Annotated in this window: 170 protein-coding genes, 2 other RNA genes and 3 pseudogenes; 107 read left to right on the plus strand and 68 right to left on the minus strand. The window is 63.3% G+C overall.

Going from position 1 to position 201,713, the window contains the following annotated elements:
• The first annotated feature begins 181 nt into the window (after positions 1–181).
• Positions 182–595 carry a helix-turn-helix domain-containing protein gene (locus ABMA59_RS02670; RefSeq protein WP_349003743.1) on the plus strand — a complete coding sequence of 138 codons (414 nt, stop codon included), beginning with the start codon at positions 182–184 and terminating at the stop codon, positions 593–595.
• Between the two features lie 170 nt (positions 596–765).
• On the opposite strand, the gene ABMA59_RS02675 is transcribed toward ABMA59_RS02670, so the two are convergent.
• A complete protein-coding gene (locus ABMA59_RS02675; protein ID WP_349003744.1) occupies positions 766–6,231 on the minus strand; it encodes an alpha-2-macroglobulin family protein in 5,466 nt (1,821 codons plus the stop codon).
• Positions 6,232–6,484: 253 nt separating this feature from the next.
• Between ABMA59_RS02675 and ABMA59_RS02680 the strand changes: the two genes are divergently transcribed.
• The 7 genes from ABMA59_RS02680 to ABMA59_RS02710 all read left to right on the plus strand — a co-directional run bounded on the left by ABMA59_RS02680 (position 6,485) and on the right by ABMA59_RS02710 (position 21,626).
• Positions 6,485–8,407 (plus strand): autotransporter assembly complex protein TamA, encoded by a 1,923-nt coding sequence (locus tag ABMA59_RS02680; RefSeq protein WP_349003745.1) that lies wholly within the window; start codon positions 6,485–6,487, stop codon positions 8,405–8,407.
• 10 nt (positions 8,408–8,417) lie between these two features.
• On the plus strand, positions 8,418–14,186 hold the full coding sequence (locus ABMA59_RS02685) for a translocation/assembly module TamB domain-containing protein (protein ID WP_349003746.1): 5,769 nt from the start codon (positions 8,418–8,420) through the stop codon (positions 14,184–14,186).
• Positions 14,187–14,585: 399 nt separating this feature from the next.
• On the plus strand, positions 14,586–16,238 hold the full coding sequence (locus ABMA59_RS02690) for an ABC transporter substrate-binding protein (RefSeq protein ID WP_349003747.1): 1,653 nt from the start codon (positions 14,586–14,588) through the stop codon (positions 16,236–16,238).
• 92 nt (positions 16,239–16,330) lie between these two features.
• Complete coding sequence (locus tag ABMA59_RS02695) at positions 16,331–17,368, plus strand: ABC transporter permease (RefSeq protein WP_349003748.1); 1,038 nt, start codon at positions 16,331–16,333, stop codon at positions 17,366–17,368.
• Positions 17,369–17,380: 12 nt separating this feature from the next.
• On the plus strand, positions 17,381–18,538 hold the full coding sequence (locus ABMA59_RS02700; RefSeq protein ID WP_349003749.1) for an ABC transporter permease: 1,158 nt from the start codon (positions 17,381–17,383) through the stop codon (positions 18,536–18,538).
• Between the two features lie 34 nt (positions 18,539–18,572).
• Positions 18,573–21,011 (plus strand): dipeptide ABC transporter ATP-binding protein, encoded by a 2,439-nt coding sequence (locus ABMA59_RS02705; RefSeq protein ID WP_349003750.1) that lies wholly within the window; start codon positions 18,573–18,575, stop codon positions 21,009–21,011.
• Positions 21,012–21,143: 132 nt separating this feature from the next.
• Entirely contained in the window at positions 21,144–21,626 is a 483-nt protein-coding gene (locus tag ABMA59_RS02710; RefSeq protein ID WP_349003751.1) for a pyridoxamine 5'-phosphate oxidase family protein, read from the plus strand.
• A 45-nt stretch (positions 21,627–21,671) separates the two neighbouring features.
• Here the strand turns inward: ABMA59_RS02710 and ABMA59_RS02715 are convergent, their stop codons facing one another.
• On the minus strand, positions 21,672–22,259 hold the full coding sequence (locus tag ABMA59_RS02715; RefSeq protein WP_349003752.1) for a transglycosylase SLT domain-containing protein: 588 nt from the start codon (positions 22,257–22,259) through the stop codon (positions 21,672–21,674).
• A gap of 117 nt (positions 22,260–22,376) precedes the next feature.
• Positions 22,377–22,538: a hypothetical protein gene (locus ABMA59_RS02720; RefSeq protein WP_349003933.1), complete on the minus strand. Its 162-nt coding sequence runs from the start codon at positions 22,536–22,538 to the stop codon at positions 22,377–22,379.
• Here ABMA59_RS02720 and ABMA59_RS02725 point away from each other — a divergent pair.
• The 9 genes from ABMA59_RS02725 (at position 22,477) to ABMA59_RS02765 (ending at position 32,112) form a co-directional block, all read left to right on the plus strand.
• On the plus strand, positions 22,477–24,015 hold the full coding sequence (locus ABMA59_RS02725) for a trimethylamine methyltransferase family protein (RefSeq protein WP_349003753.1): 1,539 nt from the start codon (positions 22,477–22,479) through the stop codon (positions 24,013–24,015). The two genes, ABMA59_RS02720 and ABMA59_RS02725, sit on opposite strands and share 62 nt — an antisense overlap.
• Positions 24,016–24,313: 298 nt before the next feature.
• Entirely contained in the window at positions 24,314–26,746 is a 2,433-nt protein-coding gene (locus ABMA59_RS02730) for a GcvT family protein (RefSeq protein ID WP_349003754.1), read from the plus strand.
• A gap of 62 nt (positions 26,747–26,808) precedes the next feature.
• Positions 26,809–27,261 (plus strand): BPSL0067 family protein, encoded by a 453-nt coding sequence (locus ABMA59_RS02735; RefSeq protein ID WP_349003755.1) that lies wholly within the window; start codon positions 26,809–26,811, stop codon positions 27,259–27,261.
• A 100-nt stretch (positions 27,262–27,361) separates the two neighbouring features.
• Positions 27,362–28,729 carry an NAD(P)-dependent oxidoreductase gene (locus tag ABMA59_RS02740; protein WP_349003756.1) on the plus strand — a complete coding sequence of 456 codons (1,368 nt, stop codon included), beginning with the start codon at positions 27,362–27,364 and terminating at the stop codon, positions 28,727–28,729.
• A gap of 2 nt (positions 28,730–28,731) precedes the next feature.
• Positions 28,732–30,045: an NAD-dependent dihydropyrimidine dehydrogenase subunit PreA gene (gene preA, locus ABMA59_RS02745; RefSeq protein ID WP_349003757.1), complete on the plus strand. Its 1,314-nt coding sequence runs from the start codon at positions 28,732–28,734 to the stop codon at positions 30,043–30,045.
• Between the two features lie 166 nt (positions 30,046–30,211).
• Positions 30,212–30,583, plus strand: a complete 372-nt coding sequence (locus ABMA59_RS02750; RefSeq protein ID WP_349003758.1) for a DoxX family protein — start codon at positions 30,212–30,214, stop codon at positions 30,581–30,583.
• Positions 30,584–30,702: 119 nt separating this feature from the next.
• Complete coding sequence (locus ABMA59_RS02755; protein ID WP_349003759.1) at positions 30,703–31,200, plus strand: RrF2 family transcriptional regulator; 498 nt, start codon at positions 30,703–30,705, stop codon at positions 31,198–31,200.
• 30 nt (positions 31,201–31,230) lie between these two features.
• Positions 31,231–31,692, plus strand: coding sequence for a carboxymuconolactone decarboxylase family protein (locus ABMA59_RS02760; RefSeq protein ID WP_349003760.1), 462 nt, complete (start codon positions 31,231–31,233; stop codon positions 31,690–31,692).
• 54 nt (positions 31,693–31,746) lie between these two features.
• The gene (locus tag ABMA59_RS02765) at positions 31,747–32,112 is read left to right on the plus strand and encodes a DoxX family protein (protein ID WP_349003761.1); all 366 of its coding nucleotides are present in this window, start codon (positions 31,747–31,749) and stop codon (positions 32,110–32,112) included.
• A 76-nt stretch (positions 32,113–32,188) separates the two neighbouring features.
• On the opposite strand, the gene ABMA59_RS02770 is transcribed toward ABMA59_RS02765, so the two are convergent.
• Both ABMA59_RS02770 and ABMA59_RS02775 read right to left on the minus strand, forming a co-directional pair.
• On the minus strand, positions 32,189–32,497 hold the full coding sequence (locus ABMA59_RS02770) for an EthD family reductase (RefSeq protein WP_349003762.1): 309 nt from the start codon (positions 32,495–32,497) through the stop codon (positions 32,189–32,191).
• 164 nt (positions 32,498–32,661) lie between these two features.
• Positions 32,662–33,294 (minus strand): TetR family transcriptional regulator C-terminal domain-containing protein, encoded by a 633-nt coding sequence (locus tag ABMA59_RS02775; RefSeq protein ID WP_349003763.1) that lies wholly within the window; start codon positions 33,292–33,294, stop codon positions 32,662–32,664.
• 236 nt (positions 33,295–33,530) lie between these two features.
• On the opposite strand from ABMA59_RS02775, the gene aptA reads away from it, so the two are divergent.
• From aptA to ABMA59_RS02790, 3 genes are read left to right on the plus strand one after another with little or no spacing between them, the layout of a single operon-like run.
• Complete coding sequence (gene aptA, locus ABMA59_RS02780; RefSeq protein ID WP_349003764.1) at positions 33,531–34,859, plus strand: omega-aminotransferase AptA; 1,329 nt, start codon at positions 33,531–33,533, stop codon at positions 34,857–34,859.
• Between the two features lie 38 nt (positions 34,860–34,897).
• Positions 34,898–35,155, plus strand: a complete 258-nt coding sequence (locus ABMA59_RS02785; protein WP_349003928.1) for a cupin domain-containing protein — start codon at positions 34,898–34,900, stop codon at positions 35,153–35,155.
• A gap of 8 nt (positions 35,156–35,163) precedes the next feature.
• A complete protein-coding gene (locus tag ABMA59_RS02790; RefSeq protein WP_349003765.1) occupies positions 35,164–36,414 on the plus strand; it encodes a Zn-dependent hydrolase in 1,251 nt (416 codons plus the stop codon).
• A gap of 126 nt (positions 36,415–36,540) precedes the next feature.
• Here the strand turns inward: ABMA59_RS02790 and ABMA59_RS02795 are convergent, their stop codons facing one another.
• Positions 36,541–36,864, minus strand: a complete 324-nt coding sequence (locus tag ABMA59_RS02795) for a hypothetical protein (RefSeq protein ID WP_349003766.1) — start codon at positions 36,862–36,864, stop codon at positions 36,541–36,543.
• 90 nt (positions 36,865–36,954) lie between these two features.
• Between ABMA59_RS02795 and ABMA59_RS02800 the strand changes: the two genes are divergently transcribed.
• Entirely contained in the window at positions 36,955–37,347 is a 393-nt protein-coding gene (locus ABMA59_RS02800; protein WP_349003767.1) for a hypothetical protein, read from the plus strand.
• A 34-nt stretch (positions 37,348–37,381) separates the two neighbouring features.
• Here ABMA59_RS02800 and ABMA59_RS02805 read toward each other — a convergent pair whose 3' ends face one another.
• Positions 37,382–37,795, minus strand: coding sequence for a cupin domain-containing protein (locus ABMA59_RS02805; RefSeq protein WP_349003768.1), 414 nt, complete (start codon positions 37,793–37,795; stop codon positions 37,382–37,384).
• 144 nt (positions 37,796–37,939) lie between these two features.
• Between ABMA59_RS02805 and ABMA59_RS02810 the strand changes: the two genes are divergently transcribed.
• The 6 genes from ABMA59_RS02810 (at position 37,940) to ABMA59_RS02835 (ending at position 42,925) form a co-directional block, all read left to right on the plus strand.
• Complete coding sequence (locus ABMA59_RS02810; protein WP_349003769.1) at positions 37,940–38,722, plus strand: ABC transporter ATP-binding protein; 783 nt, start codon at positions 37,940–37,942, stop codon at positions 38,720–38,722.
• 324 nt (positions 38,723–39,046) lie between these two features.
• Positions 39,047–39,928, plus strand: coding sequence for an ABC transporter permease (locus ABMA59_RS02815; RefSeq protein WP_349003770.1), 882 nt, complete (start codon positions 39,047–39,049; stop codon positions 39,926–39,928).
• Positions 39,925–41,061 (plus strand): ABC transporter permease, encoded by a 1,137-nt coding sequence (locus ABMA59_RS02820; protein ID WP_349003771.1) that lies wholly within the window; start codon positions 39,925–39,927, stop codon positions 41,059–41,061. Before ABMA59_RS02815 ends, ABMA59_RS02820 begins: the two co-directional genes overlap by 4 nt.
• Before the next feature lie 22 nt (positions 41,062–41,083).
• On the plus strand, positions 41,084–42,055 hold the full coding sequence (locus tag ABMA59_RS02825; RefSeq protein ID WP_349003772.1) for an ABC transporter substrate-binding protein: 972 nt from the start codon (positions 41,084–41,086) through the stop codon (positions 42,053–42,055).
• A gap of 140 nt (positions 42,056–42,195) precedes the next feature.
• On the plus strand, positions 42,196–42,399 hold the full coding sequence (locus ABMA59_RS02830; protein WP_425475856.1) for a type II toxin-antitoxin system MqsR family toxin: 204 nt from the start codon (positions 42,196–42,198) through the stop codon (positions 42,397–42,399).
• Positions 42,400–42,502: 103 nt separating this feature from the next.
• Positions 42,503–42,925 (plus strand): type II toxin-antitoxin system MqsA family antitoxin, encoded by a 423-nt coding sequence (locus ABMA59_RS02835; protein WP_349003773.1) that lies wholly within the window; start codon positions 42,503–42,505, stop codon positions 42,923–42,925.
• Positions 42,926–42,996: 71 nt separating this feature from the next.
• On the opposite strand, the gene gltS is transcribed toward ABMA59_RS02835, so the two are convergent.
• The 6 genes from gltS to ABMA59_RS02865 form a co-directional block, all read right to left on the minus strand.
• Complete coding sequence (gene gltS, locus ABMA59_RS02840) at positions 42,997–44,199, minus strand: sodium/glutamate symporter (RefSeq protein WP_349003774.1); 1,203 nt, start codon at positions 44,197–44,199, stop codon at positions 42,997–42,999.
• A gap of 61 nt (positions 44,200–44,260) precedes the next feature.
• The gene (locus ABMA59_RS02845; RefSeq protein WP_349003775.1) at positions 44,261–45,910 is read right to left on the minus strand and encodes a thiamine pyrophosphate-binding protein; all 1,650 of its coding nucleotides are present in this window, start codon (positions 45,908–45,910) and stop codon (positions 44,261–44,263) included.
• Complete coding sequence (locus tag ABMA59_RS02850; RefSeq protein ID WP_349003776.1) at positions 45,907–47,079, minus strand: CaiB/BaiF CoA transferase family protein; 1,173 nt, start codon at positions 47,077–47,079, stop codon at positions 45,907–45,909. The genes ABMA59_RS02845 and ABMA59_RS02850 overlap by 4 nt, the downstream gene beginning before the upstream one ends.
• A 103-nt stretch (positions 47,080–47,182) precedes the next feature.
• Positions 47,183–48,115, minus strand: a complete 933-nt coding sequence (locus ABMA59_RS02855) for an alpha/beta fold hydrolase (protein ID WP_349003777.1) — start codon at positions 48,113–48,115, stop codon at positions 47,183–47,185.
• A gap of 108 nt (positions 48,116–48,223) precedes the next feature.
• A complete protein-coding gene (locus ABMA59_RS02860; protein ID WP_349003778.1) occupies positions 48,224–49,315 on the minus strand; it encodes a helix-turn-helix transcriptional regulator in 1,092 nt (363 codons plus the stop codon).
• 469 nt (positions 49,316–49,784) lie between these two features.
• Entirely contained in the window at positions 49,785–53,108 is a 3,324-nt protein-coding gene (locus ABMA59_RS02865) for a beta strand repeat-containing protein (RefSeq protein WP_349003779.1), read from the minus strand.
• Positions 53,109–53,871: 763 nt separating this feature from the next.
• Here ABMA59_RS02865 and ettA point away from each other — a divergent pair.
• Positions 53,872–55,521, plus strand: a complete 1,650-nt coding sequence (ettA, locus tag ABMA59_RS02870; RefSeq protein ID WP_349003780.1) for an energy-dependent translational throttle protein EttA — start codon at positions 53,872–53,874, stop codon at positions 55,519–55,521.
• On the opposite strand, the gene ABMA59_RS02875 is transcribed toward ettA, so the two are convergent.
• Both ABMA59_RS02875 and ABMA59_RS02880 read right to left on the minus strand, forming a co-directional pair.
• Positions 55,522–55,812, minus strand: coding sequence for a hypothetical protein (locus tag ABMA59_RS02875; RefSeq protein ID WP_349003781.1), 291 nt, complete (start codon positions 55,810–55,812; stop codon positions 55,522–55,524).
• Between the two features lie 30 nt (positions 55,813–55,842).
• Positions 55,843–56,622: a DpnI domain-containing protein gene (locus ABMA59_RS02880; protein ID WP_349003782.1), complete on the minus strand. Its 780-nt coding sequence runs from the start codon at positions 56,620–56,622 to the stop codon at positions 55,843–55,845.
• A 263-nt stretch (positions 56,623–56,885) separates the two neighbouring features.
• Between ABMA59_RS02880 and ABMA59_RS02885 the strand changes: the two genes are divergently transcribed.
• From ABMA59_RS02885 to ABMA59_RS02905, 5 genes are all read left to right on the plus strand, one after another.
• A complete protein-coding gene (locus ABMA59_RS02885) occupies positions 56,886–57,143 on the plus strand; it encodes a hypothetical protein (RefSeq protein WP_349003783.1) in 258 nt (85 codons plus the stop codon).
• Between the two features lie 222 nt (positions 57,144–57,365).
• A complete protein-coding gene (locus tag ABMA59_RS02890) occupies positions 57,366–58,259 on the plus strand; it encodes a hypothetical protein (RefSeq protein WP_349003784.1) in 894 nt (297 codons plus the stop codon).
• 151 nt (positions 58,260–58,410) lie between these two features.
• Entirely contained in the window at positions 58,411–59,190 is a 780-nt protein-coding gene (tam, locus tag ABMA59_RS02895; RefSeq protein WP_349003785.1) for a trans-aconitate 2-methyltransferase, read from the plus strand.
• A gap of 128 nt (positions 59,191–59,318) precedes the next feature.
• Entirely contained in the window at positions 59,319–60,437 is a 1,119-nt protein-coding gene (locus tag ABMA59_RS02900) for a beta-ketoacyl-ACP synthase III (protein WP_349003786.1), read from the plus strand.
• A 118-nt stretch (positions 60,438–60,555) separates the two neighbouring features.
• Positions 60,556–61,182 (plus strand): MOSC domain-containing protein, encoded by a 627-nt coding sequence (locus ABMA59_RS02905; RefSeq protein ID WP_349003787.1) that lies wholly within the window; start codon positions 60,556–60,558, stop codon positions 61,180–61,182.
• A 20-nt stretch (positions 61,183–61,202) separates the two neighbouring features.
• Here the strand turns inward: ABMA59_RS02905 and ABMA59_RS02910 are convergent, their stop codons facing one another.
• On the minus strand, positions 61,203–62,042 hold the full coding sequence (locus ABMA59_RS02910; RefSeq protein ID WP_349003788.1) for an SDR family oxidoreductase: 840 nt from the start codon (positions 62,040–62,042) through the stop codon (positions 61,203–61,205).
• Between the two features lie 142 nt (positions 62,043–62,184).
• Here ABMA59_RS02910 and ABMA59_RS02915 point away from each other — a divergent pair, with 142 nt between their 5' ends.
• A complete protein-coding gene (locus tag ABMA59_RS02915) occupies positions 62,185–62,766 on the plus strand; it encodes a TetR/AcrR family transcriptional regulator (RefSeq protein WP_349003789.1) in 582 nt (193 codons plus the stop codon).
• Between the two features lie 44 nt (positions 62,767–62,810).
• Here the strand turns inward: ABMA59_RS02915 and ABMA59_RS02920 are convergent, their stop codons facing one another.
• Together ABMA59_RS02920 and tsaA are read right to left on the minus strand one after the other, a co-directional pair.
• Positions 62,811–63,119 carry a DUF2293 domain-containing protein gene (locus ABMA59_RS02920; protein ID WP_349003790.1) on the minus strand — a complete coding sequence of 103 codons (309 nt, stop codon included), beginning with the start codon at positions 63,117–63,119 and terminating at the stop codon, positions 62,811–62,813.
• Positions 63,119–63,643, minus strand: a complete 525-nt coding sequence (gene tsaA, locus ABMA59_RS02925) for a tRNA (N6-threonylcarbamoyladenosine(37)-N6)-methyltransferase TrmO (protein ID WP_349003791.1) — start codon at positions 63,641–63,643, stop codon at positions 63,119–63,121. The genes ABMA59_RS02920 and tsaA overlap by 1 nt, the downstream gene beginning before the upstream one ends.
• Positions 63,644–63,761: 118 nt before the next feature.
• On the opposite strand from tsaA, the gene ABMA59_RS02930 reads away from it, so the two are divergent.
• Both ABMA59_RS02930 and metF read left to right on the plus strand, forming a co-directional pair.
• Entirely contained in the window at positions 63,762–64,760 is a 999-nt protein-coding gene (locus ABMA59_RS02930) for an ArsR/SmtB family transcription factor (protein ID WP_349003792.1), read from the plus strand.
• Positions 64,760–65,689, plus strand: a complete 930-nt coding sequence (gene metF / locus ABMA59_RS02935; protein WP_349003793.1) for a methylenetetrahydrofolate reductase [NAD(P)H] — start codon at positions 64,760–64,762, stop codon at positions 65,687–65,689. The genes ABMA59_RS02930 and metF overlap by 1 nt, the downstream gene beginning before the upstream one ends.
• Before the next feature lie 336 nt (positions 65,690–66,025).
• On the opposite strand, the gene ABMA59_RS02940 is transcribed toward metF, so the two are convergent.
• Positions 66,026–66,916, minus strand: a complete 891-nt coding sequence (locus ABMA59_RS02940; RefSeq protein ID WP_349003794.1) for a DMT family transporter — start codon at positions 66,914–66,916, stop codon at positions 66,026–66,028.
• A 435-nt stretch (positions 66,917–67,351) separates the two neighbouring features.
• Between ABMA59_RS02940 and ABMA59_RS02945 the strand changes: the two genes are divergently transcribed.
• The gene (locus tag ABMA59_RS02945) at positions 67,352–68,575 is read left to right on the plus strand and encodes an alanine racemase (protein WP_349003795.1); all 1,224 of its coding nucleotides are present in this window, start codon (positions 67,352–67,354) and stop codon (positions 68,573–68,575) included.
• 63 nt (positions 68,576–68,638) lie between these two features.
• Here the strand turns inward: ABMA59_RS02945 and ABMA59_RS02950 are convergent, their stop codons facing one another.
• The 4 genes from ABMA59_RS02950 to ABMA59_RS02965 form a co-directional block, all read right to left on the minus strand.
• Positions 68,639–69,070 carry a YqaA family protein gene (locus ABMA59_RS02950; RefSeq protein WP_349003929.1) on the minus strand — a complete coding sequence of 144 codons (432 nt, stop codon included), beginning with the start codon at positions 69,068–69,070 and terminating at the stop codon, positions 68,639–68,641.
• A 75-nt stretch (positions 69,071–69,145) separates the two neighbouring features.
• Entirely contained in the window at positions 69,146–70,363 is a 1,218-nt protein-coding gene (locus ABMA59_RS02955) for a lytic murein transglycosylase (protein WP_349003796.1), read from the minus strand.
• 112 nt (positions 70,364–70,475) lie between these two features.
• Complete coding sequence (locus ABMA59_RS02960; protein ID WP_349003797.1) at positions 70,476–72,239, minus strand: beta strand repeat-containing protein; 1,764 nt, start codon at positions 72,237–72,239, stop codon at positions 70,476–70,478.
• Positions 72,240–72,394: 155 nt separating this feature from the next.
• Positions 72,395–73,216, minus strand: coding sequence for a glycoside hydrolase family 25 protein (locus tag ABMA59_RS02965; RefSeq protein ID WP_349003798.1), 822 nt, complete (start codon positions 73,214–73,216; stop codon positions 72,395–72,397).
• A gap of 195 nt (positions 73,217–73,411) precedes the next feature.
• Here ABMA59_RS02965 and ABMA59_RS02970 point away from each other — a divergent pair, with 195 nt between their 5' ends.
• Positions 73,412–74,791 (plus strand): serine hydrolase domain-containing protein, encoded by a 1,380-nt coding sequence (locus tag ABMA59_RS02970; RefSeq protein ID WP_349003799.1) that lies wholly within the window; start codon positions 73,412–73,414, stop codon positions 74,789–74,791.
• 154 nt (positions 74,792–74,945) lie between these two features.
• Here ABMA59_RS02970 and ABMA59_RS02975 read toward each other — a convergent pair whose 3' ends face one another.
• Together ABMA59_RS02975 and ABMA59_RS02980 are read right to left on the minus strand one after the other, a co-directional pair.
• Positions 74,946–75,617 (minus strand): class I SAM-dependent methyltransferase, encoded by a 672-nt coding sequence (locus tag ABMA59_RS02975; protein ID WP_349003800.1) that lies wholly within the window; start codon positions 75,615–75,617, stop codon positions 74,946–74,948.
• The gene (locus tag ABMA59_RS02980) at positions 75,614–76,858 is read right to left on the minus strand and encodes a BtaA family protein (RefSeq protein ID WP_349003801.1); all 1,245 of its coding nucleotides are present in this window, start codon (positions 76,856–76,858) and stop codon (positions 75,614–75,616) included. The genes ABMA59_RS02975 and ABMA59_RS02980 overlap by 4 nt, the downstream gene beginning before the upstream one ends.
• Positions 76,859–77,030: 172 nt before the next feature.
• On the opposite strand from ABMA59_RS02980, the gene ABMA59_RS02985 reads away from it, so the two are divergent.
• Positions 77,031–77,420, plus strand: coding sequence for a cupin domain-containing protein (locus tag ABMA59_RS02985; RefSeq protein WP_349003802.1), 390 nt, complete (start codon positions 77,031–77,033; stop codon positions 77,418–77,420).
• Positions 77,421–77,427: 7 nt separating this feature from the next.
• Here the strand turns inward: ABMA59_RS02985 and ABMA59_RS02990 are convergent, their stop codons facing one another.
• Positions 77,428–81,237 (minus strand): hydantoinase B/oxoprolinase family protein, encoded by a 3,810-nt coding sequence (locus ABMA59_RS02990; RefSeq protein WP_349003803.1) that lies wholly within the window; start codon positions 81,235–81,237, stop codon positions 77,428–77,430.
• A 146-nt stretch (positions 81,238–81,383) separates the two neighbouring features.
• Positions 81,384–81,626, minus strand: a complete 243-nt coding sequence (locus tag ABMA59_RS02995; protein ID WP_349003804.1) for a hypothetical protein — start codon at positions 81,624–81,626, stop codon at positions 81,384–81,386.
• 720 nt (positions 81,627–82,346) lie between these two features.
• On the opposite strand from ABMA59_RS02995, the gene ABMA59_RS03000 reads away from it, so the two are divergent.
• Together ABMA59_RS03000 and ABMA59_RS03005 are read left to right on the plus strand one after the other, a co-directional pair.
• Positions 82,347–83,066: a TerB family tellurite resistance protein gene (locus ABMA59_RS03000; RefSeq protein WP_349003805.1), complete on the plus strand. Its 720-nt coding sequence runs from the start codon at positions 82,347–82,349 to the stop codon at positions 83,064–83,066.
• On the plus strand, positions 83,063–83,827 hold the full coding sequence (locus ABMA59_RS03005; protein ID WP_349003806.1) for an N-acetylmuramoyl-L-alanine amidase: 765 nt from the start codon (positions 83,063–83,065) through the stop codon (positions 83,825–83,827). The genes ABMA59_RS03000 and ABMA59_RS03005 overlap by 4 nt, the downstream gene beginning before the upstream one ends.
• 117 nt (positions 83,828–83,944) lie before the next feature.
• Here ABMA59_RS03005 and ABMA59_RS03010 read toward each other — a convergent pair whose 3' ends face one another.
• Positions 83,945–84,409 carry a hypothetical protein gene (locus ABMA59_RS03010; protein ID WP_349003807.1) on the minus strand — a complete coding sequence of 155 codons (465 nt, stop codon included), beginning with the start codon at positions 84,407–84,409 and terminating at the stop codon, positions 83,945–83,947.
• Between the two features lie 64 nt (positions 84,410–84,473).
• Here ABMA59_RS03010 and ABMA59_RS03015 point away from each other — a divergent pair, with 64 nt between their 5' ends.
• Positions 84,474–84,869 (plus strand): lytic transglycosylase domain-containing protein, encoded by a 396-nt coding sequence (locus ABMA59_RS03015; protein WP_349003808.1) that lies wholly within the window; start codon positions 84,474–84,476, stop codon positions 84,867–84,869.
• Between the two features lie 90 nt (positions 84,870–84,959).
• Positions 84,960–85,389: RNase P RNA component class A (gene rnpB, locus ABMA59_RS03020), an RNA gene on the plus strand.
• A 113-nt stretch (positions 85,390–85,502) separates the two neighbouring features.
• Here the strand turns inward: rnpB and ABMA59_RS03025 are convergent.
• Together ABMA59_RS03025 and ABMA59_RS03030 are read right to left on the minus strand one after the other, a co-directional pair.
• Positions 85,503–86,615 carry a cystathionine gamma-lyase gene (locus ABMA59_RS03025; RefSeq protein WP_349003809.1) on the minus strand — a complete coding sequence of 371 codons (1,113 nt, stop codon included), beginning with the start codon at positions 86,613–86,615 and terminating at the stop codon, positions 85,503–85,505.
• A gap of 170 nt (positions 86,616–86,785) precedes the next feature.
• Positions 86,786–90,709, minus strand: a complete 3,924-nt coding sequence (locus ABMA59_RS03030) for a beta strand repeat-containing protein (RefSeq protein WP_349003810.1) — start codon at positions 90,707–90,709, stop codon at positions 86,786–86,788.
• Positions 90,710–91,086: 377 nt separating this feature from the next.
• Here ABMA59_RS03030 and ABMA59_RS03035 point away from each other — a divergent pair, with 377 nt between their 5' ends.
• From ABMA59_RS03035 to ABMA59_RS03160, 26 genes are all read left to right on the plus strand, one after another.
• Positions 91,087–91,875, plus strand: a complete 789-nt coding sequence (locus ABMA59_RS03035; RefSeq protein WP_349003811.1) for a GGDEF domain-containing protein — start codon at positions 91,087–91,089, stop codon at positions 91,873–91,875.
• A gap of 483 nt (positions 91,876–92,358) precedes the next feature.
• On the plus strand, positions 92,359–92,823 hold the full coding sequence (gene mraZ / locus ABMA59_RS03040) for a division/cell wall cluster transcriptional repressor MraZ (protein WP_349003930.1): 465 nt from the start codon (positions 92,359–92,361) through the stop codon (positions 92,821–92,823).
• Entirely contained in the window at positions 92,820–93,836 is a 1,017-nt protein-coding gene (gene rsmH / locus ABMA59_RS03045) for a 16S rRNA (cytosine(1402)-N(4))-methyltransferase RsmH (protein ID WP_349003812.1), read from the plus strand. The genes mraZ and rsmH overlap by 4 nt, the downstream gene beginning before the upstream one ends.
• 2 nt (positions 93,837–93,838) lie before the next feature.
• Entirely contained in the window at positions 93,839–94,216 is a 378-nt protein-coding gene (gene ftsL / locus ABMA59_RS03050; RefSeq protein ID WP_349003813.1) for a cell division protein FtsL, read from the plus strand.
• Positions 94,213–95,928 carry a peptidoglycan D,D-transpeptidase FtsI family protein gene (locus ABMA59_RS03055; protein WP_349003814.1) on the plus strand — a complete coding sequence of 572 codons (1,716 nt, stop codon included), beginning with the start codon at positions 94,213–94,215 and terminating at the stop codon, positions 95,926–95,928. The genes ftsL and ABMA59_RS03055 overlap by 4 nt, the downstream gene beginning before the upstream one ends.
• Positions 95,929–95,998: 70 nt before the next feature.
• Positions 95,999–97,453, plus strand: coding sequence for a UDP-N-acetylmuramoyl-L-alanyl-D-glutamate--2,6-diaminopimelate ligase (locus tag ABMA59_RS03060; protein ID WP_349003815.1), 1,455 nt, complete (start codon positions 95,999–96,001; stop codon positions 97,451–97,453).
• Positions 97,450–98,883 (plus strand): UDP-N-acetylmuramoylalanyl-D-glutamyl-2,6-diaminopimelate--D-alanyl-D-alanine ligase, encoded by a 1,434-nt coding sequence (locus ABMA59_RS03065; protein WP_349003816.1) that lies wholly within the window; start codon positions 97,450–97,452, stop codon positions 98,881–98,883. Before ABMA59_RS03060 ends, ABMA59_RS03065 begins: the two co-directional genes overlap by 4 nt.
• A gap of 25 nt (positions 98,884–98,908) precedes the next feature.
• Entirely contained in the window at positions 98,909–99,991 is a 1,083-nt protein-coding gene (gene mraY, locus ABMA59_RS03070) for a phospho-N-acetylmuramoyl-pentapeptide-transferase (protein WP_349003817.1), read from the plus strand.
• Between the two features lie 4 nt (positions 99,992–99,995).
• Entirely contained in the window at positions 99,996–101,396 is a 1,401-nt protein-coding gene (gene murD, locus ABMA59_RS03075; protein WP_349003818.1) for a UDP-N-acetylmuramoyl-L-alanine--D-glutamate ligase, read from the plus strand.
• Positions 101,396–102,553 carry a putative lipid II flippase FtsW gene (gene ftsW, locus ABMA59_RS03080; protein ID WP_349003819.1) on the plus strand — a complete coding sequence of 386 codons (1,158 nt, stop codon included), beginning with the start codon at positions 101,396–101,398 and terminating at the stop codon, positions 102,551–102,553. The genes murD and ftsW overlap by 1 nt, the downstream gene beginning before the upstream one ends.
• Before the next feature lie 9 nt (positions 102,554–102,562).
• Positions 102,563–103,690: an undecaprenyldiphospho-muramoylpentapeptide beta-N-acetylglucosaminyltransferase gene (gene murG, locus ABMA59_RS03085; RefSeq protein WP_349003820.1), complete on the plus strand. Its 1,128-nt coding sequence runs from the start codon at positions 102,563–102,565 to the stop codon at positions 103,688–103,690.
• On the plus strand, positions 103,687–105,093 hold the full coding sequence (gene murC / locus ABMA59_RS03090) for a UDP-N-acetylmuramate--L-alanine ligase (protein ID WP_349003821.1): 1,407 nt from the start codon (positions 103,687–103,689) through the stop codon (positions 105,091–105,093). Before murG ends, murC begins: the two co-directional genes overlap by 4 nt.
• Positions 105,090–106,055 carry a UDP-N-acetylmuramate dehydrogenase gene (gene murB, locus ABMA59_RS03095; RefSeq protein ID WP_349003822.1) on the plus strand — a complete coding sequence of 322 codons (966 nt, stop codon included), beginning with the start codon at positions 105,090–105,092 and terminating at the stop codon, positions 106,053–106,055. Before murC ends, murB begins: the two co-directional genes overlap by 4 nt.
• A 225-nt stretch (positions 106,056–106,280) precedes the next feature.
• A complete protein-coding gene (locus tag ABMA59_RS03100; RefSeq protein ID WP_349003823.1) occupies positions 106,281–107,285 on the plus strand; it encodes a patatin-like phospholipase family protein in 1,005 nt (334 codons plus the stop codon).
• A 3-nt stretch (positions 107,286–107,288) separates the two neighbouring features.
• On the plus strand, positions 107,289–108,740 hold the full coding sequence (locus tag ABMA59_RS03105; RefSeq protein WP_349003824.1) for a GntP family permease: 1,452 nt from the start codon (positions 107,289–107,291) through the stop codon (positions 108,738–108,740).
• A 385-nt stretch (positions 108,741–109,125) separates the two neighbouring features.
• Positions 109,126–110,052, plus strand: coding sequence for a D-alanine--D-alanine ligase (locus tag ABMA59_RS03110; protein ID WP_349003825.1), 927 nt, complete (start codon positions 109,126–109,128; stop codon positions 110,050–110,052).
• A complete protein-coding gene (locus tag ABMA59_RS03115) occupies positions 110,040–110,975 on the plus strand; it encodes a cell division protein FtsQ/DivIB (protein ID WP_349003826.1) in 936 nt (311 codons plus the stop codon). The genes ABMA59_RS03110 and ABMA59_RS03115 overlap by 13 nt, the downstream gene beginning before the upstream one ends.
• The gene (ftsA, locus tag ABMA59_RS03120; protein WP_349003827.1) at positions 110,972–112,282 is read left to right on the plus strand and encodes a cell division protein FtsA; all 1,311 of its coding nucleotides are present in this window, start codon (positions 110,972–110,974) and stop codon (positions 112,280–112,282) included. The genes ABMA59_RS03115 and ftsA overlap by 4 nt, the downstream gene beginning before the upstream one ends.
• A gap of 68 nt (positions 112,283–112,350) precedes the next feature.
• Complete coding sequence (gene ftsZ / locus ABMA59_RS03125; RefSeq protein WP_349003828.1) at positions 112,351–114,042, plus strand: cell division protein FtsZ; 1,692 nt, start codon at positions 112,351–112,353, stop codon at positions 114,040–114,042.
• Positions 114,043–114,319: 277 nt separating this feature from the next.
• A complete protein-coding gene (lpxC, locus tag ABMA59_RS03130) occupies positions 114,320–115,270 on the plus strand; it encodes a UDP-3-O-acyl-N-acetylglucosamine deacetylase (RefSeq protein ID WP_349003829.1) in 951 nt (316 codons plus the stop codon).
• Positions 115,271–115,571: 301 nt separating this feature from the next.
• The gene (locus ABMA59_RS03135) at positions 115,572–116,441 is read left to right on the plus strand and encodes an outer membrane protein assembly factor BamD (RefSeq protein WP_349003830.1); all 870 of its coding nucleotides are present in this window, start codon (positions 115,572–115,574) and stop codon (positions 116,439–116,441) included.
• Between the two features lie 184 nt (positions 116,442–116,625).
• The gene (gene recN, locus ABMA59_RS03140) at positions 116,626–118,299 is read left to right on the plus strand and encodes a DNA repair protein RecN (protein WP_349003831.1); all 1,674 of its coding nucleotides are present in this window, start codon (positions 116,626–116,628) and stop codon (positions 118,297–118,299) included.
• 82 nt (positions 118,300–118,381) lie between these two features.
• Positions 118,382–120,598 carry an NAD-dependent DNA ligase LigA gene (gene ligA, locus ABMA59_RS03145; protein WP_349003832.1) on the plus strand — a complete coding sequence of 739 codons (2,217 nt, stop codon included), beginning with the start codon at positions 118,382–118,384 and terminating at the stop codon, positions 120,596–120,598.
• Between the two features lie 136 nt (positions 120,599–120,734).
• Positions 120,735–121,460, plus strand: coding sequence for an AzlC family ABC transporter permease (locus tag ABMA59_RS03150; RefSeq protein ID WP_349003833.1), 726 nt, complete (start codon positions 120,735–120,737; stop codon positions 121,458–121,460).
• The gene (locus ABMA59_RS03155) at positions 121,457–121,753 is read left to right on the plus strand and encodes an AzlD family protein (protein WP_349003834.1); all 297 of its coding nucleotides are present in this window, start codon (positions 121,457–121,459) and stop codon (positions 121,751–121,753) included. Before ABMA59_RS03150 ends, ABMA59_RS03155 begins: the two co-directional genes overlap by 4 nt.
• Positions 121,754–121,765: 12 nt before the next feature.
• Positions 121,766–122,119, plus strand: a complete 354-nt coding sequence (locus tag ABMA59_RS03160; protein WP_349003835.1) for an antibiotic biosynthesis monooxygenase family protein — start codon at positions 121,766–121,768, stop codon at positions 122,117–122,119.
• A gap of 19 nt (positions 122,120–122,138) precedes the next feature.
• On the opposite strand, the gene ABMA59_RS03165 is transcribed toward ABMA59_RS03160, so the two are convergent.
• From ABMA59_RS03165 to ABMA59_RS03175, 3 genes are all read right to left on the minus strand, one after another.
• Positions 122,139–122,393, minus strand: coding sequence for a hypothetical protein (locus ABMA59_RS03165; RefSeq protein ID WP_349003836.1), 255 nt, complete (start codon positions 122,391–122,393; stop codon positions 122,139–122,141).
• 94 nt (positions 122,394–122,487) lie between these two features.
• The gene (locus ABMA59_RS03170; protein WP_349003837.1) at positions 122,488–123,027 is read right to left on the minus strand and encodes a hypothetical protein; all 540 of its coding nucleotides are present in this window, start codon (positions 123,025–123,027) and stop codon (positions 122,488–122,490) included.
• 122 nt (positions 123,028–123,149) lie between these two features.
• A complete protein-coding gene (locus ABMA59_RS03175) occupies positions 123,150–124,991 on the minus strand; it encodes an aminopeptidase P family protein (protein WP_349003838.1) in 1,842 nt (613 codons plus the stop codon).
• 217 nt (positions 124,992–125,208) lie between these two features.
• Here ABMA59_RS03175 and ABMA59_RS03180 point away from each other — a divergent pair, with 217 nt between their 5' ends.
• Positions 125,209–125,385: a hypothetical protein gene (locus ABMA59_RS03180; protein ID WP_349003839.1), complete on the plus strand. Its 177-nt coding sequence runs from the start codon at positions 125,209–125,211 to the stop codon at positions 125,383–125,385.
• Positions 125,386–125,413: 28 nt separating this feature from the next.
• Here the strand turns inward: ABMA59_RS03180 and ABMA59_RS03185 are convergent, their stop codons facing one another.
• Both ABMA59_RS03185 and ABMA59_RS03190 read right to left on the minus strand, forming a co-directional pair.
• On the minus strand, positions 125,414–126,286 hold the full coding sequence (locus ABMA59_RS03185; RefSeq protein WP_349003840.1) for a 50S ribosomal protein L11 methyltransferase: 873 nt from the start codon (positions 126,284–126,286) through the stop codon (positions 125,414–125,416).
• 8 nt (positions 126,287–126,294) lie between these two features.
• On the minus strand, positions 126,295–126,873 hold the full coding sequence (locus ABMA59_RS03190) for an SCO family protein (RefSeq protein ID WP_349003931.1): 579 nt from the start codon (positions 126,871–126,873) through the stop codon (positions 126,295–126,297).
• A 347-nt stretch (positions 126,874–127,220) separates the two neighbouring features.
• On the opposite strand from ABMA59_RS03190, the gene ABMA59_RS03195 reads away from it, so the two are divergent.
• The 5 genes and pseudogenes from ABMA59_RS03195 to ABMA59_RS03215 all read left to right on the plus strand — a co-directional run bounded on the left by ABMA59_RS03195 (position 127,221) and on the right by ABMA59_RS03215 (position 130,437).
• Positions 127,221–127,709, plus strand: a complete 489-nt coding sequence (locus ABMA59_RS03195; protein WP_349003841.1) for a CreA family protein — start codon at positions 127,221–127,223, stop codon at positions 127,707–127,709.
• Positions 127,710–127,747: 38 nt separating this feature from the next.
• On the plus strand, positions 127,748–128,389 hold the full coding sequence (locus tag ABMA59_RS03200) for a DapH/DapD/GlmU-related protein (RefSeq protein WP_349003842.1): 642 nt from the start codon (positions 127,748–127,750) through the stop codon (positions 128,387–128,389).
• Positions 128,390–128,511: 122 nt separating this feature from the next.
• Entirely contained in the window at positions 128,512–129,000 is a 489-nt protein-coding gene (locus tag ABMA59_RS03205; protein ID WP_349003843.1) for a hypothetical protein, read from the plus strand.
• Positions 129,001–129,113: 113 nt separating this feature from the next.
• Positions 129,114–129,446: pseudogene (locus tag ABMA59_RS03210) on the plus strand (aldehyde dehydrogenase family protein); the annotation flags it as partial.
• 151 nt (positions 129,447–129,597) lie between these two features.
• On the plus strand, positions 129,598–130,437 hold the full coding sequence (locus tag ABMA59_RS03215) for an EamA family transporter (RefSeq protein ID WP_349003844.1): 840 nt from the start codon (positions 129,598–129,600) through the stop codon (positions 130,435–130,437).
• 86 nt (positions 130,438–130,523) lie between these two features.
• Here ABMA59_RS03215 and ABMA59_RS03220 read toward each other — a convergent pair whose 3' ends face one another.
• A complete protein-coding gene (locus tag ABMA59_RS03220; RefSeq protein ID WP_349003845.1) occupies positions 130,524–131,324 on the minus strand; it encodes a hypothetical protein in 801 nt (266 codons plus the stop codon).
• Positions 131,325–132,226: 902 nt separating this feature from the next.
• Between ABMA59_RS03220 and ABMA59_RS03225 the strand changes: the two genes are divergently transcribed.
• Complete coding sequence (locus ABMA59_RS03225) at positions 132,227–132,865, plus strand: transposase (protein ID WP_349003846.1); 639 nt, start codon at positions 132,227–132,229, stop codon at positions 132,863–132,865.
• A gap of 170 nt (positions 132,866–133,035) precedes the next feature.
• Here ABMA59_RS03225 and ABMA59_RS03230 read toward each other — a convergent pair whose 3' ends face one another.
• From ABMA59_RS03230 to ABMA59_RS37110, 3 genes and pseudogenes are all read right to left on the minus strand, one after another.
• On the minus strand, positions 133,036–133,338 hold the full coding sequence (locus tag ABMA59_RS03230; protein WP_349003847.1) for a hypothetical protein: 303 nt from the start codon (positions 133,336–133,338) through the stop codon (positions 133,036–133,038).
• A 59-nt stretch (positions 133,339–133,397) separates the two neighbouring features.
• A pseudogene (locus tag ABMA59_RS37105) lies at positions 133,398–135,410 on the minus strand (ATP-dependent helicase); the annotation flags it as partial.
• 105 nt (positions 135,411–135,515) lie between these two features.
• Positions 135,516–136,376 (minus strand): annotated as a pseudogene (locus ABMA59_RS37110) (ATP-dependent helicase); the annotation flags it as partial.
• 181 nt (positions 136,377–136,557) lie between these two features.
• On the opposite strand from ABMA59_RS37110, the gene ABMA59_RS03240 reads away from it, so the two are divergent.
• Positions 136,558–137,529, plus strand: coding sequence for a GSCFA domain-containing protein (locus ABMA59_RS03240; protein ID WP_349003848.1), 972 nt, complete (start codon positions 136,558–136,560; stop codon positions 137,527–137,529).
• A gap of 98 nt (positions 137,530–137,627) precedes the next feature.
• Here ABMA59_RS03240 and ABMA59_RS03245 read toward each other — a convergent pair whose 3' ends face one another.
• Positions 137,628–138,167 carry an OmpA family protein gene (locus tag ABMA59_RS03245; RefSeq protein ID WP_349003849.1) on the minus strand — a complete coding sequence of 180 codons (540 nt, stop codon included), beginning with the start codon at positions 138,165–138,167 and terminating at the stop codon, positions 137,628–137,630.
• A gap of 11 nt (positions 138,168–138,178) precedes the next feature.
• Positions 138,179–138,853 (minus strand): L,D-transpeptidase, encoded by a 675-nt coding sequence (locus ABMA59_RS03250; protein ID WP_349003850.1) that lies wholly within the window; start codon positions 138,851–138,853, stop codon positions 138,179–138,181.
• 184 nt (positions 138,854–139,037) lie between these two features.
• Here ABMA59_RS03250 and ABMA59_RS03255 point away from each other — a divergent pair, with 184 nt between their 5' ends.
• The 4 genes from ABMA59_RS03255 (at position 139,038) to ABMA59_RS03270 (ending at position 142,690) form a co-directional block, all read left to right on the plus strand.
• Positions 139,038–140,186, plus strand: a complete 1,149-nt coding sequence (locus ABMA59_RS03255; protein ID WP_349003851.1) for a metallophosphoesterase — start codon at positions 139,038–139,040, stop codon at positions 140,184–140,186.
• Positions 140,187–140,280: 94 nt separating this feature from the next.
• Complete coding sequence (locus ABMA59_RS03260) at positions 140,281–140,859, plus strand: TetR/AcrR family transcriptional regulator (protein ID WP_349003852.1); 579 nt, start codon at positions 140,281–140,283, stop codon at positions 140,857–140,859.
• The gene (locus ABMA59_RS03265) at positions 140,859–141,695 is read left to right on the plus strand and encodes an EamA family transporter (RefSeq protein ID WP_349003853.1); all 837 of its coding nucleotides are present in this window, start codon (positions 140,859–140,861) and stop codon (positions 141,693–141,695) included. Before ABMA59_RS03260 ends, ABMA59_RS03265 begins: the two co-directional genes overlap by 1 nt.
• Positions 141,696–141,811: 116 nt before the next feature.
• On the plus strand, positions 141,812–142,690 hold the full coding sequence (locus ABMA59_RS03270; protein WP_349003854.1) for a dienelactone hydrolase family protein: 879 nt from the start codon (positions 141,812–141,814) through the stop codon (positions 142,688–142,690).
• A gap of 18 nt (positions 142,691–142,708) precedes the next feature.
• Here the strand turns inward: ABMA59_RS03270 and ABMA59_RS03275 are convergent, their stop codons facing one another.
• From ABMA59_RS03275 to ABMA59_RS03290, 4 genes are all read right to left on the minus strand, one after another.
• Positions 142,709–143,173 carry a response regulator gene (locus ABMA59_RS03275; protein WP_349003855.1) on the minus strand — a complete coding sequence of 155 codons (465 nt, stop codon included), beginning with the start codon at positions 143,171–143,173 and terminating at the stop codon, positions 142,709–142,711.
• A gap of 1 nt (position 143,174) precedes the next feature.
• The gene (locus ABMA59_RS03280; RefSeq protein WP_349003856.1) at positions 143,175–144,302 is read right to left on the minus strand and encodes a histidine kinase dimerization/phosphoacceptor domain -containing protein; all 1,128 of its coding nucleotides are present in this window, start codon (positions 144,300–144,302) and stop codon (positions 143,175–143,177) included.
• A 199-nt stretch (positions 144,303–144,501) separates the two neighbouring features.
• A complete protein-coding gene (locus ABMA59_RS03285; RefSeq protein WP_349003857.1) occupies positions 144,502–144,705 on the minus strand; it encodes a hypothetical protein in 204 nt (67 codons plus the stop codon).
• Positions 144,706–144,883: 178 nt separating this feature from the next.
• Positions 144,884–145,369, minus strand: coding sequence for a thioesterase family protein (locus ABMA59_RS03290; RefSeq protein ID WP_349003858.1), 486 nt, complete (start codon positions 145,367–145,369; stop codon positions 144,884–144,886).
• Between the two features lie 100 nt (positions 145,370–145,469).
• On the opposite strand from ABMA59_RS03290, the gene ABMA59_RS03295 reads away from it, so the two are divergent.
• Complete coding sequence (locus tag ABMA59_RS03295; RefSeq protein ID WP_349003859.1) at positions 145,470–146,873, plus strand: FAD-binding oxidoreductase; 1,404 nt, start codon at positions 145,470–145,472, stop codon at positions 146,871–146,873.
• Positions 146,874–146,937: 64 nt separating this feature from the next.
• On the opposite strand, the gene ABMA59_RS03300 is transcribed toward ABMA59_RS03295, so the two are convergent.
• Positions 146,938–147,795, minus strand: a complete 858-nt coding sequence (locus ABMA59_RS03300) for a hypothetical protein (protein ID WP_349003860.1) — start codon at positions 147,793–147,795, stop codon at positions 146,938–146,940.
• Between the two features lie 147 nt (positions 147,796–147,942).
• Here ABMA59_RS03300 and ABMA59_RS03305 point away from each other — a divergent pair, with 147 nt between their 5' ends.
• Positions 147,943–152,007 (plus strand): AsmA family protein, encoded by a 4,065-nt coding sequence (locus tag ABMA59_RS03305; protein ID WP_349003861.1) that lies wholly within the window; start codon positions 147,943–147,945, stop codon positions 152,005–152,007.
• A gap of 191 nt (positions 152,008–152,198) precedes the next feature.
• Here the strand turns inward: ABMA59_RS03305 and ABMA59_RS03310 are convergent, their stop codons facing one another.
• The 4 genes from ABMA59_RS03310 to ABMA59_RS03325 form a co-directional block, all read right to left on the minus strand.
• On the minus strand, positions 152,199–152,444 hold the full coding sequence (locus tag ABMA59_RS03310) for a ribbon-helix-helix domain-containing protein (RefSeq protein WP_349003862.1): 246 nt from the start codon (positions 152,442–152,444) through the stop codon (positions 152,199–152,201).
• On the minus strand, positions 152,441–152,629 hold the full coding sequence (locus ABMA59_RS03315) for a DUF4169 family protein (RefSeq protein WP_349003863.1): 189 nt from the start codon (positions 152,627–152,629) through the stop codon (positions 152,441–152,443). The genes ABMA59_RS03310 and ABMA59_RS03315 overlap by 4 nt, the downstream gene beginning before the upstream one ends.
• A gap of 22 nt (positions 152,630–152,651) precedes the next feature.
• Positions 152,652–153,200: an SspB family protein gene (locus ABMA59_RS03320; RefSeq protein WP_349003864.1), complete on the minus strand. Its 549-nt coding sequence runs from the start codon at positions 153,198–153,200 to the stop codon at positions 152,652–152,654.
• A gap of 84 nt (positions 153,201–153,284) precedes the next feature.
• Positions 153,285–153,932 (minus strand): TetR/AcrR family transcriptional regulator, encoded by a 648-nt coding sequence (locus ABMA59_RS03325; RefSeq protein ID WP_349003865.1) that lies wholly within the window; start codon positions 153,930–153,932, stop codon positions 153,285–153,287.
• A gap of 148 nt (positions 153,933–154,080) precedes the next feature.
• Here ABMA59_RS03325 and ABMA59_RS03330 point away from each other — a divergent pair, with 148 nt between their 5' ends.
• Complete coding sequence (locus ABMA59_RS03330) at positions 154,081–155,295, plus strand: multidrug effflux MFS transporter (RefSeq protein WP_349003866.1); 1,215 nt, start codon at positions 154,081–154,083, stop codon at positions 155,293–155,295.
• A 21-nt stretch (positions 155,296–155,316) separates the two neighbouring features.
• Here ABMA59_RS03330 and ABMA59_RS03335 read toward each other — a convergent pair whose 3' ends face one another.
• The 4 genes from ABMA59_RS03335 to ssrA all read right to left on the minus strand — a co-directional run bounded on the left by ABMA59_RS03335 (position 155,317) and on the right by ssrA (position 156,955).
• Positions 155,317–155,871 carry an AAA family ATPase gene (locus tag ABMA59_RS03335; protein ID WP_349003867.1) on the minus strand — a complete coding sequence of 185 codons (555 nt, stop codon included), beginning with the start codon at positions 155,869–155,871 and terminating at the stop codon, positions 155,317–155,319.
• An 81-nt stretch (positions 155,872–155,952) separates the two neighbouring features.
• Complete coding sequence (locus ABMA59_RS03340; RefSeq protein WP_349003868.1) at positions 155,953–156,120, minus strand: HepT-like ribonuclease domain-containing protein; 168 nt, start codon at positions 156,118–156,120, stop codon at positions 155,953–155,955.
• A 134-nt stretch (positions 156,121–156,254) separates the two neighbouring features.
• Positions 156,255–156,557, minus strand: a complete 303-nt coding sequence (locus ABMA59_RS03345; RefSeq protein ID WP_349003869.1) for a nucleotidyltransferase family protein — start codon at positions 156,555–156,557, stop codon at positions 156,255–156,257.
• Between the two features lie 42 nt (positions 156,558–156,599).
• Positions 156,600–156,955: a transfer-messenger RNA gene (ssrA, locus tag ABMA59_RS03350) on the minus strand.
• A gap of 289 nt (positions 156,956–157,244) precedes the next feature.
• Between ssrA and ABMA59_RS03355 the strand changes: the two genes are divergently transcribed.
• The gene (locus ABMA59_RS03355; protein ID WP_349003870.1) at positions 157,245–157,556 is read left to right on the plus strand and encodes a DUF2853 family protein; all 312 of its coding nucleotides are present in this window, start codon (positions 157,245–157,247) and stop codon (positions 157,554–157,556) included.
• Between the two features lie 214 nt (positions 157,557–157,770).
• The gene (locus tag ABMA59_RS03360) at positions 157,771–158,565 is read left to right on the plus strand and encodes a thymidylate synthase (RefSeq protein ID WP_349003871.1); all 795 of its coding nucleotides are present in this window, start codon (positions 157,771–157,773) and stop codon (positions 158,563–158,565) included.
• A 49-nt stretch (positions 158,566–158,614) separates the two neighbouring features.
• On the opposite strand, the gene ABMA59_RS03365 is transcribed toward ABMA59_RS03360, so the two are convergent.
• A complete protein-coding gene (locus ABMA59_RS03365; RefSeq protein ID WP_349003872.1) occupies positions 158,615–160,081 on the minus strand; it encodes a phospholipase D-like domain-containing protein in 1,467 nt (488 codons plus the stop codon).
• A 42-nt stretch (positions 160,082–160,123) separates the two neighbouring features.
• Positions 160,124–160,312, minus strand: coding sequence for a hypothetical protein (locus tag ABMA59_RS03370; RefSeq protein ID WP_349003873.1), 189 nt, complete (start codon positions 160,310–160,312; stop codon positions 160,124–160,126).
• Positions 160,313–160,542: 230 nt separating this feature from the next.
• Between ABMA59_RS03370 and ABMA59_RS03375 the strand changes: the two genes are divergently transcribed.
• The 8 genes from ABMA59_RS03375 to ABMA59_RS03410 all read left to right on the plus strand — a co-directional run bounded on the left by ABMA59_RS03375 (position 160,543) and on the right by ABMA59_RS03410 (position 167,178).
• Positions 160,543–161,547: a DUF4424 domain-containing protein gene (locus tag ABMA59_RS03375; RefSeq protein WP_349003874.1), complete on the plus strand. Its 1,005-nt coding sequence runs from the start codon at positions 160,543–160,545 to the stop codon at positions 161,545–161,547.
• Positions 161,547–162,077 carry a dihydrofolate reductase gene (locus tag ABMA59_RS03380; RefSeq protein WP_349003875.1) on the plus strand — a complete coding sequence of 177 codons (531 nt, stop codon included), beginning with the start codon at positions 161,547–161,549 and terminating at the stop codon, positions 162,075–162,077. The genes ABMA59_RS03375 and ABMA59_RS03380 overlap by 1 nt, the downstream gene beginning before the upstream one ends.
• Positions 162,078–162,367: 290 nt before the next feature.
• A complete protein-coding gene (hflK, locus tag ABMA59_RS03385) occupies positions 162,368–163,474 on the plus strand; it encodes an FtsH protease activity modulator HflK (RefSeq protein WP_349003876.1) in 1,107 nt (368 codons plus the stop codon).
• Positions 163,474–164,430 carry a protease modulator HflC gene (gene hflC / locus ABMA59_RS03390; protein ID WP_349003877.1) on the plus strand — a complete coding sequence of 319 codons (957 nt, stop codon included), beginning with the start codon at positions 163,474–163,476 and terminating at the stop codon, positions 164,428–164,430. Before hflK ends, hflC begins: the two co-directional genes overlap by 1 nt.
• A gap of 8 nt (positions 164,431–164,438) precedes the next feature.
• Entirely contained in the window at positions 164,439–164,624 is a 186-nt protein-coding gene (locus tag ABMA59_RS03395) for a DUF2065 domain-containing protein (protein ID WP_349003878.1), read from the plus strand.
• 199 nt (positions 164,625–164,823) lie between these two features.
• Positions 164,824–166,434: a DegQ family serine endoprotease gene (locus tag ABMA59_RS03400; RefSeq protein ID WP_349003879.1), complete on the plus strand. Its 1,611-nt coding sequence runs from the start codon at positions 164,824–164,826 to the stop codon at positions 166,432–166,434.
• Positions 166,435–166,495: 61 nt separating this feature from the next.
• A complete protein-coding gene (locus ABMA59_RS03405) occupies positions 166,496–166,921 on the plus strand; it encodes a putative toxin-antitoxin system toxin component, PIN family (RefSeq protein WP_349003880.1) in 426 nt (141 codons plus the stop codon).
• Complete coding sequence (locus ABMA59_RS03410; RefSeq protein WP_349003881.1) at positions 166,918–167,178, plus strand: pilus assembly protein HicB; 261 nt, start codon at positions 166,918–166,920, stop codon at positions 167,176–167,178. Before ABMA59_RS03405 ends, ABMA59_RS03410 begins: the two co-directional genes overlap by 4 nt.
• On the opposite strand, the gene ABMA59_RS03415 is transcribed toward ABMA59_RS03410, so the two are convergent.
• Together ABMA59_RS03415 and serB are read right to left on the minus strand one after the other, a co-directional pair.
• Complete coding sequence (locus tag ABMA59_RS03415) at positions 167,179–167,733, minus strand: GNAT family N-acetyltransferase (protein ID WP_349003882.1); 555 nt, start codon at positions 167,731–167,733, stop codon at positions 167,179–167,181.
• Positions 167,730–168,617, minus strand: coding sequence for a phosphoserine phosphatase SerB (serB, locus tag ABMA59_RS03420; RefSeq protein ID WP_349003883.1), 888 nt, complete (start codon positions 168,615–168,617; stop codon positions 167,730–167,732). The genes ABMA59_RS03415 and serB overlap by 4 nt, the downstream gene beginning before the upstream one ends.
• Here serB and miaA point away from each other — a divergent pair.
• Together miaA and ABMA59_RS03430 are read left to right on the plus strand one after the other, a co-directional pair.
• On the plus strand, positions 168,616–169,584 hold the full coding sequence (gene miaA / locus ABMA59_RS03425) for a tRNA (adenosine(37)-N6)-dimethylallyltransferase MiaA (RefSeq protein ID WP_349003884.1): 969 nt from the start codon (positions 168,616–168,618) through the stop codon (positions 169,582–169,584). The genes serB and miaA overlap by 2 nt on opposite strands.
• 85 nt (positions 169,585–169,669) lie before the next feature.
• Positions 169,670–170,464, plus strand: coding sequence for a GGDEF domain-containing protein (locus ABMA59_RS03430; RefSeq protein WP_349003885.1), 795 nt, complete (start codon positions 169,670–169,672; stop codon positions 170,462–170,464).
• Between the two features lie 65 nt (positions 170,465–170,529).
• Here the strand turns inward: ABMA59_RS03430 and ABMA59_RS03435 are convergent, their stop codons facing one another.
• Together ABMA59_RS03435 and ABMA59_RS03440 are read right to left on the minus strand one after the other, a co-directional pair.
• Positions 170,530–172,362 carry an ATP-binding protein gene (locus ABMA59_RS03435; protein WP_349003886.1) on the minus strand — a complete coding sequence of 611 codons (1,833 nt, stop codon included), beginning with the start codon at positions 172,360–172,362 and terminating at the stop codon, positions 170,530–170,532.
• A 208-nt stretch (positions 172,363–172,570) separates the two neighbouring features.
• The gene (locus ABMA59_RS03440; protein ID WP_349003887.1) at positions 172,571–174,259 is read right to left on the minus strand and encodes a hypothetical protein; all 1,689 of its coding nucleotides are present in this window, start codon (positions 174,257–174,259) and stop codon (positions 172,571–172,573) included.
• Positions 174,260–174,670: 411 nt separating this feature from the next.
• On the opposite strand from ABMA59_RS03440, the gene ABMA59_RS03445 reads away from it, so the two are divergent.
• The 3 genes from ABMA59_RS03445 to tmpB all read left to right on the plus strand — a co-directional run bounded on the left by ABMA59_RS03445 (position 174,671) and on the right by tmpB (position 178,415).
• Positions 174,671–176,500, plus strand: a complete 1,830-nt coding sequence (locus tag ABMA59_RS03445; protein ID WP_349003888.1) for an asparagine synthetase B family protein — start codon at positions 174,671–174,673, stop codon at positions 176,498–176,500.
• A gap of 182 nt (positions 176,501–176,682) precedes the next feature.
• On the plus strand, positions 176,683–177,834 hold the full coding sequence (gene tmpA / locus ABMA59_RS03450) for a 2-trimethylaminoethylphosphonate dioxygenase (protein ID WP_349003889.1): 1,152 nt from the start codon (positions 176,683–176,685) through the stop codon (positions 177,832–177,834).
• The gene (tmpB, locus tag ABMA59_RS03455; RefSeq protein ID WP_349003890.1) at positions 177,831–178,415 is read left to right on the plus strand and encodes a (R)-1-hydroxy-2-trimethylaminoethylphosphonate oxygenase; all 585 of its coding nucleotides are present in this window, start codon (positions 177,831–177,833) and stop codon (positions 178,413–178,415) included. Before tmpA ends, tmpB begins: the two co-directional genes overlap by 4 nt.
• Before the next feature lie 61 nt (positions 178,416–178,476).
• Here tmpB and ABMA59_RS03460 read toward each other — a convergent pair whose 3' ends face one another.
• From ABMA59_RS03460 to ABMA59_RS03475, 4 genes are all read right to left on the minus strand, one after another.
• Positions 178,477–180,948, minus strand: coding sequence for a PQQ-dependent sugar dehydrogenase (locus ABMA59_RS03460; protein ID WP_349003891.1), 2,472 nt, complete (start codon positions 180,946–180,948; stop codon positions 178,477–178,479).
• A 344-nt stretch (positions 180,949–181,292) separates the two neighbouring features.
• Positions 181,293–184,058, minus strand: coding sequence for a calcium-binding protein (locus ABMA59_RS03465; RefSeq protein WP_349003892.1), 2,766 nt, complete (start codon positions 184,056–184,058; stop codon positions 181,293–181,295).
• 479 nt (positions 184,059–184,537) lie between these two features.
• Complete coding sequence (locus tag ABMA59_RS03470) at positions 184,538–186,340, minus strand: NAD(P)-binding domain-containing protein (RefSeq protein WP_349003893.1); 1,803 nt, start codon at positions 186,338–186,340, stop codon at positions 184,538–184,540.
• Positions 186,341–186,485: 145 nt separating this feature from the next.
• The gene (locus ABMA59_RS03475) at positions 186,486–188,429 is read right to left on the minus strand and encodes a M10 family metallopeptidase (RefSeq protein WP_349003894.1); all 1,944 of its coding nucleotides are present in this window, start codon (positions 188,427–188,429) and stop codon (positions 186,486–186,488) included.
• 603 nt (positions 188,430–189,032) lie between these two features.
• Between ABMA59_RS03475 and ABMA59_RS03480 the strand changes: the two genes are divergently transcribed.
• The 5 genes from ABMA59_RS03480 to ABMA59_RS03500 all read left to right on the plus strand — a co-directional run bounded on the left by ABMA59_RS03480 (position 189,033) and on the right by ABMA59_RS03500 (position 196,932).
• Complete coding sequence (locus ABMA59_RS03480) at positions 189,033–190,823, plus strand: acetolactate synthase 3 large subunit (RefSeq protein ID WP_425475857.1); 1,791 nt, start codon at positions 189,033–189,035, stop codon at positions 190,821–190,823.
• A gap of 84 nt (positions 190,824–190,907) precedes the next feature.
• Positions 190,908–191,480: an acetolactate synthase small subunit gene (gene ilvN / locus ABMA59_RS03485; protein WP_349003895.1), complete on the plus strand. Its 573-nt coding sequence runs from the start codon at positions 190,908–190,910 to the stop codon at positions 191,478–191,480.
• A gap of 207 nt (positions 191,481–191,687) precedes the next feature.
• Positions 191,688–192,284: a LysE family translocator gene (locus tag ABMA59_RS03490; RefSeq protein WP_349003896.1), complete on the plus strand. Its 597-nt coding sequence runs from the start codon at positions 191,688–191,690 to the stop codon at positions 192,282–192,284.
• Positions 192,285–192,424: 140 nt separating this feature from the next.
• Entirely contained in the window at positions 192,425–193,663 is a 1,239-nt protein-coding gene (locus ABMA59_RS03495; RefSeq protein ID WP_349003897.1) for an efflux RND transporter periplasmic adaptor subunit, read from the plus strand.
• Positions 193,660–196,932: an efflux RND transporter permease subunit gene (locus ABMA59_RS03500; RefSeq protein ID WP_349003898.1), complete on the plus strand. Its 3,273-nt coding sequence runs from the start codon at positions 193,660–193,662 to the stop codon at positions 196,930–196,932. The genes ABMA59_RS03495 and ABMA59_RS03500 overlap by 4 nt, the downstream gene beginning before the upstream one ends.
• A gap of 100 nt (positions 196,933–197,032) precedes the next feature.
• On the opposite strand, the gene ABMA59_RS03505 is transcribed toward ABMA59_RS03500, so the two are convergent.
• From ABMA59_RS03505 to ABMA59_RS03515, 3 genes are all read right to left on the minus strand, one after another.
• Complete coding sequence (locus tag ABMA59_RS03505; RefSeq protein ID WP_349003899.1) at positions 197,033–197,860, minus strand: hypothetical protein; 828 nt, start codon at positions 197,858–197,860, stop codon at positions 197,033–197,035.
• Positions 197,861–197,972: 112 nt separating this feature from the next.
• Positions 197,973–198,452: a DUF2269 family protein gene (locus ABMA59_RS03510; protein WP_349003900.1), complete on the minus strand. Its 480-nt coding sequence runs from the start codon at positions 198,450–198,452 to the stop codon at positions 197,973–197,975.
• The gene (locus tag ABMA59_RS03515) at positions 198,449–199,729 is read right to left on the minus strand and encodes an SDR family oxidoreductase (protein WP_349003901.1); all 1,281 of its coding nucleotides are present in this window, start codon (positions 199,727–199,729) and stop codon (positions 198,449–198,451) included. Before ABMA59_RS03515 ends, ABMA59_RS03510 begins: the two co-directional genes overlap by 4 nt.
• 92 nt (positions 199,730–199,821) lie before the next feature.
• Between ABMA59_RS03515 and nthA the strand changes: the two genes are divergently transcribed.
• From nthA to ABMA59_RS03530, 3 genes are read left to right on the plus strand one after another with little or no spacing between them, the layout of a single operon-like run.
• Positions 199,822–200,430: a nitrile hydratase subunit alpha gene (gene nthA, locus ABMA59_RS03520; protein WP_349003902.1), complete on the plus strand. Its 609-nt coding sequence runs from the start codon at positions 199,822–199,824 to the stop codon at positions 200,428–200,430.
• A complete protein-coding gene (gene nthB / locus ABMA59_RS03525; protein ID WP_349003903.1) occupies positions 200,427–201,086 on the plus strand; it encodes a nitrile hydratase subunit beta in 660 nt (219 codons plus the stop codon). Before nthA ends, nthB begins: the two co-directional genes overlap by 4 nt.
• A complete protein-coding gene (locus tag ABMA59_RS03530) occupies positions 201,073–201,426 on the plus strand; it encodes a nitrile hydratase accessory protein (protein WP_349003904.1) in 354 nt (117 codons plus the stop codon). Before nthB ends, ABMA59_RS03530 begins: the two co-directional genes overlap by 14 nt.
• A 150-nt stretch (positions 201,427–201,576) precedes the next feature.
• Here ABMA59_RS03530 and ABMA59_RS37115 read toward each other — a convergent pair.
• Positions 201,577–201,713, minus strand: a 137-nt coding sequence (locus ABMA59_RS37115) for an integrase core domain-containing protein (protein WP_425475858.1), incomplete at its 5' end; no start/stop codon positions are given.

Raw genomic sequence — 201,713 nt, forward strand, 5'->3', positions numbered from 1 at the left:
AGCGAAGCGAGGTCGGATGAGGGGTGTTGGGCGGAGTGCGGCGATATCCGATTGCAACCGATTTGCTGCTGGCCCCTAGAAGGAGGAGATAGCGACATTGTAGCCCTTCAGTCTTAGGGCACTCGCCATCTACATCGGGCGGCGTGAAACGACGACGTACCGGAGACAGTGAGGATAAGGCATGAATGGGATTCAAATCATCCACAGTCCGAGCGGCGATGAACTCGTCGTTCTTCCTCGCGCAGAATACGAGGCACTTGTCGCCGCAGCCGAGGGAGCCGACGAGGATGCGGCGGACCTTGCCATGTACGACGCCCGCAAGGCCGAGCTTGCTGGCGATCCGAACGCGATCCTGCCTGCGGAGGTGAGTGCCATGCTTCTGCGTGCCTACGGCAGGTTGCAGGCGTTGCGCAAATGGCGCGGCATGGCGCAGGTCAAGCTGGCCGCCGAAGCGGGCATCGCGCAGGGTTACCTCTTCGACCTCGAATACGGCCGGAAATCCGGCTCCGTCGAGACTATCGCCGCGCTTGCGCGCGTGCTGGATGTGCCGATTGAGTGGCTGGCGGGAAAAGCGCCGGCTAACCCTCCCCCTTGAGGGGAGGGTGGCGGAGAAAACCGAGCGGAACGCGAGGTTTTCTACGCGATGTGGGGGCGGTGGCGAAATGCACCAGCGTAGAGCAACGTTAGAGCTTGGCCGAGGCGACCCCACCCGGCCGCTTCGCGGCCACCCTCCCCCCAAGGGCGAGAGGAAAGGCGCGGCCGTCTTCACGGCGCCTTGACCTCCATCATGCCGGCGGCGGTGCGGGCCGAGAATTGCGGCCGGTACATGTCCTCGACGCTCGCCGCCGGATGGGCGTAGACGCCGGGGGTAACGGCGCGCACCACATAGGCCAGTGTGAACTGCCGGCCGCTGTCGCCGTTGCGGTCGAAGGCCGCGACGAAACGGTCGTCACGGAATTCGAGATGTGCCGCTTCCGTCTGGTCCAGCCAGGGGAAGTTGCCGAGGCTGGCGCTGTTCACCAGACCGGGATTGTCGATCTCGAAACCGGCAGGGAGCAGGTCGCTGACCAGCACGCGCGACGGCCACGTGTTCTGCTCCGTTACCTTGAGCACCACGACGTAACGCTGGTTCTGCGTGACCTCGGTGACGTTCGCCTCCTTGCCATCGAGCGTGTAATAGGTACGCTCGATGGCAAAACCGTCGCCGCCGGCCGGCAGCGGCTGGGCCGGGGCGGCGACCGCGGTGACCACCGCCTGCACGGCGCTGCCGCTGGCATTGGCTATCGTCACGGGGCTGTCGACCAGCGTGCTGCCGTCAAAGCGCTCGGAGTAGAGCCCGGTGTGCGGCTTGCCGTTAATCGTCAGCCGCATGTCGGCGGCGTTGGAACGCAGCGCGCGGGCGGCGAGCAGCATCCAAGCGTCGTCCTGCGTGCTCGTCCAGCGGGTCGCCCGGCGTTCGGCGCCGACCAGGCTGATCAGTTCAGGAACCACAGACGGCATCGGCTTGCTCTCGGCGGCGAGCGCCAGCATGGCGGCGCCGTCGCGCAACCGCGACCCGTAATCCGAGCGGTACCAGTCGTGCTCGGGGTTCTGCTTGGCAAGCTGCAGGGCCGCCTGGAAGGTCGCCTCGGAGCGCTGGACGTCGCCGTAGAGCGCCAGGCTGGCGGCAAGCTGCGCCACAGCCATCGGGCTGGAAAAAGCTTCCAGTTGCGTGTCGGCGTAATAACGCAGGTCGCCGACGGAGGCCTTCTTGTTGCGGGACAGAACGTAGAGTGCGTAGGCGATCTCGCTACCACGATCCTCCAGGTCGAGGTCGTATGACAGCGCGTTCTGCAGATTGCTCAGCGCCTGCAGCATGGCCTCGCGCGGCACGTCGTAGTTGAGCTCGCGGGCCCGCGTCAGGAAGTCGGTGACATACGAATCGAGCCACAGATCGCCCGAGCCGGGTCCCCACAGGCCGAAACTGCCCGACGAGGACTGGTAGCTGAGAACCCGCGTGATCGCATCCTGGATGCGGCCGCGCAGTTCCGGCTCGTCCTGCATACCGGCGCCGGCGGAGAGTTCGCTGACATAGAGCAGCGGCAGCGCCCGGCTGGTGGTCTGCTCGGCGCAGCCATAGGGGTAGCGGTCGAGCGCCAGGATCAGCGACGGTACGTCGAAGGCGGCTGACGGCGAGACGCCGACGCTGACATAGGCGCCGGGCAGAACGCTGTCGGCCAGCAGTTCGCGGTCGATGCGAACGCTCCTTCCGTTCGGGCCGAGATCGACGACCAGCCGGTTGGTGACCGGCAGAACCGCCGGTCGGACCGGGATGTACAGCGTCTGCTCCACCGCCGGCCCATTGTCATGGGCGAGGCGGATGGTGAGGCTGGCGTCGCCGGCGGTCTGCGCACTGAGCGGCACGGTGATCGACTGGCGTTTGCCCCCGGTCAGCGTGAGCTTCTCCGGCAGCGGGGCGCTGCCGGTCGAAAGATCGCCGGTTGTCTCGATGGCGAAGTGGTAATCGCCGTCGGGACCGTCGGTGTTGGCGATGTCGAGCCGCATGACGGCGGCGTCGCCGGGCGCCAGGAAACGCGGCAGGCCGGCGGTGATGACGACCGGATCGCGCACGATCACATCGGTCTGGGCGTGGCCGACCGCGTCCTTTGTCCAGGCAACGGCCATGACACGGACCGTGCCGTTGAATTGCGGGATGTCGAAGTCGACACTGGCCTTGCCGTCGGCGTCCAGCTTCACCGGGCCTGAGAAGAAAGCGACGAGCTTTTCCTTGGGCGGATTGCCCTGGGCGGTCAGGCCGCCGCCGTCACCGCCGGTGCGCAGCCGGCCGGCCGCGCCCAGCGAGCCGTCGATCAGGCGGCCATAGAGGTCGCGCAGTTCCAGCCCGAGGCGGCGCTGGCCGTAATACCAGGCTTCCGGATCGGGCGCCTTATAGTCGGTCAGGTTGAGTATGCCGACATCGACGGCGGCGATGGTGACATAGGCGTCGGTCGCGGCCGGCAGGCCGGTGACCTCCACTGGGATGGTCAGCGGCTGGCGCGGCTCGGTTTTTTGAACCGGCGACAGCGACACGGCGAGTTTGCGCGCGCCGGGATCGACGGTCAGCCATTTCAGGCCGATGGCACGGCCGGGCATGCGCGATTCTTGTCCATCGCCGGGCCGGTACAGCGTCGCCGTCACATAGGCGCCGGCGCCCCATTCGGCCGAGACGGGGATGTCGATGGTCGCGCCCTCGGCGGGCACGGTGGCCGTGTAGGTGGAAAGCAGCCGGTCGGAACCGACGGCGACGAGAAGCTCGCCGGCGAAACGCGGCGAAATCTTGAGCCTGGCGACCTCGCCCGGAGCGTAGTGCTCTTTGTCGAGCGCAACCTCCAGCCCGTCCGGCGTCTCCGTGGACGACGCAGCCACATACCAGCCGGCATCGAACTCGACGCTGGTGGCCGGGCCTTCCGAATCGGCGGTCTCAACCTCCAGGCGGTAGCGGCCCCAATCGACCGGCATGGAGATCGAGGCCGTGCCGTCGGCGGCGATGTCGAGCTTGCCGCTGGAGACGGCGCGGGTCTGGGTGACCGCCTCATAGTTCCAGGAATTGTCGGTGCGATACCACTGATAGTCGCGCTCTACCTTGACCAGCGACCACTCGGCGCCGGGCAACGCCTTGCGGTTACCGTCCGGATCGACGGCGATCACGGTGAATTTCGCCGTGCCGCCTTCCGGCACCTCGCCGCCGGAAAAATCCGGGCGGATGCCGATGACATCGGCTTGGCTCTTGATGCCAAGGTCGAGCGATTCCTCGACGGCGCGGCCGCCGCTTTCGCGCATGCGCACCGTCACGTCGGCGGCGAGCAGGCGGGTGGTCGAGGGCAGCGCATCGATCTGAACCGGGAAGGTCGCCTTGCCGTCGTCTCCGACGGCAGGCAGTTCGGTGAGCGGGATGCGGGTAGCGTCACCCTCCTGCTCGTCGGCAAGACCGAACTGGAAGTTGGGGAACTCCTCCCACTCGCGCGTTGTGTCGACCGTGACCTCACCCTCTAGCGCCAGGCCGGCGGCCGGCGCGCCATAGAGGAAGCGGCCATCGACGGTGATGTTGGCGGGTTCGCCGACGGCGACTTCCTCCTTGTCGCTGGTCATGGTGAATTCGATGCGGTCGGGGACGAAGTCCTCGACAAGGAAGTTCTGGCTGGAGACGGCCGGCTGCTTCGGGTCGGTGTAGATCGCCACCGTCCAGGTGCCGCGCATGGCGTTGTTCGGCACGGGCAGATCGACCGCGTGGCCGCCGGCCGAGCCGCCGTCGCTGACGACCCGTCGGTCCTCGACACCATCGGGGCGCGAGAAGACGAAGGTGAGCGGCAGTTTTTCCACGGCGTTCGCCGCGTCGTCTCGGGCGAGCGCCGCGACATGCACGGTCTCGCCGACGCGGTAGATGCCGCGCTCGGTCCAGGCATAGACGTCAAGCGCGCCGGCGGTGGCGCGTCCGGTGACGCCTCGGTCGGACAGGTCGAAGCCGGCGCGGGTCATGTCGAGGAAGACGAAATCCTTGCCGTCCGCATCGGCCGTCAGCACGGCCGGCACCATGCCGCCGGTGCCGCGCACCAGGCCGGGATTGAAGGTGGCACGTCCGTCGGCGTCGGTCTTGGCGGTGCCGAGAATCTCGTTGTTGCGGGCAAGCAGGGTCAGCTCGACATTGGCGATCGGCTTGGCGGAGCCTAGCGAGCGGGCGAAGACGTTGAGCCCGTCCTGGCCGGTATAGGTCGAGAGACCGATGTCGGAGACGACGAACCACTGCGTGGCGCGCGACGACCAGGAATCGCTCTTGTCGTTTTCGGGCTGGGCGGTCAGCACATAGACGCCGGGCTTGCGCTCGGGCAGCGCCTCGTCGACCGGGAAGCTCGTGGTGATCTCCTGGTTGAGCTGGTTTGCGATCTCCAGCTTGCCCTCCCAGACGGGCGCGCCCAGTTGCGAGGCGATGTTGTCGATGTCGTAGGAATCGAGCTGGCGCAGGAACTGGTAGCCCGACAGAAGCTGGGCCAGCGAGCGGTCGCCGATGCGGAACAGCTTCATGTCGGCGGCGGTCATGTTGACGCTGACCACCGGGATGCCGCGCCGCGCGGTGGCGGGCAGCACGAAAGAGTCGCCGGTGAAGCGGACGGATGCGCCGCGGTCCTGGATGTAGATGGACAACGCCGTGGGCACGGCGATGACCTCGCCGATGGCGGCCGGCAGGCCGGGGCGGATGGTGATGTTGTAGTGTTTTCCGTGCTCGAGGCCCTCGACGCAGAGCTGCTTGTCCTGCGCTTCGACGGCCTTGGGAGCGGCGCCGTCGACGGTGACGAAGGGTGCGTAGTCGACGCCGGTCTTGACCAGTTCCTCGGAGAACTGGACGCAGAGGCGCGGCGAGGGCGTATCGGCGTCGATCGTGTGCTCGACGACGCGGAAGCCTTTCCGGGCCTTCAGGTCCTCGTATTCGGCGCGGATGGAGGCAGAATTGACGAGCGCAAGGCTGGCCTCATAGGCCTGCAGAGACGGGCGGAACATGTCGCGGCGGTCGAGGCCGGCGGCAATGGCCGCAAGCACGTCGGCGCGGCCCGGACCGGTGCGCACCAATTGGTAGGCGTTCCAGGCGGACGAGGTCGCGTCGCGGGCAAGCGTCGCGGTTTCCGAACTGTTGGCACCCTGGACGGCGAGCAGGGCGCGCGACAGGCCGAGCCAGAGCTTTCCGTCGTCGGGCGCGATCCGGATCGCCGAGATGTATTTGTTCATTGCGCCGCGCGCGTCGTTGGTGAGCATCGCCTGCTCGGCGCCCTCGACCAAGCCGACGAGCCCGTCGGTCGGGCTGGGCGGCGTGGCGGTCAGGTTGGCACGGTACTGCCAGGCCTCGTCGGCCATCCAAGATGGGAAGAAGCTCATCTGCGGCGGGGCGCCGATGTCCGGCTCGCCGTCGATGGTGACGACCTTGCCCGCGACCGCGCCGTTGAAAGGCTTCAGCGTGGCGAAGTCCGATTTGAGGAAGCACCATTTCGCCTTGGTGTTGTAGGTGAAGGCGCGGCATTGGGTATCGCCGAGGCAGGTCGCCTTGCATTGATCGAGCGAGAGGTTCTGCTCGGAGCGCAGGTCGAAGCCGAAATAATCGCTGTTCTGGGTTGTCTCGATCGCCCGCGCTTCGGCGGCATATCCGGGCACCGACCACGCAGCCAGCAACAAGGCCACGGCCGACAGAATGCGAATCAATCGCATAGCAACTCCCCCTAAAACGTCACCGCCGAGAGGCATTTATGCAACCCCAAGGCTCATCCTCACCAATTGGGCGGCCACCGCACACCCATCAACGGTTGGCCATCGTTCTCATACGTGTTACGGCACCAACGGGGGCAAGTTGAACACGTATCATCATGAATTGCCCAACGATTTCTGACAGCGCGATTGTGGCCCCTTTACGAACGGTTCATATCGCCCGTCCAAAATTAGCCCCCGGAGTAAGTTTGCGTTAATGATGAAGCGGCAACCGCAGAGTTGGAGGGGCGAGACCGCGACCGTCAGGTTCGCGCGGTTTTTCCTTTCCGGGTTGCTTTGCACCACCGCCCTTGTGGCGCTGACGCCGCGCGCCGATGCCTTCCAGATATTCGGCTACAAGTTCTTCGAGAAGGAGAACGAGGAAGATGCCGACATCGCCGATCCGTTGCACTACACAGTGACGGTGGAAGTGGCGGGAAGCGACGATCTCAAGAAGAAGATCAGCGATGCCTCGTCACTTGTCGCCGACGAGGACCGCCCTGTGTCCGGCTCGCTCGGCCTGCTCACAAAGGCGCGCGGTGACCGAGAGCGGCTGGTGGCGGCACTCTACGAGGCGGCGCGCTACGACGGGGTGGTCGACATACTGATCGCCGGCAAGTCGATCGACGTGCTGCCGCCCGACGCTGAATTCGGCGCCGGGCCGGTCCCGGTCACGATCAGCGTCGAGCCCGGCCAGACCTTCGTGCTCGGCGACGTACAACTCAAGGGCGACGCCGCGGGGCTGGCGCCTGCGGACTTCGGACTGACGCCGGGCGGCGATGCAGGCTCGACCAGGATCCTGAAGGCGGAATCGGACGTCGTGAAGAGGCTGAAGGCCGAGGGCAGGCCGCTGGCCAAGGTAACCGGACGCGAGGTCATCGCCGACCACAAGACCGGCACGGTCGACGTTTCCTTGGCGGTGGCCGCCGGACCGGTCGCCGACTACGGTCCGACGACGGTCTCCGGAACCGAAACGATGGACAGCGGCTTTACCGGCTACATGGCCGGTCTTGAACAGGGAAAGCGGTATTCGCCGGAGGAGATGGATGAGGCGCGCGACCGGCTGAACGGACTGGGCGTATTCAACAGCGTCGCCGTGATGGAAGCGGACGCGCTGGACGCCAACGGCAACATCCCGATCAACGTCACGGTGACAGAACGCAAGCTGCGTTATTACGGTGTCGGCGCCACCTATTCCAACACCGAGGGAATCGGGCTGGAAGGCTATTGGGGCCACCGCAACCTGTTCGGCCATGCGGAAAAACTGCGCATCGAGGGATCGATCAGTGGCATCGGCAGCAACGAGTTCACCGCGCTGAACTACAACGCCGGCATCATGTTCGAGAAGCCGGGGGTGATCGGCCCGGCGTCGAAATTCTTCAGCAGCCTCAAAAGCGTCTACGAGCATCCCGATGCTTATGACCGGTTCTCGGTGGAAGGAACCGCCGGTCTCGCCTACCAACTCACCAAGACGCAAAGCGTGTCGGCGGAACTGGACGTCGAATTCTCGCGCATCACCGACGCGTTCGTGACCAATCAGGACTACCTGATCGTCTCGACGCCGCTGCAATATGCCTTCGACAACCGCGACAACAAGTTGAACCCGACCAAGGGGTTCCGCGCCGTCGGCTATGTCGAGCCCGCATACGACGTGCTGAACAGCGTCGCCTTCGTGAAACTGAGGGGTGAGGGCTCGGCCTATCAGGCGCTCGATTCCGAAGGCAGGATCGTGGTTGCCGGACGCGCGGTGCTGGGCTCGATCGTCGGTGCCAGCGTCGAGCAGGTTCCGGCCGACCGCCGTTTCTATGCGGGCGGCGGCGGCTCCGTGCGTGGCTATGCTTATCAGGGCATCGGGCCGCGGGAGGACGGAGAGCCGACCGGCGGCCTGTCGCTGGCGGAAGGCTCGGTCGAACTGCGCTACGCGGTCAACGACACGTTCGGCATCGTGCCTTTCGTCGATGCGGGGACGGTGTCGCTCGACTCCTACCCCGATTTTGCCGATGTAAAGGTCGGCGCCGGCATCGGCATCAGATACATGACCCCGTTCGGTCCGCTGCGCGTCGACGCGGCCGTGCCGTTGAACCCCGATTCGCACGATCCGAGCTTCGCCGTCTATGCCGGCATCGGGCAATCGTTCTGAGGGCGGCGGCATGATCTGGGTCCGCAGATTCCTCAGGATTCTCAAATACACGCTGCTGATCGCGCTGGCCTTCGTGGTCGGGGCGCTGGCGGTGCTGACCCTAACCGGCAAGGGCCGCGAGAATCTGGCCGGAATGATCTCGGACATGGCGTCCAGCCCCGACCGGAAGGTGCGGATTTTGGGCATCAGCGGCATCTGGTCCGGAAATTTCGCGCTTGACCAGCTCGTACTGGAGGATGCCGAGGGACCCTGGCTGGCGGCGCGCGGCATCAAGGTCGAGTGGTCGCCGATTTCGCTGTTGCGGCTGAAGTTCAACGCGGACCGTGTCGCGGCCGAGCGCGTCGAATTTGCGCGCCTGCCGAAACCGTCCAAGCAGCCGCCGGCAAAAGGGGGCTCTGGATCCCTGCCGGTGGACGTGTCGATCGGTGCGCTGGATTTTCCCGATATCGCGCTCGGCCAGTCGGTGACCGGCGGGCAGGTGGCGAGCATCGCCGCCAAGGGCAAGGCGATGGCGCAGGCTTCGCCGCTGACGGTGAATGCCGATCTCGACGTTTCGCGCACCGACGGCACGGCGGGCGAGGTCATGGCGGCTATCGATTTTTCACCGCGCGACAACAAGCTCGACATTGACCTGAAGGCCTCCGAGCCTTCCGGCGGCATATTGGCGAACCTGCTCGGCCTGCCGGGAAAACCGGCGGTCGACATCATCGTCACCGGGTCGGGGCCACTGGCCGACTGGAAGGGCAACGGCACCTTTGCCGTGGACGGCAACCTAGTCACGAGCATTTCAGGAACGCACCGGCAGACCGACGCCGGCAACGTGATCGAAGCCAGGGGCGACGGCGTTTTCGACCGTTTCCTGCCGGAGCGGTTCCGGCCATTGCTTGCCGGCACGGCGGATTTTGACCTGGCCGGCACGCTGACCAAGGCCGGCGGTGTAGAAATCGCGCGTGCAAGGATCGATAGCGCGGCGCTGGGCGTGACCGGGACAGGCTCCTACGATCCGCAGGGCCTGACGGACATCGCGCTGGACCTCGCAGCGAAGAACAACGGCGTGCCGCTTTCCTTCGGCACCGCTGAAAGTCCGATCGACATCGTGATTGGTTCAGCCACAGTGCGCGCGCTCGGCGATGGGCGGCAACCCGGCCTCGACATCGCGGCGAAGCTGCCGTCGGTGTCGACCGAGGACGTGAAGCTCTCCGATCTCGGCATCACGCTGCATTCCGACGAGTTCGACATCGCAAAGCGTTCGGGCCCGGTGACCGGCTCGGCGACCGCCTCCAGCCTGACGATCGACAATCCCACCGTTGCGCCTCTGGTGGCTGGTGAGATCGGTGCAGGGCTTGAAGGCGTGCTGTCGGCCGACGCGCTGAAAATCACCAAGGGTACGCTGCGAAGCGATGCGATCGATGGCGGTTTTTCCGGGGACGTGTCGCTCGCCGGCGGGGCGATAACGCTGAAGCTGAATGCCGAAGTGGTTTCAGCGGCGCTGCCCGCCGGCGCGCGGCCGCTGCTCGGCGAAAAGGTGGCGCTGTCGGCTGACATAGAGCGGGATTCGTCGGGCAATCTGTCGGCGAACGCGCTGTCGGTCGAATCCGGCGGGCTGACAGCGAGCGGGTCTGCGAAGCTAGCCGAAGGCGCTATCGACGCCGATCTCAAGGGTGCGCTGGCCGATGTTTCGCCGCTGGCGCCGCAGGCATCCGGAGCCGTCGCGGTGGCCGTCACCGCAAAAGGTCCGCTGGCGGCGCCGGAGGTCCAGGCCAACGTCACCAGCGAGAGGCTCGATTTTGCCGACCGCGCCATCGACGATCTGGATTTTCGCGCCTCGGGAACCGTCGACCTCGCCGCCCCGCAAGCGTCGGTGACGCTGACGGGGTCTTTCCAGGGCGAAGCGATCGACGGCAAGGCCGTGGTCGCCACGACCGACGGCAAGCGCGAACTCCGCGACCTCGATTTCTCGCTCGGTCCCAACCGTGTCGCGGGAGCGCTGGCGCTGGACGACCAGTTCCTCCCGACAGGAACGGTGAATTTCGATTTTCCGGAACTGGCGCGGCTCGCGGCACTTGCCGGGCAGGCAGTTGAAGGCGCGGCCAAGGGGAGCGCGACCTTTGCCGAGGCAGGCGGCGTACCGCAGGTGAAAGTTACGCTCGCGTCGGATTCGATCAAGCGTGAGACGCTGACCGTCAGCAACATCGCGGTCGACGCGGCGATTTCCGATTATCTCAAGACCCCGGCGATCACCGGCACGGTCGGCGCGACGCTGGCGGGCCTGATGCCCGACCAGCCGCCGGGGGAGCTGCGGCTCTCGGTCGATGGTACGATTGCCGCGATCACCGCTGAAGGCACGCTGTCGATGGCTGGTGAGACGGTCTCGAACTTCACGGTCGCGCACCGGATGACCGACGCGGGCAGCGCGGTCGAAGCCAAGGGCGACGGCGAGTTCATGCGTTTCGTGCCGGAGCCTGCGCGCAAGATCCTCGGCGGCAAGACCACCTATGACCTGGCCGCGCTGCTGCCTAAGAGCGGGCCGATCAAGATCGAGCGGGCCGAGGTGTCGAACGGTGCGCTGGTGGCAAAGGCGTCCGGCATTTATGACCCCGCTGGCTCTGCCGACGTGTCCGTGCAGGTCACCGCGGGCCAAAGCGGCCTCCCGCTGTCCTTCGGCACCGACGAGGCGCCGATCGACATAACCGTGGGGTCGGCGACCGCGCGAATCTCCGGGCCGATCGCCGAGCCGAAGCTCGACATTGGTGCAAACCTTTCGAAGGTCGCGACGAACGATGTGCAGTTGATCGACCTCGGCATCACGCTGCGGTCGGACAAATTCAACGTCGCCTCGCGGCTCGGAGCGGTTACGGGTGCGGCGAAGGCGGCGCGGCTGGTGATCGACAACCCGACCGTCGCACCGCTGGTGGCCGGCGAGGTGCGGGCACAGCTCGATGGGCTGCTGGAGACAGACGCGCTGACGGTGACCAACGGTATCTTGCGCAGCGACGCCATCGACGGCGGCTTTGGTGGAAAAGTGTCGCTCAAGGACGGGTCGATCACGCTGAAACTGAAAGCCGATGTGGTGACCGCTGCGTTGCCGGCGGCTGTCCGGCCGGTGCTCGGGCCGAAACTGACTCTGTCGACCGATCTGGCACGCGACACGGAAGGCAATGTGTCGGCCAACTCGCTGGCGTTGCAGTCGGGCGGCGTGACCGGCAGCGGTGTCATCAAGCTGAGCAACGGCCAGATCGACGCCGACGTGAAGGGCGCGCTTGCCGACATCTCGCCTCTTGCCCAGCAGGCGCGGGGCGCCGTGGCGTTCTCGGCTACGGCCAAGGGGGCGCTGGCCACGCCGGACGTGACCTTGTCAGTGACCAGCGACAAGATGACGGTTGCGGACCGGGACATCGAGAAGCTGGCGCTGAATGCCACCGCGAAGGCCGACCTCGCCAATCCGCAGGCCAATGTTACGCTCAGCGGCCGCGTCGCCGGCGAGACGCTCGACGGCAAGGCGGTGCTGAAGTCGACGGGCGGGCGCAGCGAGGTCAGCGACCTGAACCTGTCCCTTGGCAAGAACCGGGTCGTCGGAGCGCTTACGCTCGACCAGAACTTCGTGCCGGACGGCTCGATCGACTTCGACCTGCCGGACATAGGACCGCTGGCGGCGCTTGCTCTCGAGACCATCGATGGCAGCGTCAAGGGTAAGGCCAATTTTACGCGGCAAGGGCCGGCGGCGCAGGCGACCGTGTCACTGAAGTCGGATTCGATCACGCGCGGCGACATCGTGGTGCGCGCGGTGGCGGTCGACCTGGTCGCAACCAACTACATGGTGTCGCCAGGCATCTCGGGAACGGTTAAGGCGCAGGAGGTGCGGGCCGGCACGACGGCGGTGCGCGGCGTCGACCTGAAACTGTCGCGCGAGGATGTGTGGACGCGGTTTTCGGGCGGCGCATCGGTCAACGACATTCCGCTGAAGGCAGCCGGCCGGGTCAAGGTCGAGAATGGCATCACGACGGTCGAACTCGCGTCTGCCGAGGCGACGATGCGTGGCATCAAGGCGGCACTCGCACGCGCCTCGACGGTGAGCATCGCCGGCGGCCAGACAAAACTCGACAATATCGGGCTGAATGTCGGCGGCGGTTCGGTAACGGTGTCGGGAACCGCGGGCTCGTCGCTCAACGTTAACGTGGCGATCGCCAAGCTGCCGGCGTCCGTTGTCAACGCCTTCGCGCCGGGGCTCGATGCCGGCGGCACCATCTCGGGCACGGTGAAGGCGACCGGTACTGCCACCAGTCCCGCGGTAGCCTACACCATGGATTGGACCGGCGCGCAGACCTCGCAGACGCGCGGCGCCGGCGTTGGCGCCCTGGCAATCCGCTCGACCGGCAGTTTCGCATCCAACAAACTGACCTTCCAAGCGAATTTGAGCGAGGGTTCGGGCCTGACGCTCAAAGGTGGGGGCACGGTGGCGCTCGGCGCACCGCCCCGGCTCGACCTCAAATTCGACGGCGGCGTGCCGTTTGCGCTGGTGCAAAGCCGATTGGCGGCACAGGGGCTGGCGCTGACTGGAAACGCAAACGTCAACGTCACCGTGACGGGGGCGGCGACCGCGCCGGTGATCGGCGGCAGCATCCGCACATCCGGCGCGCGGCTGGTCGACGCCCGCTCCGGCATCGCGCTCAACGAACTGACGGCCGACATCGCGCTTGGCGGCGGCCGCGCGACGATCTCGCGGGCCAGCGCAAAACTGTCGAGCGGCGGTTCAGTGTCGGCGTCGGGCTCGGTCGGCATCGATCCGGGTAGCGGATTTCCGGGCGACATCAAGGTCAAGCTGACGGATGCGCGCTATACCGACGGCGAGATCGTGACGACGACGATGTCGGGCGACCTCACCGTCACCGGGCCGCTTGCCTCCGCGCCGAAGATCGGCGGCACGATAAACCTGTCGCGCACCGTGATCGCCATTCCGCAGCGGCTGCCGGCCTCGCTGACGGCGCTGGACGTCAGACACAAGAATGCGCCTGAAGCGGTAAGGAGGCAGGAAGCCGCGCTGTTTCCGCCGCAGGCAAGCAGCGGCGGTGGCGGCGGCGGGCTGTCGCTCGACCTCACCATCAACGCGCCGCAGCGCATCTTCGTGCAGGGCAGGGGACTGGATGCGGAACTCGGCGGCTCGCTGAAGCTGGTAGGCCCGCTGGCGGCGCCGCAGGCGACCGGCCAGTTCACCATGCGCCGCGGCCGGCTGATGCTGCTCGGCCGGCGGCTCACCTTCACGCGCGGCACGCTGGGTTTCACCGGCTCGCTCGTGCCGACACTCGACATGGCGGCGGAGACCACCGCGAGCGACGCGACGGTCACGGTCGCCGTCAGCGGTCCGGCGAACAACCCGAAATTCAGCTTTACGTCGGTGCCGGCACTTCCCGAGGACGAGGTACTCGCGCGCCTGATCTTCGGTCAGGCGATGGGGAATCTGTCGCCGCTGCAGATCGCGCGGCTGGCGGAAGCGGCAGCGGAGTTGGCGGGCGCGGGCGGCACCACTGGGCTGCTGAGCTCGCTGCGCGAAAAACTCGGTGTCGACGATCTCGACGTCAAGACCAACGCGGACGGCAGCACGGCACTATCGGTCGGCAAATACCTGAACGACAAGACTTATCTGACCATCGAGACAGGGGACAAGGCCGGCTCGGGGAAGGCGGCAATCGACCTCGACGTCGGACGCGGCGTGAAGCTCAGAGGCGAAGCCCACAATGACGGCCAGGCCAAGGGCGGTATTTTCTTCGAGCGCGAATACTGACGGGGCTTGCAGGCAATGGCAATTTGCTGCGCGCAGATGTCTCCAAAGTAAGGCGCGGGCGATTGTGCGGCTCAACGCACGCCCTGCTTCGATGCTTGGAAAACTTCGTTTCTCGGAGCCCCGACCGATCTCCGGCGGCTCGCGGGAGCATCTTTGGCATGGCGAATACATGTGTCTGGTTCTGCCTGACGGCAAGCTCTCTCGCTATCCTCGTCAAAATCGATAATCCGCATCCGTCGCCGCAAATTTGCGAATTTGCGCCAAACGTGTCGTATTCGCGCGAACTGCCTCTCCCGCAAAATTGCACATTCCAAGATGGGAACACCCTCCCTTCGCTTTGACAAGGCGAGGCGGATGCGGAATGGTAACGGCGAAAAGCCAAAAAAATGGGAGTTTGGAATGACATTCTACAAAAGCAATGGCGATCGCGTGCCGGAGCACATCGAAAGGATGGCCGAGGGCGTGAAAGCCGGGACGATGGACCGGCGCGAATTTTTGGCGCTGGCCAGCGTGTTCGGCGCCTCGACTGCGATGGCCTACGGCATGATCGGGCTTGCCGCGCCGACGCCGGCGATGGCCCAGGAGCCCAAGAAGGGCGGTGTGCTGAAGGTGGCCATGTGGGTCAAGGACCCGAAAGACCCGCGCACCGCCGACTGGTCCGAGATCGCCAATGCCGAGCGCCAGGCGCTCGAGCCGCTGGTGAAATACACCAAGGATTATACTTTCGAGCCCTACCTGCTGGAAGCCTGGGAGATCAACGACGACGCTACCGAATATACACTCAAGCTGCGCCCCGGCGTCACCTGGAACAATGGCGACACTTTCAACGCCGATGACGTGATCTTCAACTTCACCCGCTGGGCAGACAAGAAGTCGGACGGCAATTCGATGCCCGGCCGGCTGGGCACCCTCGTCGACGAAGCTACCGGGAAGCTGCGCGAAGGCTCGATCGAGAAGGTCGACGATACGACCATCAAGCTCAAGCTGACCAAGCCCGACATCGCCTTGATCCCGAACCTGACCGATTACCCGGCGCTGGTGGTGCACCGCTCGTTCGACGAGACGGGCGCCAATTTCGTCAAGAACCCGATCGGCACCGGCCCGTTCGAACTCGTCTCGTACGATGTCGGCCAGAAGGTCGTCTACAAGCGCCGCGAGGATGGCAAGTGGTGGAACGGCGAGGCCTATCTCGACGGTGTCGAGTTCATTGACTATGGCACCGACCCGTCGGCGATGGTCTCGGCCTTCGAGGCCGGCGAGGTGCACACTAACCACGAGACCTCGGCCGACTATGTGACGATCCTGGAAGGTGTCGGCGCCATCACGTCTGAAGTGGTGACCGCTTCCACGATCGTGGCGCGCACCAACGTTGCCAACAAGCCCTACGACGACCAGAAGGTGCGCAACGCCCTGCAGCTCGGTGTCGACAACGCTATCGTTCTGCAACTGGGCTACGGCAATGCCGGCACGCCGGCCGAAAACCACCATGTCTGCCCGATTCATCCGGAATATGTGGAGCTGCCAAAGGTGCCGCGCGATGCCGCCAAGGCCAAGGCGCTGATGGCGGAGGCCGGCCAGGCCGACTTCGAACATGAGCTGATCACGGTCGACGAGGACTGGCACAAGAACACCGGTGACGCAATTGCCGCGCAGCTTCGCGACGCGGGCATCAAGGTCAAGCGCACAGTTCTGCCGGGCTCGACTTTCTGGAACGACTGGACGAAGTATCCGTACTCGATGACCAACTGGAACATGCGCCCGCTGGGCATCCAGGTGGTGGCGATCGGCTACCGCACAGGCGAGGCCTGGAACGAATCCGCCTACTCCAACCCGGAGCTCGACGCGAAGATCGGCGAGGCGCTGTCGATCGCCGACGCCGAGAAGCGCAAGGTTCCGATGAAGGATATCGAGACCATCCTGCAGAGCTCGGGCATCCTGATCCAGCCTTACTGGCGCAAGCTCTACAACAGCTCGATGCCGGCGGTGAAAAACCATTCCATGCATCCGACTTTCGAGCACGACTTCGGCAAAGTCTGGCTCGACGAAGCTTGATGGCCGCGATTTGGAAGGGGGCTGCAAGCCCCCTTTCTCGCTCTATCGGGGGTGACGACCACTGACCCCAACCCACACGGCAGGGGGCGACGATGCTTGCTTTCATTCTGCGACGTCTCGGCACGATGCTCGTTACGATGCTGTGCCTGACGATGGTCGTCTTCTTCATGGTCAATCTCGAGCCAAATCTTAAGAAGCTCGCTATCAGCCAGCTCGACATGCGCACGCCGGCCGACCAACTGGAAAGCTGGCTGGTCAAGAACGGCTACCGCCAGAACTTCTTCGTCCGCTACGGCCAATGGATCGGCGTGGTCAGGAAACAGCCAAATGTCGATCCGGCTACCGGCAAGGCGACGCCGCGCTTCTCCTTCTGCAATGAGCCGGCCGAACCCTATTTCGGCGGCATATTGCAGGGCGATTTCGGCTGCTCGACAAAATTCAAGACGACGGTGTCATCCAAGCTGTGGCCGGCATTGGGCGCCACCGGCATCCTGATGTTCTGGGTGATGGTGACGATGGTGCCGATCTCGCTGCTGGTCGGCATCCTTGCCGGCATGCGGGAGGGGTCGCGGACCGACCGAAGTCTTTCAGTGGCCTCCATCGCCACGACGGCAACGCCGGAATATGTATCCGGCGTCATCTTCACGGTCATCTTCGCGTCCTGGCTCGGCTGGCTGAACGGCTCGGCCGCGTCGGCGACGGGGCAAGGCATCACCTTCTACAATTTCACGCTGCCGGTGATGACGATGGCGATCTACGGCATCGGCTATATCGCCCGCATGACGCGAGCCTCGATGGTCGAGGTGATGACACAGCAATATATCCGAACCGCGCGGCTGAAAGGGCTCAGTTTCTCCAGCGTGGTCATCAAGCACGCGCTGCGCAACGCATTGATCGCGCCGTTCACGGTCATCATGCTGCAGTTCCCGTGGCTGCTGACCGGTGTCGTCATCGTCGAGACGATGTTCCGCTACCAGGGATTCGGCTTCACGCTGGTAGAAGCAGCGGGGAATAACGACATCGATCTTCTGCTCGGCTGCAGCCTCGTGTCGGTGTTCGTCGTGCTGTTCACCCAGCTCATCTCCGACGTCGGCTACGCCTACCTCAACCCGCGCATCCGCGTGCAGTAGGAGAAAGCGCCCATGACTGTGGAATATATCGGCGCTTTCCAGGTAATCCTCGGCGTCATCGCGCGCTTCTGGCCGGTGTGGCTGGCGATGGCGATCGTCGTGGGGGCCAGCATCTACTACAAGAAGAAACTCGGCCTCTACGGCCAGATCTATGACAACAATGTCGGCATCGCCGGCGTGCTGATCTGCTTCTTCTGGCTGTTCACCGCGATCTTTTCGTCGACGGTCGCACCGTTCGATCCTCTGGCGCAGGTTCCGGTGATGAAGGACGCGCTTCCCGGCGCGATCGTGCCGGATACGGGCGCCGTCTATTATTTCGGCGGCGACAAGCTGGCCCGCGACGTGTTCAGCCGCATGGTCTACGGCAGCCAGATCGTACTGATCATCGCTCCCGCGGCCACCGCCTTCGCGCTCATGGTCGGCGCCACGCTCGGCCTGCCGGCGGGTTATTATGGCGGCAGGATCGATTCGGTGCTGTCATTCCTCGCCAATCTCGTTCTGGCCTTTCCCGTCATCCTGCTGTTCTACCTGCTGGTCACGCCGGGCATCGTCGAGACCGGGCTGCCGGTCTGGCTTGCCGGGCTGTTCTTCCTGTTCCCGATCATCTTCTTCGTGGCGCTGTTTTACACGCGCTTCAAGAACCGGCCGGAGCGGCTCTATCTGCTGCTCGGCCTGACGATCCTGATTGGCGGCTGGATTTATGTGGGCCTCGTGTTCGATGCCGATCCGCTGGGCATCGTCTCGATCGATCCGAACCAGCTCAACATTTTTGTCGCGGTGGTGTTTGCGTCGTCGCCGGGCGTTTTCCGTATCGTGCGCGGGTTGGTGATGGACATCAAAACCCGTGACTATATCGCCGCCGCACAGACCCGCGGCGAGAGCCCGTGGTACATCATGCTGTGGGAGATCCTTCCCAACGCACGCGGGCCGCTGATCGTCGATGCCTGCCTGCGCATCGGCTACACGACGATCCTGCTCGGTACGCTGGGGTATTTCGGCCTGGGCCTCGCGCCGGAAAGCCCGGACTGGGGCACGGCGATCAAGGATGCCAGCCGCCTGCTGCGCGCCACCATCCATCCGGCGCTGCCTCCGACGATCGCGCTGATGAGTTTCGTGCTGGGCTTGAATCTTCTGGCCGATGCGTTGCGCGAGCAGTCGCTGAAGGATTGAGACCGAACCGCCGCTAGCGACCCAGGAGCCAGCCATGAACGAAGTCGTGAAACCCTCCGCAGTCCAAGGCTCGCAGCCGATCCTCGAGATCGAGAATCTGTCCATCTCCTTCTTCACCAAGCGCGGCGAGATCCCGGCGGTGATGGATTTTTCCTGCGCCGTCCAGCCTGGCGAGGCGATGGGCATCGTCGGCGAAAGCGGTTGCGGCAAGTCGACCGTGTCGCTCGGCATCATGCGCGACCTCTCCAACATCGGAAAGATCGTCGGCGGCAAGATCAGGTTCAAAGGCAAGGACATGGGCGAGATGAGCCAGGAGGAGCTTCGCTCCATCCGCGGCAACGAGATCGCCATGATCTACCAGGAGCCGATGGCGAGCCTCAATCCGGCGATGAAGGTCGGCCAGCAGTTGATGGAAGTGCCGATCTTGCACGACAAGGTGTCGAAGGAGGAAGCATACAAGCGCGCGCTGGAGACGGTGCGCGCCGTGCGGCTGCCCGACCCTGAACGCATGATCCGCAGCTATCCGCACCAGCTTTCCGGCGGCCAGCAGCAGCGCATCGTCATTGCCATGGCGCTGCTGTCGAAGCCCGCGCTGCTTCTGCTCGACGAGCCGACGACGGCGCTCGACGTGACCGTTGAGGCCGGCATCGTCGAACTGGTGAAAGGGCTCGGCAAGCAATTCGGCACGTCAATGATCTTCGTGTCCCACAATCTGGGGCTGATCCTGGAGACATGCGACCGCATCACGGTGATGTATTCCGGCGAGGCGGTGGAGACGGGCAGGATCAAGGACGTTTTCGACCGGATGCGGCACCCCTATACGCAGGGCCTGTTCCGCTCGATCCCGCTGCCTGGCGCCGACAAGAACGCGCGCCCACTCATCGCCATACCCGGACAGTTGCCGCTGCCGCACCAGCGGCCGAAGGGCTGCAATTTCGGGCCGCGCTGCCAGCATTTCGTCAAGGGCCGCTGCGACGCCGACGAGATCCCGATGATTCCAGTCGAAGGCCATGAAGGGCACTTCTCCCGCTGCATCCGCTTCAACGAGATCGACTGGGCGGCACTCCCGGAAGGCGCGCGCAAATCGAGCGAGCCGGTGAAGCCCGGCGCGCCGGTGCTCAAGATCGACGATCTGAAGAAGTACTACCGGGTGGTCGCCAACGAGGTGTTCGGCGGCAGCGGCGAGGGCCGCGTCGTCAAGGCCAACGAGGCGATCAGTTTTGAAGCGCGTGAGAGCGAAACCGTCGCGATCGTCGGCGAATCCGGTTGCGGGAAGTCGACGCTGGCAAAAGTGCTGCTCGGGCTGGAGACGGCGAGTTCCGGCAAGGTGACGCTCGGCAATTCGCAGATCCAGTCGACCGGCATCGAGCTACGGGACGTCAAGACGGTCTCGTCCATCCAGATGGTGTTCCAGAACCCGTTCGACACGCTCAATCCCAGCCATTCGGTGGGTTCGCAGATCATCCGCACGCTCGAAAAATTCGGTGTCGGCAAGTCGGTCGCCGACCGGCGGAACCGGATGTTCGAACTGCTTGATCTCGTGAAGCTGCCGCGAGCATTCGCCGAACGCATGCCGCGCCAGCTTTCCGGCGGCCAGAAACAGCGCATCGGCGTGGCGCGCGCCTTCGCCGGCTCGGCAAAAGTGGTGGTGGCAGACGAACCGGTGTCGGCGCTCGACGTGTCGGTGCAGGCCGCAGTCACCGAACTTTTGATGGACATCCAGCGCAAGAACAAGACGACCATGCTGTTCATCAGCCACGATCTGTCGGTGGTGCGCTACATCGCCGACCGCGTGGTGGTCATGTATCTTGGCCATATCGTGGAACAGGGCACGACCGACCAGATCTTCGCGCCGCCTTACCACCCCTATACCGAGGCGCTGCTCTCCGCGATCCCGATCGCCGACACCAGCGTGGTGAAGAAGCATATCGTGCTGGAAGGCGACATCCCCTCGGCGATGAACCCGCCGCCTGGGTGCCCGTTCCAGACGCGCTGCCGCTGGAAAAAATTCGTGCCCGGCAACAAATGCGAGACGCAGCTACCGCCGCTGAAAGCGCTGAGCGACGGCCATATGAGCCTCTGCTGGCTGGACGACGAGCAGCTTGCGACCATGGAGCCGGTGATCAGCTTCGATGCCGAGCATGCCGCGCACGAGGGTATGCCCGAGGACGCGCCGCATGGATCCGGCCCGGGTTTCGCCGGCGAGCCGCCGCAGCGGCCCCACGGCAAGAGGGCGAGCGCCGGGGCGGGAGAAGACGAAGATTCCTTCGCGCAGTCCGAGGCTCGCGGCCATGCCCGTGCGCATGAGCAGCGCGACGACCGTTCAGAGGATTTTGGAGCCTCGCGGACCGCCAATTCCGGTGTCGGGCCGATCTCGCCGCTGCAGGTCGGCGACGGACGCCAGGCCGACGACGCCGATGTGCCTTCGGCGTTCGAGGACGACGAACGGCCGGAGGATGAGCCGAAGCGCTGACGCTCTGGCCGGCCGCTGGCCTTGATGATCGGGCAGCCAGCGTACGTCCGAAAGCAACTGCCAGTCGCTTTTGCAAGGAACTCTTTCAGTGTTCGGCGGTTGCAGCCGGGACATCGTCAGAAGGAGGTTTCCGTGAGCGAGAACAGCAGGGAAAAGCTTTATGCGCTGATCGACGACATCGAGATCGCGATGCTGACCACGATCGACGGCAGCGGCACACCGCATACGCGGCCGATGGCCAATCAGAAGGCCGACGACGGCGGAGCGATCTGGTTCTTCACCGAAAAGAGCGGCTCGGCGGCGCAGGACATCGAGGCAAACCCGAAGGTAACGCTCGGTTACGCCAGCAGCGGAGCCTATGTCGCGGTGTCCGGACAGGGCGAGACTGTGGACGACCGCGACATGATCGACGCGCTTTGGAGCGAGGAGGTCAAGGCTTGGTTCCCGAAGGGTAAGAACGACCCGAACCTGATCCTGCTGAAGGTGGAACCCGATCTCGGCGAATACTGGACTTTCCCTTCTGCGCCGGTCAGCAAGGCGATCGGCTACGTAAAGGCGAAGCTGACGGGTGAACCGGCCGACGATATCGGTGATAACAAGCGGGTCCGCTTGTGATCCATTCCTGCGATGCGGTGGCGCTCGCTGGGACGAACTGGCGTGTCAGCCGCCACAGGACCGAAGCTGGGCCTGGTAGCGGCGCGCCATGTCGTCGGTGTCGCGCGCATATTTCTTGATTTCCGGAGTCCAGTTGCCACGTTTGAAGCCGCCCCAGCCGTGGTAGTAGGCCAGATAGAGTCGATACGTGTCGTCGGGTGACACGCCGTAACCGCTGACCGTCTTGGAATGATACCAGCCGACGAAATCAACTGCGTCGGCGAACTTGGTTCGACGTGCTGTAAAGTTGCCTGTCTCGCGCTGGTATTGCGACCATGTCCCGTTCAGCGCCTGCGAGTAGCCATAGGCGCTGGACACGCGCGTCCAGGGAATGAAGCCGAAGAGTTTCGTGCGCTTTGGACGGGCGTTGCCCTTGAAGCCGGATTCCTTGCGGACCGTCGCCATCAGCACATGGACGGGGATGCCGTATTTCGCCTCGGTGGCATTGGCCGAACGTTGCCAGTTGTCGAACCAGCCGTCGCGCTGCTCGAACACGGCGCAGATGTTGTTGATGCTCTTGGGAGGCGTGGCGCAGGCCGACAACGCGAGCAAACCCGCGATCGGTACACTTTTACTAAAACTCGCCACACGCATGCGCGGACCAATAGGCCCAAAACATAAAAGGAGTCTTGCGGGCGGATTTAACCGTTGTGTCGGCGAGTTGGCGTTTGGGTTCGATTGTTGATAATCCGACAGAAAATGTCGAATTGTTCATATGAACGTGGGACCAATGACGCCGGGAATAAAATCACGCCGGCAAATGACGATTTCCTGACAGCCCATGTTGCGGCTCGGGTCTTTGATGCCGGCCATGACAGCACTTCGCAGCAGACGTAGCGCCGAGCGGGCGCATTCGAGGGCAGGCAGCGCCATCCCGCAGCTTCCAGCGCGGTGTGTGAGAAACCCGTATCCGCCTATGCAACTGCTGTCGGCGGATCAGGTCGAGGCGATCCACGAAGCCTCGATGCATATCCTCGAAAATTTCGGCATCGAAGTCATGTCGCGGCGGGCGCTCTCGCTGTTCGAGCAGGCGGGTGCGTCGGTCGATCATGCGACGCAAACCGTCCGGCTGGATCGTGGCCTGGTCGCGGACAAGCTGAAAGCCACGCAGCCGCACTATCGGCTCACACCGCGCAATCGGGTAATGGCGGTCGAGATCGGCGGCGACACCATCAACTTCACGTTGGTAGCCGGCCCGCCCAACGTTCACGATTTCGAGCGCGGCCGGCGGGCGGGAAATCTGCGGGACTATTGCGATCTGGTGCGGCTGGCGCAGCATTTCAATTGCATCACCATGCTCGGCAACCAGGTCTGCGCGCCGATCGAGCTTCCGGCCAATACGCGCCACCTCGATACCTATCTCGCCAATCTGACGCTGACCGACAAGAGCTTTCACGTCTCGGCAATCGGCCGGGGCAGGGCGCTGGACGGCATTTCGATGATGGCGATTAGCCGAGGGCTCACGCTGGAACAGATGGCCGAAGATCCTGGCGTCACCACGATCATATCGGTGAACTCGCCGCGCCGTTTCGACGACATGATGGCCGAGGGGCTGATGACCATGGCCGAGCACGGCCAGTCGGTTGCCGTGACGCCGTTCACGCTGATGGGTGCGATGAGCCCTGTCACGCTGGCCGGCGCGCTGGCCCAGCAGAACGCCGAGGCGCTGTTCGGCATCGTGCTGACGCAGCTTGTCCGGCCCGGCGCGCCGGTTATGTACGGCGCCTTCACGTCGAATGTCGACATGCGCTCTGGAGCCCCGGCCTTCGGTACACCGGAGAACACCAAGGCCAACATCGCCTCCGGGCAACTGGCGCGGCGCTACAACCTGCCCTACCGCACGACACCCGGCAGCGCTTCCAATGCCGCCGACGCGCAGGGCGCCTATGAGACGATGATGGCACTTTGGGGTGCCGTGCTCGGCCATGGCAACCTCGTCTACCACGCCGCCGGCTGGCAGGAGGGCGGGCTGACCGCGTCGTTCGAAAAGTTCATCCTCGACGTCGAGATGATCCAGCACATGATCGAATTTTTGAAGCCGATCGCCGTGGACGATGGCGAACTGGCGCTGGACGCGCTGGGGCGCGTGCCGACCGGCGGACATTTTTTCGGCGACCCGCATACGCTGGAGCGTTACTCGACGGCTTTCTATCAGCCGCTGGTTTCCAACTGGCAGAACTACGAGGCATGGCAGGAAGCCGGCGGGTTGGATGCGACGGCGCGCGCGACGCGGGTCTGGAAGAAGGCGCTGGAGGAATATGTCGAGCCGGCAATAGATGCTTCGGTGCGTGAGGCACTGGAGGCTTATGTGGCGAAGCGCAAGAAGGAGATTGGGAATGGGGAGCCGTGAAATGGCTGCGTCGTACTCCGTCCAACACCCCTCATCCGACCTCGCTTCGCTCGGCCACCTTCTCCCACAAGGGGAGAAGGGAGAGGTTCGCGCCAGCCTCTCAGCCAATCGCCAACGTTGGAGACTTGCAGAGGCGAAGCGGCAGCGCTCCCCCTTCTCCCCTTGTGGGAGAAGGTGGCCGAGCGAAGCGAGGTCGGATGAGGGGTGTTCCAGCTTGGCGCAGCCTCACGTTCTGATTCAACTTCCTCCGAGCCAAATTCCCAAGATCCTTCCAACTCCCTGAACGAGAACGAAAATCATGAAGTCGCATGCGCAGGTCGTGGTCATTGGCGGAGGCGTCGTCGGTTGCTCTGTGCTGTTCCATCTGGCGCGGGCCGGCTGGACCGATGTCGTTCTGCTGGAACGCGATGAACTGACGTCTGGCTCCACCTGGCATGCAGCCGGCGGCATGCACACCATCAATGGCGACCCCAACGTCGCAAAGCTGCAGAAATACACGATCGAACTCTACAAGGAGATCGAGGCGCTTTCCGGCCAGGCGACGGGCGTGCACATCACCGGCGGTGTGCTGCTGGCAGCCACCGAGGCGCGCATGGACTGGCTGCGCGGCGTCGTCGCCAAGGGCCGCTATCTCGGGCTCGACCTGGAAGAAATCTCGGCCGAGGAAGCACATCGGCTGATGCCGCTGCTCGATCCCAAACAGTTCGTCGGCGCGGTGCGCAATTCGGAAGACGGCCATCTCGACCCGTCGGGCGTGACGCATGCCTACGCCAAGGCGGCTCGAAAACTGGGCGCCGAGGTCGAGCGATTCACCAAGGTCGAGGATATCCAGCAGCAGGCTGACGGCACCTGGCGCGTCATCACCAACAAGGGCGAGGTGGTCGCCGAGCATGTCGTCAATGCCGGCGGGCTATGGGCGCGCGAGGTCGGCCGCATGGTCGGGCTGGAACTGCCGGTGCTCGCCATGGAGCATATGTATCTGATCACAGAGGACATGCCGGAAGTGGCGGAGGTCAACCGGACGACCGGCAAAGAGGTGATCCACGCCGTCGATTTCGATGGCGAGCTTTACCTGCGCCAGGAGCGTGGCGGCATGCTGATGGGCACCTACGAGAAAGCCAACAAGCCGTGGTCCGAATTCTCGACCCCGTGGAACTTCGGCCATGAACTCTTGGAGCCCGACATCGACCGCATCGCGCCTTCGCTGGAGGTCGGGTTCCGGCATTTCCCGGCCTTCCAGAACACCGGCATCAAGCAGATCATCAATGGGCCTTTCACCTTCGCGCCCGACGGCAATCCGCTGGTCGGGCCGGTGCGCGGCCTGCCGGGGTTCTGGGTAGCTTGTGGGGTCATGGCTGGATTTTCGCAGGGCGGCGGCGTCGGGCTGGCGCTCTCCAACTGGATGATCCACGGCGATCCAGGCTTCGACATTTTTGCGATGGACGTGGCGCGCTACGGCGACTGGGCGTCGATGCGCTACACCAACGCCAAGGTGCGCGAGAACTATTCGCGGCGCTTTTCGATCCGCTTCCCCAACGAAGAACTGCCGGCCGGACGGCCCCTTCGGACCACGCCGATCTACGACCTTCTTGCGGCGCGCGGCGCGCAGTTCGGTGTCGCCTTTGGGCTGGAGGTGCCGCTCTGGTATGCGCCACAGGGCGCGAAGGACGAGTTTTCCTGGCGTCGGTCGAGCGATTTCACACATGTGGCGAAGGAAGTGACAACCGTCCGCGAGCGCGTCGGGCTCGGCGAGATTTCGAGCTACGCCAAGTATCGGGTGACGGGCGAGGGGGCGGAAGCCTGGCTCGACGGCATGCTCGCCTGCAAGCTGCCGAAACCTGGCCGGATGACGCTCGCGCCGATGCTGAAGGAAGACGGAAAACTGATCGGCGATTTTTCGCTGGCGAGGTTGGATGACGGCGAATGGCTGATCCTCGGCTCGGGCATCGCCGAGCAGTACCACATGCGCTGGTTCGAACAGCATTTGCCGGCTGACGGCTCCGTTCGCGTTGAAGCACTCGGGCTGAAACTCACCGGACTGTCGATCGCCGGACCGAAAGCGCGCGACGTGATGGCGAAGGTGGCGCGCGACGACGTATCGAGTGCGGCATTTCCGTTCATGGCGATCCGACGGATGGATATCGGCATGACACCCTGCATCGTTGGCCGTGTCAGCTACACCGGCGACCTCGGCTACGAGATCTGGATGGCGCCGGAGTACCAGAGGCATGTATTCCAAACCCTGCTGGAGGCGGGCGAGGAGTTCGGCATCGGCCTGTTCGGAGGCAGGGCGCTGAACGCGCTCAGGCTGGAAAAGAACTATGGTTCCTGGGCGCGCGAATACCGGCCGATCTACGGGCCGGTGGAAGCCGGACTCGACCGTTTCGTCGCCTATTCGAAGGAGGCGGATTTCATCGGCAAGCAAGCCGCGCTCGCCGAGCGAAAAGCCGGGGGTAAATACCGGCTGCGCGCCTTCGTCATGGAGGCGGTCGATGCCGACGTGATCGGCGACGAGGCGATCTGGCACGGCGGCACGGTCGTAGGCTGGGTGACCTCCGGCGGCTACGCGCACAACGCCAGGAAATCGGTCGCGCTGGGTTATGTGCCGAAGGAGGTTGCTGACGCAGTTTCAGGTTTCGAGATCGAGTTGCTCGGCAGACGGAACAAGGCAGAAGTACAGTGTACTCCGCTTTTCGACTCTGCCCGCCAGTTTAATCGGGTATTGCTCTAGTCCTATCGGCCCTGTCAGCTTTCAGTTATGCTCTGAAAACACAGGAACTGATGGAGGCAAAGTTGGCATACTATGTTATGTTCGGGCCATACAGCTTCGAAGCCATCGCCGAGTCGAAGCCCGACCATTTCATCAATGCGAAGGGCAATAACGAATGCGTGGAATTCGTTCGGCAAGCGACCGGAGCACCATCGACCAAAAACTGGCGTCCCGGCAAGAATGTCAAGGGCGCGAACGATATTCCGAGCGGTGCCGCAATCGCAACGTTCAAGTCGGAGCGTTATTCAGTGCATGCAGCAATCTACCTTGGTCAGGACGATCTGGGGTTATGGGTTCTGGACCAATGGAACAAGCAAGGACATGTGGCGAAGCGCCGGATACGGTTTCCCACAGGCAAGGAGAGCCAGCCTGTCCTCGATCAAAACAATGGCAATCTTTTCTACGTCATTGACACTGTCGACACCGAGGATGCGGCCAGCAAGGAAGGAGAGGTTTCGCGCGCCAGGATCGTTTGACCTGTCGGAAATCTCCAAAATTTGACCGATTGATAAAAAATCGAAACGTGCTAGCCTGACCTCAACAAAGCCAGCGACAAGCCAGCTACGGGGAACATGGATGGCAGAAGGCCAGTTCAAGGAAGGCATCGCCGGGGCGCGCCTGTCGTCGGCGCAATATGCCGAGAATTTTTCCGACCTCCATCCGCCGCTCGATCATCATGAAGCGTTGGTCGAGTCCGACCGCTGCTACTTTTGCTACGACGCGCCGTGCATGAATGCGTGCCCGACCTCGATCGACATTCCGCTGTTCATCCGCCAGATTTCCACCGGCAATCCGATCGGCTCGGCGAAAACCATCTTCGACCAGAACATCCTCGGCGGCATGTGCGCCCGCGTCTGCCCGACCGAGACCCTGTGCGAGGAGGTCTGCGTGCGCGAGACGGCGGAAGGCAAGCCGGTGCAGATCGGCCGGCTGCAGCGCTATGCGACCGACACGGCGATGCAGCAGGGCAAGCAGTTTTACGAGCGCGCAGCGCCGACCGGCCAGACGATCGCCGTGGTGGGCGCAGGCCCAGCCGGCCTTGCCGCCGCGCACCGGCTGGCGCGATACGGCCACGACGTGACGATCTTCGAGGCTCGGCCGAAGGCCGGCGGCCTCAACGAGTACGGCATCGCCGCCTATAAGAGCGTCGACGATTTCGCCCGTGCAGAGGTCGACTATGTGACGGCGATCGGCGGCATTTCGATCGAGAACGGCAAGGCGCTCGGCCGCGACATCCACTTGTCCGAACTGACGGCAGACTATGACGCCGTGTTCCTGGGCATGGGAATGGCCGGCGTCAACGCGTTGCGCGCCGATGGCGAGGATGCCGACGGCGTGCGCGACGCCGTCGAGTTCATCGCCGAGTTGCGGCAGGCCTCCGACCTCGGCGGATTGCCGGTCGGGCGGCGGGTGGTCGTGATCGGCGGCGGCATGACCGCGGTTGACGCGGCGGTGCAGTCAAAACTGCTCGGCGCCGAGGAGGTGACGATCTGCTACCGGCGCGGCCAGGAGCATATGAACGCCTCGGAATACGAGCAGGATCTTGCGGCTGCCAACGGTGTCACCATCCGTCACTGGCTCCAGCCGAAACGGGTGCTCGCCGAGGGCGGCAAGGTCTCGGGCATCGAGCTCGAATACACCGCGTTTGGCGACGGCAAGCTGACGGGCACCGGTGAGATGCTGGTGCTGCCGGCCGACCAGGTGTTCAAGGCGATCGGCCAGACTTTCGTGCCGGCCGCGCTGAACGGTTCGGGCGCGGCCATCGCGCTGGAAGGCGGGCGCATAAAAGTCGACGCCGAGGGCCGGACTTCGCTGGCGAAAGTCTGGGCCGGCGGCGACTGCGTTGCAGATGCGCGCGAAGATCTGACGGTCTCGGCGGTCGCGGCTGGCCGCGACGCAGCGGAGAGCATGCATCGCAGTCTCACCTCGAACGGGAGGGCATGAGCATGGCTGACATCCGCAACGACTTCGTCGGCATCAAATCGCCAAATCCGTTCTGGCTGGCCTCGGCGCCGCCGACCGACAAGGCCTACAACGTCGTTCGCGCCTTCAAGGCCGGCTGGGGCGGGGTGGTGTGGAAGACGCTGGGCGAGGAAGGCCCGCCGGTCGTCAACGTCAACGGCCCGCGCTACGGCGCGATCTGGGGCGCCGACCGCCGCCTGCTGGGATTGAACAATATCGAACTCATCACTGACCGCGATCTGTTCGTGAACCTGCGCGAAATCAAGCAGGTCAAGAAGGACTGGCCGGACCGCGCCATCGTCGTGTCGCTGATGGTCCCCTGCGTGGAGGAAAGCTGGAAGGCGATCCTGCCGCTGGTGGAGGAAACCGAGGCAGATGGCATCGAGCTCAATTTCGGCTGCCCGCACGGCATGAGCGAGCGCGGCATGGGCTCTGCGGTCGGCCAGGTGCCGGAATACATCGAAATGGTGGTGCGCTGGTGCAAGCAGAACACCCGCATGCCGGTGATCACCAAACTCACCCCCAACATCACCGACATCCGCCGCCCGGCGCGCGCCGCCAAGGCCGGCGGCACCGACGCGGTGTCGCTCATCAACACGATCAACTCGATCACCTCGGTCAATCTCGACAATTTCGCGCCGGAGCCGACCATCGACGGCAAAGGCAGCCATGGCGGCTATTGCGGCCCGGCGGTAAAACCGATCGCGCTCAACATGGTGGCGGAGATCGCCCGCGATGCGGAAACGCGGGGTCTTCCCATTTCCGGCATCGGCGGCGTGACGACCTGGCGCGACGCGGCCGAGTTTTTGGCGCTGGGTGCGGGAAACGTGCAGGTATGCACGGCGGCGATGACCTATGGCTTCAAGATCGTGCAGGAGATGATCGAGGGGCTGAAGAACTGGATGGACGAGAAAGGCCACACCTCGCTCGATTCGGTCGTGGGCCGCGCCACGCCAAACGTCAGCGACTGGCAGTATCTCAACCTCAACTACGTCGCCAAGGCGCGCATCGACCAGGATTTGTGCATCAAATGCGGCCGCTGCCACATCGCCTGCGAGGACACCTCGCACCAGGCGATCACCTCGATGGTCAACGGCGTCCGCCATTTCGAGGTGATGGAAGACGAGTGCGTGGGCTGCAACCTCTGCGTCAATGTCTGCCCGGTCGAAGGCTGCATCACCATGGAGCCGCTCGCCGCCGGCGCGCTCGACCAGCGGACGAACAAACCGGTATCACCGATCTATGCCAACTGGACGACCCACCCCAACAACCCGATGGCGAAGGTGGCGGCGGAGTAGGAGTGCCAGGGACAGTTTGCCTTTGTCCCCTTGTGCGACCTTCTGATCGTAGAGACCTACTGGGGACAAAAGTAATAAAACTGTCCCCCGATTCCCCTTGACCGGCGGCCCGCCCTTTCAACTGCTTCCTTCATCGTCTATCACGCCTTCAAACAGGCGGGTGGACATGACGACTGCGGAATTTCTGACTGAAATCGGCCGGATCATATTCGGCGGTTTCTTCCTGATCGCCGGCATCCGCAATTTCCTGCATTTTCGCGAGCGCACGGAACTCTCCACCAACTATGGCTGGCCGCTGCCGGCCGTGCTGATCGCCGTGGGGTTCGCGATGCAGCTTGTCGGCGGCGTGTCGCTGATCTTCAATCTGCATGCCGCGACCGGAGCCGGATTGCTGATCGTCTTCCTCGTGGTGGCGACGTCGCTCTACCACAACCTCTTCATGTTCCAGGGGAAAGAGCGCGACCCGCACCTTTACCTGACGCTGGTCAACATCACGCTCGCCGGCGGACTGCTGATGATTATCGCGGACGCGCTGTAGCAGACTTACTCACTCAGGGATCGGGAAAACACCGCTGCTCGAAGGAAGAGAAATTGACCATGCCTATTGAAGATAAAAAATATCCATGATATAAATCGTCCACGATTTGGAGATCGGCCATGAAGCTCAGTGAAGGCGTGGAGGCGGCGGTGCATTCGGCGATCGTGCTGGCCGACCTGCCCGAGGGCGCGACGCTGCCGGGCTCAGCCCTGGCTGACTATCATGGTGTTTCCGGCAGCTACCTGCTCAAGCACCTGAAGGAACTCGTCGCCGCGAAAATCCTGGAATCAGTGCCAGGTCCGGCCGGCGGCTATCGGCTGGCGCGCGGCGTCGACAAGATTAGCCTGCTTGACGTTGTGCTGGCGGTGGAGGGGCCGCAGCCGGCCTTCCGCTGCCTGGAAATCCGGCAAAAGGGGCCGGGCACGCTGGAGCCTGCCGCTTACAAGAAACCGTGCGGCATCAACGCGGCGATGCTGAAGGCCGAGCGGGCCTACAGGGCGGCGCTCGCCGAGACGAAATTGTCCGATCTGATCGAGGAATACGAAATCGACGCCGACCCGAGGGCGGTAGCGTACGGCTGCGCGTTCCTCGAACGCCACCAGCGCATGCCGCGCTGACCATTTCCCCAACCAACGAAAGGAACGACCATGAAGACGCGGATGAACTATTTCGCCAAGGGGCCGGAACTGATGAAGGCGATGATGGGGCTCGAAGACGCGGTGAAGGAGTCCGGTTTCGACCACATGCTGCTGCATCTGGTGAAACTGCGCGCATCGCAGATCAATGGCTGCGCCTATTGCGTCGACATGCATGTGAAGGAAGCGCGCAAGGACGGCGAGACCGAACAGCGCCTGCATCTCGTCAGTGCCTGGCGGGAGAGCCCGCTGTTTTCCGAACGCGAGCGCGCCGCCTTCGAGTGGACCGAGGCGCTGACGCTGCTGCCGCAGAGCCGCGCAAACGACGAATTCTACGAGCCGCTGAAGAAGCATTTTTCCGATGAGGAGATCGTCCAGCTTACCATGCTGATCGTCGCCATCAACGGCTGGAACCGGCTCGCCGTCGGCTTTCGCTCGCAGCATCCGGTCGATCGCCAGGCCGCGGCGGCCTAAACCTGTATGGAAAGGGCGGCGCGGACCCGTGCCGCCGCGGAATACGAGGGGACAATGGATTCCGATTTCTCGACCGGGCTGGTTCTGATCGGCCGTATCCTGCTCGGCGGCGCTTTCGCGTTCGCAGGCGTCCGCAACATCATGAACGCTCCGCTGCTCGCCGGCATGATGGCGGCGCGTGGCGTGCCGGTTGCCATGCCGGTGCTTTATGCAGGCATCGTGCTGCAGATCGTGGCCGGCCTTCTGCTCGCCGCCGGCCTGTGGGTTCCTTATGCGGCTGCGGCCCTGGTCCTGTTCCTGATTGCCGCTACCCCGATGTTCCACAATTTCTGGGATTTTCAGGGGCCGGAACGGGCGGCGAAATTCAACGGCTGGATCAGCAACGCGGCGATAGCCGGCGGACTGCTCATCGCGGCATGACAGATTGGGGACTTCCCTTCACCCGCTCGACGAAGCGAAGAGCGGGTGAAAGCGGCCAATGCGATCCGGGAGCCGCTCAAGCCTCGACCGTATCGAAAACCAGCAGGTCGACGCCGCCGTCGGCAAAATTGCCGAGGTCGCCGGCCGCCGCCTGGCCCTCGGGCGAGCCAAGGCCGGCCTGGATGGCTGCAACGGAGTCGAACTCCAGCACCGCCACCAGATGGAAATCCGAAGGCCCGGCCGGCGTATTCACGCCACCCTTGCTAATGTCGTATTTGCGTAGGCCGGGGATCTTCTTGGCCAGCGGAATGTGGGTGGCCTGGTAGTAGCGGTCGAAGGCGGCCTTGTCCTTCGGCGTCTTGTAGAGTGCGATCAGTTTTGCCATCGGTTTCCTCCCGGTTTGTGATGAGCCGGGATTCGGGTGACGCTGGCCCGCAAATGGCGGCTCAGCCCGACCTGCCTCTCCACCCATCCTTTTGGCCCTCTGATGGTGGGCCAAGCGGGCAGGGCGGGCAATCGGACTTTCGGGCACCCCGTTGGGTGGGTAGATCAAGCGGTCGGCCTCAGGCCGTTCAGAAAAAGCTGCTCCAGAAACCGCGCGGCGTCCTCGAAGCGGCCTTCGCCGCCACGGTCCGGTCCCAGCACGGCGCGCACCTGGACGTCGAAATCGGCATAATGCTGGGTGGTTGCCCAGATCGAGAAGATCAGATGATAGGGATCGGTGCGGGCGATCTTTCCAGCGCGCATCCAACCGCGGATAACCTCGACCTTCTCGTCGACCAGCGCCTTCATGTCCCCTTCAAGGATCGGCATGATGCGCGGCGCGCCCTGCAGGATCTCATTGGCGAACAGCCGGCTCTCGCGTGGAAAATCGCGCGCCATCTCCAGCTTGCGTCTGATATAGCTCCTGAGTTCGGTCATCGGGTCGCCGATGTCGTCGAGATCGCGCAGCGGCGCCAGCCAGGTGTCGAGCAGGCGGCGCATCAGCGTCACATGGATGTCTTCCTTGCTGCGGAAATAATAGAGCAGGTTGGGTTTCGACATCCCGGCGGCCTCGGCGATCTGGTCGACGGTGGCGCCGCGGAAACCGCGGGCGGAAAACACTTCAAGCGCTGCTTCCAGGATCAGCTCGCGCTTTTCCTGCTGGATGCGGGTGCGGGGCCGGCGCGTCGCACTGTCCATCAATCGGCCTGCCTTTTCGCTTTGCCGAAATACTTCATCTGGCCCAATCGTCTGGACCAGTTGCTATCCCGCCGTGGAGCGCGATTTCGGCGCTTCATTTCCGCTACTACCGGCTTGACCGCCGAACCGGCGGTGCTAACGTTTGTCCAATCGGTCAAAATTTGCGTAGCATCAAAAGCCACGAAGACCAAGCGTTGGCCGTTAGCCAGAACAATGATCGCTAGGAGAGCTTGGTCATGTCCAACCGTTTGAAAGTCACGCCGAACGATCTCAGCGCCTTCTGGATGGGTTTCACGCCCAACCGTCAGTTCAAGAAGCAGCCGCGCATCGTCGTGTCCGCCAAGGACATGCACTACCAGTCGTCCGACGGCAGGCAGATCCTCGACGGCGCCGCCGGCCTGTGGTGCGTCAATGCCGGCCATTGCCGGCCGAAGATCACCGAGGCGATCCAGCAGCAGGCTGCCAATCTCGACTTCGCCCCGACCTTCCAGTTCGGCCATCCGACGGTCTTCGAGCTTGCCAACCGCCTGGTCGACATCGCGCCTGCTGGGCTCGAGCACGTCATGTTCACCAATTCCGGCTCGGAATCGGTCGACACGGCGCTGAAGACGGCCATCGCCTATCACCGCGCCAAGGGCGACGGCTCGCGTTTCCGCCTCATCGGCCGCGAGCGCGGCTACCACGGCGTCAATTTCGGCGGCGTCTCGGTGGGCGGCATCGTGCCCAACCGGAAAATGTTCGGCACGCTGCTGACGGGCGTCGACCACCTGCAGCATACGCATAATCTCGCCAAGAATGCCTTCACCAAGGGCGAGCCGGAGCATGGGGTCGAACTGGCCGAAGAACTGGAGCGCATCGTAGCGCTGCATGACGCCTCGACCATCGCGGCGGTCATCGTCGAGCCGGTCGCGGGTTCCACCGGCGTGCTCATCCCGCCGAAGGGTTATTTGAAACGGCTGCGCGAGATCTGCACCAAGCATGGCATCCTTTTGATCTTCGACGAGGTCATTACCGGCTACGGTCGCCTCGGCACGGCCTTTGCCGCCGACTATTTCGGCGTGACGCCGGACATCATGGTGACCGCCAAAGGCCTGACCAACGGCGTCATCCCGATGGGCGCGGTGTTCGTGACCAAGGCGATCCACGACGCCTTCATGAACGGGCCGGAGCACATCATCGAGTTCTTCCACGGCTACACCTATTCGGGCAACCCGATCGCGTCGGCCGCCGCCCTCGGCACGCTCGACACCTACAAGGACGAGGGCCTGCTGACACGCGGCGCCGAACTCGCGCCCTATTGGGAAGAGGCGGTGCATTCGCTGAAGGGCGAGCCGAACGTCATCGACGTCCGCAATATCGGCCTGATCGGCGCGGTCGAGATGGCGCCCATCCCCGGCGAGCCGGGCAAGCGGGGCTTCAACTCGATCGTCCGAGCCTTCGAGCACGGCGCGATGCTGCGCATCACGGGAGACATCATCGCGCTGTCGCCGCCGCTGATCATCGCCAAGGGCCAGATCGACGAGTTGATCGACCACGTTCGCGACACGATAAGGGCCGTGGCGTGACCTACCAGGCGCGGCAACAGGCCACCGCCACGAAGGTCATGGAAGACGACAAGGTGCGCGTCACGCGCTGGGATTTCGATCCCGGCGCGGAGACGCGATGGCATCGCCACGAGATGGACTATGTGGTGACCACGCTGACGCCGTGCAGCTTTCTCCTCGAAGAACCGGGCGGCGGCACAAGGCGCGTCGACATGGAGGCCGGATCGGTCTATCGGCGTGACGAGGGCGTGGAGCACAACGTCGTCAACGGCGGCGACCAGCCGATGAGTTTTGTTGAGATCGAACTGAAACGCTGAGGGTGGGCATGGCGGCGCCGGGTGAAAATCTGCGAATCAATCCAGAGCGTTTGTGGGATTCGCTCATGGAGATGGCGAAGATCGGCCCCGGCATCGCCGGCGGCAACAATCGCCAGACCGTGACCGATGAGGACGGCGAGGGCCGTCACCTGTTCAAGCGCTGGTGCGACGCCGCCGGGCTGGAAATGGGCGTTGACGAGATGGGCACCATGTTTGCCCGCCGCGAAGGGTCCGAGCCCAGCCTGCCGCCGGTCTATGTCGGCAGCCATCTCGACACGCAGCCTACCGGCGGCAAATTCGACGGCGTGCTCGGCGTGCTCGGCGGGCTGGAGGTAATCCGCACCCTTAACGACCTCGGCATCAAGACCAAACATCCGATTGTCGTGACCAACTGGACGAACGAGGAGGGGGCGCGTTTCGCCCCGGCGATGATGGCATCCGGCGTGTTCGCCGGCGTGCTGGACCAGGCCGACGTCTACGAACACACCGACCGCGCCGGGAAAAAATTCGGCGAGGAACTGGAACGCATCGGCTGGAAGGGCGACGAAAAGGTCGGCGACCGCAAGATCCACGCCTTCTTCGAACTGCATATCGAGCAGGGGCCGATCCTCGAGGACGAGGGCATCGACATCGGCGTCGTTACCCACGGCCAGGGCCTGAAATGGCTGCAGGTGACGCTGACCGGCAAGGAGGCGCATACGGGCTCAACCCCGATGCCGAAGCGCCGCAACGCCGGCCTCGGCATGGCGCGCGTCACCGAACTGGTGCATGAGGTCGCCATGGACTACCAGCCGGACGCGGTCGGCGCGATCGGCCACATGGAAGTCTATCCCTGCTCGCGCAACATCATCGCCGGAAAAACCGTCTTCACTATCGACATCCGCTCGCCGGAAAAGGAAGTGTTGGACGCCATGGACGGGCGCATCCGAGAGGGCATCGAGCTGATCTGCGAGGCGCTGGACATCAAATACGAGATCCAGCAGGTCGGCCATTTCGATCCGGTGACCTTCGACGAGAATTGCGTAAAGGCGGTGCGCGACGCCGCCGAGCGGCTTGGCTACACCCACCGCAACATCGTGTCCGGCGCCGGCCACGACGCCTGCTGGATCAACCGCGTTGCGCCGACGGCGATGGTTTTTTGCCCATGCGTCGACGGTCTGTCGCACAACGAGGCCGAGGACATTTCCAAGGAATGGGCCGCCGCCGGGGCCGACGTGCTGTTTCACGCGGTGGTGGAAACGGCGGGGATTGTTGCGTGAGGCTGCGTATCGGCTGAACAACGCAAAACGGCGCGGTTTCCCGCGCCGTTGATTTTTTCGACAAATGGCAGGCGCCGCTGACGCAGTCAGCCGACGAGCAGGATGCGCTATGCGACCACGAGGACGTTATTTGTCTTTCTCGTCTTCCTCGCTGTCATCCTTGTCGTCGTCGTCATCCTCATCCTCATCATCGTCTTCGTCGTCGCCGTCTTCATCTTCATCGGACTCTTGGTCCTCGCTCTCGGCGTCGTCGGATTCTTCGTCAGCCTTGGATTCTTCGCCAGCCTCAGCCTCCTCGTCGGCCTCGGCAACGGTTTCTATCTCAACCGTGTCGGTTTCAGCTTGTTCGACGGCGTCGCCGGCCTCAATCTCCAGCCGGGCGGCCGCATCGATTTCCTCGGATGCGGCAGGGAGAGGGGTTTCTTCGTGAAAATTGGTTTCTTCCATCATGTCGGCCTCCGGAAAAGGGTTGCGGAGGCTAGCCTATGGCCGCGCCATGAATGGGCGGTGACGCCGAGGCGACGGCTTCATGTCCTGTCGATGACGGTTTTGCCCGTCGCCGGGCGCGGCGCGCTGGCGATGGCTCTCGCGGCGGTCGCGCTGCCTGCCGTCGCGGCCGACACGCTGCCGATCACCGGGGCCTATGGCAACGCCGAAGGCTGCAAATTGCATAGGGGAGACACGATCGACAACGACACGCTGCTGCTGCTCACGCCCGACTGGGTGCAGAGCTATGGAACAGGCTGCGACATACTGCAGGCGCTGCCGGGCAAGGACGGAGCTTTCCTCATTTCCGGCATATGCGGTTTCGAGGGCGAGGATACCCTGGCACCGGGCATGATGGTAATCACCAAGGTGCCGGACGACCCGACGGCCCTGCGCATTCGCGGCGAGGACGGCACGGTTTGGGGCGACGTGAAACCGTGTCCGTGAGCGGCGACCGGCAGGCGCCGGCGTGATCGGCAATTCAAGCCGGCACGCGCGCATCCAGATGCGGGAGCAGCACCACGCTCTCCTGCTCGTTGGGGTCGGTGCGGGCGATCACCGCCGAGGCCGGTTCGCGGGAAAGGTTGGCCGGCAGATGCGGCACGCCGGCGGGGATGTAGAACAGGTCGCCGGCGCGGGCGACCAGCACGTTTTCCAATTCGTCGCCATACCAGGTGTGGACCTCGCCGGAGAGCACGTAGATCGCCGTCTCGTGGCTTTCATGCATATGCGCCTTGGCCCGCCCGCCCGGCGGGACGGTGAGCAGATGCATGCAGATGCCTTGCGAGCCGACCGTTTCCTTTGCGATGCCGGCCAGATAGCGAAAGCCCTGCTTGCCGTCATAGGCATCTTCGGCCCGCAGCAGGCGGCAGGTCGGTTTCGATCCGTCTTCCATTTCGGTCTCCCGGAAACCCCGTCCAGCGAATGATGACGATCAGGACGCAAATTGATGTTCATACGGCATCAGCGACAGCCTGCCGCTCTTGAAGCGGCGGTCACCTGTGCAGCAAGATGCAAAAATGCTCCATAAGATGACAGTATGAACACTCCAGTCGTTTCGGCCAGCGGCCTCTCCCTCACCTTTCAGACAAATGACGGTCCGGTCAACGCGCTGTCCGACGTCGATCTGTCGATCGGCAAGGGCGAGTTCGTCTCCTTCATCGGCCCGTCCGGCTGCGGCAAGACCACATTCCTGCGTGTCATCGCCGATCTGGAAAAGCCGACCGCCGGCTCCATTTTGGTCAACGGTATGACGGCGGAGCAGGCGCGCGAAAAGCGCGCTTACGGCTACGTCTTCCAGGCGGCGGCGCTCTTTCCGTGGCGCACGATCGACAACAACGTGGCGCTGCCGCTGGAGATCATGGGCATTTCGAAAGCCGAACAGCGCGAGCGGGTGAAGCGCACGCTCGACCTCGTCAATCTTTCCGGTTTTGAGAAAAAATACCCCTGGCAGCTTTCAGGCGGCATGCAACAGCGCGCCTCCATCGCCCGTGCTCTCGCCTTCGACGCCGATCTTTTGCTTATGGACGAACCGTTCGGGGCGCTCGACGAGATCGTGCGCGACCATCTGAACAAGCAGCTTCTGGAACTGTGGGCGCGCACCACCAAGACGATCTGCTTCGTCACCCACTCCATTCCCGAGGCCGTCTATCTCTCAACCCGCATCGTGGTGATGTCGCCGCGGCCGGGGCGGGTCACCGACGTGATCGAATCGACACTGCCGAAAGAGAGGCCGCTGCACATCCGCGAGACGCCGGAGTTTCTGGAGATCGCCCACCGCGTGAGGGACGGGTTGAGGGCGGGGCATAGTTATGAGGATTGATTGGTTGGTCTCTCATTCCTCATCAGAACCCGCTTCATTCGGCTTCGCGATGGTGCCAAGCTGGAACACCCCTCATCCGTCTCGCCCTTCGGGCTCGACACCTTCTCCCGCAAGGGGAGAAGGTGGAGCGTTGCTTTTTCGCTTCTGCCAATCGCCGACGTTGGCGATTGGCAGCGAGGCAAATGCGAAACTCCCCCTTCTCCCCTTGTGGGAGACGGTGCCGAGCGTAGCGAGGCGGATGAGGGGTGTTCCAGCTTGGCAATACGGCAGCAGTTGCGGAGGGGAATCGTTTGAGGGGTATTCTTCAACGGCCAGGGTAGCCGGATGACAGACCGCCTCCGCGACAAGATTATCCCCGTCAGCACGATCCTGCTGGGACTGGTCATCGTCTGGTATATCGGCGCGGTGTTCATGAACGCGCCGTTCCAGCGCGATCTTGACCGGCGCGGCGATGTCACACGAACCACGCTGGAGTTCGTGCAGGCGACGCTGTCGCAGCCGAAACCGACGCTGCCGGCGCCGCATCAGGTGGCAGCCAATTTCTTCGAAAACACTTTTTTGCGAAAAATCACCAGCAACCGCAGTCTCGTCTACCATTCCTGGGTGACGCTCTCGTCGACGCTGGTCGGCTTCCTGTTCGGCACGGCGCTCGGCATCGCGATCGCCGTCGGCATCGTTCACCTGAAATCGCTCGACCGCAGCCTGATGCCGTGGATCATCGCCTCGCAGACCATCCCCATCCTCGCCATCGCGCCGATGATCATCGTCGTGCTGGCGGCGGTGAACGTCACCGGCCTGATCCCCAAGGCGATGATCTCGACCTATCTGTCGTTCTTCCCGGTCGCGGTCGGCATGGTGAAGGGTCTTCGTTCGCCCGACCTGCTGCATCTCGACCTGATGCACACCTACAACGCCAGCAAGTCGCAAGTGTTCTGGAAGCTCAGGGTGCCGGCCTCGGTGCCGTTCCTGTTCGCCTCGATGAAGGTGGCGGTGGCCGCAAGCCTAGTTGGCGCCATTGTCGGCGAACTCCCGACCGGCGCGGTGGCCGGCATCGGCTCAAAACTTCTGGCGGGCTCGTATTACAGCCAGACCATCGACATCTGGGCGGCGTTGGTGGCGGGTTCGGTGGTGGCGGCGCTGCTGGTGGCGCTGGTCGGGCTCGCCGGAAAGATCGTCGAGCGCGCCATGGGAGCGCGGCCGGCATGAGATCGTTCCGGCTTTCCTGGCAGGCGCTTTTTGCCATCGTGCTGATGATAGCCGCGCTCTTCACGCTGCCGATCACCACGCCGGCGGTGGGATTTGACGCGCCCGCGGTCTCGGCTTTGATGGCCACGCTGATCTTCGCGCTTCTGATCGCTGCGATCCTCGCCGATGCGTCGGGCGCGTCACCGTTGGTGCGCGCAGCGGCGCTGTTTGTCGGAGCGCATCTGGCGGTAGCCCTGCTCATCAATGAGATTGCCGGACGGGACGGGGCAGCGCGCGTCTCGTTCTTCCTGCTGGTCGCGGCCGCCTGGCTGCTCGCATGGCGCTGCGTCGCGATTCTTTCCACCCTGCAGCCGCTTCAGCGCTGGGCTCAAATCCTGCTCCGGCTTGTCATCCCGGCCATCTTCGGCCTGTGGCTGCTGATCATCTGGGAGGCGATCACGCGCGGCGCGGGGATTCCCTTCATCCTCCTGCCACCGCCAAGCGCCGTCGGCGCGCGTATCGCTAGCTCGCTGCCGATCCTCGCCGCCGACGTGCAGCAGACCATCTTCAAGGCCGCATTCGCCGGCTACGCGATGGGCTGCGCGGCGGGTTTCGTCGTCGCCATCCTCGCCGACCGGTTCCTGTTCCTGCGGCGCGGCCTGATGCCGATCGGCAACATGGTGTCGGCGCTGCCGATCATCGGCGTGGCGCCCATTATGGTCATGTGGTTCGGCTTCGGCTGGGAATCCAAGGCTGCGGTGGTCGTCATCATGACGTTCTTCCCGATGCTCGTGAACACGGTGGCGGGGCTGGCGGCCAGTGGCCACATGGAGCGCGACCTGATGCGCACCTATGCCTCGTCGTACTGGCAGACGCTGATAAAACTGCGCCTGCCGGCGGCCGCGCCCTTCATCTTCAACGCGCTGAAGATCAATTCGACGCTGGCCCTCATCGGCGCCATCGTCGCCGAGTTCTTCGGCACGCCGGTCGTCGGCATGGGGTTCCGCATCTCGACCGAAGTCGGGCGCATGAACATCGACATGGTGTGGGCCGAAATCGCGGTTGCGGCGCTCGCGGGTTCCGTCTTTTATGGCGTGGTCGCCCTGTTCGAGAGGGCCGCCACGTTTTGGCATCCGTCTGTCCGTGGTGGATAGACTTATCCAGAGGGTAGAAAAAATGAAAAGAACGATGGTTTCTCTGCTTGCCGGCGCGATGTCGCTGGCCGCCTGGCAGGCGCTCGCCGCCGACCCGGTCACGCTGCAGCTCAAATGGGTGACGCAGGCGCAGTTCGGCGGCTATTACGTCGCCAAGGAAAAGGGTTTTTACGAGGAGGAGGGCCTCGACGTCACGATCAAGCCGGGCGGCCCGGACATTGCGCCCGAACAGGTGATCGCCGGCGGTGGCGCCGACGTCATCGTCGACTGGATGGGCGGCGCGCTGGCAGCCCGCGAAAAGGGCGTGCCGCTGGTCAACATCGCCCAGCCTTTCAAGAAGGCCGGCATGGAGCTGGTCTGCCCGAAGGATGGACCGGTCAAGACCGAGGCCGACTTCAAGGGCCACACGCTGGGCGTCTGGTTCTTCGGCAATGAATATCCATTCTACGCCTGGATGAACAAGCTTGGCTACAAGACCGAGGGCGGAGCCGACGGCGTCACCGTGCTGAAACAGTCCTTCGACGTGCAGCCGCTGATCCAGAAGCAGGCCGACTGCATCTCGGTCATGACCTACAATGAATACTGGCAGCTGATCGACGCCGGCTACAAGCCGGAAGACCTGATCGTCTTCAACTATACGGCAATGGGCAACGACCTGCTCGAGGACGGCCTCTACGCCATGGAGGACAAGCTCAAGGATCCGGCCTTCGAGGACAAGATGGTGCGCTTCGTGCGCGCTTCGATGAAGGGCTGGAAATACGCCGTCGACAATCCCGACGAGGCGGCCGAGATCGTGGTCGAGGCCGGTGGGCAGGACGAGAACCACCAGAAGCGCATGATGGGCGAGGTGGCGAAGTTGATCGACAATGCCGACGGCAAGCTGATCGAGGCGGCCTACAAGCGCACCGCCGACGCGCTGCTGGCGCAGAAGATCATCACCAAGGAGCCGTCCGGCGCCTGGACGGCGGCGATCACGGACAAGGCGATCAAGTAGCAGCGCAGGTTCCAGCGAAGATCGGGAAGGGGCGGGCGACCGCCCCTTTTCAATGGCAGGTGCCGAATTTTGTATCTGCTACACTTTGAATCCTTCTCGGCGCACTCTTGAGGTGCCACCTTAATGGTGGCATATTGGCGATGGAAAAGCGCAAGCCCAGCTACGATTTGACGGCGATAAAGGCGGCGCTTAGCACGCCGGAAACATTGTCAATGACGGTAACAGCGCGCCGCAATGCGCTCCAACTTGGGTTCGATGCAGCCGGCGTGGTGGAGGTCATCCAAGGTCTCGAGCGACGGACGTTTCAGAAATCAATGACCACCTACGCCGATCATCGAATTTAGCAGGATGTCTATAAGGCGAGGGCGCGTGATTTGGTGCTCTATGTAAAATTCCAGGCAGACGTCGTGACAGATTTTACCGTGATGTCGTTCAAGGAAAAATGAGATGGTTACAGAGCGCATGCTTCCGGAGACGATGGTTTCCCCCGAAACCGGTGAGCAACTGGTTCGAAGCGTGCGGCCGTTTATCGTTACCTACAAAGGACACACCATAACGGTGGATCAACCAGGATACTATAACCCGCGCAACGAAGAAGATGCGGTGTTCGTTGGGCGGGACATGGAGCCGTCCGACACAGCTTGGCGCGAACTCCGTCGCCGCGTCGACGGTCTCCCGTCACCTGCGACAATCAAGGAAATCCGCGCCAAACTGAAACTCTCCCAGCGCGAGGCGGGGGAACTCTTCAAGGTCGGGGAAAACGCCTTCGACAAATATGAGCGCGGCCTCGTCGAACCGAGCGGCCCGACGATGCAACTCATGAAACTGCTGTCGAAGCATCCGGAACTGGTCGACGAGTTGCGGAAATAGGCTGCGGTGCCGCCGCGCCGCCGATGCCCTGGACGATCATCACCACGAGAGGCAGGCGCTTTCGACAGAGTTCAGCGCGTCATCAACCCGATCGCCACCACATTCGCTAGGTCGATGAAGAAGGCCGAGACCAGCGGAAGGATGATGAAGGCGATCGGCGCTGCGCCGTGGGTCTTGGTCACCGCCGTCATGTTGGCGATTGCCGTCGGCGTCGCGCCCAGCGTGATGCCGGTAAAGCCGGCCGACAGCACAGCCGCATCGTAGGTCCGGCCCATGGACGGGAAGACGACCAGCAGGATGTAGACGACGGTAGCGAGCGTCTGTACGGCGAGAATCAGGATGAGTGCCGGACCCAGGCCGCCGAGCGTCCAGAGTTGCATGCTCATGAGCGACATCGACAGGAAGATGTTGAGCGACAGATCCGAAATCAGGGACAGGGAGCGGGTGCGCGTTGGCCACTCCAGCCTGGGCAGGAAGCGCGGGACCGTGTTCGTCAGCACAATGGCGACGAGAAGGCAGACCACGAAGGCGGGCATCTTGATGCCGATTTCGTCGACCAGTTCCCACACGGCGACGCCGACAAGGATGGCGACGTTGAGCACGAGGATGGTGCGCAGCAGGCTGACGTGATTGAGATCGTCGTCCCGCGGTTTGTCGTTGTCGGGCAGGCCGACCACGAGCGTGTCCCCGACCGGCCCGGAAAGCTTGTTGCGGGCGATGAGGTAGCCCGCGATTGGGCCGCCGACAAGACTTGCCAGCACAAGACCGAGCGTGGCGACGGCTATGCCGACCTCGAGCGCGTTGCCGATGCCGAAACGTTGCGCGACGATCGGCGCCCAGGCAATCGTGGTGCCGTGTCCGCCCATCAGCGAGGCTGAGCCGACAAACACCGTAAGTCCCTCGGGCAGGCCGAGCAGGTGCACGCCGCCGATCGCAATCAGATTCTGGATGACCAGGAACAGCAGCGTGATCGCGAGCAGGATCGCAAGCGCCTTTCCACCGGCGAGCAGATCGGCGAGCCGCGCATTCAGTCCGATGCCGGTGAAGAAATAGAGAAGCAGCGTGTCGCGCGCGCCCAGTTGGAAACTGATCGAGACGTCGAACAGTTCGTAGGCGAGCCAGGTAGCGACCGAAGCCAGAAATCCCCCCGTCACGGCCTCAGGAATATTCCAGCGTCGCAACTGCGGTATCAGGCCGTTGATGCCCGCTCCGAGGAAGAACACGACGATCGAGATCGTGAACGTCAGCAGTGCCGGAACGGTGAGACTGGTCATTTGAAGGACTTTCGATGGACCGGCACCGGGAACGTATTCGTTTGGAAGGCTGTGCGAACCTCTACCGCCGCTCCCGAATCTGCGTCAGCGTCCGCGTCGGCGTAATCGCCTCCGGATCGAGTTTTACCTCGACGATCGCCGGCTTGCCGCTCGCCCGTGCCCGTTCGAAGGCCGGGGCGAACTGGTCCGTCTTTTCCACCGTCTCGCCATGCCCGCCATAGGCGCGGGCGAGAGCCGCAAAATCCGGGTTCTTCAGGTCGGTACCGTAGACGCGGCCTGGATATTCGCGCTCCTGGTGCATTCGGATCGTGCCGTAGGTGCCGTTGTTGACGACGATTACCACGATCGGCAAGTCGTATTGCACGGCGGTGGCGAATTCCTGCCCGTTCATCAGGAAACAGCCGTCGCCGGCGAAACAGATGACGTCCCGCACCGGAAAAAGCTGCTTTGCGGCGACGGCGGCCGGCATGCTGTAGCCCATCGAGCCCGAAGTGGGCGCCGCCTGCGTGGCGAAGCGCCGCGAGCGGTGGAAGCGATGCACCCAGGTGGCGTAGTTGCCCGCGCCGTTGGTAATGATCGCGTCGTCCGGCAGCACCGTTTCGAGGTAGCGCATAATCGGCCCCATGGCGACCGGTCCCGGTCCGCTTTCCGGCGGCGTCGACCAGTCGAGATAGGCGGCGTGGAGGCGCTCCGTTTCCGTCTCCCAGACAGGCGTCGCTTCGGGCGCGGTGGCGGCGAAGGCTTCAACGAAAGAGGCGGGCGACGCATTGATCGCCACCGTGGGGCGATAGACGCGGCCGAGTTCTTCCGGATCGGCGTGAACATGCACCAGCGTCTGGTCGGGGTAGGGGCTTTTCAGCAGCGTATAGTCGGATGACGGCATCTCGCCCAAACGTCCGCCGACCATGAGAACGAGATCGGCCTGCTTGATGTAGCTTGCGAGTTTTGGATTCGGGCTGATGCCGACATCGCCCGCGTAACAGGGGTGCAGATGGTCGAACAGCATCTGGCGGCGGAAGGAAACGCCGACCGGCAGCGCCCACGCTTCGGCTGCCTTCTCGAAAGCGGACTTGGCTTCCGCCGTCCAGCGCGTGCCGCCGAGGATGACGAAGGGCCGCTTGGCGTTGGCCAGCAATTCGGCAAGCTGCCGCATCTCCGGTTCGCCCGGCCGCGTTTCGACCGGCGTCCAGCGTCTTGCAGCCGGCGCTTCGGCCTCGCTCGTCAGCATGTTTTCCGGCAGTGCGATGACCACCGGTCCCGGCCGTCCGGAAGTCGCGACCGAGAAGGCGCGCGTCACGATCTCGGGGATGCGCGCGGCATCATCGATCTCCGTCGCCCATTTGGCGATGGGGCCGAAGAAGGCGCGGTAATTCACTTCCTGAAACGCCTCGCGCTCGCGTGCGCGGTTGTCGATCTGGCCGATGAACAGGATCATCGGGATCGAATCCTGCATGGCGATGTGGACGCCGGCCGAAGCATTGGTGGCGCCGGGGCCACGGGTGACGAAGCAGATGCCGGGCTTTCCGGTCAGCCTTCCGTGGCAGTCGGCCATCATTGCCGCGCCACCTTCCTGACGGCAGACGATGGTCTTGATCGGCGAGTCGTGGAGCGCGTCGAGTACCGCCAGATAGGATTCCCCCGGCACGCAATAAAGGCGGTCCACGCCGTTGGCTTCCAGTGCATCGACAATCAACTGTCCGCCGGTCTTCATGGCGCGTTCTTCTCCAGTTCGGCAAGGATTTCGGCCGTATGTTCGCCAAGCCGGGGCGAGGGGCGCTCGTAGGCCAGCGGCGTCTGCGAATAGACGATCGGCGTGCGTACGGACGGCAGGGTGTTGCCGTGGCCATCATCCAGGTCCAGCCGCATCTTTCGCGCAACGGTCTGCGGGTCGGCAAAACTGTCTTCGATGCTGTTGATGGGGCTGGCCGGGACGCCGGCCGTTTCAAGCTTTGCCAGAAGAGAAGCGCGGTCGAAGCTGGCCAGTTTTTCGATCATGGCGGCGCGCAATGCAGGGCGATTGGCGACCCGCGCCGAGTTGGTTGAATAATCTGGATGGTCGGGAAGCCCATCCAAACCCACGATAGCGCAGAATTTTCGGAACTGGCTGTCGTTGCCGGTCGCCAGGATGAAATGGCCGTCGGCCACCGGCAGCACCTCATAGGGAGCTATGTTCGGATGGGCGTTGCCCATGCGGGTCGGCGTGTTGCCCGAAACCAGGAAGTTCATGTTCTGGTTGGCGAGCACGGCGATCTGCGCGTCGAACAACGCCATGTCGATATGCTGGCCCTGGCAGGTCGCCTCGGCATGGCGAAGCGCACCCTGTATCGCGATGACGGAATAGAGGCCTGTAAAAATGTCGCTTACGGCGACGCCTACCTTTTGGGGCTCACCGTCGGCCGCGCCTGTGATCGACATCAGGCCCGACATGCCCTGTACGATGAAGTCGTAGCCGGCGCGCGCCGCATAGGGCCCATCCTGGCCGAAACCGGTGATCGAGCAGTAGATCAGTTTTGGATTGAGTTTTCGTAGGCTGTCATAGTCCAACCCGTACTTCTTCAGCCCGCCGAGTTTGAAGTTCTCGATGAGCACATCGGCGGAAGCCGCTAATTTTCTCACCGTTTCGGCGCCCTCCGGCGTCGCGAAATCTACCGCGATCGAACGTTTTCCGCGATTGCAGGAATGGTAATAGGCCGACGACAGATTCTCGCCGTCATGGCCGGTGACGAAGGGCGGCCCCCATTTGCGCGTGTCGTCGCCTTCCGGACTTTCCACCTTGATGACGTCCGCGCCGAGGTCGGCCAGCAACTGCCCGGCCCAGGGTCCTGCGAGGATGCGGGCGAGTTCGATGACGCGGATACCGTGAAGGGGTGGATTGGACATGAGTGCCGGGCTGGAACCTGAGGGCAGTTCATTTTCTGCCGCTTGCGCTAAATCGGCTGTCTAAATGCCTCCCGGGGCCAGGAAAGTAAACTGTCCCCAGCGTTTACCCTGCGACCGTTCTCTTGGCCCAGCCGACGAAATCCGCAGTGATCTCATCGCGGTTGATGTCGTTCAAGCCTTCGTGGCGCGTCTCCGGCCAAACCTTTGAATACAGATTCGAAAAGCCCATTTTGCGCATGCGCGCCGCCAGTTCCTCGACGGCCTTGCCGTTCACCGTCGAAGGATCGGCACCGCCCCCCGCCAGATTGAACGGAAGGTCGCGGCGCACTGCCGAAAAGCTCCGGTCGTCGGCGCCCGTGAAAACCATTTCGAACACGTCCTGCCACATCGAAACCGAGGCATCCCAGCCGCACAGCGGGTCGGCGACATATTTGTCGACCTCCGCCGGATCGCGCGACAGCCAGTCGGCAGGCGTGCGGTGGTTGGGGATCTTCTTTCCCCAATCCTGAAACGTCAATTTCGGCAGGATGCGCGAAGGCACGTCGGAGCCCAGCCGGAATTTTTCCCAGGCGAGGATCGCCTGGCCGACGCGGCCGAGAAAACCGGGCGAGAAATTCGCGTTCCAGACCGCCGCGCCGGCCAGATGATCGGACCGGCGCAGCACCGAATTCAGCGTGACGATGCCGCCCATCGAATGGCCGAAGATGATCAGCGGCAGGTCTGGGTGTTCGCTGGAAATCTGACGGTGCACGGCATCGATGTCGGCCAGCACTTTTTCGACGCCGCCGTTCGCCGCGAAGCGGCCAGGGAAGGCGTCTGCGGCCTTCGTGTGGCCATGGCCGCGATGATCATGCGCGTACACGTGGAAGCCTGCCGCCGCCAGCCGGTCGGCGAAACGGTCATAGCGCGCCGAATGCTCGGCCATGCCGTGATTGACCTGGATGACGCCGACCGGTCTGCCTTCGGCCGGCGTCACGGTCTGCGAAACCAATGCGCCAGTCGGCGTGGCGAATTCCCGACGGACGCGTTTAGCCATGCCGAACCTGACCTGTCCGCTTTGGTGGGAGGTGAGTATCATAGTCTGGCACAGCCATAGCCGATGGCGGAAGAGGCAACAATGAAGCCGGCCGGCTAGGGCGCCTGCTCAGGGCTTCAACCGCGACAGGAGGGCGACGAGTTCCGCCTGTCTGCTGACGCCGGCTTTTTCGAAGACGTTCTTGAGATAGCTGCGAACCGTGCCGCGGCTGATGCGCAGCCGCCGCGAGATGCTGGCGAGGTCGACGCCCTCGGCCAGCAGGCAGGTGACATCGGCCTCGCGATCCGTGAGGTCGAAGATCGGCTGGATCGTGGCGGGGTCGAGTCTGATCGGCGCCGTGACAGGATCACGCTCGATCAGCACGCCTATCGCAGCGGCTGCGAGAAACACGTCGCGCACCCGGTTGGGAATGGGATGAACTTGCAGCACGTAGTGGCGTCCGTCCGCGCCGGTCAGCGGCGCCAGGCCGATCCGGCCGTATGGCGCCAGCGCTCCGTCGATTGCCGCGTCCAGTGCCGCCTGCTCTCTCGGATGGTAAGCGCACAGCCGCTGCCTGCGTATGCATAGAGGGGAAGAGGCATCGGCTTCGCCGGCCTGTTGCCCGGAGATCAGCCTGCCCCAGCCGTCGAATTCCAGAACCGTTTCGCCTCGATGCGCGAGCATCCGCGCCATGCCGCGGGCTTCGGCGCGCAGCGACGCCTCGGCGATCCGCGCAGCCGCCCGCAGCTCGGGCAGCGCCGCGTCGAGGGCATCGGCATCGCCGCGGCTGTAGGGACCAGCCTGCACACGCCGCTTCAGGCTCAGCTCGACATACTGGTTCGCGCCGGAGGACAGGACGGCGTTGGCATGCCAGAAGATGCCGACGGGCCGCAGGAACTCATTGTAAAAGGGATCGCGCGCCAGCAACTCGTCCGTATAGTCGTCATGGTCGACCCGAAAGCCACCCGCGAGCTGCGGGTTTACCCGTTCATAGCGGGAGTTCGGCGGCGCGCGGCCGGCAGCGAAGGCGGCGACCATTTCGGATGCCTCCTCGGTTGCCACGCCGACCACCATATTGTTGTGATTGTTGCGCATCAGCACGGCGTCGCGGGCACCGGCGGCATAGGCGAAGCGCTGCAACGCTTCTTCCCAACCATGCGCCATAAGCGCGGCTGAAACGACATCGCCGGCCGCCGCCTTCAACTCGTCCGTCCGAAGCATCCGTGCCCTAACCCCGCCCGTTGCCGGGGGCAAATGCCGGAGCGCCGCTCCGGTCGGGTGCTGCCGCACGCCAGCACCCCTAAACAGGGGATGCGTACCATGCGTGGCCAAACTATGCTTTGTGCTCCAAGGCTTGGCAAGATGTTTGTCCGGCCGGTTTTTCGATTCGGAAGACTTGCGCTGCTTTGTGTGCGTGGGCTGAGCTTCTCCTGCCTAACGCAAACTATGAGCGAGCCAGGCCGGGCGGCAATTTGAACAGCCGCCATTTTCGGAATACTGCGCCGGCAAATCATCGTGATCCGAACACCTGGCGGCGGGGGGCGATCTTTTTGATTTTGCGCCGGGCATCGATCATTTCGCTGATTGGCCATGGAGTTGGGCGGTCAATAGTAGGCGACAGGTTCGCCGGGAGCAGTAATGCTCCCGGCGCTTGACGTCTTCCGGTCCGGCAGAAGCCAGACGATGGACGCTACACGATGAAGAAGTCCGCGTTGGTGACGCCGAGCCCCGCGGTCAGTGTGGCGAATATCGTATCGCCGCCGATCGCATTGCCGTTGGTATCGTATCTGAGAATGCCGGTATCGGTCTCGTAGATGATACGGTGTGCCGCTGTCGTCGCCACGCCTGCGGCATTGGCCACGAACTGATCCGCCGTCAAAACGCCAACGCCGATGATCGCGTTGAAGATGGCATTCTCCAACTGGATCGTGTCGTTGACGAAGTTGAAGTCGGTGATGTCATCGACATTGGTCACGCCAAGCGCGGTGTCGAACAGGAAGTTGTCGTTGTTGCCGCCGCCTGTCATGGTGTCGCTGCCCGCCCGGCCGTTGAGCGTATCCGCGCCGCTGCCGCCGACAAGGAGGTTGACCGCACCGTTACCGGTCAGCGTGTCGGCGAAGTTCGAGCCAGTGAGGTTTTCCACCGACGAATAGGTGTCGCCGGCCGCATCGCCGGTGTTGATCGCCGGAGTTGTGAGGCTAGCAATCACGCCTGCGGCGGCCGTGCTGTAGGAAGCCGTGTCCGTGCCGTTGCCTCCAGACAGAGCGTCCGCGCCGGTGCCTCCGACCAGCGTGTCGTTGCCGTCCTGCCCGAACAAATTGTCGTCGCCACCGAGACCTGTGATGAGGTCGTCGCCGGCGCCGCCGATGATGCTGTTGGCGCTGTTGGTGCCGGTGAGATTGTCGGCGAAGGCCGAGCCCGTCAGGTTCTCGATCGAACTGTAGGTGTCGCCCGCCGCCTCGCCGGTGTTGGTTGCCGGGCTGAGCAGAGCCGCGGTTACGCCCGATGCGGCGTTCTCATAGCTGGCCCGGTCGCTGCCCGCGCCGCCGGAGAGAGCATCCGCGCCGGCGCCGCCGTTCAGCACGTCGTTGCCGTCCTGGCCGAACAGATTGTCGTCGCCGCCGAACCCGACGATGCTGTCGTCACCGGCGCCGCCGATGACGCTGTTGGCGCCGTTGGTGCCTTTCAGCGTGTCGTTAAAGGCGGAACCGGTCAGGTTCTCGATCGAGGTGAAGGTGTCGCCCAGCGCCTCTCCGGTGTTGGTCGCCGGGCTGAGCAACGCCGCCACGACGCCGGCGGCCGCATTCTCATAGGTGGCGCGGTCGCTGCCGGCGCCGCCGGCAAGGTCGTCAGCGCCGGTGCCGCCATTCAGAACGTCGTTGCCGTCATTGCCGAACAGATTGTCGTCGCCGCCAAGCCCGATCAGCACGTCGTCGCCGGTTCCGCCGAGAATGCTGTTATTGCCGTTGTTGCCGGTCAGCGCGTCGGCGAAGGCCGAGCCGGTGAGGTTCTCGATCGAATTGTAGGTGTCGCCCGCGGCGTCGCCGGTATTGCCTGCCGGATTGGACAGGCTGGCGATCACGCCGGCCGCCGCGTCCTCGTAGGAGGCCCGATCACTGCCGAGGCCGCCGGACAGATTGTCAGCGCCGGCGCCGCCGACCAGGAGGTCGTTGCCGTCGTTTCCGAACAGATTGTCGCCCGCGCCTAGGCCAACGAGCTTGTCGTCGTCATTGCCGCCGAGGATGCTGTTGACGCCGTTGTTGCCCGTCAGCGTGTCGGCGAAGGCCGAGCCGGTGAGGTTTTCGATCGACGCATAGGTGTCGCCGGCCGCTTCACCGGTGTTGACGGACGGATCGAACAGGCTCGCCACCACGCCGGAGGTGGCGTTGGCATACGTCGCCCGGTCGGTGTCGAGGCCGCCGGAGAGCAGGTCGCCGCCGCCGCCGCCTTCCAGCACATCGTTGCCACCGGTGCCGAACAACTCGTCGCGCACGGACGTGCCGCGTATCTGCTCGCTGTCATTATCCCCGAGGACGATCAGACGGTCGTTCTCGACGCCGGCCGGATCGAAGTCCTGGACCTGCAACTGCGACAGGTCGACCGAGGTGGCGCCAAGCATCTCGACGCGGAACTTGTCCGGGCTGCTATTGAGGCTGAAGTCGACGACCAGGTTGGCGGCGAGGCCTGCCCCGATCTGGTCGGCCCGGACGGTCACCGAGGTTGCCGTGTTGGGGAACTGGATCTCGATCTCCTCGATCGAAAACAGCGTCGTGTCGACGAGGCTGATGTCGCCAGTCGCCAGGATGCGGTCGCTGTCGGCGCCGCCGTCGATCGAGTCGTTCTTGAAGGCGTCGAGACCGCCGCCCTGGAACGTATCGTTGCCGGCATTGCCCGAGGCGATGTCGCTCAGGCTGTCGACAAGGATCGTGTCGCTCGCGGCGTCGCTGGTCGAAAAGCGCTGGCCCTGGAGGATCTGCCCGACCACGTCGCCTGCGGTGGCATTGGTGTGGAATGTCGCCAGTTGGCCGTTGTTCATGGCCGCGATCGAAACGTCGAAATCGTTGTGAGTGGTGCCGGTGCTCGAGGCGGTCAGGATTGCCCCGGTGTTCTGGTCGACGAGGGTCCAGACCGGGTCGTTGTGCCCGAACACGTCATTGATCGTGCCGACCGCGATCATGCCGTTCGAAAGCACCGTGGCTGATGGCCCGGTGTCGTTCGAAGTGTTCTGTGAAATGTCGTCCCAGTCGACGAAATTGCCGAGGGCGTCGAAGCGGGCGAGCGTGACGTCGATGTCGCCGTCCCAACCGTTGTCCTCATAGGCGATGGCGAAGCCGCCATTGTCGAGCGCAACCACGCTGGCGTTGCGGTTCACGGTGCCGATGTTGTCCAGCAGCGTCGGCGCATGCCGCACTGTGCCGTTGGCTTCGTAGACGGCATACCACATCTCGTTGCTGGAGCCGATGTTGCGGTGCCAGGCAACGGCGAAGCCGCCGTCGGCCAGTCCGACGACGCTCGGGTTCTGGTCATTGGCGCCGCTGGCGTCGACCGCGAAGTTCAGGAGCAGGTTGCCGTCATTGTCGTAAATCCGGAGGTCCACGTCGTTGTCCGTGCCGCCGAAGAAATCCTGGATGGCGACGACAAAACCGCCGCCGGTCAGGGCCGCCACTTCGGGATCAAGGACGTCAGGCCCGGCCTCGCCGATGCTGGTGTCGACCCGCACGGTCGCACCCGTGGTCGTGACGATGCGGAATGACATGTCGGTGCCGATGTCCGAGAGCACGACGAGGTTTCCGTTGCTGAGCTGGGTCACCGCCGAGTCGACGCCGGTGATGACCGACGCGCTTCCCGCAACGTCTCCGTCAGCCTCGAAGGTCGTGAGGTCGGTGTGCCCGATATGATCGCCGACGACGGCGACGCCGCCGTCGGACAGGCTGGTGGCGTCGGCACGTCCCGTTATGGAGAAAGGATCGATGCTCTCGACGAAACCGAATGAAAAGCTTGTGGTGATGGCCATGGATCGAACTCCCGTTCTGGTTACGGTTGATCCGGATTGCGCGGCGCGCCCGGTCCCCGAGCCGGAATTGGCCGGTTCTCGCGCGGCAAGGGCAGGGCAACAGGCGGCCGTCGGGCGCGGCAGAACACACGCCGCCCGTATCAGGACCGCATCCAGATGAGCCCAGCCAAAACGACTAAGACAACGCGCCAGTCTCCCACCCAGGACACAAGGGCGTTGACAGTCCCGTCTAACCCGTCGCGCGGATGACCCAAGCAGCCCGCGTCGTAAGGGTGATTTGTGCGAATTTTTCCCGTTCCATTGCTTGTTCTGTAAAGCAACGGATCAGTTGTTTACCACATTGACCCAGCGTCCACATCACGGGACGGGCGAAGCTCCAGAAAGGAGAAAGGGAGCCTCAAGATGTATTGGTTAAACAACTTTTGTTTTTCTTATCTTACGCCGTGACGATCACTTCGTGCAAGGAAAAATTGCGAATTCTCCCACAATCAATGATTGATTCCGCTTTTCACTCGCCTCGGGCGCGGCGTTTTTCATTTGTGAACAGAGAGTTGGGGGTTCGGCACGATATTTGAGTTTCATACAACTTTGTTGGGAGTCGCAACATTCAGGTGCTTTTCGTCAACCCTGCGTTTAGCGGCGCCGGCGAGTTGCCGCCGCATTGCCGGGATTTTGGACCGACGCACTTGGCGATTGCCGTTTGGCGCCGCTTCGCCTACATAGCGCGCAACCCTCCGAAACCTCTCCGAAGGATTTTGCGCGCGTGGCACGCCAGTTCATCTATCACATGTCGGGCCTGTCCAAGGCCTATGGCACCAAGAAGGTGCTGGATAATGTCCATCTCTCCTTCTACCCCGACGCCAAGATCGGAATCCTCGGCCCCAACGGCTCGGGCAAGTCGACGATCCTGCGCATCATGGCGGGCCTCGACAAGGAGTTCCAGGGCGAGGCCTGGCTGGCCGAGGGCGCGACCGTCGGCTACCTCGCGCAGGAGCCGCAGCTCGATCCCAACAAGACCGTGTTCGAGAACGTCATGGACGGGGTCAAGAAGAAGACCGCCATCATCGAGCGCTACAACGAGCTGATGATGAACTATTCCGACGAGACGGCCGACGAGTCCGCGAAGCTGCAGGACGAGATGGACCGGCAGAACCTCTGGGATCTCGAACAGCAGGTCGAGATGGCCATGGAGGCGCTGCAGTGCCCGCCAAAGGACGCCGAGGTCACCAACCTCTCCGGCGGTGAGCGTCGCCGCGTGGCGCTCTGCCGCCTGCTGCTGGAGCAGCCCGACCTGCTGCTGCTCGACGAGCCGACCAACCATCTCGACGCTGAGACCACGCAATGGCTGGAAAAGCATCTTCGCGATTATCCCGGCTCGGTGCTGATCATCACCCACGACCGCTACTTCCTCGACAACGTCACCGGCTGGATTCTCGAGCTCGACCGCGGCCGCGGCATCCCCTACGAGGGCAACTACACAAAGTATCTCGACGCCAAGGCCAAGCGCCTCATCCAGGAGGGCCGTGAGGACGACGCCCGCCAGAAGGCGATCTGGCGCGAGCGCGAGTGGATCGCCTCCTCGCCGAAAGCCCGGCAGACCAAGTCGAAGGCGCGCATCACCGCTTATGAAGAGCTGCTGGAGCAGGCCCAGAACCGCAAGCCAACCGACACCCAGATTGTCATCCCGTCGTCCGAGCGGCTGGGCAATCGCGTCATCGAAGTCGAGAACATCGCCAAGGGTTTTGGCGAGGAGCTTCTGATCGAGAACCTGTCGTTCCGGCTGCCGCCCGGCGGTATCGTCGGTGTCATCGGTCCGAACGGCGCCGGCAAGACCACGCTGTTCAAGATGTTCACCGGCCAGGAAAAGCCGGACGCCGGCGTCGTCTCGATCGGCGAGACCGTGAAGATGGGTTATGTCGACCAGAGCCGCGATGCGCTCGACCCGAACAAAACAGTCTGGGAGGAGATTTCCGGCGGCGCCGAGGTGATAAAACTCGGCAAGCACGAGGTGAATTCGCGCGCCTACTGCTCGTCCTTCAATTTTCGCGGCGGCGACCAGCAGCAGAAGGTCGGTAATCTGTCAGGCGGCCAGCGCAACCGCGTGCACTTGGCCAAGATGCTGAAGAATGGCGGCAACGTGCTCCTGCTCGACGAACCGACCAACGATCTCGACACCGAGACGCTGGGCGCGCTGGAGGACGCTTTGGAAGCCTATGCCGGCTGCGCCGTCATCATCAGCCACGACCGCATGTTCCTAGACCGCATGGCCACCCACATGCTGGCCTTCGAGGGCGACGCTCATGTCGAGTGGTTCGAGGGCAACTTCGAGGACTACGAGAAGGACAAGGCCCGCCGGCTGGGACCGGAGGCAATGGTGCCGCACCGCATGACGCATAAGAGGCTAACGCGGTAGTTAGACCAAGCTGTCTGCGGGTTCTGCGCGGATATACGCTTCCGCGAAATCTTTCGACAAGAAACGGATCACCTCCCGATAGTCAGGGTGGTGGTTCGCTTCATCCGCTGATTTCGATACGACGAAACAGTGAACTTCTTCCTCTATGATGAAGGTCAGGTCGTCGCTGCCTATAGGGCTTGCATGACGAGCGCCGCAGGATGGGCATTCTTCGTCGCAAGCGCATGACCATTCGTCTTCCCAGGTCTCGCCGCATCGATAGCATTCGTAGTGATTGCGATACCAAGCCATGCGGTTCCTCCCTGAACAGCCCTGTCAAAACTATAATATTATAGGTTGAATACGTCGATACCGTCCTCTCGATACGAATTTCAGGTATCCGCTATCTCGCAGAACTTGAAGTTGCTGTCGTATCTTCGGCTTGACATTGTTGTTGTCGGGATAGCGGCGCGCGAGCATGGGCGCGAACTCGTAAATCTCATTGATCTCGAATTCTCGATCGCCAAACATGTCGACGCATTTCATAACCTCGATAAGCCATCCCCTCATCTCCGCTGGCTGGCCACGAAGAAAAATCGTCTGCTTCCATTGCGCAAGAACGTGTACTTGGGGAATCGCAATACTATTCTTGACCAAATGAATCCTTCCGGTTTGCGGAACTCTGCTCAGCAGTATATTCGAGCCAACCCAACCTGCGCGGCGTGCTGTTGCAGCCAGTGGTTTTCGCTGTTCGACGATCTCGGGAACAAAGAAATGTTTCGGTATTATGCATAGGTCGGTGACGGCGGCTTTGCTGGCATCGTAGTTGAGCAAGAGCAGGTTCGGATTACTCGCCGATTTCAGACGTTCCATTTTCGTGGAGTAGGCACCATTCGCTAGCATCGCTCCAAAAGGCTTTTTCTGGCTTTTCAGTTCGTATTGGTCGTTGCAGCGCGGGCAATAGAAATCTGCAAGCGGCAGATTGGCTGGAAATTGTAGAACTTCCGGGTTCCCGCAATTGGGGCAGTAAAGCCACTCGGACACCCACTGTTCCGTCCATATGCGTGCGCGCTGCGAGGCGCTCACATAGATTGTGTTTGGTTCTCTAAATCCGAATTTCATATGAGCTCTGACTTGTCCCGCGCATAACCTACCTGAAATGCGATTCTGAATCCTATTCGGTTTGGTTGTGCGTCCATCACGGTATCCGGTACAGAAGCTGTGGGTGGCGCATGAAGCGATGGCAAGGCCGCCGGTATGAAGGCGGTCCCGCACCCCGGCACCTTCGTCGATGCAACCGCCGATCATGGCGGCGCCGTAAAGGTGTAAACAAGCTGCTTGAAGTCAGGCATCCTCGGACGTCTGTGCCAAACAGGGGCAACGATATGGAAAACATCGACCGGCTGGACGACATCCGCACCAAGCTGATCACCGCCAAAGAAGTCTTGGAACGGGCGCGCTACCGCGTGGATGCGCTGGACCTGATCCTCGAGGGCGTGCCTGACCAAAAAATCCGGGGCGCCGGCCAAGAAGTGTTCGGCCTGACCACCGAGCAACTGGACACGCTGGACGACCGGCTCGACGAGATCTATCGCGATGTCTCCGCGATCGTGCGCGAAGCCCGCGACAAGGCGCCGGAATAAGCTCGGCGCGATACGTACAACCCGTTCCACGGCGTTGGTGATTTACGGCCGCGGGATGATTTTGTTCGCCGATATGTCGAAAGCCCGATCAGGCGACCGCCGCACTCGGTCCAACACTGCGGGGTTGTCAGCCTCTGTCAGGATAATTTTCTCAACTGTTTTCCCCATCTCTCCCTGTTGGAGCGATAATCCCGCCGCCTGTGTGTTGGAAAGGAGGCGGCCGTGGACGGAAGTGCGGCAATCAAGCAAAACCTGGAGGCGTTGAAGCGCATCCTCGTAACGCTCGTCGCCATGGCCGAGATGGGCGTCGGGAGGCCGGACGCCGGGAAGGTTGGCGCTAGGATGCCGTGCGCTGGGGGCGTCGGCGCTGGGGGACAGTTTACTTTCTTTCCGCGGAAAGGCGCGGCCGCTTCAAGGCAGGCGCTGGCGGAAAAAAGTAAACTGTCCCCGGCACTTACCCTTCCCCGCGCTCTCTATCTCGCCATCCTGCGGCTGTTGCGTCCGGCGGAAGCCGCCGCGCGGCGGCTGATCATCGCTGCGGCGCGCGGGATCGTGGTAACGCCTCCGCCACTACGCCCGCGCAAGCCAAAGCCCGCGACGTTGCGCGGGCCTCGCGCCTTCCTGCCAAAGGGGCCGAAGAAGCGTCGCCGGCCCGCCCCGCGCATCATCCTCTCGCTGTCGCTGCTCGATCCGCCGCGGCGGCCGTTCCGCATTTCGCGCCGCCCTGTGCCCGCCCACGCCGCCCCGCGCATATTGGGCCTCGATTTCAACGCGACGTACCGCCCGTTGCCGCCGCCGCCCTCTTCCGACGACCCCATCGACGCCGCCCGTCTCGGCCAGCGCCTTGCCGCGCTCACCGCCGCGCTCGACGACCTGCCGGGCCAGGCACAACGTTTCGCCCGCTGGAAGGCACGGCGCGACGCCGCGATCGCACGGGACGGACACGTCTCCAGCCGGCGCGTCTCGCCGCTGCGGCGCGGGCGTCCGCCCGGCGGCCGGCTGTCGCGCTACGATCCGGCTGCCGCCCATTCCGGAAAAATCCGAGAGGTCGACGAAATCCTGGCGCACGCGCATGCGCTGGCCGTCTACGCATTGGACAGCCACGACACGTCATGACGGCCCCCGACTTCACAAAGCGAAGAGTGAACGGCCGGCGCGGATTTTCGCCGCGCGGCGACGATGACGCTTGTCGCGATGGCGCGATCGATCTAGCAACGGCGCAAGCCGATCGAACATTTTCTAAAAACGCCGAGGCGCGGCTCGCACCATGCAAAAGACGACGAAAGACTGGTCCGCCCAAAAATACCTTCAATTCGAGGATGAACGCACCCGTCCTGCGCGGGACCTGCTGGCGCAGGTGCCGTTGCAGAGGCCGCGCCGCGTGGTCGACATCGGCTGCGGGCCCGGCAATTCGACCGAACTGCTTGCCGAGCGCTGGCCGGAAGCGGAGGTCGGCGGCATCGATTCCTCGCCCGACATGATCGAGAAAGCGCGCAAGCGCCTGCCAACGCTCAATTTCGCGCTGGCCGACATCGCGGCCTGGACGCCGGACGAACCGGTCGACGTTCTGTTCGCCAATGCCGTCCTGCAATGGCTGCCGGACCACGACATATTGCTGCCAAAACTGTTGGCATCGCTGGCGCCCGGCGGCGCGCTGGCGATCCAGATGCCGGACAATGTGACGGAGCCGTCGCACCGGTCGATGCGTGAGACGGCGCAGGCGATGCCCTTCGCCGATAAGCTCGCGAATGCGGCACGCCTGGCGTTGCAGCCGGTCGGTTTCTACTACGATATGCTCGCGCCCCATGCCGCGCGGGTCGACGTCTGGCACACCGCCTACAACCATCCGCTGGCGGATGCGCAGGCGATCGTCGACTGGGTGAGTTCGACCGGTCTCCGCCGGTTCCTCGACCCGCTCGACGCGGACGAGCAGGCGCAGTTCCTGGCCGCCTACTTGGCGCGCATCACGCAAGCCTATCCGCCGCGCGTCGATGGCCGTGTGCTGCTCAGGTTCCCGCGGCTGTTCATCGTCGCGCAGCGGGCATGACCAGCCGGGCTTTGCGGCGCGCTTAATTCAGCGTAAACGGGTGCGGCGCAATGTGACGCCGCCGGGGCGGGTGAGCCGGGCCGGGGCGAAAGCTGGTCGCGCGGAAGTCACGGAAGTTTTTTGAAAGCATGCATCGCGTCATGATCAGCGGGATCGGCGTCCTGATCCCCGAGGCCTCCATCACCAACGAAGAACTCGTCGCGACCTTCAACACCTATGTCGACGCCGAGAACGCGCGTCGCGAGGGCTCCGGCGAGCCGCCGCTGGCGAAGTCGGCGGAAGATTTTATCGCCTACGCCTCCGGCGTGAAGACGCGCCACGTCCACACGCTTGACGGCATACTCGACCCCGAGCGCATGGCGCCGCGCATTGCGCCGCGTGGCGACGACGAGCTTTCGGTCATGGCCGAGTTCGGCGTCGGCTCCGCCTTGCGGGCGCTTGACCATGCCGGGTTGACCGGGGCCGACATCGACCTCGTCATCTGCGCCGCCTCGCATCATCAGCGTCCCTATCCGGCGATCGCCATCGAGATCCAGCAGGCGATCGGTGCGCCGGGCGCCGGCTTCGACATGGGCCTCGGCTGCTCGTCGGCCGCCGCCGGCCTGCACGTCGCGGCCAACCTGGTGCGGGCAGGGGCGCAGCGCCGCGTGTTGGTCGTCACGCCGGAGATCATCACCGGCCATCTCGATTTCCGCGACCGCCAGACGCATTTCATCTTCGGCGACGCTTCCACCGCGATGATCGTCGAGCGCATGGGCGAGGAGCCGCGCCCCGGCCGCTTCGAGGTGATCGACACGCGCGGCTGGACGCAGTTCTCCAACAACATCCGCACCAATTTCGGCTTCCTGCTGCGCGACGGGCTGGACGACACTTCGGCCATCCCGACGGAAGGCAATCTGATCAAGCAGGTCGGCAACAAGGTGTTCAAGGAGGTCACCGTCGCCGGCCACCGCTTCATCGTCGACTTCCTGGCCGAGCATGGGCTGACGCCGGACGACATAAGACGCTTCTGGCTGCATCAGGCCAATGCCCGCATGAACGCGATGATCCTGAAGCTTTCGTTCGGCCACGATGTCGGCCGCGACCGCGCGCCGATGGTGCTCGACCGGCTGGGCAACACCGCCGCCGCCGGCGCGGTCATTGCGCTGAAGGAGAACCACGAGGATATGGCGGCTGGAGACTGGGGCCTGCTCTGCGCCTTCGGCGCGGGTTACTCGATCGGCGGTGCGTTGCTCAGGATGATGTAGCCTGCCATTTGAGCTAGCCTCGAAAAGCGCACCTATCTTATGCATTGATCGACCGCTCAGCGGTTTTGACTGGACTCAGAAGTCCGTCGCAGGCAAATTTTCGAGCGGAGGAGTTGTCATGCTCGACCTGCCGATCCCGCCCGCCCGCGAAGCGCAATTCGAAATCGTGCCCGGCCGGAAACTGACGGCTCGTATCGCCGGCCTCTATCTCGCGGCGACGGATCATTTCGAGACGGCGGCGGTCAGTTCGCTGCCGCTCGGCTTCGACGGCATCTCCGGTGATTTACATCGTGGCCCGACGCGCCGGTCAGGCAGCCGCGAGCCGTGGTATCCGCGCGGCACGGAGATGCGCAACGAGCGGCAACTGTCGATCGTCGCGCCCGATGAAGTGGCTCTGGTCGCCCAGCGGATCGGTCTGGCGGAAATCAAGCCGGAATGGATCGGCGCCAACATCCTGCTCGACGGGATCCCGCATCTGTCGATGCTGCCGTCCGGCACGCGGCTGTTCTTCAAGGGCGGCGTCACCGTCAAGGTTGACGCGCAGAACGGCCCGTGCCGCTATGCCGGCAAGCAGGTGGCGATGCGGGCAGGCATGGCGGACGAGGAAGCGGGCTCGCTGCTGTTTCCCAAGGCGGCGAAGCGCCTGCGCGGCCTCGTCGCCTGGGTGGAGAAGCCCGGGACGCTGACGACAGGGGAGGAGGTCTCCGTCCGCATCCCGGAGCAGTGGATCTACCGGCCCGCCTGACCGGCGGGCCGGCGGCGGCCTCAGGCCTTGCGGTTCTTCTTCTCGCCCTGCGCCATGTCGGCGATGAAATCCCACTTCTCCCACAGCGCCAGGCGGTTGGCATATTCTTGGCGGATCATCGGCAGGCCGACGTCTCCGAAGAAGACGCGCAGCGGCGGCTCCGCGGCGTCGACGAGAGCCAACATCGCCGGGCCTGTCGCCTGCGGGTCGCCCGGCACTGTGGTCCTGCGGCGTTCCGCGGTTCTGGCGCGGGCGGGGTCATAGGCGGAAATCGGCTTGGCCACCTTGGCCGACGGTCCGCCCCAGTCGGTGGAGAAGCCCGCCGGCTCGACCAGCGTCACATGGATGCCGAGATCGGCGGCTTCGAGGCTGAGCGCCTGGCTGAACCCTTCCAGCGCCCATTTCGACGCATGGTAGAGGCCGATGCTCGGAAATGCGTTGACCCCGCCGATCGAGGAAATCTGGATGATGTGGCCGGATTTCTGGGCGCGCATGATGGGAAGTGCTGCCTGCGTCACCCACAATGCGCCGAACAGATTGGTCTCGATCTGGGCGCGCGCATCTTCCTCGCTGATCTCCTCGATCGCGCCGAACTGGCCGTAGCCTGCATTGTTGATGACCACGTCGAGACGGCCGAAGCGCTTGTGGGCCTCGGCGATCGTCGCATCGACCGCGGCCTTGTCGGTGACGTCCAGTTTCAGCGCGGCGACCTTGTCGCCGTATCTCTCGACCAGATCGGACAGCGTTGCCGGGTCGCGTGCGGTGGCGGCGACCAGATCGCCGCGCGCCAGCGCCGCTTCCGCCCACACCTTGCCGAAACCTTTGGACGATCCTGTGATGAACCAAACCTTGCTTGCCATGATCGTAGTGCCTTCCTGCCCCGTGGGGCGAATAGCGGCCTCTTGCCCGCGGGCGCGGGCGGCCATAGATAAGCGGAGTGACCTCCGTTTCGGAAATATACGGAGCCTCCTCCGTTTTACCAGAGGTCCAAGGAGAAGTTTTTTGAAATCGCCCGAAAAGCGAAAGCCGACCCGCGCCGATGCGGCGCGAAACCGCGAAAAACTGCTGGATGCGACGTCGGCGCTGGTCGCCGAGAAGCGCGGAGAACTTTCGCTCGCAGCGGTGGCCGAGCGCGCCGGGGTCGGCATCGGCACGCTCTACCGGCATTTTCCGAACCGCGACGCGCTGCTTGCCGGGCTCTACCGCAACGAGGTGGCGCGATTGAAGACGGAGGCCAGCATGATGGCCGCCACATTGCCGCCGCTGCAGGCGCTGACGACCTGGCTGGAGCATTACGCGGCGCTGATGGCCGTGAAATATGGTTTCGCCGACGCCATGAAGTCGGCGCTGAATTCGGACGCCGAAGTGTTTTCGCAGTCACGGGTAGAGGCGGTCGGCGCTCTGTCCGCTTTGCTCGACAGGGCGGCCGACGCAGGCGCGGTGCGGCGCGGCATCGATCCGGAGGATGTGCTGATGGCCGTCGCCGCCACCATTTCCGCGAGCCTCAGCAAGGACGGTTCGGACGAGCGGGGCAAGCGCCTATTGGGCCTGATCGTAGACGGGTTGCGGTTTCAGGAAGGCTGAGTCCTTCCGCATGTGTCACGGAGGCGGGCGATCGCTTCCGTTCCTCAGATGTCTTCGTCATCCGCATCGAGCAGTCTCGTGGCGCGCCAGCGTGTCAGCACGGCGTTGATCTGGTCGACGACGAAGAAACGGGCGGAGTCGCGGTCGTAGTCGTCCTCCAGCAGCGCTTCGTAGTCCGTGTGCGCGTGGCGGACATGGGCCACCGCCGCCAGCCAGACGGCGATCGTCGGCGGCATGGTCTTCAAATGCTTCGCGCCGGCATCCGTCCTGATCTTCTCGGCGTCGGCATAGGGGGCGAGCGGCAGCAGCGCTGTCAACGCCTTGGCGATGGCCCGCTGGCGATGCGTCGACATCAGTTGCCGTCCTCGTCGGCTGCTGGCACGGTCTTGGCGTAGGCCGCGTCCGGCACGGCATCCACCGATGCGAAATACGGTTTCACATCGATCACGGGCGTCCCGTTCAACGCATCGATGCCTTCCAACGACAGGATGCCTGCCGCTGGATCGACATCGAGAAGGCGCGCCACATGCATCCCCACCGGGTTCGGCCGCGCCGGCGAGCGAAGGGCGAAGACGCCTTTGGAATCAGCCGCATGGCGCGGCTTCTGCACAATCAGATTCCGCGGCGCATGATGCAGCCAGGTGAGCAGGACGACATGGCTGGCGCTTGCCAGACCTTCGAGGCCCTGCCGAAATGCGGGCGCTATCTCGACGCTGGCGGTACGGCCGCGCTCGCGCGCCTCGCGCATGTTTTTCGGGCAGTCGTCGCGGCGCACCCAAGGCGAACGGACCAGGCCAATGAAGACGAGGTGCGCATCTCCCGGCAAGGCCGCTGGATCGTCGGGCAGCGTAACCTCGCCGCCACGCATCTCGAACATGGGTCTCTCCCGGTTTTCGCCCAGCGGCATTTTCTTGTCCCCAAGCGACATAACGGTTGCAGCCCTCCGATTCTTCACATAAAGATATGTTTATATCTTTCTAGTGGGCAAGCTTGCGATGCGCATAACCCTGGACCTGATGGTTGATATATTGAAGGCGGCCGCCGAATCCAGCCGCCTGCGCATCCTGGCGCTCATCTCGCGCGGCGACTTGACCGTCTCCGACATCACCGAAATCCTCAACCAGTCGCAGCCGCGCGTCTCCCGCCATCTGAAGCTGCTAATGGAAGCCGGGCTGGTCGAACGCTACCAGGAAGGGTCCTGGGCCTTCTTCCGCATCTCCGACGACGAGGATGTGCACGAATTCGTGGCCGGCATTGTGTCGCGGGTGCATGAGCGTGACGCGCTGGTCGACCGCGATCTCGAACGGTTGCATGCGGTGAAGCAGCGACGGCAGGAGAAGGCGAGCGCCTATTTCAGCCGCAATGCCGCCTCTTGGGACCAGTTGCGCACCTTGCATGCGCCGGACCAGGCGGTGGAGGCGGCACTGCTGACGCTGATCGGCAAGCGGCCGTTCCAGTCGATGCTCGACCTCGGCACCGGCACTGGCCGGCTGCTCGAACTGTTCGCTCCGCTTTACCGCCGCGGCGTCGGCATCGACCTGTCGCGCGAAATGCTCGCGGTGGCGCGCGCCAATCTCGACCGGGCAGGGGTGTCGCATGCGCAGGTTCGGCAGGGCGACCTGTTCGCGCCGCCGGTCGAGCGCGACAGTTTCGACCTGATCACCATGCATCAGGTCCTGCACTATCTCGACGAGCCGGGCGCCGCGATCCGCGAGGCAGCGCGGCTGCTCAGGCCGTCGGGCCGGCTGGTCGTCGTCGATTTCGCGCCCCATACGCTGGAGTTTCTGCGCGACGAGCATGCGCATCTGCGGCTCGGCTTCTCCGACCAGCAGATCGCCGAATGGTTTTCGGAAGCCGGCCTGGATGTCGAGGCGACCAAGGCGTTCGAGCCGCGCTCGGCCGGCCGCGCGACGCTGACCGTCAAACTGTGGCTCGGCCGCGACCGCCGTGTCCTGATCGCCGACCAACCCGTGCTGCAAGGGGAAGCCGTCTGATGAGCCAGTTCCGTTTTTCGCGACGCCCCGACATTGGCGGCCGTGTGCGCGTCTCCTTCGAGTTTTTCCCGCCCAAGACCGACGAGATGGAGGAGAGGCTGTGGCAGACGGTGACCCGTCTGGCGCCGCTCGGGCCGAAATTCGTATCGGTAACCTATGGCGCGGGAGGGTCGACGCGCGAGCGGACGGCGCGCACCGTCAAGCGCATCCTGACCCAGGCCGGCATTCCGGCGGCCGCGCACCTGACCTGCGTCGGCGCGACAAGGGATGAGGTCGACGCGGTGATCCGCGAGTACCAGGGCATCGGCATCGAGCGCTTCGTGGCGCTGCGCGGTGACCCCGCCACCGGCGTCGGCAGCGTCTACCGCCCGCATCCGGGCGGCTACCAGAACGGCGCCGATCTCGTCGCCGGGCTGAAATCGATCGCCGATTTCGACATTTCGGTCGCGGCCTATCCGGAAAAGCACCCGCAAAGCCCTGATTTCGCAACCGATATCGAAATGCTGAAGCGCAAGGTCGACAATGGCGCGAAACGCGCGATCACCCAGTTCTTCTTCGACAACGATCTTTACGAGCGCTACGTCGAGCGGGTGCGGCGCGCCGGCATCTATATTCCGATCGTGCCTGGCATCCAGCCCGTGCATAGTTTCCGGCAGGTGGCGAATTTTTCCGCCAAGGCCGGCACGCACGTTCCGGCCTGGCTGGCGGAGCGGTTCGAAGGGCTGGACAACGACCCGCAGACGCATGCGCTGGTGGCGTCGGCGGTGGCCGCCGAGCAGGTCATGGACCTGATGGAGCGCGGCGTGGAGGAGTTCCACTTTTATACGATGAACCGAGCGGACCTTGCTTTTGCGATCTGCCACATGATCGGACTGAGGGCGCGGGAAGCCGCCCAGCCTGTCGCAATCCCGGGATCCGCCGCCGCCTGACTGATCCTCAAAAGAAAAGGCCCGCCGGTGAACGACGGGCCTTTGTCTTTTTCGGTATCAGAGCGCGTCTGACACCCCCCAAGCTCATAAGGTCAAGGAAGAACCCCCATTATCAGGGCGCCGATAAATGCGAACGCAGCACAAATCATCAATGCGTTGATTGGCCGTGCAAGTCCCATACGATGCCTCCATGAGGTAGAGTACGAGGGCAGAGTCTAGGGGAGTTTGGGCCACAGACAAGCGGAAACCGTGCTGCATTGCGGCAGAATTATGGAAAACCTCTGGCGTTTTCAGTCGTTAGCCATTGAAAAGATTTTGCAATATCGCCGGATAAAATTATGGCGAGCGTTTGGCGCCAAGCGCCTTGGTAGCGCTGTCAAGCAGCCTCCCGTCGATCGTCACCAGCCCGAATGCGATCACTGCCATGCCGAGAAGTTCGACCGGCTCCAGCCTTTCGTCGAGGAAAAGCACGCCGAGCAGGACCGCGCTTGCCGGTACAATGAGGGTGACCAGGGAGGCGTTGGTGGCGCCGGCTTCGGCAACCAACCGGAAATAGAGCAGGTAGGCGAAAGCGGTGGAGAGCAGCGCCAGCGACAGCACCGCCGCCCAGACCGGACCGCTGAACGCGAACAGGCCGTCGGAGCCGTTCAGGACCAAAACGATAGGGAGCATGACGATTGTCGAGGCGGTCAGTTGCGCGGTGGCAACGACGGCCGGCGAGATCTTTCTGAGGCGTTTGGCGACCATGAGGGCAAAGGCATAGGACAACGAAGCGCCGATCAGCGCCAGTTTCGCCCAGGTCGGCGCGCCAAGGCCGGAAAACAGGCCGGGGCCGATCATGATTGCCGTGCCGGCGATCCCGAGCAAGATGCCGAAAACCTTGTTCCAGGAGAGTTTTTCGTCTGTCGTCAGTCGGCTGGCCAGCAGCACCGTCCAGAACGGCGTGGTGGCGTTGAGGACCGAGGCGAGGCCGGCGCCGAGCTGGGTCTGGCCGGCGAAGATCAACGAGAAGGGGATGACGTTGTTGAGTACCGCGAGCAGGACGAGGCCGGGCGCATAGGGCAGGGCGGTGCGGAACGAGATCCCGGTCGCGGCAAGGTAGATCTGGAGGGCGATAGCGGCGATGGCGACCCGGAACAGCACCAGCGTCAGGGGATGGAGTTCGGACACGGCGATACGGGCGAAGAAAAACGACCCGCCCCAGATGACGCCCAGCAGGACGAGCATCGCCCAGCTTCGAGCGGACATCGCAGGTGACGGTCTATGCGTTTGATCCGATGACATTTTTGTCTCCCGATCATGGGACTTAAATCGGCTTGCGGCGGCCCGCCACCCGTTTTCCGACATGCTGCACCAGACGCGCGCGAAGCTCGAAAGAAGCAAGGATTTCAATTCTCTATGGGGGCGGCGTGGGGAAAAGTCTGTTTCGAGATGGACGGGAAGGCATTTTCAAGCCGGAAGATGCGCCTATTTGACCTGCCGAGCCTGATCCAGGGCGCAGGAAATTGCTTTCCGCCTGACGCTGGCTGGGGGCGGTCGGCTGCCACGAGGAATGCCGTTCCTGCCGGGCGAAGGGAAATTTGTCGGTCTCTCGGGAGCTGCAATGAGCATTCAACCTGAGGCCGAAACAAGCTATCAGTTGGCCGCCACCGAGGAGCCGCCATGCAGAGATTCGACAATGCGAAGGAAGCGGCGCTGGCGCTGCGCCCCGACGAGCCGGTCTACTGTTTTCGCCCCGAAGTGCTGAAAGCCGATGCGCGTCGCTTCATGGAGATGTTTCCGGGAAAGACCGCCTATGCGGTAAAGACCAATGGCGAGCAGCTTGTGCTGAGGACACTCGTCGAGGCGGGCGTGACCGCCTTCGACGTCGCCTCGCCGGGTGAGTTCGCGGCGGTGCGCGCCGTCTCGCCGGATGCCGAGATGCTCTACATGCATCCGGTGAAGGCGCAGTCGGATATCAGGTTGGCGCTGGAGGAATACGGCATCCGGGTGATTTCGGTCGATCACGAGGACGAGATTACAAAACTGACGCGGGTGGTGCGGGCGCTCGACATCGACCCCGGCCAGATCACGGTTTTCGTCCGCATCCAGACCAAGGGTTCCGCCGCCTACGAGCTTTCGAAGAAGTTCGGGGCCGGTCCGGCTTATGCGGTCGAACTGGCGCAGCGACTGGACAAGACCGGCTACAAGGTTGGCCTCTGTTTTCATGTCGGCAGCCAGATCGAGGACCCCGACACCTATGACCGGGCACTGGCCTCTGCCGACTGGGTGCGTAACCGTGTCGGTTTCGAGTTGGCGGGGCTGGATGTCGGTGGCGGATTTCCGGCCGAATATGGTGCCGACCCGACGTCCAAGAAGCCGCCCATGCCGGCGCTGGGGCAGTTGATGTCGCGGCTGCGCGCGGACATCACTGCCTGGAATTTCGACGAGATGCCGCTGGTGGCCGAGCCGGGCAGGGTGATCGTTGCTCGTGCCTTCTCGCTGATCGTGCGGGTGCTGCTCAGAAAGGGCCGGCGGCTCTACATCAATGACGGCATCTGGGCGTCGCTGTCGGATAGCTGGACCGGCAAGCTGACGCTGCCGGCGCGTTTCATTCCCGATCCGGCGATCCGTTCGCGCAATGGCGACGAGAAAAACATCGTGTCGTTCAAGGTGTGTGGCGCGACCTGCGATTCCGTCGACATTCTCTCACGACCGTTCTGGCTGCCGGAGACGATCGACACCGGCGACTGGATCGAGATCGGCCATATCGGCGCCTATTCGCTGTCGCTCCGCACCCGCTTCAACGGGTTTTATCCCGATAAATTCGTGGAGGTCACGACCCCCTTCGAGGAAGGCGATGCGCCGCAGGGGTTTGCCAGCCTGGAGACGATGGCGGCGGAGTAGTGCGAAGCCTGGGGGTGCTCGGACGGCAGGAGGGCCGGACAACGCAACGGGGTCGGGGCGACATTATCCGATGAACCCCGACGTGACAGCCGCGAGGACGGCGTAGCGGCCTGTCTTGGCGATCGCGACCAGGATCACGAAACTCCAGAACGGTTCTCGAAGAACTCCCGCCGCCACCGTGAGTGCATCGCCGCCGAGCGGTGCCCACGAGAGCAGAAGGCTCCAGCGTCCCCACCGCTTGTACCAGCCTGCCGCGCGATCGAGCGTGTCGGGAGAAACCGGAAACCAGCGGAGGCCGCGGTAGTGTTCGATCCCGCGCCCAATCGCCCAGTTCACGACCGCGCCCAGCGTGTTGCCGATGCTGGCGGCAATAACCAGAGGCAGCAAAGGATAGCCCGCCAGTTGCAGGCCAACCAGCACAGTTTCGGACTGCGCCGGCACTAAAGTCGCCGCAACAAAGGCGGTGGCGAACATTCCGGAAAGCGCGGCCACCATGTCCATTGGTATATCCGGCGTATCACCGCTCTGTTGAAAGAACGCTCAGGCGGCAGTCCGCCGCGTATCACGCCTTCACATCATCCCCAGCAGCGCGGGCGTAGGCCAGCCGTCGACGGGAAGGCCGAGCTTCATCTGCTCCTGGCGCACAGCCTCGCGGGTGTTGACGCCAAGAATGCCGTCTATGCCGCCGACGTCGTAGCCCTTGTCGGCGAGTTTCTGCTGGAGTTCTCTCATCGCGTCGCCGATGAGGCCGGGTTCGGGGTTGCGTTTGTCATAGGGCGGGGCGCCGGCAAGGCGAGTGGCGAGCACGGCGGCGGTCAGCGTGTAGATGGCCGACTGGTTCCACTGGAGATAGATGTCGTAATTGTCGTAGCTTAGGAAGGCCGGGCCCTTGCGCCCCATCGGCAGGACGACGCCGGCGTTCAGCCCGTGGTCGAGCAGGGGCGAGCCGTCGCGGTTGGTGACACCCCACTCGGTCCATTTGGCGACCGGCAGCTTGTTGGTGCGGCCGGTCTGATCCCACGGCATGTCGTCGGGCACGCGGATTTCGACCAGCCAGGGCTGGCCGGCCTTCCAGCCGCGATGCTGGATCTTGTTGGCTGTGGTCATGATCACGTCCGGCGCGCTGCCGCGCAGGTCGATCCTGCTGTCGCCGTCGCCGTCGACGCCGCGCAGGAGATAATCGGTGGGCAGGATTTGCGTCTGGCCGATCTCGCCGGCCCAGGCGCCCTTGACGTCGGCGGGAACGATACCGCGGTCGATGAGGGTGAGCAACGGCACCAGTTGCGGCCGGAACAGCTCGGGGCGGCGGCAGTCATGCGCCAGCGTGACCAGCGCGTTCAGTGTGTCGAAGTCGCCCTGCACCGCTCCGAAATCCGTCTCCAGCCCCCAGAAGGCGGCAATCACCGGGCCGGGAACGCCATACTTCTGCTCGGCGCGGGCGAACACGTCGGCGTATTTCTTCAGATTCGCGGCGCCCTGCTTCAGCCGGTATTCGGAGATCATGCGCGACGAGAACTCGATGAAGGTCTGGCTGAAGACGCCCTGGGCGCGGTCGCGGGCGAGCACGCGGGTGTCGATGTCGGCCGTTGCGAGAGCGGCAAGCCCAACCTCGCCGACGCCGGCGGCGCGCGCCTCATCGGCCACGTGGCCGCGCCAGGTCTCGAAATCGATGCCACATTCGGGCGTCGCGACCGGCGTGGGCGTCGGGGAAGGCGCGGGTGCCTGCGTCTGCGCATGGGCGGGTGCGGCGACGGCAGCGAGAAGTAGGGCAGCTACGGCAATCCGCATTCCGGGCGCATCCTGATCAGTTAGGAGAACTCGGCGTCCCCTGCACATGTCTCATGACGAAAAGCGGGCAGCGCGGCAAGCCCGACTTGCGGCGGCTAGCTATGCGCAGCCTTCATATCACGACAAAGTCAGCCGCCGTCAGGATCGCGTGGTTGGCGATGTTGGCGAATTTGACTGCGGCAAACGCGGCGCCCGAGCCGTCGACGTCGTAGTAGAGATTGCCCGTGCTCGATTTGTAGATGATGCGGTCGCTGGCATCGATCGGCCCGGCATCCATGTCCTTGAAGGCGCTAGCGGCCAAGGGACCCGTCGCGGTCAGGGCCGTGAAGATGGCGTTGTCGACCTGGATGGTGTCGTCGGTAGCGTTGAAATCCTTGATGACATCGACATTGGTCGTCGCGTTCAGCGCTGTATTGAATACGAACCGGTCCTGGCCGGCGCCGCCGGTCAGCGTGTCGTTGCCGAGATAGCCCCTGAGCGTGTCGTTGCCGCTGCCGGCGCTGATGGTGTTGGCGAGACCGTTGCCGGTGAGCATGTCGCTGCCCGATCCGCCCGTCAGGTTCTCGAAGCCGGTGAGCACGAAGATGCCAGCGCCTGTGTCCGCGGCAGCCGAACTGGCCAGCGAGATCGTCACGGCGGACGTGAAGGCCGCGAAACTGACCGTGTCGACGCCGGTGCCGCCATTGGCCATCACCGTGTCGCCCGGGAAGTCGAGCTTCGAGACACGAAGGCTGTCGTTGCCTTCGCCGAGGTTGACCGAACTGGCGCCGCCGCTGCCAAGGGTGACTGCATCTACGCCGCCGTACCCGACGATGGAGCCGACCCAACCCTTTCCGGTGGTAACCGTATTGTCGCCGTGACCGACATTGATCGAGCCGGCGCCGGCGGCGCCGACGATCACCGTGTCTTTGCCGGCATAGCCCAGTATCATGTCGACGAAGCCGGTGGCGTTCACGGTGTTGGCGCCATTGCCGACATTGACAGAGCCCGCGCCACCCGCGCCGATCGTGACGATGTCCGTCCCTTCGCGGGTGACGATCGATTCGACGTAGCCGGTTGCGGTTTTCACCGTATTGTCGCCGGAGGCGAGCGAGATGCTACCAATAAAGCCGCTGCCGGTCGCAGTTACACTGTCGTTGCCGTCGAAAGCGGAAATGGCATTGATGATGCCGTTGTTGAGGGTAGCGCTGTTGTTGCCGTCGCCGAGCCGGATTATTTCCATCGTGCTGTTGCCGACAATCACGGTGTCGTCGCCGGCATTGGTGTCGACGATGCCGGCCTGACCCGTCGTGCCGGTGACCTTGTCGTTGCCTCCGCCCGTGGCGATGCTTTCCACCCCGCCGGAGCCGAGGGTCACTGTGTCGTTGCCTTCACCCATGATGACCGCGCCGATGTTGCCGGCGCCGGTGGTCAGCGTATCGTTGCCGTTGCCGCCCAGGATCGAGCCGACGTAGCCGGTTCCGGTATTGATGACGTCGTTGCCGTCGCGGACGTCGATGGTGGTGATGGCTCCAGACCCGACCGTTATCGTGTCGACGCCGCGGCCCCCCTGGATGAGGTCGATGCTCGTCTGGGTGAGCGTAACGTTGCTGCCGCCGGTGTTGCCGTTGAGGATCAGCGTCTCGATATGCCGGGCGGCGACGGGCGAGGCGGCGTCGTTGACGACGACGCGGATGTTGCCCTCGCTGCTGAAGCGCAACGTGCTCATGCTCCACTTGCCGCTGAGATTGACGGTAGCGGTGTAGGTGCTGCCGATGGCCGAGTAGACGTCAACCAGGCCAAGCGTGCCGTCTTTCCACGAATAGACGTCGCCGCCGATGGTGAAGTCGTTCACGCCGTCGAGGTTGATGGTCGTGTTGCCGCTGATGACAGACATGGCTGCTCCTTCGGATGGATCGGGCGATCGCACCGCTCGTACCGGTGCATCGTTAATGTTTGGCGCGCCGATTCGTTAAACCTTGGCGGGAACGGCGTACCGGCCTCGCGGCGATAAGCGCACCGCAACCGCAAGGTTCCGACGGGAATTGCCGATCAATGCGTGTTCTGGGCGACCCATTTGCGCCAGGTCGCCTGGCTGCCGTTGAAGACGTTGATGTCTGCGTCGCCCCTGATGCCGGGCACGACGCCGGTGCCCGTATACTGCCAGAAGGTGAAGGGGTGCGCGCCGTAGCGGTCGCTGGGATGGTCGGCAACCGAGCGCAGCCAGTAGGGATAGTCGGTGAAGCCAGCAAGCTGGTTGTCGTCGAAGAAGTCGATCGAAGTGTAGATGATCGGCTTCTTGCCGTAGTGTTTCTCGACCATCTGTAGGAAGACGCGCATTTCGCTGCGTACCGTCGCCGCATCGGGCCTGAGCTTGCAGGTGGGTGACTGCGGGTTCCATTCCATGTCGAGCACCGGGGGCAGTGCTCCGCGCTCCTTCGGTACGTTGTCTATGTACCATCGCGCCTGTTCGGCGGCGGTGCGGCAGAAATAATAGAAATGATAGGCGCCGCGCGGGATGCCGACTGCCCTGGCGTTGCGCCAGTGCTCGGCGAATTTGTCGTCGACGCGGTCGCCACCCTCCGTTGCCTTGATGAAGGCAAAGGAGATACCCGCGTCGCGGGCCTTCGGCCAGTCGATCGAGGTCTGGTATTTCGACACGTCCGTGCCGTGCACGGGGTAGGAGAAGGGCGTGCGGGCGGTCCAGTCGTGCGGGTCGTTGTCGCCGAAGCGCGGGTTGAGCACGGAGACGTTGGCCGTCGCCTTGGCACTGGCAGGCGGCAAGGCAGGCGCCGATGATTGCAGACCAAGGTCGTCACTGGTGCTGCAGGCCGCCAGCAGCGAGGCCAAGGCTAGAGCCACCAGTCGGCGCATGGGTCTCCTTCGCGCCGGTCCCCCCGGCTGGTGTTGTCCGTGCCGGACGGCCACGCAGGGCCGTTATCTTTCGCACGGTCATCAAGTCCTAACCGTGATCGCCGAACATGGTTGATATTCCGTTGATCCCGGTCGACATCGATAGCGAACTGCGTGACGAATTTTGGCAATTTGAAGGACAAAAGAGGGCAGGGCATGCGGCGCATACGGCGGTTGGTCAAGGTATTGGCCATTTTTCTGGTCGCCGCGGTGGCTGCCCTCGCGTGCTGGCTATATGTCGCGCCACCAGAACTGATTCGTGTCGGCGCCGGCTACAGCGCAAAAATCGTCTGTTCCAACGTGTTTCTGGCGGGCCGCGAAGCGGACCAGGTGCTGGCCGACGACGTGCAGGCGCCGGGACATCCATTGCTGAAAATCATGCGGGTTTCGGTCGACCGCGAACGCAAGACGGTGAGCGCCGGGCTGCTCGGTTTTCTCGGCGAGCGGACGGCCGTGGCGCGCGACGGCCTGGGCTGCACCGTGTTGCCGGAGGGCGTTTCGGCCGATTCGCTGGAGCGAGCGCCGCAGGCTCCGACGCCGATGGCCGCACCGGGCTCCGGGCTGTGGCCGGATGGCGAGGGCGTCGAGCTGACGCAGGACGCGGGGGTTTCGGCCATTCTCGAGGATCCGGTGATGGTCGGGCCGGGCATACGTGCGGTGGTCGTGGTCAAGGACGGAAAAATCATTGCCGAACGCTATGGTGAAGGGTTTTCGGACAGAACGCCGCTTATCGGCTGGTCGATGACCAAGACGGTGAATGCCGCGATCATCGGGACGGTGGTCAAGGACGGCAGGATGACGGTCGACGACAACAGGCTGTTCGGCGACTGGCGCACGGACGGGCGCGCCGGCATTTCGGTCGCCGACCTGATGGCGATGTCGAGCGGGCTGGAATTCAACGAGGACTACGGCGACGTCACCGACGTGACGCGCATGCTGTTCCTCGAACCGGACATGGCTTCATTCGCGGCGGCAAAACCGCTGGCGCATCCGGTGGGCAGCGATTTCAGCTATTCGAGCGGCACGACCATGCTTCTGTCGCGCATCTGGCAACATGCGCTAGGCGACGGGGAACAGGCGCTGGCGTGGCCCTCTGCAAGACTGTTCGGGCCGCTCGGCATGGACAGCGCCGTGCTGGAGACCGACGCCGCGGGCACGTTCGTCGGATCGTCCTATCTCTATGCGACGGCGCGCGACTGGGCGCGCTTCGGCCAGTTCCTGCTGCAGGATGGCGTTTGGAAGGGCGAGGCGATCCTGCCGGCGGGATTCGTGGCCTGGATGCGGGAAGCGGCTCCGGCCTCGTCCGGCGCTTACGGACGGGGCCAACTCTGGCTGCGCGGGCCGAGAGGCACGCGCGAGGAGGACGCCGCGCTGGGCATTCCCGGCGATGCCTTCTGGATCAATGGCCATGACGGACAGACTGTGACGGTCATCCCGTCGCGCAAGCTTGTGGTGGTGCGCATGGGGCTGACGCCCGACAAGCTGGGCTACAGGCCTCAGGAGATGGTGGCGGCGGTGGTGAAGGCGATGGAGTAGCCGCGAGGGTCCTTGAGGGGAGGGTCGGCGAATATTCGGAGCAAAGCGAAAGTTGTGAGACGGGATGAGGTCTTTAAGGCCGAACGCCAACGTAGCCTTGCGTCGGAGCGCTTCCGTGCGGACCCCTCCCCCGGCCTCCGGCCGGACCCTCCCCTCAAGGGGGAGGGGCAGCCGCGCCCACCACCGCCAGATGGGCGTAGTCGCGATACAGCCTATCGAACTGCGAGGAGCGGCCATGCTCGGCCGCTTGCCGGTGCAACTCGGCGTCGAGTGTCGCGCGCGGCGTGACGTGGTATTTTGCCAGCCAAGCGTGTAGCGCCTTGCGGAACCAGGCTGGCAGGCGCTGCTGCTGGCCGAAATCGACGATGTGCAGCGAGCCTTTGGGCGAAAGGGCGCGCAAGGCCGCGGCGACGGCGCCTTCCCAGCCGGGGATCATCGACAGCGCGTAGGAGATGAAGACGCGATCGAATTTTTCCGTCCCGAACAGGTCGGCCGCGTCGAAGGAGGTGGCGTCGCCGCGCGCCAGTTTTGTCCGGCCGGCAATGCCTTCCCTGGCTAGGTTGGCGGCGGCGGTCTCCAGCATGGCGGCTGAAATGTCGAGGCCGAAGAGTTTTGCACGGGGATAGCGGCGGCCGGCGAGGATCAGATTGCGGCCCGTGCCGCAGCCGACTTCCAGCACCGAACCGCCATCCGGCACGCCGAGTCCGGCGATCATCGGGTCGCGGCCGAGCAGGTAATATTTGCGGGTGAAATCGTAGACGTGGCGCTGGAACCGGTAGTTGCGGTCCATCAGCGCCGCATGGGGGGAGCGGTCGACGGCGCTCATCGGTCTTTCAGCACGTAGAGGTGGAAGCCGCCATAAATCGCGGAACGGTCGCGCGCCGAGTAATCTCGCGACGCTTCTTCCTCATAATGCCACTGGTCGAGCAGCACGTCGGAGACGCGGCCGGGCAGCAGGCTCGGCTCCGCCGCCGTGCGGAAGATGACGCGCGCGCCGGGCGCGGCGGTGCGGGTGATCTCGCTCCACAGCGCGTTCAACTGCGCATCGGTCATCCAGTCCTGTGCGTCGAGAAGGATGTAGCGGTCGACCGACATGGCTGGCTTGCCGCCCAGAATCTCGCCGATATTGGCGTGATGCACCGTGACGCGGTCCGCATTGGTCCGTATTGTCGGGAAGTTCTCGCGGGTGAGGTAAGCAGGTAGCGCCGCCTCTCCCTCGCGCGGATAGCGGCGGGCGAAAGCCTGCCAGGCGAAATAGTTCTCCGAAAGCGGAAAATCGCAGGCGAGCTTTTCCAGCCGGGCGCGGAGCACGCTGGCCATGGTGCCGTCGCCGGAGGTGACGAGCGAGTCGTATTGCGCGGGCGGGATGCCGAGGCCGAAAAGTGACGCTTTCTGGGCCGTCGCCCAGCGCAGCACTGGCTTGCTGAAGACCGGGGCGAGCCGCTCGTCGAAGAAGCGGCGCTGCTCGTCGATGCTGCGGGCGTCGGCCAGCTTGCGCGGGTCGACACCATGGGCGCGCGCGGCGAGGTGGCCGGCAGCGATCATCCAGCCGAGCAGGCCGGTTCGGTAGAAGTCGCGCTCGAACACATCAATGCGGCGGCCGCGGAGCCGGCGCTTTTCCCAATAGCGCCGCGAGGTCTCGTCGAGGTTCGGGGCGATGAAACGGTCATAGGCTTCGCTGTTGGCCCGGTTGCCGGCCTCGCCGAAGAAGCGGAAGAAGTCGCGCTGGCCGGGCAGATGTTGCAGCGCTGAGAGTTTCAGCCGGTTCAGCGCCACGTGCGCGGAATTCAGGTCGACGGCGTCGATGGCGGCCGGCGAGCGGGTGAGATAGGCGAGCACGTTGCAGCCGCCGGACGCGATGGTGACGACGCGATGGCCTTCGCCGAGCTGCATAGCCTCCATGTCGACGGCTGGGTCCTCCCAGATCTGCGGATAGACGAGGCCGGAGAAGAGCAGCGTGAACAGCCGCTCGGAAAAGCCGGCCTTCGACAACGCCTTGTGCTGGTAGACAGCCTGCTTGAGACGGGCATTTCCGCGCAGGAGCGGGGCGGCGGAGGTTTCGGTCATGGCGTGGCGCGAATCCCGTTGGAAATGTTCCGCAAGCCGGTAGCGCGATGCGATGACGAAGCGGTGACGCAGGGATGACAGGCGTATGACGTCTGTCAGGAGGGCATGGCGGGGCGGCTTGTTTCCGCCGACCGGCTCGATCATCTTGGCGGGCCGCACATTGGAGACCCATATGGCTCGACGCGATTTCGACCCCTCAACTGTCGTTCCGGACGGCCGCTTGCCGGCGAAAGCGCGGCTCTTCGACGGCACGCTCGGCGGACCCTATCGTGGTTCCGTCAATGGCGAGACGCTGCCGACCGAGGTCACCATACTGACATACGGCAATGATGAGCCCGGCACGGGGCCGATGCTGCACGTGCATCCCTATGACGAGGTTTTCGTGATCCAGGAGGGCCGCGCGCGGTTCTTCGTCGGCGACCAGGTGATCGACGCGGAGGCCGGCGAAGTCGTGCTCGGGCCGGCGGCGTTGCCGCATCGTTTCATCAATCTCGGACCGGGGCGGCTGCAGACGCTCGACATCCACCTGTCGCCCAAATGGATTCAGACCAACCTGGAATAGGCGCGGCTTACGGCGCGCCAAAGCCTCCCGAAGTGGGCGTGGTGACGATCACCGCCTCACCGGCCTCGAGCACCGTCTGGTCGCAGGCCTTCAGGGTTTCGAGCATGCCGCCGGCGCGGCGGACTTCGGTACGGCCGACTTCGCCGTCGCCGCCGCCGTCGAGCCCGCGCGGTGGATGGCTGCGATGCGAGGAGAGAATGGCGCATTCCATGCGTTCGAGGAAGCGGATGGTGCGTTTTGTGCCGTCTCCGGCAGGGAAGGCGCCCTTGCCGCCGGAGTTTTCCCGGATGTGAAAATCCTCGAGCAGCACCGGGAAACGCAGTTCCAGCACTTCGGGGTCCGTCAGGCGGGAGTTGGTCATGTGGACATGCACGCCCGAAGTGCCGGCAAAGCCGCGTCCGTCATTCATGCGGCCGGCCGGCGAGCCGGAGCAGATAGTTTCGTAATACTGGTAGCGGTCATTGCCGAAGGTGAGGTTGTTCATCGTGCCCTGCGCGTTGGCGAGCGCGCCCATCGCGCCGAACAGCGCGTTGGTGACATGCTGAGAGGTCTCGACATTGCCGGCCACCACGGCGGCGGGGTGGGCGGGCTTCAGCATGCAGCCGTCGGGGATGACGATGTTGATCGGCCGGAGGCAGCCGGCATTCATCGGGATGGAATCCTCGACCATGACGCGAAAAGCGTAGAGCACGGCGGCGCGGGCAACCGGTTCGGGGGCGTTGAAATTATTCTTCATGACGGGCGAGGTGCCGGTGAAGTCGACGGTGGCCTCGCGTTTCTCGCGGTCGACGGTGATCTTCACCTTGATCACCTGGCCAGTGTCGGTAGGGTACTCGTATTCGGAGGCGTCGGGCAGCCGCTCAAGCACGCGGCGCACGCTTTCGGCGGCGTTGTCCTGCACGTGGCCCATATAGGCCTCGACCACGTCCAGCCCGAAATGCGCGACCATCTTGCGCAACTCCGCCACGCCCTTCTCGTTGGCGGCGATCTGCGCCTTCAGGTCGGCGATGTTCTGGTGCGGGTTGCGGGCAGGGTAAGGGTGATCAGTCAGCAGGCGGTGGAGTTCCGCTTCTCGGAACTTTCCGCGTTCGACGATGCGGAAATTGTCGAACAGCACGCCTTCTTCATCCACGGTCGTCGCCAGCGGCGTCATGGAGCCCGGCGCGGTGCCGCCGATGTCGGCGTGGTGGCCGCGTGAGGCGACCCAGAAGAGGATTCTTCCCTCCCCCTTGCGGGGAGGGTGGCCAGCCGCAGGCTGGCCGGGTGGGGTAGGTTCGGGCTGCGTAAGGCCTTCTCCGTTGCTTGAGGGCGTGCCTGCGGAGGTGACCCCACCTGGCCGCTTCGCGGCCACCCTCCCCGCAAGGGGGAGGGAGGAATCCTCAAACACCGGCGTCACCACCGTAATGTCCGGCAGGTGCGTGCCGCCATTGTAGGGGGCGTTGAGGGCGAAGACGTCGCCCGGATGCACATCGCCCTCGTTCAGCCGGATGATCGTCTCGACCGAGCGGTCCATGGAGCCGAGATGCACCGGCATGTGCGGCGCATTGGCGACGAGCGCGCCGGTGTGGTCGAAGACGGCGCAGGAGAAATCCAGCCGCTCCTTGATGTTGACGGAATAGGCGGTGTTCTGCAGTGTCACGCCCATCTGCTCCGCGATCGACATGAACAAATTGTTGAAGACCTCCAGCATGACCGGGTCGGCCTGGGTTCCGATGGCCGCGTGGCGGTGCTTCTTCTCGGCGCGGCGCATCAGCACGTGGTTCTTCGCCGTGATCACGGCCTGCCAATCGGGTTCCACCACGATGGTCTGGTGACTTTCGATGATAAGTGCCGGACCGGCGACGCGGTTGCCTGACCGCAGGGCTTCGCGCCGGAAGACGCCGGCGTCCAGCCAGCTACCATCGACGAAAATTGCCCTGCGTTCGGAAGGATTTGCGTTGCTTTCCTGCAATTCCGATTCAGCTTCGCCTGTGCCGCGGGAGCGGCTGTCCGAGCCTTCGACGGCCACCGCCTCAACGATCATGGGTTTGGCGTCGTAGACAAAACCGAACTGCGCCTTGTGCGCGCGCTCGAATTCCGTCCTGGCGTCATCCAGCGAACCGCTCTCGAAGGGAACGGGCAGGGCGGTGTCGGTCCCGTCGTAGCGGATGTGGAGCACGGGACGGCAGAATATGTCTCCGGGCTCGATGCCCTGATCGGCAAGTTCGGCCAGCACATCGGTCTGGAGGGTTTTGATCGTCGCGACAATATCGGCAATCGAGGTTTGTTCGAGTGGCGCGAGCAGGCCCTGCTGGCGCGAGGCGAAGACCGAGGCGAGCCCGATGCCGTATGCCGAAAGCAGGCCGGAGAAGGAATGGATCAGCACCGACTCCATGCCCAGCGCGTCGGCGACGAGGCAGGCATGCTGGCCGCCGGCGCCGCCAAAGCAATTCAGCAGATATTCGGTAACGTCATAACCGCGCTGCACGGATATCTTCTTGATGGCATTGGCCATGTTCTCGACGGCGATGGTAACAAAACCCTCCGCCACGGCCTCAGGTGCACGGCCGTCGCCGATTATTTCGGCCAGCACAGCAAAGCGTTGCTTCACGGTCTCCCGGTCGAGCGGCTGGTCTTGCGCGGAACCAAAGATAGCCGGGAAGAAATCCGGCTGCAGCTTGCCCAGCATGACATTGGCGTCCGTGACCGTGAGCGGCCCACCGCGCCGGTAGCTTGCCGGGCCGGGATTTGCGCCGGCGGAATCGGGGCCGGCACGGAACCTGCCGGCTTCGTAGTGCAGGATCGAGCCGCCGCCGGCTGCCACAGTGTGGATGCGCATCATCGGCGCGCGGATGCGCACGCCGGCGACCTCAGTGTCGAAGGCGCGCTCGTAGTCGCCGTCATAGTGAGCGACGTCGGTGGATGTGCCGCCCATGTCGAAGCCGATCACCTTGTCGAAGCCGGCGGATTTGGCGGTCTCGACCATGCCGACCACGCCGCCTGCCGGGCCGGAGAGGATCGCATCCTTGCCCTGGAATTTTTCCGCCGCGGTGAGGCCGCCGGACGACATCATGAACATCAGGCGGGGAGATGATGGCTGGCCGACCTCGCCCGCATGGGGCGAGATTGGCTGCTTCGAAGCAACGCCGAGTTCGTCCGCCACCCGCTCAACATACCTTGCAAGGATCGGGGACAGATAGGCGTCGACCACCGTGGTGTCGCCACGGCCGATGAGTTTCACCAAGGGCGAAATCTCGTGGCTTGCGGAGACCTGTGAAAAGCCCTTCTTGCGACAGAGTTCGGCGACCGCGCGTTCATGATCCGGATATTTCCAGGCGTGCATGAAGACGATTGCCACAGCGTCAATACCGTCAGCCTTGGCTTGTTCGACTGCGGGAATGACATCTGCGAGGTCAATAAGCGTCTCGACGCAGCCGTCGGCGCGCACGCGCTCATTCACCTCGGCGACGTGTTCATAGAGTTGCTCAGGGAGAAGAATCTTCTTGGCGAAAATGTCGGGCCGCGCCTGGTAGGCGATGCGTAGCGTGTCGCGAAACCCCTTGGTGATGAGCAGCAATACGCGGTCGCCCTTACGCTCCAGAAGGGCATTCGTGGCGACGGTCGTGCCCATCTTGATCTCGCCGATCATGTGAGACGGGATGGCCGCCGCGCGGTCGACTTGCAGAAGGTCGCGAATGCCCTGGATGGCGGCGTCGCGATAGGCTTCGGGATTTTCGGAAAGCAGTTTTACGGCGTGCAGCGCACCATCAGGAGACCGGCCGATGACGTCGGTAAAGGTGCCGCCGCGGTCGATCCAGAAATCCCATTTGCCGTCCACGGTGAACTCCGTCAGGTTGCGCCCGACAGATAGCGGAAAGCTTGAATGTGGTCACTGACGCTTTGCGGGAATAGGCCACAGAAACAACTTCGCCCACGCTTGGGAGCACGTGGGCGAAGCAAATAACAGGAGAATAGTGGGTCGGACTATTTCGCCGTCCGCGATTTCGACGCGGCGATCGGGCCGCCGTCGGCAGCCTTGATGAGGTTGTAGATTTCAGCGACGGTGTCGCGCACTGCCAGCACCTTCTGCTTGGCATCGCTCTTCTTGTCGTTGTCCTCCGCGAAGTACAGGGTCGATCCGCCGCCCGTGCGCGGACCGATGTGCGTCAAACGATCGGCATCAACTAGAACCGGCTCAAGGTCGTTTCGCGTAAGCTTAATCCACATATCTTCTTACCCTCTCCAAATGTTGACAAAGCATCGGCCCAAGGGCTCGAAGCCGTGCGGAACAAAGATAACGAAAGGTGGCCTTTCTAGGACCGCCGCGCCGCGAAGACAAGTGCGCTTTTGCGAACCGCAAGCGATACAATTCGATATCGGTCCGCAATGCGATCCAGCCACTCAAGCGTCTCTTTGGATCACGATTTGTTTCAAGGTGTTGCCAAGCGTGAAGAAACACTTGGAGGGTTCGGACATTTCATTGCCGGTACCACGTGCGAAGAGAGAGGAAAGGAAGATTATGAACAAGCTTGTTCTAGGGTCGCTCGCCGCGCTTGCACTGCTCGGTGCGGCAGCCTGCAGCGACAGCACCGACAAGACGACCACGCAGAGCACGAATCCCCCGCCAGCCGAGCAGACGCAGCCTGCGACACCTCAGGCATCGCCGCCGCCGGCCGCTGAACAGCCGAGCGGCACCATGGCGCCGGCTCCGACTCAGCCGGCCCCGGCTCAGTAAGGGACCCAGGCGATTCGCCATTGGAAAGGGTCGGATCATTCCGGCCCTTTCTTGTGTCCGCTCGAATGACGGCGAGGATGCCGTTGGCAATCGTCCGCCGGGGGAGCGCGATGGCTGTAGCAAGCCGGACCAAAGCCTGCTGTTGATCGACAACCCCAATCTCCGGTTGCTCCGGCCTCGCCAAGCGGCGGTGCGTTGGTTATGAAGCGGCCATGTCTATCTGGATCCGTATCGGCGAATTCGTCAGCAAGGTGAGTGCTTCCGCGAGCGCCGGGGCCGCCGATCTTGCCGAGGCGGTGCGCACGGTGTTCGTGGGGGACCCCGAACTGCGGCGGCGCGTCGCTTTTTCGATCGCAATGATTGCCCTGTCTGCCAAGATGGCGAAGGCCGATGGCATCGTCACCCAGGACGAGGTGCGCGCCTTCCAGGAGATTTTTTCCGTGCCCCCGGCGGAGGCCCGCAATGTCGCGCGGCTCTATGATCTGGCGCAGGGCAATGTCGCCGGATTCGAGGCCTATGCGGAGAAGATGGCGGGGCTCTGCGGCTCAGGCCGTCCGAACTGCACGATGCTGGAAGATATACTCGACGGCCTGTTCCACATCGCCAAGGCGGACGGTCTGCTGCACGAGCGCGAGGGGCTTTATCTGCGGCGAGTGGCCGAGATATTCGAAATCGGCGAGGACCATTACCGCAGCATCCTCGCCCGTCATGTCGATCTCGGCGAGGGCGACCCCTATGCCGTCCTCGGCATCGAGCGCGGGCAGCCTTTCGAAGCGGTGAAGCAACACTATCGAAAGCTTGTCGCCGACAATCATCCCGATCGCCTGATTGCGCGCGGCCTGCCGGCGGAATTCATCGCCATCGCAACGACGCGGCTGGCCGCTATCAACACCGCCTACGAAATGATCGAACGCGGCATGCGGACCCTATGAGCGGTTTCGTGCCCGACCAGCATAGCGCCGAGGTTCGTGTCTCGCCGAATTTTGGCGAACGGCGTGACGGGCTGCGGCCTGAGATCATCATTCTTCACTACACTGGGATGATATCCGGTCCCGCCGCCGAGGATTGGCTATGCAACCCCGCAAGCGAGGTATCCTCGCACTATCTCGTTCATGAGCATGGGCGCGTCGTACAGATGGTGCGCGAGGCCGATCGTGCCTGGCACGCCGGCAAAAGTTCTTGGCACGGCGTGACCGACATCAACTCGCAGTCGATCGGCATCGAGATCGTCAATCCGGGCCACCAGCTTGGCTATAAGCCGTTTCCTCGCAAACAGATCGCGGCTGTCATCGTGCTCTGCCAGGGTATCGTTGAGCGACATCGCATCCGGCCGGAGATGGTGCTGGCGCATTCCGACGTGGCGCCAGGGCGCAAGATCGATCCCGGCGAAAAATTCCCATGGAGGACTTTGGCCAAAGCCGGTGTCGGCCATTTTGTCAGTCCGGCGCGGCGTCGCGCCGGCGCGGAGTTGCGCGCGGAGGATGCCGGCGAGCGTGTCGAGCGGCTGCAGTCGATGCTCGCGCGTTACGGCTACGGCGTCGAGACGACGGGCCGGTATGACAAGGCGACAGCGACGGTTGTCGCCGCCTTTCAGCGGCATTTCCGACCGGCAAGGGTCGACGGCATGGCGGACCGCGCAACGGTGGACACCTTGACCCGGCTGCTTGCCACGCTGCCGGCTGCAGCGATCTGACATTGTTGCAGTAAGGCTCCGGTTTCGGCCTGAAACAATCCGAAACACAATGTGAACGGTGCCGCCCTTTTCGGCCCATAGTTCGCCGTCAAATGACCGCTCCTACCCGCCGGGCGCTCACTCCTTGCGCCCAAAGTCGATCGTGGCCGTGCCCTTGCGCGCGGCTTTCACAAAACAGGACCTGATGAAGAAGACGATATTGTTGACGGTGGCATTCGCCGCCGGCCTGACCGCTTTTGCCGCGAACGCGGCTGAGTTCCCCAACATCCCGCGCAAGCCTCTGTTTTCGACTGAGAAGGCCGGTTCCGCCGCTGAGACGTCGAAACCGCGAGTCAAAGGCTCGAAGACGTCTACCGTGAAAACCAGCGCCGCGGCATCCACCAAGCCCGTGGCGAAGAAACCCGATTTTGTTCGTACGCCGCTATTTCCTACACAGAAAGCCGAGGCGGCGACAGCGAAGCCCGTGAAAGCTGGCGGCGCGGCGAAAGTGAGCCGCAAGACGGCGAAGCTGAATATCAAGAAAACGAAGTCGGCTGCCCGAACGGCCAAGGCAAACGGCAGGAAGGCGAAACCGAACGCCACGACGGTTACGGAAATCACACTCCAGACGAAAACGGCGGGTTTTGCGGTGAAGCCGGAGGTCCTGGTGGCAGCGAAATCTGGTGGTGCAGCAGCACCGTATCATGCCGTGATCGCCCGCTATGCCGCAGAATATGGCGTGCCGGTTTCGCTTGCCCACGCCGTGATCAGCGTCGAAAGCGGCTACCGTGCGGACACGACCGGTTCGGCCGGGGAGGTCGGGCTTATGCAGATCAAGCCGGCGACGGCGCGCGGGCTGGGATACAGCGGATCGGTGACGGCTCTCTATAATCCCGAGACGAACATCCGCTACGGCATGCAATATCTCGCCATGGCCCAGCAACTCGGTGGCGGAACGACCTGCGGCACGATCCTGAAATACAATGCCGGCCATGGCGCTCGGCGCATGAACCCGGTGTCGCAGGCCTATTGCGGCAAGGTGCAACGGCTGCTGGCGAGCTGAGCGGCGCAACCCGCGATCCTCCGCGTGGAATTCCGGGGAGGAGCGGGATTTCGGTTGCGTTTTGCCGCCGAAGCACCTTTATACGGCGCGTCAGCCGGCCGGGCGGCCGCACCTGCAACCGCCGAAAGGCCGCGGGTGAGGAAAGTCCGGGCTCCATGGATACACGGTGCCGGATAACGACCGGCGGGGGCGACCCCAGGGAAAGTGCCACAGAAAGCAGACCGCCCCGCCTGCATACCGGCCCGATCGGAGGACCTGTGCGTTGGCGGGGTAAGGGTGAAAGGGTGGGGTAAGAGCCCACCGCGCTGCCGGCAACGGGAGCGGCACGGCAAACCCCACCGGGAGCAAAACCGAATAGGGATGGCGCGAGGGGCAACCCTCAGGACTGTTTCCGGTCCGGCCATCCGGGTAGGTTGCGTGAGGCGCGGAGCAATCCGCGTCCAAGACGAATGGCCGCCACGTTCGCGCGCCGCAAGGCGAGCGGGCCATACAGAACCCGGCTTACAGGCCGGCTGACATTTTTTCCTTTTCAAGCGGTTAGGCGCAATGCCTGACAAGATGAGTCAAGGCGGCAACCGCATGGTGCGGCCAACGCAGGGCTCGCTTATGCCCGATCGCTTGGTGGCTGTCGCATCACGCGGCCGCCGTCAGTGCCTCGTCGATGGCTCGCCAGAGTTCCTCGGTCGGCTCGCAACCGACAGACAGCCGGACAAAACCCGGCTCAACCGCATCCCCCCATCGGGCGCGGCGCTCGGCCGAGCTGTGTACGCTGCCGAAGGAGGTGGCGGGCTGGATGAGCGCGCAGCCGTCGATGAAGGCTTCCGCCTTTTCGGCGCTTTCCAGCGTCAGCGCAATCAGCGAGCCGAAACGCAGCATCTGCGTCGACGCGAGATTGTGCGACGGGTGATCCGGCAGGCCGGGGTAGCGCACGGCCTTGACCGCCGGGTGCTCCTTCAGCCGTGCGGCGATCACGCCGGCGGAACTGTTCATTCGCTCGAAGCGGACTTCCAGCGTCTCCAGACCGCGATGCAGCAGCCAGGCCTCGAACGGGCCGGGGATGCTGCCGGATAGTTCGCGCCAGCGGCGGATGGATTCGAAGATTTCGGGGTCGCGGGTGGCGACGTGGCCGAACAGCGCGTCGGAATGGCCGTTCGGCGCCTTGGTATCGGCGGCCACCACGATGTCGGCGCCGAGATCCAGCGGCCGCTGGCCGTAGGGCGTCATGGTCGTATTGTCGGCGACGACCAGCGCGCCGGCCGCATGCGCCAAGGCTGCGACCGCCGCGATGTCACAGATGTCGAGGCCGGGATTGGCCGGCGTCTCGACGAAGACCAGCCGATAACCGTCGAAGCCACCGTCGAGCAAGGATGCAGTTGACCTGAGATCGAAGGAAACCCCGAAGCGCGATAGGAACCGCTCGCTGAGCACCCGCGTCGTATAGTAGCCGTCGGACGGCAGCAGGATGCGGTCGCCGGACTTCAGGAGTCCGAAGAACACGGCGGAAATCGCCGCCATGCCGGACGGGAAGGCCAGGCAAGGCGCATCCTCCAGATGCGACAGCAACTCCTCCGCCGCCTCCCAGGTGGCATTGTCGAAGCGGCCATATTGGTTGAAGTTCCCGGGGTCGCCGGGCAGATGGTAGGTTGAGGCCAGCGTCAGGGGCAGGGGGACCGGATCGCCCTTGGCCAGCTTGCTGCGGCGCAGATGCGGCAGGCCGGCAGCGCGGGAGTTGGTGGTGTCGGTCATGGTGGTGTCCCGCCTCGATACCCGCAATTGTCTTTGACGCGGCTTTTGTCGCGGTGAAGCTACGTCCGCCACGGCCCTGAGTATCCATGCAAAAGAGGCGCGGCAAGGGTTGCTTGCCGCGCCTCCCGCGAAACGATCTGTTGTGAGCTTTGCTGGCTGCCCGCTCCGGCCTACACCACCTGGAAGTCCGCCGCGGTGATGCTCGGCAATCCGGTGAGGGTGGCGAATTGGACAGCGACGCCGGCGCCGTTGCCATCGGCGTCGTAGAACAGTTTGCCGGTGTCGGTCTCGTAGAGGATGCGGTCGTCGGCGTCGCTGGCGAGTCCGGTCGCATTTGCGCTGAAGTTGGCGACAGCCAACGGGCCGATTGCCTTCAACGCCTTGAAGACCGTATTCGCCAACCGGATCGTATCGTCCGTGGCCGAGAAATCGGTGATCGTGTCGACGTTGGATGCGCCAAGAGCAGTGGAAAAGACGAACCCGTCCTTTCCTGTGCCGCCACTGAGCTTGTCAGCGCCCAATCCGCCTTCGATTACATCGCTTCCGTTCAAGCCGGAAATGGCGTTGTTCGCTGCATCGCCGATCAGTATGTCGTTGAAGGCAGACCCTTCGAGGTTTTCGATGGAAACAAACAGGTCAGCAACTGCATCACCGTCGGGATCAGCCAAGCTGACCTCTACGCCGTTAGCCGCGTCGGAAAAAGACGCGGTGTCGCTTCCCTTCCCACCGTCCAGATGGTCGCCGTCCGCTCCTCCGATAAGAATGTCATTGCCGTCCCCACCGTTGAGTCTGTCCACCGCTTCGCCGCCGAGCAGCGTATCGTTCCCGGCACCCCCGTTGAGAACGTCCATGTGGTCTAGGCCTGCAAGAACGTTGTCCCCCGCGTCCCCGTCAAGAGTATCGGAGAAGGCGGAACCTTCGACGCCTTCGATAGAATTGTAGGTGTCGCCCTTCGCTTCGCCGGTGTTGAGCGCCGAATTGGCCAAGTTAACGTTGACGGCGGCTACAGCATCCGCATACGAAACGGTGTCCAGTCCCGCCTCGCCGGCCAGATGATCGTTGCCGAGCCTGCCGACCAATCTGTCGTTGCCGCTACCTCCAAATAGCCGGTTGTCGCCTTCGTTGCCCGTTAAGGAGTCAGCGAAACCGGAACCGATTACATTCTCGATACCGCGAATATAGTCGCCCTTGGCGTCGCCAAGACTGTAGTCCTGAAAATCTAGGCGTAGATCGATAGTCACACCAGCGTTCGACAGCGAATAGCTGACCGTATCGTTGCCCGAGCCACCCGAAATACTGTCCATGCCTTTGCCGCCCTGCAACACGTCATTGAAGGCGGAGCCACGCAAGTAGTCGCGCTTCGACGTTCCGATCAACGTGTAACCGGATGTCGTTGTCGACGTCAGAATAGTTACTCCATTGGTGGCAGATTTAGAAAAGTCCAACGTGCCTCCGGAGCCTTCGAGTTCGATGACAATACCATCGACCATAGACCCCGAGATTTGCTGGAATTGCGACAGGATGTCGATGGTTGCGACGACCTCGAATTCCACCGACAGTTTCTCGACCTCGACGATTGTCCTGCCGACGAGGTTCGCATGCTCCACTATCAGGGTATCGTTTCCCGCGCCGCCATTGAAGACGCCTCGGTCGTAAGTTTCGTTGACGGTGAAGAGCGTATCGTCTCCGTCGCCCCCATAAAGTTCGTCGCGTCCTCGGAAACCGGTTGACAGCGTGTCATTGCCGTTTCCCCCGACCAACACGTTTGAACTCGAATTGCCCTCCAAAATGTCATCGAAACTGGACCCGGTCAGGTTCTCGATCGAGTTGTAGGTGTCGCCGGCAGCGATTCCTTGATTATGTTCGGGGCTGACTAAGAATGCCCCGACTCCGGCAGTCGCGTCCGCATAGGAAGCCGTATCTGTGCCCAATCCACCACTCAGGTAATCCGCGTCGTTGCCGCCGACCAAAATGTCGTTGCCGTTGCCACCAAAAAGCTTGTTGCTGCCGTTGTTGCCGTTCAAGAAGTCATTGTGAGCCGAGCCTCTCAGATTTTCGATCGCGACATAGGCGTCTCCCGCAGCTTCGCCGGTGTTGATAGAAGCGTTGGCAAGATTTGCAACGATGCCCGTGGCGGAACAGGCATAGGACACTACGTCCACACCGTCTCCACCGTTCAGGGAGTCCGCTCCGATCCCGCCCTCCAGAACATCGTTGCCGATGCCACCGTCGAGCCTGTCGTCGCCCGACAAGCTTGCTAGAGTGTCGTTGCCCGCGCTGCCCTGGATGGCGTTGGCGGCGCTGTTGCCTGTCAGCCTGTCATTGAAGTTGGAACCGAACAGGTTTTCGATCGAGTTGAAAGTGTCACCCTTTGCCTCGCCGGTATTGATCGAAGGATCGGTTAGGCTGACGGCGACGCCGGCGGCGGCGAATTTGTAGGAAGCGGTGTCGGTGCCGACCCCGCCGGAGAGATAATCGGCGCCAAGCCCGCCGCGCAACGTGTCGTTGCCTTCGCCGCCGAACAAAGTGTCGTCGCCGGCCAGGCCGGAAAGCGTATCGTTGCCGGCGCCGCCGTCGACATGGTTGCGGGAGGCGTTGGCGTCCAGCGTGTCGTTGAAGGCCGATCCGGTGAGGTTTTCGATGGAGTTGTAGGTGTCGCCCTTGGCCTCGCCGGTGTTGAGCGAGGAGTCGGTGAGGCTGGCGCTGACGCCGGTGGCCGCGCCGGCATAGGAAACGCGATCATTGCCTGTTCCACCGGAGAGATAATCGGGGCCGATGCCGCCGTTGAGCAGATCGTTGCCGTCGCCGCCGAAGAGTTTGTCGTCGCCGACTAAGCCGCTGAGCGTGTCGTCGCCGCTGCCACCGTCGATATGGTTAGCCGAATTGTCGCCCTCCAGTGTGTCGCTGAAGGCCGATCCGGTGAGGTTTTCAATGGAGTTGTATGTGTCTCCCCGGGCCTCGCCGCTATTCTGCGAACGATTGGTGAGGCTGGCAGTAACGCCAGAAGCCGCACCGGCATAAGAAGCGCGGTCGACACCGTCCCCGCCGCTCAGATCGTCGTAATCGACCCCGCCGATCAGGACGTCGTTGCCCCCGCCACCATCGAGCACATCGGTGTTGTCTCCCCCTTGAAGGACATCAGCAAATTCGGTTCCAATCATTCTGTCAAAATGGGCAGTTCCTATCAATCTAACGCCGGAAGTGGCGTATTCAGCCCGAACATCTATTCCTCCCAATGCTCTAATTTTAGAGAAATCAAACTCGCCACCCGCTCCAACCAATTGTAATCCGGTCGCTCCTTTTATTTCAACATTATCAAACAGGGAAATAAATTCCAATCTAACAGTAGGTAGCCCCTCCAGTATAAGATTCTCTACGTTTTTTACCGAAAATCGAGGTATATATGCGTCAATAGCTAGAAAGTTATCTATCCCCGCACCGCCATCAACTATGCTCCCTCCGGAATAGGTAAAAAAAGTTGAGAAGGTGTCGTTACCATTCCCGCCGTCCAAAATATCCTTTCCTTCAGAGAAGTAAATGTAATCATTTCCGTCGGCACCATCAATGACATCGTCGTGTTGTGATCCTGAAATTAGATCATCCTCGTTTGTCATTTTAATATAGAGTTCGCTATCAGAATACTCCCCGTATACATGTACGCTCTGACCATTGGTGATTCTTGGCGAAAAATTGATGAATTTCCCGTTGCTATTCAATACTATGCCGATATAATTTGCGGATAAGTTTGAACTGTATATATTATCAAAAGAAGCAAGAAATTCTGTGCTTGCATTTATACTTGCTGTTGTTATGTCAAGATTCTCTACGTTTTCTGCTGATATAAAATAATCCGCATGATGTCCCTGATCAAGAACGATTGTGTCATCACCCTCTCCGCCATCGACATAGGCATGGTTTTTTTCATTTCCTCCGGTTAGAAATTGGTATCCCCCGAGTATAAACTTGTCATTCCCGCCTTCCCCGTTTAATGTATCGATTCCACCGATTCTTCTCGGCAGGGTTCCCTCAAACGTGTCAGCGTTCGCAGTGCCGGTGATCGTGTCGTCGCCTTTGGTGAGATTGTAGGTGGTCATGCAATTTTCCTGGGTCGAATGCCATTGTCCCGCACGCCGTTCGCCGGTGTGCGAAGTAAGTTTCGCGATAGGTGACCGTCCGGCCCCGTTGTCCTCCCGCGTGGAACGGAGCCGGCCGATTTTGACTCTATTGTCCTTCATGCGCTGTATCGCAAATGCATACTTGTGGAGTCAATAGAGGCAAGTATTTAGCTCTGGAGTGAGGAAATCCAGCGACAGGGGCAGTTGTTCGACTTACGCGCCCTGCCGGCGCTTCGGGAGTTGCTGTATCAGAGTCACGCATGGGAACTCGTTGGTGCGCACCGTTCGACTTTGCGGTCTCGCGGGAACGCTCCCTTAACAATCCTTGAATATGCTGCGGTGCAGCGAGGCTTGGCGTGTCGGCGAAAAGACTGGATTTCTCGCCCCGGGGCTGGGGCCGTGTCTATCTGCTCAGCGTGCTGGGAACGCTGGGATGCATCGCCGTCGCCTTTGCCATCGACAGCTATTCGTTCGAGGCCGGGGTCTGGCGCTGGGGCAGCGACCCCTGGAACAATCTGTTCATTCCGCTCGTGCTGGCGTTCCCGCTATTCGTGCTGCTGCTCAGCCGGCAGCGGGCGCTGGCTATCGCTCACCATCAACTGATGATCGTCGCCTCGACCGACGGCCTGACCTCGTGCCTGACGCGCAGCGCCTTCACGACGCTGGTGGACGCCTATCTGGAAAAAGTCGCGGCGGAGGAGAGCCGCAGGGAAGGGGCGTTGCTGGTCATCGACGTCGACCACTTCAAGACGATCAACGACAGCTTCGGCCACGGCCGTGGCGACGAGGCGCTGAAGGTGATTGCCGATACGATCAAGGGCGCGGTGCGGGAAATCGATCTGGTCGGGCGGCTGGGCGGTGAGGAATTTTCCGTCTTTCTCCCGGGACTGGATGCCGACCGGACGGCGGCGGTGGCCGAGCGGATCAGGGCAGCGATCAATGCGGCCGAATTCGTGCCCGACGGCCAGAGATGCGCGCTGTCGGTCAGCGTCGGCGGCGCGATGTTCGACCGGGATGCGTCCTTCGCGCAGCTCTACAAACACGCCGACCAGCGGCTCTACAACGCCAAGCGCAACGGCCGCAACCGCGTGGAGATAGCACGCGGCGCCCTACCTGACGGGATCTCCGGTCCGTTCATGCATTAGCGCGCTTCAAGGCCCTTGCAGGCAAACCTCCGGTCTGTGGCGTCCGTGGAGCGCCGACCGTGGCCGATCGATCTAAGCTTTACCCAGATTTTGCCTCGCGATCTCCGCCGCCGCGCAGTCATCGTACCCGGCAATAACCCTTCGTTAGTCTTAATGGACCATAAAGGATAACGGGCCGGAAAAGCTGCCGTGGGGCGCCTATTCGTCCCGGCATCTGAACCCGATCCCGTTGACGCCCATATTGGCCCATGTTATCCCATTTCCAACTTCAGCAGCGCGTGCGGGGACGGGTTACGGCGTCGAAAATTTCGGCGGCCGGCTTTGGCGTTTTTCAGCCGCGAGCCCGCGCTGGCAAGGCCTTGACGGAGCAGGGAACGGAAGCGCCAGGGGTGGCGCGGCCTTATCCCGGAGATCCGAACGGGCCGGGAAACGGCGCGTCGCAAGCGGCGCGGATAAGGAGGGATGCGGCCGCCGCATCGGATGATGGACCGGTTTCTGTCGAATGCCGTCAACAGGATCGATGCGAAGGGCCGCGTCTCGGTGCCGGCGCATTTCCGCACGGCGCTGCAGAAGCGGGGTTTTTCCGAGCTCTACGCGCTGAGGGCGCTCGAGGCGCCGGCGATGGATGTCGGGGGGCTCGACCTGCTCGACCGCTACGAGCAGCGGATCGCGCAGGAGGACCCGTTTCTCGGACAGGGAGACGACATGTCGTTCTTCGTACATGGCGACGGGACGTTCCTGAAACTCGACCAGGACGGCCGCATCACGATGAGCGACTTCATCCGCGGCCATACGGGCATCACGACGGAAGCGGTGTTCGTGGGACGCGGCGCGTTCTTCCAGATCTGGGAGCCTGGCCGGTTCATGGAGCATGGCAAGGCCGTGCGAGAGCGGTTGCTCAGCCTGAGGCAAGCTCGAGATCGTATTGGTGCGAGGGCGTCGGAATGATGGCGGGCCACGGCGAGGATGACCTCGCGGTTGGCGGACCGGCCCGCCACATTCCGGTTCTTCTCGACGAGGTGCTGGAGGCCCTGGCGCCGGAAGCCGGGCAGGTCGTCATCGACGGCACGTTCGGCGCGGGCGGATATACCAGGGCAATCCTTTCGCGCGGCGCTTCCGTCATCGGCATCGACCGCGATCCGGACGCCATCCGCGACGGGAGGACGCTGGAGGTTGCATCCGAGGGCAGGCTGAAGCTGGTGCAGGCGCCGTTCTCGTCGCTGGACGACCATGCCGAGCAGGTCGACGGCGTAGTGCTCGACATCGGCATCTCCTCTATGCAGGTCGACCAGGCAGAGCGGGGGTTCTCGTTCCGCGCCGACGGGCCGCTGGACATGCGCATGGCGCAGGCCGGGCTGTCGGCGGCGGATGTCGTCAACCGCTACAAGGCGGCGGACCTGACGCGCATCTTCGGTCTGCTCGGAGAGGAAAAACATGCCGGGCGCATTGCCCGCATGATCGAGCGGCGCCGCGCCGAAAGGCCCTTCGAACGGACGACCGACCTAGCCAAGGCCGTGGCCGATCTGGTCGGCTTTCCGCCGCGCGAAAAAATCCATCCGGCGACGCGGGTGTTCCAGGCGCTGCGCATCTACGTCAATGACGAGCTTGGCGAACTGGCGCGCGCGCTGGTCGCGGCGGAGCGGGTGTTGAGACCCGGCGGGCGGCTGGTGGTGGTGACGTTCCATTCGCTTGAAGACCGTATCGTCAAGCGTTTCATAACCGACCGTTCGAGCGATCCGGCGGGGTCTCGCCATCTGCCGCAGAGGCAGGCTGTGGTCTCGACTTTCGACAAGTTGGGTAGTGTCGTTGCGGCGTCCGAGGCGGAGGTGTCGGCCAATCCGCGTGCCCGCTCGGCAAAGCTGCGCGCAGCCGTGCGCACGGCTGCGCCGATAAGGCCTGTAGACCCGTCGCTGTTCGGGTTGCCAAGACTTCCAGACATACGCTCGAGCGCGGAGAAATAGCGGTGTTCCGTACAAGCGACATGGTTCTGATCGCGGTCATGGTCTCGGCGGCCGCCTTTACCTACAAGACCAAGCAGGAGGCCGAAGGCCAACTTGCATCGGTGCGCAAGCTCGAACAGCAAATCCGTTTCGAGCAAGATTCGATCGCACTTCTCAAGGCCGACTGGAGCTTGCTGACGCAGCCGGTGCGGCTGCAGAGGCTCAGCGAAATCTATCAGCCCGACCTGCAACTGCAGTCCGTCGATCCGCACCAGTTCGCGAAGCTTAGCGAAATCCCGGTCCGCGCCCTCGATATCCAGGACATTATCGGGCAAGCCCATGACCTCGTGGCCGGCGGGGACAGCATGGATGAAACCAAGACCGGCGCGGTGCAGCAATGATGAAGTTCTGGCATAAGAAGGCGGCTGCCGCCCAAAGTTCGACCGCATCGATCGTCGTCGACGGTGCACGCATGGCGACCGGTGGGCGGACTAAAACTCGTGTCGTCATGACCATGGCGGTGTTTTTCGGGATCTACGCGGCCATCGCCGGCCGGCTGGTCTATCTCGGCTTCCAGGAACCGGAATCGGGCGGTCCGCCGGTATCCCGCGTGACGGCTTCGCGGCCGGATATCGTCGACCGCAACGGCCAGGTGCTTGCGACCGACATCAAGACGGCGTCGCTGTTTGCCGAGCCCAAGCGAATCGTCGACGCCGACGAGATCATCGAAAAGCTGTCGACCGTGCTGCCGGACCTGGAGGTCGAGCAGACCTACCACAAGCTGAAGAGCGGCGCGGGTTTCGTCTGGCTGAAACGGCAACTGACGCCCAGGCAGCAGTCCGACATCATGGCGCTCGGTCTTCCCGGCATCGGCTTTCGCACCGAAAAACGGCGCTTTTATCCCGGCGGCCCGACCGCCTCGCACATCCTCGGCCTGACCAACATCGACAATCAGGGCATCGCCGGGATGGAGAAATACATCGACGACAACGGCCTTGCCGATTTACAGGCGTCGGGGCTTGCGGTCGCCGACGACCTGCAGCCGGTGAAGCTGTCGATCGACATCAGGGTGCAGCACATCGTGCGCGACGAAGTCGCCCAGGCAATGGAGCGCTATCACGCGATTGCGGCCGGCGCGGTGGTGCTCAACGTCAAGACCGGCGAAGTGCTGGCGATGGCGTCGGTGCCGGATTTCGACCCGAACAATCCGGTCAACGCTCTGGACAAGGACAGGCTGAACCGGATGACGGGCGGCGTCTACGAGATGGGCTCGACGGTGAAGAGCTTCACCACGGCGATGGCGCTGGATTCTGGCAAGGTGACGATGCAGAGTCGCTTCGACGCCAGCCGGCCTATCACCATCGGCCGCCAGACCATCCGAGATTTCCACGGCAAGGGCAGGGTGCTCTCGGTGCCCGAGGTGTTCATCTATTCTTCCAACATAGGTTCGGCGCGCGAGGCCGACGTCGTCGGTGTCGAAGGCCACCGGGACTTCCTGAAGCGCATGGGTCTGTTGGATCGCATGAAGACCGAACTGCCGGAGGTTGCGAAACCGACCGAACCGAAGGTCTGGAAGAAGGTACATTCGATCACGGCTGCGTTCGGGCACGGCTTTTCGACCACCCCGCTCCAGACAGCCGTGGGCTGCGCGGCGCTGATGACCGGAACGCTGCTGCCGCCGACCTTCCTACTGCGCGACGAAGGCGAAGCCCAGGCAGCCGGAAAACGGGTCGTGACCGACTATACGGTTGAGGGCATGCGCTATCTGTATAGGCTCAATGCGACAGCGCCCGGTGGCTCCGGCAAGCGGGCTACGGTGCCGGGTTATCGGGTCGGCGGCAAGACCGGCACGGCGGAAAAGGTGGTCAACGGTCGTTATGCCGGCAACGTGCGCTTCAATGCTTTCGTCGCGTCGTTCCCAATGGACGACCCGCAATACATCGTTTTGTCGATCGTCGACGAACCGAAGCCGGAGAAGCCCGGTATGAGCGCCGTCGCAGGCCTGAACGCCGCGCCAATCGTCGCCAACATCATTCGCCGCTCGGCCTCCATGCTTGGCGTGGTGCCTGATTTCAGCCATGAAGGCGGGGCAACGCTCGCCTCAAGCCAATGATTCCTCAGGGCGCGCGAACAGAGCGCGCCGTTTGTTTATGACGACCGGACAAAAGATCGAAACAACTCCAATGAAACTCGCTGATCTCGCCGCCATCGTGCCGGTCGCGCAGGGCCTGCCCGCCGACCTGGAGGTGACGGGTGTCACCTCGGATTCGCGTGCCGTGCGCCCTGGAATGGTGTTCGTCGCGGTGCCAGGCACGAAGGCTGACGGGTCTGCTTATGCGGCTGACGCCGAGGCCCGCGGGGCGGTTGCGGTGGTGGTAGGAAAAGCCGCCACCGTCGCTGCGCTGCTGGTGCCTCTTGTCGCCGTCGACGATCCGCGCCTCGCGCTGTCGGCCATCGCCGCGCGGTTCTATGGCCGTCAGCCGGACACCATGGTCGCGGTGACGGGGACCAGCGGCAAGACTTCGGTCGCCTCCTTCACCCGGCAGATTTGGGAACAGGCGGGGTTTTCGGCTGCGAGCATCGGTACGACCGGTGTGATCGCTCCCGGCCGCAATGAATACGGCTCGTTGACGACGCCCGACCCGGTTGCCCTGCACCGGTTGCTCGCTGAACTGGCGGAAGCCGGCGTCACCCACGCGGCGATGGAAGCCTCCAGCCATGGGCTCGACCAGCGACGGCTGGACGGCGTCAGGCTTGCGGCGGGGGCGTTCACCAACCTCGGCCGCGACCACATGGACTACCATCCGACGGTCGAGGACTATCTGAAAGCTAAGCTCCGGCTGTTCGACACGCTCCTGCCGAAAGGCGCACCGGCGGTGATCTTTGCCGACGACGCCTATTCCGCGCCGACGATCGATGCGGCGAAAGCCGCCAGGCTCGATGTCCTGACTGTCGGACGGCATGGCAATTTTCTTACGCTGAAGCGGGTTGAGCACGAGCGCTACCGCCAGCGCGCCGAAATTGAGCATCGTGGCGAGATCTTTGAGATCGACCTTCCGCTGGCCGGCGATTTCCAGATTTACAATGCGTTGGTCTCGGCCGGCCTGGCGATAGGGACTGGCACGGCTGCTGCCAAGGCATTGGCTGCTCTGGAAAAGCTCAAGGGTGCGCCAGGCCGTCTCGATCTCGTTGGCACCGACGCCAACGGCGCGCCGGTCTATGTCGATTACGCCCACAAGCCGGACGCACTGGAGAATGTGCTCGCCTCGGTTCGTCCGTTCACGACCGGCCGGGTGATCGTGGTGTTCGGCTGTGGCGGCGATCGTGATCGCGGCAAACGGCCGATCATGGGCGAGATTGCCACAAGGCTCGCCGATGTGACGATCGTCACCGACGACAATCCGCGCTCGGAAGTGCCGGCGGCGATCCGCGCCGCCATCCTTGCTGCTGCGCCGGGCGCCATCGAGATCGGCGACCGCCGCGAGGCCATTCACTCCGCTGTCGACATGCTCAGGGCCGGCGACACGCTGATTGTCGCGGGCAAGGGGCATGAGGAGGGACAGACGATCGGCAGCGAGACCCTTCCGTTCTCCGACCATGAGGAGGTGCGAAAAGCCCTCCGGGACCACGCCGCATGAGCCTGCTCTGGACCGCCGATGAAATGATCCGAGCGATGGACGGGCGGCCGTTGGGCTCGATGCCGGCTGGTATCGGCGGCATTTCGATCGATACCCGAACATTGAGGATCGGGGACGCATTCTTCGCCATCAAGGGCGAAGTGATGGACGGCCATGACTTTGCGACCGCCGCCATCAAGGCTGGCGCGGCGCTGCTCGTCGTCGCCGAAGGCAAGCTGCCGGCGTTGGGGCGGCTGACGGCGCCGATGATCGTCGTGCCGGACGTTCTGATCGGGCTGGAAAAGCTCGGTGTGGCTGCGCGCGGGCGCAGCAATGCCAAGATCATCGCGGTCACGGGTTCGGTTGGCAAGACGACCACCAAGGAAGCGCTGCGTCATGTGCTTTCGTCGGTGGGCAAAGTGCATGCCTCCGATAAGTCGTTCAACAACCATTGGGGCGTGCCGTTGACGCTGGCGCGCATGCCGGCCGACTGCGACTACGCGGTGTTCGAGATCGGCATGAACCATCCCAACGAGATCCGGCCGCTGGTTAAGATGGTTCGCCCGCATGTCTCCATCGTCACGCTGATCGCAGCCGCGCATCTCGGTTTCTTCAAAAGCCTCGACGAAATCGCCCAGGCCAAGGCGGAGATATTCGAAGGTGTCGAGCCGAATGGCTATGTGCTGCTGAACCGTGACGACAGCCGCTGGAAGCTGCTGGAAAAACTGGCGCGCGAGGCTGGCGTGAAGAATGTCGCCGGCTTCGGCGAGAACGCGCGTTCGCAGTTCCGGCTGATGAAATGCGATCTCTATGCCGACCACTCGGCAATATCAGTCAAGATCGGTAGTGATACGATCGAGGCGCGCGTCGGTGCGCCCGGCCGGCACATCGTACAGAACGCGCTCGCCGTGCTCGGCGCGGCGCGGCTTGTCGGCGCCGACATCGAAAGGGTCGTGTCGGCGCTCGGCAATCTCGTGCCGGAAAGCGGACGCGGCCGGCAGCATCGCCTCGACACCGACAGCGGCGCCTTCACCTTGATCGACGAGAGCTACAATGCCAATCCGGCGTCGATGAAGGCGGCTATCGAACTGCTCGACGCCACGCCGGTGGCCGCGGAGGGCCGTCGCATCGCGGTTCTCGGCGACATGCTTGAACTCGGCAGCCATTCGGCCAAGCTGCATGCCGGCCTGGCGCGGGTCCTCTCGGAGACCAGCACCGACATCGTTCTGATGGCGGGGCCGCAGATGAAGAATCTAGCGGACACGCTGCCCGGCGACATACGCAAGGAATACCGCGCCAGTGTCGACGACCTGAAGCCGATCCTGCTCGACGCCGTCGGCCCCGGCGACGTCGTCATGGTCAAATCCTCCAAGGGCATCGGCTTTTCGAAGCTGGTCGACGCGCTCCTCAACCGGTTCCCGGCGCATGCCGGCGGCCAGAAACCAACCTGACCGCGGTTCCGGGGGATAGGGGACAATGCTTACGCTTCTGGCGAATTTCGACGACCACATAAAGCTCTTCAATATCTTCCGGTACATCACCTTCCGGACGGGCGGCGCGCTGATCACGGCGGCCGTGCTGGTCTTCATCTTCGGCCAGCCGATCATCGATTCGCTGCGGGTCCGGCAGGGCAAGGGCCAGCCGATCCGTGCCGACGGACCGCAGACACATTTCAAGAAGGCCGGCACGCCGACGATGGGCGGGCTTATGATCATCTCCGGCATTGTCGGTTCGACGCTGCTGTGGGCCAACATCACCAGTGTCTATGTCTGGGTGGTGCTGCTGGTGACGCTCGGCTTCGGCGCGATCGGCTTCTATGACGACTATCTGAAAGTGACGAAGCAGTCGCATCTGGGCTTTTCGGGCAGGGCGCGTCTGGGGATCGAATTCGCGATAGCGGCGGTTGCCGCGTGGATCATCATGCATAACGGCCAGGCGCCATTCTCCTCGTCGCTAACCTTCCCCTTCATCAAGGACTTCCTGCTTAATCTCGGGTGGTTCTTCATTCCGATGGGCTGCATCGTCATCGTCGGCGCAGGCAACGCAGTGAACCTCACCGACGGGCTGGACGGGCTGGCAATCGTTCCGATCATGATCGCGGCCGCCTCGTTCGGCGTCATTGCTTATCTCTCGGGCAACGCGGTTTTTGCCGACTATCTGCAGATCCATTTCGTGCCGGGCACAGGCGAACTCGCCGTCATCCTCGGCGCGGTGATCGGTGCGGGCCTGGGCTTCCTGTGGTTCAACGCTCCGCCTGCGGCGATCTTCATGGGCGACACCGGTTCGCTGGCACTGGGAGGCCTGATCGGCACCATCGCTGTCGCCACCAAGCACGAGATCGTGCTGGCCATCATCGGCGGCCTGTTCGTCATGGAGGCGCTGTCGGTGATCATCCAGGTCGGTTTCTTCAAGATGACCGGCAAGCGGGTGTTTCTGATGGCGCCGATCCACCATCATTTCGAAAAACTCGGCTGGACCGAGAGCCAGGTGGTGATCCGGTTCTGGATCATCGCTGTCATCCTGGCGCTGGTCGGCCTCTCAAGCCTGAAGCTTCGGTGAGATCATGATCGCCGCGCGTTCCTTTTCCGGAAAGAAAGTCGCGCTCTTCGGGCTTGGCGGCTCGGGGATCGCGACGGCGCGCGCGCTGATCGAGGGCGGAGCGGACGTGCTCGCCTGGGACGACAATCCGGATAGCGTAGGCAAGGCCGCCGAGCAGTCTATTCCGACGGGCGATCTGCGCCCGGCGGATTGGCCGGGATTTGCCAGCTTCGTGCTGTCTCCGGGTGTGCCGTTGACCCATCCAAAACCGCATTGGACCGTCGAGTTGGCGCGGGGGGCAGGCGTCGAGATCATCGGCGATGTCGAGCTTTTTACGCGCGAGCGGATTGCCCGGGCGCCGGCCGCGCCATTCATTGCGATCACCGGAACGAATGGCAAATCGACGACGACGGCGTTGACGGCGCATATATTGAAATCGGCGGGACGCGACACACAGATGGGCGGCAATATAGGCCGCGCGGTAATGACGCTGGACGAACTGGAGGACGACCGTTTCTATATTGTCGAATGCTCGTCCTATCAGATCGACCTTGCGCCCTCGATCAATCCGACGGCCGGTGTGCTGCTCAACCTGACGCCCGACCATCTCGACCGCCACGGCACGATGCAGCACTACGCCTCGATCAAGGAGCGGCTGGTGTCGGGCAGCGAGACCGCGATCATCGGCGTCGACGACATCTACTGTGCCCAGATTGCCGACCGGCTGGAGAAAGCCGGAAAGCATGTCGTGCGCATCTCCAAGCGCCTGCCGCTGACGGATGGGTTTTTCGCTGATGGAACAAACCTCATGGAAGCGAGCGACGGCCGTTACGAGCGCATCGCCTTCCTCGAAGGGATCGGCTCGCTGCGCGGGCAGCACAATGCCCAGAACGCGCTGGCTGCGGTCGCGGCCTGCCTCAAGGTCGGACTGGACCTCGGCGAGATACAGTCGGGTCTGGAAAGCTTTCCTGGCCTGGCGCACCGGATGGAACAGGTGGGTCGCAAGGGAAAGGTGCTGTTCGTCAACGATTCCAAGGCGACCAATGCCGACGCCTCGGCGCCCGCGCTTTCCAGCTTTCCACGCATCTATTGGATCGCCGGCGGATTGGCCAAGGAAGGCGGCATCGAGCCGTTGCGTTCCTATTTCCCGCGCATCGCCAAGGCCTATCTGATCGGTGAGGCAGCACCCGCCTTTTCGGCAACGCTCGGCGAGGCAGTGCCCTACGAGATTTCAGGCACGCTCGACGCGGCCGTCGAACACGCAGCCAGGGACGCGGATGCCGATAGCGCGGGCGAGGCGGTGGTGCTGCTTTCGCCGGCCTGCGCCAGCTTCGACCAGTACCGCAATTTCGAGGTGCGCGGCGATGCCTTCCGCGCCGCTGTGCAGGCTATCGAAAACGTCACGCCCATCGGAGGGACACGCTGATGCAAACGAGCCGCCTGGATCGCAGCCCGGTCGCCGTCTGGTGGCGGACCATCGATCGCTGGTTCCTCGCCGCGTTCCTGATGCTGATGGGGCTTGGGGTGGTTCTTTCGTTCGCAGCCAGCCCGGCCGTGGCCGAGCGCATCGGCCTCGACAGTTTTCATTTCGCGACGCGGCAGATCGTCTACATGATCCCGGCGCTGGGCGCGATGCTGGCTGTGTCGTTCCTCACGCCGAGGCAAGTGCGGCGCATGGCGATCATCATGCTCGGCGTGTTCCTGCTCCTGATGGTGGCGGTGCTCTTCGTCGGCGTCGAGGTGAAGGGCGCGCATCGCTGGGTGTCGTTCGCCGGCATTTCCGTGCAACCGTCCGAATTCCTGAAGCCGGCCTTCGTGATCGTCTGCGCCTGGCTGTTTGCTGAGAAGGCGCGCAATCCGGCCATCCCCGGCAATGTGCTGGCCATGCTCCTGCTGTGCGTGGTCGTGTCTTTGCTGGTGCTGCAGCCCGATCTCGGCCAGACGATCCTGACGACCAGCACCTGGGGCGTCATGTTCTTCATGGCTGGCATGCCTTGGTTCTGGATCATCGCTATCGGCTCGTTGGCGGTAGTGGGTGCGTTCGGTGCCTACGTGACGTTCGACCATTTCGCCGGCCGCATCGATCGCTTCATGACCGGCGAGGGCGATTCCTATCAGGTGGACATGGCGCATGATGCGCTGCTCAACGGCAAATGGCTTGGCGTCGGACCCGGCGAGGGGCTCTACAAGAAGATGATCCCGGACAGCCACGCGGATTTCGTCTTCGCGGTGGCCGGCGAGGAATACGGCCTGATCATGTGTTTCCTGATCATGGCGCTGTTCGCCTTCGTGGTGCTGCGGGGCCTTAACACCGCGCTGAAGGAGCAGGATGATTTCACCCGCTACGCGGTGGCGGGGCTTGTCTGCGTCTTCGGTTTCCAGTCGATTATCAATATGGGCGTGAACCTGCAGATGATGCCGGCAAAGGGCATGACGCTGCCTTTCATCTCCTATGGCGGATCCTCTCTGATCGCGATTGCGATTTCGATGGGCATGGTGCTGGCGCTGACCCGCAAGAAACCCACGCGACGCATGCAGCCGGGCGCCGCCATGCTGGCACGCCATGCGCTTCCGGCCGAATAGCGGGACGGCATGGCCAAGGGCAACATTCTCCTGGCTGCGGGCGGAACCGGCGGGCATCTTTTCCCGGCCGAGGCGCTGGCGCATGAACTGACCGCGCGCGGCTGGACGATCCATCTGGCGACCGACGACCGGGCGGGACGCTATGCCGGAAGCTTTCCGGCGGCGGCAACCCATCCGATCGCTTCGGCGACCTTCGGCTCGCGCAACCCAATAAAGCTCGCCGGCGCTTTCTGGACGATCTGGCGCGGCGTGCGGCAGTCCTCGGATCTGATCCGCCGAATCAAGCCAGCCGCCGTCGTCGGCTTCGGAGGGTATCCGACGCTGCCGCCGCTCTATGCGGCAACGCGGCGCAAGGTGCCCACGCTGGTCCACGAGCAGAACGCGGTGATGGGCCGCGCCAACAAGGCCCTTGCGGCACGGGTGAATGCGATTGCGGGCGGGTTCCTCAAGACGGGCACGAGCGGTGTCGCCACGAAGATCGTCGAGACCGGAAACCCGGTGCGGCCGGCGGTGCTGGAGGCGGCGAGGACGCCATACCAGCCGTCGGGTCGCGGTGATCCGTTTCATCTGCTGGTGTTCGGAGGCAGCCAGGGCGCGCAGTTCTTTTCCGACGCAGTCCCGGCCGCCGTCGCAAAGCTTTCTTCCGAGCAGCGCAAGCGCCTGATCGTGACTCAGCAGGCGCGTGCCGAGGATGCCGACAAGGTCAAGAAAACCTATGCGGAACTTGGCGTTCCGGCTGAAATATCACCTTTCTTCACGGACATGGCGGCGCGTATCGCCTCGGCGCATCTGGTAATGTCACGGTCCGGCGCCTCGACCGTGTCCGAGATCGCGGTGATTGGCCGGCCGGCCCTGTTTGTGCCCTATCCCCATGCGCTCGACCATGACCAGGCGGCGAACGCGGCGGCGCTTGCGGCAGCCGGGGGAGGGCAAGTACATCCGCAATCGACGCTGTCTCCGGAGCGTATCGCGGACCTGATCGGCGGCCTGATGGACGCCCCCAAAGCGTTGGCCGGAATGGCGGCGGCGGCCAAGTCGGCCGGCAAGCCGAATGCGGCGCGGTTGCTCGCAGACCTCACAGAGGCTATTGCCGATGGAAGAAGTTTGAACGAATTCAAGGAGGACACTCGCGCATGAAGATGCCGCAGACCATAGGGCTGGTGCATTTCATCGGCATCGGCGGCATCGGCATGAGCGGCATCGCCGAGGTTCTGCGCAATCTCGGCTATCGCGTGCAGGGCTCCGACCAGGCCGACGGCGCAAATGTGCAGCGGCTGCGCGACAAGGGCATCGAGTGTTTCGTCGGCCATCGCGCCGAAAATCTCGGCGATGCCGAAGTGGTCGTGGTGTCGACGGCGATCAAGAAGAACAATCCCGAACTGGTCGCGGCGCGCGAGAAGCTGTTGCCGATCGTGCGGCGCGCCGAGATGCTGGCCGAACTGATGCGCTTCCGGCAGGCCGTGGCCATCGGCGGCACGCATGGCAAGACTACCACGACCTCGATGGTGGCGGCGCTGCTCGATGCTGGCGGGCTTGATCCTACCGTCATCAATGGTGGCATCATCAACGCTTACGGCACGAACGCACGCATGGGCGGCGGCGACTGGATGGTGGTGGAAGCCGACGAGAGCGACGGCACTTTCCTGAAACTGCCGGCCGACATCGCCGTGGTCACAAACATCGACCCTGAACATCTCGACCACTATGGCAGTTTCGACAAGGTGCGCGAGGCGTTCCGGCAATTCGTCGAGAACGTGCCGTTCTACGGTTTCGGCGTGATGTGCACGGACCATCCGGAAGTGCAGGCACTGGTCAGCCGCATCGAGGACCGGCGCGTCATCACCTATGGCGAGAATGCCCAAGCGGACGTGCGTTTCACCCGTCACCGCATGGAAAACGGTTCGTCGAAATTCGACGTGATCATCCGAAACCGCAAGAGCGGCGCGCAGACGGTGATCGACGGGCTCAGCCTGCCGATGCCGGGCCGGCACAATGTGTCGAACGCCACGGCCGCCATCGCGGTGGCGCATGAACTCGGCATTTCCGGTGCTGCCATCCGCAAAGGCCTGTCTGGCTTCGGCGGCGTGAAGCGGCGCTTTACGCCGACGGGAACCTGGAACGGCGTGCGCATCTTCGACGATTACGGTCACCATCCGGTGGAGATCAAGGCGGTGCTGAAGGCGGCGCGCGACGCGACCGACGGACGGGTGATCGCGATTGCCCAGCCTCACCGTTTCACGCGCCTGCACGATCTGTTTGACGAGTTTTCCGCCTGTTTCAATGACGCCGACACGATTCTCGTGGCGCCCGTCTATCCGGCGGGCGAAGAGCCGATCGAAGGTGTCAACTCGCAGGCGCTGGCGCAGCGCATCCGTGCGGGCGGGCATCGCGACGCACGCTACATAGACGGGCCGGCGGCGATTGCGCCAGCCGTGCGCGACCTCGCCAAGGACGGCGATTTCGTGGTCTTCCTCGGCGCCGGCAACATCACGCAATGGGCGTATGCCCTGCCGAAGGAACTCGGCGGCGAGGCGGCATGAGGCGCGGCCAGGTCCTGCTCGACCAGTTGGGCGAAAGGCTCGCCGGCCTGCGCGGGCGCATCACGCCCGACGCGGAGATGGAAAAGATCACCTGGTTCCGCGCTGGGGGCACGGCCGACGCACTGTTCCAGCCGGCCGACGAGGAGGATCTTGCCACCTTCCTCAGGGCTGTTCCGGAAGATGTCCGGCTCGTGGTGGTCGGCATAGGCTCGAACCTGCTGGTGCGGGACGGCGGTCTGCGCGGCTTCGTCATCCGCCTTTCCGCGAAGGGTTTTGGCGAGGCCGAGGTCATTGGCGATAGCCGCATACGGGCCGGCGCCGCTATGCCGGACAAGCGGCTGGCCGCGGTGGCGCTGGAGGCCGGTATAGGCGGCTTCCATTTCTACCACGGCATTCCCGGAGCGGTCGGCGGGGCGTTGCGGATGAATGCCGGCGCCAATGGCGTCGAGACGCGTGAGTGCGTGGTCAAGGTACGGGCGCTCGACCGGCAGGGCAATCTGCACGTGCTGTCCAATGCCGACATGGGCTACTCCTACCGCCACTCTTCCGCGTCGAAGGAGCTCATTTTCACCTCGGCGATTTTTGAGGGCTATCCGGAGGATCGCACCGCAATCAAGGCAGCTATGGATGCGGTGCAGCACCATCGCGAGACGGTGCAGCCTATCCGCGAGAAGACGGGCGGTTCCACCTTCAAGAACCCGCCTGGCACGTCGGCCTGGAAGGAGATCGATGCCGCGGGGTGCCGCGGCCTGATGATTGGTGGTGCGCAGATGTCGCCCATGCATTGCAACTTCATGATCAACACCGGTAACGCCACCGGCTACGACCTCGAATATCTCGGCGAGGCCGTGCGGGCGCGCGTGCTGGAGAATTCCGGCATCCGGCTTGAATGGGAGATCAAGCGGCTCGGCCAGTTCGCGCCGGGACGCAAGGTGCACGAGTTTCTGGGGCAGTTGCTGTAGAGACTGTCTTTCTTGCGCCATCTCTGCAACGTGGTTGGAAAAGTGCCAAGGCTCCCTTCTTGAATGTTGCAGTGCAGCATGGGTGGCGATACGGTGCCGTCGTCCTGATGGGAACGCCGCCTCATGCCACCTCGAACGCCTGCGACCAGTGCCGGCCAGTCATCGGGAAACGGTGGCGAGCTCTCCCGAAGTACTGAATCGAATGAGCAGGCACGGCGCGAGCCGATGCTCATCGATCTCGCGTTGCAAGGAGGCGGATCGCACGGCGCCCTCACCTGGGGTGTACTCGACCGCCTGCTGGAAGAAGATTGGCTGCGCATCGACGGCGTTTCCGGTACCTCGGCCGGTGCGATGAACGCGGCTGTATTGGCCGACGGTTATGCCGCCGGCGGCGCCGAAGGCGCGCGTGCCGCGCTCAATGCCTATTGGCGGTATGTGGCGGACGCGGCCCGCTTCAGCCCGTTCCAGCGCAGCCCGCTCGATATTTTGCTTGGGCGTTGGACGCTCGACACTTCGCCCATGTTCATTGCCATGGACCTCATGTCCCGGCTCTATTCGCCCTACGATCTCAATCCGGGGGGCATCAATCCACTGCGCGCCGTGATCGAGAAAGCGATCGACTTCGACCGTCTCAAGACTTCGCCAATCAAGGTGTTTGTCACTGCCACCAATGTGCGGACCGGGCGCGGCAGGGTGTTTCGCAACGCGGAAATCACGCCGGACGTGCTGCTGGCCTCTGCCTGCCTGCCGACCCTTTTCCAGGCGGTCGAAATCGACGGCGAGAGCTATTGGGATGGTGGCTATGCCGGCAACCCGACCATGACGCCGCTGGTGCGCGAACTCGATTCGGACGACACCATTCTGGTGCCGATCAACCCGGTCGAGCGCCCCGGCACGCCGCGCACCGCCGCGGATATCCTGAACCGCCTCAACGAGGTGTCATTCAACTCGGCGCTGCTCAAGGAATTGCGCATGATCGCGCTGTTGCGCCAGGTCGCCGACCCCGGCAACAGCGAGGGCGCGCAATGGGCGAAGATGCGCATCCATCTGGTGCCCAACTCCGTCATGGGCACGCTCGGCTACTCCTCGAAGCTGAATGCCGAATGGGATTTTCTCAGCATGCTTCGCGACGAGGGACGCAAGGCGGCCGACACCTTCCTGAAGGCCAACGGGCACAATATCGGCAAACGCTCATCCGTCGATCTCGACATCCTGCTCGAAGGGGTGTGAGACATGGGGCTTCTCGGCATCCTGCTTGGCCTTGGCCTGCTGATCTGGTTCGCCTATCGCGGCTGGAGCGTGCTGCTGCTGGCGCCGGTCTCGGCAGTGATCGCCGCCCTGCTGTCCGGCGATCCATTGCTCGCCAGTTGGACGCAGACCTTCATGGGCAGCGCGGCGAGCTTCGTCGGCCAGTTCTTCCCGTTGTTGCTGCTCGGCGCGTTATTCGGCAAACTCATGGAAGACAGCGGCGCGGTGACCGCCATCGCCGAATTCATGACCGAGAAACTCGGCGCCCGGCGCGCCGTCCTCGCGGTGGTGCTCGCCGGCGCAATCGTCACCTATGGCGGGGTGAGTCTGTTCGTCGCGCTGTTCGTGCTGGCGCCGATGGCCGAGGCGCTGTTCCGCGCCTCTGACATTCCGCGCCGGTTGATGCCGCCGGCCATCGCGCTCGGCACCTTCACCTTCACAATGATGGCGCTGCCAGGCACGCCGGCGATCCAGAATGCCATCCCCATGCCGTTCTTCGGCACCACGCCCTTCGCCGCACCGGGGCTCGGCATCATCGCCTCGGCGATCATGCTCGGCTTCGGCCTGTGGTGGCTTGCCCGTGCGGAAAAGGCCGCGCGCCGCGCGGGCGAAGGGTTCGGCGATATCGTGCTGGATATGCACGAAGTGGTTGCCGACCCGGTGCTGCGCGAGCGGGCAACCACGGCGCGCGAGTTCGATCCGGCGGAAGTCGAGCGGGGGCATCTCAGCGCCGACCGGCCGAGCATCGTGCTGGCCGCGCTGCCGCTGGCGCTGGTGATCGTCGTCAACCTGCTGATGTCCTTCGTTATCCTGCCGCGGCTCGATTTCGGTTTCCTGGCCGAGGAGCGGTGGGGCGGCGTCAGCTTCGCCGCCGTAAGCGGCGTCTGGTCGGTGGCGGTAGCGCTCGTCGTCGCCATTCTCGCGACCATCCTGATCAACCGGCGCCGCTTGCCCAAGCTGCGGGAGACCATGGACGCCGGCGCCAACGCCTCGGTGCTGCCGATCTTCAGCGTGGCGAGCCTGGTCGGCTTCGGCGCCGTCGTGGCGGCGCTGCCTGCCTTCGCGCTGGTGCGCGACTGGGTGCTGTCGATCGAGGGCGGCCCGCTTGTCTCGCTGGCAATAGCCACCAACATTCTCGCCGCACTGACAGGTTCCGCTTCGGGCGGTCTGACGATTGCCCTCGACTCCCTCGGCGCGACGTTTTTTCAGCGCGCCACCGAACTCGGTATCGACCCGGCGCTGCTGCACCGTGTGGCTGTGATGAGCGCTGGAACGCTCGACAGCTTGCCGCACAGTGGCGCTGTGGTCACGCTGCTGGCAGTCTGCGGCGTGACCCCGCGGCAGAGCTATCTCGACATCGTCATGGTAGCAATCGTCGGGGCTCTTCTTGCCCTCGGTGCGGTCATCGCGCTTGGCTCGGTGGTTGGCAGCTTTTAAGGCGCACGCAAAGGCGCGCGAAAGGCAATGTCGCCGACTGAAGCTGTCGCAGTGCAATCGTGCGGCAGCTTTGGGTCCATTCGACTGTTGCATCAATCACGGCCGACATTATCCCTCTCAAATCCCTATCTTTCCTGCCCTTGTCGACACCAGGCTGGGTGAGTCCAAAATGCCATAGTGAACGCGCGATTGGCCGCCGCCGGGTCTGAAAATTCGTTTGAATGAAATCAATGCTTGCCACGGGAATCATGCTCTGATTCTTTGGGTTGAGAGCGTTTCCTGATTTGAGTCGTGCGGCGCGTCACTGGTGAGGGGGTGTCACCAGAGGACTCGGATTCTGTTCAGGAAGCCGCGGTGGATGTGGCCTGCGTGGGGACGACGAAGCATGGAGAAAAAACACGTAGCTGTTCTGTATGGAGGTTTCTCCTCGGAGCGGCCCGTGTCCTTGTCTTCGGGAAAGGCTTGCGCCGATGCCCTTGAGGCTGTCGGCTACAAGGTCACCCGGCTCGATGTGGATCGCGATATCGGGGCGGTGCTTTCCGGGCTCAAGCCCGACGTGGCATTCAATGCGCTTCACGGGCCGTATGGTGAGGACGGCACGATCCAGGGTGTCCTCGAATATCTCGGCATCCCCTATACGCATTCGGGCGTGCTCGCCTCGGCGCTGGCGATGGACAAGGAACTGGCAAAGAAGATCGCCAAGGCATCCCTGATCCCCGTCGCGGAGTCCCGCGTCATGGATCGGCATTCGATCCAGAACCGGCACCCGATGAAGCCGCCCTATGTGGTGAAGCCGGTCAATGAGGGATCGAGTTTCGGGGTGGTCATCGTCAAGGAAGGGCAGTCCCATCCGCCGCAGGTGATTTCATCGCCTGAATGGAAATATGGCGACCGCGTGATGGTCGAGCGCTACGTCCATGGTCGTGAGCTGACTTGCGCGGTGATGGGGGATGTTGCGCTGGGCGTCTGTGAGATCGTGCCGACGGGCCATGCATTCTACGATTACGACTCGAAATACGTTCCCGGCGGCTCAAAACATGTCTGTCCCGCTAAAATTTCACTAAATATTTACCAAAAGATACAGACACTGTCCCTCAAGGCTCATCAAGCAATCGGCTGTCGGGGCGTCTCCCGATCTGACTTCCGCTACGACGACCGTCATTCCGAAAATGGCGAGGTCGTGTGGCTCGAAATCAATACTCAGCCGGGCATGACGCCGACATCGCTTGTTCCGGAAATCGCCGCCGAGGCGGGGCATTCCTTCGGTGAGTTGCTGAGTTGGATGGTGGAGGACGCGTCGTGTTCGCGTTGAAGACGGGGCATGGCAGGTTGATGGCCGGTGCATCGAGTTCTGGCGGCGGTCGGCTGGTCGACCGATTCCTGTTGCCGCGTTGGGCGAGGCGTCCCGCGCGGCTGTTCGCGCGTCTGGGAACCGGCGATTTCGTGCCGCCGCGCTATGCGGCAACGATGGCCTCGGCGCTGCTGTTCGCGGTGACCGGTCTTTACGGAACCTATGTCGGCGGCCACATGCCCGATGTGGCGCAAGCCGTCACCGCGCGCACTGGTTTCGCCGTCGATCAGGTCCGCGTTGTCGGTCATCGCGAGACCTCCGAGATCGATATCTTGGAAAAGCTGGATTTGACGGGCTGGACTTCGCTGATCGGTTTCGACGTCGACGAGGCGCGGGTGCGTGTGGCGTCACTGCCCTGGGTCGAGGTCGCCTCGGTGCGGAAGGTCTATCCCGAGACGCTGGAGATACGGATCACCGAGCGTGAGCCCTTCGCGATCTGGCAGCACGACAATCAGCTTTCGATCATTGGCCGCAAGGGCAATGTGATCGTTCCCTATGCCGGCGGACGGCATGCGAGCCTGCCGCTGGTGGTTGGCGCGGGGGCTGCCGAGCAGGCGGCCGGTTTTGTCGCGGAGATGGCGAAATATCCCGATCTCGCGGCAAGGGTGAAAGGCTACATACTGGTCGCCGACCGCCGCTGGAATCTGCGCCTCGACAACGGCATCACGATCAAGCTGCCGGAGACTGGCACCGACCAGGCAATTGCGCAGTTGCTGCGTATGAATCGCGAAAGCGGGCTGTTCAACCGGCAGGTCACATCGATCGACATGCGTTTCGCTGATCGCGTTGTGCTGCAATTGACGCCCGAGGCGGCGGAAGCGCGCGCGGCTGCGCTGAGCAATAGCGGCAAGCCGAAGAAAGCCAAGCCGGAGAAGCGCACATGAACTGGCTTGGCGGTCAGAAGGACGTCACGCAGCGAAAGGCCGGCATCGTCACCGTTCTTGACGTTGGTTCGACCAAGATCTGCTGTGTCGTAGCGCAACTCAAGCCCTGCGAGCCGAGCCAGCAGCTTCGCGGGCGCACGCACAAGGCCAAGGTGATCGGTATCGGCCACCAGAAATCTCATGGCGTGAAGTCGGGCGTGGTCGTCGATCTCGATCGCGCCGAGCAGGCAATCCGGCTTGCCGTCGACGCCGCGGAGCGTATGGCCGGCCTCACCGTCGATTCGCTGCTGGTCAATCTCACGTCGGGCAGGCTGAGGAGCCACACCTACTCGGCCACCATCAACCTTCGCGGCCACGAGGTCGACGAAAGCGACATCAAGCGTGTTCTGGCCGCGGGTGCCAAGCAATCTCTGAAGGCTGAACGTCAGGTCGTGCATGCGCTGCCGGTTGCGTTCTCGCTGGATGCGGAACGTGGCGTGCGCGACCCGCGCGGCATGGTGGGCGATACGCTGGGCGTGGACATGCACGTGCTGACCGGCGACGCCGCGCCGCAGCGCAATCTAGAACTGTGCATCAACCGTTCGCATCTTTCTGTGGAGCGCATGGTGGCGACGCCTTACGCCAGCGGTCTCGCGGCACTCGTCGATGACGAACTGGAAATGGGCGCCGCCTGCATCGACATGGGCGGCGGCACGACGACGATCTCGGTGTTCGCCGATGGCAAGTTCGTGCACGGCGACGCGCTCGCCGTGGGTGGAATGCATGTCACTCTGGATATGGCGAAGGGCCTGTCGACACGCTTCGACGATGCCGAGCGGCTGAAAGTCATGCACGGCTCTGCTCTGCCGGGCAGTGCCGATGACCGCGATGTGGTTTCCGTTCAGCCGATCGGCAGCGACGACAGCGAGGTGCCGTTGCAGGTGCCGCGCTCGGTGATGACCCGAATCATCCGCGCTCGCGTCGAGGAGACGCTGGAAATGCTGCGCGACCGGCTGAACAAGTCTGGCTACGGCAATGTCGTCGGCAAGCGTGTCGTGCTTACCGGTGGCGCGAGTCAGCTTGCGGGCTTGCCCGACGCGGCGCGGCGCATCCTGGGCCGCAATGTCCGCATCGGACGTCCGCTCGGCGTTTCCAGCCTGCCGGAGGCGGCCAAGGGACCGGCCTTCGCGACGGCTGTCGGTTTGCTGATCTATCCGCAGGTCGCAAGCTTCGAGAATGGCAGGATCAGTACGAGTTCCAAATTGCGTATGAGCGGAACGGGCGGCCGTTTCCAGCGCATGAGTCAGTGGTTGAGAGACAGTTTCTAAACTTCGGCGGGGCGAGCCCCATAAATCAGCCGCGGCGGCTACGCGGCAGGAAGGCAAAGGACGAGGACATGCCCATCAATCTCCAGAGACCGGACATCACCGAACTCAAGCCGCGGATTACCGTATTCGGCGTCGGCGGCGGTGGCGGCAACGCCGTCAACAACATGATCACGGCGGGTCTGCGTGGCGTCGATTTCGTCGTGGCAAATACCGATGCGCAGGCGCTCACAATGTCGAAGGCCGAGCGGCTGATCCAGCTTGGCGCCCATGTTACCGAAGGTCTCGGCGCGGGTTCGCAGCCGGAAGTCGGCCGTGCCGCAGCCGAGGAATGCATCGATGAGATCATCGACCATCTGTCGAACACCCACATGTGCTTCGTCACCGCCGGCATGGGTGGCGGCACCGGCACCGGCGCCGCACCGGTTGTCGCCAGGGCGGCGCGCGAGAAGGGCATCCTGACGGTTGGCGTTGTCACCAAGCCGTTCCATTTCGAAGGCCAGCGCCGGATGAAGACGGCGGATTTCGGCATCGAGGAATTGCAGAAGAGCGTCGATACGCTGATCGTCATCCCGAACCAGAACCTGTTCCGGCTTGCCAACGACAAGACCACCTTCGCCGACGCCTTCGCCATGGCCGACCAGGTGCTCTATTCCGGCGTCGCCTGCATCACCGACCTGATGGTGAAGGAAGGCCTCATCAATCTCGACTTCGCCGACGTGCGGTCGGTGATGCGCGAGATGGGCAAGGCGATGATGGGCACCGGCGAAGCTTCGGGCGAGGGCAGGGCGATGGCGGCGGCGGAAGCCGCGATCTCCAACCCGCTGCTCGACGAGACCTCGATGCGCGGCGCCAAGGGCCTGCTGATCTCGATCACCGGCGGCCGTGACCTGACTCTGTTCGAGGTCGACGAAGCGGCGACCCGCATCCGCGAGGAAGTCGACCAGGATGCCAACATCATCCTCGGCGCGACCTTCGACGAGGAACTCGAAGGCGTCATCCGCGTGTCGGTGGTCGCCACGGGCATCGACAAGTCGGCCGAGCAGATCGCGGCTGTGCCGATCAACATCCGCCAGCCGCCGAAGCCGGCTCCGCGCCCCATCGCGGCCGGCGAGGCCCAGCCGGCGCGGGCCGCCGATCCGGTCGCCGAGGCCATCCGCCTGGCCGAACAGAGTGCTGCGATGGCTGCTGTTCGTCCGCAGACGGCCCCGGCGGACGATTTCCGACCGCAGAGCAAGCTGTTCCAGGCTCCTGAACCCGCGGTGGCGCAGCGGGCGGTCGCGGTTGCGCCGCAGCCGCAGTTCCAGGCGGCCGAGGAGCCGGTTGTGTTGCAGCCCGTAGCAGTGCAGCCGGTCGAGCGTGCTCCTCAGCCCGCCCCCCAGCGTGAAGTTGCGCCCGTTGCGGCTGCGCCGCGCATGCCTCGTGTGGAAGATTTCCCGCCGATGGTGAAGGCCGAGGCTGAAGCCAAGGCCCGTCCCGTCGATCAGGAGGATCGCGGTCCGATGGGTCTGCTCAAGCGTTTGACGGTTGGCTTGACCCGTCGTGAAGAAGAGCCGGCAAAGCTTGAACCGGCGCAGCCGCGCGAACCCAGGCTGCGCCAGCCGGCGCCGGAAGCGCGCCGCCTCAACAGCCAGGACCCGCAGCTTTATGCACCGCGCCGCGGCCAGCTAGACGACCAGGGCCGCCTGACGCCGCAGGCGCGTGCGACTCATGAAGACGATCAGTTGGAGATTCCGGCCTTCCTTCGACGCCAGGCCAACTGAACCGTAAACGGCTGTTAAGGAGTGTGTGCGGACAGGCTGAAAACAGCCTGTCCGCATTTTCCATATAATGAGGGAAATCAAGAGCTTACGGCCGGCACAAACTGCCCTGTCGCGGTAACACAGAGTAAGAAACCGTGATTTGTGACGACCCTGCCGGAAGTCTATCTTCAAGGCTGAAAGATGGCAGGAATTGGATTGGTTGAGCCAAAGCCGCTTCTGCCTAGAAAATGCCCGCGGGGAGTTGGGATGGAGCCGCGGTTTCAGGCATGAAGCGCATATGGGGATAAATTTGCACGACTATCAAACCACGGTGAAATCGTGCGCGACATTGTCCGGCATCGGCGTTCATAGCGGCAAGCCTGTCACGATCCGTTTCAATCCCGCAGAACCCGACACCGGCGTTGTATTCGTCTATACGGGCGAGCATGGCGCAGGGCGTCAGTTGCCGGCACTGGTCTCGGAAGTCGGCGCGACCGCGCTCTGCACCGTGCTTGGCGAGCCTTCCGGCTTTCATGTGGCGACCGTAGAGCATTTGATGGCGGCCCTGCTGGGTCTCGGCATCGACAATGTTCTGATCGAAATCGACGGCAATGAAGTTCCGGTCATGGACGGCAGCGCTGCCATGTTCGTCGATGCCATCGACCAGGCCGGCATCGAGACGCTGGACGTGAAGCGCCGCTACATCCGTGTCGTCAAGCCCGTGCGCATTGACAGCGGTGCCTCCTGGGCGGAGTTTCGGCCGTATCGCGGCACGCGCTTCGAGGTCGAGATCGATTTTGACAGCCCGGCCATCGGCCGTCAGGCGTTCGCCGCCGACATCGATCCCGTCTCGTTCCGGAAGGATATGGCTCGGGCGCGGACCTTCGGTTTCATGCGCGACGTCGAAAGGCTGTGGGCAGGCGGCTATGCGCTCGGGTCGTCGCTCGAGAATTCGATCGTGATCGGCGACGACAACCATGTGATCAACATGGAAGGCCTGCGTTATTCCGACGAGTTCGTGCGCCACAAGACTCTCGATGCGATGGGCGATCTGGCGCTTGCCGGCGCGCGTTTCATCGGCTGCTTCAAGTCGTTCCGTGGCGGCCACCGCCTGAACGCGGCCGCGTTGCGGCATCTGCTGTCCGATCCGACGGCATTCGAGATCGTCGAGACCAACCGCCGCTCGCGCGGTCGTGGCGCCGAGATGATCGCGGTCAACGCTCCCGTCTACGCGCCCTGGGTGCTCTGAGGCGCGTTTCGCGAAGGCGGGCCGGGCAGGCTACCCTAGCCGAAACACTTGTTCGACATGCGCCATGTTTCGGTGCCGGTGAGCACTGAAACATGGCCGTTTTGGCTTGGCGGCCGGAAATCCTGATGGTTTGTTTACCATTTTTCGGCAGCCTCTTTCCCTAAGGTTGACGTGGATTGCGGCAAGGAAACCGCACCAAGGCCACAAAAAAGCGCCATTGCGGCCCGATAGCGTTGCCGTGGCGAGCTGTTCTGGTTAAGGCTGCCCGCCTTCGCTTGGCCAAGAGGGGCGAATCGACAATATGACGTTTGTTACTGCTGCTTCAGCCCGTGGACGGATTCGGCGGGCCTTGTTGACCGCCACGGTCGTCGGCGTGCCCCTTGTCTTGTCCGCGTGCCAGTCGGATGACGACATCGATTTGTCGACCTATGTCGAGCAGACCGAGCCAGCGGACGTTCTCTACAATCAGGCCCTGGCCAACATGGATGCGGGCCGCCTTACCGAGGCGAGCCGCAAGTTCAACGCCATCGACCGCCAGCACCCCTATTCGGAATATGCGCGCAAATCGATGGTGATGGGTGCCTTCGCCAATTATCGCCAGGGCAAATATGACGACGCGATCGCGTCGGCCAAACGCTACGTTTCGCTCTATTCGAACACGCCCGACGCGGCCTATGCCCAATACATCATCGGGCTGTGCTATTTCCGCCAGATCCGTGACGTTACCCAGGATCAGAAGGAATCGCGGCGCACCATCGAGGCCATGGAAGAGCTGATCCAGCGCTGGCCCGATTCGGAATATGTGGACGACGCCCGCACCAAGATTCGCTTTGCCCGTGACCAGCTCGCCGGCAAGGAGATGCAGACCGGTCGTTATTATCTTGAGCGGCGCGAATACATCGCTTCCATCAAGCGCTTCCGCTACGTCGTGGAGAACTATTCCAACACGCGCCACATCGAAGAAGCACTTGCCCGCCTGACGGAAGCCTACATGGCGATGGGCCTCACGTCCGAAGCGCAGACGGCGGCGGCGGTCCTTGGCCAGAACTATCCTGACAGCCAGTGGTACAAGGATTCCTACAAGCTGCTGCAATCGGGCGGACTTGAGCCGCGTGAGAACCAGGGTTCGTGGATTTCCAAGGCTGGGGCGCTCATCACCGGCGGCGCCTGATTTCCGTCGCTGTCGAACCGGCAATTTCCCATGTGCCTGGATGTGGCGCATGGACATTTGCTGTATGCGCGTTGGGCTCCGCGTCGGTCGCACACAATCCTGAAATCATGCTATTGGCCGCTTGCGGGTCTTTGCCCATTCTGCCCCGCGCTGTGATGCCGATCCCCGAGCTTCAAGGGTTGTGATGCTGGCGCGTCTTTCGATACGCGATATCGTCCTGATCGAACGGCTGGACATCGATTTCGCGTCCGGCCTGTCGGTTCTGACGGGCGAAACGGGCGCGGGCAAATCCATTCTTCTCGATGCGCTGTCGCTGGCGCTCGGAGCACGTGGCGACGCCTCGCTGGTGCGCCATGGCGCGGCGCTGGGACAGGTCACGGCGGTGTTCGACGTGCCGCGCAACCACCCCGCGCGCATGATGCTCACGGACAATGCACTGGATGACGACGGCGACATCATTCTGCGGCGCGTGCAGACCGCCGACGGGCGTACGCGGGTCTTCGTCAACGATCAGCCGTCCAGCGTAACGCTGATGCGCGATATCGGCCGGGCGTTGGTGGAGATTCACGGCCAGCATGACGAGCGGGCGCTGGTCGACGCGAGCGCGCATCGCGACCTGCTCGACTCTTTCGGTGGTCATGTCGGCGAGGCGCGCGCCGTTGCCGCCGCGTGGCGGCGTTGGCGCGACGCGGAACAGGAGTTGGGGCGCCATCGGGCGAAGGTCGATGCGGCGGCGCGGGAGGCGGATTTCCTACGCGCCTCGGTGGCCGAGCTTTCCAAGATCGATCCGCAGCCTGGGGAGGAAACGGATCTCGCTGAGATGCGTGCCTCGATGATGCGCATCGAAAAAATTGCGTCCGAAATCAAGGACGCACAGGACGTATTGTCTGGCGCCAACTCGCCATTGCCGCAGCTTGCCAGTCTTTTGAGACGATTGCAGCGCAAGGCCCAGGATGTGCCTGGCCTGCTTGACGACGTGGTCAAGTCGCTGGACGAGGCGCTGATTTCGCTCGATGCCGCTCAGTCCGGCGTGGACGCGGCGCTGCGCGCGACGGAATACGATCCCGAGCGGCTTGAGCGGGCCGAGGAGCGGCTGTTCGCGCTGCGCGCGGTAGCACGAAAGCACAATGTGCAGGTCGACGATCTGGCGCAGCTTCGCGACGCCATGGTGGCTGACCTTGCCGATCTCGACGCTGGCGAGGAGCGACTGCACGGGTTGGAAGGACAGGCAGCGGCTGCGCGTGAAGCCTACGACAAGGACGCCGCGCATCTTTCCGAACTGCGAAGATCGGCCGCTGCCGGCCTCGAAGCGGCTGTCATGGCGGAACTGCCGGCGCTCAGGCTGGAGCGTGCCGCTTTCATCGTCGAGCAGACGCGCGAGCCGGACAACCGGGCGCAAGAGGGCATCGACCAGATCGAATTCTGGGTGCGGACTAATCCCGGCACACGGCCGGGGCCGATGATGAAGGTCGCTTCGGGGGGCGAGCTTTCGCGCTTCCTGCTGGCGCTGAAGGTCGCGTTGGCCGACCGTGGATCGGCGCCGACGCTTGTGTTCGACGAGATCGATTCGGGCGTCGGCGGCGCGGTGGCCGACGCAATCGGCCAGCGGCTGTCCCGGCTGGCGCGAAAGGTGCAGGTGCTGACCGTGACGCATGCGCCACAGGTGGCAGCTCGCGCGGAGACGCATTTCCTGATCTCGAAGTCTGGCGGAACGGAGCGGGTGTCGACCACCGTCGCCGAGATCGACCGGCCGTCGCGGCAGGAGGAGATCGCCCGTATGCTGGCCGGTGAGACGATTACCGAGGAGGCCAGGGCTGCGGCTGAGCGGCTGCTCAGTGCGACGTCGCCTGTCAGTTGAAGCGTCGGCGGCGGTTTACTTTTCTCGGGATTTTGCCGAAAAGTTTTCGGCGTTCGCGTCCCGAAAAAAGAAGACTGTCCTCATGGCCGCCCCTCAAACTCCCGTCGAAGACCTCTCTCAGGAACAGGCGGCCGAGGAATTGGCGCGGCTGGCGGCGGAGATCGCCGAGCACAACCGGCGTTATCACCAGGAAGACGCGCCAATCATTTCGGACGCCGAATACGACGCGCTGACGAGGCGTAACGCGGCGATCGAGCAGCTTTTCCCGGATTTGGTGCGGCCCGACAGCCCGACTGGCTCGGTCGGTGCGCCGCCGGCGGAGGGTTTTGCCAAGGTGCGGCACGCCGTGCCGATGCTCAGCCTCGCCAAGGCTTACACCGACGAGGACGTGGTCGACTTTCTGGAGCGCGCAAAACGGTTCTTCGAGCGCGACAAGGATTTTGACATCGCGTTCACCGCCGAGCCGAAGATCGATGGACTGTCGGCCTCGTTGCGCTATGAGAAGGGCGTGTTCGTCCAGGGTGCGACGCGCGGCGACGGCACGGTCGGCGAGGACATTACTGCCAATTTGAAGACCATCGCCGATATCCCGCACAGGCTGAAAGGGGCGGGCTGGCCGGAGACGATCGAGATTCGCGGCGAGGTCTATATGACCTACGCGGAGTTCGAGGCGCTGAAGGAACGTTCGGCTGCGGCCGGAGGCCAGGACTATGTCAATCCGCGCAACACGGCGGCCGGTTCGCTCCGCCAGAAGGACGCGTCGGTCACCGCCAGCCGCAACCTGAAATTCTTTGCCTATGCCTGGGGCTACACGACCGCCGATCCGGCGCCGACGCAGTACGAGTCGGTGCAAAAATTCGCCGACTGGGGGTTCCGGATCAGCCCGCTGATGATCCGCGCCAAATCCGTCGAGGAACTGATCACGCAGTACAAGCTCATCGAGTCGCAGCGCTCGTCGCTCGGCTACGACATCGACGGCGTCGTCTACAAGGTCGACCAGCTCGAGCTGCAGCGCCGCTGGGGTTTCGTCACCGGCGAGCCGCGCTGGGCGGTCGCGCACAAATTCCCGGCGGAGCAGGCAACCACCGTGCTCCGCCAGATCGACATTCAAGTCGGCCGCACCGGGACGCTAGCGCCTGTGGGAAGGCTCGACCCCGTGACGGTCGGCGGCGTCACCGTGGTCAACGTGACGCTGCACAACGAGGATTATATCGCCGGGATCGACAGCAATGGGCTGCCCATCCGCGGCGACGAACCGATCGATATCCGCATCGGCGACACCGTCGTCATCCAGCGGGCGGGCGACGTCATTCCGCAGATCGTCCGGGTTGAGCTGGAAAAGCGGCCGGCCAATGCAACCCCCTACCGCTTTCCCGACAAGTGCCCGGTGTGCGGATCACCGGCGACGCGCGAGATCAACGAGAAAACCGGCAAGGAGGATTCACGGCGGCGCTGCACGGGCGAACTGATCTGCGCGGCACAGGCGATGGAATCGCTGCGCCACTTCGTCTCGCGCGGCGCGATGGACATCGAAGGTCTGGGGACGGAGAATATCGACCTTTTCTTCAACGCCGGGCTTATCAAGACCGCCGCCGACATCTTTACGCTGAAGGACCGGCGTGCCGATGTGCAGCGCGCACTTGCCGAACGCCGGGAGGAGCAGGCGCGGCAGCGCGAGGCGGCCTCGGGCAAGACGCGCAAGAACGTGCGCGGCGCCGAGGAGCGCAATTTCGAGGGCTTGGAGAAGCTTTTTGCGGCAATAGATCAGCGGCGCGAGCCGGAGCTCGACCGCTTCATCTTCGCGCTCGGCATCCGCCACATCGGCGAGACGACGGCCGCGCTCTTGGCAAAGACATTTTCGACCGTCGAGGAATTCATCCGCGTCGGCAAGGAGACGGCCGCGGCCGAAGACCCGCACACAGTCTTCCCGTCGATCAACGGCATCGGCGACACGGTCATCGGTGCCCTCATCGACTTCTTTGGCAATGAGCGCAACGACGCGGTGCTCGACGCGCTGCTCGCCCAGGTCCATCCAAAACCCTATGTAGTCAGCGTTTCGGCCGGCAGCCCGGTGGCGGGCAAGACCGTCGTCTTCACCGGATCGCTGCAAAAAATGTCGCGCGGCGAGGCGAAGGCGATGGCCGAGCGGCTCGGCGCAAAGGTCGCAGGCTCGGTGTCGGCCAAGACCGATCTCGTTGTGGCCGGTCCAGGGGCCGGCTCGAAACTCAAGCAGGCGACCGATCTCGGTATCGAGGTGATCGACGAGGACCAGTGGTTCGAGCGGGTGGCGCAGGCGTGAGGCCGTCTGTTGGCCGCATCACCAGATTCGGCAGATCAGCGATATCAAGTTCACCGTTGCTGATCGTTTGGCTCAAGCGAATTCGTGTGACAGGACAGGGGTGCTGACATAGCTATCCCGTTTTCCGGGAAGTGTCATGGCCACCGAATCCATCGCATTGCGACCAGTAGAGAGCACGTTCTGGCAGGGCGTGCGGCTCGGCTTGCCCGTCGTGGTAGCCTCGGCGCCCTTCGCAATCCTGTTCGGCGCCATCGCCGTCGACAATGGTTTCACCGTCCCCGAGGCGGTCCTGATGAGCGCGCTGATCTATGGCGGCGCCAGCCAGATGGTCGGCATCGAGTTGTTCGGCCAGAACATCGCGCCTTGGTTGGTGGTGGTGTCGATCTTCGCCGTGAACTTTCGCCACGTGCTTTATTCCGCCTCCATCGGCCGGCGGCTGGCGCATTGGCCGCTCTGGCAACAGGCGGTCGGCTATTTCGTGCTGACCGACCCGCAATTCGCGGAAGCCGAGCGCAAGGCCGAAAGCGGCGAAAAAGTCGGCTTCGTCTGGTACATGGGCATGGGCCTGGCAATCTATCTTTGCTGGGTGATCGAAAGCGGCCTGGGCGCCTTGTTCGGCAAGCTCATCCCAGACACGCACGCGATCGGCATCGATTTCCTGCTGCCGATCTATTTCCTCGGCCTCGTCATGAGTTTTCGCAAGCGGCCGCTATGGCTGCCGGTGGTGCTGGTCAGCGGGGTGGTTTCGGTGATTGCCTATAAGACCATCGGCTCGCCGTGGCACGTCTCGGTGGGGGCGGCGGCAGGCATTGTCCTCGGCGCACTGGTCGCTCCGACGAACGGGAGGCATGCGGCGAAATGAGTACCATCTCCTGGATCATCCTGTGGGGCGCGCTGCTGACCTATCTGACGCGCATAGGCGGCCATCTGGTGCTCTCTCGCTTCGAGACGGTGCATCCTCGCGTCGAGGCGGCGCTGAACGCCGTGCCGGCGGCTGTCCTGACCACACTGGTTGCGCCGGCGCTGCTTACCGCGGGGCCTGCCGAGTTCATTGCGCTGTTGGTCACCGCAGTCGTGTCGTTGCGCTACGGGATGCTGGCGTTGTTTCTGGCCGGCGCGGCGGCGCTGATTTTGATGCGGCAGTTCGTGGGATAGGAGCATGTAACGATGAGCGGCGAAACCAAAATCCTGCGCAAGTGGACTGGCGTGATCCGTACGGCGGATGAACAGGTCTATGTCGACTACATCAAAGCGACCGGCCTGGAAGATTACAAATCGACCCCGGGAAATCTCGGCTTCCAGATGGTTCTGCGCGCCCGCGGCGACGGGACGAGCGAAGTGACGACGGTGAGCTGGTGGACATCGCTCGACGCCATCAAGGCGTTTGCCGGGGAGGACCCGGGAGTCGCGCGCTATTATCCCGAGGATGACCGTTTTCTGGTCGAGCGCCCGAAAAACGTCGATCACTATCGGATCGTAGCGGGTGGCGGGCCTGACTGGACGCAGGCCACTGGCATTTGAGATTCAGCCGCGCCGCGTCTCACATGGCCGGGCGCGCCCTGGCCGTTGTGCGACCCGCGCGGACGGTCGGTCTGGCCGTCCGGTCAGTTGGGTCAAGGTAAGCGATCCGATGCTTCTCCAGGGCCTTTCGAATGCTGTCCGGCGTGACGCCCGTAAGCCCTTTCAGGTGCCAGGAAGTCACACCGTTGCGCAGCAGAATGAAGCGTGACGGATCCGTTTGCGCCAGACGCACATCGGCGTCTTCCTGCGCAATCTCGGCGATCTTGATCAGCAATTCCCAGTCTCTTGCCGCCATTACCTTGAAAACTTTTTTTCGATCAGGGCGGCTTCCGCCTCGACTCGCAACGTGCGGATGCTTCGGCGTGCGGTCATCGGTCGTGGCCCGTGTCGATATCGAGGAAAACGAGATTGGCGCTGGCTTCCTCGCGATTTCGGCGCTGAGGGATGAGGCGGATCGCCGCCTCAAGTTCTTCACGCGCGATGTCGGCATGATCCATCCACCAACTGACATCCTCGAGATCGCTCTCCGTGGCGCGCGCGAGTTTGGTCGCCACGATCAGAGCAGGCGGCGGCATTTCGACATGAAGGTTGCCGTAAGTTCCGAGGGGCTGGGTTGGAAATTCGGCAGGATACATGGTGATCCCTGGACGCAGAATCTGCAAATAAATGTCATCGGCGTTGATTTCTGCACGCGGATCGTAACGCAGACCGGCGGCTTCAACCGCCTGTCTCATGTCGCCCGGATCGAAGTTCGACATCGGGTACCATATATTGATGTCGGGCGTCTGGCGATCATCCTGCCCCGAAAGCATGCTTGCCGTGCTTCCGACAATGACGGTTGTGGACGGCAGGCGCAGACGTTGGCCGATAGCGGCAAGCAGTTGCTCGATCTTCGTCCGGTTGATCATTGGCGTGGAATGTGCGTTCGAAGGCTAAGTGACCACGGGTAAAGACATGATGGCGTAATCGCTGTTCGTCGCTTGACCAGGTATCTTGATCGCGCCTGTACCTACTCAAATCTCAGTTGAGATTAATGCGGCAGGTGCGGCAGCGGTGCGGCCGCTTTCTCCAGCCAGGTTAGGTTTTCGCCGTCGAGCATCGGGCCGATCTCCGCCAGCACGCGGGCGTGGTAGGCGTCCAACCACTGCAACTCATCTTTGTTGAGCAATTCCGGCTGCAACATGCGGCGGTCGAAGGGCGCGAGCGTCAGCGTCTCGAAGCCGTGCATGGCGATATCGCCGCCTGGAATGGCCGCCTCGGGCGTGACGACGACGAGGTTTTCCAGCCGGATGCCGTAGTGGCCTTCCTTGTAATAGCCCGGCTCGTTGGAAAGGATCATTCCGGGCAGAAGCTTCTGCGTCCCGGTCTTGGCTATGCGCTGCGGACCCTCGTGTACGGAGAGATAGGAGCCGACGCCATGGCCGGTGCCGTGGGCGAAATCCAGCCCGTGCTGCCACAGCGCGGCGCGGGCGAGCGCGTCGATGTCCGAGCCGCGCGTGCCGGGCGGATAGCGCAGCATGGAGATACGGATCATGCCTTTCAGTACCAGCGTGTAGCGCTCCTTCATCTCCTCGCTCGGTGTGCCGACAGGGACGGTGCGGGTGATGTCGGTCGTGCCGTCCTGATACTGGCCGCCGGAATCGATCAGGAAAAGTTCGCCGTCGGCCAGCACGCGGTTCGTGGCGCGCGACACGCGGTAATGCATGATGGCGCCGTTCGGGCCCGAGCCGGAGATGGTCGAGAACGAGACGTCGCGCAGCGGCATCTGCGTCTCCTCGCCGACCGCGCGGCGAAAGCCTTCCAGTTGCTCGACCGTCCTGATCTCGTCGATCGATCCCGGTTGCTGGCGGTCGAGCCAGGCCAGCATCTTCACGACAGCCGCGCCGTCGCGGCGGTGCGCGGCGCGGGAGCCGGCGAGTTCGGCTGCGTTCTTGGTGGCGCGCGGGATGCGCGCCGGATCGACCGCCTCCACCACCGTGCCGCCATTGGCGGTGACCAACAGCCGTAATTGTTCGGCGGCCAGCACCGGGTCCAGCGCGACGCGGGCGCCTGCCTTTGCCAGTGCGGTCAGTTCAGGCTCAAGCGCCGAAGGCGGGCTGATTTCTGCGAGCTGCGTCAGATAGGCTCTCGGCTCGATCGGCAGTTTTCGTTTGTCGATGAAGATACGATGCGCCCCGTCGGCGGCAAGGATGGCGAAGCCGAGCGCGAGCGGTGTGTGCGGCACGTCGTTGCCGCGGACGTTGAAAGCCCAGGCCAGCGAGGAAGGGTCGGTCAGCACGGCATGGGTGGCGCCGCCGTCGGCGATGGCCGACGCCAGCCGCGCCAGTTTCTCCTTGGCCAGTTCGCCGGCGAAGGCGATCGGATGGATTTCCACCGGCTGAAGCGGCGCGTCGGGCTGGTCGGCCCACAAGTCGTCGATCGGGTTGGTCTCGACAGCCATCAGTTCCGCGCCCTTGGCCTCCAGCGCGCCACGCAACGCCTTGACCTCGGCAATGGTATGCAGCCATGGGTCGAAGCCGAGGCGAAAACCCTTTCCGGCATTCTCCTTCAGCCATTCGGGGGGAGGGTTGGTGATCAGGCTTTCTATGGAAAAGATAGCGGGATCGACCTGCTGGCGGGCCTGCAGCGTGTAGCGCCCGTCGACGAAAAGCACCGCGCGGGCGGCCAGCACGACAGCCGCGCCTGCGGAGCCTGTGAAGCCGGTCAGCCATTTCAGCCGCTCGGAGCGTTCGGCGACATATTCGCCCTGGTGCTCGTCGGAGCGTGGAACGATGAAGCCGTCCAGGTTCTTGGCGGCCAGCCATTCGCGCAATTGCGCCACACGGCCAGCGCCCAGCGTCGGATCGCTCACCTCGTCGAAGGTCTGGAACATAGCGTGCAGATTCCCTGGAGGATTCTAAAACCCGACCGTATCCGCAGGCACCCGTCGTGGCAACGCAGGCGCGATGGTCCAGTCAAGGCAGCCGTGCCGGCTGGTGTATGCGATTGTAGATGGCATCCATGCCGAATTCGCACTTCAGGAAAAGCCTGGCAGCACTTACTTTTTGTCCGTGGAGGACAGACACCGAATCCTTTTAAGGAGAACGTCGATGACCACGAGAACCGGGTTCTTCAGATCCGCCTTAGACGCCTTCGTTCGGGCGCGCGAGAAGCAGGCGGACCGCTACGTCGCGGCGGCCCTGCTCGACCTGGACGATGAGACGCTGCTTTCGTACGGCTATAACCGCGCCGAACTCAGGAAGCGCGCCGGGGCTCGCTACCTCTAAGCAGGAGCGGAAGCCGAGCCGCGAACCCTCAGTGTTTTAGATGCAGCGTCACCCAGTCCTCGCGGCGCAGGGTGCGCACATGGCGGAAATGCTGGGCCGAATAAGCGGCCAGCACCGCGTCCCGCTGGCGCTGCAATATGCCCGAAAGGATCAGCGAGCCGCCTGGAGTGACGTGCCGCGCCATCCGCGGGGCAAGTTGCATCAGCGGCCGAGCCAGAATGTTGGCGACGATCAGGTCGAACGGGCCGGCCATGCCGAACACCGGATGATGAAAGCCGGGCGCGGTCGCCGTCCGCACCAGCGCAGGAACGCCATTCAGCCGGACGTTTTCGGCGGCGACCTTTGTGGCGACGGGATCGATATCGGTCGCAAGCACCGGGATATGCGCCATCTTGGCGACGGCGATCGCCAGCACGGCGCTGCCTGTCCCGAGGTCCAGCGCAGTTCGCGGGCGCTCCCGCCGCACCACTTGCTCGATCATCTCCAGGCAGCCGGCCGTAGTGCCGTGGTGGCCTGTGCCGAAGGCCTGGCCAGCCTCGATCTCGATGGCGAGGTCGCCGATCTGCCGTCGATGGCGGTCATGTCGGCCATGAACGAAAAAGCGGCCGGCGCGCACAGGCTTCAGCCCTTCGAGCGAGCGCGCCACCCAGTCGATGTCCGGCAGGTCTTCCCGCGACAAGTCCGTCGCATGGCCATGTTCGCCCAGCACCCTGGCCATGCGATGCTCCGCGTCTTCCGCATCGCCGTCGACATAAAGCGAGATCTCGTCGATGCCCCTGGCTTCGTCGAGTTCAATCATGGCGAGCGGCAGGCCGTCATCCTCGAACTCGGCCTCAAGCGCGTCGAAGAGCTGTTTGGCGCTCGCCTTGTCCGTGGCGAGAAAAAAACGCGTCTGCCCCATCGCGCCCGTCAGCCTTCCGCGATCAGGCGTTTGAGTTTCGCCACGGCGGTATCTGAATCCTCGCCATAGGCGATGGTGCCGAAGAAACCGCCCTTGCTGTCGAGCAAGAGCACCGTGGCGGTGTGGTCCATTGTGTAGTCGCCGCCCTCGAGCGGCACTTTCCGGGAATAGATGCCGAACGCCTTTGCCATGGCGGCGATCTTTTCCGGGTCACCGGTGATGCCGGTGATGCGCTCGGAGACGTTGCCGACATAGGTGTTCATGATATCGGGCGTGTCACGCTCTGGATCGACCGAGACGAAGTAGGCGCGCACGTCGCGGCCCTCGTCGCCCAGCTTCTTCATCCAACTGTCCATCTCGGCCAGCGTGGTGGGGCAGACTTCGGGGCAATGGGTAAAACCGAAGAACACCGCCGAGGGGTGCCCGCGGAACGCCGCTTCGGTGATCTCGCCGCCCTTCTGGTCGACAAGGACGAAAGGCGCGCCGTAGGCCTCGCCGCTGTTCATCTGCCGATACCAGTCGAAAGTCAGCCAGCCGACGCCCGCCGCCATGACGACAAGGATTCCGACGAGAACAAAACGCATCATCTTCGATTGCATGGGGCTGTGGTTCTACGCGAGAGGAATTTGCTGGTTAAGGGACGCGGTTCAGAAGCACCAGGAAAGGCCGGACTGGATTATGGCCACAAACATGTCCGGACCATGCGCGACCCCGCCGCGCAAACGGCGCCGGTCACGGCAGCCGTCAGCGATGCCGTTACCGCATATTCTGCCACGGATGGCATGTTGAATCTGGTCGGCGAACTCATGCCGTGAAAATAGCCCTCGGCGCGAAGGCGCGAAAGAGGCCATGTTGACGCTGTGGCAGGGACAGTCTTGCATCGGCGGCGCCGGGCTCCCACGTCTCACTCCGCCGCCCACAACAGGAGAATTCCATGCGCTTGTCCGCGATACTGATATCAGCCGTCGTCATTGCCTTGTCCGCCGGCTTTGCCCGTGCCCAGCAGGTCGGTGAGGTCGGGGTCGACTGGCTCGGCAACGACATCGTCGTGGAGGCGATCAAGGATCCGAAGGTCGACGGGGTGATCTGCCACGTCTCCTATTTCGACCGCGGGGTGGTCGACCGGCTGCAGAAGGGCAACTGGTTCGAGGACCCGTCGGATTCCGCAATCTCCTGCCGGCAGACAGGGCCGATAACCATCCGCGATATCGCCTTTGGCGAATCTGGCGAGGAGGTATTCAAGCAGGGCATCAGCCTGATTTGGAAGAAGCAGGTGGTGAACCGCATCTACGACAAGGCGAACGAGACGCTGATCTACCTCTCGCACTCCCGGCAGGTGCAGGACGGTTCGGCGAAGATGGCGATCTCCACCGTGCCGCTTTACGGCCAGGAGGTGGTGTGGGCCAACGGCAAGCCGAAGTGAGGCTTGCCGAGGGTTTCGTGGGCAAGTAGATCGCTGACATGGACATCGACCCGGACCTGCGCTTCAAGGATTCCGAACCCCGTATCCACCCGACTGCGGAGCTGAAATCCTGCAAGCTGGGGCGTTACGCGGTGATCGGCGAGCGGGTCATCCTGCGCGAGGTAAATGTCGGCGACTATTCCTATTTCGAACGCCATGGCGAAGCGATCTACACCTCGATCGGAAAGTTCTGCTCGATCGCCGCCAACACGCGCATCAATGCGCTTGAACATCCGATCGAGCGCATCACCCAGCATAAGCTGAGCTACCGGCCGAACGAATATTTTCGCTATCTCGGCGTGGACGAAGGTTTTCGCAGGCGCCGGCAGGGCAAGCAGGTGACGATCGGCCACGATGTTTGGATCGGCCACGGCGCGGTGGTCATGCCGGGCGTGTCGATCGGCAACGGTGCCGTGGTCGGCGCCAATGCTGTGGTGACACGCGATGTGGAACCGTTCGCAATCGTCGCGGGCAGCCCGGCGCGTATGTTGCGGCGGCGGTTTTCGGACAACGTCTGCGGACGCATCGAAAAACTCGCCTGGTGGGATTGGCCTGTCGAGACGCTCTTCGAGGCTGTGCCGGACATGCAGGCCATGCCGATCGAGGCGTTTCTCAATCGTTGGGAAGCAAAGCTCGGTTAGCCGCCGCTTTCATTCCAGTCACGTTATCTGACATTCGCTTCATTGCGCGAATCGACGTTTGTCGGGAACCATCTCAATCTCCACGGGTTGACGCCGCGAGGGACAATCTGAGGAGAGTCACGATGAAACGCAGTCTTTTGTTTGCCGCCTCCGTGGCGGCTATCGCAGCCTTTTCAGCTCCGGCCGTCGCCGAGAGCCCGGCCCAGGCCAAGGATCCCGATTCCACCGGCCAGACCCAGATCAATCCCGGCGCCCAGCAGTTCAACGCTGAGACCGGCACAGACACGATGACCACCGCCAGCATCGGCGACGTGCGTACGCTGGCGCCGGTGATGGCTGCCGGCACGACGACCGCCGGCCAGATCCAGACGATTTCCGCAGTCTCGTCCGTGAAGGTGGTGCGCGTCGACGACTGGGCGAGCGCCGACAAGCAGGCCTTCGACGCGGCGATGAGCCAGAGCGCTGCGCCCGTACGCGACCTCCGTTCCGCCTTGGCGGCGAACACCGTCGTCAGCACAAGACTGACCGAACAGAGGGTCATGACGGACCATGTCGTGGCTAGCCAGGTCATGCCTGACGGCAGTCTGGTCGTCTACACCTATGGCGGCTGACGTCCTCACCGTCTCTCTCGCGTGATCCCTGTGCCGGTCTATTGGCCGGCACTTTTTTGTCTGCGGCGGTTTGCTAAGTGGTGGCCGCCGGCCGCGCGATATCGAGAAAAGCGCGCACCAGTTTGCCGCTGCCGCCGATCGTCGTCGGCCGCGTGCAGCATTCCTCCGAACCCGTCATGCATGAGACGTTCGGGCCGATCGTGCGCGCGCCGGACGACGACGAGGCGCTGATCGCGCTGTCCAACTCGACCGCCTTGGGACCCGCGCATGTGGAAATACATAGCCGGGTCGAAGGTCGGCACGGTCGATATCCGGGAGGTGCCGGGCGACCGCATCGAGTGAGCCCGTTCGGCGGCATCGAGGATTCCGGCAGCGGTTTCAGGTGAGGCGTCATCGAGGCGATGAAGAGTTTTAGCAATGTGAAGACTTTTTCATTGTCCTGGGGACAAGGGCAGGGCAGGCGAAGCGGCGGGCTTGGCACAAGCGGCGCAAGCCTGTTGATGCTTAGCTGACCAACGAAGACGCTTCGTCCGAAGCGTTTTCGTCCGCCAATCAGGCCGCCCGGCCGCCTTTCCCGCGGGAAGGGCAGGAACAAAGATGTCCGCATTCGCCCTCACGCTCGTGCTTTCCGCCGCCGTGCTGCACGCCAGCTGGAACGCGCTGGTGAAGGCGGCGTCCGACCGCGCGCTGACGATTGCGGCGGTGGCCGCCATGCATGCGGTCGGCGGGATCATCCTGATCCTGATCGGCGACACGCCGGCAGTGGCGAGCTGGCCCTTGATCGCCGCCTCGACGCTGATCCACTACGCCTATTACGTGCTGCTGTTCCAGGCCTACCGGCTGGGCGACTTGAGCCAGGTCTATCCGATCTCGCGCGGCATGGCGCCGGCGGTCGTGGCGCTGGGCACCTATCTGATCATCGGCGAGAATCTCACGCCGCTCGGCTGGGCCGGGCTCGCCGCCATCTCGCTCGGCATCTTCTTCCTGGCGATCCAGCGGGGTGCGGCGCATGCCGACCGCCGCGCCGTCGGTGTGGCCTTGCTGCTCGGCCTCACCATTGCCGGCTATTCCATCGCCGACGGCATCGGCGTGCGCCTGTCGCAGGCGGCGCTCGGCTATATCGGCTGGCTGTTCCTGTTTGAATCGCCGGTGCTGTTCGCCATCCTCTGGCAGCGGCGGCGCAAGGCCGTCGCCTTCGACTGGCGGGTGTTCGGGATCGGCATGATCGGCGGCGTGTTTTCCGTCGCCGCCTATGCCACGGTGCTTTACGTGAAAACCTTCGCGCCGATCGGCGCGGTCTCGGCGATCCGCGAATCCAGCGTGGTGATTGCCGCGCTGATCGGCCTGGTCTTTTTCGGCGAACGGCCTTGGCTCGGCCGGCTCATCTCGGCCGTCATCGTCGCGGCGGGCGTGATCACGCTGGCGATGTTCGACTGACGGGCGACGTTCATCGCCCCCGGGACGCGGGATTTTTCGCGCCGGCCGCCGTTCCCTGCTTTTCGCTTGGGGCAGACCGGCACCCATCAGGAGGTGTCGCGGCGCTCCAGCGCGAAGACGGCCAGCGCGTGGGCATGGGCCAGGATTTCGTCGACCTCGCGGATTTTGCGGGAATGGGTCGCAACCGGATCGTAGCGGGACAGCCGGCCGCCGGGCGGGCGTCCGCGCCGCAGCGGCGAGGTGCGCCTGAGCCGGCCCGTGCCGGCTTGGCGGTCCTGCGCCGTCGCGGCATCGCGCCGCGCCTGCCAGAGGGCGAAGCGTTTTGCCTGCGCCGGCAGGTCGTCGAGCGCGGCGGCCAGCGCCTGGAGGCGCAAGCCGAGACGGGCGGCGTCGACCGGGTCGTCGGGCGAGGGCGGAGGCGGCAGGGGAGGCAGCGCATCGAAGCCGGAAATGCGCGGCGCGGCGTGGGCGGGCACGGAGCGGCGGCTGACGCGGAACGGACGCCTTGGCGGATCGAAAAGCGGCAGGCTTAATGTGCGTGGGCGCGCGGCGCGGAGGGCGGCGGCCCGCCTGGCGGCGGCAACACGCCTGAGATCGGCCCGCGACATGGTCGCGGCGATGCCGAGGCGATGCAGGACGGGCAGCGCGGCGCCGGGATTCGGCCTGGGTTTGCGCGGGCGCGGCGGCGGCAACGCCACCGCCATGCCGCAGGCCACCACGATGATCAACCGCCGCGTCGCCGCCTCGGCCGGGCGCAGCAGCCGCAATATGGCGCGGTGGAGCCGGCGCGGCAGGGTGGCGCCGCCCATCGCCGCCATGCCGACAAGCATGGCGAGGATGCGCTTCAACGCTTCCCGGTTCGTCTCGACTGCCGCAGTCCCATCCATCGCCACCGCCTCCACCATGGGCGGCAGAATTATCGCTCGGGTTGGGGAGGGCGGGGATAGACGCCAGGTCAGATCCTGTGGCGCGGCGGCGCGGGGGTAGCTAAGGTATTGAAAAGACGAGAGGGGGATTTTGGAACACAAAAAATTTTGGTTCGGAACGAGTTTTTCCGTTCCCGTTTCGGAGGGGTGTTGGACGGAGTGCGACAGCCGGCTGGACGACAGCCGCGAGGGAACGTGCCGGATACAGGCTTCGTTCTTCCCCGCACCGACCAGAAAGCGGCTGCACTCGTCTGCGGAAACAAGCTAAGCTGACATCGTAGCCGTCAACCTTGGACCAACCATGGAAAAGGAAAAACAGGGATCACCGAGGCCGAGGAACGGGAGCTGATCGAAAGCTCCGAACGCGGCGAGTCGGTCGGCGGCATCGAGGCGCGCCGGGCGTTCTGGCAGGAGGCCGCCCGAGGCGCGCTCGACGGCAACGGCAGCGCATCTCGATCTCCGAGCGCGACCTTGCCGGCTGAAGGCCCGCGCGGCGGAGGAGGGTTCGCCTTACCAGACGCTGATCAATTCGATCTTGCATAAGTCTGTGGAGGGGTGAGGGGCGGGGGACAGTTTTACCCGGTTCACTCGGAAACCCGAAAACCGTTCGCGCGTGGCCGATGCTCGAAGGGTAGCCGCAGGGGACAGTTTACTTAATTCCGCAGAAGGGCGCGGCCGTTTCAAGGCTGGTGCGGGCGGAATTAAGTAAACTGTCCCCGGCACTTGCCCCGGTTCGGCCGCGCACCTCCTGGATCGTTTTCGGGTTTCCGAGTGGACCGTTGTTACTTTTTCCGCTTGCGCTTTGTTCTGAACTGCTGCCGCCTTTCCGCGGAAAGAAAGTAAACTGTCCCCGGAGGTGCCGCTTGCCGCGTCTCGCCCGCATCGTCGTTCCCGGCGTGCCGCATCATGTTACGCAACGAGGAAACCGGCGCGAGCGGGTGTTCTTCTCGCCATCGGACTATCGCTTCTACAAACGGCTTTTGTCGGAAGCGGCGCGCGAGGCTGGCACCGAAATCTGGTGCTACTGCCTGATGCCGAACCACGTTCATCTAATTATGACGCCATCCGATGCGGACGGGCTGCGGGCCACTCTTGCGGAAACGCACCGGCGCTATACGCAGTTTGTCAACGAGCGCAGCGGCTGGACGGGACATCTGTGGCAGGGGCGGTTCGGATCGGTTCCGATGGACGAGGACCATCTGGCGGGCGCCTTGCGATACGTGTCGCTTAATCCCGTAAGGGCGGGGTTGGTGGCGCGGGCCGACGATTGGCCGTGGTCGAGCGTTCGGGCGCATTTTGCCGGAGAGGACGATGGATTGGTGTCGGTTCGTCCGGCCCTGGACCGCTATCCGGATTTCGCTTCGATGCTGGAGGTCATGCCGAGCGGAGCGGAGATGAATGCGCTGCGCAAGGCGGAGACCAGCGGACGGCCGCTCGGCAGCAAGGAATGGGTCGCGGGAATTGGCGTGACGATGGAGAAGCGTGGACGGAAGGGGAGGTAGAAGGTTGAGCGCTGGGACGGTCGCGGTAAGCGCAGGGACAGTTGCGGGTAAGCGCAGGGGACAGTTTACTTTTTTCCGCCCGCGCCAGCCTTGAAGCGGCCGCGCCTTTCCGCGGAAAGAAAGTAAACTGTCCCCGGAGGTGCCTCACCCGAAGAGCAGCTGATCTTCGCTCAATCGTCCGCGTTTCTGAAAATCAACAGCGCGCCCGCTGCTGTGGTTGATAGTTTCAACCAAAGATCATCTTTTTGAGCCTCTTCGGTAGTCAGCGTGTCTTCAATTTTAACGAGGTATTCTTCCATAGTATTATGAACATTTCTCAGCGCAATGATCCCGTCGCCTGAGAAAACCGGTTCGGGATAAAAATTTTTTGCAAATCCATCTTCCGACACAAAATCGTACCAATAGTTGATAACTCCTGCGCCGCCGAGAATGTCGATCGACGACAGGTCAGCGAACAAGTCCAGACCTTCCATGATCCGGTTTCGAACACGCTGGTTGATTATTGTCTCCGGTACAATTTCCTCCATTCTACTCACACCCCCGTCACAAACCCATCCAGCACCTTCTTCTGCCCCGCTCTATCAAAATCGATCGTAAGCTTGTTGCCTTCGATGGCCGCAATATTGCCGTTGCCGAATTTCTGGTGGAAGACGCGGTCTCCGACGGTGAAGGGGGAGGGGGTATCGGCGACGGATTTGGCGACCAGTTCGCCGTCGATGGTTTTGCCCTTCACCGAGCCGCGCCCGGCGCCGTAGCCGGAATCGGTTTCGCCATAGCCGATGCGCTCGACTGCGTGGCCGGAGCGGGTGCCCCAGTTGCGGTCGGTGGCTTCCGTGCGGTTCTGCTGGGCGCGCTGCCAGCCGGGGGTGGCGTAGGAGTTGGAGAAGGAGCGGCCTTCCGAGCCGGGTGCGCCGGCGCGCGAACCGGACGCCGCCGAGCCGCCTGCGCCGCGCTGGTCGCCACGCGCTGAAAAATTCCCGGTCGGCGAGCCGATGCTGTCGAAACGCGAGGCGCCATAGGGATTTCTGCGGCCGGGCTCGGAAAAGCCGCCGCCGCGCCCGCCATAGGGGTTGCCGTAGCCGCCATAGGAGGAAGAACCCTCCTGCACCTCGACATGTTTTTCCGGCAGCTCGTCGAGGAAACGCGAGGGGATGGTCGACTGCCACAGGCCGTGGATGCGCCGGTTCGACACGAACCAGATGTGAAGATTCTTCTTGGCGCGGGTGACGCCGACATAGGCGAGGCGGCGCTCTTCCTCCAGGCCGGAGCGGCCGCCCTCGTCGAGCGCGCGCTGGTGGGGGAACAGGCCTTCCTCCCAGCCGGGCAGGAACACCGTCTCGAACTCCAGCCCTTTTGCCGAATGCAGCGTCATGATGGAGACGGCGTCGAGTTCGGCGTTCTGCTCGGAATCCATGACCAGCGCGACATGCTCGAGGAAGGAGCGCAGCGATTCGTATTCCTCCATGGAGCGGATCAGTTCCTTCAGGTTCTCCAGCCGGCCGGGGGCTTCCGCCGAGCGGTCGTTCTTCCACATTTCCGTGTAGCCGGATTCTTCGAGGATCGTCTCGGCGAGCTCGGTGTGGGGCTGGGTTTCAAGAAGCTCCTGCCAGCGGGAAAAATTGGCGGCGAGCTGTCGGAGCGCGGCGCGCGGTTTCGGCTTCAGCTCGTCGCTTTCGGCGAGCTTTTCGGCGGCGGCGAGCATCGGGATGCCCAGCGCACGGGCGGTGTCGTGGACCTGGCGCACGGCGCTTTCGCCCAGGCCGCGCTTCGGCACGTTGACGATGCGCTCGAAGGCGAGGTCGTCGGCGGGCTGCGCGACGACGCGCAGATAGGCCATGGCGTCGCGGATCTCCTGGCGCTCGTAGAAGCGCGGGCCGCCGATGACGCGGTAGTTGAGGCCCAGCGTGACGAAGCGGTCCTCGAACTCGCGCATCTGGAAGGAGGCGCGCACCAGGATCGCCATGTCGTTCAACAGGTGGTTCTGGCGCTGGTATTGCTCGATGGTCTCGCCGATGGCGCGGGCTTCTTCTTCTGAATCCCAGGCGGCGTGGACGTTGACCTTGCCTTCCTCGGGATCGGCGCGGTCGGTGAACAGGGTTTTGCCGAGCCGGCCCTCATTGTGGGCGATGAGGTGGGAGGCCGCGCCCAATATATGGGCGGTAGAGCGGTAGTTGCGTTCGAGGCGGATGACGGTGGCGCCGGGGAAATCCTTTTCGAAGCGCAGGATGTTGTCCACCTCGGCGCCGCGCCAGCCATAGATCGACTGGTCGTCGTCGCCGACGCAGCAGATGTTGACTTTGTTTTCGCTCGCGGGCCGTACCGCCGCCTGCGGCGGCTGGCCCTCCGCGGGGGCGGCCTGACCGGCCGACGCCCGGTCGGGCTTGCGGCCGTCGGCCGAAAAGCGCGAGTTTCCCTCCCCCTTGCGGGGAGGGTGGCCCGAAGGGCCGGGTGGGATAGCCGCGGCAGTGCTCGACGTTCCCTCCCCCCTTGCGGGGGAGGTGGCGGCGAAGCCGCCGGAGGGGGTCGGTCCGGCAGTGCTCGACCTATTGGTGGTGCCTTCTGAGGTTACCCCCTCTGGCCTGCCGGCCATCTCCCCCGCAAGGGGGGAGAGATCGCGGCCGCCAGGCCGCACCCCATCCTTCGAGGAGGACGGCCGCTGTGCCAACAGCCTGAGCCACATGTACTGCGCGGTGTTGGTATCCTGGTACTCGTCGACCAGGATGTATTTGAACCGGCGGTGGTACTCCGCCAGCACGTCGTGGTGTTTTCGGAAGATGCGGATGGGGTGGCACAAGAGGTCGCCGAAGTCGCAGGCGTTCAGTGTCGTGAGGCGGTCCTGGTAGGCTTTGTAGAGCTCGCGGCCTTTTCCGTTGGCGAAGGAGCGGGCGTCGCCTTCGGGGATTTCGGAGGGGCCGAGGCCCTTGTTCTTCCAGCCGTCGATCATCTGCGCGAACTGGCGCGCTGGCCAGCGCTTGTCGTCGAGACCCTCGGCCTGGATGAGCTGTTTGATCAGCCGGATCTGGTCGTCGGTGTCCAATATGGTGAAGTCGGAGCGCAGGCCGGCGAGCTCGGCGTGGCGGCGCAGCATTTTCACGCCGATCGAATGGAAGGTGCCGAGCCAGGGCATGCCTTCGACCTGCTCGCCGACCAGAATGCCGACGCGCTGCTTCATCTCGCGGGCGGCCTTGTTGGTGAAGGTGACGGCGAGGATCTGGCTGGGCCAGGCGCGGCCGGTGGCAAGAATGTGGGCGATGCGGGTGGTGAGCACGCGCGTCTTGCCGGTGCCGGCGCCTGCCAGAACCAGCACCGGGCCTTCGGTGGTCTCTACCGCCAGCCGCTGCTCGGGGTTCAGGCCGGTGAGATAGGCGGGCGGGTTGTTGTGGCCGGCGCGCGCGGCCATGGCGCGCGCCGCGATGCCGGATGCGCCTTGCGGCGCGCGCGCAGCATCGCCCGGCGGCGGACGCGGGGCGTCGTCGTCGAAGAACGGGATGTCGTCGGGCAGGCCAGCCATGAGCCCGAATGTAGTGATTCGGGGGCGAAAGGCCAGCGGCGTTTCCGTTTTGTACCGAAAGCAAGAGGGGATGATGCTTGGCCAAGGAATAATTTCCTTGAGGGCTGCGGCGTGGGCCGCGCCGGTTCAATTTTTCCGCCGCGCATGCTACCGCTCGACGTGACGGATCGAGGAAGACCAGATGGATGTCAGGCGACCGACCAAGGATTTCGCGGTTTCCGAGACGGCGCCGGAACTGGACAGCCTGATCTATTACCGGATGGCCGGCAAGAAGCGGAAGGCGCACGCCACCTGGTATCGCGGCGAGACCACGAACTATCATCCGATGCGCGCCAGCCTGGCGGAGGCGGATGCGGTCGAGCGCTATGTCGGGCATGGCTGGCTGCCGAAGGTGCCGTTCATCGGGAAGGATGATTACGTCACCGCCTTCGGCAGTTGTTTCGCCGCCGAGATGACGAAATTCCTGCTGGCAAAGGGTTTTCGCGTGTTCGGCAACGACCGCAACGTGAAAGCCCACGTCATCCGCTCCGGCGAGGGCATCGTCAACACGGCGGCGCTGCGCCAGCAGTTCGAATGGGCGTTCCAGGGAAAAGCCCCGAGGTCGGAAGTCTGGCACGAGAAGGACGGCCGCGTCGCGGAGGTTTCCGAGGAGATCGAGGCGGCGACCCGGCGCATCTTCCTGTCGACCGACGTTTTTGTGTTCACGCTGGGGCTGTCGGAGGTCTGGTACGACCGCGAGACCGGCGACGTGCTGTGGCGCGCGGTGCCCAAACACGCCTTCGATCCCGACCGCCATGCGTTCCGTGTGCTCGGCGCGGAGGAGAACCGGGCGAACATCGCGGCCGTCTACGACATGATCCGCCAACACCGGCCGGACGCGCACATCGTGCTGACGCTGTCGCCGATCCCGCTGGCGGCGACGTTCCGGCCGGTCTCCTGCATGACCGCCAACAGCGTCTCAAAAGCCTCGCTGCGGGTCGCCATCGACGAGGTGATGCGCGCCAACGCGGCGGACGAGAAACTGCATTATTTCCCGTCCTACGAGATCGTCACGGCGTTCCTGCCGGACGCGCTGGGCGACGATCTGCGTCATCCCCGGCCGGAGACGGTGGATTTCGTCATGGCGACGTTCGAGCGGCATTTTCTCAAGTGACCATCAGCCGCGGCCGGAATGCTGTGCGAAAAGAGGTTCCACGGCACCCTTGAGGAAGAATGACGGTGCCTCCCTCGAAGAGGGCGGACTAAACCGCCTTACGGCGTGTCGTATTCGTTGCGCAAATTGGAGACGACGCGGCGGTTCTGAACCCGGCAGGCGGTGTCGGTGCAGGCACGCACGAGGCGGTCCCTGCCATAACCCTTGGCCCACATGCGCTTGCGATCCACGCCCTTGGAGGCGATATAGTTCATGACCGCGTCGGCGCGCTTCTGCGACAGAGCGACCTGCGTTGATTCGGAACCCGGATCGTCGGCGAAACCCTGCAGCTTCATAAGCCAGCGGGGATACTGCTGCATGAACGCCGCCTGCTTGTCGAGCGTGGCGCGCGCCACCGAGTCGAGCTCGGCCGAGCCGGAGCTGAAGAAGGTGCGGCGGCCGACATTGAGGATGAAATCCTCCTCGCTGCCCGGCCCCGCATTGGCGAAGCCGGCGGCGGGATCATTGGTGTTGCCAATCTCGTTGGGATTGACTCCCGGCGCTTCCGGCGTCTCCAGTTTCGCGGTGGTGCAGGCTGCGAGCGTGACGATAAGGCCGGCGGCGAGCAGCCGCCGGAAGACGTCGTGACGAACGATCATCAGCGGCGATCCTATTGGGCTTCGAGTTCTTCGGGTTTGGCGATCGAACGTTCCGCCTGCTCCGCCAGATGCGGCAGGACTTGCACGGCGGTGCCGATCGGGCAGCGCTGATAGAGGTCGATGGCATCCTCGTTGAACATGCGAATGCAGCCCGAGGACGCATCCGTGCCGATGCTCCAGGGCGCGATGGTGCCGTGGAAGCGGTAGCCGGTGTCGGCGCCGTCACGATGCAGATACATGGCGCGCGGCCCGAGAGGATTTTTCGGCGAGCCGCCCTCAACCGACTCAGGCAGCTCCGGATGGCGCTTGCGCATTTCCGGAGGCGGGGTCCATTTCGGCCACAGGGCCTTACGGTCGATGGTGGAGCGGCCGAACCACTGGAACCCTTCCTTGCCGACGCCGACGCCGTAGCGGATGGCCGTCTTGTTCTCCATGATCACGTAGAGGAAGTGGTTGCGGGTATCGACGACGATTGTTCCCTGCGGCTCGCTCGATTTGAATTTGACGACCTGGCGCTGCCACTTCTTGTTGATCTTCTTGAAATTGGTGGCGCGGAAGGTGACGCCATTGTCCGTAAGCGTGCCGGCGAAATAGGAGGATGCCTGAGCATTCGCCTCCGCGCCGGCAAATCCGGTGGCCGCGGCGGCCAGCCCGCCCAGCATGACTTCGCGTCGTGACAGAATCATCGGCGATAGACCCCTCCAAGCTTCCGATGGCTGTGGAGCATAGAGGAGAGTTGCCGCGGTTCAAATGGAAATCGGCGGCTTTCCAAAGAGACGGCGGAGTGTCACTGTGTTGCAACGCCTCCTGCCGTTGATGAACTTTCGCACCGCTGTATTTGTTAGCCAGATCACCGGCTGGCGATGAAAAATGGCAAATAAGACCAGGTTCGGTCCACTGAGCAGCGACGCCGCCCTGGCTCGGCGGCAGTTGATTGTCGGTGCCTTGGCCAGCCTGGTCGTGACGGGCGCCGGGCGGGCTCTCGCGCAGACGGGCGCGGACGGCGGCAAGACCGACGTTACTTTCCTGTTTTCCAGCGACATTCACGCTTGCCGGATGGCGAGCGGCCTCAGCCCGAACTGCGCGAGGGAAGGCAAGACCGATGCGAATCTGCTTCGCCACGTCGCCGCATTGAACGGGCTGGAGCGACGGCGCTGGCCGGAGACGGTCAATGGCGCCGCGAGCGGACTGGCGAGCGCCGGCGAGCGAATCGGGAAGCCGCGCGGGCTGGTGATCGGCGGCGACATGACGGACGATGGCGGCGGCCAGATCGCCTTGCCGCAGGAAGGCACGCAACTCATGCAGTTCAGCCACCGTTACCAGGAGGGTGTCGGGCCGGACCGCGTGCATTTCCCGGTCTATGTCGGGCTGGGCAACCATGACCTCGACCAGGATGGGCCGCCGCCGCATGTCGACTGGTATCGCCGCGAGCTGCGCGACTATGTCGAGATCAACCACCGGCCGAGCGTGTTCTTCAAGCCGCCGGTGCCGGCGGATAACTACGACGCGGTGTCGGACTGCTATTCCTGGAACTGGGGCCGGCTGCACCTCATCCAGGCGCAGCGCTTTGCCGGCGACACGGCCAAGGGTGCCGTCGGTTCGCTGCCGTGGCTGAAGGCGGATCTCGCTGCCTTTGCCGGCGACGGAAGGCCGGTGGTGATCTTCCAGCATTATGGCTGGGATTCTTTCTCGACCGAGCGCTGGAGCCCCGAAAGAGCTACCTTCGACGGCGCCGGCAGCGGAGTGCCGCATTGGTGGAGCGACGAGGATCGCCACGCCATGCTCGCAATACTGGAAGGCTACAACGTCATCGGCATCTTTCACGGCCACCAGCACGAAACGCCGATGATCTACCGCCGCGACGGTTTCGATATCTTCAAGCCGAAGGCGGCCTATATGGGCGGCTTCGCGCTGGTGCGCGTCACCGACGCCTTCATGGACGTCGCGATTGGCGAGGCGGCGGGTGAGCCGGGCGATGTGATGTTCACCCATGTATTCAGCAAGATGTTGCGGAGTTGATCGGGAAACCTGACTTTCGCAAGCCGCCATTGACGAGGGGTGCATGATGAGCTAGTGGTGAGACAGGTCTGTATCATCTTCATGTGATCCCAAAATGGCTTCTTCTCCGGCTACGTCCGACAAACGCCAGCACATCGTTGAGACGGCGTATGCGCTTTTCAAGCGCTTTGGCTTCCACGCCACAGGCATCGACAGGATCATCGCGGAGGCCGAGGTGGCGAAAATGACGATGTACCGTCACTTCCCGAGCAAGGATGGCCTGATCGTTGCAGTGCTGAACTGGCGAGCGCAGCGCTTCGAACGCCAGCTCGACCAACTGGCTCATGAAGCCTCGGCGAGACACAAGATCAGGGTCATCTTCGATTGGCACCAGCGCTGGTTTCACGGTGCTGATTTCCATGGCTGCATCTTCGCCCATGCTCTGGCGGAATTCGGCGATCCAACGCATCCGGTCTTCAAGGCCGCGGCCGCGCAGAAGGCCGGCCTGAAGCTGCGGATGCAGACAATCCTCGAAGGTGTCATGCCTGCTGAGCGGGCCGAGAGCGCTTCCGCAGCTCTGCTGATGCTCATCGAGGGGGCTACGTTGATGGCCCAGATGGGAAGGGGCGACGACGCGATAGCGGACGCCTGGAAGGCTGCGTCGACCATCATCGCGGTCGACGACACGCCATGATGAGCGCGACAGTTATCGGGCTGGCTCTCTCGGCAGCGATGCTCCACGCAACCTGGAATGCCTTCCTGCGCAGTGGTACGGATCGCCTCTGGACAATAACGGTCATGAGTTTCTCAAGCACGATCGCTGGTGCGGTGCTTGCGACGCTCTCTCCCATCCCTTTCTCGGCTGCTTGGCTCTACATCGTCTTCTCGGCATGTCTTCAGGTCGGCTACAGCGTTTTCCTGGTCGCCGCCTACCGGTATGGGGAACTCGGGCAAGTCTATCCGATCGTTCGAGGAACCGTCCCGTTGCTGGTGACTTTTGGCGGGTTCCTGTTCAGCAGCGAACGTCTCGGTCCCTACCAGATGACGGGTGTAGTCTTTGTTGCGGCCGGCATCATGAGCCTGTCTCTCGGGCGGGACAGGGCTACGCTATCGTCGATCCTGTTTGCGCTGGCCACTGGAGCGATCATCGCCGCGTACGCGACGGTTGATGCCCTCGGCGTTCGCCAGACGGGCCATGCGGGTAGCTATACTGCTTGGGTTCTGATCCTCTACGGCGCCCTGTTGCCGGCGGCGTTCATCCTATTGCGCGGAAGGCTCGCCGTGGACGTTCGATCGCCGGAAACATGGAAAGCGCTCGCAGGGGGGATTGTCGCGCTCGTCGCCTATGGCGCGGTGGTCGCGGCCTTCGCGTTGGGGCCGGCCGGCCCGATAACCGCCTTGCGAGAAACCAGCGTCGTCTTTGCGGCTCTTATCGGCGGGCTGTTTCTTGCCGAGAGAATGACGGCGCGAAGGATCGCCGCATGCATGGTTGTCGCGCTGGGAGCCATATGCATTGGATATCAACCGTGAGCATCGCGTGTTTTGGCACCGGGCGGCGTATGCTGCTCGTCCTCACGAAGCCTTGACTGGACCACCCGCAACCGCGACCTAGATTGCAAACCTCATACAAATCCAGGGAGCGAACCATGAACAAGCCTGTCATCACCCAGGCGATGATCGATGCCTATGACGAGTACACGCATCTGACGCTGGACCGGCGCGGCTTCATGGAAAAACTGACGAAGCTGGCGGGCACGGGCGCGGCGGCGGCGGTGATAGCACCGATGCTGGCGGCGAATTCGGCGCAGGCGGCGATCGTGCCGGAGGACGACGCGCGGCTGAAGACCGAGGACGTCACATGGCCGGGCGCCGAGGGCGAGATGAAAGGCTATCTCGTCCGGCCAGCAGACCAGAGCGGAAAACTCGGATCGGTGATCGTCATCCACGAGAACAGGGGTCTCAACGCCCATATCAAGGACGTGGCGCGGCGCGTCGCGCTGGAAGGGTTTGACGCGCTGGCCGTCGATTTCCTGTCGCCGCTGGGCGGCACGCCGGCCGACGAGGAGAAGGCGCGCGACATGTTCTCGCAGCTCGATCCGGCCAAGACGGCGGCCAACGGCGCGGCAACGGTGACGTGGCTGAAGGGGCAGGAATGGTCCAACGGAAAAGTCGGTGCAGTCGGTTTCTGCTGGGGCGGCGGCACGGTGAACAACCTCGCCATCGCCTCGCCCGATCTCGTCGCCGGTGTCGCCTATTACGGCGCTCAACCGAAGGACGCTGCCGCGATCGCCAACATCAAGGCGACACTGCTTCTGCAATATGCCGGGCAGGACGAGCGCATCAATGCCGGCATCGACGCCTACAAGGCGGCGCTTACGGCGGCCGGCAAGGATTTCACCGTCTATGTCTATGACGGGGCGCAGCACGCCTTCAACAACGACACGTCGGAGGCGCGCTACAATAAGGAAGCCGCCGATCTCGCTTGGGGCCGGACCATCGCCTTCTTCAAGGAAAAGCTTGCCTGAGCAGAACGGGCGGGCCGGTCAGGAAGAGCCGGCCCAGCTCGTCCGATAGGGTGGCGCCAGGGTGAAGCCGATCGGCAATGCGGATGCCGGAGGCGGATGGCGCACGCCTTCGTGCAGATACTGCAGCGCGGCCATGAGGCCGTGGATCGTGTAGGGTTTTGCGATCACACCGACCGCGCCCGCGAAATTTTCGGGAATTCGCTTTGGGTTGGCCGTCATGAACACGGCCATCGAGCACTTCTGCCCGGTGATATAGCGCGCAACGTCGATGCCTGTCGGTCCGTCGCTGAGGTGAATGTCGACGAAGGCCAGGTCCGCTTCCACGCTATCGACCAGCGTGTGCGCCTCCGAGGAGGAGGTTGCCCAGCCGACCACTGTGTGGCCGGCCTCCTCGACGAGGCCCTCGAGTTCCATTGCGAGCAGGGCCTCGTCCTCTATTATCAGCACACGCATCGGCTCGATCCGACTATCCACGCTGCTCATGTCATGCTCCACCGATGGTTTCAGGGATGCCTACCGTGACGCGCGTGCCGGGCGCGGCATCGCTCCACATGACGTCCGCCTGCAACTGGCGCGCCAGCGAGCGCACCAACCTCATGCCGAAGGACGAACCGCCATTGGCGGCGGGCATGCCGTTGCCATTGTCGGTGATTTCGATCCGGATGCGGTCGTCCCGCCGGAAAAGACGCAGCGTGAGAAGCTCTTCGGAGCCGTCCGCCTTGAACGCGTGTTTCAGGGCATTGGTGACGAGTTCGTTGACGATCAAGGCCACCGGCGTCGCCTTGTCCGCAGGCACGACGATCGGATCGAGGTCGAACGACGTCTTCAACGATGGACGGCCTGTCGCGGCCGCAAGGTCGGTGACAAGGTCGCGGATGAAGTCCGATATGTCGAAGCTCGATACGTCATCTGACTGGTAGAGCCGGCGATGCACGGTGCTGAGCGCCTCGATCCGTTCCAGCATGGCATGCAGCGATCGCTTGATGTTTTCGTCGGGTATCGACCGGCTCTGCATCACGATCAGGGAGGAGATCATCTGAAGATTGTTCTTCACGCGGTGGTCGACCTCGTGCAGCAGCGTGCGCTGGGCATCGAGCGAGGCTTCCAATTCGCTGGTGCGTTCGCGGACCGCCTTCTCGAAGCGCTCCTTGTCGGCGGCGATCCTGTGCTCGGTTTCCTTTCGGTCGGTAACGTCGAGTTGCGAGGCGAAGAAGAACTGCAGTTCGCCCGCTTCGTTCGATACCGGGCTGATATAGAGGGCGTTCCAGAAGCTGGAGCCGTCCCTGCGGTAGTTCAGGATGTCGACATTGATATCGAGCCGGTTGATGAGCGCCTGGCGGATGCGGTCAACGGTTTGGGGATCGGTCGCAGGTCCCTGGAGGAACCGGCAATTGCGGCCCATCACCTCGTCCCGCGCGTAGCCGCTCAGCTTCAGGAAGGCATTGTTGGCGAAGACGATCGGATTGTCGTTCTGGCGCGGGTCGGTGATCAGCATCGCCATTCGGGTGGCGCGGATGGCGGCGGCGAAGGGGTCGCCCTTGCCGTGCTCGGCGTGAAGCCGGTCGGTCATGTGCCAGTCGTCGCCACCATCCGTAATCGCTTTCCAATCCATTTCAGGCCCTCTTCGTTCATTCGGTCGGCACGACAACGAAAAACGGGGCGGAAAGGTTCAATTGGAAACAAACTTGACGATCGAAAATGGAGAACGGCCGGCTTTTGAAACTCGGCATGCGCTCGCAGCAACGGCCGGCAGGTATCATAAGAAATCAGGCTGAAGATTGCATGATCGATAAGATTACATGCCGACTGTATCAGCGAAAATCACGGGATTTGGTGGCGCGTGCCAGCTTGAGCACGTGGCGCGCATAGATCATCTGCATCGGGATCGGCTTGCCGCGCCGTTCGATCTGGTAGAGCTCGTCGTCGATCATCTTGATCGCCCGCCAGAAATCATAGTCGGTCAGCCGGCCGTCAGACGCGAGCCGCGCCGACATTGTGGCGATATCGAGCTTCATTCTCATCTCCGGCGAGTCGCAAGTCCGCCCCATGCGACTCGATTCGATGGAGGAGAGTTTTCGCGCCGGAGCCTGCCGGATCAACCGGCCGGATCGTTCAAATTGTGTATAAACGGTAACCTTAAGAAATCGCCTCCGTTTATGGTTAAGGAACGGTAAACGGCAGTTCGGCGCGGCGTCAGGAGGTCTTGCGGCGGATGCCGATGGAGCGGCCGGAGCGTTCCGGTTTGGGCAGCACGGCATGGGCGGCGCGCATGGCCTCGACCTTTTCGGCGATGTCGGGCGGGTAGGGAGCGACTTTCGGGCCGGCCATGTCGATGTGGAGCGACAAGGTCTCGGAAGTGGCGGCCAGCCAGCCGTCGACGTGACGGATTTCCTGGTAGGCGGTGAAGCGTTTTTCGTCGTGGTCGAGAAGCTGAAAGCTGACGCGGACTTGGTCGCCCAGATGCAGCTCCTGCACATAGCAGATGTGGACCTCCGCCGTGTAGACCGTGAGTTTCCGCTCCTTGGCGTAGGCTGCTCCGAGACCCATCAGGTGGAAGGCGTGGTCGGAGGCCGTGTCGAACAGCACGTTGTAATAGGCCATGTTCAAATGGCCGTTGTAGTCGATCCAGTCTTTTTGGATGTCCATGATGTCGGAGACGAAGGGGACGGGCAGGGGCATGGACGAAGTCTCTCTCAATGCTGGACAAGTGGCTGGCTCTGGGCTTAGGCGAACATAAGGTTCGGCGGAAGAAGCCGATGGCTCATTCGCGGAGGAAAACATGGCTTTGAGCGACCTGCGGCGTGTCCCGCGCAACGAGGAGGGCGTCGGCATCGTGCTCGGCGTGCTCAAGCAGCGGTTCGGCGAGCGCTTCCAGACCGGCCAGTCGATCCGCGAGCAGCATGCGCACACCACGACCTACATCCCGAACCAGGCGCCGGACGGCGTGGTCTTTCCGGAGAGCAGCGAGGAAGTGCAGGAGGTCGTAAAGCTCTGCGCCGAGCATCGCGTGCCGGTGATCGCCTACGGCACCGGCACGTCGCTGGAGGGGCATGTCAACGCGCCGGGCGGCGGCATCTCGCTCGACACGTCGCGCATGAACCGGGTTCTGGCCGTCCATGCCGAGGACCTCGATTGCATCGTCGAGCCCGGCGTGACGCGCGAGGCGCTGAATGCGCATCTGCGCGACACCGGCCTGTTCTTCCCGATCGATCCCGGCGCCAACGCCAGCCTGGGCGGCATGGCGGCGACACGGGCGTCCGGCACCAACGCGGTGCGCTACGGCACGATGCGCGAGAACGTGCTGGCGCTGACGGCGGTGCTGGCCGACGGCAGTTCGATCAGCACCGGCAGGCGGGCGAAGAAAAGTTCGGCCGGATATGACTTGACGCGGTTGATGGTCGGCTCGGAAGGCACGCTGGGGATCATCACCTCGCTGACGCTGAAGCTCTACGGCATCCCACAGGCGATTTCCGGCGGGGTCTGCCCGTTCCCGAGCATCGAAAAAGCCTGTGAAGCTGTGATCGCCACGATCCAGATGGGCATTCCGGTAGCGCGCATCGAACTGGTCAACGAACTTCAGATGCGGGGGATGAAGACCTACTCGAAGCTCGATTATCCGGAATCGCCCTGCCTGTTCGTCGAGTTCCACGGCAGTGACAGCGGCGTCGCGGAACAGGCGGAGATGTTCGGCGAGATCGCCGCCGAATACGGCGGCGGACCGTTCCAGTGGACCAAGGTCGCCGAGGAGCGGGCAAAGCTGTGGAAGGCGCGGCACGACGCCTACTGGTCGGCGCTGACCCTGAGGCCTGGCGCAAAAAGCCTGTCGACCGATACCTGCGTGCCGATCTCGCGGCTGGCCGAATGCATCGCCGAGACGCAGGCCGACATCGACGAGATGAAGCTGATCGCGCCGATCGTCGGCCATGTCGGGGACGGCAATTTCCATGTCATGGTGCTGATGGACCCCGACAGCCACGAAGAGATCGAGCAGACTGAAAAATTCGTGGCGCGGCTGAACATGCGGGCCATCGCCATGGACGGCACCTGCACGGGAGAGCACGGCATCGGCCAGGGCAAGATGGGCTTTCTCGAACACGAGGTAGGCCACAGCGTCGAGGTGATGCGGGCGATCAAGGCGACACTGGACCCGAAGGGAATCTTGAATCCAGGGAAGATTTTCTGACGATTAATGTAATAAGTTCTGAGGCGAATAGACCGACCTGACGTAGGCCTCGGCGCTGCTTGCGCTACCACTCGGCCTTGTCGATTTCCACCTTCTCCCAGGGGACGACGCGGTCGGGACGCCCGCCGGCCCATGGCTGGATCGGCGGCTCCTGCTTGTATATCCGCCCGGCTATGTAGCGGTGATTTCCCTCGACGATGATTCCTTCGTCCACCCTTATCGGTGGCGGCTTCGAACCGGACTTCAGCATGTCCACATATTTGCGGATGGTGGGGAGCGAGACACGGCCTTGCTGAGTTTTCAGGGTGGCCCCCTTCATCGCCTGCCGAACCGTTTCCTCGGTGATTTCGGCAGGCGCCGCGGGTGGCGGTGTGCGTACCGGCGGCTGGACCGCCCCGCGCCGAGCGCCGACGATCCTGCCGTAAACCGCCTTGAAAATTGCGCCCCCGATCAGGGAAATAGCGAGCGCTGTGAGTTCGGTCGTGACCGCGTCAGCCAGGGCCTTGCGGACATCCAGCATCGTGGCGATGATCTGAGGAGTTGTGGCAGGCGAGAAGACGGTCGGGCTGACCACCGCGCCGCCCGCGCCCCAGAAGTAGGTCGTGGAAACCTTGCCAGCCGGCGAACCGGCAAGCAGCGCGCGTGCCTCCTCGGCTGAATCGAAGATATTGTTGGACCGCTCGCTGACCACGCCGGCGCTGAAGTCTACCATCGACTCCGGCACGAAAACGGGAAGGTCCACGCCCTCGCAATATACGTGGTAGCCGCCAAGATAGATGCCGTAGCCGACCGCCGTCACCAGGCGGTCGATATAACGTTGATGGTCCTTCGGCGTGGAGACCTTCACGCGGATTTCATTGGGACGATTCGGATCGTCCGGTTCGAATTCGAACCAGATCAAGTCTTTTGGCGGATCAGCCATTGAAGCTCCTCCCCCAACACAAGGCATGTCTCTCGGTTTTCGGCCCAAAACCGAGCGCTCGCGGCCTGATTGGCGGGGCGCGCATTGCCATTTTGCCGACAGACTGGTGAGGTTAGGGTATCGGTACGCTTCCATGAATGAAAGGGCTTGATTCTGGCGCGGCTGTTCGTCTTCGTCGGTGGATTGATCGTCCTGGTGCTGACCGCGGCGCTGGTGGCGCCGTATTTCATCGACTGGACAAATTATCGCGCCGAGTTCGAACGCGAGGCGAGCGCCATCCTTGGCCGCAAGGTCGTCGTGCAAGGCGACGCGGAGGCGCGGCTGCTGCCTTTCCCGTCGGTGACGTTCTCGAACGTCGCGGTCGGCGGCGGGGCGCATGGCGAGCCGGCGATGACCATCGAGACCTTTTCGATGGACGCGGAACTGGCGCCGTTCCTGCGCGGCGAGTTCCTGATCTTCGACATGCGCATGGTGCGGCCGAAGGGCATCGTCGACATTGCCGAGGACGGAACGATCGACTGGGCGGTACGGCCGTCGAGCCCGATCCCGGCTGCCAAGATCGCCCTGGAAAAGCTTACGGTCAGCGAAGGTGAGATCGAACTGCGTCACCGGCTGAGCGGACGCACGCACCGTCTCAGCGGCATAAACGCTCACCTGTCCGCCAAGTCGCTGGCGGGGCCGTGGCGGGTGGAAGGCGCGCTCAGCTTCGACGGGATGCAGACCGCGCTGTCCGCGACCACCGGTGTCGCCGGCGCGGATGGCCGGATGCGGCTGCGCATCAGGGCGGCGCCGACGGCCCAGCCGGTGTCGCTGGACGCCGATGGCGAGGTGGCGCTGAAGCCGGAGGGGCTGATCTATTCCGGCACGTTCCGGCTGGTCGAGGCGATCGCGAAGGAAGAGGCAGCGGAGACCGATGCGTCGGCGCCGGCTCCGCCGAAGCAGCCGGAGGCGCCGCGCTACCGCCTCAGCGGCCAGTTCTCGGTCGACAGCCGCAAGCTCGACGTGGCGGCGTTCCGCTTCGAGACGGGACCGCTCGACCAGCCCTATACGGCGGATGGCACGGCCAGCCTCGATTTTGGCACGGAGCCGCGTTTCGCAATCAAGGCAAGCGGCGCGCAGATGCGTTTCGACGAGGCGCTGGGCGCGAGCGACGGCTCCAGCCTGTCGCTCGAACAGCGGATCGCGGCTTTCGAAACGGCGATGCTCGACCTGCCGAAGCCGACGATGCCGGGTTCGATCGAGGTCAACCTGCCGGCGGTCGTGGTTGGCGACACGACGATCCGCGACGTGCGGCTGGCGGCCGAGCCGGCGGCGAATGGCTGGGCGATCAAGTCGATGGGTGCGACGCTGCCGGGACGGACCACGCTTGAAGCCGACGGGCTGCTCAAGACCAATGGCGATTTCGGTTTCGCCGGCAATCTTCTGCTTGCCGTTGCCCAGCCGTCGGGATTCGCGGCCTGGGTCGCCAAGGACATTGACGACGCCATCCGGCGGCTGCCGGCGGCGGGATTCAGCGCCAAGGTGGACATGACGGAGCGGCGGCAGTCGTTCCGCGACCTCGAACTGGTGCTTGGTGACGCCCGCTTCCGCGGCGAGATCGACAGCCGCCAGCCGACCGACGCGCGCCCATCCGTTTTCATCAGGCTCGACGGCGACGCGATGGACGTCGACGGGCTTTCCGCTTTCGCCTCGCTGTTCGTCAGCGATGAGGGACGCAACCGCTTTGCCGACTCCGATCTCGATTTCCAGGTCAAGGCCGGCCCGGTGCGCGTGGCGGGACTGTCGGCGGAGACCGTCGACACGGCGCTGCGGCTGCGGCAGGGGCATCTCGAGATCGACCGGCTGTCGATCGGCGGCCTCGCCGGGGCGTCGATCAGCGCCACCGGCGCGATCAGGGATTTTCCCGACAATCCCACCGGCAACATCGACGCCTCGATCGTCGCCGTCGATCTCGCGCCGCTGGCAAAACTCGCGGCCGAGAGTTTTCCCGACAATTATCTCTTGCAGCAGCTTCAGCGGCGGGTGGCCGCGCATCCCTCGCTGCTGTCCGACGCGCGTTTCGACGTCGTCGCGAGTGCCGCGGCAAATAAGGATGGCACATCGGGCATGGCGCTCAGCCTGCAAGGCAACGCAGGCGGATCGGCGCTGTCGGCCAGCCTATCCGGCAACGGACATCCGGCCAGCGCCGGGGAAGCGCAATTGTCCCTGACGCTTTCGGCGCGCAACGAAGATTCGACTGTGCTGCTCGGGCTGGTCGGGCTGCCGACCTTGCCGTTGTCGAGCATCGGCGCGGGAGAATTGACGCTTTCCGCCAAAGGCGTCGCGGCAACCGGCCTTGCCAGCAAGTTCGAACTCAAGGCCGATCAGTTCCTCGCCTCTTTCGACGGCACGACGAGCGTCGACGCCGATGGGTTTTCCGCCAAGGGCAAGGCGACCCTGGAGGCGGCCGACATCGAGCCGTGGCTGATGACCCTGGGCATGGTCCTGCCCGGGATGGGGCTGGGAACCGCGGCCGAATTCTCGGCGCAAACCGATCTCGGGTCGGACCTGCTGGTGCTGAGCGGCCTGGACGGCGTCGTCAACGAGACGGCCGTGGCCGGCGATCTCAATGTCGAGTTCAAGGACGATATGCCGAATTTGAGCGGCGCTGTGGTGCTCGACGAACTGCCGCTGGAGCCTTTCGCGGCGATGATGGTCGGCGAGGAAGCGCTGAAGAGCAATCAAGGCGCATGGGCGACCGCCCCGTTCAGCCAGAAGGCGGTGCTGCCGTTTTCGGGTGCCGTCGATGTCTCGACGGCGACGCTGACGGCGGGGAGCGCCAGCGCCTATGACGCGACCTTGTCGCTGGGCATCGGCGCGGATGGTTTTCGCGCCGACAACATCAAGGCGACCTATGGCGGCGGGCAACTCAGCGGGCGCTTCGAACTGAAGAACAACGGCGGGATCGGCCTTTTCTCGGGGCAGGTGCAGCTCAACGGCGCCGATCTTTCGTCCGACGCCGGGATCGGCGGGCTGGCGGGAAAGGGCAATTTCTCGGCCACGGCCTCGGGAAACGGCAAGTCCGTCGAGGCCATCGTTGCCACGCTCTCGGGCTCCGGCACGGCGGCGATCAAGGGGCTTCGCATCGACGGCATCAATGGCGATGCGCTGCCGGACCTGCTGGCCCGCGCCGACGCGATCGGCCGCGACATCGATGCCGCCAAGACGGCTGCCTTTGCCCCGGAAGTCGCGGCGGCCGGTTCCTTTGCCGGGGGCGACGCGGATGTGGCGTTCACCATCGCCAACGGGGTGTTGCGGGCGCCGCCGGTGACGCTTGAAAATCCCGCCGCGAAGGTCTCGGCCGAAGTGCGCGCCGACCTGAATACGGGCGAAATGCAGGCCAACGGCACAATCACCTATGCGGCGGGAGAGGATGCGCTTGCCGGCTCGGCGCCGGCGTTGCGGTTTGCCGCCCAGCGATCGGATGGTGGGGCCAAGATCACCTTCGACAGCGAGCCTCTGGCGCAGTTCCTGACGCAAAGGGCGCTGGAACGCGAGCAGGCGCGGGTGGAGGCGATGCAGGCGGTTCTGCTGGAAAAGCAAAGGCTTCGGCGCGAAGTGCGTTACTACGCGGCGCTGGAAGCCGACCGCAGCCGTCTGGCCGCCGAGGCGATGCGCAAGGCCGAGCAGGACGCCCGGCAGCGCGCCGAAGCCGAGGCGCGCGCCAAGGCTGAAGAGGAGGAGCGCCAGCGGCTTGCGGCGGAGGAGGCGAGGCGGCAGGCGGAAGAGGCTGCCAGGCTGAAGGCGGAAGAGGAGGCGCGTCTCAGGGCCGAAGCGGAAGCACGGCAACGGGCGGAGGAGGAAGCCAAACGCAAGGCTGAGGAAGATGCGCGGCTGAAGTCTGAAGCCGACGAAAGGGATCGGATTGCCGCCGAGCAAGCGCGTCGCGCGGACGAGAAGGCCGAACAGGACCGGCAAGCGGCTGAAAAGGCCGAAGAATCCCGCCGTCAGACCGAGGAGGTCGTGCGCCGTCGCGCTGTCGAGGAGGCTCGGCAGGCCGGCGAAGCGGCGCGCAGCGCTCCCGAAGAAACCCGTCGCGAGCCAACGCAACCGGAGCCTGAAACGCAATTGCCCGGGGTTCGCCAAGGGTTGGAAATGGGCGACTATCCGCCACCGGCCAAGCCGAAACCCTCGGCATTCGAGAATATTTTGAAGTCTCTGACGGGCGGATGAAGCCGGCTGGCGAAGGATTTGCGACCTCTTACGAGAGCTTTGACACTCGTAATGGGGGGCGGGTCAACCGCGTCTCCAGGCGCCGCATCAAGTTCGGAATGTCGAACGATTTCATCGAGTTGCCACGGAATCCGCAACAAGTCCAGGTTTTGCGCCGACGCTGGCCCCTCGCGGGCTTCCCGTACCGGTGTTTAGCCGTTTTGCGCCGATGCCACGGTTGTTCGCTCGCCCTTCACCCAATCCAGCACATAGACGCGGATGGCTGAGGACAGATTTGCTTCGCGGGGGCGACCCTCGTCGATCTCGGCGATGAGGGCAGCAAGAGGCACGCCACGCAGACCGGCTATCCGGGCGAGTTCGTCGAAGAAGGGTTGTTCAAGCGAATAGCTGGTGCGGTGGCCGCGGATCGAGACCGAGTGCTTTCGGACGAGGCTCATTCGCTGGAGTCGGGATCGCGGCGATGGGCGTCCACATGGCTGGCGAGCTTATCGGCTTCCGCCCTGTCTCTCGACTTCTCGGCCTTGGTGCGGCCATGGCGGACGCGGTTTTCTTCCGCCAGCCGCACCTTATCGTCGCGGTCCCGGCGCTTCCTGGCGATGCGGAGGTTGACGATGTCGCCCATGGCGGAGCGTAGGCCGCGCCGGCTACTTCTTGCGAAAGGCGTCGAGCGAGACCACGTCGGCGCCCTTGCCCTCCTCGGCGGAGGCGGGTTGCTTGGCGGGAGCCGGCTTTTCCTTCTCCTTCGCCTCGGCCTTTTTCGGCGCGGCAACGGGAGCCGGCTTCTTTTCGACGGCAACGGGACGCAGCGGTTCGGGCGCGGCAGGTGCCGCCGCCTCGGTCTTCACGTCGAATTCCAACTCGAAATTCACCGACGGATCGTAGAAGCCGCGAACGGCAGAGAAGGGGATTTCCAGCTTTTCCGGGACGTCGGAAAAGGACAGACCGATCTCGAAGCCGGTCTCGCTGACCTTCAGGTCCCAATACTGGAACTGGATGACGATGGTCATCTGCTCGGGATAACGCTCGCGCAGCCGCGACGAGACGCGCACGCCCGGCGCGCCGGTGAGGAAGGTGATGAAAAAATGGTGGCTGCCCGGCAGGCCCGTGCGCGCAACCTCGGCCAGAACCTTGCGCATGACGCCGCGCAACGCCTCCTGGGCGAGGATGTCGTAACGGATGTGGTCTTCGGCCATCGCGCAGCGGGTTCCGAGTGAATCGACAACACTACCTCTAATGAAGGATAGGGCCGCCGTAAACGGAATATACGGAACCGGCGTTCAGGGCCGCTTGCCGTAAGCGCGGAGAAATGTGCGGACGGCGTTCCTTGCCGAGGTTTCGAGAAAATCGTCGTCCATGTCGTCGCCGAGCAGCATGGCGGTCTGCAGGTCGGCGTTGACCAGCGCCAGGAACTGGCGGGCGGCGAGGTCGGGATCGTCCAGGTCGAGATGGCCGGAGAGGGCGAGGCGGGCAAATCGGGCGGCCAGCGCCGACCAGACTTTTGCCGGCCCGTTGACGCGCCAGTCGGCGAACAGTTCGGGATAACGTTCGCCCTCCGACTGGATCAGCTTGCGCAGAAATTTGCCTTCGCGGTTGCAGATGCAGTTGCGGGTCAGTCGCACCGCGAAGGCAGCGAGATCGGCCTCGAGGTTCGTGGGCCTGTCCGGAAAGGTGGCGAGCGTATCGAATAGGTCGGCGTTGATGCGTTCCGTGACCTCGCGGACGACGGCCTGGAACAGCTTTTCCTTGTCGCCGTGATGATTGTAGACGGTCTGGCGGGAGACGTTGGCCTGGGCCGCTATCATGTCGATGTTGGTGCCGCCGAACCCTTCGCGGCAAAAGACACAAGCGGCTGCGTCAATGATCGACAGCCGCTTTTCGATGTGGCCGCGCGGGCCGGCTATGTCAGGAGCGGTGACAGGTGGCATCGGAAATTTATGTACACGTGATTGACAATTTGGACAAGCGCGTCCAAAAATATCGATATTGTGCAGTGCGGTAGCCTTAGGGGTGGACTTCACACTGCGAGGCTGACGCCATTCCGGCGCCTGGCCATAGCATTCAAGAGCATTCGTCATGCAAACCAACTATCTGCGTTACGCGATCGTGCTTGGGCTGGTTTCAGCCATCGGGCCGTTCGCGATCGACATGTATCTCCCGGCATTGCCGTCGATCGGCGCCGATCTCGGCGCCAGCGACATGGCCGTGCAGATGAGCCTGGTGGTGGTGTTCCTCTCCTTCGCCGTCGGGCCGCTTCTGGTTGGGCCGCTGGCCGACATCTATGGCCGCAAGCCGATCCTTTATGGTGGGCTGGTGGTGTTCGCGCTGGCGAGCGTCGGGGCAGCCCTGGCGCCCAATGTCGGCTGGCTGATCTTCTTCCGCCTGATACAGGGGCTCGGCGCCAGCACAGGCATGGTTGTGCCGCGCGCGGTGGTGCGCGACCTGCATACCGGCCCGGAAGCGGCTAAGCTGATGTCGCTGCTGATGCTGGTTTTCAGCGTGTCGCCGATCCTCGCACCGCTGACCGGCAGCTTCATCATCGACGCTTTCGGGTGGCGCGCCGTGTTCTGGGCGGTGACGATAGCGGCCGTGCTTGCCTATTTCCTGATGATCGTGGGACTGGAAGAGACGCGCCCCGCCGAGATGCGCGGCGGCAGCTCGTTTTCCGCGGCCTGGGCCGGCTACATGAAGCTTTCCGTGGACCGTGGCTTCCTCGGCCTCGTGCTGATCGGCGGCTTCGGCATCGCCAGCTTCTTCGTCTACCTGGCCAATTCGTCCTTCGTGATCATCGACCACTACGGCATGTCGCCGTCGACCTACAGCCTGTTCTTCTCGGTGAACGCGGTCTCTTTCTTCGCGGTTTCGCAGTTCAGCGGCTGGCTGGCGCAGAAATTCGGATTGCGGCGTGTCGTGCGCATAGCCGTGTTCGGCTACGCGGCCGTGATGATCGCGATGTATGCCGTGATGGCGACGGGCGTCGAATCGCTGGCCTTCATGGCGGTCGCGCTGTTCATCGGCTACGGATTTCTCGGGCTGGTCATCCCGACAACCTCGGTGCTGGCGATGGAAGACCATGGCGAGATCGCCGGGACGGCGTCGGCGCTGATGGGCACGCTGCACATGATCACCGGCGTCGCAGCCATGACGGTGACGGGCCTGTTCGCCAACGGCCTGCCGATGCCGATGATTTCCGGCATCGCCGCCTGCGCGGTCATCGCCCTGGTTCTGTCGGTAGGGACGCTCGGGTCGCGGCGTCGCCGTCATCAGGTCGAGGTTGCGCCGGCGGAGTGAGTGCCGATGTAGCGAGCGAGGTTATTTCGAGGGCGCCGCGAGCGCTCTCGATCTTATGAAGGCCAACCTTTCGCCAACGGTGCCGCGCGGCACATCGGCAAGTTCGTAACCGCAAGCTGTATAGGCGGCGGCGACCGCCTCGAAGGTTCGAACCGCCTCGGCAAAATCCTGTTTGCGCTCGCTGTCGTTGCCGTAGATTTCCGGCCAGGGCGGCAGGATAAAGACGGTTCTGCTGTAGCGGAACATTTCCGCGGCCCGGCGGAAATGATCAGGGACCGGCAGGCCGCACAGATTCATGTAGCCAATGCAGTCCGGTACGCCGCGGTCGAAGAAAACGGGGCCGGCAGCAGCAAGCGCCTGGTTCCAGGAGCGCATCTCCCAGGCGAGCATCAGTTCGGCGAAGAGTTTTTGGTCGGCCCAGTGAAGTGCGGTGCCGCCGATCGCCACCTGGTCGCGGATGATGCCGCGCCCGGCTTCTTCGGCGCCGGCGAATCCCTCGACGCGCAGTGCCTCGATCAGGGTTGTCTTGCCGGAGCCGGGGCCGCCGGTGAGGACGAATAAGTTGTTGCAGGACATCGAGCCTAACTATCGAGCAGATTGATAACTGAGTTGCGAGGGGCCGCTATTCGCCTTGGCGTCGAATCTCGCCTTCGACGATCAGACGCAGGGTGGGAAGAGCGTGCTTGAGGTTTGCCAGATCGCAGCAACCGAAACGACATTATAGCCGTGCCGGTAGATATTCCCCGCGCCAGCGATTTGCTGCCAAGGAATTTCCGGATGACGATCCTTGATCGTAGCAGGCAAGCAGCGGGATGCCTCGGACATGATCTCCAATGCCCGCGTAACCGTATAGATCGCAGAGTATCCGCTGCCAGCTCGTCTTTCGTGGAGTCACCCAGAGAAAGGCTTCCGCGTGGTCGATGTTCTCAAGGATATCGAGTAGGGCGTTCTGCTCGCGCTCAGAAAGCATAAACGAGATCGCGGGTGACGGCAGTGCGTATGCGGGGTTTCAATCCGGCACTGTCGATGACATCCACGGACTGGCTGAACAGCCGTGCGACTTCTTCCTGAATGCCGACGTAGTCGTAGATCGTAATCGGGAGAGCTGGATCGAGGTCGACAAGGATATCGATGTCGCTTCGCGGCGTGGCTTCATCGCGGGCAACCGAGCCGAAAACACCGGCATGCCGGACGCCTTTTGCGCGCAACTTCGACTCAGCGTCGCGCAATGTTTCCAGAGCGGTTTCGAGTTTCCTGCCCATGACACGATTGTATCAAACAGAAAGCGCGGTCGCGAGGAGGAAAGTGGAGGTTTCTGTTGCCAGGTACCTCCGAACCCCGCCTAGAAGTGCGAACCCCTAGGACTTGATTTGAAGCTATCGCACCGCATTAAGCGGCGAGACGTGCTTCCGCATAGTTGTCGTTGGCAACTATAAGTTTAGCCCGATAACGGTGGTACAATGCCGGGCAAAAGTACGATCTTTACACCTTCGTCGATCCTATTTCGCCCCCAGCAGAAACCGCCTCTCGCGGCGGCTTTTGGTGGAGGCGCCGGGTACCGCCCCCGGGTCCGAACGGCTTATTGCATCGCCCATTTATCGCCATAGTCAGGCAAGCTGACGGAGCGAATATAGGGGGCCGGCGAAGGAATTGGAAGGCCTCTATTCCTATGGGCAGTGGGCAGTCGGCAATAGGCAGTCGGGCCTGCTCGTGTCCTGCCGAAGGATGCTATCGCCAGCGCGGCCTTTGCCTGCAACCGATCCGACTGCCTATTGCCGACTGCCCACTGCCTATTAGGGACAATCTTTCGAGCGGTGACTTATGCGGATAGTCGTTCGGACTTGACTCGCGCGACGCGGTCCACAACTCTTGAGGTTGTAGAGCCTTGTTCATATCCGGCGCCGCGATTCGAACGCCAGAATGCGCAGGCACAGGGAGAGGGAAAAGAAATGGCCGACTACCTCGCAGACGTGAAGAAATACGATTCCGGTGCCAGCGCGGAAGTCGTCGACAAGATCGTCAAGCATCTTGGCATCGCGCTCCGCAACCGCGACTCCTCGCTCGTGTCCGCTACCGATCCCAAAGAACTGGAGCGGGTCAAGACCAACTGGGTGGGCAAGAAGCTCGGCGTGAGCGACGGCGCCAAGGCCGACGCCGCTATCGACAAGACCGCAAAGGCGATGGCTTCCGACAATTCGAAGAGCCGTGTCACCTTCTATTATCTGGTGGCAAAGGAGTTGGGGAAACTCGGCTCGCTGTAGTGCCTTGTGGACGATGAGGGCGGGCCGAGCGCCGCGTCTCGGCCAATCGCCGCCTTACCGGCCAATTATCTTATCTCGATGGTTGACGGGCTTGAGTCCCCATTAGTGCTTGCCGTTTGCGCGCTGGCCGCAATATGTGGGTATTGGACTCATGGCTGCTGAACGCGCGGGCAGAAGCTGCTATTGTCCAGTCCGCTGAAAAAGTCCGGATCCGATGCGCCAATATCTCGACCTGCTCGACCATGTGCTGAGGAACGGCACCGACCGCCCGGACCGTACAGGCACAGGTACGCGTTCGGTATTCGGCTATCAGATGCGCTTCGATCTTTCGCGCGGCTTTCCGGTGACGACCACCAAAAAGCTGCACCTCAAGTCGATCATCCACGAACTGCTGTGGTTCCTGGCAGGTGACACCAACACAAAATATCTCACCGACCACGGCGTGACGATCTGGGACGAATGGGCCGACGAGAATGGCGACCTCGGTCCGGTCTATGGCGCGCAGTGGCGCTCCTGGCCGACGCGCGACGGCGGCGAGATCGACCAGATCGCGAATCTTCTCATACAGATACGCAAGAATCCTCATTCGCGGCGCCTGATCGTCTCGGCCTGGAACCCGGCGGAGGTGGACCAGATGGCGCTGCCGCCATGCCATTGCCTGTTCCAGTTCTATGTCACCGACGGAAAGCTCTCCTGCCAGCTCTACCAGCGCTCGGGCGACATTTTTCTCGGCGTGCCGTTCAACATTGCTTCCTATGCGCTGCTGACCATGATGGTGGCTCAGGTGACCGGGCTGAAGCCGGGGGATTTCATCCTCACGCTGGGCGACGCGCATCTCTATTCCAACCATTTCGAGCAGGCGCGCGAGCAACTCAGGCGCACGCCGAAGGCGCTGCCGACCATGCGGATCAATCCAGCGGTGACCGATCTGTTCGCCTTCCGCTTCGAGGATTTTTCGTTGGAAAATTACGTCGCGGACGCCAGTATCAAGGCACCGATCGCGGTTTGATGATCCGGCGTCGAGGAGCAGAATTCAGCAGCGACTGGCGCGGCGTGTCCTAACCTCCCATGAAATAGATTCTTCGCTTGGCCTTGTAGCTGGCCGGGTTGAAGTGCGACGCTAGCCAATCCTTCGTATCCGGCTTCAGATATCCCGCATCAGGATCGTGACGGTCGAGCGACGTCAGCTTTTTAACGAGGTAGCGCGCGTAGTGATGATCGAAAATGCGCATGAACTCGCCAAAATAGATATCGGCGACGCGCGTGTCATCGCAGATGACGATCATGTTCTCGTCATTGATTCTCTGGGACGGCTGACTGAAATTAGCCGAGCCCGTCACGACCAGGGGAGCATCGCCAAGCGGGTCGACAAGCATAAACTTATCGTGGATATAGTCATTTGAATTCAAAGGGTTATTTCGCTCTTTCGTGAAATTTGCGAGAGCGCCCTCACCAAGATAACCACCAGCGGCAAACAGTGTGTCGCGGTCCTGCCCAATAATTTCTCCGTCACCCAGATCATCGTCCTTGACGATATAGCGGAGCACATCGTTGTCCTGCGCGAGCACGCGCTGGAATAGCTTGTCGATGTTAAAGGCGACGGTAAAGCAGATGATGCGCGTCGCCTCGTTCATACGATCGGCGTACCATTGCAGCGTCTCGGTGCTGTCGGGCTGATCTCTGGCGCTGAATACTGGCGTAATGGAGCCCGGCAGCGGACGGCCATCCGGCAGCGGCGACTCGCGGCGATTGTGCGGCCGAATTCTGGTGGGCGTGAGATTGTCAGCCAGTCGTTTCCAATATCCGAGATAGGCTCTCGCGACGTCCTCATCCCAGACGATGTGGCCGACATTGGAATGGCCGAAGATGCCGCCCACCGAGATGTTGGTCGATCCGGTCCAGACGGCGACCGGGACATCATCCTTCAAAAGGACGATGAATTTGTTGTGACGAATACCTTCGCTCACCGTTCTAGGCACGACCGCGTTCATTTGACCAAGGCCGGCGCTGCTGATCGTCTGCTCATTGTCTTTCTTGTAATTGCTCTCAGCGTCATAGACGATCTTCACATCGGCGCCGGCCTCGACCGCCTTAGCGAAGGCATTTGCTACCGGTTGATAGTGAAATTCGTAGAGTGCGGCGCGTAGCGCATAGTGCCGATCCTCCGCCAATCCGATGAAACGCATCAGCGCTTCAAAGAGACCACGCGACAGCCATTTCATCTCCGGGGAAGCCGGGTTCGCACCGTCCGGCATGGCGTTCTCGAAACGTCGGGCATAGGCTTGCGACCCGATTACTCCTCGGTTGAAGTAGATATCGTGGCGGGAACGTTCCGGCCCGGGCAATCCTTTCAGAAGGAATTCGGCCTCGGTTCGAACGTCTAAGATTACCGCGGATGCCTCGTCGAGGATGAGATTTTTGACTGAGCCATAGGTGGGCACAACTCGATACAGATAGGTTCTGTCCGACTGGGCGGTATAGTCGCCCCATTGAAACGACTGAATCGGATGGTCGGCTGTACTCACCGGAGTGCCCGGCGGGAGACCACGGTCCTTGTCCTTGAAGCGCTAAATGCTACGCATCCAGTACCGCTCGACGACGGCGCCAGCTTTAATCTCGCTCCGCTCTATCGCGAAACCCATCAATCCGGTCTTCTTGGCATCCTGCCCCGGCAAGAAATCCCAGGCAAGTATGACGACGTAAGTACCGGCCACTGCCCTGACGCGCAGCACGCCACTTTCTGCAATATGACGCATGGCATTTTCCCCTCAAGCCTTTCGGTGATTATGGCAATTTTTGATACAGATTGAAACAGTAACACGAATATTTATTGAATATTTGAAAGCGCAATTGGAGATAGACGCTCGGGTCGATCATCTTTCCCGCTATTCCAACCGCTTCGAAGCCGACGCAGCGATGATCCTTGATCGCAAGGTCGGACCTCGTATGGTGTAGTCCTCGTGAATCGGTGAGTTCTGGGGCAGACATGAATTACGGTTGTGTTGCGGCATGGCTGCTGTTGCTTGCGCCGCTACCTGCTTTGGCCAACGATTCCGTCGCGGGGCTCGGCGCCGGCGGCATCCTGCTCGGCCGCAGCGACGACATCGCCATGGAGCGCGAGGATTTGTTCATCTCGATGGACGAGGTGAAGGTCGACTATGTCTTCCGCAACCAGTCCGATAGGGATGTCGAGACGATCGTGGCGTTTCCGATGCCGGACATCGACGCCAATCCGCATGAGATGCCGCAGTTGCCGGACGACGCTTCCGACAATTTCCTCGGCTTTTCAGTGTCGGTCGATGGCGCGCCGGTCAAGCCGGAACTGGAGCAGCGGGCCGAGGCCGTGGGCCTCGACGTAACCGAGCTTCTCAAGGCGCAGGGCGTGCCGGTCAATCCTTTCGCCGAGCCGGTTTTTTCCGCACTGGAGAAGCTGCCGGAGGCCGTCGCGGCGGACTGGGTCGACCGCGGCATGGTGTTCATCGATTCCTACGATGACGGCTCCGGTTGGAAGAACGTGCGCACGCCGCTGTGGACGCTGAAATCCACCTATTGGTGGCGCACGAATTTTCCGGCCGGCAAGCCTGTCGCTGTGGCGCACCGCTACCGGCCGAGCGTCGGCGCCTCGGTCGGGCTGAATTTCTACAGCGGCGGCGCGTTTCAGGAGCCGTATCCGGACTACAAGCAGAGATACTGCTTCGACAAAAGTTTCGAGAACGCCGTCGTGAAGGCCAGGGACGGCAAGGATGGTTTTCCGCCTTTTTCGGAAAGCCGTCTGCAATATGTGCTGACGACCGGCGGCAACTGGGCGCTGGGCACGATCGGAAAATTCCACCTCACGGTCGACAAGGGCGATGCGAAAAACCTCGTCAGCTTTTGCGCCACGGGATTGAAGAAGACCGGACCGACGCGGTTCGAGCTCGAGGCGACGGATTATTATCCGCAGCGCGACCTCGATATTTTGATCTTGGCGCCAAACGGCAAGGCGAACTGATGGATGTCACGATTTATGCCGCGGTGGCGGGGAATGGCGTGATCGGACGCGAGGGCGGTTTGCCGTGGCGGCTGTCATCCGACCTGAAGCGCTTCAAGGCGACGACCATGGGCAACCCCATCGTCATGGGCCGCAAGACCTGGGAGAGTTTTCCCAAAAAGCCCTTGCCGGGAAGGCTCAACATCGTGGTCAGCCGCGATGCCGCCTATCGCGCGGAAGGCGCGGAGGTGGTGACCTCGCTCAAGGATGCGCTGACGCTGGCCACCGCCAAGGGCCGCTGCATGGCCGCGGCGGAGGAGATCTGCATCGTCGGCGGCGGCGAGATCTACCGGCAGGCGATCGGCATCGCCGACAGGCTGAAGCTGACGCATGTGCTGGCCGATATCGACGGCGACACGCTGTTTCCCAATGTCGACCCAGAAATCTGGGCGCTGGTTTCGGCGGAGGACCTGCCCGCCGGCGAAAAGGACAGCCATGCGACGCGCTACACTGTGTATGAGCGACGCGGCGGGAGCGGGCGTCAAGTCTAGCATTTGCGTTGTCCTGCCCGTCGGGCATGTCCGGGCGCGGCGATCGTTTCGAAGCCGGCTTGCGGATCGGGCCTCTGCGAGACCCTAATGCCGCATTGTCGACGGCCGTTGCGGCGTGGCAAAAGCGTCGGCGACGGCAAATAACGGGGCGGTCGGGAGGTTTCCTGGTATTTTGACGCGGGTTTGATCGCGGCGGGCGCGGCCCGCGTTGAAAGCGTGACGGCGCAACCCTATACAAGGACCAACGACTGCATACGACGCCGCGCGGCGAGCGAAGCGAAAGGAATTAGATGCCCTGGAAGAATCAGAGCGGCGGCGGCGGTGGCCCATGGGGCGGCGGCGGCGGCAATGGCGGCGGCGGCGGGCCATGGGGGCAGGGGCCGCGCGGCCCGAGCGGCCCGCAAGGTTCTCCCCCCGATCTCGAGGACATCATCCGGCGCGGCCAGGATCGGCTCAAGAACGTTCTGCCGGGTGGCGGTGGCGCCAATCCGCTGATGTTCGCTATCATCGGCATCGTGATCTTCGTATTCTGGCTGTTCCAGGCGATCTACACCGTTCAGCCTGACGAACTCGCGGTCGAACTGCGCTTCGGCAAGCCGAAAGCGGAGATTTCCGAACCCGGCCTGCACTTCCATTGGTGGCCGATCGAAACGGTCGAGAAGGCCAAGACCGCCGAGCAACTGATCAACATCCCGGAAGCGCGTGGCAATTCGAACACCGGCCTGATGCTGTCGGGCGACCAGAACATCGTCGATGTCCGCTTCTCCGTCGCCTATCAGGTCTCGGACCCGAGGGCCTATCTGTTCAATGTCGAGAACCCGGAAGAAATGCTGCGGCAGGTGGCCGAAAGCGCCATGCGCGAGGCGGTGGGCCGGCGCCCGGCGCAGGACATCTTCCGCGACGACCGCCAGGGCATCGCCGAGGCGGTGCGCACCAACATCCAGCAGACGATGGACGAATATGGCGCGGGCCTGACGGTCAATGCGATCTCGATCGAGGACGCCGCACCGCCGCGCGAGGTGGCCGATGCGTTCGAGGAGGTGCAGCGCGCTGAGCAGGACGAGGACCGTTTCGTCGAACAGGCGAACCAGTATTCGAACCAGAAGCTGGGTGCGGCCCGAGGCGATGCGGCGCAGATCCGCGAAGAGGCCGCTGCCTACAAGAACCGCATCGTGCAGGAGGCGGAAGGCGAGGCGCAACGCTTCATCTCCGTCTATGACGAATACGCAAAGGCTCCGGACGTGACGCGCAAGCGCCTTTACCTCGAAACCATGGAACGGGTCATGCGCGACGCCAACAAGGTGATCGTGGAGCCCGGCAGCGGCCAGGGTGTCGTGCCGTATCTGCCGCTTCCAGAGCTGCAGAAGCGCGCCACGACCACCGGAGGGAGCAATTGATGTCGAACCGCCTTGCAGCCATTGGCGTCGTCGCCATCGTCGTGCTTTTCCTGATCTATTCGTCGGTGTTCGTGGTCAACGAACGGCAACAGGCGATCGTCCTGCGCTTCGGCGAGATCGTCGACGTCAAGACCGAACCCGGCATCTATTTCAAGGCGCCTTTCGCCTTCATGGAAGCCGACAATGTGCAGATCATCGAGGACCGTGTCATGCGCTTCGACCTGGACGATATCCGCGTCCAGGTTTCGGGTGGCCGCTTCTACGAGGTCGACGCCTTCATTGCCTATCGCATCAACAACCCGCGCGTGTTCCGCTCGGCGGTGTCGGGCAGCATACCTCTGGCCGAGCAGCGGCTGCGCACCCGTTTCGACGCGGCCCTGCGCCGGGTCTACGGTCTTCGCGGCTTCGAGGCCGCCCTGTCGGAGGAGCGCGCCTCGATGATGCGCGAGGTGCGCGACCAGCTTCGTCCCGACGCGACCTCGCTCGGGCTGGAGATCGAGGACGTGCGCATCCGCCGTACCGACCTGACGCAGGAGGTCTCGCAGCAGACCTACGACCGCATGAAGGCCGAGCGCCTCGCCGAAGCCGAGCGGCTCAGGGCGCGCGGCAACGAGGCGGCGCAACGCATCCGCGCCCGCGCCGACCGCGAGGTCGTCGAGACCGTGGCGGAAGCCCGCAAGGAATCGGAAATCCTGCGGGGTGAGGGCGAGGCACAGCGAAGCGCGATCTTCGCCAATGCCTTCCAGCGCGATCCGGCCTTCTTCGAGTTCTACCGGTCGATGAACGCCTACGGCACAAGCCTCAACAGCCAGGGCACGACGATGCTGCTGACGCCGGATTCGGAGTTCTTCCGCTACTTCAACAATGCGCAGGGGACTCCGACCACCCCGTCGGCGGTGCCGGCTGTGCCTCCCGCCGCGCCGAGCCCGGCACCGGCAACCGGCACCGCGCAATAGGCGTTGCCGTGAACGACTTCCTTGCCGCCATGGGCCTTGTCCTCGTCGTCGAGGGCCTGGTCTATGGCGGTTTTCCGGCTCTGGCGAAAAGGCTCGCCGCGGAAGTCCTGTCGATGTCGGAGAATACGCTGCGGGGCGGCGGCCTGGTCGCCATCGCCGCCGGCGTGGCCATCGTCTGGCTGGTGCGCGCGTAGGCCGCCGCGCCGCGCTCTCACGCAACTTTGTGATTTTGCCGATAGGCAGAGCCGCAAACACGCCCTATTTCTTGTCCACGGTCGGTATTCGGGTGCTGCTGCCCGGCCCGAATATCAGCGCGCCTAACGTCTTGAACGAGCCGCGGGTTTTGCATTCCGCAGGACACGCAGGTTCCGTAAATTTCCGGAGAACGACTACATGAGCGCAACGTCCGTCGGTTCGGCCATCCGTAAGAGACTGTACGCGACGACATCGGCCCTGCTTTCAGGGGTGCTCGTGGCGTCCTCATTCGCGCCGCTCGCGCTGGCGCAGGAGCAGGTGCAGCCGCCGGCCCAGACGCAGCCCGCTCCCGCGCCGGCGGTGCAGCCTGCCCCGATCGCTCCGCCGCAGGTCCAACTCCAGCCCACGCACGGCCCGGCCTCGGTCGCCGATCTCGCCGAGCGCCTGCTCGGCGCGGTGGTCAACATCTCGACCACGCAGAACGTCAAGGGCACCGAGGCGCCGAACGCCGTGCCGATGCCGCAACTGCCGGAAGGCTCGCCCTTCCAGGACTTCTTCGACGACTTCTTCAAGAACCGCGAAGGCGAGGGTGGCCAGGGCGGCGGCGGCGGAAACCAGAAGGTGCAGTCGCTCGGCTCGGGTTTCGTGGTCGATGCGGAGCAGGGCATCGTCGTCACCAACAACCACGTGATCGCCGATGCCGACGAGATCGAGGTCAATTTCTCCGACGGTTCGAAGCTGAAGGCCGAACTGGTCGGCACCGACACCAAGACCGATATCGCTGTGCTGAAGGTCGATCCGAAGCTAAAGAAGCTCACGGCCGTGAAATTCGGCGATTCCAACGTCATGCGCATCGGCGACTGGGTGATGGCGATCGGCAACCCGTTCGGCCTCGGCGGAACCGTGACCGTCGGCATCATCTCGGCGCGCAACCGCGACATCAATGCCGGCCCCTATGACGACTTCATCCAGACCGACGCGGCGATCAACCGGGGCAATTCCGGCGGGCCGCTGTTCAACATGGAGGGCGAGGTCATCGGCATCAACACGGCGATCATCTCGCCGTCGGGCGGGTCGATCGGCATCGGCTTCTCGATCCCGTCCGAACTCGCGATCGGCGTCGTCGATCAGCTTCGCCAGTTCGGCGAGACGCGGCGCGGTTGGCTCGGCGTTCGCATCCAACCGGTGACCGACGAGATCGCCGAGAGCCTCGGCATGGCCACCGCCAAGGGCGCTCTGGTCGCCGGCATCATCAAGGGCGGGCCGGTCGATAACGGCGTCATCCAGGCCGGCGACGTCATCATCAAGTTCGACGGCAAGGACGTGAAGGAAATGCGCGACCTGCCGCGCGTGGTGGCCGAAAGCCCGGTCGGCAAGGCCGTCGACGTGCTGATCGTGCGCAAGGGCGTCGAGCAGACGGTGAAGGTCACGCTCGGACGGCTCGAGGATGGCGAGAAGCAGGCTTCCGCCGAGGAGAGTGCCGGCGAAGAGCAGGAACAGGCGGTGACCACGGCAACCGTGCTCGGCATGACGGTCGGCGAACTCAACGACGAGACGCGCAAGAAGTTCGAGATCGCCGGTGACGTTTCGGGCGTGGTGATCACCGAGGTCGAGCCGAAGTCGCTTGCTGCCGAGCGCGGCATCCTTGCCGGCGAGGTGATCACCGAGATTGCGCAGGAATCGGTGGCGTCGCCGAAGGATGTGATGGACCGTATCGGTGCGCTGAAAGAGCAGGGCCGAAAGAACGCCCTGCTGATGCTGGCGTCGAAGTCAGGCGAACTGAGGTTCGTGACGCTGCGGATGGATTGACGTTCGTTCGCGTCGATCTATATCAACATAGTATATCCCATGGGATATACTATGTTGATATATGAAGCGCATTGTCTTGGACACGAACGTTGTGACGGCAGGATTGCGCAGTCGCCATGGTGGGTCTTTCGCGGTCCTGCAGTTAAACGCGAATCGACGGCTTCGCCCGTTGGTGACAACGGCCCTGTTCCTCGAATATGAGGCTGTGCTGAATCGTCCTGAACAGGGTGCGGTTCATGGGCTGTCTTCAGTGGAAGTGGATCGTTTGCTGGGAGGCCTTGCGGCTTTGTCAGAACCCGTGGACGTTCATTTTCTCTGGCGTCCCCAGTTGAACGATCCCAAAGACGAGATGGTGCTGGAGGCAGCCATCAACGGCAAGGCCGATGCCTTGGTGACGTACAATCGTCGGGACTTTGTCGCTGCGGCGGAGCGCTTCGACATCAGTATCCTTAGTCCGGCAGAGCTTTTGAAAGGATTGTGGACATGAGCAAGGCGACCTATCCGCTAAAACTTCCGCTGTCGATCAAGGAAGCAGCCGCCCGTCTCGCCAAGGCTGATGGCGTGTCGCTGAACCAGTGGATTGCCTCGGCCGTCGCGCAGAAGGTTGGCGCCGTTGAGACTGCCGCCGATTCCCTGCGACGCAGAGCAGGGAGTGCCTCCGCCGACGATTTTTCGGACATGCTGAAGAAGATTCCCGCTGGTCCCGTGGACACCGGCGATGAACTTCCAGCCGATTGGCACTGATCAAAGGCGCCGGCGCCATTCCCGGGCCGTCAGCCTGTAAAGCTGGTGGCGCTTGAGCTCGGGATGGGTGTCCGGCACGCCGGGATGGTCGAAATCCTCCTCGCGCCGCATGCCGAGACGTTTCATGACGGCAGTGGAGCGGTTGTTGCTCCACACTGCGAAGGAGACGATTTCATCAAGACCCAGGCTGTCGAAAGCGAAGTCGATGAGAGCGGCGGCTCCCTCGGTGACATAACCCTTGCCCCAGAATTCCGGGGCGAGGCGCCAGCCGATCTCGAACGATCCCGCCGGCACGACAGGAACAATCTCGGTGGCATGCAGGCCGATGAAGCCGACGCACGCACCGGTGGCGGTAATTTCGGCCGCGGTCCAGCCGAAACCGTCGCGGTCGATCTCGGCGCGCATGCGGTCCATGACAGCGTCGCTCTCGGCGCGATTGCGGCGGAAGGGGAAAAACGCCATCACCGTGTCGTCGGAGTTGATGCGGTGGAAGAGGTCGTGGTCGCGCTCCTGCCAGTTGCGCAGGACAAGACGTTCCGTCCTGAAAAGAGTCATCGGACGAAATCCGCTTCTGTGTAGCCCTGGATGTAGAGCAGGGCGGTCAGGTCGCCATTGTCGATCCTGATCCGCGCTCGCTCGGCGACGGCCGGCTTGGCGTGCAGGGCAACGCCGGCGCCGGCCAGTGCCAGCATGTCGAGATCGTTGGCGCCGTCGCCGACGGCTATCGCATCCATGGCGGTAATGCCGAGGCGTGCCGCGATTTCGGCCAGCGCCGCAGCCTTGGCCTCACGCCCCAGGATCGGTTCGGCGACCTTGCCGGCGAGCTTGCCGTCCTGTTCCAGCAATATGTTGGCGCGGTTCTCGTCAAAACCCAGCTTTGCGGCGATGCGTGCCGTGAAGCTGGTAAAGCCGCCGGAAACCAGCGCCGCCCAGGCGCCGTGCCGGCGCATGGTGGCGACGAGTTCGCGGCCGCCGGAGGCCAGCGTCAGCCGGTTGGCGACGATGCGGTCGATGACGCCCACGTCCAGTCCCTTCAGCAGGGCAACACGTTCGCGCAGCGCCGGTTCGAAGGCCAATTCGCCATTCATCGAGCGCGCGGTGATTTTCGCGACGTGGTCCTTCAGTCCGACCTCGTCCGCCAGTTCGTCGATGCATTCCTGGTCGATCATGGTGGAATCCATGTCGGCCAGCAACAGCTTCTTCCTGCGGTTTTCGGCCGGCTGGACGACAAGATCTACCCCCGCGGATGCCAGTTCGGCCCGGAGGCTGGACACAGCTTGAGGCGTCTCGTCAGCACCCGTCAAAGCGAGATCGCAAGCCACGCCGTCGGCCAGCCAGCGCGAATCGGTTGCCTTCAAGGCGCGCGATGCCATATCCAGCAGCGCAGGTTTTACGGCGCGTTCAGCCGGGTGCGAGATCAGCGTGGCGACGAGCGACATGAAAAGGTCCGTTGGGGAGGCGGGACGGCTGAAGGATGCGATCCTGATAGCCGGGCCGACCGCCAGCGGCAAGTCGGCGCTGGCGCTGACGATAGCCGGGCGCGTCGGCGGGGCGATCGTCAATACCGATTCCATGCAGGGCTATTCGGTGCTGAACGTGCTGACCGCGCGGCCGGCGGAGGCGGAACTCGCGCGGGTGCCGCATCATCTCTACGGACATGTTCATCCTTCGACGCCGTACTCCACCGGCGCCTGGCTGCGCGACGTCATGCGGCTGATCGACAGCGGCATGCTTGACGGACGAAGACCCGTCTTCGTCGGCGGCACGGGACTCTATTTCCGCGCGCTCCTGCAGGGGCTGTCGGAGATGCCGGAGGTTCCTCAGAACGTGCGCGACCGCTGGCGCTACGAGCTGATGGAACAGGGGCCGCAGCGGCTTCACAAGATATTGATTCGCGAGGATCCGGTGACCGCTTCCGGGCTGCGCCCTTCGGACAGCCAGCGAATCGTGCGTGCGTTGGAGGTGCTGGAAAGCTCGGGAAAGTCGCTGCGAGAGTGGCAGGCGATAGAGGGCCAACCCCTGGTCGACAAATCCAGCGCGCGGCTGTTCGTCATCGAGCCGGAGCGGGGCGACCTCATTGCGCGTATCGAGGCGCGATTCGACAAAATGCTCGTTCGCGGAGCCCGAGAAGAGGTGGCAGATTTGATGCAACTCGGGCTCGACCCGGCGCTGCCCGCAATGAAGGCCATCGGCGTCAGGGAACTCTCGGCGGCGGCGGCGGGCGAAATTTCCGAGCCGGAAGCTATCCTTCGCGCAAAGATTGCAACCCGCCAGTATGCGAAGCGACAGTCGACGTGGTTCCGTAACCAGTTCGGGCAAGAATGGCATAGAATTCAATCGGTAAGCGGCGACTCTGAAGGCGGCGATCCAGACAATTCTCAAGGTCTATGGTTACCCGGACTTTAAGCCGATATTCGCGCTCTGGTTGTTGATATTAACCCTCCGTAAGGTCGAAGCTGCGATAAGTCCGCCGCGTGCGTGCGGAGCGGCAATGAGGTTCCATAAATCCGAATCGGCCTTCATTGTCTTCATCGCCGTGATCCTCGCGGCGGGGGTGGTGATCCTGCATGCCTATGACGTCCTGCAGGACAGTCCAAGGGTCCTGGCTGGCGACGAGGACGTGGCCGGCCACTTCAACTATCTGTCGCATCTGCTATTCGCCACGGGCGTCCTGATTGCCACCGCGCTGTTCTTCGGGGTCTTCTTCATCTACCCGCTGATCCGCACCCAGGCGAAGGAAGAGGGCAAGCTTCGCGCCATGACCAAGTCGCTGAGCGACCGCTCGGTGACGCTAGAACAGGCCGCTCTTACCGACGCGCTTACCGGAATGCAGAACCGGCGCTATTTCGACGAAGCGCTCAAGGAATATCTCGAAGAATTCAGCAGGATCGACAAGCCGGTCGGGCTGATGATCTTCGATCTCGATCATTTCAAGCAGGTCAACGACACGCATGGCCACGATGTCGGCGACGAGGCGTTGCGCGTCGTCGCCGGCTGCCTGAAGGACATGACGCGCTATCACGATGTCGTGGCGCGGCTGGGCGGCGAGGAATTCGCGGTGGTGGCGCCGAACATGGATATGGAAAAACTGACGCGGCTGGCCGAACGCATCCGCAAGGGCATCGCCAACATGCCGATCCTTTCCGGCAATGTGCGCATCAGGATCACCTCCAGTGTCGGGCTGGCGGTCTGGGACCACAGGGAAAGCGCGGAGGATTTCTTCCGGCGCGCCGACCAGCAGCTTTACCAGGCGAAGAAGCAGGGCCGAAACCGCGTCAGTGCGTGAAATGCCGCTGCGTCGGTTTCAAATTCTAAAAATCTGCCAGCAAAAATGAGGGTTTGGGCTGCCGGCTAGCGGCGGAGGCCGAAGCCGGTGCTGCGCAGTTCCCTGCGCGGGTCGTCATGCTGAACGGGCTGGGTTGGCCGCTGTTCCGGGAAGGGCGGCTTTCGGTAGCCGGGATCTCCGGCCTGATGCACGGTGTCGACCGGCTCCGCCACTGTCGGCGACGGCCCGGTGGGCCGCTGGAAATTGCGCAACTTGTCGACGATCAGCGCGAGATCGACCTCGCCGCCGACGCCGGAAACAACGTCCTCCGCATGGTGCTTGCCGGCACCCGGAATGCGTTCTGCCGCGAGCCGCTCGAACTTGAAGCGCATGGTGGTGGCGATGCCGTCGCCAAAGGCGATCGCCTCGCGCTGCCCCATCGACGACAGGAAGGAGAGGGTCGATGCGGAAGAGTCGGCGATGGCCGAGCGGATGATCGCCTGATCCTGCTCGTTGGCAAGGCGCATGGCGAAGACCGTCGAACATTGCGACAGGATGGTCGGGTCGAGTTCGCCTGGGCGCTGCGTCACGACGCCGAGGAAACAGCCATATTTGCGGCCCTCCTTGGCGATGCGGGACAGCGCGTGGCGCGTCGGCGCGAAACCTAGGCGTGAATCGGAGGGCATGTAGCGATGCGCTTCCTCGCACATCAGGAGCAGGCGCAGCTTTCCTTCGCTCCACAATGCGAGGTCGAAAGCGAGCCGCGCCAGCACCGAGCAGACGGAATTGACGACCTCGGAGGGAAGACCGGCCATCTCGAAACAGGTCACGGGGCGGCCGCCATGCGGCACGCGGAAGATTTTTCCGATGGTCTCGTGTATCGAATCCTCGATCAGGCGCGAGGCGAACATGAAGCGGTAACGAGGGTCGCTGATTGCGGACTCTATGCGCGTGCGCAGCGCCTTGAGGGCAGGGCGGTCGTTCTTGCTTTCCAGCAGACCCATGCGCTCGTCGATCAGCCGGATCAGGTCGGCGATGCGGTAGGGAACCGGCAGGTCAGCCGTCATCGAATCCTGGCCGCGCCGCACCAGCCCGCCCGAAGCCGCATTCTTGTAGTTGCTTTTGGCTATCGGGATGAGATCGCGAAGCGCATCGACCTCGTCCGGCTCGACCTCGCGCCCCCTGAACAGAACCTCGGCCAGTTCTTCCAGCCGGAACAGCCAGAATGGCAGTTCGAGGCTGTTGGTGTCGATCTTGTAGCTGTATTCAGGAAGCGCGCTCGCGAATTCGTTGTGTGGGTCGAGGATAAGGACGCGAAGGTCGGGCCGGGCCTCGATCGCCTTGCGCAGCAGCAGGGAGACGGCGGTCGACTTGCCGACGCCGGTGGTGCCGACCACCGCGAAATGGCGCGACAGCGTGTCGTCGATGGCGATGCAGGCGTCGATGCTCTCGTCCTGCGACAGCGCGCCGATCGTGACCGAGCGCCGGCCGGCGAGATCGTAAACCGCCTGGAGGTCGCGCGTGCGGATGCGGTGCGCCACCGCGCCTATATGTGGATACTGTGTCACGCCGCGGTCGAAGACGGGAACGGCCGGCGGGGCGCCGTCGCGCACCTCGCCGATCAGTTCAACGCTGACCTCGATGGCATTCTGGTTGCCGGGGTTCCAGTGGCGGTCGGCCTTGCCGATGGCGTAGACGAGGCCGACGGTGCGGATCGTACCGAGATTGATGGAGATCATCTTGCCGACGGTCCACATGCCCGTTATGGCGCCGTCCTCCTCGTCGGCGAAGGCGGCGATCGTTGCCCGGGCGCCGTCGCACTGGACGACATGCCCGAGGATGCGCTTGTCGTTCTGGGCAGCGTCGCGCCGTTCCTGCACCGTGCCTTCCCCAGCGGACTGGTCCCGCTCAACAAACATTCAGGCTGCCGCCTCCGGTTTCCAAACCAAAGTCAAGCCTAGCGCAGGTGAGTTAAGGTCGGGTGTGAGGCGATGGTTTCGGGAGAATTAATAAGCGGAGTACAGTTTTACGTGTCGGGTGTTGCCAGTAGCCCGCGGAACTGAACGTCCTATATGGAAGCAGGGTTTCAGGCTGTCTTTGGCTGGTCGAACGTGCGTTGGATCCGGTTCATAGATCATCGATCTCACTGTCGTCGGGACGGACCGTTTCGAGTGAGATCGGTTCACCGATGGTCTGCAGCATCGGCTTGCACCGCACGCGCTGGGCGACCGCCCAGTTGCTGAACTCAAACGTCTTGTACCAATCCTCGAGATCTTCGAGTCCGAACTCGTCCTCAAAACCTTTCGCCAAATGGTCGGTGTAACCTTCATGGAATGACGGCCGGAACCTGGGGTTCAATTTCTGGCTGTCCGATATGTTTGTCGCGCCGCTGCCCATGGCGCCGTTCTCTGCCAGTCCGAACGAGCCCTTGGCCAGTCCGACGATCGGGTTCTTGAGTTCGCGGGCACATTGGATTCGGAAGGTCAGTTCGCCCACCAGTTCGGGCGTGCCGACAATTCGAACCGGAATGCCCGCATCTTCCACGTCAAATCCCAGTGCTTCAATCATGGTCAATGTTGTCGAAACGCAGACCGGTGAGATCCGCAGGGGCGGCACCATTGTGCGGAAGCTGACAAGGATGAAATTGCCGCGAAAAAAAGCTTCCCCCATATGCGTCGGGAACCAGTTTTTCCGCAGGACCTGCACGTGATAGCGGGCGTAGGCCATATAGATGGCTGCCATCATGGTGCCGTTGGCCGTGGGATGGCGGTCGCCGGCTCTGGGGTGAGGCTCCTTCGCCTTTCCAAAATGCGTGAAAGGATAGTCCGGTGTCGCCAGGAAATAATCCGCGTCGCTGAGCGCCATGGACAATTGCGCCGCGGCCGTCTGCCGGCGCGGTGAACCATACGCGCCGGACACTTGCGTCGCTATCCAGGGGGCGGGTAGATCGGAACCGGTAACCTCCTTTGCCCAGGAATTGACTTTCTGGCGGAAAGCCCGATGGTCCGTCATATATTGGGCGGCCGGGGTGCTGCTGCCTTCATTGTTCTGCCCGTGCCGCTCGAATGTGATCGAATGGCCGGAAGGCAGGTCGGGGAACTCGGCCCTCGACAGGTCATAGGCTTTCCGGATCGCATCCCTGGTACGATCGATAGAGGGCGGACCGGAGATGTGTTCGAGGCTGAGTTCCTTTCGGGCAACGTTCACGGCCACGTCAAAGTCCGCAAACGCTGCCTGCGTGGAATCTCCCGCAGCCCTGCGATGTTCATCAAACAACTGTTCGAACGTAATGCACGCCGTGGGAAGAGGGGTCGCTCCCCGAGCCTTCGGATGATAGTCGCCGCCTATTCGCTGTTCATCGGAGAATTGAACATCGTTTCGAACCAGCGTCTCCGTCAGCGGCGCAAGCTCGGCGCTGCCATATTGGCGATAGTATGCCCCATCCCCATGGCAGCGCTCGGCCGAGCCAAGCATTTTGGCGCGATAGGGTACATCCTTGAGGGCCATATCCGGCACCATGTTGAGACGTGTGGCGCTTGCGCTTCCAGCCATGAACGACTGGCCGACGCCGAGTGCCACGCGGGCTCCGGACAGCGCCGGGGCCACGGCTTCAACCGACTGAGACATGAGTTCCGAGGACTGAAGGGTCGCAGCCAAATCGATGGCTTTTATCTCGTCCTCGCTGAAGCCTCCCGCGGTTTGAGGCGCCAGCCAGCCGGCTCTTTCGGCCACCAATCCGGCAGACTTCGAGGCTGAGGCCGCAGACTTCTGAGCATCTTTGGCCGATTTTTCCGCGGATCTTATTGTCTGGTCCATGGACCTCGCAGTCTTTTCTGTAGATTGCGCGGCCTTTTCCGTGGATCTTGCCACTTTTTCTGTGGATCTAATAATTTTTTCGGAAGATTCTGCCGTCTGCAGTGCGCGACTCGTTGTCCTTTTCAGGGCTAAAACTTTTCGATTTACCAGGTATATATAATATAGAGTGGTGCCTACCATAATGGTGCTGGCTATCGATAGATAACCCACAACCATCATAAACATATCCGAGTCCATGCTTCCCCCAAATCGCCCTATTGTAGGAACCGATCGCCATTACAAGGATGTGCGCCGCGAGGCAACCTATATCATTTACTCGTTCGGCAATATGCTCGGCAGGCGATTTGGGATGGCCAGTTGCATTCAACTTCGCTATGGGTCCGTGTTAGGAACTCCGTTGTGGTGGGATACATGAACTTTCCAGTTGATACCCTGCTCGTCGAGCAGCGGACGACCCGTGCCGGATATGGCCCGGCAGAGTTGAAATTGTATGGCGATACTATCCAGGCGGAACCGAATGCTGTCATCGGTCTCTACAAGGAACTGCCGCTCGATGGTTTTCTGGCCAATCAGGCGCGCTTCGGCATTGGCAACTATGTGCTGGTAGACATGACGCCTCACCGTTGCCGTATTGTGACGGCTCCGGGCTATTGTGGCGGCTATATTCACACCGGATCTAAAGGATCGATAGCCGCGACCACGCTTTCACCCATCCTGCGCGCACTCCAGGACGACATACGGATGGACTCGTTCGGCCTTGGGTTTTTCCTGAACTATGCATCGAGGCACTCCTACAACCAGCTGCCGTTTCGAACTGTTTTCGACAAGATATTTCGCCTTCCTCCTGCTGCAGTCGTCGAGTTTGAAGAGGGCAAACTCACGCGCTACTTGAGTTACATAATGAAGGGGAGAGAACTCGGCCCTGCCGCGTCGTTCGAAACTGCCATGAACGAGGTGAGCGGTGCGATTGCCGCCTATTGCAAGCGCCGAGGGATAAAGCCTGCAGTCATGTTTTCGGGCGGTGTTGATTCGCTCAGCATATATCTGTCGATGCGTCAAAAGCTTGGAGCTGCGAATATCCAGGCGATCACTGTTGACCACAATCGAGCAAATGGACCGGATAGGGCTTTTGCGGTAGCGGACAAGCTTAGCATCAAAGTCGACCATGTGGAAGATAAGTACTCGCGTTCAGAAAAAACGAACGCTATTCTTACGGACATGATGAAGAGGGATATTATTTTTAGCAGAGGCCCGAGCGTGGCGCTTCTGGAGAAGAATCTTGCAGGTACTCTCGTCCTTCACGGTCAGAACATGGACGCAATATCCAAGATAAACATGGTTGTTCTGCAGGCGAACCTCGAGCGGGGATATCTCTCGGCTGACAGGATTAGGGAGGCTAGAACGGACGCTGAGAAGATATTGCAGTATGAATATTTTATTGGAAATCTTCAGTTTACTCCTCAATATTTGAACGATGTCGAATTTCAGCAGCAAACATTGTCGTTCTTTTCTAAGTTACATTCTGGAACCATCGCTGACCCTGATCCAGGTCGCCGCGGTATCTTGCGGGGAATGATATCGGCCCAGGCACCCAATCTTTTGGGGAAACCTGATTATCCGGTCGATCAGATTGAAAATCTGGACATCGAAGTTGATACATTCAAGAATTTTGTTGGAATTAAGGACTTGGATCCGGCGTTAGCGATTCACCTTATCAGGTATTATACTTACGCCCATATTGGCAACAAGCGCCTCGCAACCTTGCCAACTCCGGATGGAAGCCGCCAGCTTCTCGTCGCTTCGAGTGGTCCAATCGTTACCTACTTCGTCGGCAAGCCGATCGAGCTTTCCCGTACACTCCGGCCGAAGAAGGAAACATACGCGTACGTTCAGAAGCTTGCGGGGATGTCGTATAGCAAGATGACGACCCAGTCGCGGGAAAATTTCAATCTCCGGAAACTGGACAAGTTCGCCGGAGATGGTCTGCTGATGGGCAATATGGAGCGCCTTGATCCGAAAAATTCAATGGTCATTCCGAGAATCGTCGACGAGCCGACACGCGCCTATGTCGAGTATATGTATCGTGATGTGTACCAAACCGCTCGCCCGGATGACCCGAACGTCAGCCTTCTGAGCCAGAGTCGCGCTCGTCAACTGCTCAATCTTGAGCAATTGCTCGTCGGCGCTCTCGAAGCCACCACGCATGGTCATCAAGAGCAGCCTGCGGTAATAGCTGCATAGGCGAGGGCAGGATGCCGCCGGCGGCGCTGTGTCCACCGAATCTGCCGGCGCGGACGCGAGTGCGGCTCATGTGAAATCCTTGGTTTGAATGCGGGCCGCTGGTGTCATAAAAGGATCAATTGTCTTGTCGGTCAGCTTCCGACAGGATGCTGGCCCGAGCAAGCGCAGGGGGCTAGCCAATCATGCTGACGAAAGTCACCGTCGAGGACGAAGGGCAGACAATCCGTCTGAACTGGACCGATGGTTCGGCGGCGCGGTTCCATGCGGTGTGGCTGCGCGACAATGCGTTGGACGAGAAGACGAGAAGCCCAGGCAACAACCAGAGGCTGATTACCATCCTTGATGTTCCCGCCGATACGCGGATCGGCGAAGCGGCGGTCGCGGGAGGCGATTTGTCGCTGCGTTTCCTGCCGGAGGACAAGACCGTGCGCTTTTCGGCGGCCTGGCTGGCAGCGCATGCCTATGATCGCGATGTTTCGCGGCGGCCCGGTTGGACCGATGATGGCATCGAGCGGTGGACCCGCGACACGATGCAACATGCCTTGCCGCGTGCCGGTTTCGGGGCGGCCTCGGTGCGAGGCCTGGTGCTGCGCGATTGGCTGGCTGCGGTCCATAGGTCCGGTTTCGCGGTTATGGACGGGTTGCCGGCCGAATCCGGTGCGCTGCTGAAGGTCGTCGACATGTTCGGCTACGTCCGTGAGACGAATTACGGGCGCTGGTTCGAGGTGCGGGCAGAGGTCAATCCGAACAATCTCGCCTACACCAATCTCGGCCTCCAAGCGCATACCGACAATCCCTACCGCGACCCGGTGCCGACGCTGCAAATTCTGGCCTGCGTCGAGAATACTGTGGAGGGCGGCGAATCCAGCGTGGTCGACGGATTCTCGGTCGCGGCGGCGTTGCAGGACGAAGATCCGGAGGGCTTCCGGCTGCTTTCATCGCATGCCGCGCGGTTCGAATATGTCGGCTCGGCGGGCGTGCGCCTGCGCTCGAAGCGGCCTATGATCGAACTCGGGCCGGACGGCGAACTCATCGCCATTCGCTTCAACAACCGCTCGCTTGCGCCCGTCGTCGACGTGCCGTTCGACGACATGGCCGCCTTCTACCGCGCCTATCGCCGCTTTGCCGAGCTGATCGAGGATCCGTCGTTCGAAGTGTCGTTCAAGCTCGAAGCCGGACAGGCCTTCATCGTCGACAACACGCGCGTGATGCACGCCCGCAGGGCATTTTCAGGGTCGGGCAAACGCTGGCTGCAGGGCTGTTACGCCGATAAGGACGGACTGCTGTCGACGCTTGCGGCGCTCCAGGAAAATCTCAAGGAAGCCGCCGAATGAGTCAGACCGCACCCACATCCGAAACCATCGTCGAAGTCATCGCCGATATTTTCGAGCGGCGTGGAGCGGACGCCTATCTGGGCGAGCCGGTGACCGTTTCGGAGCATATGCTGCAAGGCGCCTGGCTGGCCGAACAGGAAGGCGCGCCGGAGGAATTGGTTGCGGCGGCGCTTCTCCACGACATCGGCCACTTCACCAGCGAGTTCGGCACCTATTCGCCGGACGATGTCGAGGACAAACATCACGACGAGGCAGGCGGGGCGCTGCTCGAGCCGTTCTTTCCGCCGCTGATCGTGGAATGCGTGCGGCTGCATGTGGCTGCCAAGCGCTATCTCTGCGCGACCGATCCGACTTATTTCGGAAAACTGTCGGAGGCGTCCGTTCATACGCTGTCGCTGCAGGGCGGGCCTATGAATCCTGAAGAAGTCGCCGAGTTCCGCAAAAACCCGTTCCACGACGAAGCGGTTCGCGTGCGCCTTTGGGACGAGGGGGGCAAGGTCGCCGGCATGAAGACCAAAAGTTTTCGCGACTATGTGCCGCTGCTGGAGCGGGTGGTCAGGGCGCACAATTCAGCGGTGTAAGCTTTTGCTTACGGATATTGGGTCTTAGGCGGAGACGGCTGGGCCAAAACTGCGAACGATTTCACGCCACCACGAAATCGGCGCTGCTGAGGTTGAGCCCGGCTGTCAATGTCGCGAAGTGTATGCCGGTGATCGCACCCGTTCCGTCCGCGTCGTAGAACAGTTTTCCCGTGTCGGTCTCGTAGATGATGCGGTCGCTGGTGTCGCTTGCCGCGCCGGTGGTGTTGGCACGGAACGCGGAACTGGCGAGCACTCCAGTCGTGGTCAGGGCGGTGAATACGCCGCTCTCGAGTTCGATCCGGTCGTCAGCGGTGCTGAAGTCGCTGATCGTATCGATATTGCCGGCTCCGAGTGCTGACGAAAAGACAAACATGTCCTTACCGGCGAGACCGGACAGCGTGTCGTTTCCACCCTTGCCGTCGATCCGGTTGGCGCCGGCATTGCCGACGAGTTGCTGGCCGATCTCGTTACCCGTGAGGTCGAAGCTCGATGTGCCGGCGCCGTTGGTCGTGGCCAGCCATTCGACATGGACGCCCGCGCCGAGTGTGTAGTCGGCATTGACCAGCGCCCGGTCCATCGCGCCTTGCGTCGAGGTTTCGAGGATGGTCGTGGCGGCGCTGTAGACGAGATAGGTGTCGTTGCCGCCGAGGCCGCGCAGCACGTCGCCCGCGCCGCCGCCATCCTTCAATGTGTTCGCCCCGGCATTGCCAAGGACCTCCTGAGCCAGCGCGTTGCCTGTCAGGTTGATCGCGGAGGTTCCGCCGTTCGCGGTGGTGCGCAGCGTCTCGACCGCGGCACCGGCTGCGAGCGCGTAGCTGAGGCTTGCCGCGACGACGTCATTGCCGCCGCCAGCAGCCTCGACGATCTTGTCGCCGGCATTGTCGACGTAATAGGAATCGTTGCCGGCAAGGCCCTGCATAATGTCCGCGCCGCCCTTGCCATTGAGCACGTTTGCGCCGGCGTTTCCTGTCAGCGTCTGGGCGAATCCGTTGCCGGTGAGGTCGATGGCGGCAAGGCCGTCGTTGGAGGTGGTGCGCAGGAACTCGACGCGGGCGGCGGCGCCCAGCGTGTAGCTGACCGTGGTGGCGACGAGATCGGCGTTGCCGCCGCCGGCGATTTCCACCACCACGTCGCCCTGGCTGTCGACGAAATAGGTGTCGTTGTCGGCGCCGCCGGTCATCATGTCGTCGCCGCCGCCGCCGATCAGCACGTCGTCGCGCATGCCGCCGAAAAGCGTGTCGTTACCGTCACCGCCGTCGAGCACATCCGAGCCGTCGCCGGCGGCGACGCCGGGATTGAGCCGGTAGATCTGGCCCGACAGGACGACGGCGTAGAGGTTGCCGGCATTGTCGGTGCCGAAGGAAGAAATGTGGCCGAGCGTCGCGCCGGTCACATGATCGGTGTGGTCGATGAAACCCTGCGCCTCGCCGTCGACCACGCGCAAGGTCATCAGCCGGTTGGTGACGTAGTCGCCGAAGAAATAGGCCCCCTGCAGGCCGGCTCCCGGCCCATGGTAGACATAGCCGCCGGTGATCGCCTCGCCGAACGGATGCTCATAGTCGAAGACGGGATCGGTGAGGTTCGGCGGGTTGGGTGGCGGGCTCGGCCCCTGGATCGAGCCCTCGCGAAAATCCCAGCCGTAGTTGACGCCGCCCGGACCGCCGGCTGCCTCGAAATCCACTTCCTCCCGCGCCCCTTGGCCGACGTCACCGATATAGAGGTCGCCGGTGGCGGAATCGAAACTCATGCGCCAAGGATTGCGCAGGCCGTAAGCCCAGATCTCGTCGGCGCCCGGGATAGCGCCGGCGAAGGGATTGTCGTCGGGGATGGCGTAGTTGCGGGTGGCATCGGCGGCGAAATCATCGCCGTTCACGTCGACGCGCAAAATCTTGCCGAGCAGCGAGTCCAGATTCTGGGCGTTGCCGTCGGGGTCGTTGGAGCCGCCGCCGTCGCCAGTGGTGATATAGAGGTTGCCGTCCGGCCCGAAGCCGATGAAGCCGCCATTGTGGTTGCCGTGGCCGGGATGCGGGACGGTGATAATCCTCTGCACGATCGCATCGTCGGCGACGGTCGGATCGCTGTCGGAGCGGGCATATTCGCGGACTTCGAGATTGCCCGACGAATTGGTGATGAAGACGAAGAAGCGGCCGTTGGTCTCATAGTCGGGGTGGAAGGCAAGGCCGAGCAGGCCGCGTTCCGAACCGCTTGCCAGATGGCTGTCGGGAATGTCGAGGAACGAGGTTTGCGCGCCGGTTGTGGTATTGATGCGCAGGACTTCGCCCGTGTCCTTCTTCAGTGCGTAGACGAAACCATCGTCGCCGGGTGCGCCGGTGACGAAGGTGGCGCCGGCGCCGATATTGGCGAGAAGCGTGGCCTGGATATTGCCGGATGCCGGATCGAGATCGGCGACGCTGTGGCCGTAGAGCGTGTCGTCGCCGTCGCCGCCGGCGATCGAGTCATTCCCGTCATTGCCCGAGATCGTGTCGGCGCCTGTCGTGCCGTCGAGGTCGTCGTCGTAGACGGTTCCATCCATGGGATCGCTCTCGTTAGCCCTCTATGCGCAACCGACGCTGCGGATCAGCGGATTTTCAACCGAACCCTCGGCACACCAGTTATAGTCGACTTTGACGCCAGCCGGAAAGCAATACGAAGAAACGGCTGCATGAGATCATTGAGATCTGTGTGTTCCCACAAATCCATTTCCGCCAATCGCGGCGGGGTCAGGTTGTTGCGCCTGGCAGACGAGCGGGGGAGTGTCATGACCGATCCGCCGCCCGGCACTTCGCTCCTCCGATCCCGCCTCATCATCAACGTGGAAGCAGGCGAAAATCTTCCGACACTTCCGGGAAAAGGCCGGCGTTGCCGCCGGCCCCTGGATCAGGCCACCACGAAATCGGCCGCGGTGAGCGCCGGATTGCCACTGAGCACGGCGAACTGGATGGCAGCACCCGCGCCGTTGCCGTCGGCATCGTAGAACAGCTTGCCGGTGTCGGTCTCGTAGACGATGTGGTCGTTGGCATCGAGCGCCGTGCCGGCGGCGTTTGCCCGGAAATTGCCGTTCGCCAGCGCGCCGGTCGCGGTCAGCTTTGTGAAGATCGCGTTCTCCAGTTCGATCGTGTCGGCCGCCGCGCTGAAATCGGCGATTGTGTCGATGTTGGCGGCGCCGATGGTGGCGGAGAAGACGAAGGTGTCCTTGCCGCCCAGCCCGTAGAGCGTGTCGTGGCCGCCCTTGCCGTCGATGCGGTTGGAGGTCGCGTTGCCGGTTATGTCCTGGGCGTAGCTGTTGCCGGTGAGATCGATGATGGCCTTGCCGGCGCCGCTGGTGGTGGCCAGATGCTCGACCTGCGAGGTGTTCCCAAGCACGAAGTCAACATTGACCAGCACTTTGTCGTCCGTGCCTTGCCCGGCACCCTCGACGATTTCGGTTCCGGAAGCGTAGACGATGTAGGTGTCGTCGCCGCCGAGGCCCTTCATCACGTCGGCCGCCCCGCCACCATCCTTCAGGATGTTTTCGCCGGCATTGCCGGTTATCTCTTGGGCGAGGTCGTTGCCGGTCAGGTCGATCGAAGCGTTTCCGTTGCTGTTGGTGGTGGAGAGCTGTTCGACATAGACACCCGCGTCCAATGTGAAATCGACGTTGGACATGACCTTGTCGGCCGCTCCTTGGGTCAAGCCTTCGACGACCACGGTATCGGCGCTGTAGATGAGATAGACGTCGTCGCCGGCCATGCCGCGCAGCGTGTCGCCGGCGCCGCCGCCGTCTTTCAGGGTGTTGATGCCCGCATTGCCGATGATCTCCTGGGCCAGCGCGTTGCCGGTGAGGTCGATCGCCGCATTGCCGGAGGCGTTGGTGGTGGTGAACAGCTCGATGTCGATACCCTTGGCGAGTGTGTAGTCGACGCGGGCCATGACGCGGTCGGCCATGCCGTCGCCGGCAAGTTCGATGACTGCATCGGCGGCATTGTCGACGATGTAGATGTCGTCGCCCTTGAGGCCTTCGAGTGTGTCGACGCCGCCCTTGCCCTCGATGGTATTGTCCCCATAGTTGCCGACGATGTGGTTGGCGTCGCTGTTGCCGACAAGCTTCAGATCGAGAACGTCGGTCGGCAGGTTGGTGGCGAGGATCTCGATGTTGGCGCCTTCGGCGAGCGTGTAGTCGACCAGCGTCTCGACCCGGTCGGCATCGCCCTCGCTGGCTATCTCGACAATCACGTCGGCTGCGTTCTGCACGACATAGGTGTCGTCGCCCGCGCCGCCGTGGAGCGAGTTCTTGCCATCGGCGCCGAACAGGCGGTCGTTGCCCTCTCCGCCATAAAGGGTGTCGTCCTCGCCGCCGCCCAGCAGATAGTCCTTGCCGGCCCCGCCGTATAGCGTGTCGTTGCCGTCGCCGCCGGTGATGAGGTCGTCGCCGCCTAAACCGCTCAAAATATCCTTGCCGCCAAGCCCCGCTATGTCGTCGCGCAGGACATCGCCGACAAAGGCATTATCGAGGTCGTCGCCGGTGGTGGTGCGGGAGATCTCGTTGATCTCGGCAGTGATCTGGCCGCCGTCGCCGTCGCTGGCATTGTCCTGCCAGGCGGTGACGAATTTGCCGGACAACAGGCCGGAGACAGCCGATTTCACGTCAAGATTCCCCGAGGCGGTGATGGTGAATTCATCCGTCAGGGCGAAGCCGGTTGGCGTGTAGACGCGAGCCAGAATGTCGTGATCGCTGGGGCTCAGTTCCCTGGTCCAGGTGACGACGATCAAGCCGTTCTCGAGCAGCGTGATATCCGGATCGCTTTCCACATAAGCGGACGGCGTATTGACGTGCTGATAGAGATCGGGCGTGACGTTCAGACCATTGTTGTCGAATATCTGCAGAGTGATGCCGGAATTGCCGGCGTCGTTGCCCTGCCAGCCTGTGTCCTTGTAGACGACGGCCCAGCGGTTGTCGCCAAGACCGACCGCCTGCGCTTCGGTGTTGTCGCCCGTGGTGGCGACGACGAAGTCGTTCACCAGGGTTGAGCCGTCGGCATTGTAGATGCGGGCACGGATCGTCTGGTCGGCGGGATTGGTGTCGGTATAGGTGACGACGTAGCCGCCGCCGCTCAGCGCGGTGACGGTGCTGTCATGCGCGCTGGCCATGCTCGTGTCGACCTGGAAGTAGCCGCCGCCGAGTAGGCCGCCATTTTCGCTGAAACGGCCCTGGTAGGTATGACCGCCAATATCGTAGCTGGCGACGAACCCACCGCCGCTAAGTGCCGAAAGCTGAAGGTTTTCGGCAGTCCCGTCGAACGAAAAAGCGAGTTCCAGACTGACCTCCGTGCCGGTCTCCGTGTAAATGCGCGCCCTGAAACCTTCAGCCGAGTCATGCCAGCCAACCACCACATTGCCGTTTTCCAACTGAATGACCTGCGGCTGTCCAACCACGGTGGTGGGGCCGACCGAAGGCGTGCGGAACGTTCCGACGATTTCGTGCGCGGCGTTGTAGAAATCGACCTCGATCGAGCCGGTGTCGGCGGTGCCGCTGTGGTAGGCGACGACGAAGCCGCCATTGGCGAGGCCCGTGACATCCGGGAGGAGCTGGTCGCCCCCTTCAAAGCTATTGGCCTGGAATTCGGCCTTGGTGACGGTGTTGGTGTAGATGCTGGTGATGGCCATGGTCAGTCCTGTTGCGAAAATGGCGGAAAGCGCCGGCGCCGTTTGGCGCCACGTCATTCCAGGGTGTCTATGGACGAGCGATCTTCACGGGCGGGCTTTGATCCCGACCGGACAGCGTTCTCGATTGCTATGTTGATAAGCGCCTATGCGTGTTTGTCTTTTTCCTTAAGAAACGGCTCAATTGCCGTGCGTCCCGTCATTCAGGCTGACGCGACGCTTTCCCCCTTGTGCTCCCCCGAGCGGTTGTGACGAACCCAGAAGCCGTTATCCGCCTCAGCTCTGAAAAAAACGGCTGGGTCGTCTTGGCAGCTCTGCGTGCCGGTGCGTTTGATAGTGCCCCTTTAGTTTCGCTCTGTTTCGAATTGAGTTCGGCGAAACCGTTTTCCGTTTCGAACGCTGTTTCACGGCGAACGGGATTACTCATCCAGGCCGGCGGATTGGATGAAACGCCATCACTGCCTGACGCGGACGGGAGCGTGCTATCCCTTGTGATGGACTTCCTGCAGTCCGTAGACGGGTGTCGGCAAGCCTTCCATCCGTGCCTTCAATTGCAGCGACAGGAACTGCGAATAGTGGCGCGACTGGTGCAGATTGCCGCCATGGAACCACAGCGCTTCCTGCTGGGTCGGCTTCCACATGTTGCGCTGCTCGCCTTCCCACGGGCCGGGGTCCTTGGTGGTGTTGGAGCCAAGGCCCCAGCATTTGCCGACCTTGTCGGCGACCTCCCGCGAGATGAGATCGGCCGCCCAGCCGTTCATCGAGCCGTAGCCGGTGGCGTAAACGATCAGGTCGGCGGGCAATTCAGTGCCATCGCTGAGCAGCACCGAACGCTCCCTGATCTCCTTCACGTCGACACCGCTCTTCAACTTGATCTCGCCGTCGATGATGAGCTGCGAGGCGCCGATGTCGATGTAATAGCCCGATCCGCGGCGCAGATATTTCATGAACAGGCCGGATTCGTCGTCGCCCCAGTCGAGCATGAAACCGGCCTTCTCCAACCCGTCGTAGAAGGTTGCGTCGCGCTTCTTCATCTCGGCATAGAGCGGGATCTGGAACTGGTGCAGGATCTTGTAGGGCAGGGAGGCGAAGATCAGATCGGCCTTGGCCGTGGTGATGCCGGACCGCACCGCCTTCTCCGAATAGAGGGCGCTCAGGCCGACATCCATCAGCGTGTCGGAGCGCACGATGTGGGTCGACGAGCGTTGCACCATGGTGACGTCGATGCCGGCCTCCCAGAGCGCCGCGCAGATGTCGTGGGCGGAGTTGTTGGAGCCGATGACGACGGCCTTCTTGCCGACATAGGCATCGGGGCCGGGATGTTTCGAGGAATGGTGCTGGTCGCCCTTAAAATTCTCCATGCCCTTGATCTTCGGCATGTTGGGTTTTGCCGACATGCCGGTGGCGAGGATCAACTGCTTGGGCTTCAGCACGATGTCCTTGCCGTCGCGCCTCACGGTGACGGTCCATTCTTTCTTCTTCTCGTCGTAGGAGGCGCTTTTGGCCTCTGTCGAACCCCAATAGTTCAGCTCCATGACCTTGGTGTACATTTCCAGCCAGTCGCCGATCTTGTCCTTGGGCGAGAAGATCGGCCAGTTCTTGGGGAAATCGATATAGGGCAGGTGATCGTACCAGACCGGGTCGTGCAGGCAGAGCGACTTGTAGCGCTTGCGCCAGCTATCGCCGGGGCGCTCGTTCTTCTCGACGATGAGGGTGGGAACGCCGAGCTGGCGCAGCCGCGCGCCGAGCGCGATGCCGCCCTGGCCGCCGCCTATGATCAGGCAATAGGGCTGCTTGCTGAAGCCGAGCTCGGCCTGTTCCTTCTCGCGCTCCTCCTTCCAGGTCGGGCGGTTTCTTCCCGCGCCGTGCTTGGCGCCGAGCGGCCGGTCGAAGCCGGCGGGCTCCTCGAAACCCTTGAGTTCGACCATGGTGGTCAGCAAGGTCCAGATTTTCCCGTCGCGGACCCTGATCTGGCCGAAGCCGCGCGCGCCCTCGGTCTCGAAGCTGATCCAGCCTTCCAGCAGCCCCTCGTTCTCTGTCGCGTCCTCGCCCTCCGCGATCGACCAGTTCGAAGGTTTCGTCAGCGAAAGCTGGCTTTTCAGCATGTCGCGGACCTGGTCGCGGCCCTCCATGGTCTTGATATTCCAGGTGAAGGTCACGAGGTCGCGCCAGTAGCAATCCTCCTGGAAGCAGTCGACGGCGGCGTCGATGTCGCCGGCGGCAAGCGCGCCGCCGAATTTGTCGAGCAGGTCCGACAGTTTTTTGTTGGGCGCCTTGTCGAGCATGAAAATCCTCCCAGGAACGGCCTCGCGGCCCGCGCGCCTCCTCGCGGCGAACCTCTGCGCAGTATGAGCGCAGGCTTTGCCCGCCGTCACGCCCGACCAAAGTCGGGAGCGGTCTATCTGTTGTGCCAGATGCTGGCTGCGGGCTTCACGCCACGGAGACATCCGCGTTGGTCAACGCCAGCCCGGCGGTGATCGTCACGAAATGGACGCCTGCGATAGCGCCCGTGCCGTCGGCGTCGTAGAGGATGCTGCCTGTGTCGATCTCGTAGATGATCCGGTCGCTGCCATCCTCCGCCAGTCCGGTGGTGTTCGCCCGGAAGGCCGCGCCGGAAAGCGTTCCGGTGTTCAGAGTGGTGAAAATGGCGTCCGACAGCAGGATGCGGTCGTCGGGCACGCTGAAATCGAGGATTGTGTCGACATTGGCGCCTCCAAGCTTCGTGGCGAAGACGAATGTATCGGCCCCACCGAGACCGCGCAGCGTGTCGGCGCCGCCCTTGCCCTCCAGCCGGTTGGCGCCGGCATTGCCGGTCATCAACTGGCCGATCTCGTTGCCGGTGAGATTGATGGCGCGGGTGCCGGCCACGGAGGTCGTGGTGATACGCTCGACATGGACGCCGGCCGCGAGCGCATAGGATGTGCCGGCACCGACCCAGTCGGCCGCGCCTTGCGTGGCACTTTCCAGAATGACGTCGGTGGCCTGGTAGATCAGATAGATGTCGTTGCCGTCCAGCCCCGACAGCGTGTCCACGCCGCCGCCGCCCTTCAGCGTGTTGCCGCCGGCATTGCCGACGATTGTCTGGGACAAGGCGTTGCCCGTGAGGTCAATCGCAGTCGCATCCGTTTGCGACACTGTTTTAAGGAACTCGATCTCCGCGCCGGCCGACATGACCCAGGAGGCGGAAGCCAGCACGGTATCGATGCCCTCGCTCACCGCTTCGATCACCGCGTCGGCGATGTTGTCGACGATGTATGTGTCGTCGCCAAGGCGGCCCGTCATCGTGTCGGCGTTGGCACCGCCGTCCAGGTGGTTTGCCGCGCTGTTGCCGTTGATGTTGTCGGCGCCGGAACCACCTCTGACATTTTCAATCAGGGACGCCGGGTTGTTCTGATACATGAAGGCATTGAAGACGTTGCCGCGCGCAAGGCCGCCGTTCGGACCGCCGCCGAGATAGGCGCGCTGTTCGCCGGAAAACGTCGAATAGCCGCCGGGGGTCAGGCTGACGAAAAGATTGGTCGTGTAGCCGGAAAGGTCGTAGGTGTCGTTGCCGCCGCCGTCCCAGATGGTCTGGAAGATGCGGTTGTCGCCGGGGTGGATGGCAAGGTTTCCGTCGACGTAGGTTTCGCCGGTCGACGCATTCCAGGAATAGACGGTGTTGCCGCTGTTGGTGGTGTAGTCGGCGCCGTACATATGCTGAAGGGTGGCGATGTCGTCCATCATGAACGTCTGCGGCGCGCCCCACTGCTCGTAGTTGTAGCCGCTGGTGTCGTCGCCGATGAAGGTGCGGTACGTCATCACGCTGTATTCGAGCGAGTCCCGATTGGCCGGCAGAGCGCCGAAGCCGCCGGTCTCGTGGCCGTGCTTCAGCCCTAGCGCATGACCGGTCTCGTGAATGATCGTATGCCAGTCGTAGTTGCCGGCCGTCGGCCTGTCGCCCGAGGGGCCGAAGAAGGCATCGCCGCCATAGTTCGCGGCGTCCGGATAGTAGGCATATGCGGTGCTGGGATTGGTCGTGTTGGCGTAGCGCAAGGTGGCGTCGCCGCTACCCGATCCGGCATAGGTCACGTCGAGGCCCGTAAAACCCTCGACGGAGAAGCCGGCCGCGCCGCTCGGCTGCGTCTCGATATCGGCGTTCAGCGCGAAGTGCACCGCAACCATCTGCCGTGCGCTGAGCTGGGAAAAGTTGGTGAGCGGCTCGGGATAACCGGTGCCATAATCGGAGGTCGCGTCCGGATCGCTGTAGCTGATGGAGCCGTCGGACCATCTGTTGGGTGCGAGCAGACCGTCGATGCGCTGGACGCCGGAGGCGACGTTCGCGGTTACGGGGTCGCTGGTTCCGTTTGCGACCGGGCCGTCACTGGAGGTGCTCATGTCACCGCCCTGGATACATCCCGGCAAGGGGCACAATATGAACCTGCACCGGGCTTACTGGAGAAAGCGCGTTCCATCGAACCGGCTGTTGCTGCCGTTCTGGCCATATGTGGCCGGCGTGGCGCGATTAGCAATTGACATTTCCTCGTCTCTCAAAGCGCCTTTTGGAGGATCAAGGCCCAAGAAATTATTAGAGGTGTAGTTCGGGACTGTTTCGAATTGATGCTGCCGATCGTAGGACACGTCACGGCCGCGGTGACTGTCTGCGTCTACGAGCGTTTCGCTCAAACCTGGTTCGTGATGGCCGGCGACCCGCAGCGGCGCAGCCGAGATGACGACATCGCGAACATTGTTGTTGCCGGACCCGAAACGGGCCGCCGATTTTCCTGGTTGACAGCGTTCCGTCCTCGCCCCTATTGTCCGCGCCCATGAAGACGATCCTCATTCTCGTAGGAAGGCGCATGGGCAAGGCGGTGTGACCGCCGGGCGATATCCACCCATGCGCAGACAGCAGGCTCCCTCCCGGGGGCCTTTTTTATTGCCTCGAAGACGACTAAACGACCAGCAAACGCCGATGACGGCGAGAACCGACGGAATGTAGCGATGAGCAGCATGGCAAAGATCGAAACCGGCAAGCGCGAGATGACGGGCGCCGAGATGGTCGTACAGGCGCTCAAGGACAACGGCGTCAAGCATCTCTTCGGCTATCCCGGCGGCGCCGTGCTTCCGATCTACGACGAACTGTTCCAGCAGGACGATATTCAGCACATCCTTGTCCGCCACGAGCAGGGGGCGGGGCATGCGGCGGAAGGTTATGCCCGCTCGACGGGCAAGGCCGGTGTCATGCTGGTCACCTCCGGTCCAGGTGCGACCAATGCGGTGACGCCGTTGCAGGACGCGCTGATGGACTCGATCCCCCTGGTCTGCATCACCGGTCAGGTGCCGACCTCGCTGATCGGCTCGGACGCCTTTCAGGAATGCGACACGGTCGGCATCACCCGGCCCTGCACCAAGCACAACTGGCTGGTGAAGGACGTCAACGAACTCGCCGCCATCATCCACGAGGCTTTTCATGTCGCTACGACCGGACGTCCCGGCCCGGTCGTGGTCGACGTGCCGAAGGATGTGCAGTTCGCTAAGGGCGTCTATACGCCGCCGCAAACGGCGCCGCGCACCAGCTACCACCCTAAGGTGCAGGGCGACCTCGACAAGATCAAGGAAGCGGTCTCTCTGCTGGCTTCGGCACGGCGGCCGATCATCTATAGCGGGGGCGGGGTCATCAATTCCGGGCCGGAAGCCAGCCAGTTGCTCCGCGAGCTGGTCGATCTCACCGGATTTCCGATCACCTCGACCCTGATGGGGCTCGGCGCCTATCCCGCCAGCGGCAAGAACTGGTTGGGCATGCTCGGCATGCACGGCACTTATGAAGCCAATCTGGCAATGCATGACTGCGATGTCATGCTATGCGTCGGCGCGCGCTTCGACGACCGCATCACCGGCCGGATCAGCGCGTTCTCGCCGAATTCCAAGAAGATCCATATCGACATCGATCCGTCCTCTATCAACAAGAACGTGCGTGTCGATATCCCGATCATCGGCGATGTCGGCCGCGTGCTGGAGGATTTGGTCCGGCTGTGGCGGGCGACGGCGAAAACCGACAAGAAGGCGCTCTATCCCTGGTGGGAGCAGATCGCGCGCTGGCGGGCGAGGGATTCGCTGGCCTACAAGAACAACGACGACGTGATCATGCCGCAATACGCCATCCAGCGGCTGTTCGATCTCACCCGTGAAAAGGATGTCTACATCACCACGGAGGTCGGCCAGCACCAGATGTGGGCGGCGCAGCATTTCCACTTCGACAGACCGAACCGCTGGATGACCTCCGGCGGGCTGGGTACGATGGGTTACGGCCTGCCGGCGGCGCTCGGCGTGCAGATCGCCCATCCGGACTCGCTTGTAATCGACATCGCTGGCGATGCTTCCGTGCAGATGACGATCCAGGAAATGAGCTGCGCGGTGCAGTACGAAGCGCCGATAAAGATCTTCATTCTCAACAATCAGTATATGGGCATGGTGCGGCAGTGGCAGCAGCTCCTGCACGGCAACCGGCTGTCGCATTCCTACACCGAGGCGATGCCGGACTTCGTGCTGATGGCGCAGGCCTACGGCGCGCACGGAATTCGCTGCGAAAAACCGGGCGACCTCGACGACGCCATCAAGGAGATGATCGACGTCAAGAAGCCGGTGCTGTTCGACTGCCGCGTGGCGAACCTCGCCAACTGTTTCCCGATGATCCCGTCCGGCAAGGCGCACAACGAGATGCTTCTACCCGACGAGGCGACCGACGAGGCTGTGGCGAACGCCATCGACGCGAAGGGGCGGGAACTCGTCTAGTTCCATATTGCGGGCCGCTCGTGACGGGTGGCCCATTTCATTCCGCGCAAAGTTCAGTCCGTCCGCGAAGGCAAAAATTTCATCATGAACGCCCAGCTTCAACCCACCGGCTCCGCCTATTTCATCGCCCGCGAAACCGAGCGCCCCGAAACGCATACGCTGTCGGTGCTGGTCGACAATGAGCCGGGCGTGCTCGCCCGCGTCATCGGCCTGTTCTCGGGGCGCGGCTACAACATCGAGAGCCTGACCGTCTCCGAGACCGAGCATGAAAAACATCTGTCGCGGATCACCGTGGTGACGCGCGGCACGCCGCATGTGCTGGAGCAGATCAAGCACCAACTGGAGAGGATCGTGCCGGTGCATCGCGTCGTCGACCTGTCGGTCAGGGCGGGAGAACTCGGGCAGGACAAGCCGCTGGCGCGCGAGCTTGCGCTGGTAAAGGTCGCCGGCACCGGCGACGAGCGCGTCGAGGCCTTGCGGCTGGCCGAGGCGTTCCGGGCAAAGGTGATCGACGCAAACACCGAGCATTTTATCTTCGAGATCACCGGCGCGGTCCCAAAGATCGAACAGTTCATCGCTATCATGAAGCCGCTCGGTCTGGTCGAAGTGTGCCGCACCGGCGTGGCGGCGATGAACCGCGGGCCGCAGGGGATGTGATTTCCCCAGGGGTTTGAAGCGGTCGAGCTCTGCCCGTCCGCGAACGACCAATCATTCTCACAAGCCGAAGGCACCAAATTCTCCACCGCTTCTCGTAGCGGAGCGACCGGCTGCGCGCTGCGCACGAGCTTGTCACCGACACAAGAACGCGCGTGACTTGCCACGAGTGGGTCAGTATTGCTGACATAAATACCCCCAGGAAATGCCATGTCGACCGATGTCTTCCTCGCCTTGCTTCTCTATGCCTTCGTGACCTCGATCACGCCCGGGCCGAACAATTTCATGCTGTTGGCGTCCGGCGTGAATTTCGGCTTCGTGCGTACCATTCCGCACATGGCCGGCATCGCGAGCGGTTTTCTGGTTCTTCTTCTGGCGGTTGGTTTCGGGCTTGGCGCCGCGCTGCAGGCGTTTCCGGTGCTGCATGTCGGGCTGAAAATCGCCGGCGGGGTCTATCTGCTCTACCTCGCCTGGAAGATCGCCATGTCGCGATCGCTCGGTAAGGATGGCGAATCCAAAGCCCGCCCGATGACCTTTCTCGAAGCAGCCGCCTTCCAATGGGTCAACCCCAAGGCCTGGGTCATGGCCGTGACGGCGATGGCGGTCTACACCGACCCGGCAACCCCTTTCCTCTCGGTTCTGCTCATCGGTTTCGCCTTCGCCGCGGTGAATTTTCCGAGTGTCTCGACGTGGGCGGGTTTCGGCATGGCACTGCGCGGGTTCCTCGCCGATCCGGTCCGGTTGAAATGGTTCAACATCGCCATGGGGCTGCTGCTGGCGGCGACACTCTGGCCGATGCTCCGATAGTCCAAGCAGGCCGGCACTGGCCATTAAATGTTCTTAATGTAGCCTGAAGGCCGCTGTCCGGCCTTTCCGCGTGACTATCTATCAGGGCTCATGCCCGGCGCAGGCTCTACCGCCGGACCGCCTCGTAGCGGGAATTGCGGATGATGCGTCACAAGGCCTTGCTGTCGGTACTGCTGCTTGCATGCGCCGCCGGAGCGGTTTTGGTCGCGTCGCCCGCGACATTGGGCAAGGTGCGTGAACTGCTCTCCCTTGACCATGCCGCCCAAGCTCCGAATGGCGGGCGGCAGAGGCAGCAGGCCATGACAGTCATCACCGCGACGGCGACGACGGCGGATTTCCCGATCCGCCGCTATGCGATCGGTTTCGTCGTATCCCCGGCCGTGGTCGAGATCGGCGCTCGGGTTTCCAGCCAGGTTACCGCGATCGAGGTCAAGGACGGGCAGATGGTGGCGGCCGGCGACGTACTGATCCGGCTCGACGACCGCGAACTTAAGGCAGCGGTCGACCGCGACCAGGCGACGCTTGACAAGGACCAGGCGCTGCAGGTCAGCGCGCAGGCCGATCTGGAGCGGGCTAAGGATCTGGTCGTCAGCAAGGCGGGAACCCAGCAGGCCTACGACCAGGCGCTCGCGGCCGAGAAATCAGCGGCGGCGACCGTGGCGGCGGACCAGGCGGCGCTCGACGCCGACAAGGTGCAGCTCGAATTTGCCACCGTGACAGCGCCGATTGCCGGCCGGCTGGGTCAGGTGAACATAACGGTCGGCGACCTTGTCGGCCCGAACACCGGCGGCACGGCCATACAGGCGCTGGTGACGGTCACCCAGATGGACCCGCTGGAGGTGCAGTTCACACTCCCCGAAAGCGAACTCGGGCTGTTGCAGAAAGGGCTGGCGTCGGCGTCGCCGCCAAGCGTAACGCTGCACAAGGACGGCGACCCGACGCCGATCGGCACGGGCACGGTGGATTTCGTCGATTCCAGCGTCGATACCGCGTCCGGAACGATCTCGGTGAAGGCCACCGTGCCCAATCCGGGACTGACGCTGTGGCCCGGGCAATATGCCGACATCATCGTGGAAGCCGGCGTGATGCCGGGGCTGGTGTCGGTCCCGACCGTCGCCGTGCAGGCGGGCCAGAAGGGACCGTTCGTGTTCGTGGTCAAGCCCGACGAGACGGTGACGATCCGGCAGGTCAAGATCGCGGTGAACCAGGGCGTGAACAGCGCCGTCAGCGACGGCCTGAAGAGCGGCGAACGAGTGGTGGTCGAGGGCCAGATAAGGCTGACGGAGGGAATGAAGGTCCGTGAGGGCAAGGCCGGCGACACTGCAGGGCAGGGCGAACCCGCTGTCGCCTCGACAAACTCCGGCGACACAAGCCCATGATCTTCGAATTCTGCATCCGCCGGCCAGTCGCGACGCTGCTGATGTCGTTGGCGCTCGTGCTGGGCGGGTTGTTTGCCTACAAGTTCCTGCCGGTGGCGGCACTCCCCAGCGCAGAGTTCCCGGTGGTCAACGTGTCGGCACAGCTTGCGGGCGCCTCGCCGGAGACGATGGCGACCTCGGTGGCAACGCCGCTGATCAAGCAGTTCGCCACGATTGCGGGCATAGACTCGATCACGACCACCAATTCGCTGGGCTCGACCTCCATCGCCATCCAGTTCGTGCTCAACCGCGACATCGACGCGGCGGCGGCCGACGTGCAGGCGGCGATCGCCCGCACGCTGAAGACGCTGCCGCCGCAGATGACCAGCCCGCCGAGCTATCGAAAAGTCAATCCGGCCGACCAGCCGATCCTGCTGATGGCGCTGGTCAGCGACACGGTGCCGCTCACCGATCTCGACGCCTTCGCCCAGAACGTCATCTCGCCCTCGCTGTCCACCATCGACGGCGTCGCGCAGGTGTCGATCTTCGGCAGCCAGAAATTCGCGGTGCGCATCCAGATCGACCCGACGGCGCTTGCCGCGCGCGGCATCGCCATCGACACGCTGCAGAACGCGGTGGCGCTGGCCAACAGCAATACCCCGCTCGGCACGCTGACCAATGAGCGCCAGCAACTGACCATCACCGCCGACACGCAGCTCGACAATGCGGCGGCCTTTTCCGACCTGATCATCGCCACCCGCGACGGGCATCCGGTGCGGCTCGGCGAGGTCACGCGGGTGATCGATTCGGTCGAGGTCGACACCACGGCGAGCTGGTACAACGGCACGCGCGCCATCCTGCTCGCGGTGCAACGCCAGCCCGACGCCAACACCGTCGACGTGGTCGACCGGGTCAAGGCTATGCTGCCGTCCTTCGACGAGCAACTGCCGGCGGCGGCCAGCATAAAGCTGCTCAACGACCGCTCGACCTCGATCCGCCAGGCGGTGGCCGACGTTCAGTTCACACTCGGCCTCACGATCGTGCTGGTCGTCGCGGTGATCTTTCTGTTCCTGCGGCGGGTGACGGCAACGATCATCCCGGCGGTCGCGGTGCCGATCTCGCTGATCGCGACGCTTGGCGTCATGTATCTGTTCGGCTTCTCGATCGACAACATCTCGCTGATGGGCCTGACGCTGGCGGTCGGGCTGGTCATCGACGACGCCATCGTCATGCTGGAGAACATCGTCCGCCATATGGAGGAGGAGGGCCTGTCGGCCTTCGACGCGGCGATCAAGGGCGCGCGCGAGATCGGCTTCACCATCGTGTCGATCTCGATCTCGCTTGTGGCGGTGTTCATCCCGGTGCTGCTGATGGGCGGCGTGGTCGGCCGCATCTTCAACGAATTCGCCGTGGTGGTGACGGTGGCTATCCTCGCCTCGATGTTCGTGTCGCTGACGCTTACGCCGATGCTGTGTTCGAGATTGCTGAGGGTAGGGAAGAAGGCGGGGGAGGGGACGGGCCGCGTTAGTGTCTTGCCTAGCTCCGTACCCCCACCCCTAACCCCTCCCCACAAGGGGGAGGGGGACAACGCGGCGGCCGCTTCAATCCGAGTGATTGATGGCTTGGCGCAGCCGGGTTCTCCTCCCCCTTGTGGGGAGGGGTTAGGGGTGGGGGTAAGGCCAAGGTCGGAAGGGGCAGAACAATCAACAGGCTTCTTCCTTCGCGGCTACGACTGGATGCTGCGCGTCTGCCTGCGCTTCCGGCTGCTCGTGCTGCTGATCTTTTTCGCAACGACGGCGCTATCGGTCTGGCTGCTGATCATCTCGCCGAAAGGGTTCTTCCCGCAGGAGGATATCGGCCAGCTTTCGGTCACCACCGAGGCGCGGCAGGACGTGTCCTTCGACGCGATGGTCAAACTGCAGGCTGATGTGGCCGAAGTCTTCGAGCACTCGCCCTATGTCGGCAATGTCGCCTGGTCGGTGGGCGGCGGCGGGGGAGGCGGCTCGACGCCGATGAACAACGGCCGGCTGTTCGTCGAGCTGAAACCCAAGGATGAGCGGCCGAACCTCGAAAAAGTGCTTGCCGATCTGCGCCGCCAACTTGCCGGGATACCCGGCATCAACACTTACATGGTGCCGGTGCAGAACTTGAACATCGGCACGCGCGCCTCCAAGAGCCAGTATCAGCTTGTGGTGCAAGGGTTGGACACGAACGCCACGGATCTGTGGGCGCAAAAGCTCGCCGACGCGATGAGCGGCGACCGCCGGACGTTCGTCGACGTGACCACCGACCTCACCAACAACGCCCTTCAGGCGACGCTGGTGATCGACCGCGACAAGGCGGCCAACCTCGGCATCGACGCCGATACCTTGCGCTCGACGCTCTATGGCGGCTTCGGAACCGAGCAGATATCCACCATCTACGGCTCGGCAGACAGCTATCAGGTCATCCTCGAACTCGATCCGCAGATCGACTGGACACCGGAGCGCATCCAGGGAATCCGGGTGCGGACCGCAAGCGGCAGCCTCGTGCCGATCGGGGCGTTCGGCCATGTCGACCGCACCGCCGGGCCGCTGACGGTCAACCAGCTCGGCCAGCTTCCGGCGGTGACCATCTCCTACAATCTGCCGCAGGGCGTGGCGCTGGGCAATTCGGTCACCCGCATCAACGCGCTGAAGCAGCAGATCGATATGCCGCCGACGATATCGACGACCTTTGCCGGCACCGCCAAGACGTTTCAGGATTCTCTCGCCAACCAGGGTTTTCTGATCGGCGGAGCGATCCTGACGATCTACATCGTGCTCGGTATTCTCTATGAAAGTTTCATCCACCCGCTGACCATCCTGACCGGCCTGCCGTCGGCGGTGCTCGGCGCATTGCTGGCGCTCTCGCTTGCCGGGATGGATGTGTCGATCATCGCCATCATCGGCATTTTGATGCTGATCGGCATCGTCAAGAAGAACGGCATCATGATGATCGACGTGGCGCTGACCCTCCGGCGCGAGGGCATGGCGCCGGACGAGTCGATCCACCGCGCCTGCCTCATGCGTTTCCGGCCGATCATGATGACGACGCTGGCGGCACTGATGGGAACCCTGCCGATCGCGCTGGGAGCCGGCGCCAGCGCCGAACTGCGCCAGCCGCTCGGCGTTGCCGTGGTCGGCGGGCTGCTGGTCTCGCAGGCGCTGACGCTGTTCATCACGCCGGTGATCTACATCTATATGGAGCAGTTTTCGGGATGGCTGCTGGGGTTATCGGCGCCTCGCAGCAAGGCGTCCGACCTTGCTTGACCGAGTAGATCGACGCTTGACAGCACGGATCGCCGCCGGACCACGGAAAAATCCGCGCTGGCTGCCGATGCCTTTGGCTGTGGGGTCGGTGGCCGCGCCGTCATGACGTGTCGGGTGTTTCCAGCGCATACACGGCGAGCGCGTGGGTATGTGCAAGAATCTCGTCGATCTCGCGGATGTTGTGGGGATGGGTGGCAGTCGGGTCGTAGCGCGACAGCCGGCCGCCGGGCGGACGCCCCGGCCGCAGCGGCGAGATGCGCCGGAACCGGCCGGCGGGTCTTTTCTCCGCGAGCGCTGCATCGCGACGCGCCTTCCAGCGGGCGAAGCGTTTTGCCTGGCCGGGCAGATCGTCCAGTGCCGAGGTCAATGCCTGGAGGCGCTGGGCGAGCCGCGCAGCATCGATCGGATCGTCGCGCGACGGCGGTGGTGGCAGGGGCTGGAACGGCGTATAGGCATCGAGCGACAAGATGCGCGGCACGCTGGTGGGTGCCGTCCGCCAGGGCCGCGTCTTCCACGGTTTCAGCGGATCGAGCAGCGGCAGCGCCGGGACGTGCCGGTTTTCCGCCGACATGCCGGCGCGGCGAGCCCTGCGCCGGCGCAGCTTCTTCGGCTTGCGCTGGCGCAGCGGCGGCAGGGTGACCACGAGGCCACGCGCGGCCACGACGATCAGCCGCCGCACGGCGGATTCGGCCGGACGCAGCAGTTTGAGGATGGCGCGATAGAGGTGGCGGGGAAGGGTCAGTGCCGGGGACAGTTTACTTTTTTCCGCCCGCGTCAGCCTTGAAGCGGCAGCGCCCTTCTGCGGAAACAAAGTAAACTGTCCCCCTGCGCCAAGCCCGGCAAAACCCATCTCGGCCATGGCGATGAGCATTGCCAGGAAACGCTTCAGCGCTTCCCGGTTATTTTCGAATGCCGCCTTTCCGTCCATCGCCGCTTCCTTCCAGCACACGCGCCGAAATTATCGCGTGGGTAGGGGAGGGCGGGGATGAGTTCCGCGAAAACAATCCTGACGGATGCTGACAATCCCGACGGAACGGTGCTCAGAACAACTCGATCGACGGCTTTGCGAGCATCAGCCAGAAGATGCCGATGACCGCGAAGAAGGCCGGGAAACCGAAAGCGAACCAGATCCAGTAGAGGCGGAAATATTCGGCGGGCAACGGGCGGGCGTCGCGCGCGGCGCGGCGGGCAAGGTCGCGCAGCCTAATCTGGATGACGACCACCGGAAGCCAGAACAGGCCGGTCACGACATAAAGCGTAAGCGACAGAACGATCCAGCCTTCCGACAGCGGCCAGCCGATCAGATGCGCCAGCCATAGACCGGTGATCGGCTGGAGGACGACCGCCGTTGCGGTGAAGACGGTGTCTGCGACGACCACCGTGCCTGCGACATGCGCGATGGTTTTCGGATCGTGGGTGCGGTGGGCCATCACCATGAAGAAGGCGATGCCGGCGCCGGTGCCGAACAGGACGGTGGCGCCGAGCACGTGGGCGAGGCGGAGCAGGTCTTCCACGCTCAACGCTCGTCCAGGATCGCCAGGGCGACCAGCGCAAGCACGAGCGAAGGCAGCACCTTCACCAGCGGCCCGAGCGGATCGGCCCACAGGCCGGGCGCCAGCACCGTTGCCGAAAGCAGGTAGGTGGCCGACAGCAGCAGCATGCCCTTCAACGCGATGGCGGCGTAGCGGCGGAAGGCCACGCCAATGCCGAGCGCGATGTCGGCGAGGCCGGTTGCCAAAGTGAGTGCGCCGGCGGCGATTGGGGAGGCTCCAGCGGCAATGAGATGCTGCGCCGAAGCCTCGAAGCGGATGAGCGCGATCAGGCCCGAGAGCAGCCAGAACAGGCTCAAGGTGGCGAGGATAGGCGCCTTCAGCAGATAGAGCCTTGCGAACCAGAGGTCTTGCACCCCGGCTGGATTGGAGAGGATTTTTGCAAGCGGCTTGAAAGAGCGGTCCGTCGGTGGAGCATGGTCGGCGACGCCGCCGGAGGCTACCGTCATCGCGGTGCCGCGCAGCGGCGAACGCCAGCCGAGATGGCCGAGCCCGTCGGCGATCTGCGACAAAAGATTGGCGGCGAAAGACGGTACGGCGACTTGGCGCGCGGGCGGCAAGCCCAGCCAGCGGCGATGCAGGGCGACAGCTTCGGCGAGTGTCGGTGTCTCGGGCGCGGCAAGGTCGAGGTCGCTGCCGGGCTGGATGAGCCCGTCCACGGCATCGGCGACCGCGTCCGCCACGTCGTCAAGCGACACGAATTGCATCGGCGTCTCGCCATGCACCAGCGGCGTGAGCAGGGGAAACGCGGCCAGCGCCCGCAGCAGGGCCGATCCGCCATAGGCGTTGCGGCCGATGACAACGGCAGGGCGGAGGATGACGCAGGGCAGGCCGCTGGCTTTGAGCGCTTCGTCGGCCTGGCGCTTGGTCTTCAGGAACGCTGTGGACGAGCCGGCTGCATCGGTGCGAGCCGAAATCTGGACGATGAGGCGCGGAGCGGGCAGCTTCGCAGTCCGATAGAGCGCGGTCATTGCGACTTGCTGGAGGGCGACGAGATCGTCGTGTCCGCCGTCCTGCAAGGCGCCGGCGCAATTGACCACGCAGTCCACGCCGTCGAGATAGGGTTGCCATTTGCCCGGTTCGGACAGCGACGCGATGTCCACGGAATGCCATTGCACGCCCTCCATGCGTCGGGAGGCGGCCGCGACGTCGCGGGCGAAGGCGGTCAGCGCGTGACCACGGCCGGCGAGGGCGGCGCAGACAGCCGTCCCGATCAGTCCGCTTCCGCCCAGAATCAGCACACGCATGGCGCGACGATAACGAGCAGCGCAGAGGTGGCGCAATTGTTCGCCGCCGGCGGCTGCTTGCCTGCACGCCGGGCCGGTTCTAGACTTCGCCGATGTCCCACGATCATCACCACGACAACGACCTCGATCCTATGGCCGCGCGGGTGCGGGCGCTGGAGACGATCCTCGTCGGCAAGGGGCTGGTCGATCCCCAGGCGATCGACGCCATCGTCGAGACCTACGAGACGAAAATCGGCCCGCGCAACGGCGCGCGCGTGGTGGCGAAGGCGTGGAGCGACGTGAGCTATGCCGACTGGCTAGGGCGCGACGCGACGGCGGCTATCGCCTCGCTCGGCTACAGCGGCCGGCAGGGCGAGCATATGCAGGCGGTGTTCAACACCGACGAGACGCACAACCTCGTCGTCTGCACGCTGTGCTCCTGCTATCCGTGGTCGGTGCTCGGCCTACCGCCGGTCTGGTACAAGGCGCCGCCCTATCGCAGCCGGGCCGTCATCGACCCGCGCGGCGTGCTGGAGGAGTTCGGTGTAACCCTGCCAAACGACAGGAAAATCCGTGTTTGGGATTCGACCGCCGAGCTGCGCTACCTCGTCGTGCCGCTTCGCCCGGAAGGCACGGAAGGCTGGGATGAGGAACGGCTTTCCGGCCTGGTGACGCGCGATTCCATGATCGGCACCGGGCTGGCGCTGGAGCCCGCGGCATGAACGGACCGCAGGATCTCGGCGGGCAGATGGGTTTTGGCCCGGTCGCGCCGGAGACGGATGAGCCCTATTTCCACGGCGAATGGGAAAAGCGCGCGCTGGGCGTCACGATCTCGGCGGGCGCGATGGGCGCCTGGACGATCGATGAAAGCCGCCACATGCGGGAATCGCTGCATCCGGCGGATTATTACTCTTCCAGCTATTACGAGATCTGGATCAAGGCGCTGGAACGCCTGCTTGTCCGTCACCAATTCGTGACGGACGAGGAACTGGCGAAAGGCGAGGCCCTGTCGCTGGCGGCAACGCCGAAGCGGGTGCTGAAGGCGGAAAACGTCGCGGCGGTGCTGGCGAAAGGCGCGCCCTGTGACCGGCCGGTCGAGGCCGCACCGCGCTTCAAGGCGGGCGACCGGGTGCGGACGAAAAATTTCAATCCGACCGGCCATACACGCCTGCCGCGCTATGCGCGGGGCAAGACGGGCGTGGTGGAGGCGGTGCGCGAGGGTTTTGTTTTCCCCGACAGCAACGCGCATGGCGGCGGCGAGCAGCCGCAACACGTCTATACGGTGGTCTTCGATGCCGGCGAAATCTGGGGCGAGGGCGCCGACCCGACGCTCACCGTCTCGATCGATGCCTGGGAGAGTTATCTTGAACCGGCCTGAGGCGGCCGCTTCGGTGCCCGGACTCGACGATCCCGTCTTCGCAGAACCTTGGCAGGCGGAAGCGTTTGCGCTGGTCGTGGCGCTGCACGAGCGCGGGGTTTTTTCATGGGGCGAGTGGGCGGAGGCGCTTTCGGCCGAAGTGCATCGCGTCTATGCCGCGCCGGACGGCCACGATTATTATGAGCACTGGCTGGCGGCGCTCGAGACACTGCTGGCGAAGAAGGGCGTCGCGCCCGCCGCCGATGTCGATGCGCTGGCGGCCGCATGGGAACGCGCCGCGCATGCGACACCGCACGGAAAACCGATCCTTCTTGAGAACGACCCTATACAGGCAAAATAGCCGCGAAGTGCGTTGCTGCGCCCACCCAATTTCAGTTAAGCGAACTATCTTCGCATATCTTTTTATATTTTTCCATGGAACAGATATATTTTGACGTGAGACCCCAATCTCCTCCGGCTTGAGGGAGAGTCCTGGGTTTCGATTTAGGCCTCATGCGGCCTGTTTTTCCAGCGTGGATTTGATTGCGAACTCGACTGGCGGCATATTGCCGAGGGCCGAGTGTGGTCTGTGGTGGTTGTAGTCCTCCTTCCATGCGGTGATGGCGGTGCGGGCCTGTGTGAGCGTCG

The organism is Mesorhizobium yinganensis (assembly GCF_040081985.1).
In the GTDB taxonomy this organism is placed as follows: Bacteria; Pseudomonadota; Alphaproteobacteria; order Rhizobiales; family Rhizobiaceae; genus Kumtagia; species Kumtagia yinganensis.

What these genes read in the sequence shown, in the direction of transcription:
- ABMA59_RS03515 (WP_349003901.1), bottom strand. Translation starts at nt 199,729, where the DNA reads ATGCGTGTGCTGATTCTGGGCGGAAGCGGACTGATCGGGACGGCTGTC.
- ABMA59_RS02820 (WP_349003771.1), top strand. Translation starts at nt 39,925, where the DNA reads ATGAGATCGTTCCGGCTTTCCTGGCAGGCGCTTTTTGCCATCGTGCTG.
- ABMA59_RS03110 (WP_349003825.1), top strand. Translation starts at nt 109,126, where the DNA reads ATGGAGAAAAAACACGTAGCTGTTCTGTATGGAGGTTTCTCCTCGGAG.
- hflC (WP_349003877.1), top strand. Translation starts at nt 163,474, where the DNA reads ATGTCGAACCGCCTTGCAGCCATTGGCGTCGTCGCCATCGTCGTGCTT.
- ABMA59_RS02700 (WP_349003749.1), top strand. Translation starts at nt 17,381, where the DNA reads ATGACTGTGGAATATATCGGCGCTTTCCAGGTAATCCTCGGCGTCATC.
- ABMA59_RS03135 (WP_349003830.1), top strand. Translation starts at nt 115,572, where the DNA reads ATGACGTTTGTTACTGCTGCTTCAGCCCGTGGACGGATTCGGCGGGCC.
- ABMA59_RS02740 (WP_349003756.1), top strand. Translation starts at nt 27,362, where the DNA reads ATGGCAGAAGGCCAGTTCAAGGAAGGCATCGCCGGGGCGCGCCTGTCG.
- ABMA59_RS02855 (WP_349003777.1), bottom strand. Translation starts at nt 48,115, where the DNA reads ATGGCTAAACGCGTCCGTCGGGAATTCGCCACGCCGACTGGCGCATTG.
- ABMA59_RS02985 (WP_349003802.1), top strand. Translation starts at nt 77,031, where the DNA reads ATGGCTCGACGCGATTTCGACCCCTCAACTGTCGTTCCGGACGGCCGC.
- ABMA59_RS03500 (WP_349003898.1), top strand. Translation starts at nt 193,660, where the DNA reads ATGATCTTCGAATTCTGCATCCGCCGGCCAGTCGCGACGCTGCTGATG.
- ABMA59_RS02965 (WP_349003798.1), bottom strand. Translation starts at nt 73,216, where the DNA reads ATGCGCCGACTGGTGGCTCTAGCCTTGGCCTCGCTGCTGGCGGCCTGC.
- ABMA59_RS03005 (WP_349003806.1), top strand. Translation starts at nt 83,063, where the DNA reads ATGAGCGGTTTCGTGCCCGACCAGCATAGCGCCGAGGTTCGTGTCTCG.
- ABMA59_RS03435 (WP_349003886.1), bottom strand. Translation starts at nt 172,362, where the DNA reads ATGTTTGTTGAGCGGGACCAGTCCGCTGGGGAAGGCACGGTGCAGGAA.
- ABMA59_RS03280 (WP_349003856.1), bottom strand. Translation starts at nt 144,302, where the DNA reads ATGGATTGGAAAGCGATTACGGATGGTGGCGACGACTGGCACATGACC.
- ABMA59_RS03340 (WP_349003868.1), bottom strand. Translation starts at nt 156,120, where the DNA reads ATGTCCGAGGCATCCCGCTGCTTGCCTGCTACGATCAAGGATCGTCAT.
- ABMA59_RS03440 (WP_349003887.1), bottom strand. Translation starts at nt 174,259, where the DNA reads ATGGACCAGACAATAAGATCCGCGGAAAAATCGGCCAAAGATGCTCAG.
- ABMA59_RS02755 (WP_349003759.1), top strand. Translation starts at nt 30,703, where the DNA reads ATGAAGCTCAGTGAAGGCGTGGAGGCGGCGGTGCATTCGGCGATCGTG.
- ABMA59_RS02705 (WP_349003750.1), top strand. Translation starts at nt 18,573, where the DNA reads ATGAACGAAGTCGTGAAACCCTCCGCAGTCCAAGGCTCGCAGCCGATC.
- ABMA59_RS03190 (WP_349003931.1), bottom strand. Translation starts at nt 126,873, where the DNA reads ATGATGCGTTTTGTTCTCGTCGGAATCCTTGTCGTCATGGCGGCGGGC.
- ABMA59_RS03400 (WP_349003879.1), top strand. Translation starts at nt 164,824, where the DNA reads ATGAGCGCAACGTCCGTCGGTTCGGCCATCCGTAAGAGACTGTACGCG.
- ABMA59_RS02880 (WP_349003782.1), bottom strand. Translation starts at nt 56,622, where the DNA reads ATGAAATTCGGATTTAGAGAACCAAACACAATCTATGTGAGCGCCTCG.
- ABMA59_RS03195 (WP_349003841.1), top strand. Translation starts at nt 127,221, where the DNA reads ATGCGCTTGTCCGCGATACTGATATCAGCCGTCGTCATTGCCTTGTCC.
- ABMA59_RS03375 (WP_349003874.1), top strand. Translation starts at nt 160,543, where the DNA reads ATGAATTACGGTTGTGTTGCGGCATGGCTGCTGTTGCTTGCGCCGCTA.
- ABMA59_RS03255 (WP_349003851.1), top strand. Translation starts at nt 139,038, where the DNA reads ATGGCAAATAAGACCAGGTTCGGTCCACTGAGCAGCGACGCCGCCCTG.
- ABMA59_RS03380 (WP_349003875.1), top strand. Translation starts at nt 161,547, where the DNA reads ATGGATGTCACGATTTATGCCGCGGTGGCGGGGAATGGCGTGATCGGA.
- ABMA59_RS03415 (WP_349003882.1), bottom strand. Translation starts at nt 167,733, where the DNA reads ATGACTCTTTTCAGGACGGAACGTCTTGTCCTGCGCAACTGGCAGGAG.
- ABMA59_RS03345 (WP_349003869.1), bottom strand. Translation starts at nt 156,557, where the DNA reads ATGGGCAGGAAACTCGAAACCGCTCTGGAAACATTGCGCGACGCTGAG.
- ABMA59_RS02835 (WP_349003773.1), top strand. Translation starts at nt 42,503, where the DNA reads ATGGTTACAGAGCGCATGCTTCCGGAGACGATGGTTTCCCCCGAAACC.
- nthA (WP_349003902.1), top strand. Translation starts at nt 199,822, where the DNA reads ATGTCCCACGATCATCACCACGACAACGACCTCGATCCTATGGCCGCG.
- ABMA59_RS03105 (WP_349003824.1), top strand. Translation starts at nt 107,289, where the DNA reads ATGGGGCTTCTCGGCATCCTGCTTGGCCTTGGCCTGCTGATCTGGTTC.
- ABMA59_RS03355 (WP_349003870.1), top strand. Translation starts at nt 157,245, where the DNA reads ATGGCCGACTACCTCGCAGACGTGAAGAAATACGATTCCGGTGCCAGC.
- ABMA59_RS03480 (WP_425475857.1), top strand. Translation starts at nt 189,033, where the DNA reads ATGAGCAGCATGGCAAAGATCGAAACCGGCAAGCGCGAGATGACGGGC.
- ABMA59_RS03410 (WP_349003881.1), top strand. Translation starts at nt 166,918, where the DNA reads ATGAGCAAGGCGACCTATCCGCTAAAACTTCCGCTGTCGATCAAGGAA.
- ABMA59_RS02695 (WP_349003748.1), top strand. Translation starts at nt 16,331, where the DNA reads ATGCTTGCTTTCATTCTGCGACGTCTCGGCACGATGCTCGTTACGATG.
- ABMA59_RS02845 (WP_349003775.1), bottom strand. Translation starts at nt 45,910, where the DNA reads ATGAAGACCGGCGGACAGTTGATTGTCGATGCACTGGAAGCCAACGGC.
- ftsZ (WP_349003828.1), top strand. Translation starts at nt 112,351, where the DNA reads ATGCCCATCAATCTCCAGAGACCGGACATCACCGAACTCAAGCCGCGG.
- ABMA59_RS03160 (WP_349003835.1), top strand. Translation starts at nt 121,766, where the DNA reads ATGAGCGGCGAAACCAAAATCCTGCGCAAGTGGACTGGCGTGATCCGT.
- hflK (WP_349003876.1), top strand. Translation starts at nt 162,368, where the DNA reads ATGCCCTGGAAGAATCAGAGCGGCGGCGGCGGTGGCCCATGGGGCGGC.
- ABMA59_RS02750 (WP_349003758.1), top strand. Translation starts at nt 30,212, where the DNA reads ATGACGACTGCGGAATTTCTGACTGAAATCGGCCGGATCATATTCGGC.
- ABMA59_RS02770 (WP_349003762.1), bottom strand. Translation starts at nt 32,497, where the DNA reads ATGGCAAAACTGATCGCACTCTACAAGACGCCGAAGGACAAGGCCGCC.
- ABMA59_RS02930 (WP_349003792.1), top strand. Translation starts at nt 63,762, where the DNA reads ATGCGCATAACCCTGGACCTGATGGTTGATATATTGAAGGCGGCCGCC.
- ABMA59_RS02800 (WP_349003767.1), top strand. Translation starts at nt 36,955, where the DNA reads ATGACGGTTTTGCCCGTCGCCGGGCGCGGCGCGCTGGCGATGGCTCTC.
- mraY (WP_349003817.1), top strand. Translation starts at nt 98,909, where the DNA reads ATGCTTACGCTTCTGGCGAATTTCGACGACCACATAAAGCTCTTCAAT.
- serB (WP_349003883.1), bottom strand. Translation starts at nt 168,617, where the DNA reads ATGTCGCTCGTCGCCACGCTGATCTCGCACCCGGCTGAACGCGCCGTA.
- ABMA59_RS02995 (WP_349003804.1), bottom strand. Translation starts at nt 81,626, where the DNA reads ATGTGGATTAAGCTTACGCGAAACGACCTTGAGCCGGTTCTAGTTGAT.
- ligA (WP_349003832.1), top strand. Translation starts at nt 118,382, where the DNA reads ATGGCCGCCCCTCAAACTCCCGTCGAAGACCTCTCTCAGGAACAGGCG.
- tam (WP_349003785.1), top strand. Translation starts at nt 58,411, where the DNA reads ATGCAAAAGACGACGAAAGACTGGTCCGCCCAAAAATACCTTCAATTC.
- ABMA59_RS03460 (WP_349003891.1), bottom strand. Translation starts at nt 180,948, where the DNA reads ATGGATGGAACCGTCTACGACGACGACCTCGACGGCACGACAGGCGCC.
- ABMA59_RS03295 (WP_349003859.1), top strand. Translation starts at nt 145,470, where the DNA reads ATGGCTTTGAGCGACCTGCGGCGTGTCCCGCGCAACGAGGAGGGCGTC.
- murB (WP_349003822.1), top strand. Translation starts at nt 105,090, where the DNA reads ATGAGGCGCGGCCAGGTCCTGCTCGACCAGTTGGGCGAAAGGCTCGCC.
- ABMA59_RS03175 (WP_349003838.1), bottom strand. Translation starts at nt 124,991, where the DNA reads ATGTTCCAGACCTTCGACGAGGTGAGCGATCCGACGCTGGGCGCTGGC.
- ABMA59_RS02865 (WP_349003779.1), bottom strand. Translation starts at nt 53,108, where the DNA reads ATGGCCATCACCACAAGCTTTTCATTCGGTTTCGTCGAGAGCATCGAT.
- ABMA59_RS02830 (WP_425475856.1), top strand. Translation starts at nt 42,196, where the DNA reads ATGGAAAAGCGCAAGCCCAGCTACGATTTGACGGCGATAAAGGCGGCG.
- ABMA59_RS03465 (WP_349003892.1), bottom strand. Translation starts at nt 184,058, where the DNA reads ATGGCCATCACCAGCATCTACACCAACACCGTCACCAAGGCCGAATTC.
- ilvN (WP_349003895.1), top strand. Translation starts at nt 190,908, where the DNA reads ATGAACGCCCAGCTTCAACCCACCGGCTCCGCCTATTTCATCGCCCGC.
- ABMA59_RS03310 (WP_349003862.1), bottom strand. Translation starts at nt 152,444, where the DNA reads ATGAGCCTCGTCCGAAAGCACTCGGTCTCGATCCGCGGCCACCGCACC.
- ABMA59_RS02810 (WP_349003769.1), top strand. Translation starts at nt 37,940, where the DNA reads ATGAACACTCCAGTCGTTTCGGCCAGCGGCCTCTCCCTCACCTTTCAG.
- murG (WP_349003820.1), top strand. Translation starts at nt 102,563, where the DNA reads ATGGCCAAGGGCAACATTCTCCTGGCTGCGGGCGGAACCGGCGGGCAT.
- ABMA59_RS02790 (WP_349003765.1), top strand. Translation starts at nt 35,164, where the DNA reads ATGGCGGCGCCGGGTGAAAATCTGCGAATCAATCCAGAGCGTTTGTGG.
- ABMA59_RS03495 (WP_349003897.1), top strand. Translation starts at nt 192,425, where the DNA reads ATGATGCGTCACAAGGCCTTGCTGTCGGTACTGCTGCTTGCATGCGCC.
- ABMA59_RS03030 (WP_349003810.1), bottom strand. Translation starts at nt 90,709, where the DNA reads ATGACCACCTACAATCTCACCAAAGGCGACGACACGATCACCGGCACT.
- ABMA59_RS03335 (WP_349003867.1), bottom strand. Translation starts at nt 155,871, where the DNA reads ATGTCCTGCAACAACTTATTCGTCCTCACCGGCGGCCCCGGCTCCGGC.
- ABMA59_RS02815 (WP_349003770.1), top strand. Translation starts at nt 39,047, where the DNA reads ATGACAGACCGCCTCCGCGACAAGATTATCCCCGTCAGCACGATCCTG.
- ABMA59_RS03250 (WP_349003850.1), bottom strand. Translation starts at nt 138,853, where the DNA reads ATGATTCTGTCACGACGCGAAGTCATGCTGGGCGGGCTGGCCGCCGCG.
- ABMA59_RS03185 (WP_349003840.1), bottom strand. Translation starts at nt 126,286, where the DNA reads ATGGGGCAGACGCGTTTTTTTCTCGCCACGGACAAGGCGAGCGCCAAA.
- ABMA59_RS02945 (WP_349003795.1), top strand. Translation starts at nt 67,352, where the DNA reads ATGCAGAGATTCGACAATGCGAAGGAAGCGGCGCTGGCGCTGCGCCCC.
- ABMA59_RS03100 (WP_349003823.1), top strand. Translation starts at nt 106,281, where the DNA reads ATGCTCATCGATCTCGCGTTGCAAGGAGGCGGATCGCACGGCGCCCTC.
- ABMA59_RS02905 (WP_349003787.1), top strand. Translation starts at nt 60,556, where the DNA reads ATGCTCGACCTGCCGATCCCGCCCGCCCGCGAAGCGCAATTCGAAATC.
- ABMA59_RS02980 (WP_349003801.1), bottom strand. Translation starts at nt 76,858, where the DNA reads ATGACCGAAACCTCCGCCGCCCCGCTCCTGCGCGGAAATGCCCGTCTC.
- ABMA59_RS03170 (WP_349003837.1), bottom strand. Translation starts at nt 123,027, where the DNA reads ATGATCAACCGGACGAAGATCGAGCAACTGCTTGCCGCTATCGGCCAA.
- ABMA59_RS03370 (WP_349003873.1), bottom strand. Translation starts at nt 160,312, where the DNA reads ATGCGTCATATTGCAGAAAGTGGCGTGCTGCGCGTCAGGGCAGTGGCC.
- ftsW (WP_349003819.1), top strand. Translation starts at nt 101,396, where the DNA reads ATGCAAACGAGCCGCCTGGATCGCAGCCCGGTCGCCGTCTGGTGGCGG.
- ABMA59_RS02940 (WP_349003794.1), bottom strand. Translation starts at nt 66,916, where the DNA reads ATGCTCGTCCTGCTGGGCGTCATCTGGGGCGGGTCGTTTTTCTTCGCC.
- ABMA59_RS03025 (WP_349003809.1), bottom strand. Translation starts at nt 86,615, where the DNA reads ATGACCGACACCACCAACTCCCGCGCTGCCGGCCTGCCGCATCTGCGC.
- ABMA59_RS02720 (WP_349003933.1), bottom strand. Translation starts at nt 22,538, where the DNA reads ATGGCGCTGCCTGCCCTCGAATGCGCCCGCTCGGCGCTACGTCTGCTG.
- ABMA59_RS02805 (WP_349003768.1), bottom strand. Translation starts at nt 37,795, where the DNA reads ATGGAAGACGGATCGAAACCGACCTGCCGCCTGCTGCGGGCCGAAGAT.
- ABMA59_RS03230 (WP_349003847.1), bottom strand. Translation starts at nt 133,338, where the DNA reads ATGGAAGGTCTGGACTTGTTCGCTGACCTGTCGTCGATCGACATTCTC.
- ABMA59_RS03505 (WP_349003899.1), bottom strand. Translation starts at nt 197,860, where the DNA reads ATGGACGGAAAGGCGGCATTCGAAAATAACCGGGAAGCGCTGAAGCGT.
- ABMA59_RS03300 (WP_349003860.1), bottom strand. Translation starts at nt 147,795, where the DNA reads ATGGCTGATCCGCCAAAAGACTTGATCTGGTTCGAATTCGAACCGGAC.
- ABMA59_RS02860 (WP_349003778.1), bottom strand. Translation starts at nt 49,315, where the DNA reads ATGCTTCGGACGGACGAGTTGAAGGCGGCGGCCGGCGATGTCGTTTCA.
- ABMA59_RS03205 (WP_349003843.1), top strand. Translation starts at nt 128,512, where the DNA reads ATGAAACGCAGTCTTTTGTTTGCCGCCTCCGTGGCGGCTATCGCAGCC.
- ABMA59_RS02730 (WP_349003754.1), top strand. Translation starts at nt 24,314, where the DNA reads ATGAAGTCGCATGCGCAGGTCGTGGTCATTGGCGGAGGCGTCGTCGGT.
- ABMA59_RS03430 (WP_349003885.1), top strand. Translation starts at nt 169,670, where the DNA reads ATGAGGTTCCATAAATCCGAATCGGCCTTCATTGTCTTCATCGCCGTG.
- ABMA59_RS02685 (WP_349003746.1), top strand. Translation starts at nt 8,418, where the DNA reads ATGATCTGGGTCCGCAGATTCCTCAGGATTCTCAAATACACGCTGCTG.
- ABMA59_RS03260 (WP_349003852.1), top strand. Translation starts at nt 140,281, where the DNA reads ATGGCTTCTTCTCCGGCTACGTCCGACAAACGCCAGCACATCGTTGAG.
- ABMA59_RS02950 (WP_349003929.1), bottom strand. Translation starts at nt 69,070, where the DNA reads ATGGTGGCCGCGCTTTCCGGAATGTTCGCCACCGCCTTTGTTGCGGCG.
- ABMA59_RS02885 (WP_349003783.1), top strand. Translation starts at nt 56,886, where the DNA reads ATGGAAAACATCGACCGGCTGGACGACATCCGCACCAAGCTGATCACC.
- murD (WP_349003818.1), top strand. Translation starts at nt 99,996, where the DNA reads ATGATCGCCGCGCGTTCCTTTTCCGGAAAGAAAGTCGCGCTCTTCGGG.
- ABMA59_RS02785 (WP_349003928.1), top strand. Translation starts at nt 34,898, where the DNA reads ATGGAAGACGACAAGGTGCGCGTCACGCGCTGGGATTTCGATCCCGGC.
- rsmH (WP_349003812.1), top strand. Translation starts at nt 92,820, where the DNA reads ATGATGGCGGGCCACGGCGAGGATGACCTCGCGGTTGGCGGACCGGCC.
- ABMA59_RS02850 (WP_349003776.1), bottom strand. Translation starts at nt 47,079, where the DNA reads ATGTCCAATCCACCCCTTCACGGTATCCGCGTCATCGAACTCGCCCGC.
- ABMA59_RS03475 (WP_349003894.1), bottom strand. Translation starts at nt 188,429, where the DNA reads ATGAGCACCTCCAGTGACGGCCCGGTCGCAAACGGAACCAGCGACCCC.
- ABMA59_RS02975 (WP_349003800.1), bottom strand. Translation starts at nt 75,617, where the DNA reads ATGAGCGCCGTCGACCGCTCCCCCCATGCGGCGCTGATGGACCGCAAC.
- ABMA59_RS02875 (WP_349003781.1), bottom strand. Translation starts at nt 55,812, where the DNA reads ATGGCTTGGTATCGCAATCACTACGAATGCTATCGATGCGGCGAGACC.
- ABMA59_RS02765 (WP_349003761.1), top strand. Translation starts at nt 31,747, where the DNA reads ATGGATTCCGATTTCTCGACCGGGCTGGTTCTGATCGGCCGTATCCTG.
- ABMA59_RS03065 (WP_349003816.1), top strand. Translation starts at nt 97,450, where the DNA reads ATGAGCCTGCTCTGGACCGCCGATGAAATGATCCGAGCGATGGACGGG.
- ABMA59_RS02955 (WP_349003796.1), bottom strand. Translation starts at nt 70,363, where the DNA reads ATGCGGATTGCCGTAGCTGCCCTACTTCTCGCTGCCGTCGCCGCACCC.
- recN (WP_349003831.1), top strand. Translation starts at nt 116,626, where the DNA reads ATGCTGGCGCGTCTTTCGATACGCGATATCGTCCTGATCGAACGGCTG.
- ABMA59_RS03245 (WP_349003849.1), bottom strand. Translation starts at nt 138,167, where the DNA reads ATGATCGTTCGTCACGACGTCTTCCGGCGGCTGCTCGCCGCCGGCCTT.
- ABMA59_RS03055 (WP_349003814.1), top strand. Translation starts at nt 94,213, where the DNA reads ATGATGAAGTTCTGGCATAAGAAGGCGGCTGCCGCCCAAAGTTCGACC.
- ABMA59_RS03240 (WP_349003848.1), top strand. Translation starts at nt 136,558, where the DNA reads ATGGATGTCAGGCGACCGACCAAGGATTTCGCGGTTTCCGAGACGGCG.
- tmpB (WP_349003890.1), top strand. Translation starts at nt 177,831, where the DNA reads ATGAGTCAGACCGCACCCACATCCGAAACCATCGTCGAAGTCATCGCC.
- ABMA59_RS03405 (WP_349003880.1), top strand. Translation starts at nt 166,496, where the DNA reads ATGAAGCGCATTGTCTTGGACACGAACGTTGTGACGGCAGGATTGCGC.
- ABMA59_RS03360 (WP_349003871.1), top strand. Translation starts at nt 157,771, where the DNA reads ATGCGCCAATATCTCGACCTGCTCGACCATGTGCTGAGGAACGGCACC.
- ABMA59_RS03265 (WP_349003853.1), top strand. Translation starts at nt 140,859, where the DNA reads ATGAGCGCGACAGTTATCGGGCTGGCTCTCTCGGCAGCGATGCTCCAC.
- ABMA59_RS03470 (WP_349003893.1), bottom strand. Translation starts at nt 186,340, where the DNA reads ATGCTCGACAAGGCGCCCAACAAAAAACTGTCGGACCTGCTCGACAAA.
- preA (WP_349003757.1), top strand. Translation starts at nt 28,732, where the DNA reads ATGGCTGACATCCGCAACGACTTCGTCGGCATCAAATCGCCAAATCCG.
- ABMA59_RS02775 (WP_349003763.1), bottom strand. Translation starts at nt 33,294, where the DNA reads ATGGACAGTGCGACGCGCCGGCCCCGCACCCGCATCCAGCAGGAAAAG.
- ABMA59_RS03290 (WP_349003858.1), bottom strand. Translation starts at nt 145,369, where the DNA reads ATGCCCCTGCCCGTCCCCTTCGTCTCCGACATCATGGACATCCAAAAA.
- aptA (WP_349003764.1), top strand. Translation starts at nt 33,531, where the DNA reads ATGTCCAACCGTTTGAAAGTCACGCCGAACGATCTCAGCGCCTTCTGG.
- ABMA59_RS03325 (WP_349003865.1), bottom strand. Translation starts at nt 153,932, where the DNA reads ATGCCACCTGTCACCGCTCCTGACATAGCCGGCCCGCGCGGCCACATC.
- ABMA59_RS02715 (WP_349003752.1), bottom strand. Translation starts at nt 22,259, where the DNA reads ATGCGTGTGGCGAGTTTTAGTAAAAGTGTACCGATCGCGGGTTTGCTC.
- ABMA59_RS02960 (WP_349003797.1), bottom strand. Translation starts at nt 72,239, where the DNA reads ATGTCTGTCATCAGCGGCAACACGACCATCAACCTCGACGGCGTGAAC.
- ABMA59_RS03200 (WP_349003842.1), top strand. Translation starts at nt 127,748, where the DNA reads ATGGACATCGACCCGGACCTGCGCTTCAAGGATTCCGAACCCCGTATC.
- nthB (WP_349003903.1), top strand. Translation starts at nt 200,427, where the DNA reads ATGAACGGACCGCAGGATCTCGGCGGGCAGATGGGTTTTGGCCCGGTC.
- ABMA59_RS03285 (WP_349003857.1), bottom strand. Translation starts at nt 144,705, where the DNA reads ATGAAGCTCGATATCGCCACAATGTCGGCGCGGCTCGCGTCTGACGGC.
- ABMA59_RS02900 (WP_349003786.1), top strand. Translation starts at nt 59,319, where the DNA reads ATGCATCGCGTCATGATCAGCGGGATCGGCGTCCTGATCCCCGAGGCC.
- ABMA59_RS02795 (WP_349003766.1), bottom strand. Translation starts at nt 36,864, where the DNA reads ATGATGGAAGAAACCAATTTTCACGAAGAAACCCCTCTCCCTGCCGCA.
- tmpA (WP_349003889.1), top strand. Translation starts at nt 176,683, where the DNA reads ATGCTGACGAAAGTCACCGTCGAGGACGAAGGGCAGACAATCCGTCTG.
- ABMA59_RS03180 (WP_349003839.1), top strand. Translation starts at nt 125,209, where the DNA reads ATGACCACGAGAACCGGGTTCTTCAGATCCGCCTTAGACGCCTTCGTT.
- ABMA59_RS03315 (WP_349003863.1), bottom strand. Translation starts at nt 152,629, where the DNA reads ATGGGCGACATCGTCAACCTCCGCATCGCCAGGAAGCGCCGGGACCGC.
- gltS (WP_349003774.1), bottom strand. Translation starts at nt 44,199, where the DNA reads ATGACCAGTCTCACCGTTCCGGCACTGCTGACGTTCACGATCTCGATC.
- ftsA (WP_349003827.1), top strand. Translation starts at nt 110,972, where the DNA reads ATGAACTGGCTTGGCGGTCAGAAGGACGTCACGCAGCGAAAGGCCGGC.
- ABMA59_RS03220 (WP_349003845.1), bottom strand. Translation starts at nt 131,324, where the DNA reads ATGGATGGGACTGCGGCAGTCGAGACGAACCGGGAAGCGTTGAAGCGC.
- ABMA59_RS03060 (WP_349003815.1), top strand. Translation starts at nt 95,999, where the DNA reads ATGAAACTCGCTGATCTCGCCGCCATCGTGCCGGTCGCGCAGGGCCTG.
- ABMA59_RS02920 (WP_349003790.1), bottom strand. Translation starts at nt 63,119, where the DNA reads ATGTCGACGCATCGCCAGCGGGCCATCGCCAAGGCGTTGACAGCGCTG.
- ABMA59_RS03270 (WP_349003854.1), top strand. Translation starts at nt 141,812, where the DNA reads ATGAACAAGCCTGTCATCACCCAGGCGATGATCGATGCCTATGACGAG.
- ABMA59_RS03320 (WP_349003864.1), bottom strand. Translation starts at nt 153,200, where the DNA reads ATGGCCGAAGACCACATCCGTTACGACATCCTCGCCCAGGAGGCGTTG.
- lpxC (WP_349003829.1), top strand. Translation starts at nt 114,320, where the DNA reads ATGGGGATAAATTTGCACGACTATCAAACCACGGTGAAATCGTGCGCG.
- ABMA59_RS02760 (WP_349003760.1), top strand. Translation starts at nt 31,231, where the DNA reads ATGAAGACGCGGATGAACTATTTCGCCAAGGGGCCGGAACTGATGAAG.
- ABMA59_RS02690 (WP_349003747.1), top strand. Translation starts at nt 14,586, where the DNA reads ATGACATTCTACAAAAGCAATGGCGATCGCGTGCCGGAGCACATCGAA.
- murC (WP_349003821.1), top strand. Translation starts at nt 103,687, where the DNA reads ATGAAGATGCCGCAGACCATAGGGCTGGTGCATTTCATCGGCATCGGC.
- ABMA59_RS03445 (WP_349003888.1), top strand. Translation starts at nt 174,671, where the DNA reads ATGAACTTTCCAGTTGATACCCTGCTCGTCGAGCAGCGGACGACCCGT.
- ABMA59_RS02680 (WP_349003745.1), top strand. Translation starts at nt 6,485, where the DNA reads ATGATGAAGCGGCAACCGCAGAGTTGGAGGGGCGAGACCGCGACCGTC.
- ABMA59_RS02970 (WP_349003799.1), top strand. Translation starts at nt 73,412, where the DNA reads ATGCGGCGCATACGGCGGTTGGTCAAGGTATTGGCCATTTTTCTGGTC.
- ABMA59_RS03275 (WP_349003855.1), bottom strand. Translation starts at nt 143,173, where the DNA reads ATGAGCAGCGTGGATAGTCGGATCGAGCCGATGCGTGTGCTGATAATA.
- miaA (WP_349003884.1), top strand. Translation starts at nt 168,616, where the DNA reads ATGAAAAGGTCCGTTGGGGAGGCGGGACGGCTGAAGGATGCGATCCTG.
- mraZ (WP_349003930.1), top strand. Translation starts at nt 92,359, where the DNA reads ATGGACCGGTTTCTGTCGAATGCCGTCAACAGGATCGATGCGAAGGGC.
- ABMA59_RS02675 (WP_349003744.1), bottom strand. Translation starts at nt 6,231, where the DNA reads ATGCGATTGATTCGCATTCTGTCGGCCGTGGCCTTGTTGCTGGCTGCG.
- ABMA59_RS02825 (WP_349003772.1), top strand. Translation starts at nt 41,084, where the DNA reads ATGAAAAGAACGATGGTTTCTCTGCTTGCCGGCGCGATGTCGCTGGCC.
- ABMA59_RS03000 (WP_349003805.1), top strand. Translation starts at nt 82,347, where the DNA reads ATGTCTATCTGGATCCGTATCGGCGAATTCGTCAGCAAGGTGAGTGCT.
- ABMA59_RS03490 (WP_349003896.1), top strand. Translation starts at nt 191,688, where the DNA reads ATGTCGACCGATGTCTTCCTCGCCTTGCTTCTCTATGCCTTCGTGACC.
- ABMA59_RS03150 (WP_349003833.1), top strand. Translation starts at nt 120,735, where the DNA reads ATGGCCACCGAATCCATCGCATTGCGACCAGTAGAGAGCACGTTCTGG.
- tsaA (WP_349003791.1), bottom strand. Translation starts at nt 63,643, where the DNA reads ATGTTCGAGATGCGTGGCGGCGAGGTTACGCTGCCCGACGATCCAGCG.
- ABMA59_RS03215 (WP_349003844.1), top strand. Translation starts at nt 129,598, where the DNA reads ATGTCCGCATTCGCCCTCACGCTCGTGCTTTCCGCCGCCGTGCTGCAC.
- ABMA59_RS02725 (WP_349003753.1), top strand. Translation starts at nt 22,477, where the DNA reads ATGACAGCACTTCGCAGCAGACGTAGCGCCGAGCGGGCGCATTCGAGG.
- ABMA59_RS02670 (WP_349003743.1), top strand. Translation starts at nt 182, where the DNA reads ATGAATGGGATTCAAATCATCCACAGTCCGAGCGGCGATGAACTCGTC.
- ABMA59_RS03155 (WP_349003834.1), top strand. Translation starts at nt 121,457, where the DNA reads ATGAGTACCATCTCCTGGATCATCCTGTGGGGCGCGCTGCTGACCTAT.
- ABMA59_RS02910 (WP_349003788.1), bottom strand. Translation starts at nt 62,042, where the DNA reads ATGGCAAGCAAGGTTTGGTTCATCACAGGATCGTCCAAAGGTTTCGGC.
- ABMA59_RS03330 (WP_349003866.1), top strand. Translation starts at nt 154,081, where the DNA reads ATGCAAACCAACTATCTGCGTTACGCGATCGTGCTTGGGCTGGTTTCA.
- metF (WP_349003793.1), top strand. Translation starts at nt 64,760, where the DNA reads ATGAGCCAGTTCCGTTTTTCGCGACGCCCCGACATTGGCGGCCGTGTG.